The organism is Planomonospora sp. ID82291 (assembly GCF_015711645.1).
GTDB lineage: Bacteria > Actinomycetota > Actinomycetes > Streptosporangiales > Streptosporangiaceae > Planomonospora.
Genome location: NZ_JABTEX010000005.1, coordinates 114622 through 315164, shown reverse-complemented (window position 1 = coordinate 315164; position 200543 = coordinate 114622). Strand labels below are relative to the sequence as shown.

Below are 200543 nucleotides of genomic sequence, written 5' to 3'. Positions count from 1 at the left end.
GCGGAGCGGCGGGGACGGGACGGCGCGGCGGCGGGGGCGCGGAGCGGCGGGGACGGGACGGCGCGGCGGCGGGGGCGCGGAGCGGCGGGGACGGGACGGCGCGGCGGCGGGGGCGCGGAGCGGCGGGGACGGGACGGCGCGGCGGCGGGGGCGCGGAGCGGCGGGGACGGGACGGCGCGGCGGCGGGGGCGCGGAGCGGCGGGGACGGGACGGCGCGGCGGCGGGGGCGCGGAGCGGCGGGGACGGGACGGCGCGGCGGCGGGGGCGCGGAGCGGCGGGGACGGGACGGCGCGGCGGCGGGGGCGCGGAGCGGCGGGGACGGGACGGCGCGGCGGCGGGGGCGCGGAGCGGCGGGGACGGGACGGCGCGGCGGCGGGGGCGCGGAGCGGCGGGGACGGGACGGGCGGGAGCGCCGGGATCTACAGCCCCAGGTCCCGGCCGATGATCTCGCGCATGATCTCGTTGGACCCGGCCCAGATGCGGGTCACCCGGGCGTCCATCCAGGCGCGGGCGACGCGGTACTCCTTCATGTAGCCGTAGCCGCCGAACAGCTGCACGCAGGCGTCGAGCACCTCGCCCTGCACCTCCGAGGTCCACATCTTGGCCTTGGCGGCGTCGACCGCGCTCAGCTCCCCCTCGGCGTGGGCCGCCACGCACCGGTCCACGAAGGCCTGGGAGACCTCGACCTTGGTGACCAGGTCGGCCAGGACGAACTTGTTGTGCTGGAAGGAGCCGACGGCCTGGCCGAACGCCGTGCGCTCCCTGACGTAGGCCAGGGTCTCGGTGAGCGCCGCCGCGGCGTGCGCGAGGTTCGCCACCGCCGAGCCGAGGCGCTCCTGCGGGAGCCGCTCCATCATCGCGATGAAGCCGCGGTCGACCTCGCCGATCACGTTCTCGGCGGGCACGCGCACGTTCTCGAAGAACAGCTCGGCGGTGTCGGCCTCCGGCTGGCCCACCTTGTCGAGCTTGCGGCCCCGGGTGAAGCCCTCCATCCCGCTCTCGACCGCGAACAGCGTGATGCCCTTGGCCCTCTTCTCCGGGCTGGTGCGGGCGGCCACCACGACCAGGTCCGCGCAGTAGCCGTTGGTGATGAAGGTCTTGGACCCGTTGAGGATCCAGTCGGAGCCGTCGCGCACCGCGGTGGTGCGCAGCGCGGCCAGGTCGGAGCCCCCGCTCGGCTCGCTCATGCCGATCGCGGTGATCATCTCTCCGGAGCAGAAGCGCGGCAGCCAGCGCTTCCGCTGCTCGTCGGTGGTCAACTCCACGAGGTACGGCGCGACCACGTCGTAGTGGATGCCGAAGCTGGAGGAGAAGGCCGCGCCGACCCCGGACAGCTCCTCGCCCAGCACGGCGTTGAAGCGGTAGTCCCCGGCCGCGCTCCCGCCGTACTCCTCCGGGACCTCCAGGCCGAGGAAGCCCTGCCGTCCGGCCTCCAGCCAGACCTCGCGGTCGATCAGCCGGCCTTCGATGAACTCCTCGGCGCGCGGCGTGACCGAGCGGGCGATGAACTCCCGGACCGACGCGCGGAACGCGTCGTGGTCGGGGCCGTAAACAGTTCGCTTCATGAAATGTCAGTATACCGACCGGTAGGTATGTTCAAGGGAAGGGATCGTCTGCTCTGTGTCTGCTTGAATGAATCGTGGAACGCCGTGCCGGCCGGACGGGCCGCCGACTCTCCGGGAGTGCGCATGCCGGAGCCATCGCAAGTACCGGACCACCGCGGCGCGGGGGAGGCCGGACCGCCCCCGGCGGGTCCGAGACGCCCGTTCCCGCTCGCGGCGCCCGCGGCGGCCGGGGTCGCCGCCGCGCTGGCCAGCGTCCTGGCGACCTCGCTGGACGTGTGGGACCTGCCGACCTCCGTCAAGGTCGCCGTCACCGCGTGCGCCGGGCTCCTGGTCGGGCTGCTCACCTGGGCCACGGCCCACCGGAGCGCCGGCGCCGCGGCCGGAGAGCCCGGCGCCGCCTGGCGCCCGCCCGACCAGTGGCCCCCGGTGCCGGCGCACTTCACCGGCCGCCGGGAGTCGCTGGCCGAGCTGCGCGGGGTGTTCGGCGCGCGCCGCCGCCCGCGCGACCAGGACGGGAACGCCTCCCCGCTGGTGGTCTCGGTGTACGGCAGGGGCGGGGTCGGCAAGTCCATGCTGATCACCCGGTTCGGCCACGAGGTCGCCGACCGGTTCCCCGACGGGCGGCTCTACGCCGACCTGCGCGGTGCGGTGGACGCCCCGGTCCGGCCGGAGGAGGTGCTGGCCGGCTTCCTGCGCGCCCTGGGCGTACGGCTCACCACCGACCCCGGCGGCCTGAACGAGCTGCGCCGGCTCTGGCTCACCTGGACCAAGGGCCGGCGCATCCTGATCGGCCTGGACAACGCCCAGGACGGCGACCAGGTCAAGGACCTGATCCCGGCCGAGCCCGGCTGCGCGGTCATGGTCACCTCCCGGCAGCCGCTGTTCCTGCTGAACACCTACGACAAGCGGCTGTCGGAGTTCAGCGAGGCCCAGGGGGTGGAGCTGCTGGCCCGCCTGGCCGGGGACGACCGGGTCGCCGCCGACCTGGAGGCGGCCCAGGAGATCGTCCGCATGTGCGACCACCTGCCGCTGGCCATCAGCATCTGCGGCGGGCGCCTGGCCACCCGGGAGAACTGGTCCCTGCGGGAGCTGGCCGACCGGCTCACGGACGAGCGCCGCAGGCTCGACCAGCTGGAGCTCGCCCGCCGGCTGGACAAGAGCGTGCGCGCCTCGCTCCAGCTCAGCTACGACGACTGCACCGGCATCCAGCGCCGCCTGCTGCGCACCCTCAGCCTGCTCACCGCCCCGGACGTGCCCGTCTGGGTCGCCGGAGAGCTGCTCGCCGCCTCCGCGCTGGACGGCGCGGACCAGCTGGAGGCGCTCATCGACGCCCAGCTCGCCGAGTGCTCGGGCGTCGACTTCGCCGGATCCATGCGGTACCGGCTGCACGACCTGGTGCGGATCTTCGCGCGCGAGCTGTCCGGCGCGGACGGCCCCGGCGGCATGGACGACTCCGGCCGGGCCGCCGTCGAGCGGGTGCTGTCCGGCTACCGCCGCCGGGCCGAGGCCGCGGCGACGGCCCGCTGGCCGCAGGACTGGGGCCGCAGCGGCAGGCGGGCCGACTCGGCGGCGGCGGAGCGGGCGCAGGTCTCGGCGGCCGACTGGCTCAACGCCGAGCGGCTGACCCTGGTCGCCCTGATCAACCAGGCGCGGGGCATGGAGATGTGGGAGCTGGCCTGGGGGCTGGGCCGGGCCTTCTGCTCGCTGTGCCACTCGCTGCGCGCCTACTGGTCCGACTGGCGGGCGGTCGCCGAGATCGCGTGCGAGGCCGCGGAGCGCATGGGCGACCGGCGGGCGCTGGGCATCGCGCTGATGGACCGGGCGGCGGTGACCGGCGGCCAGGGCGGCCACCGGCGGGCCCGCCGGGACGCCGAGCGCGCCCTGGAGATCTTCACCGGGCTCGGTGAGCGGTGGTGGGCCGCGCGGGCGATGCGCACGGTCGGCATGACCCTGTTCAGCGACGGCGGCCTCGACCGGGGCCAGGAGCACCTCACCGCGGCGATCGCCGTGTTCAGGGAGGAGGACGACCGCTGGTGGGCGGCGCGCACCCGGCGGAACCTGGCCGAGCTGCGGCTCGCCCAGCGGCGGACCGAGGAGGCCCGGCAGCTGCTGGAGGACGCCCTGGACGTGTTCGAGCGCGACCGCAACCGGTATTCGGAGGCCCAGACGCTGCGCGCCTACGGCGAGGTGCTCGGCACCATCGCACGGGACCTGCACGAGCGGGGCGAGGCCAAGGCCGCCCACGAGTACTTCACCCGGGCGGGCTTCAGCCTGGACCGCGCCGCGGAGATGTTCCGGTCCCGGGGCGAGGACTGGGAGGTCGCCCGGTGCCTGCGCGCCGCCGGGGAGGTCGGCAACCCGGCGAACCGGCTGACCGAGCTGAGATACGTACGGCAGGCCGCCGACCTGCTCACCCAGCTGGGCGACTCGTGGGGGGTGGCCAGGACCGAGCTGTCGGCAGGACGCGTCCACGCGCGGGCCGGGAGGACGCAGGAGGCCGTGGAGTCGCTCCGCAGCGCCGTACGGGCCTTCGAGGAGCTGGGCGACCGGTGGTGGATGGCCCGGAGCCTGCGCCGCCTCGGCGAGGTGCACCTGGAGGCGGGGGACCGGCAGGCGGCGGACGCCGTGCTCACCCGGGCCCAGGACATCTACCGCAGCCTCGGCAACCTCTCGGGCACGGGCCGGACGCTGGAGCTCCTGCGCCGCGCCCGGGAGTGAGCCCGCCGCCGCGGGCGCGCCGCCCGGAACCCCGGAGGCGCCGGGGCGCCGGGGGTGCCGGGGGTGCGGTGGCCGCGTACCGGTCTCCGACGGTTACCGCCGTCCGCGCTCGGCGTTCACTGGGTGGCCATATGTCCATGTATAGACTCACCGTGATGAACGACTTCACGCGATGGATCGATCTCGAAGGCGCCGTCAACGTCCGCGACCTCGGCGGGCTCGCCACCGTGGACGGCGGGACCACGCGCTTCGGCCGGATCTTCCGGTCGGACAACCTGCAGGGACTGACCGGCCGCGACGTCGAGCGGCTCGTCGCCGAGCTGAAGCTCCGCCACGTCGTCGACCTGCGATCCGGCCCGGAGGTGTTCATGGAGGGGCCGGGCCCGCTCACCCGCGTCCCCGAGGTGAGCATCCACCACCTCACGCTCTTCGCCGAGGGCGGCCGGCACACCGACGTCGAGGCCGACACCGTCGACGCCGACCGGGTGCTGCCCTGGCAGGAGCGGGTCGAGGAGGAGAAGCTGGCCGAACTGCGGGTGACCGGCTTCTACTACGGCTACCTGCGCGAGCGTCCCGACTCGGTGCTGGCCGCCCTGCGCGCCCTGGCCCGCGACGACGGCGCCGCGATCGTGCACTGCGCGGCCGGCAAGGACCGCACGGGCGTCGTCTGCGCCCTGGCGCTGGAGGTCGCCGGGGCCACCCGCGAGGCCATCGTCGCCGACTACGCCGCCAGCGGCGAGCGCATCGAGGCCATCCTGGACCGGCTGCGCGCCAGCAGCACCTACCGCGACGACCTCGACTCCCGCCCGGCCGACGACCACCGGCCCCGGGAGAAGTACATCGAGCAGTTCTTCGGCGTGCTGGAGGACCGCTTCGGCGGTCCCATGGAGTGGCTCGCCTCCCAGGGCTGGACCGACGACGACACCCGCGCCCTGCGCTCCCGCCTGCGCGACTAGGAACGCCTGCCGGACGGGCCGGGCGACCGGGGACGCCTGCCGGACGGGCCGGGCGACCGGGGACGCCTGCCGGACGGGCCGGGGGCCGCGAGGGCACGGGCCGTCGGGGTGCCCGCCTCCGGCCGGTAGTCCCGGACGGGCCCCTCGTACAGGACGGTCCCGCCGTGCCTGCCGGGCCCCGGACCCAGGTCGATCAGCCAGTCGGCGTGCCGGACGACGTCCAGGTCGTGCTCGATCACCACGACCGTGTGGCCCTGGTCGACGAGCGCGTCCAGCACGCCGAGCAGCGTGTCGATGTCGCCGGGATGCAGGCCCGTGGTGGGTTCGTCGAGCAGGTAGACGGTGGGCCGGACGGTGTCGCGCAGCTCTTTGGCGATCTTGACGCGCTGGCACTCCCCGCCCGAGAGCGTGGTGAGCGGCTGGCCCAGCCGCAGGTAGCCGAGACCGACCTCCGACAGGTGCCGCAGGGCCCCGGCGACGGCCTCGTCGGGCAGCCGCTTCCTCGCCTGGTCGACGGAGAGCGCCTCGACGTCGGCGATGGACAGGCCGTCGACGGTGTGGGCGAGCACCTCGGGCACGAACCGCCGCCCCCGGCACGCCTCGCAGACGACCTCCTGGCCGTCCATGAAGGCCAGGTCGGTGTAGACGGTCCCGAGGCCGCCGCATCCGGGGCAGGCCCCTTCGGAGTTCGCGCTGAACAGCGCGGCGGGGACGCCGTTGTGCCGGGCGAACAGCCTGCGGATCGCCGGCGCGATGCCGGTGTAGGTGATGGGAGTGGACCGGCGGCTGGTGCTGACCGGCCTCTGGTCGATGACGGTGACGTCGTGCCGGTCGGCCAGTTCGGCGGCGAGGCTGGACTTCCCCGAGCCCGCGACGCCGGTGAGGACGGTCATCACCCCGGCGGGGATGCCGACGGTGACGCGCCGCAGGTTGTTGCGGGTCGCCTCGGTGATCTCGATCACCCCCGAGGCCGTCCGGGGGACCCGTTCGCCGGACCGGTCCCGGCGGAGCGCGCGGCCGGTGGGCGTGTCGGCGTGCCGCAGCTCCGCGAAGGTGCCCTGGAAGACGAGCCGTCCTCCCTCGGCCCCGGCGCCGGGGCCGATCTCGACGACCTGGTCGGCGATCGCCATCACGGCGGGGTCGTGCTCGACGACCAGGACGCTGTTCCCGCCGTCGCGCAGCCGCTTGAGGAGCCGCGTCACGGATTCGACGTCGGTGGGGTGGAGCCCGGCCGTGGGCTCGTCGAACACGTAGACCATCTCGGTGAGGCTGGAGCCGAGATGTTTGACGATCTTGACGCGCTGGGACTCGCCGCCCGACAGCGTCGTGGTCGCCCGGGCCAGGGTGAGGTAACCCAGCCCGATGGCGTCCATGGCGTCGAGCCGGGAGACGAGCGCGGCCACGACGGGGGCGACGGACGGCGCCTCGACGCCCCGGACGAATCCGGCGAGCTCGGCGACCTCCAGGCGGGCCAGCTCGCCGATCGTGCGTCCCCGCACGGTGGCGGTGCGGGACCGCTCGTTGAGCCGGTCCCCGCCGCAGTCCGGGCAGACCTCGGACCGGGTGAACCGGCGGATCGTCTCCTGCTTGCGCTCGGAGACGTTGTCGGAGGTGTTCAGGTAGATCCGGGTGAACCGCTCGACGACCCCCTCGTAGTCCTTGGGCGGCCTGCGCCCCAGCCGCGCCGCCGCCTCACCGCCGTGCAGCAGGGCCTCGCGCTCCTCCCGGCTCCAGTCCCGCAGCGGCGTGTCCGCGCTGAAGGAGCCGATGTCGGCGTACCGGGAGTACCAGTAACCGCCGTCGCCGAAGCCCGGCAGGAGGATCGCCCCCTGCCGGAGCGACCTGTCGAGGTCGAGGAACCGGTCGACGGCGGGGGCGACGACCTCGCCGAGTCCCGAGCACGCCGGGCACATCCCGGCGGGGTCGTTGAACGAGAAGCGGTTCGACTCGCCCACGTGCGGGTCGCCGAGCCGCGAGTACAGCAGCCGCAGGTAGGCCCAGGTATCGGTGATCGTGCCGACCGTGGAGCGGGCGTTGCCGCCCAGGCGCCGCTGGTCGATCACCACCACCGGGGAGAGCCCGTCGATGTGCTCCACGTCGGGCCGGGTCCACTTCGGGAGCCGGTTCCTCGTGAACGGCGGGAAGGTGTCGTTGAGCTGGTACCCGGCCTCCGCCGCGATCGTGTCGAAGACCAGCGACGACTTGCCCGACCCCGACAGGCCGGCGAAGACGACGAGGCGGTTGCGGGGGATCTCCGCGTCCAGATCGCGGAGGTTGTTCGTACGGGCGCCCTTGACGGAGATGCTGCGCTTCACCATGCCGCCCACGCTAGGACCGGATGCGGTCGGATCCTGGCCGCGATTGCGCGGATGATGGACCCATGGCCGATGTGACCGAGCGCGTGCTGACGCTGCTGGCGACGCTGCAGACGGGAGGTCCGTTCAGCGGGGAGGAACTGGCCTCCCGGCTGGGCGTGAGCCCGCGGACCGTCCGCCGCGACGTCGAGCGGCTGCGGGGCTACGGCTACCCCGTCGCGACGCAGCCGGGGCCCGGCGGCCACTACCGGCTCGTGGCGGGCCGGACGATGCCCCCGCTCGTCCTCGACGACGACGAGGCGGTCGCGGCGCTGCTCGGCCTGGCCGCGCTCGCCTCCCTGCACTCCGACGAGGACGGGACCCTCGACGACGCGGCCACCCGCGCCTACGGCAAACTCGACCAGTTCCTCCCGGCGCGGCTGCGCCCCCGCGCGGCCGCGCTGCGCGCCGGCCTGGAGACCGGCCGGCAGCACGCGCCCAGCGTGAGCGCGGAGGTCCTGACCGGCCTCGCCGAGGCGATCGCCGGCCGGGAGGCCGTGTCGTTCGACTACACGGACAAGCGCGGAAGGCCGAGCCGCCGGCGGGCGGAGCCGCACCGGCTGGTCCATCTCCACCTGCGCTGGTACCTGCTGGGCTGGGACCGGGACAGGGACGACTGGCGGGTGTTCCGCCTCGACCGCGTCACCGGCCTCGCGCGCACCGGGGTCCGGCACCCCCCGCGGGAGCTGCCGGCCGGCACGGCCCTGGCGTACCTCCGCCAGGGTCTGAACACCGGCCGCCGCCGGGTCCGGCTCGTCGTGCGGGCGGAGCCGCACGAGGTCGCCGACGCGCTGCGGCACCAGGACGCCCTGATCCGGCGGGCCGGCGACCGCGAGACCCGGGTGACCCTGTGGCTCGACTCCTGGGAGTGGCTCGTCCAGGGCCTCGTCCTCCTGGACGCCGACTTCACGGTCGTCGAGCCCGCGGAGTTCCGGGACGCCTGCGCCGCCTTCGCCCGCCGCCTGCTCGCCTCGGCGGGCGGGGACCGGCGGGCGGACCCGGACGGTCAGAGCGCGACGACCGAGCCTTCGGCGGCGGAGCGGCGGGCCGCCTCCAGCACGGTCAGAGCGGCCACGACCTCCTCCGGGTCGACCGGCGGCGGCGCGCCCTCGCGCAGGGCGGAGGCCACCGACCGGTAGAAGGCGAGGTAGTCGCCCGGCTCGGTGCGGATCCGGCGGCCGTCCTCACCGGCGCCCAGCACGCCCCAGCGCTCCTCGGGGTCGTCGCCGAAGCCGGGGGAGTCCGGCGTCAGGCCCGCGCGCAGCCGGTCCTCCTGGACGTCGAGGCCGTGCTTGACGTAGCCGGCCCGCGAGCCCAGCACCCGGAAGCGGGGGCCGGGCCGCGGGGCCACCGCGCTGGCCCACAGGTGGGAGCGGGCCCCGTTCGCGTGGGTGAGGGCGACGAAGGCGTCGTCGTCGGAGGCGACCCCGGAACGGCGGACGTCGGTCTCGGCGTAGACGGACGTCACCGGGCCGAGCAGGCGCAGCGCCTGGTCCACCAGGTGGCTGCCCAGGTCGTACAGGAGGCCGCCGACCTCCTCGGCGCCGCCGAGCTCGCGCCAGCCGCCCTTCGGGACGGGCCGCCAGCGTTCGAACCGGGACTCCAGCCGGTGCACCGCGCCGAGCTCGCCGGCGGCGGCCAGCCGCTCGATCGTCAGGAAGTCGCCGTCCCAGCGCCGGTTCTGGAACACCGTCAGCATCCGGCCGCGCTCGCGCGCCAGGTCGATCAGGCCGCGGGCCTGGCGCGCGGTGGCCGACAGCGGCTTGTCCACGACCACCGGCAGCCCGGCCTTCAGCGCGGCCTCGGTCAGCGGGACGTGGGTGCGGTTGGGGGAGGCGACCACGACCAGGTCGGTCGAGTCCCACAGCTCGGCGGCCTCGGGGACGACGCGCACGCCGTACCGGGAGGACGCCGCGGCGGCGCGCTCCGGGTTCCCCGTCACCACGGCGGACAGCCGCAGGCCGGGCGTGGCCGCGATCAGCGGGGCGTGGAAGAACGCGCCCGCCACGCCGTACCCGATGAGGCCGACGCGCAGGTCAGTCATTGCGGCGGTCCTCGCGTTCGGCGAGGAAGGCCTCGAACTGGGCGGCCAGTTCGTCCCCGGTGGGCATCTCGGCGGGTTCGGCGATGAGGTTCTCCCGCTGGGCGCCGGCCGCGAACGCGTCGTACTGCTGCTCCAGCCCGGCGATCGCGGTGGACAGCTCCTCCGAGGCCTCGATCTGCTCGGCGATCTCGGCGGTGGTCTGCTCGGCGGCGGTGCGCAGGGCCTCCAGCGGGAACACCAGGCCGGTGCCCCGGGTCACCTCCTCCAGGGCGGTCAGCGCCGCCGTGGGGTACTCGGCCTGGGCGAGGTAGTGGGGGACGTGCACGGCGTAGCCGAGGGCGTCGCGGCCCGCCTCGCCGAGCCGGAACTCGATCAGGGCCGCCACGCTGCCGGGGACCTGCACCTTGCCGAAGGCGCTGGTCCGGCCGGCGATCAGCTCGGGACGGCTGGCGTGGGCGGTGACGCCCAGGGGGCGGGTGTGCGGGACGGCCATCGGAATGCCGTGCGCGGTCACCAGCCTGCCGACGCCCAGCCGGGCGGCGAGCTCGCCGAGGGCGACGGCGAACAGCTCCCACTCGCGGTCCGGCTCGGGCCCGGTGAGCAGCAGGAACGGCGTCCCGGTCGCGTCGTTGGCGAGGCGCAGGGCGATCTCGGGGACCTCGACGCCCGTCCACCGGTCGGTGTCGAACGTCATGATCGGGCGCCGGGAGCGGTAGTCGAGCAGCCGGTCCACGTCGAAGGTCGCGATGACCCGATGCTCCAGTTCGGCCAGCAGGTGACCCAGGGCGAGCCGACCGGCCCCGCCCGCGTCCACGAACCCGTCGAAATGGTAGAGGAGCACCGGATCGGTCAGCTCAGGGACGTCCTCACTGAGCCGGTAGAGATCCGTCGGGTCGAACACCGTTTCCAGCCTTTCGTCGATCGTCTCTTGAGGAGAACCCGCGGGGGTCCCTGTGCATTCCGCGGGGCCGCCGGGCACGCGGACGGCGGGCTCGGCTCGGGGACGACGGAGACTACGGAGGGTCGGGCAAGACGACTCTCTGGAGTCGTTCGGGCATTAAGGCCCAACCCTTAATACCCCATCATTCGATGACGTATAGGCAAACCTGGGCCGGTCGGCCATGCTGGGGAAGGTGGGAACCACATCTGCGCATCGACCGGATCGGCGGTCCCTCCGGGTGCCGCCCCTGCCGTGCCCCTTCCCCAGCGAGATCAATCCCTGCGTCGAAGAGGTGGACGAGGAGAGCCACGCCTGGCTCGCCGCCTCGCGCATGCTGGAGGGGGAGAACGTGCTGGAGCACTTCCGGCGGTCCCGCATCGGCTGGCTGGCCGCCCGGACCAACCCCCTGGTGCCGCGCGCCAGCCTGCGCCTCCTCAACGACTGGTACAACTGGCTGTTCGCCTTCGACGACGCCTTCTGCGAGTCGGAGACGATGGGCCACCGGCCGGCCGCGCTCGTGCGCGCGCTCCCCCCACTCCTGGAGATCCTGGACGAACGGCGCGAGCCCGCGGCCGACGACCCCTTCGGCGTCGGCCTGCTGGAGCTGCAGCGCAGGATCGCCGCCGTCGGCACCCCCGCGCAGCTGGAACGGTGGCGGACCACCGTCCGCGAGTACCTGTTCGCCCAGGTGTGGGAGGCGGGGAACCGCGAGGCGGACCTGATCCCGACCCCTGAGGACTACGTCCTGATGCGCCGCATCACCGGCGCGACCTACACCTGCTTCGCGCTGATCGACGTCGCCGGGGGGTACCGGCTCGAATCCGAGGAATGGTCCCATCCGGATGTCCGCACGCTCAGTGACCTCGCGTGCGACCTCATCGGCTGGGACAACGACCTGCTCTCCTACGCCAAGGAGCGCGGGCGGGACGCGGCCCGGCACAACCTGGTCACCGTCCTGCGCTTCCACCGGACCGGATCGCTCCAGAAGGCGCTGGACGAGGTGGCGGCGATGCACGGCGCCGCCGTGGAGGGCTTCGTGGAGACGCGCGCGTCCGTGCGGCGCTGGGCGTCGCAGCCCGTGCTCAGATACGTGCGGGGACTGGAGCACTGGGTCCGCGGGCACATCGACTTCTCCCTCGGCAGCGCCCGCTACGTCCACGCCTGGCCGGAGGGGACGAGCTGGCCGACGGCGGACTGAGAACCGCCCCCGTGCGGGACGGCCGCGCCCCGTGCCGGACGGCCCCGGCCGGTGCGGCGGCGGGACCGGGTCACCCGGCCGGCGCGGCGTCGGCGTCCTCGCCGACCGCGAGCTCGATCAGCTCTTCGAGGGTGAGCCGCTTGCCCGCGGCGAACGCGGCCTCGTGGGCCTGCTCCCCGAGCAGCTTCCGGCACTCCTTGACGCACCGCTCGTGCTCGGCGTTGAAGAAGGGCGAGTTCATCTGGGGCATGCCGAAGGAGCGCCAGTTCTGCTGGCCCGCGCCGAGCAGCCGGGCCGCCAGGTCGGCCTGCCCCTGGTCGAGGAGGAGCCGGGCGACGACCTCGATCACCAGGCCGATGCCGAGCACGTCGTGGAAGTAGCGCTTGAGACGGAGCGACTCGCGGGCGTTGCGCAGCGCCTCGTCGGGACGGCCCATCGCCTGCTGCGCCATCGCCATGGCGTACATCGCGTAGGAGCGCAGCCACAGCTCGCCGCGCTGGGTGCACACCGCGATGCAGTCCTGCAGGAGGACCTCGGCCTCGGTCGGCTCGTTCTGCATGGTCAGCACCAGCGACAGCTCGACGATCGAGGGAAGCAGGCCGGGGTTGAGCTCCCGCCCCGTCTTGTGGAACTCGATCGCCACCCCGAGCAGGGCACTGGCCTTCTGCAGGTCGTTCTGGAGCACGGCCGCGGTGCCGAGCATCTTGGTCGCCAGGATGACCGCGGCCGAGTCGCCGACCCGGACCGCGTCCGAGCTGCACCGCTCGGCGGCCTCGATGGCGCCCGCGGTGTTGCCCTGACCGCTGTGCACGTAGGAGAGCACCCACAGGGCCTTGCAGCGCACGGAGCTCGGCTGGGTGACCAGCTCCAGGGCCTTCTCCAGGTAGAGCCTGCCCTCGCGGGCCAGTCCGCAGGCCACCCACATGAACCACAGCGACGACAGCAGCCGCAGGCCGGCCTCCGCCTCACCCGGCGTGCGCAGGCAGTAGTCGAGCGCCACGCGGATGTTGTCGTGCTCGTGCCGCATCCGGACGAACCAGTAGACCTGCCGGGCCCCCGACCACGCCTCCTCGCCGCGCATGGCGAGCTGCAGGTAGTAGTCGCGGTGCCGCTCCTGGATCCGCTGCTTCTCGCCCAGCTTGTCCAGCCACTCCTCCCCGTAGCTGCGCAGGGTGTCGATCAGCCGGTAGCGGTGCCCGGAGGGGGTGCCCTCGCTCAGCAGGATGGACTTCTCCACGAGGCTGGAGACCAGGTCGGTGACGTTCTCGCCGGGCAGGCCCTGCCCGGCGCAGACGTAGCGGGCGGCCTCCAGCTCGAAGTCGCCGGCGAAGACCGACAGCCGCGCCCACAGCAGCCGCTCGGCGGGCTCGCACAGCTCGTGGCTCCACCCGATCGCCGCGCGCAGCGTCTGGTGGCGGGGCAGCGCCGTACGGCTGGCGCCGGCCAGCAGGCTGAACCGGTCGGTCAGCAGCGCGAGGATCTGCTCCACCGACAGCGCCCGCAGGCGGACCGCGGCCAGCTCGATCGCCAGGGGGATGCCGTCCAGGCGGCGGCAGAGCTCCGAGACCGGCTCGATGGTGCGCTCGTCGAGCTCGAAGGAGGGCACGACCGCGCTCGCCCGCGCGGCGAACAGCTGGACGGACTCGTTGGTGAAGACGTTCTCCCCCGGCACGTCGCCGGGGACGGCCAGCGGCGGGACGGAGAGGGTGTACTCGCCCTGCGCGTTCAGCGACTGGCGGCTGGTGGCCAGGATCCGCAGCCGCGGCGAGGTCTTCAGCAGGTCCTCGAAGAGCCGGGCGCAGGCCTCGACGAGGTGCTCGCAGGTGTCGATGATCAGCAGGATCTCGCGGTCGCCGACCCAGTCGGAGAGGGTCTCCTCCGCCGAGCGCGCCGACTGGTCGGCGATGCCCAGCGCCGAGGTGATCGTGTGCCGGACCATCCCCGCGTCCTGCAGCCGGGCCAGGTCGGCGAACCACACGCCGTCGGCGAACTGGGTGCGCACCATGTGCGCGATGCGCAGCGCGGTGCGGGACTTGCCGACGCCGCCGATGCCGGTCAGGGTGACCAGCCGCGTCTCGGGCTCCTGGAGCCGCTGCCTGAGGGTCGCCAGCAACCGGGTGCGCCCGACGAAGTTGGTGAGCTCGTTCGGGAGATTGCCGTCTCGCCGCCATCCAGCTGTTGGCGTTGCCATGGCCGCCTCACGGGGGGTAGCTGACACCTGCCCTGGCATCGTACCGCCTGGGTCGTTGGCTGTCCTTTGCGCGGAAATCATGGTGGAACGCTTTGCTACCGGAGAAATCATCCGCCGCGGCGCTCCGGATAGCATGAGCCCGTGACAGAGCATCATCCAGACGATCTGCGCCCGGTCGACCTCTCGGAGGACGGCCCGGCCATCCTGCCCGACCAGACCTCCGACGACACCGACCTCGGCTGGGGCGAGTGGCGCGGGTCCGGCGGCGACGACGACCGGCTGCTGGAGGACCGCCCGCCCCACTGGTGAGCCCCCTTCCGCCGGTGGAGGAACCTCCACCGGCGGGGGACCCGGGAGACCCCGCGGCCGGAAGACCGCCCGGGAGACCCGCTAGGAGACGATGTCCCTGCGCCGGAAGCGGCGGAAGGCGAAGGCGGTCAGCACGACCGCGTAGGCGACCGACACGGCCACGCCCTTGACCATGCCGCCGAAGTCGGGCTCCGGCGCCAGGGCGTCCAGCCAGGCGGTGTTCCAGAACGTCGGGAGGAACTCCCGGAGCGAGCCGAGCGCGTCCACCGCCTGCAGGATGGTGCTCACGATCACCAGGCCGACCGCGCCGCCGACCGCGCCCAGCGGCGAGTCGGTGCCGACCGAGAGCAGGAAGGCCAGTGCGGCCACCACGAGCTGGCTGACCAGCACGTAGCCGATCACGATCCCGAAGCGCGGCAGCACGTCCAGCGCGGCGACCGTCTCCCCCGTGCCGGGCACCCGGACGTCGTTCCAGCCGAAGGCCAGGGTCCCGGCGAGCAGCGCCGTCACCGGCAGGCAGACCACCGCCGCCGCCGAGTAGCCCAGGGCGACGACCAGCTTCTGGCGCAGCAGCCGGTCCCGGGGGATCGGGGCGGCCAGCAGGTAGCGCAGCGAGGACCAGCCGGCCTCGCTGGCCACCGTGTCGCCGCAGAACACCGCCACCGCGACGACCAGCAGGAAGTTCGCCGACACCGAGAGCGCGAAGGCGGCGAAGTTCAGGCCGCCCTCGGTCGCCAGGTCGGAGATGCGCAGTGAGGCCCCCGCGGGGCCGCCCGACCGGACACCGATCGTGAACGCGATCACCAGCACCCAGGGCAGCGCCAGCAGCAGCCCGAAGATCACCATCGTCCGGCGCCGCCGGAACTGGCGGACGATCTCCACCGCCAGCGGCAGCGTGCGCTTCGGCGCGTAGCCCCGCGCCGAGCCGTCGCCGTTCACGCCCCTCGTGCCGCTCCCCGCGCCGGTGCTCCCGGTGGTGAGCGCCGTGCCGGCGCCGCCCGCGTCCTTCATGACTTCTCCCCGATCAGGTCCAGGAACACGTCCTCCAGGCGGGTGCCCGATCCGCCCGGCCCGCCGGCCGGCACGCGGTCGCTCAGCAGGTCGCTCACCGGGCCGGCCGTGACGAGCCGGCCGCGGTGCATGACCACCACGTGGCTGCAGGTCTGCTCCACCTCGGCGAGCAGGTGGCTGGAGACGATGACGGTACGGCCCCGCGCCGCGTAGCGGATCAGGACCTCGCGCATCTCGCGGATCTGCGGCGGGTCCAGGCCGTTGGTGGGCTCGTCGAGCACGAGCAGGTCGGGCAGGCCGAGCATGGCCTGGGCGATGGCCAGGCGCTGGCGCATGCCCTGGGAGTAGGTCCGCACGGCGCGCTCCAGGGCGGAGCCGAGCCCGGCGATCTCCAGGGCCTCCGCCAGGTGGGCGTCGGCGGCGGGGCGGCCGGTCGCCCTCCAGTAGAGCTCCAGGTTCGCCCGGCCCGACAGGTGCGGCAGGAAGCCGGCGCCCTCGACGAACGAGCCCAGCCGCGACAGGACCGGCGCGCCGGGCGCCACCCGGTGGCCGAAGATCCTGATCTCGCCCGCGTCGGGGTGGATCAGGCCCATCATCATGCGCATCGTGGTGGTCTTACCGGCGCCGTTGGGACCGAGCAGGCCGAGCACCTGGCCCTGCTCGACGGTGAACGACAGGTCGTCCACCGCCTTCTCGCCGTTGCGGTAGGCCTTGGCCAGTCCCTCGATCCGCAGCGGCACCGCGTCGAGGTCGGGGACGTGCTCGCCGGCGGGGCGGCGGCGCCCGGTGAGGACCAGCGCCGCCGCGGCGGCCAGCGCGGCCAGCGGCAGGGCCCAGGTCCACCAGGCGGGGCCGGTGGCCGGGGTGCGCAGCGCGGCGTGCACGGGCACGGTCAGCTCGGGGGAGGCCAGGGCGACGGTGTAGACCGCCGGGGCCGCGGGGGTGCTGTAGCCGAGGTCGGTCGTGGTGAGGGCGACGCGGAGCCGGTGCCCCGTCTCGAAGCGGTGGTCGACGGCGGGCAGCGCGATCGTGGCCTCCGCCGTCCCCGTGCCCGTGCCCGTGCCCGGCCCCGCACCGCCTCCGGGCACGGTGATCCGCACCGGGGCGGCGAGCCCTTCGGGCAGGATCGGCGCGGAGGCGCCGCCGTTGACGTCGTACAGCTTGGCGAACAGCGTCACGTCCCGCCCGGCCCCGTCCTGCCCGGTCCCGTCCCGCCCGGCGTCCCCGGTCTTCCCGGTGCCGGGGTCCCCGCCGGAGGCGATCCCGACCCGGACCCGGACGGTGGAGCTCCCGGTGACCTGGAGCGGGGCGGCCAGCGGAGCGGACTCGAAGACCGCGCTCTGGCCCGCCATGTCCACCGACACGCTCACGCCGCCGGAGCCGGCCAGGCCGCCGAACCCGGGGACGGCCGAGATGGAGGCGGGGGAGCCGCCGGGCGGGTTGGCCACCGGCTGCTCGGGACCGGACAGGGGGACGGCGGTCGTGGAACCGCCGGACAGGCCCGGGTAGGCGCCGGCGGTGGCGTGCAGCCGGACCGGGCGGCGGGTGCCGGGGTCGCGACCGCCGTCACGGGTGACGGTGAAGACGCCGACGCCGGGCGGACCGGCGGGGGCGGCGCTCTTGAGGTAGTGGTCGAACCAGCCGAGGGTCTGCTCGTGGAGCCAGTCGACCTCGCCGTCGCCGCCGTCGTGTCCCCCGTCGAACCAGGCGACGTGCACCGGGGCGCCGGTCGCGGCGATGGCGCGCGCGTTGGCGTCCGCGTGGCCCAGCGGGAACAGCGAGTCGCGCTGCCCCTGCAGCAGCAGGGCCGGGACCCGGATCCTGCCCTGCACCGAGACCGGGCTGGACCGGCGCAGCGTCCGCACGGCGGCGGGGGTGGCCCGGCCGGTCTCGGCGACCTGCTGGTACATGGCGCAGATCTCCGGCAGGAACCGGCCGCACCGGACCTGCTCGGCCGTCGGCGGCCGGCCCGCCCCGGGGCCCGGCCCGCCCCCGGCGGTCCCGCTCCCGTCCCCGCCCTCCTCGTCGTCCTGGCCGCCCGCGGAACCCTGCCCGCCCTGACCGGAGAGCGCCGCCAGGCCGCCGCCGGCCTGCGGGCCGCCCCGGCTGAAGAACAGCCCGGCCCACATGCGCTTGAACACGCCGCTCTCCGGGCCCCGCCCGGTGGCGTTGGGGAACAGCGCGTCGGCCAGGTCGTACCAGGTGATCTGGGGGACGATCGCGTCGACGCGGTCGTCGTGGGCGGCGGCCATCAGCGCGATGGCGCCGCCGTAGGAGCCGCCCGCGATGCCCACGCGCGGGTCGCCGCCCGCGTCGAGCCGGACCTCGGGCCGCTTCGCCAGCCAGTCGACGAGCTGGCGGACGTCCTTGACCTCGTAGTCGGGGGAGTTGAGCGCGATCTGCCCGCTGGAGCGGCCGAAGCCGCGCGCCGACCAGGTCAGCACGGCGTAACCCTCGCGCGCCAGCCGCAGCGCGGCCTCGCGGACGCTCTGCTTGCTCCCGCCGAAACCGTGCGCGAGCAGCACCGCGGGGGCCTTCCCGCCCCCCGCGGGCGGGAAGAAGCTCGTGTCGAGCACGACCCGCTGGTCGTCGGCCGGGCCGTCGACCACGGTGATCATCTGGTTCCGGACCCGCACCTGCGGTTCCGACGGCCACACCAGCCATCCCGCGACGCCGGCGACGAGCACGGCGGCCGCCGCGATCCAGACGGTCGCCCTTCCCCTGAGCCTCATGCGCTGGAGCCTACTGTCCGAAACCGGGTGCTCCCTGAGAGGAGTCTCAGGCGGACGGCCGGTCCCGGCCGCACGGGCGGGCGGTGCGGGCCGGATATCGGCCGTGCGCCGGACGGCTCCCGAGGGCGTCCGTATCCCGCGGCGCGCGGGCGGGCCGTTGGCAGGAGCCGCCGCGCCGTCCACAATCGCGTGATGAGCGATGACCACCGCTATGTCGGAGCGCGGGTCCCGCGCCGGGAGGACGCCCGGCTGGTGACCGGGCGGGCGCGGTTCGCCGCGGACGTCCGCCTGCCGGGCGCGGCCCACGCGGTCGTGGTGCGCAGCCCGGTGGCGCACGGGCGGCTGGTCCGGTGCGACGTCAAGGCGGCGCTGGCCGCCGACGGGGTGCTGGACGTGCTGACGCCCGCGGACGCCGCCGGGGTGCGGCTGCCGTGCGTGGCGCTCGCCCCCGGTCAGCGGATGACGGACTACCCGGTGCTGGAGGAGACGGTCCGCTACGCCGGGCAGCCGGTCGCCCTGGTGGTGGCGCGCAGCGAGGCGGCGGCCCGGGACGCGGCCGAACTCGTCGACCTGGACGTCGAGGAGCTGCCCGCCGTGGTCGGCGCGCAGCTCGCGCTGGCCGAGGGAGCCCCCCTGCTCCATCCGGAGTGGGGCTCCAACCTGGTCACCGACTTCGCCCTCGGGGACCCGGCCGACGAGTGCGAGGCCGTCTTCGCCGCCGCCGGGCACGTGGTCGAGCTGACGACCCGGCTGGGCCGGGCCGCGCCGTACCCGATGGAGCCGCGCGGGATCGCGGCCTCCTTCGAGGACGGCGCGCTGACCGTGTGGACCTCCACGCAGGCGCCGCACCACGTCCGCGACCACCTCGCCGCCGCGCTCGGGCTCGGCCTCGGCCGGGTGCGCGTGCTGGCGTGCGACACCGGCGGCGGCTTCGGCGGCAAGGAGCACGTCTACCCCGACGAGACGCTGGTCTGCCTGGCGGCGGTACGGCTGGGCCGCCCGGTGCGGTGGGCCGAGTCGCGCACCGAGCACCTGACCGCCACCCTGCCGGCCCGCGACGCGGTGCACCGCGCCCGGCTCGCCTTCGACGACGACGGCCGGTTCCGGGCGCTGCACTGCGACATCCTCGGCGACCTGGGCGCGCACCCGTCCAACGTGGGCATCTCCCCGATCGCCGTCACGGCGCTCTCGCTGCCCGGGCCGTACCGGTTCGACCGGGCGGGCGCGCGGATCCGCGCCGCGGTGACGACCACCACGCCGACCGGCTCCTACCGGGGGTTCGGCCAGCCCGAGGCGACCTGGACCCGGGAGCGGCTGGTGGACGAGGCCGCCCGGCGGCTGGGCGCCGACCCCGTCGAGCTGCGCCTGCTCAACCTGCTCGGCCCCGGCGAGCTGCCGCACACCTCCCGGACCTGGCAGTCCTACGACTCCGGGGACTACCCGGCCGCGCTGCGGGCGCTGCGGGACATGGTCCGGCCGCCGGCGCGCCCGGCCGACGGACGGCGGCGCGGGATCGGGTTCTCCTGCCACGTCGAGTCCACCGGCATGGGCCCCTCGGAGGCGATGCGGCAGGCGGGCATCCAGTCCGGCGGCTACGAGACCGCGGTGCTGCGCATGGAGCAGGACGCCTCGGTGGTCGTCGCCTGCGGGGTGGCGGCCATCGGCCAGGGCATCGAGACGGCGCTGGCCCAGCTGGCCGCCGACCACACCGGGGTGCCGCTGGAGCGGGTCCGGGTGCTGCTGGGCGACACCGCGGCTACGCCGTACTCCCCGGTGGGCGCGATCGCCAGCCGGTCGCTCGTGCTGGGCGGCGCGGCGCTGGTCCGGGCGGCGGCGCGGCTCCGCGAGAAGGTCGTCGCGATCGCGGCCCACCAGCTGGAGGCGGACCCGGGCGACCTGGAGGTCTCCGGCGGCGCGGTGCGGGTCATCGGGGACCCGTCGGCCCGCCGCACGCTGGCCGAGATCGCGCTCTCGGCGTGGCGGGCCTGGGACCTGCCCGCGGGGATGGCGCCGGGGCTGGAGGAGCGGGCCACCTACGACCCGGCGGCCTACACCTTCGCCTTCGGCGCGCACGCGGCGGCGGTGGCCGTCGACCCGGAGACGGGCGCGGTCGAGGTGGAGGGCTACTGGGCGGTCAACGACTGCGGCGTCGTGGTGAACCCGGCGATCGTCGAGGGGCAGATCCGCGGCGGCGTCGTGCAGGGGCTCGGGATGGCGCTGACCGAGGAGGTCGTGTACGGGTCCGACGGGCAGCCCGCCGCCGGCTACCTCCCCCTGTACGCGCCGGACGCGCCCCCGGTCGAGGTGGCGCTGATGCGGACGCCGTCCGCGGTGACGCCGGGCGGCATGAAGGGGGCGGGGGAGGCCGGGATCATCGGGCCGCCCGCGGCGGTCGGCAACGCCGTGGCCGCCGCGCTCCCCGAGGCCGCCGGCCGGATCACCGCCGTCCCCCTGACGCCCGCCGCGGTCTGGTCGGCCCTGGCGGCACCGGAGGGCGGGTAGCCTCCGCACGGGGCTCTCCCGGCGGGCCGCGCGTCCGGGGACCGCCGCGTTCCGTGTCCCATCCGTGACCCGGGCTCGACGTCCCCGGGACCGCCGTGCCGTACCGGAACGGCCGCGACTTGGAATTATCTGGCGAAACCCGGGGATCTCCCCGATTGCGGTCTTCGTAAACGCCCGGCATCATTTCGACGCGTGAAGCCTGCAGCGAGCGTGAGAAGAAGAGCCGCATCGGCCGTCCGGTGGGCCCTGCCGTACTGGACCCGGGGGAAGGCGGGCCGGGAGACGCCCGCCGACCTGTTCCGCGTCCTGTACCTCGGGTGGGTGGTCGCCTTCTGCTTCAAGGTGCTGGGAGCGTCCTGGGACGTCTCCTGGCACTTCCGGTGGCTCCGCGACGACCTGGCGCCGCCGCACCTGCTCAACAGCGTCGGCACCGCCATCGTGGTCGCCCTGACCATCGTGCACCTCTACACCGGCTACGGCGTGGACCGCACCGCGCAGCGCCTCATCCAGTGGGGCACCGGCCTCTTCCTCATCGCCGTGCCGCTGGACCTGATCAACCACCGCCTCAACGGGCTCGACATCACCTCGTGGAGCCCGTCGCACATGCTGCTGTACATCGGCACGTTCTTCATGATCTGCGGGGTGATCCGGGGCTGGTTCCTCGGCGCGCCGCCCGGCCGCACCCGCACGCTCGTCCTCGGCGGGCTGTTCGTGTTCATGTTCGAGAACGTCTGGTTCCCCGCCCAGCACCAGGAGTACGGCGTCTTCGGGATCAGGGCGTGGGACGCCGGGCGGCCGGAGGCCGAGAAGATGCTGCTGGACTTCGCCGCGGCCCAGATGGGCCGCGCGGTGGACCGCGGCATGGTGGTGCAGTTCTCGCTCCCGGTGCCCGACCAGGTCTACCCCCTCTACGGGGTGGTCGCCGCGATGATCGTGCTGGTCTTCGCCCGCGCGATGATCGGCCGCAGGTTCGCCGCCACCGCCGTGGTCGGCACCTACGTCGCCTACCGTGCGCTGATCTGGCCGATCCTGGCCGCCGCGGAGTTCCCGCGCTCGGCGGTGCCGGTCTTCCTGATCGCCGGGGCGCTCGCCGTCGACCTGGCGTTCCTGATCCGGATCCCGGTGGTCAGGGCGCTGGCCGGCTCGCTCGTCGCCACTCTCGCGGTGGACCTGGCGCTCCGCTCGCAGCACGTCTGGGCGTCCCCGCCGCTGGTCTCCCCGGCGACCATGGCCGCCGGCGGGGCCGCGCTCGCCGCCCTGTGGCTGGGCGGCGAGTGGTTCCTCGGCCGCCACCGGCTGCGGGCCGCCGAGGAGAGCGAACCTCAGGAGATGGTCGCCGTGGTCAGCGCCACCGCCACCCCGTAGGCGAGTCCCATCACGGTGAGCTCGACCGCCGCCCACGCGGCGACCCCCGTCGCCTCCTGCCGCTCGATGCGCGGCAGGAGGCGGAACCGGATGTGGGCGGCGAGCGGGACGAGCAGCGCCACGCTCGCGGTCTTGGCCACCAGGAGCAGGCCGTACTCGCCGGTCAGCAGCGAGCCGGGCAGTTCGGTGCCGGGGGTGAGGGCGATCGTGGCCAGGCCGTTCACCAGCCCGGACAGGGTGACCACGCCCAGCGCGAGGCCCGCCAGCCGGGAGAACCGCGGCAGGACCTCGGCCAGCAGCCCGCGGTCCCGGGCGACCAGCAGCATGACCGTGAGCAGTCCGCCGGTCCACGCCGCCGAGCCCATCACGTGCAGCTCCATCGAGATCATGATGGGGTCGTGCCAGACCGAGTCCACCGCGTGGCCGGTGACCGGGATCGGCAGCAGGCCGAACAGGGCCACCAGGATGCGCAGCTCGGCCGGGACCTTCTCGCCGAACCGCACGGCCAGCAGCCCGATCCCGGCGCAGGCGAGCGCGCAGGCGGCGCTGAACAGCATGCCCTGGCCCGCGCCCACGGCGTCGACGTACTCGGCGACCAGGCCGGGGGTGGGCACGGCCCCCGGGTTCAGCTCGGCGGTCTGGAACACGATGACGGCCAGCGCCAGCAGCGCCCACGCCCAGGCGAACGAGACGGCCAGCGGCCGGGCCCGGCGCATCACCGGCTCGGTGCGCTCGGGCGCGTCGAACCCGAGCAGCTTCGGCAGCAGGCTCAGCCCGACCACCGCGACCGCCGCCAGGTCCAGCAGCACCCGCAGCACCGGCAGGCCGTAGGCCACGGCCGGGCCGGGCAGCGCGATGCCGGGCACCGCCTCCTCGGCGCCGAGCGCGGTGGCGACCAGGACGGCGAGCAGCGCCCCGGAGACGAGCCCGCCGACCAGCAGCCTGCGGACCGCGACCGCCTCGGGAGCGCGCTCCACGGTGACGGTCACGGCGCGTCCGTCCGCTCACGGGTGCGGCGCATCGCCACGACGGTGGCGCCGCCCAGCAGGACCAGGGCCGCGGCGAGCCAGACGACCGCCATCCCGGCGCCGCCGTTCTGCGCGGCCTCGATCGCCCGGGCCCGCCCGTCGGGAGCCTCCGCGGCGTTCCCGTCGGCGGGTACGGCGGGAGCCGACGCGGCCGGGACCGGCTGCGCGGAGCCCGGCCCCGGAGCGGTCAGGGTGAAGGCCACCGTGCCGGAGACCGGGTGGCCGTCGGAGGAGAGGATCCGGTAGCCCACGACGTACTCCCCGGCCGGGCCGAGGGGCCTGGCCCCGACGCTGACCTCCGCGCCGTCGACGGCGGTCCTCCCCTCCTCCCACCGGGTGCCGTCCGGGCCGGTCAGGGTGATCTGCGCGAAGCCCTGCCGCGCGGGCTGGTCGAAGGTGAGCGTGATCCTCTCGGGTCCGGCGGCGATCGCGGCGCCGTCCTTCGGATCGCTGCCGATCAGTACGTTGTGGGCCTGGGCCGGGGTGACCGCGCCGAGCAGCGCGGCGCAGGCCAGCAGCAGGACCGTGAGTGACCGCCTCACCGATCGAGACCTTCCGTTGGGTTCCTCATGACCCGAACATATTCGCACTTCAGACGTCCACCCCGGGAATCGGAGGCCTCCGGGGGAGGGGGAGGACCGGCCGGAGGCCGCCGACCGGCCGGGTGGGCCGAGCCCTCTGCGGCGCGGGCCGGCCCGGCCCTGCGGGGGAAGGAAGTATGGGAGCGCTCCCACAGAGGAGGGGAAGGGCGGCGAAGGGCCGGCAGCGGCTTAGCCGGACCGTAAAAGGCTCGACAAAACCGGCAAACCAGTCTTTTCGCTTATAAGTGGACTAACTCCTTCTTTACTGTGGTTGTCCATAATCGAAAACCTGGAAGAAACCTTGACGGGCCTGTCGGCGCGTCTCTAGCCTCCTCCGTGGGAACGCTCCCACAGAATCACACCGAACACCCGTACGAGAAGTCTCACGTCTGAGGCGGTCTCGACGGCTCACCGGAGCCTCCGTGCCATCGGCGACCACCGCGGTCGCCCTCGCTGAGCGGCCGGTGATCACCTCTGCCCGACCCCGCGCGGGGCCGGCGGCCCCCTCCCGGCCGCCCCTCCCCCGCGACCGCCGCACTCCGGAACCGCCCGTCAGACGGCGGCGACGGGGTGGAGGGCCGTGGACGAGGCCGCGGAGGACGCAGACGACACCGGCGGTACCGGCGGCACCGGCGACACGGAGAAGGAGGAGGCCCCGGCATGAGTTTCCTGGTGGTGCTCAACGAGGAGGAGCAGTACTCGGTCTGGCCCGCGGACCGGGAGCTGCCCGCGGGCTGGCGGGCCGAGGGGTTCGCCGGGGAGCGGGAGGAGTGCCTCGCCCGCATCGAGGAGGTCTGGACGGACATGCGCCCGCTCAGCGTCCGGCGGGCGCACGGATGACCGGGCCGGTGGCGGCCCGGCTCGCCGAGATGGTCGAGACCGCCTCCGACGGGCGGCTCACCGCCGGGGAGGTGCTGCGCTCCGAGGGCTCCCTGGCCGCCCTCGGGCTGGCCTCGCTGGAACTGCTCCGGCTGGTCGACGGGATCGAGGACGAGTTCGGCGTGGTCCTCGACCTCGGCGGCGGAGCCCCCCTCGACGGCTTCCCGTCCCTGGTCGGCCACGTCGCGGAGAACCTGCGGTGAGCGCGCGGACCCCGTCGGCTCCGCAGCCCCCGCCGGCTCCGCAGCCCCCGTCGGCTCCGCAGCCCCCGCGGATCCCGCCGGCCCCGCGCGCTCCGCAGCCGCCGCGGGCCCCGCGGACGGTGCCGGAGATGCTGGCCCTGCGCGCCGCGCAGGAGCCGGAGCGGACCGCGATCGTCGTCGAGGGCGAGGGGACGCTGACCTTCGGCGCGTGGGAGCGGCGCTCCCAGGCGGTCGCGCACGGTCTCCTGGACCGCGGCGTGCGGCCGGGCGACCGGGTCGCGCTGCTGTTCGGGAGCCGCGACTGGGCGGACTTCGCCGTGGCCTACTGCGCGGTCCAGCTCGCCGGGGCGGTCGCCGTCCCGCTCTCGGACCGGCTCGCCCCGGCCGAGCTGCGGTACATGCTCGGCCACTGCGAGGCCTCCGCCGTCCTGTGCGGCCGGGACCTGAAGGCCCCGGAGGGCGACCGCTGGACGGCCGCCCCGGCGGAGCTGGAGGGCGCCGGGACCGGGCCGGTCGGGGTGCGGATCGCCCCGGGGGACCTGGCCCAGATCCTCTACACCTCCGGGACCACCGGCATGCCCAAGGGCGTCGGCGCCTCCCACGCCAACCTGGCCTTCGGCTGCGAGACGCGCCCGAACCGCCGCCGGTTCGGGCACTCGCGCCACCTGCTGCACGCCTTCCCGATCGGCACCAACGCCGGGCAGACCATGCTGCTCAACGCGCTGGACGCCCGCCCGGCGATGCTGACGCCGGGCCGCTTCACGCCCGGCCGGTTCGCCCGGCTGATCGAGTCGTACGGCGTCGGCACCGTGTTCCTCGTCCCGACCATGGCGATCGAACTGCTCAACACCGGGCTGCACGAACGCCACGACTTCTCCAGCGTGGTGCTGCTGGGCTCGTCCGCCTCGGCCCTTCCCCCCTCGGTGTCCGTACGGCTCACCGCCGCCTTCCCCAACGCGACGGTGACGAACTACTACACCTCGACCGAGGCGGCCCCCGCCCAGACCATCATGATCTTCGATCCGGCCCGGCCGGGCGCGCTCGGGCGCCCGGCGTCCGGCGGCGCGCTGCGCGTCACCGGGCCGGACGGCGGGCCGCTGCCGCCGGGGGAGACCGGCGAGGTCTGGATGCGCTCGCCCGCCCCCCGCTCCTACTACCGCGACGAGCAGGCGAGCGCCGAGGCGTTCCGCGGCGGCTGGGTGCGGATGGGCGACCTGGGCTACCTGGACGCCGACGGCTACCTGTACCTCGTCGACCGGGAGAGCGACGTGGTCAAGTCCGGGGCGTTCAAGGTCTCGACGCTGCAGGTGGAGGCCGCGCTGTACGAGCACCCGCAGATCGCCGAGGCCGCGGTGGTCGGCGTCCCGCACCCGGTGCTGGGCACCGCGATCGCCGCGGCCGTCGTGCCCCGCCCCGCCGCGGAGGTGTCCGTCGCGGACCTGCGCGCCTTCCTGATGGAGCGGCTGGCCGGTCACGAGCTGCCCGAGCGGGTGCTCGTGGTGGACGCCCTGCCCAAGAACCAGTCCGGGAAAGTCGTCAAAACAGAGGTGCGGAGGCGCTTCGGCGCCGACGCGACCGGTCGTACGGAAGGCGTGTGAGATGTCGGTACCGCTGGTGGACGAGTCGCACCGGGCGTCGCCCGCCCAGCACGGAATGTGGGTCACCGAGCGGGCGGGCGCGGGCGGCGCCGTCTACCGCATGCCGCTGGCGATCCGCTTCGACGGCCCGCTGGACGCGGACACGATGCTCGACGCCTGCGCGGCGGTGGTCCGCCGCCACCCCGTGCTCGCCTCCGTGCTGGCCGAGCGGGACGGGCAGGTGTGGGCGGCGCCCGGCGAGGCCCCGCCGCCGATCCTCTTCGAGGACCTCTCCGGCGAGGCCCCGGGTCCCGCCGCCGCCCCGGCCGCCTCAGCGGGCGCCGGGAACGCCGCGGAACCGGCGGGCGCGCCCGGCTCGCCGGAGTGGCTCGCCGCCCGGGTCGCCGCGACCCCTCTGGACCTGGGCGCCGGCCCGGTCTCGCGGTTCACCCTGTTCCGGCTGGGGCCGCTGCGCCACCTGCTGCTGGTCGTGGCCCACCACGCCGTCTTCGACGGCATGTCCAAGGACGTGCTCCTGCGCGACCTGGCCGCCGCCTACAACGGTGAGGCGCCGCCCCCGCTGCCGATCTCGTACGGCGAGGCGGCCCGCGCCGAGCAGGAGCGGGTGGACGCCGGGCTGGACGCGGCGGCGGAGTTCTGGCGGTCCCGGTGGCACGACGACCGGGAGGTCGCCCTCCCCGGGGCCACCGGCTCCTCGCTGCGCGCGGCTCCCGGCGAGGCGGTGGAGCTGGCCCTCGGCGAGGAGGCGGCCGAGGCGGCCGGGCCGCTGGGCGTCACCCGCTTCGAGCTCCTGCTGGCCGCCTTCCACGTGCTGCTGCACGCCTACGGCAACGAGCGGGTGACGGTGGCGGTGGACCTGTCCACCCGGACCGAGCAGACCCGCGACCACCTCGGGCCCTTCGTCAACGAGCTCCCGGTGGCATCCGTCCCGGAGGGGACGTTCGCCGAGTTCGCCCGCTCCCTGCGGGAGGAGCTGCGCGCCGTCTACCGGCACCGGGCGGTCCCGCCGGCCCGGGTGCTGGGCGGGATCGGCCCGCGCAGCGCGCTCACCCCGGTCTCGGTGAGCTACCGGGCGCGGCCGGGCGCCGACCCCGTCTTCACCGGGCTCGACGTCTCCACCGACTGGGTGATGTTCAACGGCGCGGTCCGCAACACGCTGCACCTGCAGATCGTGGACGCGCCCTCCGGGCTCTCGGGCGTGCTGCTGTTCAACCCCGCGGTCCTCGGCCGCGCCGGGTGCGAGGCCGTCGCGGAGGACCTGCGGGCCCTGCTGCGGGGCGTCGCCGCCCGGCCGGAGGCCCCGATCGCGGAGCTGCCGCTCCCGGCGCGCGCCGTCCCGCCCCTCGCGGCCCCGGCACCCGCCGAGGAGCCCGAGGAGCCCGAGGAGAACGGTGCGGGAGGGGCGCCGGACGCGCTGGTCGAGGAGGTCGCCGCGATCTGGCGCGAGGCGCTGGGGGTGGACGAGATCCGGCCGGACGACGACCTGTTCGACCTCGGCGGGCACTCACTGACGATCACCCGGATCATCTCCCTCGTGCACGACCGGATGGGCGTCGAGCTCTCCTTCGAGGTGTTCATCGACGACCCCACCGTGAACGGCGTCGCCGCCGAGATCGCCGGGTCCCGGTGACGGCCGTGGCCGCGCGGGCGCCGCTGGCCCCCGCCCCGCGCGGCCGCACACCGGTGGACCGCCCCGCGGCCGGTGGCGATCGTGAGGACCGCCCCGCGGCCGGTGGCGATCGCGAGGACCGCCCCGTGACCGGTGGCGGCCCCATCGCCCGTCCCGTGCCGGAGGGCGCGCCGTGACCGTCGAAGACCGGCGCGCGGCGCTGCTCGCCCGGCTGGCGGCGCTCCCGCCCGAGCGCCGCGAGGCCCTGCGCGCGCTCGCGCTGGGCGGGGCGGCCTCCGGTGCGACGGCCTCCGGTACGGCGGCCTCCGGTGCGACGGCCTCCGGTGCGACGGCCTCCGGTGCGACGGCCTCCGGTACGGCGGCCTCCGGCCGGGAGGAGCCGGAGGGAGAGGGCGCCGGCGGCGCGGCCCGGACCCCGGCCGACGGAGGCGCGGGGAGCGCGCGGGAGGCGGAGACGGGCCGGCCCCGGCCGCTCTCCTTCGGCCAGGAACGGTTCTGGTTCCTCAACCGCTTCGACCCGTCCGACACCGTCTACAACACCCCCTGGTGCGTACGGCTGCGCGGCCCGGTCGACGTCGGCGCCCTGGCCGGCGCCCTGGCCCGCGTCGCCGAGCGGCACCACGTGCTGCGGACCCGCTTCCGGCTGGCCGGCGACCGGCCCGTGCAGATCGTCATGCCGGCCGGGCCGGTCCCGCTGGAGCTGACCGAGGTCGCCGGGGATCCGGCGCCGGCCGTGGTGGAGTTCGTCAACCGGCCGTTCGACCTGGCGGCGGACCCGCCGCTGCGGGCGGCGCTGCTGCGACTGGACGACGGGACCCGTCTGCTCTGCCTGGTCCTGCACCACATCGCGGTCGACGGCTGGTCGCTGGACGTCCTCATGCGGGAGCTGGCCGAGTGCTACGCGGCCCGGCGCGAGGGGCGCGAACCCGTGCTGGCGGAGCTGCCGATGCAGTACGCCGACTTCGCCGCCGAGGACCGGCGGCGCGACCGCACGGCCCAGTTGGAGTACTGGACCCGCACCCTGACCGGGGTGCCCGTGCTGGACCTCCCCGCCGACCTGCCCCGCCCGGCCCGGTGGACGGGGCGGGGCGGGCAGGAGCCCCTGCGGGTGCCCGCCGGGACGGTCGCCCGGCTGGAGGAGGCCGCCCGCCGGGGGCGGTGCACGCTGTTCATGGCCCTGGTCGCCGCCTACCAGGCCGCACTCGGGCTGCTGGCCGGCCAGGACGACCTGTGCGTCGGGGTGCCGGTCGCCGGCCGCGGCCGGACCGAGCTGGCCCCGCTGATCGGGTACTTCTCCACGACCCTGGTGCTCCGCGCCGACCTGACCGGCGACCCCACCTTCCGGGAACTGCTCAGGCGCACCCGCGTCACCGTGCTGCGCGGGCTCCAGCACGCCGACACGCCCTTCGAGCAGATCCTCGGGGCGCTGCGCCTGCCCCGCGACCTGAGCCGCCCGCCGCTGCTGCAGGCCATGTTCAACCTGCACAACCTGCCCAAGGACGACCTGCTGCGCACGTCGATGGGGGACCTGGAGGTCGAGGTCTACCCGGTCCCGGCCGCGGGCCGTACCAAGGCGGAGATCTCGGTGGACGCCTGGCGGGAGGGCGGAGGACTGGGCGGGGTCCTCGACTACGGCGGCGACCTGTTCACGGCGGAGACCGCGCGGCGGTTCGCCCGCGTCTTCACCGGCCTGCTGGAGCGCGCCGGGGACGACCCCGGCCTCCGGCTGTCGGAGCTGGCGGGCGGCTGAGGTGGACCGGGCAGGGATCGGGGGTCCGGCCGCGGATCCGCGACGGAAGGGAGACGAACGGTGCTGACGACGCTGACGACGCTGGAGCCGCTACGGCGCCGGCGGGACCTGACCCCCGACGCGGTGGCGGTGAGCGGGCCCGGGGGCGAGCTGACCCACCGCGAACTGCACGAGCGGGTCGACGCCCTGGCGGCGGTCCTGCGCGAGCGGGGCGTGGGGCCGGAGGTCCCGGTGGGGATCTGCACGGAGCGCACCGTGGGGATGGTGGTCGCGGTGCTGGCCGTCTGGGCCGCGGGCGGCGCGTACGTCCCGCTCGACCCCGACTTCCCCGCCGACCGGCTCCGGTTGATGCGCGAGGACGCGGGGGCCGGCCTGGTGCTGACCCAGGACGGGGTGGCGGCGCGGCTGCCGTCCGGGACGCCCCGCACGCTGGTGCTCGCCCCGGACGGCTCGGTCCCCGGCGCGCGCCCCGCCCCGGACGGCCCGCCCGCCCCGGACGGCCCGCGGGGCGACCTGGCCTACCTGATCTACACCTCGGGCTCGACCGGGCGGCCCAAGGGCGTGGCGGTCCCGCACCGCGCGGTGGCCAACCTGATCGGGTCCTTCGCCTCCCTGCTGGAGCTCACCCCCGCCGACCGCTGGCTGGCCGTCACCACGCTGTCGTTCGACATCTCGGTGCTGGAACTGCTGCTCCCGCTGGCCTGCGGCGCCCGGCTCGTGGTGGCCCCCGCCGACCGGGTGGCCGACGGCCCGGCGCTGCGCGCGCTGGCGGCCGAGGAGCGGATCACGGCCATGCAGGCCACCCCGGCGACCTGGCGCATCCTGCTGGAGGCCGGCGGGGTGCCGCCGACGGTCCGGACGCGGCTGTGCGGGGGCGAGGCGCTCCCGCGCGACCTCGCCGACGCGCTCGGCTCCGACGGCGCCCGCCTGTGGAACGTGTACGGGCCGACGGAGACGACCGTGTGGTCCACCGCCGGGCCCGTCCCGCCCGCGCCGGCCCCGGTGGACCTGGGCGGGCCGATCGCCGAGACCGCCCTGTACCTGCTGGACGCCGCGGGGGACCCGGTGGCGGAGGGACAGGTGGGGGAGCTGCACATCGGCGGCGCCGGGGTGGCGCGCGGCTACCACGGCCTGCCCGCCCTGACCGCGGCCCGCTTCCTGCCCGACCCCTTCTCCGGCCGGCCGGGCGCGCGCATGTACGCCACCGGCGACCTGGCCAGGATCGGCGCCGCGGGACGCCTGGAGTACCTGGGCCGGGCCGACCAGCAGGTCAAGATCCGCGGCTTCCGGATCGAGCTCGGCGAGATCGAGACCGCCCTGCGGGCCGCCGCGGAGGTACGGCAGGCCGCCGTCGCCGTGCGCGAGGGCCCGGACGGGTCGCCCCGGCTGGTCGCCTACGTCGTCCCGGCCGGCGACGCCGGTGACGCCGGTGACGCCGGGATCATCGGGACCGTCGGGACCCCGGGCGCCCCGGACGGCTCCGGGCACCGCGGCGCCGCGGGCGCACCGGTGGAGGCCGGCGTCCCGGACGGGCTCTGGCCGGGACTGCGCGCCCGGTTGCGGGCGGGCCTGCCGGCGTACATGGTCCCCGCCCACCTGGTGGTCCTCGACCGGCTGCCGCTCACCCCCAACGGCAAGCTGGACCGCGCGGCGCTGCCGCACCCCGACTGGGCGCGGCCCGGTGGGACGCCCTACCGGGCCCCGGCCGGCGCGGAGGAGAAGGAGCTGGCCGCCATGTGGGCCGACGTCCTCGGCCTGGCCGAACCGGTCGGGGTCGACGACGACTTCTTCGAGCTCGGCGGGCACTCGCTCACGGCGGCCCAGATCATCGCCAGGGTGCAGACGCTGTTCGGGACGGTGGTGCCGATCGTGGCGCTGTTCGAGAACCCCACGGTGGCCGGGCTCGCCCGGGAGATCGACCGCGCGGGCGACGGGGCGGACGACGGGCCGGACCTGATGGACATGGCGGCGCTGCGCGATCAGCTCGACGGGCTCAGCGCCGAGGAGCTGGCCGCCCTCTTCGACGAACTGGCGCCGGGCGCATGAGGGCGCCCCTGTCCCCGGCCCAGGAGCGGCTCTGGTTCCTGCAGCGCCTCGATCCGGCGGACGCCGCCTACAACCTCTACCTCGTGCGCACGCTGCGCGGCCCGCTCGACCGGGCCGCGCTCACCGGGGCGTTCGACGACGTCCTGGCCCGCCACGAGAGCCTGCGCACCCGCTTCACCGAGGAGGAGGGGGTGCCCTGGGCCGTGGTCGGGCCCCCGGCGCCCGCCGCCGTCGACTGGCCGGTCGCGCGGGACCGTGAGGAGGCCGGGCGGATCACCGCCGAACGGGTCAACGCCCCGTTCGACCTGGCGCAGGGACCGCCGCTGCGGATCGCGGTGATCCGCAGCGGCGACGACGAGCACGTGCTCTGCGTCACGATGCACCACATCCTCGCCGACGGGTGGTCGCTCAACGTGATCCTGGACGACCTGGCCGCGTGCTACACGGCCCGCGTCGCCGGCGTCCCGGCGGAGCTCGCCCCGCTGCCCGTCCAGGCCGTCCACCACGCCCTGTGGCAGCGGAGCCGGGCCGGGCGCGCGGTGCCGTACTGGCAGGAGAGGCTGGCCGACCCGCCGCCGCCGGAGCTGCCCTTCCGCGAGGGCGCGGCGAGCGGGGAGGGGGCCTTCCACGGGGTGCGCCTGCCGCCGGCGACGGCCCGGCGGCTGGAGCGGCTGGCCGCGGAGCGGCGCACCACCCTGTTCACCGTGCTCATGGCGGCCTACCAGGTGCTGCTCTTCCGGCACACGGGCCGGACCGACCTCCTGGTCGGCAGCGTCTTCTCGGGCCGGGACCGGGTCGAGTTGGAGGCGATGGTCGGGTACGTCTCCCAGACGGTGGTCCTGCGGGGCGACCTGAGCGGTGACCCGTCCTTCACCGGGCTGGTCGCGCGGACGCGGGGCGAGGTCCTGGGCGCGATGGCGGCCTCGGCGGTGCCGTTCGAACGGCTCGGCGGGCGGGCGGAGTCGCTGCTGCCGTCGATGCTGATCCTGCACACCCAGGACGGCGGGCCCCGGCGGCCGTTCGGGGACCTGGAGGTGACCGGGCTCGACGCCGGGTTCCGGCAGGCCAAGGTCGACCTGCTGGTCGAGGTCTGGTCGGACGCCGACGGACTGGGCATCGCGCTCTGCCACGACACGGGGCTGTTCGACGCGGAGGCGGGGCGCCGCCTGGCCGAGCGGTTCGCCCGGCTGCTGGAGTCCGTCGCGGCCGGGCCGGACACCGCGATCTCGGAGCTGCGGATCTGGACCGACGAGGACGAGGCGGAGATCCGCGCCCTGGCCGGGCCCGCGTCCCCGCCGGACACCGCGCGCACGGACGCGCCGGACGGCGCGGGCGCCGTCCCCGCGGGCGCGCCGGACGCCGCGGACGCGGGGACGGCGGAGGCCGCCGCGCCGGAGGCGTCGGTGCCGGAGATGATCGCCGAGGTCGCCCGGCGGTCGCCCGGCGCCCCGGCCGTGGTCTGCGGCGGGACGGAGGTCGCCTACGGGGACCTGCTGGCCCGCGTGGACGCGCTGGCCGGTGCGCTCGGCCGGAGCGGGGTGCGCCCCGGCGACATCGTCGGCGTCTGCCTGCCGCGCTCCGTCGAGGCGATCGTCGCGCTGCTCGCCGTGTGGCGGGCCGGCGCCGCCTATCTGCCGCTCGATCCGGACGATCCCGACGAACGGCTCGCCTTCACCCTGGCGGACGCCTCGATCGTCCACGTGGTCACCCGGCGGAGCCTCCCTCCCGGACATCTCGCGATCGACCCCTGCGGACCGGAGGACGGCCGGAGCCGTACGGCGCCGAACGCGGGACCCGCGGCGAACGCGGGGACGGAGGCGGGATCCGCGGCGGGCGCGGGCGCGGGACCGGGATCCGCGGCGGGCGCGGGGGCGGAGGCGGGATCCGCGGCGGGCGCGGGCGCGGGGCCCGTGGGGGTCCGGCCGGCGGACGCCGCCTACGTGATCACCACGTCGGGCTCCACCGGGCGCCCCAAGGGCGTGGTGGTGGAGCACCGGGCCGTCACCGCGCGGGTGCGGTGGATGCGTTCCGCCTACGGCCTGGCCCCCGGCGACCACGTGGTCCAGTTCGCCTCGCTCGGCTTCGACGCGCACGTTGAGGAGGTCTTCCCGACGCTGGCGGCGGGCGCCGCGCTGGTGCTGCTCCCCGACGGGGCGACGAGCCTGCCCGAGGTGCTCGCCACCCCCGCGGGCCGGCGGGTCACCGTGCTGGACCTGCCGACCGCCTACTGGCACGCGCTGGTGGAGGAGCAGGAGGCGGTGGCCTGGCCGCCCGGGCTGCGCCTGGTGATCCTGGGCGGGGAGCAGGTCGCCGCGGCGGCGGTCGAACGCTGGCGGACCCGGTTCGCCGACCGGGTCCGGCTGGTCAACACCTACGGGCCGACCGAGGCCGCGGTGATCGCCACCGCGACCGACCTGGGCGCCGACGCGGCCTCGGGCCGCCCGCCGATCGGGCGGCCGATCGGCGAGACCTCGGTCCACGTGCTGGACGGACGGGGCCTGCCGCTCCCGGCGGGCGCGGCGGGCGAGCTCGTCATCGGCGGGGCGGGGGTGGCGCGCGGCTACCTCGGCAGGCCGTCGCCGACCGCGGCGGCGTTCGTGCCCGATCCGTACGGCCCGCCGGGCGCGCGCCGCTACCGGACCGGCGACCGGGCCCGCCGCCGTCTCGACGGACGGCTGGAGTTCCTGGGGCGGCTGGACGGCCAGCTCAAGGTGCGGGGCTTCCGGATCGAACCCGGAGAGGTCGAGAGCAGGCTGCTCGACCATCCGGAGGTGGGACAGGCGTTCGTCACCGTCCGGAACGGGGAGCTGATCGCCTACTTCACCGGCGCGGCCGATCCGGCCGAGCTGCGCGCCCGGCTGGAACGCGCGCTGCCCCGGCAGCTCGTCCCGGCCGCCTGGGTGCGGCTGGAGGCGCTGCCCCTGACGTCGAGCGGCAAGGTCGACCGGGCGGCCCTGCCCGAACCGGACCTCGTCCCGGCCGCCGGGCGGATCGCGCCCCGCACCGACGCGGAGCGGCTGGTGGCCGGGATCTGGGAGGAACTGCTCGGTGTCACCGGTCTCGGCGTGTTCGACGACTTCTTCGCGCTGGGCGGCCACTCCCTGCTGGCCACGCGGGTGGCCGCGCGCATCCGCCGCGCGACCGGCCTGGAGGTCGCCGTCCGCACGGTCTTCACCCGTGCCACGATCGCCGAGCTGGCCGCCGCGGTGGAGGAACTGCTGATCGAGGAACTGGAGGGCATGACCGACGAGGAGGCGCTGAGGCTGCTCGACGGCTGACGCCGGGACCCGACGCCGTCAGGACGACGGGCGACCCGACCCGGACCGCTGGCCCCGGCGGAGCGGGAGGGACTGCTTGACCATGCGCTGAGCCCGGGTGCTGCCACCGGGATGGTCGGCGCCGTGCACTCCGGCGGCCTTGCCCGCGCGCGAGGGCGTGCCCCCGGCGGAGACGCGGCCGGTCTGCTGCTTCTGGGCGGACGAGGCCCTGCGCTGCTCGTGCTGGGCCTTCGTCTGGCGGGATTTCGAGCTCATTGGGCACCCCCGGGAATCGATGGGCATCACCGAAGCCATGTCCGTTTTCGGGCGGGGAAAACACCGGCGGGCGGCCGATCGGGCACGCCAGAGGTGCACGGCGCCGGACGCCCTGTGTTTGAAAGTTTCTCAACGCATCCGAGATTTTTCCGCCGCGGTCGGAGGCGATCGCGGCGGAGGTGTGCGCGATTCTTCCGCACCACCCGCTAGGTAACGGTGTGACGACGGCCGTTGATGCGACGGAAAAGCCCATGTACCCTCGGCGCCATCTCTAGAAATTATCGGTAATGCTGTGAAACTTTCAGAGATCACATCCGCGGGCAGCGGATCACATCTGCGGTGGCGACGGCAGAGGAAGGAAGACCACTGTGAAGTCGTTCAATCGGCGAAGTGCGGTGACGATGGCGGCGGCCGCGCTGCTTCTGGCGGGGTGCGGCGGCGGGAGCGGCGGGGCGGGCGCGGACGGGGGCGCCTCCTCCGGGGGCAAGGTCACGGTCGAGTGGTGGAGCATCCACAACATCGAACCCATGCTGGGCGTCTGGAAGGGACTGGTCAAGGAGTACGAGGCCCAGCACCCCAACGTCACCATCAAGATGAACGCGATGAACGTCGAGAACTTCAAGTCCAAGCTCACGACGGTCACCCAGTCGGGCAAGGCCCCGCACCTGTTCCACACCTGGGGCGGCGGCGTGCTGGCCCAGCAGGTCGAGGCGGGCCTGGTCAAGGACCTCACCGCCGACATCGCCCCCTGGTCCGGCACGCTCTCCCCGGTCGCGCTGCAGTCCTACCAGGTCGACGGCAAGACGTACGGCGTCCCGCACGACATCGGCATGGTCGGCTTCTGGTACAACAAGAAGCTCTTCGCCAAGGCCGGCATCGACGCGCCGCCGGCGACGTGGACCGAGTTCCTCGACGACGTCAAGAAGCTCAAGGCGGCCGGGATCGCCCCGATCGCCCTGGCCGGCAAGGCCAAGTGGCCGGGCCACTACTACTGGGCCTACCTGGCCATGCGCGTGGCGGGCCTGGACGCGCTCAAGCAGGCGGCCGAGACCAAGTCGTTCGAGAACCCCGACTTCGTGACGGCGGGGCGCAAGCTCAAGGAACTGGTCGACCTCCAGCCGTTCCAGCAGGGCTTCCTCGGCGCCGACTACGACAAGCCGGACGGCCAGGCCGCCGCGATCGGCAACGGCAAGGCCGCCATGGAGCTGATGGGCCAGTGGGCGCCCAGCGTCCAGCGGGACACCTCCACGGACCTCGGCGAGGACCTCGGCTTCTTCCCGTTCCCGGCGGTCGAGGGCGGCAAGGGCACGGCGACGGACGCCTTCGGCGGCGGCGGCGGCATCGCGGTGGGCGCCGACGCGCCGCCGGAGGCGGTCGACTTCCTCAGGTTCATCTCCCAGCCCGACAACCACCGCAAGGGTGTCAAGACGGGCGCCATCTTCCCCGCGGTCAAGGGCACCGAGGACGCGGTCACCGACCGCCACGCCAAGCTCGTGACGGAGAGCCTCAGCAAGGCCACCGGCTACCAGCTCTACCTCGACCAGGCCTACCCGCCGGCGGTCGGCCAGCAGGTGAACGACAGCGTGGCCGAGCTCATCGCCGGGTCGAAGACCCCCGAGCAGGTCGTCGCCGACATCACGACGGCGGCGAAGTCGGAGTGACGGCCGCGTGAAGACGAAGGACGGGGCCGGGCGCCCGCCCGGCCCCCCGAGCGGGGAGAACCGATGAGACCGGAGACCCTGGCGGCGGACGAGCGCCCGGCGCAGGCGGAGCCCCGCCGCGCGCGGCCCGCGTCCGGCGGCGACCCGGCCGGCCGCCGCAGGGGCCGGCGCCGCGCCCTGGTGACGATCACCCTGTTCCTGCTCCCGGCGCTGGTGCTGTTCGTCCTGCTGGTGCTGGTGCCGATCCTGCTCGCCGGCTACGCCAGCGTGTTCAAGTGGAACGGGTTCGGCGGGCTGCCGACCGACTTCGTCGGGCTGGACAACTTCACCCGGATGTTCGAGGACCCGGTGTTCCTCGGGGACCTGTGGCGCGGGCTGGTGCTGATCGTGCTCTCGCTGGCGGTCCAGCTGCCGCTGGCCCTGGGGCTGGCGCTGCTGCTCAACCGGCCCATGCGGGGCCGGGCCTTCTACCGGTTGCTGTTCTTCGCGCCGTACGTGCTGTCCGAGGTCATCACCGCGGTGCTGTTCACCATGTTCTTCTCGCCCGAGCGCGGCCTGGCCAACGAGATGCTGAGCATGGTCGGGCTGGAGGAGCTGAGCTCCACCTGGCTGTCGGACCCCTCCAGCGTCATGTACTCGGTGTTCATCGTCATGACCTGGAAGTACTTCGGCTTCCACATGATCCTGTACCTGGCCGGCCGGCAGGGCATCCCCACCGAGCTGATCGAGGCCGCCCAGCTGGACGGCGCGAGCGGCTGGAAGGTGTTCCGCCACGTCACGCTCCCGCTGCTGGGCCCGACGATCCGCATCAGCGCCTTCCTGTCCGTCATCGGCGCCATCCAGTTGTTCGACCTGGTCTGGGTGCTCACCGAGGGCGGGCCCATCCACGCGTCGGAGACGATGGCCATCACCATGTTCACCTTCGGCTTCGGGCGCTACCAGGTCGGCTACGCCAGCGCCATCAGCGTCGTGATGTTCCTCATCAGCCTGGTCTTCGCGCTCGGCTACCAGAGGTTCGTCCTGCGCCGCGACACCGAAGGGGCGATCACCGGAATGCGAGACCAGCGATGAGCCGTACCGGCACCCGCGCGCGGGTGCGCAAGCCGCGCAGGCTCCGGAACCTGGGGCTGCACGCGATCGTCGTCGTGATCGGGGCGCTGATCGTCGTCCCGATCGGCTACGGCGTGCTCGGCGGCTTCAAGAGCAACCAGCAGCTGTCGACCAACCCGTTCGGCCTGCCGTCGCCGTGGGTGGTGTCGAACTACACCGACGTCCTGACCTCGCCGGACTTCTGGCGCCAGGTCGGCAACAGCACGTTCATCGCGGTCGCCACGGCCCTCATCGTGGTGGCCGCGGCGGCCCTGGCGGGGTTCGTCTTCGCCCGGTTCGCCTTCCGCGGGCGGGAGCTGCTGTTCACCCTGTTCACGATGGGGCTGATGTTCCCGTTCGCGGTGGCGATCCTCCCGCTGTTCGTGCTGCTGCGCAGCCTGGGCCTGCTGGACAACCCGCTGGGGGTGATCCTGCCGCAGGCCGCCTTCGCCCTGCCGGTGACGATCATCATTCTGCGGGGGTTCTTCCGGACGATCCCGGGAGAGGTGGAGGAGGCGGCGACGCTCGACGGCTGCAGCGCGTTCGGCTTCTTCTGGCGGATCCTGCTGCCGATGGCCCGCCCGGCCATCGCCACGGTCTCGGTGCTCGCGGTGGTCAACAGCTGGAACAACTTCTTCCTGCCGCTGGTCGTCTTCAACAGCCCCGAGTGGTGGACGATCCCGGTGGGCGTCCAGCAGTTCAGCGGGCAGTACTCCACCGACACGGCCAAGGTGCTCGCCTACGTCATCGTGGCGATGCTGCCGGCGCTGGCGTTCTACGCCGTCGCCGAGCGCCAGCTCATCAGCGGCCTCACGGCCGGGGCGACGAAGGGCTGAGGGATGGCCGGACGGCGCGTCGCACCGCGGGCCGGGCGGCCGGCCCCGGCGGGGCGCGCCCCCTCAGCGGCGGGGCGGGGCCGTGCTCTCCCGGACGACGAGCTCGGTGGCCAGCTCCACGCGCTTGGCCTCCGGGGCGCCCGGTCCGGAGGCCACCACCATGCGGGTGGCCAGGGCGGCCATCTCCTGGAGCGGCTGGCGGACGGTCGTCAGAGGGGGCCAGGCCGACCGGGCCAGGGGCAGGTCGTCGAAGCCGACCACGCTGAGGTCCTCCGGGACGCGCAGCCCCCGCCGGCGGGCGGCCTCCAGCACGCCGAACGCCTGCAGGTCGCTGCCGGCGAAGATCGCGGTGGGCGGGTCGTCCAGGGCGAGCAGCCCGCGGCCCTGCTCGCGGCCGGAGTCCGCCAGGAAGTCGCCGGGGCGGATCAGCTCCGGGGCCACGGCGACGCCGGCGGTCTCCAGGGCGGCCCGGTAGCCGTCGATCCTGGCCCGGCTGCACAGCATGTCGGCCGGGCCGCCGATGATCCCGATCCGGCGGTGCCCCAGCTCCAGCAGGTGCCGGGTGGCGGCCAGGCCGCCGTTCCAGTTGGTGGCGCCCACCGAGGCGACGTCGGACGGGGGCTCCCCCTCGGGGTCGACGACGACGAACGGCATCGACCGGGCGCTGAGCTGGCGCTGCAGGCCCGCCGAGAGCCGGGAGGCCACGATGACCACGCCGTCGGTGCGCCGCGCCGCGATGCGCTCCAGCCAGTCGCGGCCGGGCCCGGCATGGGTGTGCAGCACGGAGATCACGACGCTGGCCCCGGCCTCGTGCGCGGCGGTCTCGGCGCCGCGCACGATCTCCATGGCCCAGGGGCTCTCGATCTCGGAGAAGACCAGGTCGACCAGGCCCGCGGGCCCGTCGGCCTGGCCGACCCGGCGCTGGTAGCCGTGCAGGTGGAGCAGGCGCTCCACCCGCTGGCGGGTCTCCGGGGCGACCTCCGGACGGCCGTTGATGACCTTGGACACCGTGGGGACGGAGACACCGGCCTCCTCGGCGATCAGCGCGATCGTCACCCGCTTCTTCGTTGGCATGGCAGGGAGTGTACCCGAAAAGTTTCGGCCTCCCCTCCCGTGGTGCTCTCCGTCACCGGGCACGTGCCCGCTGCTGTATTGACGCATAACGGGCAATTATCTATCCTCGCCGGAGAGCGAAACATTCGGAATTTTAATGAAACTTTCAAAAGATCTCTGCTCTTCGCGATAAGGGAGATTTGATGACGCTGCGTGTCTCCGGATCCCAACTCGTCGACTCGGCAGGCGCTCCGGTGAGGCTGCGCGGAGTCGGCCTCGGGGGCTGGCTCAACATGGAGAACTTCATCACCGGCTACCCGGCCAACGAGTCCGGGATGCGGGAGGCGGTGGGCCGGGCGGTCGGGGAGGACCGCGCGGAGCTGTTCTTCGACCGGCTGCTGACCTCCTTCTTCGGCCCCGAGGACGCCGACCTGCTGGCCGCCGCCGGGATGAACTGCGTGCGCATCCCGTTCAACTACCGGCACCTGGAGTCCGACGACCGGCCGTTCGAGATCGACGAGCACGGCTTCCGCCACCTCGACCGCGTCATCGGCCTGCTCGCCGAGCGGGGGATCTACAGCGTGCTGGACCTGCACGCCGTCCCCGGGTCGCAGAACCAGCACTGGCACTCCGACAACCCCACCCACGTCGCCGCGTTCTGGCGGCACCGCCACTTCCAGGACCGCGTGGTGCACCTGTGGGAGGCGATCGCCGACCGCTACCGCGACCAGCCCTACGTGGCCGGCTACAACCCGGTCAACGAACCCGGCGACCCGGGCGGCAGGGTGGTCGGCCCGTTCTACGACCGGCTGGTCAAGGCGCTGCGCGCGGTCGACCCCGGGCACGTGCTCTTCCTGGACGGCAACACCTACTCCACCGACTTCTCGGTCTTCCGCGAGGTCTACGAGAACACCGTCTTCGTCTGCCACGACTACGCCCTGGCCGGCTTCGCGCACGGCGGGCCGTACCCGGGCCACACCCAGGGCGAGTGGGTGGACCGCGACCACCTGGTGCGGACCTTCGAACGGCGCACCGCCTTCCAGCGCGAGACCGGCACGCCGATCTGGGTGGGCGAGTTCGGCCCCGTCTACACCGGCGACCCGGAGATCGACGCGCAGCGCTACCGGATCCTCGCCGACCAGCTGGAGATCTTCGACGAGCACCAGGCCGGCTGGGCGCTGTGGACCTACAAGGACGTCGGACTGCAGGGCCTGGTGAGCGCCGACCCCGCCGGGCCGTACCTGCGGCGCTTCGGGGACTTCATCGCGAAGAAGACGCGCCTGGGCGCCGACCGGTGGGGCTCCACGATGGAGGAGGCGGCCGACGTCCTGGCGCCGCTGCACCGGCTGATGGAGACCGAGTTCCCCGGCTGGGACCCCTACCCCTGGGGCGCCCGCTACCAGACCGACGACCTCATCCGGCACATCCTCATCGCGCAGGCGCTGCTGCCGGAGTACGCCGCCCTGTTCCAGGGCCTGTCGGACGACGAGCTGGTCGCCCTGGCCGACTCGTTCGCGCTGCGGGCCTGCGTCCGCCGCGAGCCGCTCATCGAGCTGCTCACCGCCAACCTCGCCGGCTGAGCCGCGCCCCGCGCCCCGCAGGAGGGAGTCACGTGCGGACGTTCACGAACCCCGTCATCCCGGGGTTCCACCCCGACCCGTCGGTCTGCCGGGTCGGGGACGACTACTACCTGGTCACCTCCAGCTTCGAGTGGTACCCCGGAGTGCCGGTCTTCCACAGCCGCGACCTGGTGAACTGGCGGCGGCTCGGGCACGTCCTGGACCGCCCGTCCCAGCTTCCGCTGGACGGGATCCGGCCGAGCGGCGGGATCTACGCCCCCACCATCCGCCACCGCGACGGCGTGTTCTACGTGATCACCACGCTGGTGGACGGGCTGGAGAACCTCGTGGTCACCGCGACCGACCCGGCGGGGCCGTGGAGCGAGCCGTACCTGCTGGACCTGCCGGGGGCCTTCGACCCGTCGCTCTTCTTCGACGACGACGGGAGCGCCTGGGTCACCGCCAACCGGCCGGTCGGCGACGACGGCCGCGGCGAGGTCTTCCTGCGCGGGCTGGACCCGGCGACGATGAGCCTGACCGGCCCGGAGCACGTGCTGTGGACCGGCGCGCTGCGCGACGCGGTCTGGCCGGAGGCCTCCCACCTGTACAAGGTGGACGGCCGGTACTACCTGATGATCGCCGAGGGCGGCACGGACCTCGACCACGCCGTCACGGTCGCGCGGTCGGACCGGGTGACCGGGCCCTACCGGGGCAACCCGCGCAATCCCATCCTCACCCACCGCGACCTGGGCCGCGACCACCCGATCACCGGGACCGGTCACGCCGACCTGGTCCGCACGCCGGACGGGGACTGGTGGATGGTCCTGCTCGCCATGCGCCCCTACGGCGGCTACCACTACAACCTCGGCCGGGAGACCTTCCTGACGCCGGTCCGCTGGGAGGACGGCTGGCCGCTCGTGTCACGGGTCGAGCCGTACGGCCCGGCCCCGGCCCTGCCCGAGCACCGCTGGCCCGCCGAGCCCGCCTGCGACCACTTCGACGCGCCGCGGCTGGCGCCGTGCTGGAACCACCTGCGCACGCCGCGCGAGCCGTACTGGAGCCTGACCGAGCGCCCCGGGCACCTGCGGTTGCGGGTCCGGCCGCAGACGCTCTGCGAGCGGGGGAACCCGAGCCTGGTGGCACGCCGCCAGCAGCACCGGGACTTCGCGGTGCACGCCGCGCTCGACTTCACCCCCGGCGCGGGCGAGTGCGCGGGGCTGGTGCTGGTGCAGAACGACGACTTCCACATCCGCTACGTGCGCACCGAGCGGGGACTGGAGGTGGTCCGCCGCGAGGGAGGGAAGGAGGAGGTGACCGCTCGCGCCGCGGTGCCCGGCGGCCGGATCCTGCTGGGGATCGAGGCGCGGGGCCAGGAGTACCGCATGCGCTGCGCCACGGCTCCGGGCGAGTGGCTGCCGGTGGGGGACGCGGTGGACGGGCGCCTGCTGAGCTCGACCGTGGCGGGCGGTTTCACCGGCGCCTACGTCGGCATGTACGCCGCGGGCGGGGACGCCGGGAACCGCAACACCGCCGACTTCGACTGGTTCGAGTACGTCGGGCTCGCCCCCTGAGCCGCGGCCGTTCAGCCGCGCAGCCGCGCAGCCGCGCAGCCGTTCAGCCGTCGGGCTCGCCGCCGAGCCGCCGAGCCGCGGCCGTTCAGCCGCGCAGCCGGCCGACGGCCAGGGAGACGAGCCGGACCGCCGCCGCGGGCGAGAGCCGCACCGCGCGCCAGAGCAGCCGGCCCGAGGCCGGGGCCACGATGAGGGCCTTGTTCCGGGCGACGCCCCGCATGATGTCGTCGGCCAGGGCGTCGACCGAGTAGAGCCGCCCCTGCGCCCGGATCGCGGCCGGGCGGGCGCCCGCGCCCGTGGCCGTCTGCGGCAGCCCCGGGTTGGCGTGGTCGAGCAGCGGGGTGTCGGTGAAACCCGGGCAGACCACGCTCACCCGCACGCCGCGGGCCCTCGCCTCGGCCCGCAGCGCCAGCGAGAGCCCGACCACGGCGTGCTTGGTCGCGGTGTACGGGAGCATCAGCGGGGCGGGGGTCAGCCCGGCCAGCGAGGCGGTGTTCACGATGTGCCCGAAGCCCTGCTCGACCATGATCGGGTAGGCGGCGTGCACGCCGTGCACCACGCCGCGCAGGTTCACGTCGATCGTGCGGTTCCAGTGGTCGAGGGTGAGCTCGTCGGCGGTGCCGCCGACCGCGATGCCCGCGTTGTTGAAGACGAAGTCGAGCCGCCCGTGCTCGTCGCGCACCCTCCGGACGAGCGCGCGCACGGCCTCCGGGTCGGTGACGTCGACCTCGGCGCCCGCGCAGCCGAACTCCTCGGCCGTGCGGGCGGCGCCCTCCCCGTCGAGGTCGGCGGCCACGACGTGCACGCCGCGCCGGGCCAGCTCCCGGCAGACGGCCCGGCCGATGCCGGACGCGCCCCCGGTCACGATCGCGGTCCTCATGCGGCAGCCTTCCGTGCGTGCCCGTCGTCGATGCCCATGGCCTGCCAGACCCTCCGCTGGACCCGGTTCATCATGCCCAGTTCGGCGCAGAGCTCACGGGTCCTGGCGACCGAGTCGCGGATCTCCTGCGCCATGTGGGGGTTGTCGGTGTAGACCTCGCGGACGACGTCGTCCGGGATGCGGAACGCCCTGATCATCGATCCGGGCGGGGCGAGCATGATGCGGGCCATGACGCCCAGGACGACGGGGGAGACCAGGCCCAGCAGGAAGCGGTGCGGGCGGGGCAGGCGGGGGACCCGGCGGCGCAGGTAGTGCCGGGCGAAGGAGATGTGCCGGGCCTCCTCCGCGATGTGGATCCGCATGATGGTCTCCTCCAGCGGGTGCTTGATCTGCCCCTCCCGCAGCGCCTTGCGCTGCACGTGGTCGATGGGGTCCTCGCCGCCGAGCACGAAGACGAAGAACAGCTCGGTGGAGATCAGCGGGATCCAGGGCGTGATCTGGGAGATCAGGCTGAGCGGGCCGGGCATGCCGCGGATCGGGAGCCGCGTCCGGTTGACGAACTCCTGGAACATCATCCCGTGGTGCCCCTCCTCGATCGTCTCGTGGTAGACGTAGCGGAACTCGGGGGAGCCGTTCGGCAGCCGGTAGGCGTAGTTGAGCAGGCCGCGCTTGAGCAGGTTCTCGAACTGCAGGCCGATCTTCATGGCGGTCGCCACCCGCCACAGCCCGATCCGCGCGCGGACCTCCGGCGGTTGCGCGCGGTACCACGCGTGCCCGCCGAGCCGGTCGACCCCGGGCAGCTCCCAGCGGGGGTCGTCCTGGCGGACCAGGAAGTCGGGGTCGTCCCAGGGGATGTCGACGTAGGGCTCCCAGTGCTTGTCGACCGACGCCTTGGACAGGCGCTCGACGACCGTCTCGTAGGCGCGCCGTTCCGCGACCGCCCGGTCGCGCTCCCGGTCCGCGGCGGTGCTCGGAGTCGCTGTCATGCGGCCCTCCTCCTCGGGTCTCCTGCCTTCTATTGTACGGAGAATCCAATAGTGCGGAAAGCCCGGAAAACTGAGGTCTTTCAGAACGGAGGGTCCTTCCGGTCGACCCGGAGTGGCCCCTGTCGCCCGGGGGAGGGACGTCCTCCCTCCGGGTTGTACTCCGCCCACCCTCCGGGGTGGGCGATCGCCTTCCGGCCGCCGCGGGTGGTGCCACCCTTCCCGTATGGCAGCGCCCGTGTCGTCAGCGTCCCGGCCCCTCCTGGGCGCCGTGCTCCTGTTGTTCGTCAGCGCGGCCTGGGGATCGGCCTTCCCGCTGATGAAGGACCTCATCGGCCGCGTCCCGGTGGCCGACCTGCTGGCCGAGCGGTACGGCCTGGCCGCGCTGGCGCTGCTCGCGCTGCGCCCCGGCTGCCTGCGCGGGCTGCCCGAGGGCGTCTGGCCCACCGGCATCCTGCTCGGCCTGCTGTTCGGGGTGGGGCAGACCGCGCAGGCGGTGGCGCTGCACGACCTGCCCTCGCCCGTCTCCGGGTTCACGGTCGGCTCCTACGTGGTGATCACCCCGATCCTCGGGCTGGCGGTGCTGGGCACCCGCCTGTCGCGGCGGACGTGGGGGGCGGTGTCCCTGGCGGCGGCCGCACTGGTCTCCTTCACCCTTCTGCGCGGGGCCGCCGGGCAGGACGTCTCGCTGCCCGCGCTGGGCGTCACCCTGCTGGCCGCGGTCCTGTACTCCGCGCACACGCTGGTCCTGGGCGCCTCCGGCCGGGCGCGGCAGGACGCCTACGCGATCACCGTGATCCAGCTCGGCGTCATCGCGGCGATGACGGGCCTGCTCGCCGTCCCGGACGGCCTGACCGTGCCCCGGACCGCCGGAGACTGGGCCATCCTGGGCCACCTGTCGATCGTGGCCTGCGCGCTCGGTTTCCTGGCCCGCTCCTTCGGCCAGGCCCACGTCCCGCCGGTGCCCGCCGCGGTCATCCTGGCCTCGCAGCCGCTCTGGGTGACCGCCCTGGCCGCCGTCGCCTACGGCGAGCCGCTCACCTGGAGCGTCGGGCTCGGCGGCGCGCTGATCGCCGCGGCGATGCTCCTGGTCGTGGCGCCCGGGAGACGGCCGGCCGCGGACGCGCCGCCGTCCGGCGCGGGACGGACCGGGCGCCCCGCCGGACGCCTCCTCGCGGGTGCCCCGCCGTGCCCCCTCACGGACGCGCCACCGGCAGGCGCAGGACGAACCGGGCGCCCCGCGGACTGTCCTCGACCCGCAGGGTCCCGCCGTGGGACGCGGCGACCTCCCTGGCGATGGCCAGCCCCAGGCCGGTGCCCCCGGCGTCCCTGCTGCGGGCGGCGTCCAGGCGGGTGAACCGGCGGAAGACCGCCTCCCGCTGCTCGGGGGCGATCCCGGCGCCGTCGTCGAGCACCTCCAGGACGGCGGTGTCCCCGTGCGCGGCCACGGTCACCGTGACGGTGGAGACGGCGTGCCGCTCGGCGTTGTCCATCAGGTTGGTCAGCAGCCGGGCGAGCCGGAGCGGGTCGCCGGTCACCGTCACACCGGACTCCAGCTTCCTGATCACCTCGACCCGGCGCGGCCGGCGGTCCAGCTCGCCGTCGGCCAGCCCGCCCAGGTCGACGGCCTCCGCGGCGGCGGGCGCGCCGGAGTCGAGCCGGGCCAGCGTCAGCAGGTCGGCGACGATCGCCTGGAGCCGGTCCAGGCTGGCGAGCATCGCCTGCGCCTTGACGGTCCAGTCGACGTCCTCGGGGTACTGCAGGGCCTCCTCCACCTGGGTGCGCATCGCGGTGAGCGGGCTGCGCAGGTCGTGGGAGGCGTCGGAGGCGAACCGGCGCTGCTGCTCGACCGCCGCCTCCAGCCGGTCGAGGGTCTGGTTGATGGTCTCGGCCAGCTGCCGGATCTCGTCCTCGGCCCGCGGCACCGGGACCCGGCGGCCCACGTCGGTCGCGGTGATCTCCGCGAGCTCGCCGGTGATCGCGTGCACCGGGGTCAGCGCCCCGGTCACCGTACGGTAGGTGCCGGCCCCGGCCAGCACCACGATGAGCACGGAGACGGTGACGAGGAAGGCGAACAGCCCCGAGTGCACGTACCACGGGATCATCGCGCCGACGGAGTAGACGAGCCAGTCGCCCTCCGGCCGGTGGAGGCGGAAGACCACGGCGATCACGCACTCGCCGGGCATCCGGGGCGGGTCGCACAGCTCGCGGTCGGCCATCACGCCGTCCCCGCCGGGCCGGAAGTCCGCGACCGGGGGCCCGCCCGCCAGGTCGGGGGTGGCCGCGACGATCCGCCCGGACGCGTCCAGCACCTGGCTGCCGACCCCGTTGCCGTGCCGCAGCACGGCGGGCAGCCGCCCCCGCTGGGCGAGCTGGACGACCTCCAGCGCGGTGCCGGCCACCTGGTTGGTCTGGTAGTCGCGGGCCAGGTCGTAGAGGGCGAGCGTGGCGACCGTGGTGATGACGAGCCCGGACAGGGCGGCGGTGGCGACGGCGATCAGCGTCAGCCGGGTTCGGACGGACCACGAGTGACGTGTGATCACACCGACCTTCCCCTCGAACCCAGACGACCGCACCAGACGGATTAATTGCCATTACCTGGCGATACATGGCCAAGAAGGGGCAAAGATCGCCCACGGGTCCGGTGTAGAGCAATGCTCTGTACGGCCGCGCCGCCGCTCGTTAGAGTAAGTGGGCACTGATTGGAGTGGACATGGATCTTGAGGAGTACCGGCGGCGCGCCCGGACGTGGCTGGAGGCCAACGTCCCGGACGTCCCGGACGGCCGGGCCGGTCAGGGCGGGGGCGCCGCCGACCCCGGCGGGGTGGCCGCCGCCAAGGAGTTCATGGCGAAGCTGTACGACGCGGGGTATTCGGGCATCACCTGGCCGGCCGAGTGGGGCGGGCAGGGCCTCACCCAGGCCGAGGAGCGCGCCTTCGCCGCCGAGGCGGCCGCCTTCACCCTGCCGACCTACGTCTTCTCCATCGGGCTCGGCATGTGCGGGCCGACCCTCGTCGACCTGGGCACCGACGCCCAGCGCCGGCGCCACATCCGGCCGCTGCTGCGCGGCGAGGAGATCTGGTGCCAGCTGTTCTCCGAGCCCGCCGCGGGCAGCGACGTGGCCGCCCTGCAGACCCGGGCCACGGCCACCGACGGCGGCTGGGTGGTCGACGGGCAGAAGGTCTGGACCTCCGTCGCCCAGCACGCCGACCGGGGGCTGCTGCTGGCCCGCACCGACGTGGACGTGCCCAAGCACCGGGGCCTGACCATGTTCATCGTGGACATGCACGCCCCCGGCGTCACCGTCCGGCCGCTGCGCGACATGACCGGCCGCGCCCACTTCAACGAGATCTTCTTCGACGGCGTGCACATCCCCGCCGAGAACGTGGTCGGCCGCGTCGGCGACGGCTGGAACTGCGCCGTCACCACCCTGCTCCACGAGCGCCTGTCGATCTCCAGCGGCGTCGGCATGGGCGGGCAGAAGGACAACCCGGTCGCCTTCGAGGCGCTGCGCCGCAGCGCCGACACCGCCGATCCCGTGGTCCGCGACCGGCTCGTCGAGCTGCACATCCGCTCCCGCGCGCTGGCCCTGTTCAACCAGCGGCTGGCCCAGGAGACCAAGGCCGGGATCTTCCCCGGCGCCCGGGGCAGCGCGGCCAAGCTGCTCCTGGCCGAGCTGACCATGTTCCAGGCCGACCTGGCCACCTCGCTGGCCGGTCCGGAGGCCGTCGCCTGGAGCGAGGACGGGACCGGGGACGGCCCGGAGGGCGACGCCGGGACGGCCGGAGGCGGCGGGCTGGCCCACGCCCTCGCGCTCGCGCCCGCGATGGCCCTCGGCGGCGGCACCAACGAGATCATGCGCAACATCGTCAGCGAGCGCGTGCTGAACCTGCCGCCCGAACCGCGGACGGACAAGAATGTGCCGTTCAAGGAGCTCAGGACGAGTGGAGAGGCCCCCCGATGAGACTCGTGCCCACCGCGGAGCAGCGGGAGCTGCGCGACGCCGTCCGCTCCTTCCTCGCCGCCGCCTCGCCCCTGCCCGCCGTACGGCGGGCGATGGAGTCGGAGGCGGGCCACGACCCGGAGGTCTACCGGCGCCTGGCCGGCGAACTCGGCCTGACCGGCCTGATCGTGCCCGAGGAGCACGGCGGGACCGGCGCCGGGCACGCCGAGCTGGCGGTCGTCCTGGAGGAGACCGGCGCGGCGCTGCTGCCCGGGCCGTTCCTGGCCACCACGCTGGCCGCGATCCTGCTGACCGAGACGGGCGAGAAGGAGATCCTGGCCGGGGTGGCCGCCGGGACGACCACCGCGACCGTCGTCCTCGACGGGAACCGGGCGCTCAACGGGGCCGAGGCCGACGTGGTCCTGACGATCGACGGCGACCGGGTGCTCGCCCGCACCGGCGGTGAGCGGCGCCCCCTGCGGACCCTGGACCCCACCCGCCGCCAGGCCCTGGTGGAGCCGGGCGGCGAGGTCGCGGCCGTCTCCGCCGACGGGATCGCCCGCGCCCGCGACCTGTTCGCCGTGGCGGTGGCGGCCGAGCAGCTCGGCGTGCTGCGGGCCGCGCTGGAGGCCATCGTCGCCTACAGCAGGATCCGGGTCGCCTTCAACCGGGTGATCGGCTCCTACCAGGCCGTCAAGCACCGGCTCGCCGACATGCACTGCACGCTGGAGCAGGCCGAGTCGATCGTCCGGTACGCCGCCTGGGCCGCCGACGAGGCCCCCGCCGAGCTGCCCGGGGCCGCCGCGCTGGCCCAGGCCTACCTGGGCCGCGCCTGCTTCGAGGTCGCCTCCGGCAGCCTCCTGCTGCACGGCGGCATCGGCTTCACCTGGGAGCACGACGCGCACCTGTACTACAAGCGCGCCAAGGCGGACGAGGTGCTCCTCGGCCCGCCGCGGGTCCACCGCGCCCGCCTCGCCGACCTGCTGGAGCTGTAGAGCCGCAAGAGAGGGGAACCCCATGGCCGACATCAGCGGACTGCCGGGCTTCTACCGGATCGCCGAGGCCGACCCCGGGCGCAGGGCCGTGATCGACGCCGACGGCGCCGTCACCACCTACGGCGAGCTGCTCGCCCGGGTCAACCAGGTCTCGCACGGGCTGCGGGCGCGGGGCCTGGTCCGCGGCGACGTGGTCGCCGGGGTGCTGCCCAACGGCATCGACGCGGTGGTCATGCTCCTGGCCACCGGCCAGACCGGGCTGTACCACGTGCCGGTCAACTGGCACCTGACCGAGAACGAGATCGCCTACATCCTGTCCGACAGCGAGGCCCGGATCACGGTGACCCCCGAGTCGGGCGGGGCCGCCGCGCTGGCCGAGGGGCAGCCGGAGCACGCGCCGCAGGACCGGAGCGCGGGCGCGGTCATGTGGTACACCTCGGGCACCACCGGGTTCCCCAAGGGGGTGCGGCGCCCGCTGTCCGGCGCCGCCCCGGAGGAGACCGTCCCGCTCTACACCTGGTTCCTCGGCGAGACCTGCGACCTGCGGCCGGGCGACGAGGTCCACCTGGTCACCTCGCCGATGTACCACTCCTCCCCGTGCGCGCACACCCTGTTCGCCCTGCACCTGGGGCACACGCTGGTGATCGCGCCGAGGTTCGAGCCGGTGACGGTCCTGGAGCTGATCGAGCGCCACCGGGTCACCAACGCGATGATGGTGCCCACGATGTTCCACCGGATGCTGCGCCTGCCGGCCGAGGTCCGCGAGAAGTACGACGTGTCCTCGCTCCGGCAGGTGGTCCACACCGGCGCCGCCTGCCCGGTGGCCGACAAGAAGCAGATGATGGACTGGTGGGGCCCGGTCCTGTACGAGTACTACGGCTCCACCGAGTCCGCCATCGCCTTCGCCGTCAAGCCGCACGAGTGGCTGGAGCGCCCCGGCACGGTCGGCCGCCCGGCCCCGACGTTCGAGGCGAGGATCCTCGGCCCGGACGGCGAGGAGCTCCCGCCCGGCGAACCCGGCCTGATCCACGTCAGGTCGGCGACGAACCGGTTCGAGTACCTCAAGGACCCCGCCAAGACCGCCGCCAGCATGCGGGACGACTGGTACGCCCCCGGCGACATCGGCTACCTGGACGCCGACGGCTACCTGTTCCTGTGCGACCGCCGTACCGACCTGATCGTCTCCGGCGGGGTGAACATCTACCCGGCCGAGGTCGAGGCGGCGATCCTGGAGCACCCGGCGGTCGCCGACGCCGCGGTGATCGGGGTGCCGGACGAGGAGTGGGGCCACGTCGTGGTCGCGCTGGTCCAGCCGCTGCCCGGTCCCCGTCCCTCGGCGGAGGAGCTGCTGGAGCACCTCGGGCCGCGCCTGGCCCGCTTCAAGCACCCCCGCAGGATCGAGTTCCGCGACGAGCTGCCCCGCACCCCCACGGGCAAGCTCTCCCGCTCCCGGGTCCGCGAGGACTACCTGGGAGGCCGGTAGCGGGGACGGGAAGCCACGACGGGGAGCCGCGACGGGCCGAGGGCGCGCGGCCTGCCGGTGCGGATCGGCTCCCGGTCCGGGACCCCGCCGTTCGACTGGAACGACCCGGCCGCCTGGGGGCCCGCGCCGCAGGGCGTCGGAGCGGTGGACCTCTCCTGGCTCAGGCTCGGGCGGGACGGCCCAGCTCGGCGCGGAACAGGCGCAGGACGTTCTCGCCGAGGATCTTGACGATCTCCTCCTCGGCGAAGCCGTGCCGGTCCAGGGCCTCGGTGACCAGGGGCAGGCCGGACGGCCCGGCCAGGCCGGGGACCGCCGCCAGCACGTCGAGCCCGCCGACGCCGGGCTCGCAGCACGGGGGCGTGACGTCGTGCATGACCTCGCGGATGAAGTCCGGGCCCAGGCCCACGTGGTCGATCCCGGCCACGCCCGCCACGTGCGCGATGTGGTCCACCAGGCGGTCCACCGTGTGCTCGGCGGGCTCCTCCGACAGGAACACGGCCAGGAAGTTCACGCAGACCACACCGCCGGTCGCGGCGACGCCGCGGATCTGCTCGTCGGTGAGGTTGCGGTGGTGGTCCCGCAGGGCGCGGGCCGCCGAGTGGGTCGCCATCACCGGCCGGGAGGCCAGCTCCAGCACGTGCTCGACGCCCGACGCGCCCAGGTGGGAGACGTCGAAGACCATGCCGAGGCGCTCCATCTCCCGGACCGCCGCCACCCCCGCCGCCGTCAGCCTGCTCCCGGTCGCGTCCTCGCCGCTGCCGTCCGCCAGCGGCGTGCGGCCCCAATGGGCGATCGAGGCGACCCGCACGCCCAGCCGGTGCAGGGTGGCCAGCAGCTCGACGCTCGCGTCCAGGCCGGGCATGCTCTCCAGCGCCAGGACCAGGGCGATCCTGCCCCCGGCGAGGGCCTCGTCGATCTGGGCGCCGTCCGTGCAGAGCCGTACCTCGTCGGCGTTCCCCTCGGCGAGCGCGTGCGCGCACTCGATCATGCGCAGGGTCTGCCGGAGCGCGCCCTCCGGCCGGTACCGGTCGTCGACGAAGACCGGCAGCACCTGCAGGTCCACCCCGCCCTCGCGGAGCTGGGGCAGCCAGCGCTCGTGGAAGAACGACGCCCAGCGCTCCGGGGGCCGGGCCGTCACGGCCATCAGCAGGTCGTTGTGGGCGTCGGCGACCACGGCGCGGCGGTGCAGGCCGTGCTGCGGGGCGCTGGGGAGGTCGGTGGGCACGGGCGGGTCCCTCCTCGGGGAAGACGGTTGCGCACCGACGCTACCGGCGGCCCGCCTCACCCGCCGAAGCGGAACGCCCCCGGCCGCGGCGAGCGGGTCAGGCGCCGGTAGAGCGTCGTCGGTCCCGGCCAGTTGTTGACCACCCGGCCCGCCGCGTTCTTGTACCAGCTCGTGCACCCCGCCTGCCAGACCATCTCGCCCAGCGCCCGGTCCAGCCTCCGCCGCCAGGCGTCCATCGCCTCGGGCCGCACCTCCATCGGCCCCGCGCCCGCCAGGTACGGCAGGCAGCCCATGATGTAGCGGACCTGGCACTCGATCATGAAGACGATCGAGTTGTGGCCCAGGTTGGTGTTGGGTCCGTACAGCAGGAACAGGTTCGGGAAGTGCGGCACTGCGATGCCCAGGTAGGCCTCCGCGCCGTCCTTCCACTCCTCGTGCAGGCGGCGGCCCTGCCTGCCGGTCACCTCGATCGGCGCGAGGAAGTCGGTGGTCTGGAAGCCCGTCGCGTAGACGATCACGTCGGCCTCGCGGTGGCCGGCGACGGTCTCCACCCCCGAGGGCGTGACGCGGACGATCGGGTCGGTGACGACGTCCACGTCCGGCCGGGCCAGCGCCGGGTAGAGGGCGCTGTCGATGACGACCCGCCGGCAGCCGACCGGGTAGGCCGGGGTGAGCTTGGCCCGCAGCTCCGGGTCGGGGATCTGGGCGCGCAGGTGGTTCAGGGCGCGCCTGCGCAGCAGGGCGGTGCTCCACCCGCCCGCGAGGGCGCTGTACAGGGTGGCCTCGGCGTAGCGGTAGATCCACTCGCGGTAGGCGCGCTGCAGGAGCGGGACGTGCCGGAAGGCCGCCCGCGCCGCCGGGCCGAAGACGGCGTCCGGCTTGGGGATCACCCAGTTGGGGGTGCGCTGGAAGACGTCCAGGTGCCCGGCGGCCTCGGCCACCGGCGGGATGAGCTGGGCCGCCGACGACCCGCTCCCGATCACCGCCACCCGCCTGCCCGCCAGGTCCGCCGCGTGGTCCCAGCGGGCGGAGTGGAAGGAGGGGCCGGCGAAGGACGACATGCCGGGGATGTCGGGCAGGCGGGGCCGGTTGAGCTGGCCGACGGCCGAGACGACCACGTCGAAGAGCTGCTCGCCGTCCGCCGTGCGCACCCGCCACCGGCCCAGGGACTCGTCGAAGGAGAGTGCGGTGACCTCGGTGTTCAGCCGGATGCGCGGGCGCAGGCCGTAGGTGTCGGCGCAGGACTCCAGGTAGGCGAGGATCTCCGGCTGCCCCGGGTAGCGCCGGGTCCAGCTGGCGTACTTGGCGAAGGAGAAGGAGTACAGGTGCGAGGGGATGTCGCAGCCCGCCCCCGGATAGGTGTTGTCCCTCCACGTGCCCCCGACGTCGCCGCCCTTCTCGAAGACCGTGTAGGAGCGGATGCCGGCCTGCTCCAGCCGGATGGCCATGCACAGCCCGCCGAACCCGGCACCGATGATCGCGACAGTGGGACTCATACGCCGGCCCTCCGTGAGTCAGGATCTACTTACACTAGGCGATCCGCGCGCGCGGAGACAGAGGCGGAGACGACGGAGGCGGCGGGACCGGGGATCCCGCAGGGGCGGCGCGCTCGGGGCACGGGAGCCCGCAGGGGCGGCGCACTCGGGCACGGGAGCCCGCGCGGCGGCCGGGCACGGGATCCCGCGCGGCGGCCGGGCACGGGATCCCGCGCGGCGGGCGCGGGAGGAGAGGAGGTTCGGCCCACCGGGGAGCGGGCCGGTAGTCTGCGCACGTGTCCACCCTCGCCGACGTCGTCACCGAGCTCGAGACCCGCTACGACCCCGCCTGGGCGGAGTCGTGGGACGCGGTCGGGCTCGTCTGCGGCGACCCCGCCCAGCCCGTCCGGAAGATCCTGTTCGCGGTGGACCCGGTCGCCGCCGTCGCCGACGAGGCGCTGTCGTGGGGCGCCGACCTGATCGTCACCCACCACCCGCTCTACCTGCGCGGCACCACGACCGTCGCGGCCACCACCGCCAAGGGCCGCTTGGTCCACCGGCTGATCAAGAACGACGTGGCCCTCTACACCGCCCACACCAACGCCGACGTCGCCGACCCCGGCGTCTCCGACGCGCTCGCCCGCGCCGTGGGCCTCACCGGTCCGCTGGTCCCGCTGAGCCCGTCCGCCGCCGACCCCCGCCGCGGACTCGGCCGCGTCGGCTCCCTGCCCGCGCCGGCGCCGCTGCGCGACTTCGTACGGCAGGCCGCCCGGGGGCTGCCCCGCACGGCGGGCGGCCTGCGCGTCGCCGGAGACCTCGACCGGGAGGTCGTGCGGATCGCGGTGAGCGGGGGAGCGGGCGACTCCCTGCTGGACACGGCGCGTGCCGCCGGAGTCGACGTCTTCCTCACCGCCGACCTGCGCCACCATCCGGCGAGCGAGTTCGCCGAGGCCTCCTCCGGAGGCGGTCCCGCCCTCGTCGACGCCGCCCACTGGGCCACCGAATGGCCCTGGCTGGCCGACGCCGCCCGGCAGCTGACGTCAGGGTCGGCGGCGCGGGGGATTAATGTTGAGGCACGTGTCTCCGAGACGGTCACGGACGCATGGACGACAACAGCAGAGTGCGAGGAATGAAGTGAAAGCAGCCCCGGCATCCCAGAAGCGCCTGCTCGACCTGGCCGAGGTCGACTCCGTCCTCGACCGGCTGGCCCACCGCCGCCGCACCCTGCCCGAGCTGGCCGAGATCGACGAGCTCGCCGCCCGGGTGGCCCGGCTGGCCACCCAGGTGATCGCCGCCGAGACCGAGGCGGGCGACCTGGCCAGGGAGCAGTCCAAGGCCGAGACCGACGTCGACGCGGTCCGGGCCCGCGTCGAGCGGGACCAGAAGCGCCTCGACTCCGGGCAGGTCTCCTCCCCCAAGGACCTGGCTGGCCTCCAGTCGGAGATCGCCTCGCTGACCCGCCGCCAGGGCGACCTGGAGGAGGTCGTGCTGGAGATCATGGAGCGCCGGGAGACGGCCGACGGGCAGGTCGCCACGCTGTCGGCCGAGCGCGACGAGCTCGCCGCCGCCCGCGCCGCCGCCGAGGACCGCAGGGACGCCGCCTTCGCCGAGATCGACAAGGAGCTCGGCGAGGTGAAGGCCAAGCGCTCCGGCGTCGCCGCCGACGTCCCGGCCGACCTGCTCTCCCTCTACGAGAAGCTCCGCGAGCAGTTCGGCGTCGGCGCCGCGATGCTCCAGGGCGGCCGCTGCCTGGGCTGCCGGACGAGCCTGTCCATCGCGGACGTCAACCGCATCAAGGCCGCCCCGCACGACGAGGTGATCCGCTGCGAGGAGTGCCGCCGCATTCTGGTCCGCACCCCCGAGTCCGGTCTGTGAGCTCGTACATCGTCGAGGCCGACGGCGGGTCCCGGGGCAACCCCGGGCCCGCCGGGTACGGCGCGGTGGTCAAGGACGCCGCCGACGGCCGGATCCTCGCCGAGGACGCCGCGGCGATCGGCACCGCGACCAACAACGTCGCCGAGTACCGCGGGCTGATCGCCGGCCTGCGGGTCCTGCTCGACCTGGCCGGGGACGGCGCGGCGGCCGAGGTGCGGATGGACTCCAAGCTGGTCGTCGAGCAGATGGCCGGCCGCTGGAAGATCAAGAACGAGGGCCTGCGGCCGCTCGCCTCGGAGGCCGCGTCCCTGGCCCGCCGCCTCCGGGTCACCTGGAGGTGGATCCCCCGCGAGCGCAACACCGACGCCGACCGCCTGGCCAACGAGGCCATGGACGCCGCCGCCAAGGGCCTCCCCTGGCGCTCGACCGCCTCCGTGAGCGGGGACGCCTCCGTGAGCGGGGACGCCTCCGTGATCGGGAGTGCCGGCGAGCGCGGGGGAGTCCCGCCCGCCGATGCCGCTCGCGTCCCGGAGAGCCCGGCCGTGCTCCCGTTCCCCGGTCCCGCCGCGTCCGCGCCCCCCGCCGGGTCCGTGGACGCCGGACGGGCCGTGGCCCCCGCTCCCGCCGCGCAGGGATCCCTCTTCGACGCGACGGACGTCTCCGAGGTCCCGTCCGGCCTTCCGGCGAAGGAGGCCGCGGGCACGGTCACCGGTACGGCCCCGGGCACCGGATGGCGGCCCCCGACCACCGCGGCCACCACCCTGATCCTGCTCCGCCACGGCGAGACCCCGCTCTCCGTCGAGCGCAGGTTCTCCGGCCTCGGGGACCCCGAGCTCACCGCGAACGGCGCCGCCCAGGCCGAGGCCGCCGCGGCCAGGCTGGCGCAGCCGCCGTACGGCGTGCAGGCGATCGTCAGCTCGCCGCTCAAGCGGGCCCGGGCCACCGCCGAGGCCGTCGCCGCCAGGACCGGCCTGGAGGTGGCCGTCGAGGAGGACCTGCGAGAGGTCGACTTCGGCGACTGGGAGGGCCACACCTTCACCGAGATCCAGCGCCGCTGGCCGGACGAGCTCAGGGCGTGGCTGTCGGACCCGGCCGCCGCTCCGCCGGGCGGGGAGAGCTTCGAGGCGGCGGCGCGGCGGGTCGAGGCGGTCAGGGACGGACTCGTCGAGCGCTACGAGGGCAGGACGGTCCTCGTCGTCTCCCACGTGACCCCGATCAAGACGCTGCTCCGGCTCGCGCTGCTGGCTCCGCCGGCCGCGCTGTACCGCATGCACCTCGACCTGGCCTGCCTGTCCCTGGTCGAGTACTACGCCGACGGCCCGGCCGTGGTGAAGTCGTTCAACGACACCGCGCACCTGCGCTGAGGGCGGGGGGCGGACGGCGGCCCGGCCGCAGTTCGCCCGGGAGCCGATAGGCTAGGCGGCACGGCGGACGAGCCGGCCGGGCGGCCGCGTCGGGTCCCTTGCGGGCCCGCCGAGGAAGGTCCGGGCTCCACAGGGCAGGGTGGTCGGTAACGCCGACCCGGGGTGACCCGCGGGACAGTGCCACAGAGAACAGACCGCCCCTCGCACGAGGGGTAAGGGTGAAACGGTGGTGTAAGAGACCACCAGCGCCCACGGTGACGTGGGCGGCTCGGTAAACCCCACCCGGAGCAAGGTCAAGAAGGGACGCTCCGCGAGGAGCGTCCCGCGCGCGGCGTTCGAGGGCTGCCCGTCCGAGCCGCGCGGGTAGACCGCTCGAGGCCGGCGGCAACGCCGGCCCTAGATGGATGGTCGCCCCTTCACGCGAGTGAAGGACAGAACCCGGCCTACAGGCCGACTCGTCCGCCTTCACCCCTCTGACCTGGGGCGGAGGCATCATTTCGCCTCGCTGTTCCGCTCCTGTTCCGTGATAGCAGAAACGATCATGTTTTCGATGGCTCCGCGACCTAGATCCTCGTCGTCCGGGAACAGGTGCCCGTAGGTGTCCATCGTCTCCGAGATCGTCGCGTGACCGAGCCGCGACTGAATGACCTTCGGATTCAGGTTCGCCCGGATCAGGCCCGAGGCGTAGAAGTGCCGGAGGTCGTGAAACCGGGTGCCCTTCGGTAGTCCGGCCGCCTCGACGGCCTCACTCCAGCATGTCCAGAACGACGACCGCTGTACGGCACGGCCGCACCGGTTCGTCGTGATGAGCTGATGCGGTCCCGGGTCCCACTTCTGCATGTGCGCGGTGATCTCGGTCAGCACCAGGTCATCCGCGGGCAGGTTCCGCTTCGATGCCCGGGTCTTCAGCTCGACCAGTTCGCCGCCCTGGACCTGTCGGCGAACGTAGACCTTCCGGCGCAGGAAGTCGACGCGCGGCACGGTCAGACCGAGCGCCTCGCCCTCACGGAGACCGAGGCCGGCACCGAGCCATACCGCGAGCCTGTATCGGGGCGTGATCGCCTCGGCAAGAGCGAGCACCTGCCCGGCTGACAGCGGCTCGACCACCCGAGGTTCGGCACGGGGAAGAGGCACCCGGGAGCAGGGGTTCGCCGGGATCACGCTGTCATCCACCGCCGACTGCATGAGCGAGCGGAGTACCGCGTACACCGTGGCGACTGTGCTCGGTTTCAGGACTGCCGAGATCGCGGCGACGAACGCCTTCATGTCGCTGCGGGTCAGCGTGGCCATGCGTCGTTCACCGAGGCGCGGATAGATGTGCGTCCGGAGGTGCTGGCCGTACAGGTCGACGGAGTTGGAACGGAGGTGGACCTGAGAGGGGAACCACTTTTCCTCCCCGTACTCGCGTAACCGCTGCTGGCCCTGCTTCGGGTCGACGTACGTCCCGCGGTGCCGGTCGGCCTCCATCCGTACGCTGTGCCGCTCCGCGTCGGCCTTGCGCTCGAACGCCTTCGTTGCTTCCCTGCCGTCCGGGCCGGTCCAGCATGCAAGCCAGCGCTTCCCTCGGCCGTTCCGGGCGGTCGGTACCTTCTCCAGCTTGTCGTCCGCGTTCTTGACCGTCCTGAACCACAGGTCTTTCACCCGTGCCATGGCTATACCTCGCCGTCGTCGGGCTCGAAGATCTCGATGGAGTTCGGATACTTCAACATGTCAAGGTTGCGCATCAGCTCGACCCACTCGCGAGGCTTACCCGGCGGGTTCATGTCGCGCTCGACCATCTCGTTGAGAACCTCGGCTAGGCCGCGGAGCGCCTCGACGTGCTGCTCTTTCGCCGCCTGGATTCGTTCCGGGTTCTCGGTGTACTCGGCAGACCAGATTGCTTGCTGGGCCTTGTGTACGGCTTGAGCGGCGTCACGTTCCTGCTCGTACAGCAACACGTGCCTGGCGGCGTCGACCCATTCGTCATTGCGCTTAACGCGGCGGCTTGTAGTTACGGGCGCCCCGTCGCCGATCACCCACTGCCAGGCCAGCCAAGGATGCACTTCCGCGCTGGGCACGATGGCTACGTCCTCGCCACCGATCAGATCGAGGAACAGCAGTGGCGGCGGCACGGCGAGCGCATACGCCAACTGCAGCCACTCGTCAAGACTGACGCTTCGGTCGCCAGTCTCAATCTTGGAGATCGCTACCCGGGTGAGAGTGCCCCCGTCCTCCTTGATTCGGTCCGCTAGCTGCTGCTGGTTCAGGCGCCGGCGCTTCCGCCACACCGTCAACTGCTCTTGCAGCACCTGAGAAGGCCGCTTGACTATGTTCTCCATGTGCATCCCTTGATGTTCGATTTTCGAGAAATCATAGCAGGAAGTTGCGAGCGACCACTAACAACCGTATGATCTCGCCAAGTGTAGGCAATCCTTCTATCTGTGTAAGGAAAGCGAACATTCACATGGCAGTCAAGAACTCACCTTCCAGTGTGGACGCCAGCAAGCCTCTGACTCTCGAAGAGCTCGCGGCGAGGGAAGGCGTGTCGATCCAGACCGTCTACCACTGGAACAAGACTCGGACGGGACCGCGGTACTACAGGGCCGGGCGCCACTGCCGCTACAGGCTGGCCGACGTCATCGCGTGGGAGAACAGCCGCTACGCGGACTTGGACGGGGCGGCCTGATGAATCTCTCCAACAACGCCGAGAGGCCGAACCCTGGCAGGGGTTCGGCCTCCAAGTCGGCGCCCAACAACGCCAACAACGCTGGCATTCACTCTAGCTGCACCTCCGGCACCCGTCACCCCCTGGGGCAGACCGTTCTTCCCCTCCGTCACCCCGTCGCGTACGCGAGCCTCTACGCTCCGGCCGGCCGTCGGCGGTGCTGGTGGTTCGCGTACGTCTGCTGCCACTGCGGCTTCGGCCACTTCGGCAGGGTCCGCGACGAGAACACCGTCGAGGGTGTCCGCCGCTCCGGCTGCGGCCGTCTCGTCTGGATCATCGTGGCCCGCACCTACCGCGGCGCACAGTCGGAGGTGGCCGCGTGAGGGGCGACGGGCTCGCGCGGGTCCTGGCCGCGCTCACCGAGCACGGCAAGACCGTGATCTCTCGCAACGGTGACTACTCCGCCCAGTGCCCTGCCCATGACGACCGTACGCCGAGCCTGTCTCTCGGCCAGGGCGAGAAGGGCGCCGTGGTCAACTGCCAGGTTGGTTGCGACACCCGCGACGTCGTGGCCGAACTCGGCCTTACCCTCAAGGACCTGTTCGACGTGCCCCAGCAGCGCGACGCCAACCCCAGCCGGGTCGTGGCCGAGTACGAGTACACCGACGAGCGTGGCGCTGTCCTGTTCGTGAAACAGCGCATCGAGCCGGGCAAGGACGGCCGACGTAAAGACTTCACGATCTACCGCCCTCTTCCCGGCGGGCAGCGTGCATGGGGTCTGAAGGGCGTCGACCAGCGTCCGCTCTACCGCCTGCCGCGCGTCATCGAGGCCATCGCCAGCGGGACCACGGTCTACGTGGTCGAGGGAGAGAAGGACGTCGCCGCCGCGGAGAAGGCCGGAGCGGTCGCTACGTGCAACTTCGACGGTGCCGCCAAGCCCGGCCATCGCACCAAGTGGAAGTCCGAGTATGGCAATCAGCTCGTTGACGCCCATGTGGTGATCGTCGCCGACAACGACGATTCCGGGCGCGCCCACGCTGCTGCGGTCGCCGAGGACCTGGCCGGCAAGGCTGCCAGCGTGCGCGTCGTGCGCGGCAGAGTCGACACCGAGGCCGCGGACCTGTCTGACCACCTGGCCGCTGGGTACGGGCTGGATGACCTCGCGCCGCTCGACAGCGGCGCACCACCCATGGCCGCCACGACCGAGGAAGACAGCGCAGGTAAGGGCGAGAGAGGTCCCTCACAGGCGTCTCAACTGGTCAAGCTCGCCAGGGAGCGGTTCGAGCTGTTCATGAGCGAGGACGGCCGTCCGTACGCCCGGAAGATCGACGGCCCGAACATCGCCCTGCCGCTGCGGGGGAAGGCCGGGCTGCGCTCCCAGCTCGCCCGCATCTTCACCGACGAGACGGGCGGCAATGTCCCGTCTCAGTCTGCGCTCGCCGACTGCATGACCGTCCTCGAAGGCATCGCCGGGTCGGCTGAGCCGCGCGTCCCTCACGTGCGGGTCGCCCGCCATGAGGGGCGCATCGTGGTGGACCTCGGCACGGCGGACGGTGCGTGCGTCATCATCGGCCCGGACGGGTGGGAGCGGGCATCCCGGTCCCCGGTGCTGTTCCGCCGCTCCGGGGCAATGAAGCCTCTCCCCGTCCCGGTGCGCGACGGCGACGGCCTGGCCAAGCTGCACGGCATGCTCAACACCAGCACCGAAGGTTTCCGGCTGCTGGCGGCGTGGCTGATCGCCGCGTTCATCCCTGATCTGCCGCACCCCATCCTGACCTTCCGCGGGGAGCAGGGCACCGGCAAGAGCAAGGCCGCGCAGATGGTCATCGGGATCATCGACCCGTCCGGAGCGCCGAAGCGCACCGCACCCCGGGATCTCAAGTCCTGGGCTGTGCAGGCGTTCAACTCGTGGGGGCTGTGCCTGGACAACGTCTCGACCATCGCCGATTGGCTCTCGGACGCGTTGTGCCGCGCGGTGACTGGTGACGGCGTAGTCGACCGGGCTCTCTATAGCGATGACGACGTGGTCGTTCTGGAGTTCCGCCGTGTCCTGGCCATGACCACCATTGACGCCGGGGCGCTGGCCGGCGACCTCGCCGAGCGGCTGCTGATGATCGAGCTCAACCTGATCCCCGACAGCAAGCGCCGTGAAGAGGCCGAGCTGGATGCGGCCTACCGGGACGCACACGCATCCATCCTTGCGTCCCTGTTCGACCTTCTCGCCGAGGTGCTCAAGGCGCTGCCCGAGGTCACCATGACCGAGCGTCCCCGCATGGCGGACTTCGCTCGCATCCTCGCCGCGGTCGACAAGGTCAACGGCTGGGAGACGTTCGCCTCCTACACCGCCAGCGCCCGTAACGCGGTCGCCGACGTGCTGGACGGAGAGCCTTTCGCTCAGGCCGTCGTCGCCCTGGTCGACGCGTCCGGAGCCGATGGGCTGGAGCTGACCGCTCAGGAGATCCTCGACAAGGTGGCCACGCCCGACCGCCTGCCGCGCAAGTGGCCGAAGGACAGCACCCGGGCCGCCGGTCAGCTCAAGCGCCTTGCCCCGGCTCTGCGGACCATCGGCATCGAGGTGGACGACAGCAGACGCCAGACGACGGGTAACCGGTCCCGCCTCTACAAGCTGACGACATCAGAGAGTAGGCGCAACGCAGCACCCGCAGCGCCCACAGCACCCGCAACCAGTGCTGACCAGCAGGAACACGCGGGTGCTGGCGAGAACGACAGCACCCGTTCGGGATTTCGCAGCGCCCGCACCGCCTCAGCCGCGGGTGCTGCGGGTGCTGGTGCGGGTGCTGGAGAATCCACAGCACCCGCACACGACACCACGCCTGACCAGGGGAAAGACACCTCTCCGGGCGCTCCGGGCGCTCCGGGTGCTGGAATGCGCCTTCTCTCTAAGGACGCCAACCTGACGGGGCCGTGCATCCGCTGTCACCAGCCGTGCCAGCGCTACGGAGATGGCGGGAACGCGCTGTGCTCCACCTGTCGGCAGGCGAGCGCGGCATGACCTCGACTCCGGCCGGTCACGTCGGGAGCGTGACCGGCCACCACAGACCAGGCCATGACACAGGCATAGGACACGCCACGTCATGACTGACCAGTGCGTCAAGCGCACCGCCCGCAACGGGCGGACGTATGGCCGCGAGGGGAGACGCTCCCGTTGCACCCCGAAGACCGACCAGCGCACCGAGGCGACACCCGTCCACGCGGCGGGTGTCGCCTCACCCCCACCACGCAACGTCACCACCACCCCGGGGGATGACCCCCTCCAGAGACCCAATAGAGGACCGCGGGGGAGGGCTCTGCCAGGTGACGCATTGCTCGGGCCTCGTTTTTCGCCCGGTTCTGTAACTGAAAGTGAGGTGGACATGCAGGAGATTCCGGAGGACCTCGGCGACGCGGGACGCGTGCTGTGGTCGTCGGTGACGGAGGACTTCGACCTGGGGCACGCGGAGTTGCCGCTGCTGGTCGAGGCGTGCCGTACCGCGGATGAGCTGGTGATGATGCGGCGGACGCTCGCTGCGGAGGAGTCGACGGTGATCGGGTCGACGGGTCAGCCGAAGGCGCACCCGCTGTACGCGGAGTTGCGTGCTCACCGTTTGCTGCTGGGCAAGCTGCTCGACTCACTCGCGCTGCCGGTGGAGGACCAGGAGAAGGGGCTGACGCCGAACCAGGAGCGAGCGCAGAAGGCCGCGAACGTGCGGTGGGCGATGGAGCGAGAGAAGTGGGGGCGTCGTGGCAACGCGTCGTAAGCCTGCAGCGCCGGAGGGCGCGCCGGCGGATGCCCCGCCGACGTGGCTGTTCCGTTTCCGCTATGCGGAGTGGGAGGACGGGTATTCGCCGGAGAATCCGAATCTGGCGCACTGGGGTAAGCCGCTGCATGAGGTCGGGTTCACGGTCGGGCAGTACCAGCGGGCGAAGCGCCGGTATGAGGCGGCGGCGGAGGCGTGGCTGGCGGAGCGTGGCCTGTACGCGCGTGGGCTGCGGGAGCCGAGGGAGTGGCAGGAGTTTCAGCGGATGCGCCGCGAGGAGCCGTGGAAGGTCTTTGAGCACCCCGGGGAGATGTCGTGATCCCGCCTCCGCCGGGTCTGCTCACGTGGATGCTGGCGCATCTGCGGGAGGACGTGGAGCGTGGCCGCCCTCGGCCGGAGGGCATCGCCGAGTGGCTCCGGGATGTGCTTGCCGATACGTCCGATTCGGTTGCCGGTAATGGCGGGTTCCGGGTGTCCGAAGAGACCCTAGTGGTGAGTGACAGGCATGCACTCCTCACACAGGCGGCGCAACGTCTGGGATTGAGCACCCGGACGTTGCGTCACCTGGCCGAAACCGGCCGGGTACGCGCCTGGCAGGCGGGGCCTGGCTGTCGCTGGCGGGTCGATCTCGACTCCGCCGAGGACTACGTGAGGGCCAGGAGAACCGATGCCGAGACCGGACCTGTGGGCGGCGCTGGAAGCGCGCCGACAGAAGCAGGAGCAGGAGACGCAGGACCGCGAGCCGCAGCCGCTTGAGACGGCTCTCGCGGAGCAGGGGCGCGTTCTGCGGGAGTACCGCGAGGGCAACGACAAGGGGGCGGCGTGAACGAGCATCAGGACATCGTCAGGCAGGCGGAGGCCGACGCGCGGCAGGCGCGGGAGCTCGCCGACGCCATCGCCGAAAGGGTCACGGCGGGCGACGCCACGGTGACGCCGCAGGAGCTCGCCGAGGCGCGGTCCCTGGCGGAGTTCGCGGCCCTGCGGGTCGAGGCGGCCCGGCGCCAGGCCGAGGCGGCGCACCTGGCCGACATCGACGCCCGCGGGAAGGCTCTGGCCGCGGAGGTCGCCCGCCTGGTCGACACCGACGAATCCGAGATCGCTGTCCTGTTCCGGAAGGCGGTCGAGGCGGTCGAGGCGCTCGTGCAGGCGGGGGAGGATCGCCGGCGGCAGGTGCGGACGGCCGCCGACCTGATCGGCGTCCTGTCGGCGGACCTGAAGGCGGCCGGTGTCGAGGGCGGCACCCGCGCCCGGTTCGGTCTGACCGGAGACGCGAACACGGTGACGATGTTCGGCGAGACGGTCAAGCGGGCCCGGTCGGTGCCGGGGCGGGATCTGGTGTCCGCGGCGGTGGGCATGGCCGTGGACAAGTACACCGTGGGCGAGGTTCTGCGGAGCCCTCGCGTGGCCCGTCACGTGATGGGGATGCTGCCGGTCGTGGCCGAGGACTGGCGGGTGTCCCGTGAGGATCTGCCCGGTCTGGGTGAGCACGCCCGGTGGCGGGCGCATGAGTTCGGGTTGGTGGCCGGTCGTGACGACGCAGCCTGAGCAGGAGTTCCCGGCGACGTCCGCGGCGTGGCTGCGGATGGCGGCGGCGTTCGCCCATCTGGACGATGAGGGCCTCGGCATGGTCCACGAGCTGGCGCGTTGGTCGCGGGCGAATCTGCCGCCGGCGCTCGTCGCCCTGGTCGACGTCCTCGACGCGGCCCGGGGCCTGTCGCTGGCGATGCTCGCCGACCGGCACGGGAGCACGGTCGAGAAACTCAGCCGGGAGATCGAGCTCACTCTAACCGAAGGAGGCGGGTCGGATGGCTGACCGCAGCGTGAGTATCCGCCTGCGGGCGGACGTGAAGGGCTTCCAAGCGGGCCTGGGTAAGGCCAAGCGGGACACCGCGGATCTCGGCCGGCAGATGACCGAGACGGGCGAGTCGGCGCGGCGGATGCGTAAGCGACTCGAAGACGCCACCAAGGCTCTCCCGAAGATTGAGATCGACGCGGACAGTACTCCGGCTGAACTGAAGTTCGCGCAGGTCCGCGCGGAGATGGAGAAGCTCTCCGAGAAGCGGATCGGCATCGACGTCGACGCCGACGTGGCCCGTGCTCAGATCGCGGAGATTGAGCGTGAGCTGGAGATGCTGCAGCGCGCCGAGGTGGACGTCATCGTCCGCGCGGACATCGGCATCGCGCTCGCTGAACTGCGGGCCGTCTCCGCGGAGGCCGATCTCCTTGACGGCAAGACCGTCACGGTTCGCGCCAAGGCGGACGTCGGCGATGCCCTCGGCGGTCTGGCGATGCTGTCCGGGGCGATGGCGGCAACCGCAGCGATCCCGGTCGGTGCGGTGCTGGGCAGTAGCCTTGCCGCACTGGCGGGCCCTCTGGGGGCGGCCGGGCTGGGCTTCACCGCGTTCGCTGCGGTCGCGGTCCCGGCGGTCAACCGCGTCAACGAGGCCATCGACAAGGGCAAGATTGACGAGTTGACGAAAGCGGAGCAGGAGCTCGCCAAGGAGTTCGTCGCGTTCGGCGACGCCTACAACGACTGGCAGGCCGACGTGTCGCCGCGCGTGTGGCCGATCATCACCGATGGCCTGAAGCTCACCAAGCAGCTTCTCCCGCAACTCAACCCGCTGATCGAGGCCAGCTCTGGCGCGCTCGGCAACCTGGAGAAGCGCGGACAGGCGGCGCTCGCCGGCCCACACTGGAAGGAGTTCCTCGACACCACGACGAAGCACGCGCCGCGGGCAATCGAAGGTCTGGGGACGAGCTTCTCCAACGTGTTCGGTGGTATCGGCGGCATCCTGCAGGCGCTCATGCCGCACACGGACGCGCTGATGGATGGCCTGGAGCGGGTCACGCAGAAGTGGGAGGATTTCGGCCGCGGCCTGAAGACCGACCAGGACTTCCAGGACTTCGTTCTCTTCGTGAAGGCCGAGGCGCCTCAGGTCTGGGCGCTGATCAAGAACATCGCGGGGGCGGGCGTCGATCTCGTTGCCGCTCTCGCCCCGCTCGGCGCCGTATCGCTGGGCGGTCTGTCGCTGCTCGCTGACCTCGTCTCCGGTATGGACCCCGGACATATCCAGGCCATTGCTGTAGCGATCGGCGCGGTCTATCTGGCGGTCAAGTCCGGGCAGGCCATCAATGGCGCCGCGGATGCATTCGGCCGGCTGCGGGACCGCATGAACGACGTCAACTCCGCCGTGGGGAGCGGACGCTCCGGCATCGGCGGCAAGATCGCCGGTCTGGCGGGGATGCTGGGGGCGGGTGGACCCTTCGGCCTGGCGGTCGGCGCGGGCGCCCTGGTCCTCGGAGAGTTCGCCCTGGCCAACGAGAAGGCCGCAGGTGAGGTACGGTCCCTCGCCGCGGCCCTGGGTGAGTCGCAGGGCGCGATGAACGAGCAGTTCAAGCAGCAGATCGGGCAAGGCCTCATCGACTCCGGTGCGGCGGATGCCGCACGCAAGCTCGGCATCGAGCTGGAGACGCTGCGGGGTGCGGCGCTTGGCAACGCCCGTGACATCGCCACCGTGAAGGCCAAGACCGACGAGTACAGCCTCTCCCTCGATGGGGCGGTGCCGAAGGCGGGCGCGTTCGCCTACGGCCAGCAGTCGATGAACAAGGAGATCTATGCGGTTCTGCAGGCGATCGACGGCAGCAACGAGAAGATCGCCAGCGCCCGCGAGGAGTACGCCCAAACAACCTTGGTGAACGCTGGACTGCGGGACGCGTACGCGGCGGTCAAGGTCGCTGTGGACGCCGCGGGCGGGTCGATGGAGACCAGCAAGGGGCAGACGCTCGCGCAGCGCGACGCCGCAGAGCAGGCCCGGCAGAAGTTCTCCGAGCTCGCCACGAAGGTCGCCGAGACCTCCAACGCTCAGGGCATCCTCGCCGGGGACACGAACGTTGCGCGGAACGCGTTCCTCCAGCAGATCCCGGCTCTGATGAACCTTGCCGGGGCGAACAAGGGCGCCCGTGATGAGGTGTACAAGCTCGCGTCGAACTTCGGGATCAACCGGGCGCAGGCCGACAAGGCAGCGAAGGGCATCAACGATGTTCAGTCGGCGGCGAACAAGCTGAAGTCGCCGCCCCCCATCAAGATCACGGCGGACACGAGTCCGGCGATGAATGCCGTGCACGCGTTCATTCGGAGCCTGCTCGGCGTGAAGGCGCCGGCGATCCCTATAGGCATCGCAGCGCCGAAGGCTTACGGCGGCATCTTCAACCCGTCCGGTACGCAGCTCATGGCGCAGGGCGGTATCCGGGATCTGGGGCCGAATCCGCGGCCGATGATCGCCCGGTCGGCGTATCGCATCAGCGGGCGCAACGGCCCGGACGTGATCTTCGGTGAGGCGGGGCTTGAGGCGTATATCCCGCTGTCAGATGCGAAGCGGGGCCGTGGCCTGCACATTCTGCAGGAGTCCGCGCGGATCTTGGGCATGGCCGTCGTACCGGAGAAGATGGCGATCAACGGGCCCGCGTCGACGGGTGGCGGTGGTATCCCGATGGGCGGGGCGGCTCCGGGGTCGGCGATGGTCACCCTCACCGGGATCGACTCGCTGCGCTCCGCGCTGGACACGACCGCGGTCAACGTCACCACGTCTCTCGGGACGGCGACGACCATGCTGGACACCACCATGGGCAACGCCGGGTCGCTCACGTCCGCTCTCGGGGAGGTCGGCACCACGGCGGGCGGGCTCACCGCGGAGGTAGGCGGTCTGGCCGGGCAGATCGACGGGTTCGCGGGCGGGGTTGACGGGTTCGCCGGCGAGGTCGGCGGGTTCGCCGACACGATGGGGGCCGAGATCCCGCCGCTGACGGAGTCGATCGACACGCTCGCCTCGGCGGTCTCCTCGGCGAAAGCCGCGGCCGACGGGAAGGGTGACGAGCGGAACCCGCGGGCCGGCAAGAGTGGCGACGGCAGCTTCAAATCGGCGTCCTTGTCGAGGTCGACGAAGCCGCTCAACGGCAAGGCCGCGCCCGGCAAGGGCGACGAGCGGAACCCGCGGGCCGGGTCATCGTCGGGCGGGAGAGTTGCCTCAGCGTCGCTGACGAAGGGTACGCAGCCGCTCGCTTCTGCGAGCTTGTCGAGGTCCACGAGGCCCCTGACTCAGCCGAAAACCATGATCGCTGGTCATGTCGGTACAGGGTCGGCCGGTGTCGCGTTCAGTGGCGGGTCGGGCGGCACGAACTGGTCGAAGACCAGCAGGCCGGTGCAGGGTGTCTCGTCCGGCTCGTCCAGCGCGGGCGGATCGAGCGCCGGCGGCGGTCTCACTATGGGCGGGTCGACGCCGCTCGCTGGGACCGGTGGTCTGGTGCAGGTGCAGACCCTCGCGGTGACCGAGAAGGCTGACGTGGACGCGGTTGCCGCGGCCCTGTACTCGCGGCTCGGCTCGAAGGGCCGGTGAATGACGGTGCCCCGGGCTGCTCCCTCCGCGGATGCGGCAGCCCGGGGCACCAGGCCGGCCGGTCCCCGGTGACGCGGGGAGTGTGCTCCGGCCGGAGCTTTACGGCGTGTGCAGGTTCGTCGGGCTCTTGCGGCACCAGTACGAGGTCCCGCGGGCGACCCACTGGCCGCCTGTCTCGGCGGAGGTCTGCCGGAGCTTCTGCTCGCAGTGCTTGCACCGTCTGGGCTCTGGCTCCGGCTCTCCGCCTTCGTACGGGCTGGTGTAGGCGAGGTCGCTGATGCTCTTGATGTACTGCTCAAACGAGCCCTGCGGGGGGAGCGCGTAGTCGTTCGCGGCCATGCCGCCAACATATGACGCGGTATAGAGCGGTGTACAGCGGTAGGCCGCTACCTACCCGTATGGGCAGCGGAGTGCCTCCCTACGGTGAGTTGTATGGCAGACGCACCTGTTGTCCCACCGTTCGAGCCCGGTCCCGCCGAGTACGTCTACGCTGCGGTGGCGGACCACGTCGCCGCGAGGATCGACGCCGGCGAACTCCGCCCTGGCGCCCGTCTGCCCGGGGAACGGGCGCTCGCCGAGGAGTACGGAGTCGCTCTCGGTACCGTACGGCGGGCGGTTGAGGAACTCCGGGAACGAGAGCTGGTCGTGACGCTGCCGGCCAAGGGGACGTTCGTCCGGAAGGTCGAGGACTGACGCCCAGAGTTCTTGTCGGAGCTGGCAAAAAGCCTGGTCACAGCTTTTTCCCGGATCTGGGAAAAAGGGCATTTGCGCCCTTCGCGGGGGACGGCGTGTCCCCCGCGGCGGTTGCGGCGGACAGCATGTCCGGCGCAAACCGAAGGGTGTCGACACCGCCGACACCCTTCGGGGGGGTTCACAGTATGAAGACCCTTCAAGGGATACGCGGGGAACGCGTACCCCTTGGGTGCCTTACCGGCGGAGCTCGCCCTTGCCTCCGCAGCGTCGGCAGACGCCGTACGCCTCCCGGTTCCATCCGGAGGTCTTCCGGCCGGTGCCGCGACAGGGCCGGCAGCGCTTGAGCGGGTGTCGGCGCCGGTCCCACATCACGTACACGGCGAGCGCAGTCAGTGCGACGAGTAGCAGTTCCATGAGGGGTGCTCCTTCCTGGCCTACAGGCCCGGGAGAGGGGTAAAAGAGGGGATGCCCGGGAGGGTCTACCGGGTCGACCTCCCAGCTCAGGGGCGGTAGACCGGCGGTAGACCCTGTTTCGGCGGTAGGGCCTCGGTAGACCCGGGGTCAGGCGGGGGTGAAGACCGCTTCCAGGTCCGCGCGGCGGTACCCGTTGCGGTTCCGGCCGTCGATCTTCACGTCTCCGGGCGTGATCCCGTACGGCTTGAGCACCTCGGCGAGGCGGGCCGCGGTCCATCCGTCGCCGAGGGCCTCGACCAGGTCGACGGTGTGGAGCCGGTCGGCCTCGCCGAACGCGGTCAGCACCAGCTCGACCGGGTCCGCCTCCGGCTCCGCCGAGGCCGCCGCGGTGGGCAGGGTGCCGGCCGCGGCCCGAAGCGCGTAGGCCGCCTCGGCGACCTCCTGCAGGTCCGTCCCAGCGTCATCGAGAAAGTACGACCGCACCTTCACGGGGTCGCTGCCGTCCGCGTCGAGGATGCCGACGCCCCGGTGGCTCCGCGGGATCTCGCTCGCGTTGTAGCCCGCGCCGGCGGCGCCCTGGCCCAACACGGCGTTGGACGCCGTCGTGTCCGGGCAGCGCATCGCCCACCGCAGGGAGCAGACGCCCTTGAGGGGGCCGGGGATCGCGTCCGTGGTCATGCGCTGGGTGGCGAGCACCAGCAGGACACCGGCGGCCGGGCCGCGGGACGCGATGTCCACCATGGCCTCGACGATCTCGTCTCCCCACGGCGAGGACACGTAATATCTTGTTTCGTCCACGATGGTCAGTTCGACGTCGATGCCGAGCTTGCGGCAGAGCTCGGGCGTCAGCTTCGTGCTGCCGCCGTTCTCGTCCAGCAGATCGAACACGCGCTCCATCTGGGCCTGCATCTGATGCAGGTGCGCGAGCAGCCCCTTGGCGTTGCGCTTCTCCGCGGTGTGGGCGATCTTCCGCCATGGACGGTGATCGCCGGCGCCCTTACCGTCCCAGAGATGGATTCGAGGGGTGACCGCCAGGGCGGCCGTGCCGATGATGCCGTTCACTGCGGCGGACTTGCCTGCCCGCGGTTCGCCGGCGACCAACAGGGACGCGTCGACCAGGCGGAGCCGCTCCTCCCTGCCACGCCCGTTGATTCCAGCAGGGACGCCCCGCCAGAAGTCGACGGGCTCGGTACGGCCGAGCAGCGGCGACCGGTACACCTTCAGGAACGGGTCGCTCTTGGCTACGAAGATGACCAGTTGCCCGGCGTGCTCAGGTACGAGTTCGAAGACGACTTGGCTCTCCCCGACGCCGAGCGCGGACGCGAAGTCCCCTTCGAGGCCGAGACACTTCCGCGCCTTCTGGCCGGGCGGGAGCTGCAGCACGGTCGACCATCCGCCGGCCTCGGTGAGGACCGGCGCCGCGAGCTTCATGCCGTCGGCGCGTCCCAGCTTCGCGTCGATCGCCGCCTTGACGACGAGGTTCTCCGCCGGCGTCCGCCCCTTGCCCATGCCGGGCAGCTTGAACGGCGTCGGCCGGTCCTTGATGCGCTTGCCGACCTCGACCGCGCTGCCGGACGCGACGACCGCACCCGCGGCCAGCAGAGCCGCGGACCCGCCGACCGTGTAGGCGGAGACCGCCGAGGAGACGACGTAGCCGGTGCCGACGAGCCACGCGGTGCGGCGCCGGCGGGTACGGACTCGCTCCACGAACTTGTAGTCGTCGGCTCCCCGGTAGTCCGCGGCGGTCACCCAGCGCCAGTAGGCGCGGCCGAGTCGAGCCGTTCCGCTGAAGGGAACGGTTGCGGCCCGGTAGGTGAAGCGGACCGTGCGGCGCCCGTACTGGCCCTGACGCACCGCGCGCACGATCCGGCGGACCGGTACCCGGGTACGGCGGGGACGCGTCCAGAACTCGCGGGGCGTCTCCGGTCGGACGAACACCTCGGGCGTCTCGTGAACGGCGGTCATGCGGTCACCCCCGCGAGGTACGCCTGTACCTGCTTGGCCTTCGGCTGCCCGATCCGGAGCGTGGTCTTGATCTGCCGCAGACTCGGTACCGTGCCCGCGGCGACGTCGTCGGCGAACACGCGGGCCGCGTCCAGGTGCAGCGCGGGAACCTCAGGTACAGGGTCGGGTACGGGGGTGATGTCCTCGATGGGCAGCGTCTCTCTCACCTCGAAACGGCGTGGTCCGCCGTTCTCGGCGAGTACCGCGTGAGGCCGGATGAGCTGCCCGGGTACAGGACCGGGTACGGGGTCAGGCGCGAACCCTCCGAGAGGTGCAGGCGGGGGTAGAAGGTCGTGGACGCGTCGGCGGAACGCGGCCAGGTCGGCGACCGCGCGTTCTGCGGCGGGGTCCGGCTCAGGTTCGGCGGGTACGGCGACCGGCTCCGCCGGGGTGATCTCGGCGGGAGCCGTACCCGGCTCCGTGCCCTCGGTGATCCCGGCGGAGTCGACGGTGTCACCCGTGACACTCTCCGCGGGTACGGCTACCGCCTCGGCAACCCCTCGCGTAACGCGAGTGGTTGAGGCGTCCTCGGCAACCATGGGGCTGACGCCCACGGTTGCCCCGCGACGGATCAGCCCCATCAACAGCTCGTACGAGAGCACCAGGGCGACGGCCGGCCACGCGGCGACGATCGCCCCGACCGGCCCGTGCGCCCACCCGTGGGCGACGTTCGCGGCGAGCGTGGCGAGGATGCCGAGGCCGAGCGTCCAGCGGGCGAGCGGCGGAACCGGGAGCCCGCGGCGCGCACAGTCGAGCATCACCATCGAGGACGCGAAGATCGCGCCGTCGATCGTGAGCGGCACCAAGTAGGCGGTGAACCCCGCCTCCCCGTACGCGGTCACCACCTCGAACGCGTGCCGGTACGAGACAACCGCGGCGACCGCGGCCAGCAGGACGACCACAGCGGTCGTGACAGCCCGGATCACGCCTCCTCCTTCTTCGGGGCGACCTCGTACGCGGGCTCTCCGGTCAGGTAGTACGGCAGGCGCAAAGCAGAGGCGATGTCCTGGATCAGACGGAAGTCGATCGCGAGGAGGAAGTTCGCCAGGTCCCACGCGAGGGCCGGCGGGATCTCCATCTCGCTGTTGCGGCCGTCGACACGGAAGCGGATACGGGCCGCGGGCTCCTGCAGGACGCCGTTGTGGATGGGCTGGAGGATCTCCACCTGAGCCGTCTCGCCGATGGTGGCGAGGACGGCGAAGTGGCCGCCGCGGTGCTTGCTGTGATCCAAGCGGCACCATGGCGGGCAGGGGATCGGGGGCTGTACGTTCTCACTCACGGTTTCGTCTCCTGTGTACGCAGGGGATGGGATCGAGGCCCCGGGCCGGTGTGTCACCACCGGCCCGGGGCCGTACTGCTATTCGGGGCTGGACACCTGGCCGCGGGCCAGCGCGACCATCCGCAGGAGGTGGCGGGCGTGCTGCTCCGCCTCGGCGAGCGTCAGCCGGAACGAGGTGTCGTCCCCGACGCCGACGCACACCCGCGCCTCCGCCTCCCGGTAGTGCTGAATGAGGTCGACGCGCGCCGAGACCGGCCGGAAGGCCGGGCTGTCCTGCGTCCCGCAGTTCTCGAAGTCGTGGGTCGTCAGGTCCACGCCGAGGATCTCGCTGGAGTGCTGGCGGTCCTCGGGGCAGTCCATGGCGTGGTGCCGGGCGATGCACCACGCGGGGCACGGGCCGGTCAACCAGGTGGGCGGGTTCTCGACCCCGTCCCGCTCCCACTTGTGGGCGTCGCACTCGACCACGTCGCGGTCGAGGAGCTTGCCAATCGGCTTCAGGATCTCGCCGGCGGCACCGCACGTGATGCAGGCGCGGCCGTTGAGCTGGGCGGGCGTGAGGGAGTCGAGCAGGGCGTGCAGGTCGACGGCCGCGGGCGGCTCCGGCGTGGTGGCGCACGAGGCGCAGGCGAACACCTGGCAGCCGTCGACGCGTCCGACCGGGGTCATGGGGGTGTCGTCGCGTCCGCAGCGGACGCAGGCGATGCCGTCGAGCTGGTCGGCGGAGAGGGTGGCAGCCTCGGCGAGGAGGCGCGAACCGTTGAACATGTGCGTCTTCTTCCGTCGTGCGGAGGAAGGACCGCGGCGGGTCAGGTGCTCGAACGTCGAGCATGCCCGCTATCGAGTTGCGATCCTTTGTTGCGATAGACGCTAGCGGTCAAGCATGGATTGCGCAAGAGACTTGCGATACCGTGTTGCGTATGACAGTGAATGACCCGCTTGACGCCCTAGACGCGAGCACACGCCGATACCGCGAGACCGAAGCAGAGCATGAGAAATCCCGCACAGCCGTGATCGCTGACGTGGTCGCCGCACTCAAGGCCGGCCAGAGACCGACCGACGTCGTGAAGCACTCACCGTTCACAGATGCGTACGTGCGACGCCTTGCCCGGGAACACGGGATCGAGGCCAAGCCCCGCGGCGCGAAGTAGATCGAGGTCTGTTCCGTCTCTGTTCCGGACGACACCGGCCAGGGGCGACTAACGATCACTAATGTTGACCGATGAAATGCCTGGTCAGAGCGTATGCCGGGGGAGTCGCTGCAGGTCACAAACTCGCAGGTGGCAGAACCCGGCCTACAGGCCGACTCGTCCGCCCCACCCGCCCCCGACCTGCGGCGGAACCCTCACCCGGGAAGATCGAAACCCTGAGAGGGCACATCGGAGGCACATCCGGCGGACCCGAGCGCCGAGGCGAACGCGTTGTCCAGCGCCGTCCGCGCCCGCTCGGAGGCCTCCGGGACCAGATGCCCGTACAGGTCCACGGTCGTCGTGATGGACTCGTGCCCGAGCCACCTGGACACCTCGGAGATCGGCACGCCCTCGGCCAGCGCCGTGCTGGCGAAGGTGTGCCGCAGATCGTGGAACGTCATGTCCGCCGGCACCCCGGCCGCGAGGATCGCGGGCCGCAGGACGTCGGCGTTGAAGTAGTCGCGCCGGATCAGATTGCCGCGCGTCGTCCGGAACAGCACGTCCTCGGGTTCGCACCGGTCGATGTGCTCGGCCAGCGCGTCGGCGAGAACGGCCGGCACCGGGACGTCGCGGACGGAGGCCCGCGTCTTCGGCGGGGCCAGCACCGGACGCCGGTCGATCACCACGACCTGCTGGTCCACCGTCAGCATGCCCTCGGCGAAGTCGATCCGGTCGACGGCCAGGCCGAGGGCCTCACCCTGCCGGAGACCGGCCGCGGCCCCCAGGAGGACCAGCGGCGCGTACTCGGGCCGCATGGCCCGATAGAGCGCGATCACCTCGGCGGGGGACAGGAGCCGGATCGTGGTCTTGTCCGGCTCCGGCAAGCGGATGTCGACGCAGGGGGAACGGCGGATCATGCCGTCCCGTACGGCCCCGCGCATGATGCTGGAGAAGATCACATAGACGGTCTCGACCGTACGCGGCGCCAGGCCCTTCACGTGGAGGTCCTTCACCCACCGCTGCACGGCGGTGGGCCGTATGGAGATCAGCGGGACCAGGCCGAAGACCGGATTGATGTGGTTCTTCAGGTGCCCGGCGTAGGTCATCGCGGTCCCGGGCTTGTGCAGCCGCGACGCCATCCACGTCTGCGCGTACACCTGGAACCTGGTCTGCCCGAGCTTGGGGTCGATCCACTCGCCGCGCGGCTCGTCGGCCCGGCGCGTCACGTCGAAGCGGTCGGCGTCGGCCTTCCGCTCGAAGTTGCGCTTGAGCTGCTGACCCTTCTCGTCGCGGTAGCGGACCTGCCAGCGTGCTCCCTGGCCGTGCTTGGCGGTCGGCACGCGCTTGTGCTCGGAGCACTTCGCCTCTCCGGGTTCGGGGCGGGACTTGTGCCACCGGTCGTAGACGGTCATGTCTGCTCCCGGACCCAGGCGTACACGTCCTCGGGGAGGTAACGCAGGTACTTGCCGATCCGGCGGCCGGGCGGGCCGATCCGCTTGCAGCGCCACTGGTAGAGGGTCCCGACCGGCACGCCGAGGTACTCGGCGACCTCCTCCACCGTCCAGAGCCGGTTCATCGTCTTCATCACCGGCCTCCGGGATCAGCCAGGGCGACACCGGCCAGGGGGACGCCGGTCAGCGCGGCGGCGAGGAGAGCGTCACCGAGCGAGTAGCCCTGTCCGGCGTACTCCCATTCGGCGATGACGAGGACGGTGTCCTCCTCGAAGAGGGGAAGCCGCCCGGTGCTGACGGCTTCGGCCCGCATGTGCTCGGCGCGTTCCTCGCGGATCGCACCGAAGGTGGTGGAGTAGCGGCGGGACTTGGTGGAGAAATGGCCGCGGAAGCCCAGCATGTGCGCCCACTGGGTCAGCCGTAGCTCGGCCAGGCCGTCGAGGGCGCCCAGGCGGAAGCACTCGGCGATGAGCCGCCGGGCGTGCTCCCGCAGCGGCAGCGCGTCCAGGTCGTCGAGCGGGCTCACGCGCCGGTCGAGGGTGCCGACGCACTCGGCGGCCTTGGTGGCGTACTTGGCGATGTAGCCGGCCACCGCCTGATCGGTCAGCTCCCCACCCATCGTGATCGGGCGGACGTCGAGCTGAGTGCCCCAGCGCAGCACCCGCGCCGGTTCACCCTCGGCGGCCGGGGCGGTGACGGCCACGGCCGAGACGGCATGCCGTACGGCGTCCGCCAGGGCGTCGGCGGTCGCCCAGGACGGAGGCGAGGCGGTGGGTCCGTCGGGGCCGTCGAGGCGGATGACGGCGTGGAAGTGCACGACGCCGCGCCGCTGGTACTCGGCGACCTTGGCGAAGGACACCGTCACTTGCTCGCGTAGCTCCCGCTGGGTCAGGCCCGCGGTCTTGGCCAGGCGGCGGCGCAGGGCCAGAGTGAAGCGCCGCCACAGCTCCGGGGACAGGGCGTTGAACAGCACGCTGCCCGCGTAGTCGTAGCAGTCGGGGCAGAGCGGTTCGCCGAGGCAGGTCTCTTCGGAGCCGTGGCGGGCGGTGCAGGACATGACCCGCCCGTGCGGGCAGGTGGCGGCGTCGCGGCGGGCGTGGCAGGGCAGGACCTTCCCGTTCTTCTCCCTGCGGGTGTGGACGACACCGAAGGACGGGGCGGTGAGAGTGACGAACAGGCACGGGTGGCCGGTCACGGTCTCCGGGACGCCCTTGCCGCCGGCCAGGCCCGCACGGATCAGTTGGTAGGTGTCGGCGCGGTAGACCTCGGCGCAGGCCGGGCAGCGCGAGGCCCGCCGGGTCTTGCACGGGACACGGAGCACGCCGCCCGGTTCGGCGCGGGTGCTGTAGCGGTGGAGCAGCTCACCTGTGGCCGGGTCGATGTGGTCGACCTTGCCGCGCAGGTGGATCGGCTGTCGGCAGCCGCCCGTAGCGCGGACCTGGGAGGCCCAGCGGGCATAGTGGGGATCGTTGAGCCGGGAGACCATCCCGGCTACGGCGTGCGGGTGGGGCAAGATGGGTTCCGTCCTATCCAGAGGTGATCTGTGAGGGATGGCCCCCGGCCTGGCGCGGAACTTGGCGGTTGTGCGGCCAGGCGGGGGGCGCTCACGGCTATGCGCCGTGGTCGTCGATTCCGGTCCCGTGGCAGTCGGGGCAGGTCTCGCCGTCTCCGGTGACACCGGTCCCGTTGCAGGTGCCGCAGCGGCAGCGGACCACCGGGAGGAGTTCGGTCATCGCGCGCCTCTGATCTCGCGCGGGATGATGTTGACGAAGACCCGGTAGTTCCGGGGGCGGGTGCGGTCGGGGTAGGCCCGCGAGACCGAGGTCACGGTGAAGATCTCGCGGAGGCGGAACATGCTGTAGGTGATCTCGGCGTGGGTGCCGTCGAGGCGGATGCGCATGGTGGTTGTCCTTCGGTCAGGCAACGTGTGCCGGGTCGGAATCAGGGGTGACGCAGCCGTGGTAGCTGCTGAGGTCGCCGTACCGGGCGCGGGCGTCGGAGAGGATCGCGGCGATCTCGTAACGGAGCGGCCCGAAGGGCAGAGTGATCATGTAGTGGCCGTACGGCAGGGGCTCCGGGTCGATCTGGGCGCCGCACAGGCCGGCGATCCGGTCGACCTCCGCGCGCATCTCGGCGTCGGTCGTCTGCTTCGGGAAGTAGGTGATCGGAGTCGACTGGCGAGGGACGGGGATGCCGGGATGGGCCTCGATGAAGTCGGCCAGGTCCCGCAGGCCGGTGATGAACGCCGCGCGGCGTGTCGGGTCGGTGGACATGGGTGCGGTTCCTTTCACAGGGCGTCCGGCACGGTCCGCAGGTGGCGGAGCAGATCGGAGGCGAGTTGGTCGGACACGCCCAGGCGGGCGCGCAGGAGGTCACGGGTGATCGGCTTTCCGTGCTTGGCGTGGTGCTCGTCGACGATCCGCCGGGCGTAGTCGAGGAGGGCCGGGGCCGGCCCCGGAGCGTCGGCCTGGTGGTCGTCGGCGGCCGGGGCGATGGCCGGGACCGAGGGCGCCGCAGCGGTCATCGGTGCCGGTTCCGGCGACGGGTGAGGACTGGGAGCGGCGGCCCGCCGTTCCAGCATGGAGACGGCCACCAGGAACGCCACCGCGGGGGTTCCGGCGGTCAGCCAGCCCCACACCGAGGGTTCGGCCTGGTGGAGGTTGGCGGCCAGGGACAGCACGATCCCGGCGACGAGGACGAAGGTCGGCCAGGAGAGCGGGCCGGTCCGCTCGCGTCCGGTCTTCTTGTCGCGCTGTCGTTCGCGGGCGGCCATGACGCAGGTGAGATCGACGCACACGGCCACGGCCCAGGCCATCCAGCCCGTCTGTCCGTGCTCTACGGCGGTCTGGCGGATGTGGGAGAAGGAGCCGGCTCCGGCGATGAGCGCCAGGACGAGGACGAGACCGGAGTCCAGCAGCCAGGAGGCGAGGCGTCGCATGCTCTGTCAGCCCTTCCGGGGTTCCGGGACGACGGCGGCGGGGGTGAGGAACTGGGCAAGGTCGTCATCGGTCATCTCGACGGGATCGGCGCCGCTGGTGATCTCCTCCCAGGAGGGGGTCAGGTCCGCGTACATCTGAGCGGCGTGTTCGGCCGCGTGCTCGGAGACGTAGAAGGAGCGCGCGCGATACCACTGGCCGTCCTGACCGGCCACGATCGCCACCCCGGGCGTCTCGGCGGGGATCGCCCGAGCGGAGACCAGCGCGGCCGGGTCGAGATCGCCCAGCGTCATGGTCGCGGTCTCCGGATCGTTGACCCGGTGGCAGATTCGCCCCGAGCACTGCGCACGGAGTGCCGTGACGCCGGGGCCGAGATCGGAGCCGATCCGCTGACCGCAGCAGAACAGGTAGATCCCGAAGGCCCGCCCGAGCTGCGCCACCCGCAGCAGCGCCGTCGAGGTCTTGGCGATCTCGTCCTTCTCGCTCTTGTCGGCCATCAGGTACAGCTCGGCCAGCTCGTCGACCAGGACCACGACCGGTACCGGGCGCAGGTCCGGCGGGAGCTGCCAGATGTTGCGGGCGCCGGCCGTACGGCATGCGGTCATCCGATCGGCCATCAGACCCACCAGGTCGTCCAGCAGGCCGACGCACTCGGCGCGAGACGTGGCCAGCGCCGACAGCCGGGGCGCGTACGGGGTGAACTCCACGCCGCCCTTGAGGTCGAAGCCGACCAGGGCGATCGGCTGCGCGGCCAAGCCGACGATGAGCGCGTTGGCGAGGTTCGACTTCCCGGATTGCGTCGCCCCGGCGTTCAGCCAGTGCGGGACCGTGCGGAAGTCGATGACCCACGGGCGGCCGGTCTCCAGCCGTCCCACGGTGACCTTCAGCAGCTCGCCGGAGGGCGGGATCTCGTCGACCCGCACCAGCGGATCCCGCATGGTCGCGGCCAGCACCACCCGGCCGGGCCGGGGCGAGGAGACCCGTACGGCGTGCACCCGCCAGGAGTGCGCGAGCTGTTCGGCCGCTTGGCGGTAGTCGTCGGGTGTCTGCCCTTCCAGGGTGTGGAGCGTGACGCGCCAGCCGTACCGGGTCGGCAGGGGCAGCCACATCCACGGCTTGGTGTCGACCGCGATCCGCTGGAAACGCCGCTTGACCTTCACGACGCCGGTCGAGGAGACCAGGCCGGGGACGGTGGTGAACCAGAAGCGCTGCCGCTTCTTGGTGAGCCCGCAGCCGAGGGCGACCTTCCGCCAGGTGGCCCGGACACTGATCGCCATGAGCGGGTAGCCGACCACCAGCCAGAACGACCGGTAGTGCCAGCGCCGCCAGGCCCACAGGCCGACCACGGTGACGGCCAGGACCACGAGGACGTCGAGGAGCGCCAGGAGGAAGCGATCAGACACCGCGCACCTCCGCCGCGGCGGCGGGCAGCAGGGCCGACGCCCGGTAGGCGATGCCCCAGCGGCCGGACAGCTCCCAGACGTACCCCACCAGGCCGACCGGGTTGACCTGATCACCGGGGCTGACCGGGGGCTCTCCGACGACGCTGACCTTGACCAGCTCGATCTTGCCGAAGGCGTCCTCCACCGAGCACAGGACCTCGTAAACCGTCTGGCCGCTGGCCTTGTCGGTCTTGATCTCGCCCGTGTCCCGGTTGATGACGCGGGGGCAGGGTGCCTTGACGCAGATGAACTGGAGCCGGGCGACGTCGACGGGGATGGGGATGTTGCGCATGAGGGTGTACCTCCAGAGAGTGATTGTTCTGCGTATCAAGATACCTAGGTATCTAGAAATGTAAACCGACACAGCTAGGTTGCCTCCGTGTTTCGTTACGGCTTGCCCAGAGACCTAGATGCCTAGAACGGCTACTGTGGAGTCATGGGCACCACCGACCGGCGACGGCCTTACCTGCGTATCGCCGACGACATCCGCCGTGAGATAGCCGCCGGCCGGTACGCGGTCGGGGAACAGCTCCCCGTGGCCCGGGAACTCGCCGACAAGTACGGCGTCGCCATGATGACCATCGGCAACGCGCTCGCCGTCCTGCGCGACGAAGGACTGATCGAGACCCGCCAGGGGTCCGGCAGCTTCGTGCTGCGCACGCCCGACGCGGAGACCCCGCGCCCCGCCGTCACCGCAGGTCCGGACGAGGAGCACAGCGAGGAGTTCCTTCTCATCTCCCAGCAGCTCCAGGAGATCCGCGAGCACGTGAAGAAGTTGAGCTTCAGGCTGGACGAGCTAGACGCCCGGACTCGTCCAGATCGACCCGAGCAGTGATCACGAGCGCCCGCCGTTGAAGCTCGGCAAGCTCGGTCGCGATCTCCGCCAGTTCGCGTAGCAGGATCTGCCGTTCGATCTCGTTGAGACCCACGAGTAGTGCCCCATTCATTCGCTTAGGCAGGCCGCGAGCACGACCTGTGGAACCTTCATGGATGGGGAGAGCCAGAGCGCGGACAGGCTCACCGATGAGCTTTGGTCAGGGCAGCCGCATCGCCTGGGCGAGGCCGGCGACCTCACGCTGACGACGATGCTTGCCGCTGTCGCGCAGGTCACGCACGATGTTGCGGACCAGCGGGCGGTTGCGGACGTGCTGAGGAGCGATGCGATCCGCGCGCAGCAGCGCCTCCACAGCCTCGTTGTCCTTGCGGTTCATGTGGTAGCCCGCCGCGGTGCAGGTCCAGTAGTGCGCCTGCCTCTCCGACGAGGCGATCTGCGCGATCTCCACCTGCTCCGCCCGCGTGATCACATCCCGGGGACGCCCCAGCTCCATGCTGACCTCGACCGCGTGAATCGTCGTGTTGACGCGGTTGAACTGGGTCTGGAAGGCGTTGCCGTTCGCCGGCAGGCGCTCGGCGATCTGCCACGCCTCGGCCAGGTGGCTTTCCGCCTCGGTCTGGTCCCACAGTCGCGAGTAGGCGACGGCCGCCCGCAGGTGCAGCGCTCCCCACAGCGCCCGGATCGTGTCGTCACCCGTCCCCACGTACGGCTCAAGCTGATCGAGCGCCGACAGCGCCGCGTTCTTCGCCGGGTCGAGCGCCGCCTCATGGAGCCAGACGCCGCACAGGTCCCAGGACGCGGCGGCGACGAGTTCGGGAGCGCCGACCTGCTGCGCGGCGACGAGCTCCCGCTGTACCGCCGTCCACCCGAGGTCGTGGTGACCGAGGAGGTTGGAGGAGACGCGCGCCATGTGGCAAGCCCGCAGCATCAACGCCTCCGCCCGGTCCCGGTCGGCCGTCCCACCCGAGGTGATGAGCAGCAGGTCCGTGATGATGCTCGGCAGCACCTCACCGAGGGCGGTGAACTTGGCGTCCTGGCGGAGCTGCTCGGCCAGCCGCACGTTCGCCTCCAGCTCGGCCAGGCCCCGCGGTTCCCGGTTGCCCAGGAGCGCGGCCCCGCCCGGCATGGTCGCCTGCTGGAGCGCAAGGCGCAGACCGGGGACCGCCGAGTGCCCGGAGTCGAGGTCGTTGGTCTCGTGTCGGTACGGCTGACCGGTGAGCTCGGCCATCTCCACCCCGAGCGCTTCGGCGAGCTGGCCGACGACGCTCATCCGGTCCAGCGGCAGTCGGCCGTTCTCCACCTTCGACAGCCAGGAGACCGAACGGCCGATCTTCTCCGCGAGGGTGGCCTGATCCCAGCCCTTGCGGTGACGGGCCCGCGCGATCCGCTGGCCCATCGTCATCTGTTCGGTAGCCACGTTCACCCTCCCTGTCGTCGCTTGCCTCGACGATAAGCCGGGTGATCCGCACCACTGGCAGAAAAACTGCCAGTGGGCAAACGCCTGTAGCCGCAGGTCGGTCGTGACCTGCGGAAATAGACGATGATGAAGTTGTCCGCGATTGCACGCGACATGTTCAACGTGCCGTGTCGCGCATTCCGGTTACTGGATCGGTCAGAACATATCCGCTATTTCCATCTCCTCTCAATTCCGGGTGAATCCGAAGGCGGTCATCGGGCCTGTCCGAGGAGGAGCCGCAGCCACAGGCGCTCGGCGTCCCGGATGCGCAGCCACTCGCTCTCATGCACGACCACGCCGTCCGAGCGGTACGTCCGGCGGATGAACGCCAGGCCCCCGCCGAGGCAGAACTCATAGCTGACCGTGTGGTTCGGGCAGGTGTGTTCGCGGATGCGGACCCTGTCCGCGCGGGGAGTCGCCGGCCTCCAGGTCATGCGCTCGTAGGTGGCTTGCAGCGGCGCCAGGTGGAGGGTGTGGTAGCTCTCCGCGGTTCGGCCCTGGTCGCTCACGGCCGCCTACCGCAGATCCTCTTGCACCTGGAGGAGCTGGACGAAGTCCGCCAGGTCGTCGGCGCAGACCGTGCGCTGAAGGCCGGCGTCGATCTGCTGGTCTGTGAGCGTCTCGCCGCGCCGGGTGGCGTAGAAGGCGCCCGCGTCGCTGCGGAACACCGACCAGGCGGGGAAGACCGCGCGGAGTGCGTCGAGGTCGTAGGTCACCGGGGTCATGATCTGACCGTAGGTCAACCTGTCCTATCCTGTCTACACCATTCCTAGGAATTGCTGTTCTATGTTCGTAGGTAGGGGCACACCTAGAGTCGTCCTGTGATCGAATGGGACCCCAGGCTCTACAAGTGGGAGCAGATAGCGAACGTCGTCGCCGAGCGGATCAAGGACGGCACCTACCCGCCCCTGACGCTGATCTCCGAGGTGAAGCTTCAGGAGGAGTTCGACGTTGCCCGGGTCACCGTTCGCAAGGCGATGGAGGCCCTGCGCGAGCAAGGGCTGATCACGACCAAGCCCGGCAAGGGATCGATCGTCAGCCCTGCCGACCACTCGTGATCGGGTAAGAGGACGCGCATGTTCGCCTGACACCCGTCCGAAAGCGTCAGTCCATGATCGTACGATCACCGTCCATGACTGACGCCCGGACCGTATCGTTCGATCTATATGTCCACTATCACCAGGCGTACCTTGTCGACGACACCGACGACGCCATGGGCCCGGACGGCATACCCGCCGATCACCCGGCGCATCCCGTCGGGATCATCCGCGTGGACGACGGCGGTGCCTTCCTGATCACAGGCCTGCACACAGGCACGGTCGGCTTCTCGGTGACCGTGGTCGACCATGATCCGGGAGCCGACATCGACGGGTACGAGGACATCGTGGAGATCAGCTTCAAGTCCGAGGCCGGACAACTCTCCCTGCATGAGTGGGGCGGTGGGGACTTCCACGAACTCCCCGAACTGCCTGCGGGACCAGGCTGGTACCGGTTGCGCTACCACGCCCGGAACATGGACGAGGCCGCGGAGGTGGACACCTCATGCGAGATCATTGACCGCTATCTCCTGCAGGTCTGGCCTCAGGATGAGTCCACGCCACGTGTCGTCAAGAGCGCGAGCGGATGCCTCGCTTACTGGCGTAGGCCACGCTGAGGTCCAAGAGTTCCCAACTGCCCGATGACGGACCCACTCGGGCTCGTCCGCATGGGTGACTACTACCGCTCTCCTCGCCGAATGAGACGATCTCTAAGTCGGCGGCCTCACGCGACCAGCCGAGCCGCCAGGTTGAAGAGCACACTTCCCGTATCTCGCAGCAGTCCAGCAGGCAGAAGCCACACCAGAAGAGGCACCCGACCAATCAAGATCATCAATAGTCGCGAACTGCGGATGAGAACTTTCTCTACGTCTTCAAGGGCCAAGGCCGCGTAGTTAGGGATGCGGAGTCCGCGTCAAGGTAGGGCGTAGATACCGTGGCCGATCTTTCGGACCAGGCCCTGGCGTGCCCACTGCGCCATCTGGACGCAGAAGCTGTGCAAGTCAGGGACATCGAGGAATTGCCCGATCTCGCGGGCGTGCCAGGAACGGCCGGGCTGGGCTCGCATCAGCGCGAGCGCGTGCTGCTTGCGGCTGATACGGGCCGAGACGGTGGGTTTGCTGCGGCGTGTGACCGGGACGGGCCGGGTGGTGTCGGCCAAGTGCCGATCCAGCGCCCAAGACCGCAGTGGGCCGGGCTGGGTGACCGGTGGCGCGGTGCGCCCCGGGTGGATACGGATATGAAGATCGGTGATGGTCACACTGCCCGGTGGCCGATCGTCGGCGCGGTGGGTGTGATAGCGCGAGATCGGGGATTTGACCTTGCGGATGCTCAGCCTCCGGCGGCGCGCGGGCAGCAGATCGGCCAGGACCGCGCGGCCGATCTCGCCGAGCAGGTCGATCCGGTCGGTCTCGGGCAGGACCCGGCAGGCGGTGATGAGCTGCTCGCGTGCCCGCTCCAGGGCGGTGGTGAAGCAGGCCCGGTCGGGATCGGTGCCGGGACGGCTCTCCACCGCCTCGGTCATCACCCGGCGCAATGCCTGGTAGAGGGTCAGGGCGGCCCACATCTCCTGCTCGACCCCGGCCGGGTCTCCCGAGCGCAGAACGGCTCCGGTCAACAAGGTGTGGCGCAGCGCCAGGTAGGCCGATTCGATCTCCCAGCGTTCGTGGTAGAGCCGCATCAGCTGTCCGGCCGGGTCGGTGCGGTGGTCGGTCAAGGTGGTGACCAGGCGGTAGCGGCCCTGCAGGCGGCGGCCGTCGGCCAAGGTGGCGACCACGTCGGCGTCGATGATGCGCACCTTCACCCCGGCCAGTATCGACAGGAACGAGCCGTCGGGCAGGGCGGCCATCACCGGTGGGCGGCGGCTGGCGCGGATGCGGACCAGTAGGTGGGCGCCGGTGGCAGTGACCTGGCGCAGGAAGGCATCGGCGTCGAAGGCGCGGTCGGCCAGAACCAGCATGTCGGAGCGCAGATGGGCCAGCAGGCGCAGCGCGTAGGCGTTCTCGCCGTCGGCGGGGGCGCCGAAGGCGGCGCCGATCAGGGCGCGGGTGCCGGTCTCGACGAGTGTCATGAGCATCAGCATCGGATAGCCCGCCCAGGCTTGGCGGTAGCAGGCCCGGCCGTAGTGGTCGCGGTTGCGGGTCGTGTCGGGGACCTTCAACGAGCTGCAGCCGTCGAAGGCGACGGTGCGCCAGCGGCGGTAGCGCGCGCCGGGAGTGTGCGGTTGGGCGATCGGTCCGGCCAGTACGTCGAACAATGCCTTGATCGGGGCGGCTCCCACGCGGCGGCGCAGGTCGCGCAGGGCCTTGTCGGAGGGGGTGGGCAGGGCCAGTCCGTGGAGGCCGGCGACGAGTTTGCCCCAGACCCGCACGTATCCCAAGCGCGGGAACAGGGTGAGCGCGAGCACGAAGTACACGCCGACGCGTGAGGGGAGGTCTCGTAGCCGGCGTTGGGTGGCTTTGCTGTCGGCCAGGACCGCATCGACGAGCTCGAACGGGATCTGCTGGGTCAGTTCGCCCAGGTGGCCGGGGGCGTAGATGCCGTCGGCGGTCGTGATGGCATGGGTAACGGTGATCGTGGCAGACTGGCGACTCAACGGGACCTCTGGAAACGGGACGATCTTGGCGGATTGCCCTGATCTATCAGAGGTCCCGTTACCGTGTCAGCCCTTGATCTTCACGACTGTGAGTGCCTTGACAGCGCTCGCGAAGCGTTAACTACGCGGCCTTGCTTCAAGGGCAGCCCGCCTGCGGCGGCCTGCCGCGCGTTGGGCGGTCGCTGGCCGCGCTGCGGCTCTCCGGCCGGTCGCGGCCAGCACCACCCCCGCGCTCAGGACTCAGAGCAGCTGTAACGGAGAAAGTCCATTAGCCGATCCCTATAGTGCAGCCTACGGGAGGTTGGCAAGTGGCCGAAAGCGATGAAGAGCTTGATAGACAGCACTTTTTCACGAAGATTGACGGCTGCCTAAACGATCGACGTATCGCGACATATTTCGAACGGGACCTCGCAGACCGAACCGCCGTTCGAGATCACCCAACCTGGCCCACTGCATTCTCGCGCGCCAAGCGGCTTGAATCTTATCAAAAGTATGATCAGGCCCGAACTCAAAGTCGGCAGCTGGACGCAGCATTTAAACGGCTTTTCGACGAAAATACGATTAACGGCAGAACTGGACTCATCGTTCTGTTGACGATAGTTTCGATCCTAATTCTAGTGAGCGAACTTTTTCAAAGCGATGGACTTCTGGCGATCCTCTCTCTACTTCTTAGTTGGGGTGCCCTATTTCTTGGTATGCGACATCTACATGACGCAATCAACGAACGCGGAGGCAAGCGAGCGAAGGCAATCGTAATATCCGGACTTCTCACGGCATGCGGGCCATTGTTTCTCGGGGCAGCGTTCCTGTATCTAAATGTTGAGTGGCGGCCTTGGAAAACTCTAATAATCCTATCCCTAGCTTGCCTTTCTGGATACTCTCTCAGAAAACCCGAAGCAATGGCCCAAGCAATAAAGGCATTTAGCATCTTTGCCGTGATGGGTCGTCAAATCGGAGCAGATGCCAAAGTGGATAGCGCGCGGCAGGAGTGGCTCGCGAGTCTTGGATACAAGGTCATTATTCCACACGCGACGTATATAATTAACTCGCAGCTCGGGAATGACTATCAAAAATTCCTGGTAGAGCAAGATTCGACTGGCTTGCGAAAGCTGTATGATCCACAACTCACCATCCCTACGGACGCTGTGGATAGCATAGAGCGCGCGATTCGGAGATTAGATGGCGGCAGCATCGCCATTGCTGGCCCGCGCGGGGCTGGCAAGTCGACACTGCTACGGACCTTATCGCTGTCTCAGAACGACATGCTTGTTCATATAAATGCCCCGGCGGAGTATATGCCGAAGGAGTTTCTCGGCGATCTCTTGAATCGATACTGCCGCACATATCTGGATCTCAACGGTTGGTCCGCTGGTCCAACGCTTGAGCCCAATTTTGCGACGAAAAAGAGAGCTTTTCGAATATTCCGGGATACTACAGCTGCAACTATTCGTTCATTGCTGGCGATTGGCCTGGCTGTGTTCATCCTCTGGTCACTGGTAGCCGATTGGAGTGTGGTGGTCAATACAATAAATACCACTTCAACGGTGTGGAGTCGCCAAATCGTAGAGCATGTTCAGATATGGTGGCGCGAGTATCCGACACTGTTTAAGGTGGCACTAGGAATTTTAGTATTCTTCCTATGGCCGGGGAAGCATAAATGGAGGTCACTTAAGTGGAACACAGAACCAGAGCTTGTATTGCAGGCAAGACGTATACTCTATCGGCTCCAAATAGATAGGACAATTACGCGAGGCTCTACCGCCGGACTGTCTGCCCCGTTCGGAATCAGTGCTGGCCTGAACGCTGGTAGCTCCCTGAAGCATATTCCCTGGAGCCTTCCTGAGCTGGTGCATAGTATCCGAGGCTTTATAGAAGCCACAGCCGCAGAGATTCGCCAATCGGACGGCAAGGTACTTATATGTATTGACGAGATCGACCGCATCGGTTCCATCGAAAAGGCAGAGAGATTCATCAGTGAGATAAAGGCTATCTTCGGTATTGAAAACTGCTACTTCTTGGTTTCGGTTGCGGAAGATGTGGGATCTATATTTGGACGTCGTGCCCTTTCCTCGAAATCAGTCTTTGAGACGGCCTTTGATGAAGTCATCTTGATTGAACCTCTTACTCTAGAGGAATCAAGGGATCTTCTATTGCGGCGCGTCTTGGGCGTTGCGGATCCCTTCGTGTACTTGATCCATTCGGTATCCGGGGGTGTTCCGAGGGAGATTCTCCGGTCAACGCGTAGGCTTGTTGAACTCAACGAGAGGCTCAGAGGGGTTGAGGATAGAGCTCCCAAGCTAGAAAACCTTGCCACTGCGCTGATACTTGAAGAGCTTGTTGAGGTTCTGAAAGGTGCTCGTGACTATCTTTCTCGTTCGCTCCCGCTTAATGGGACCAATGGATTCGCTCTCGATTTGATGAGAATATCTATACGTTCTATTCGTGCGGAATCGTCTTTCATTGCCCCGCGGCGCGCTCTAGAAATTATTGAACCCTTGGTAAGTATCAGTATTCTCGCTGGCCATGAGACTGGACAGCCCATGCCCGAGCCCTCAGGCGAAGCCCTTGAGGCAAGCATGACATTTTCTCGAGTTGCGGTTTTCTCCTACTTTGCTCTAACGGTCGTTCAAGTGTTTTCCGACGATCACTTCGATATCGGCATGGCTCATGCTGAAAGTCGAGCCAACTCGCTCCTGTCATTCGAGGAATTAGCTGCAGTTCGTAGAGAGGTTGGCCTTGCTCACGAAAGCAGCCTAGTGGCTCTTGAGCGTTTTAGGCAGAAATGGGGGCTTCTGAGCCTCTGACAGGAAGAGGCGCTGCAGCCATCTGGTGTACGGTGCTCTGCCCTTGAGTGGCCTTAAGCAGGCATCGTCGCCTCACCTGGACAGCTCTGGACGATCGTGTCCTCGCGGATCAGAAGGCGGCGTGGTGGCTGAAGCCGTGACGATCGCGGACTTCGGTGCCCGTCGTACGGGCTGGGGCGATCGCCGGCAAGGCCCTCCTCCGTCGGACCTTGCCACCGAGTGACCATGGCTGAGGTGACAGAAGCGCTGACAGCAACGTCCCACACCCGGACATCCGTGCCACCGTTAACATGCGCCTGACCGCGCCCGCCATTAGCTGAGCAGGGTGAATGCGTCGCCTGAAGAGCGGGAAGGTCAGCAGCTCGACCGGATCGCTGGCATCGGGCGGACGAGGAGGAACGCTGACGAGGCGGTCTGCTGTACAGCAGAGGATTACAGCAACAGGGCCGCACAACACCTCATGCTGACGCCCGCCACCACACGCTTGAGCAGGGCGGATGCCTGGCCAGCTGGTGACTGGCTCCCGTTTACAAACAGGCGGTCAGAGTTGTGGATCTCCTGGGTTCAATAGCCGTGCATTGTTCTGTAAACGGCGGACGTTCCCTAATCGCACTTCATGGTACATGCCCTACCTATCGTTGATTACTGCTCACGTCAGATGAGACTGTGCCTGTCGGCAGACGGCGCGGACCTGAGCCGAGGGGTGATCGCGCAGGCGGGAGAGGACCCGATAGGCTACCTCGTTCTCCTGTGAGAACGTCGCAAGGGCGTGAGCGATCGCGTTCGGCACGCTCACCCCGGGGTCGTCGAGGCAGCGTTCAAAGGCTCGCGACATCGCAGGACCAGCGATTCCCTCACCTACGAGGTAGGCAAGTTGAGCTGCAGCTGTGGAGCGAACACTTGGATGCTCGTCGCTGGCAAGTGAGATGAGAATGCCTGCGGTTTCGCTCTGTGATGTCGTGGTCAGTTGGCCGGCTACACGTGCAGCCCACTGTCGGTCTTGAGGTTGGCCGGCAAGCATCTTCAACAACGTGTCCAAGTCCGCTGATTCAGGTGGTCTAAGCAGGAGCAGAAGCTCACTGGCCGCTCCGGATGAACTGGGGTAGAAGGTTGCGAAAATGCCTTGTTTGGATTCGGTAAGACTGGCTGTGATCTGGACAGCGGGCGTAAGCACACGTTTTGCCTCCTCCGTCAGCTGATTCGCTCCTTGTACTATCCTTTGCAGTGCTCGTTGCTTGTCACTCCCCGGAACCCCTGGATGTTGAATGAGTCTGGCGAACGAATCCCATTTCGCGAAATGTGGATAGTGGAGGTTAAGGAAAACGAGCATTTCGGCGGCGTCGTAGGAGCGCATCGACATTACACCGGATTCCGCTTGTTTGATTTTTTCCTCAATTTGGGAATTTAGTCTGCTGATCAGCTTGTGCACGCTGGCGGATGGGATGTGGTGAACATCGCCCAGCGCTGCTAGTGCAGAGAGGGAACCTGCCTCTGCCTCATCCAGCAATCGTGTGCGCAGGGAAGGATTATGCGCGACGGCTTGGGCTTCGAACTGACGACGGAGAGGTAAGGCGTGCCGGGAAGATCTCTCGCCGGCCAAGCATGCGTCGCCTTCAGTCCACACTTGCTCAGGGAGTTTGGCGACCACGCGAGCCCAAGACGGGGCTGATATGTCATCTGGGACAGCTGACAGAGCTAGTACGTGGTCAAGGACAGTCCGCCAGGTGCTGGGGGAAGCAGCGGGAAGAACCGCAGCGAGTGCTTCGACGTATTGCTGTCCCTCCTCGGTTCGAGAGAGCAACCATACGACTGCGGCGTCGGCACTTTCCGCCTCAAGCAGATCGCCACCGTAGCGGAGAATAGCCAAGTTCCCCTCGGTGGTTGTGCGCGTCCCGGCTTCGAGGCTCATCGTCGCTGCCACCCTGGTTACAGCTGACGCGGGACCATCCAAGTGCAAACGTCGGATTGCGTGTTTGAGTGTCGAGGCATCACCTGCCTCCCGCAACATTTGCAGGGTTCCGGCAACCTCGTCGGGATCTGCGTCTCGTCCTCTCAGCAGGAGCGTGGCTTTGCCCAAGAGGCTGATCCCGTGTCGCCAAGCCGACTGGTCGCCCAGGTAGCTTGCGGTGATTGCTGTGGACAGCAACTCGTTGTGGACTCGGTCCCCGCCGCCGATGACATGTGAGGTGTCATGCGCCCAGCGGCGGAATAACCGGTCTGTTAGGTGGGACAGTGCGCTGGCTCTGGTTTGACTACGCCACCACCCGACTGCAGTGTCTAGGCCGGTGATGAGTCCTTTGAGATCCCATGTTCCAAGGTCGGCGGTGTCGAACAACACCGAAGCGCCGACCCCAGCGATCGCGGTCGCTGTGACATCGCCGGGATGGCTGATGCGGATGCGCTGAACTGTGTCTGCGTCGAATCGAGCTTGTTCGAGATCACCCAGTTCAGCGTAAGCTCGAACCCGCTGAATAGTTAACCAGGCGTGATCGACTGGCTCTGCCTTATCCCGCGCCAACTCTGCGGTAAGAAGGTCTAGAGCTTCGTTCGCCCGCCCTACTTCGATCAGCCCAGCTGCAGTTACGACGATCGCCGCCACTCGGCACGCTTCATCGGGGGCACCATCAACAGCTGTAGATAGTTCCTCCGTCTCACCAGTCATGAGATGATGTCCGACCCGAGCGACGAATCGCCATCGCCAGTCCTTAGATGTGGCGGCCTCGGTCAACGCGGGAACAGACTTATGTTGAGAGGCAAACTGTTCGTAGGCATGGACTCGGGCCTGCACGAGCAATCCGAGTGCCTGCTCGGGGCCGATAGGCTGTTCGTATCCGATGTTGGGGTGCGGAGCGATGAGCCTCGGGACGATGAGCGCGTGTCGTAGCCGATGTCGCGGGGGTAGTGAGGCGGCTCCGGACCACGAGCTGCCTTCCAAGACATTTTTAGGTCGCGGTGAGGCTGCCACCGCCAATAATTCGTTTAGGTGATCCTCGTCGATGGTGTTATTCGCCGGAACGAGAATCTTGGCTCCTTTCCCGGTTGTGACAATCGCTTCGGGAGTTACATGGACCCAATAAGAAGTCCGGGTCTCAAGATTATGGAGCACGAGCAAATGAGGTAGACCATGGGCGACCCAAGCATCCAGGTGGTCACGACCCGACTCGTAGAACCACCAGCCTTGATCGGCAGCGGGGTCGGTGAACCAGGAAGGTCCACCCTTGACCTGCACACCCATGAAGTCGCCTTGGTCGAACATCCGACCATCCCTGGCCTGAACAATCAGGTCGGTTCCAAGATCGTGTTGCACATCAGTAGCCGCCACGCCCCAGCCGAGTCGCTGGAAGGCGGCCATGACCTCGGTCGCGCCGACCGCGCCAGTTGTCTCCGTCGGTGAGCCGCGCACCGCAGAAGCATAACCCTCAAATAATGGTCGGGTGACCGGAAGCCAAACCGGGTGCATGGGCGATAGGCCGAGGACGGAACTCGGTCCGATGGAAAAGAGTTCGATCCTGCCCGTGATGGACGGGTACCTTCCTGACCGGAGCAGACCGATCCCGTAGGAGGGGTGTTGAGGCGTAGGAGTCCGCAGGAGAAGAAGCGACTGAGCTACACCAAGGAGCGCCGCAACGCCTACGGAGAGAACGACAAGAGCTCCCGTAACAACATCCCGCGCAACAAACGCGCTCCTCATCGGGCGAACAGGCACCGCGTGAACCAGGTCCTCGAAGCGGCCATCGGCGCCGTCGACGAAGGCGCTGAGGAGGAGGTCGAGCGGCGGCTGCTGGTGAAGCGGCCGAAGACCTGGGCGAAGTCGCCGGACGCGCCGCTGGGAGAGATCGTTCAGTACACCCTGCGGCGGCGGATGACGCTGGGGATCGGTGATCCGGGCCGGGACGCCGTCCGTCTGGAGCGCGTCCGTCGGCGGACCCGGCAGCCGACCGACTGAGCGTGCCTTGTCCGGGCACGGCGGCTCGCTTCTCGAAAGGCCCGGCTGGGGGCACATCGGGGGCACACCGCGTCCGCAGCCGGTGGCAGGCGACGGCAAACGACGAAGGCGTTCCCGCAGCTTAATAGCTTGATCACAGATTCCGCAGCAGGTCGCGGGCAGGCGGAAATAGAACCCGGCCTACAGGCCGACTCGTCCGCTCCACCCGTCCCCGACCTGCGGCGGGACCCTCATCCGGGGTGATCGGGATCCTGCGGCTGCGGACACCGGCAACGGCTCTGGGCGGGCCTGGACGACCGTGGACCGTAGACTGCGGCTTCCCGGAAGTCGTCCTCCGACCAGGCCTGGATGACGGCCGTGGACGATCCCGGACGGTCGTGATCTGACTGGTGGGAAGACGTCGGTGTCGTCGCTTACTGCGGGAGGGGCTCTTCGACCTGTCCGGCGACGGCGTCTCTTTCCCGGTACGCGGCGGCCACGGTGAGGGCGGCCACGGCGAGCAGGTGCCAGCGGATGAACATGGCCGCGACCGCGAGATCGAAGTATCGGGCGGGCCAGAGGATGAGGGCCGCCACGAATCCCTCGAAGGTACCGAGGACGAGGAGCGCCGCGAACCCCAGGGTGACCCCGCGCCGGAGCCGTTCGGCCGTGAGCGCGTCCGCCGCCGCGACCAGGGCGACGAGCACGACCAGCACGCCGTCCACGTCGGCCTTGCAGGACCACGCCCCCGGCTGCTTCCACATCAACTCCGGCGGCATGTAGGCGAACCAGCCGAAGGAGGACGCGTCGGATTGGGCGAGGGTGAGCCGGCCGGCCGTCCATGCGGCCGCCGCGACCGCCGCCGCCCAGAGCAGGACGCCCCTGCGGACGGGCGGGGCGGGCGCACGCGCCGCCAGGAGCAGCGCGGCGACGGCCAGGCAGTAGCAGATGACGGAGGGCCAGAGGCTTTCCACGGGAAGGGTGTGGCCGGGGGGAGGGGAGGGGGCGCCGAGGGGAACGGCGGTGGCGACCAGCCGGAGGGTCAGGACGGCGCACACCGCTGTGATCCCCGGGCTCGTGGCCCGATGGGGAAGGCGCAGCAGCAGACCGGCCAGGAGCACCGGGAGCAGGAGCTGGGTCCAGAACACCGGCCACCACCAGGTGATGGCGGCCACGTGGAGGAGGTCGGGGTCGATCTTGTAGCAGACTCCCACGCTCAGCTCCGCCATGCTGATCCCCGTGCTCCTCAGGACGACCGGTCCGGAGGCGGCCAGGACCGCCCCGAACCGGAGCGCTCCGGTCGGGAGCGGCGTCTTGGTCTGCGGCGCCTGAGTCATGAAGTCCGTTGTCCCGTCTCCCGCGCGCAGATCGATACGGGTGACAGTAGCGCTGACGGCGACGTCCCCTCACGGACGCCTGCACCCGTGGATCGGCCCGCCAGCCGCGTGCCCAACCTCACGGGACAGAACAGCCAGGTCACACGTCCGCACCCGGCCGGCGCGGACCCCGGGCGGCGGTGATCGAGCGGGCCAGGTGCCGGGCCAGGTGCCGGGCCAGATGCGCGGCGTCGCGGCCGACGCCGCGCAGGGTGTTGGAGGAGGGGGTGCGCTGCCATTCCAGGCCGAGGAAGCCGAGTCCGGGATGGGTGAGCGACGCTCCGGCGCGCCGGCGGGGCCGCCCCTCGCGGTCCAGGGCGCCGAGGTCGTCCAGGTAGGGCAGGTGGGGTCGGTAGCCGGTGGCGAAGACGACCGCGTCGACGCGCTCGCGGGTCCCGTCGGCCCAGATGGCGTGGTCGCCGTCGAATCCGGTGAACACGGGCCGCCGGTCCATGCGCCCGTCGGTGAGGGCGCGGCGGTGGCGGCCGTCGTCGAGCACCGGGACTCCCGGCGGGGAGGTGATCAGGCGGGCGGGCAGCCGGTCGAAACCGGTGACGGCGAACCAGAAGTGCAGGTCGCGTCCGAGGGGGCGCTGGCCGACGAAGCGGATCGGCGCCCGGGTGGCGAGGGTGACCGTGGCGACGTCGGCGAGGTCGCGGGCGATCTGGACGGCGGAGTTGCCCGCGCCGACCACGACGATCCGTTTGCCTGCGTACGGGGCCGGGTTCCGGTAGGCGGCCGAGTGCAGGATCCGTCCGGTGAACGTCTCCTGGCCGGGAAGGACGGGCAGGTACGGGTTGCCGAAGGAGCCGCTGGCGGCGATCACGCCCGGCGCGCTGACGGCGGTGCCGTCGGCGAGCTCGACGGCGAAGCCGCCGCCGTCGGCGTGGACCCGGGTCACGTGGGCGCCGGTGCGGATCTCGGCGTCCAGGTGGGCGGCGTAGCGCTCCAGGTAGGCGACGACCTCGTCGCGGTGCGGGTAGCGGTCCGGATCCCCGTCGAAGGGCAGGCCGGGCAGGGCGCTGTAGCGGGCCGGGGAGAACAGGGTGAGGCTGTCGTAGTAGCGCGGCCAGGACCCGGCCGCGCGCTCACCGGCTTCCAGCACCAGCGGGCGCAGGCCCGTCCGCAGCAGGGCGTGGGCGGCGGCCAGGCCGGACTGGCCGCCGCCGATGACGGCGACGTCGAAAGCAGAAGATGTCATACCGCCGGATCGTATCGTCAAATCCGAAAATGACAATATGATGGAATCGGGGTGATGCTATGACCATGAACGACGGGATCGAGTTGACGGACGCGGCGCGCGGACTGCTCAAGGCGCTGGCCGGTGACACCCGCCAGCAGATCCTCCTGCTGTTCGCGGGGGGAGCCGAGCTGACCGTCGGCCAGGTCGCCGAGCGCCTGGAGCTGGCCCAGTCGGCGGCTTCCACCCACCTGGCCGCGCTGCGCGACGGCGGGGTGCTGGCCTCCCGGCGGGAATGGAAGACCGTTCACTACCGGGCCGATGCGCAGCGGATCGGCCGGGCGCTGGGGGACCTGCAGGCATGCCTGCGCGCCTGCTGCCCGCCGGGCGACTGCCCGCCGGAGACGTGCACATGAGGCCGGGGCGCTCCACGCCCGGGGTGCCGTCCGGTCGGCCGCCGCACGGGTACGCGCCCGGGGTGCCGTCCGGTCGGCCGCCGTACGGGCACGCGCCCGGGGTGCCGTCCGGTCAGCCGCCGCACGGGCACGCGCCCGCGGGCCGTACCTCGCTCACCCGTCCTCGGGCGTCGACGGCGACCTGGCAGCAGGCCAGCAGCAGCGTGCGCAGCCGGGCGCGGGCCCGCTGGACGCGGGACTTCATCCCCGGCACCGACAGGCCGAGCCGGCGGGCGGCCTCGGCCTGGGTCAGGCCTTCGTAGTCGACGAGCGTGACGGCCTGGCGGTCGCGTTCCGGCAGCTGCTCCAGCATCGGCGCCAGGCATCCGGCCAGCGCGCTCAGGGCGCCGGGGTCGGCCGCCTCACCGGTCAGGCTGCGGTCGAAGGCGGCCCGGGTCTGTGCCTGCCCGGCTCGGACGGCCGTTCGGTGGTGGTCGATGATCGCGTTGCGGGTGATCTGGTAGACCCACGCCTCCAGTCGTCCGGCCTCGCGCGGGCCGGCGGCGCTGCGGCTGATGCGCGCCAGCACCTCCTGGACGATGTCCTCGGCCTCGTCGGGCCGGTCGATGCGGGCGGCGACGAAGGCGACCAGCCGGGAGCGCATCTGCGCGCTCGCCGCCGCCGCCACCGCCGCAGCGTCGGCGGCCGGTCGGGTGGGCGTCGTCATGGTCGTGTCCTTCCTGGCGGTGCCGGGGGTCGAGCCGGTCGGCCCGGCCCCCGGACGGTGTGCGGTGCTACCGGCAGCCGCAGCTGGTGGGCGCCTCGGCGGCCGGGGCGGCGGCCGAACCGCCGGCCGGGGCGCCGCAGCAGGCGCCCTTGTCCTCGGGGGCGCAGCAGGTCTGCAGGGCGGCGGTCGAGCAGCAGGCCGTGGCGGGCGTCTCGGCGGTGGAGTCGGCCGGGGCGGTCTCGGTGCGGGTCATGGCGGATCGTCCTCTCTTTGAGGTGAACGGCTTCACTGCGGTAGACGGCGCATCCCGGGAACGGATGCACCCGGGACCCGACTGCTTCGATCACCAGCTAATTTGACATCTCTCTAATCAGGGTGGCAGGCTGAGTACTACTTAGACAAACTTCGAAACACGAGGTGGGAAATGCGCTTCCTGCTGCGCCGCCGCCCGGCTCCCGCGACGACCGCGACCGTCTCCTTCGACGAGGCCACCGGCACCGTCTGCGACCGCGCCTGCCGGGCCGAAGCGGTCCTGGAGCGCGCCCGCGCCGCCGCCTGGCTCGCCCGCTGAACCCCGCCGACCACCCGAACCCGAAAGGAACGATCATGAGCAGTGGATGCTGCGGCCCCGCCGCCCCCGCCGAGCGGACCGCCCCGGTCATCCGGAGCGCCCCCGCCGAGCAGCTCTCCGCCGAGCAGGCCGTACTCTCCCCGGAGCTGGACCACCTGCCGGTCGTGGTGATCGGCGCCGGGCCGGTCGGACTGGCCGCCGCCGCTCACCTCGCGACGCGCGGACTGGACTTCCTGCTCCTGGAAGCGGGCGGACAGGTCGGCGCCTCGATCGCGCAGTGGGGACACGTGCGGACCTTCAGCCCGTGGACGTACGACATCGACGCCGCCGCCCGCCGCCTGCTGGAGGCCGAGGGCTGGACCGCGCCGGATCCCGAGTGGCTGCCCACCGGAACCGAACTCGTCGAGCACTACCTGACCCCGCTGGCGGCCCACCCCGCGATCGCGCCGCACCTGCGGCTGGGCGCGCAGGTCACCGGGATCAGCCGGCTCGGCTTCGACCGGGTCCGCACCACCGGCCGCGAGCAGGCCCCCTTCCTGATCCGCCTGGCCGACGGCACCGAACTCGCCGCTCGCGCGATCATCGACGCCTCCGGCACCTGGCGGACCCCGAACGTGCTGGGCGCCTGCGGCCTGCCCGCGTACGGCGAGCACGACGCCGCCGCGTTCATCGACCACGCCCTGCCCGACGTGCTGGGTGCGGATCGCGACGCCTACGCCGGCAAGCACGCCCTGGTCGTCGGCGCCGGCCATTCGGCGGCCACCACGCTGCTGGCCCTGGCGCAGCTGGCCGAGGAGGTGCCCGGCACCCGGATCACCTGGGCGATCCGCGCCGGGAGTGCGGCCCGCACCTACGGCGGCGGCGCCGCGGACGCCCTGCCCGCCCGCGGCGCGCTCGGCACCCGGCTGCGCGCCCTGGTCGAGTCCGGCCGGATCACGCTGCTGACCGGGTTCTTCACCCACGCCGTCACCGCCGACGGCGAGGCGGTGAGCGTCGTCAGCCGCGACCCGTCCGGCACCGAGCAGAAGGTCGCCGCCGACCGGATCGTGGCCGCCACCGGCTACCGCCCCGACCACTCGATCGCGGGCGAGCTGCGCCTGGACCTGGACGCGATCCTCGGCTCCACCCGGGCCCTGGCCCCGCTGATCGACCCCAACCACCACTCCTGCGGCACCGTTCCCCCGCACGGCGCCGCCGAGCTCGCCCATCCGGAGGCCGGCTACTACGCGGTCGGCGTCAAGAGCTACGGCCGCGCCCCGACCTTCTTGATGGCCACCGGCTACGAGCAGGTCCGCTCCGTGGTCGCCGCCCTGGCCGGGGACTGGGAGGCCGCCCGCGACGTGCGGCTCGACCTCCCCGAGACGGGCGTGTGCTCCTCCGGTCTGGCCGAGGCGCAGGAGGCCCGCGTGGGCTTGGCCACCGGCATCAGCGGCGGGCTGCTGTCGGCCGCGCCGCCCCTGGCAGGGGTGTCCGCCACCACCGATGGCGGCGGTTGCTGCGGCTGACGAGGTCCCGCCGTGCCCTGCCAGGAGAGGATCGTGTGCACAAGGTGAATCCGCCGACCGGTTCGGCCGCCGGTGCCTCGGCCGATGACGCCGGCCCGGCCCCGGCCCCCGCCCCGGCCGACGACGTGGGCCGGGACGGCGGCGGCCGGGGCCGGTCCGGCGCGCGGTCGGTCGCGGCGCTGGCGGTCACCCAGACCGCCGGGTACGGCGTGCTGTACTACGCCTTCGCCGTCCTGCTCACCCCGATGAGCCGGGACCTGCACGCCACCCCCGGCCGGATCGCCGGGGCGCTGACCGTCGCGGTGCTGACCACGGCGCTGGCCGCACCGTGGGTCGGCCGGCTGCTGGACGCCCGCGGCGGCCGGGTCCCGATGACCGCCGGGTCCGTGCTCGGCGCGGTCGCGGTACTGGCCTGGTCGCGGGTCACCACCGTGCCCCAGCTGTACGCGGCACTGGTGCTCGTCGGCCTGGCCTCGGCCCTGGTGCTGTACGAGGCGGCCTTCACCGTCGTCATCGCCGTCTCCGCCCCCGCCCGCCGATCCCGGGCGCTGCTGGCGATCACGATCGTGGCCGGGTTCGCCTCCAGCGTGTTCTTCCCGCTGACCGGCTTCCTGGTCGCCGAATCCGGCTGGCGTACCGCCCTGGTCGTTCTCGGCGTCGCCTACGGCGTCCTGGCCGTCCCGCTGCACGCGCTGACCCTGCCCGGCCGCGACCGCACCCGCGACCGGGCCGGCCCGTCGGCCGCACCCCGCCGATCCGGACCGGTGCGCGCCGCCGTACGCGGGCGGGCGTTCTGGCTGCTGGCCGCCGCGTTCCTGGCCCAGACCGGCGCGGTCGCGGTGATGGCGGTGCTGCTGGTCGCCTACCTGATCGCCCTCGGCCACCCGCCGGTCTTCGCCGCGGGCGTGGCCGGGCTGCTGGGCGTGCTGTCGGTCACCGGCCGCCTGGCCAGCACCGCCCTGTCGGCCCGCCTGCCCGTCGCCCCGGTCACCGCCGCGATCTTCGCTCTGCAGGGCGCCGCCGCCCTCATCCTGCCGATCGTCGGCCGCCACCCGGCCGGGGCGATCGGCGCGGTGACGCTGTTCGGCCTCGGCTTCGGGGTCGCGACCATCGCCCGGCCCGCCCTGCTGGCCGACCGGTACGGCACCGCCGCCTACGGCAGCGTCAGCGGCGCCCTGGCCCTGCCGGTGACGGCGGCCAAGGCCGGAGCCCCGCTGGCCGCCGCCGCGCTGGTCCCGGTCGCCGGGTACGGCGCGGTGATGGTCGGCGTGGCGGTCTGCTGCGCGGCGGCCGCGGTCGCGCTGACCGCCTACCACCGCCTACCATTTAGACCAGTGTCGAAGTAAGGAGTCCCCTCATGAGCGCCCCCGCCACCGCCTGCTGCGCCCCGATCGCCCGCGAGCCGCTCGCCGAGGCCGAGGCCGCCGAGCTGGCGGTGCTGCTCAAGGCGGTCGCCGACCCGGTCCGGCTCCGCCTGCTGTCGATGATCGGCTCCCACGCCGGCGGCGAGGCGTGCGTGTGCGACCTGACCGACGCCTTCGACCTGACCGCCCCCACCATCTCCCACCACCTCAAGGTGCTGCGCACGGCCGGGCTGATCGGCGGCGAACGGCGCGGCACCTGGGTCTACTACTGGATCGTCCCCGAGGCGGTGAACCGGCTCGGCGCGCTGTTCGCGCCCCTGGCCGAGCCCGCGCCCGCCTGACCGGCACGGGAAGCGGCATCCGCCCCGGCTGAGGACGGCGCAGGGCGGGTGCCGCGTCCGTGAGCGGGGGGATCACCTCAGGCGGGCAGCAGTTCCACGATCAGCTTCTCGATCCGGGCGCGGATCTCGTCGCGGATCGGCCGGACGGCCTCGATGCCCTGCCCGGCCGGGTCGTCGAGCCGCCAGTCCTCGTAGCGTTTGCCGGGGAAGATCGGGCAGGCGTCCCCGCAGCCCATGGTGATGACCACGTCGGAGTCCTGCACGGCCTCGACGGTCAGGACCTTGGGGCTCTCGGCGGTGATGTCGATGCCGACCTCGCGCATCGCCTCGACCGCGACCGGGTTGACCTGATCGGCCGGGGCCGACCCGGCGGAGCGGACCTCGACGCGGCCCGCGGCCAGGTGGGCCAGCCAGCCGGCGGCCATCTGGGAGCGGCCGGCGTTGTGCACGCACACGAACAGGACGCTGGGCGTGTCAGACATGGACGGTTCCCTTCGGGGCGGTGGAGAACAGGCGGCGGCCGGCCAGGCTGACGTAGACCAGGGCGACCAGGACGGGCACCTCGATGAGCGGGCCGACCACCCCGGCCAGGGCCTGGCCGGAGGTCACCCCGAACACGCCGACCGCCACCGCGATGGCCAGCTCGAAGTTGTTGCCCGCCGCGGTGAAGGCCAGCGTGGCGGTGCGGTCGTACGGCAGGCCGATCGCCCGGCCTGCGAGGAACGAGCCGCCCCACATGAGGAGGAAGTAGGCCAGCAGCGGCAACGCGATCCGTGCCACGTCCCCGGGCCGGGAGGTGATCGTGTCACCCTGCAGGGCGAACAGGATGACGATGGTGAACAGCAGGCCGTACAGGGCGATGGGGCCGACCTTCGGCAGGAACCGGGTCTCGTACCAGTCGCGGCCGCGTGCGCGCTCGCCGAGCCTGCGCGACAGGTAGCCGGCCAGCAGGGGGACGCCGAGGAAGACCAGCACGCTCTGCGCGATATCCCAGGCGGAGACCTCCAGCGCGGTGCCCTCGCCCAGGCCGAGCCAGCCGGGCAGGACCTCCAGGTAGAACCAGCCGAGCGCGGCGAAGGCGACGACCTGGAAGACCGAGTTGATCGCCACCAGGACGGCGGCGGCCTCGCGGTCGCCGCAGGCCAGGTCGTTCCAGATGAGCACCATGGCGATGCACCGGGCCAGTCCGACGATGATCAAGCCGGTGCGGTAGGCGGGCAGGTCCGGCAGGAAGATCCAGGCCAGGGCGAACATCAGCGCCGGGCCGATGACCCAGTTCAGCAGCAGCGAGCCGATCAGCAGCCGCCGGTCGCCGGTGACGGCGCCGAGCCGGTCGTAGCGGACCTTGGCCAGCACCGGGTACATCATCAGCAGCAGGCCGAGAGCGATCGGCAGCGAGATGCCGCCGACCTGGACCGCCTCCAGGGCGGTGTCCAGGCCGGGCACCAGGCGGCCGAGCAGCAGGCCGGCGGCCATGGCGAGGCCGATCCACACCGGCAGGAGGCGGTCCAGTGTGGACAGGCCGCCGATCACGTCGGAATCGGGCGAGGAGGCCGCCGGGCGGGCCGACGGTGACGAAGGTGACGACGGTGACGACATGGGTCCTCCTTCAGCGCTCGGCCGGGGCGGCGGGCACGGTGAGCAGGCCCGAAAGCTCGGCCAGTCGTTCGGGGACCACGCGGTAGTACACCCACGAGGCCCGCCGCTCGGAGGTGAGCAGGCCGACGTCCTTGAGGACCTTCAGGTGGTGGCTGATGGTCGGCTGGGACACCTCGAAGGCGGCGGTCAGGTCGCACACGCAGGCCTCGCCGCCGGCGTGGCTGGCCACGATCGACAGGATGCGCAGCCGGACCGGGTCGCCCAGCGCCTTGAACACCCGCGCCACCCCGGCGGCCCGGCCGGGGTCGATCGGCTCGCGGGCCAGCGGTGCGCAGCACTCCAGCAACTCCAGCGGTTCCATCGCTCTCCCTGCCCGGTGCGTCGTTCCGGCGGATTCGTCCGTCATCTATATTGACACATATCGATGAGCGGGCCGGAATGCGCTCCCGGCGATCGGCGATCGGCGATCGGCGATCGGCGATCGGCGGTGGCCGGGAGACGGGGCCGTCCGGGGCGGCCGGCACCTGTCGGACCCGTGGCGGCCCGCCCGGGAGCGCGGCCGGTCCGTCGACCCCTACGGCGTCACGGTGTGGCGGGGGCGGGCCGCCAGGTCGGCGGGCCCGTAGCGGCGCGGGATCCACAGCGCCGCGGCGATGATCCCGGCGCTCATCACGGTGGGCAGCAGCTCGGCGTGGACGGGGCTGTTGATGAAGATGTCCAGCACGCCGTGGAACAGCGCGAGCACGAGCAGACTGCCGCCGCTGCCGTTGTACAGCCAGGTGCACACCACCGACCCGGTGACGATGCTCACCGCCCAGCCGATCAAGCCGAGGGCGGGCATGTCGCGCAGCCCGGCGCTGATCCAGAACAGCGGCAGATGCCAGCCCGCCCAGATCGCCGCGACGATCATCGAGGACCGCAGGGCCGGACGCCCCGCCTGCAGGTGCGGCAGGGCGAACCCCCGCCAGCCGACCTCCTCGCCGAACCCGTAGAAGACGATGTTGGCGAGCCAGAACACGATCAGGGGCAGGTGCGGGAACTCCTGGCTGGCGCCGGTGCCGGCCAGGAGCGGCGGCTGGCCCAGCACGGTGCACACCAGCGCGGCCAGCGCGAACAGCCCGGCGGGAGCGGCGACGGCGAGGACGGCCCACCGGCGCATTCCCGGGCGCGGCAGCAGGCAGCGCCGGAGCAGATCCGCGACGCCGGCGCGGCCGCCCACCACCGCGGTCATCACCACGCCGGCCGACAGCGGGCCCAGGCTCCCGGCCAGATGCAGCCACTGCGGCGCCTGGCCGCCCCATCCCTGGCGGGCCAGCAGCAGCGGCGCCCACACCCCCCACGACAGCAGATACGCCAGCACGGTGAAGGCGGGCACCGGGTGCGCCCGCGCCGCCGCCGACACGGAGGGAAACGGCTTCTTCATGATCACTACTTCACCGCGCCGCCGCGACCGCCGACAGAGTCCAACGGCCCTTTCCGGGGCGGCGGCTTCCGGACGGACGGGCCGACTCCTGCTCCGGCAGGGCGCCGACGCCGTCCGCGCGCGGCGTCAGGACCCGCAGACCGTGCCCTTGGCGGGGACCTTCCCGTCGATCAGGTAGGCGTCGGCGACCTTCGTCGTGCAGGCGTTGACCCCGTAGGCGCCGTGGCCCTCGCCCTTGGAGGTCACCAGCACGGCCGTCTTGAGCTGCTTGGTCAGCTTCGGGCCCCAGGCGTACGGCGTGGCCGGGTCGCCGGTCGTGGCGACCACCACGATCGGGGCCGAGCCGGTGGCGTCGACCTTCTTGGCCGCGTTGCTGCCGGCGAACGGCCAGGCTCCGCAGAGGCCGCCCAGGCCGGCGCCGCCGAACATCGGATTGATCTTCCGCGTCGCGGCGTCGGTCCTGGCCTGCGCCGCGGCGCTGGGCCGCTCGGCGGAGTCGGCGCAGCTGATGGCCGGGAAGCTGGTCATCATGGTCGAGTAGGTGCCGTCGGCCCTGCGGCCGGTGTAGCTGTCGGCCAGGCTCAGCAGGAGCCGGCCGTCACCCTTGAGCGCCGCGCCCAGCGCCTGCTCCAGCACCGGCCAGGCCTCCTGGGCGTACAGCGCCGCCCCGATGCCGGTGACCGCCAGGCTCTGCGTGAGCTCCCGCCGGCCGACCTTCAGCGGCGTGGAGTCCAGGCGCTTCCACAGGGTCCGGACCGTCGCGTCGGCCTTCTTCCGGTCCGCGCCGAGCACGCACGCGCCGGCGCCCTTCGCGGCGCAGGCGGTGAGGAACGCCTCGTACGACCGGTGGAACCCCCTCATCTGGTCGAGGGTGCGCTGCCGGAACGAGATCGTCGGGTCCAGCGGGGCGTCCAGCAGGAAGCGGCCCACCTTCTTGGGGAACATCGTCGCGTAGACCGCGCCCAGATGCGTCCCGTACGACATGCCGAAGTAGTCGAGCCTGCTCTCGCCCAGCGCCTCGCGCAGCAGGTCCAGGTCCCGGGCGGCGTCGACGGTGCCCACGTGCGGCAGGATCTCGCCGGAGGTCTCCTGGCAGGCCCGGACGAACTCCGCGGTGGCCCGCTTCAGCCGCGCCCGCTCGGCCCGGGTGTCCGGGGTGGCGTCGGCGGCGTTGTACTCCTCCGTCTCCGCGGCGCTGCCGCACCGGACGCCGGAGCTGCGCTCCACTCCGCGCGGGTCGAAGGAGACCAGGTCGTAGCGGGCGTTCAGCGCGGCGTAGGCCGGCGCGGCCAGGGGCAGGATGTCCACGCCGGAGCCGCCGGGTCCGCCGAAGTTGAACACCAGGGACCCGAGCCGCTTGCCGGAGCCGCCGGCCTTGATGCGGATCAACGCCAGCTCGATGGTCTTGCCGTCGGGGACGTCGTGGTCGAGGGGGACGGTGAGCGTGCCGCACTCGGTGCCCGCGGGGAGCTTCCGGCCCTCGGCGGGCCGCATGTCGGCGCACGATCCCCAGGCGATCGTCCCCTGCCCGGCACCCGAACCGGTGCTCACCGCGGCGGCCGGGCCACCGGCGGTGGCCAGGGCCAAGGGCAGGGCGGCGGCGATCGCCGTGATTCTCGCAGGGCGCATGGAGACTCTTTTCATGAGGGGAAGGTTCGTGGTGGAGCGGAGGGCGTCCGTCGATGAGAATCTTGTCTCTTCCGGCCGCGCGGGGACAGTCACCGATATCACCGGGCGCATGTGGATCTTACGGGTGAACGCGGTGACAAATGTCATCTCGGCCGGGAAGAGCGTTCCGGGGCGCGACGCTGCGCGCCGCTGTCCCCGTCCTGCGGGATCGCGGTCCCTTCAGGAGCGCTGCTCCCATGCGGCCAGGATCGCGGCCTCCTTGCCGGGGTCGATGCCGTGCCGCATGCGTTCGTTGCCGAAGGAGCGCCGCTCCTCCGGGACGTCGCACAGCCAGGCCCAGGTGTCGCGGACGGTCTCCGCGACCGGCCGGCAGGTCAGGCCGGCGGCCACCGCCCTGGCCGAAGAGGACAGCCACACGCCCGCCAGCCCGGGCGTGCCGGAGGTCCAGAGCGGCAGCTCGGTCCACGGCTGCACGCCGTGGTCGAGCAGGAAGCGGTCGTCGACCCAGACGAGCTCGGCGGACGACCCGGTCGCGGCCCGGCACTCCTCCAGGAAACCGCCGTAGGTGAGGCCGTCGCGGACCCCGCTGACGAAGAACCGGTCCCGGGCGCCCGCCTCGGCCTGCGCCAGGGTGAACGCGGCCAGGTCGCGCGCGTCGACGACCTGCATCCCGATCCCGGGGTCGCCCGGCGCCAGGACCTTCCCGCCGCGCGCGATCCGGGTCAGCCACCAGGGCAGGCGGCCGACGTTCTCGTACGGGCCGAGGATGAGGCCCGGCGCGATGATCAGGGGGTTGCCGTCGAACCCCTGCTCCACCGCGCGCTCGCAGCCCGCCTTGAGCGTGCCGTAGTCGCCGTCGTCCGGGCCCGCGTCGGGGGCGCAGGCGAACCGGGGCGAGCCTTCGTCGGTCGGGCCCTCGCCCGGCCAGGCCGAGCAGGCCGAGACGCTGGAGATGAAGGCGTAGGTGGCGGCTCTGCCGCTGAGCGCGCGCACCGAGTCGCCGACGACCCGGGGGACGAACCCGCAGACGTCGATGACGGCGTCCCACTCCCGGCCGTGCGCGAGCCGCGCGAGGTCTCCGGGGGACTCGCGGTCACCCCGGACGGCCTCGACGCCGGGCGCGTCCTCGCCGCTCCTGCCCCGGTTGAACGTCGTCACCTCGTGTCCGCGCCGCAGCGCCTCCTCGGCGATCGCCCGGCCGAGGAACACCGAACCGCCGATGATCAGAGTTCTCATGGCGGCTCATTCTTCGCGCCGCCCGGGAGGAAGGACAGTCTGTTTCACCTCCGGCGCAAGCCGTACGCCGAGAGCCGAGCGGCCGAGGGAGCCGTCGGCGGAGGCGGGGGAGTGGTCGAGGACGTGGACCCGGGCGGCGCCGATGTCGAAGTACAGGCCCACCAGTTCCAGGTGCCCGGCGCGCACCCGCCGGTCCACCTCGGGGTGGGTGCGCAGGTTCTCCAGCTGCTGGATCACGTTGACCCTGCAGAGCCGGTCGAGGGGGCCGCCACCGGCGTCGCCGTCCCCGGTGGAGACGAACCGGGCCAGGCTGGGAGCGCCGTGCCGCAGCCAGCGGCCGAGCCCGGGCAGTCCGGCGACCGCGCCGCCGTCGAGCAGCGCCGCCATGGCGCCGCAGCCGGAGTGGCCGCAGACCGTGATGGTCCGGACGTCGAGCACGCGGGTGGCGTACTCGATCGAGGCGGCGACGGAGTGGTCGGCGGGCGCGGCCCCCCGGCGCGGGACCAGGTTGCCGATGTTGCGGACGGTGAACAGGTCGCCGGGGCCGCTGGCGGTGATGAGGTTCGGCACGATCCGGGAGTCCGCGCAGGTGATGAAGAGGTGGGAGGGCTCCTGCTTGCGGGCCATGCCGTGCAGCACCGGGCGGATCAGCGGAGCCGTCCGGCGGTGGAACTCCCGGGCGCCGGCCAGCAGGTCGGGTACGGCGGGGCCGCCGGGATCGCCGGTGGCGCCGTCACCGGGGACGCCGCCGGCGGGAGCGCCGTCATCCGACGTGTGGCGGACCGGGATCCGGCCGCCGGCGGACATCGGCCTGCGCCGCCGGTGGGACCAGGGCAGCCACCAGCGGTCCGGGGCCGCCGGGGGGGTCTTGGCCGGGAACATCCGGGCGCCGCTGGCGGCCATGGCGTACCACTCGTCGTGGATCTCGTCGATGTCCACGGTGCCGCCGCCGCGCTCGTGGTTCTGCCGCCAGGTGTGGACGGCCTCGAAGGCCGCGTTGTCCATGAAGTCGATGTTCAGGTCGAGGTCGACCGCGGTCCCCGCCGGGATGGCGCTCAGCTCCGAGGTGAGCCGGGGCACGCCGAGGAAGGTCAGCGAGCCGCCGATCAGCACGTGCCAGCGGCCGTCGGCCTCCGGTACGGCGCGCACGGTCACCCAGGTGAGGCGGCGCAGCGCCAGCAGCGCGGCGAGCCCCAGGCCGAGCAGCACGCCCTCGGCGAGACCGAGCAGCACCACGCCGGAGAGGGTGACGACGTAGACCGGCACCTCGCCGTGGCCGCGCAGGTTGCGCACGTGCCCGACGTTGACCATCTGGACGCCGATGAAGACCAGCAGCGCGGCCAGCGCCTCCATCGGGATGAAGGCGACGCTCCAGCCCAGGCCGAGCGCGAACAGCAGGATCCAGACGCCGTGCAGGACCGCCGACCAGCGGCTGCGCGCCCCGGCGCGGGCGTTGGCGGTGCTGCGCACGATGACCCCGGCGACGGGCAGGCCGCCCAGCGCGCCGCTCACCATGTTGGCCACGCCCTGGGCGGTCAGCTCCTTGTCGAGGTCGGCGCGCCTGCCGTCGTGCAGCTTGTCGACCGCCACCGAGCAGAGCAGGGACTCCACCCCGGCGAGCAGGGCGACGAGCAGCACCGCGGTGGCGATGCCGTGCCAGTCGCCCCGGGGCCAGATCGGGGCCGACCACGTGCTCAGCCCCACAGACAGGTCGATCCGGGTGACGTCCCAGCCGAGCGCCGCGGCGGTCACCGAGGCGGTGGCGAGGGCCGCCAGCGGAGCGGGGACGATGCGGAGCCGCTGCGGGAGCCGGGTCCAGGCGGCCAGGACCGCGATGGTCAGCAGCCCGGCGACGACCGGAGGGCCGTGGTGGTCCGCGATCTGCCGGGGGAGTTCGGCGATGTTCTCGATCGCGGAGGACTGCGGGGCGCCGCCGAGGACCACGTGCAGCTGGGACAGGGCGATCACCACGCCGACGCCGGCGAGCATGCCGTGCACCACGGCCGGGGAGACGGCCAGGGCGGCGCGGGCGACCCGGAAGACCCCCAGGAGGAGCTGGATCCCGCCGGCCAGCAGGGTGATCATGCAGGTGGCCCGCCAGCCGTACCGGGTGACGAGATCGGCGACCACCAGGGCGAGCCCGGCGGCCGGGCCGCTCACCTGGACGGCCGAACCGCCCAGGAACCCCGCCACGACGCCGCCGACCGCGCCGGCGACGAGTCCGGCCGCCAGAGGCGCTCCCGACGCGACGGCGATGCCCAGGCACAGCGGCACCGCCACCAGGAAGACCACCAGGGAGGCGGGCAGGTCGTGCCGGAGCATCGAGCCCAGACCACCGTGGGTGGCCGATGAGTCACTCTTCGTGTCCGTCCCCATGGGGCAGACCTTATGCCGAAGGCCTCCGGTGGAGGGGGCGATTACCGGAGGCCTTTACGGATGATGGAGGAAATCAGCGGTAATAGTCGGGGTAGTCCTGATCCTGGTCCTGGCTGCGGTGGTGGCCTCCCCGCGACCCCGCACGGCTGTGCCCGTCGGGGACGGCGGCCGTCTCGGCGGTGGCGCCGTACAGGTCGCCGTAGCTCGGCCAGCTCGCGTTCCCGGGAGCGGCGCCCGCGGAGGACCCGCCGAGGGGGCCGCCGGCGGGGGCCGGCTCGGGCCAGGCCACGGGGTTGGCCGGGGAGGCGTAGCGGCCGGTCTCGTAGCCGTAGTCTCCGCCGCCCGTGGGGCCGGAGGTTCCGGCGGGCGGGGCGTCGTAGGGGGAGACGACGCGGGAGGGGCCGGTCGGGGTCGAGATCGCGGGGCTCGGACCGGTGAGCACGTCGTCGTCGATGGTCGCCCAGCCGGCGCTCACCTCGTAGGAGGCGGCGGGGGCGGCGGGGACGCCGTGGACGGGCGTCTGGTACGAGCTGTAGGAGGGGGCCGGGTCGTCCAGGATGTCGGCAGTGTTCATCGCGGCCCACCCGCCGGAGTCCGGGGCCGTGGCCTTGGCCCAGAGGTTGTCGGCGGGAGGGCTCGCCGGGGGCGTCGCATGCGCCGTGCCGTAGGACGCGGCGAGCGGGTCGGCCGCCGGGGAGGCCGCGGTGGCGGGGGGCACCGGGGACATGGCGGGGAAACCGCCGCTGGTGGTGGGCCCCAGGGGAGGCATCGCGGGGGTCTCGCCGGCGACCGGGCCGAACGCCGGGACCGGGCCGCCGGCCGTGGCCGGACCGCCGGGGGCGGACGCCGGGACCGGGCCGCCGGGGGCGGCGGCGCCGCGCGGATAGGGGGCGTTCAGCGGGTCGTTCAGCGGGTCCGGGTGCGACGGGCCGCCGGTCCGGGAGCCGCTCGGGGCGCCCGGAGCGGCGGGTGCGCTTGAGGAGGAGCGGGTGCTCCGGCGGGAGCTGGACCGCGGGGTACGGCCGTCGCCGAAGGTCCCGGGGGTCGGCGCGGCGAAGGTGACGGTCTTCTGCTCGGCCAGCGAGGCGGCGCTGGGAGCCGGGTTCGGCTGAACCGGCTCGACCAGGTCGCCGAGGCCCGAGGGCAGGGACGCCGAGGCGACGGCGGGAGCGGGGGCGGGCGGCACCGGAGGGGTCGGCGCGGGCCGGCCGGAGCGGGGCCTGTTCGGCAGGGGGGCCTGCACGGTCACCGCGTCGGCGTCGGCCGCCGGGCGGTCGGGCTGCTCGACGGGGCGGCTGGCGCCCATCTTGGCCCCGAGGGAGCCGCCGAATCCGCCGTCGTCCGCCTGGAGCCGCGTCCAGTAGTCGTCGTCGTAGTCGTCGGGCTCGCCGAACTCGTTCACGCCGCGCTTGCCGCGGGCGCCCGTCGGGCGGGGCGGGCGGGGTTTGGGCTCGTCGAACGGCGAGAGGTCCGGGGTGAAGTGGTCCATCTTGGGCTCGCGGGTCGCGAAGTCGTCGATGGACCGGGTGGGAGTCGAGGCCTCCTTCTCGGCCATCTCCCGTAGGCGTTCCGCGGGGAGCGCGCTCTCCCTGCGGTTCATCGACCGCATTCCCATGGCCACCACGACCAGCACGAGGAGCACGACGGCCACCAGGCCGACTATGACCAGGATCATTGCACCACCTTCAAGGCCATGGCCTCCCAGCGGCGCCGGTGAGGTCGCGCGGCCATCGACGCGACCTGCCCCCTGTGATCACCTGCGCTCGGACATTGGATCTGATTGTGTCGGACCACTATGAGCGTTGTCACACCCTAAGTGAAGAATCGGTAACCACTACTACCTCCGGTGCTCAGCTCGTCACTCGATGTGCGTCGCGGTCAGCCGTCCCCAGGCGATCGTCTTGTCCGCGATGCTCTTCAGGGTCTCGGAGAGGGGGGCACCCTTCGCGAGATCGACCTTCCTGTTGAGCGCGTAGACAGTGAAACGATAGTTCTCCTGAGGCAGGCACGGAGGCGCATAGCCCACTTTGCCGTTGGTCGTGCTGCCCTCGACGGCTCCCGGGGGGAGCGTGCTCTCGGCCAGCTCGTTCGTGCGCGGGTCGATGTCGAACACCACCCAGTGCACCTCGGCGCCGGCCTGGGCGTTGTTGTTGTCGGCCACGATCGCCACGGACTTCGCTCCTTCGGGCACACGCGACCAGCGCAGCGGCGGGTTGCCGACCGAGCCGCGGCAGGAGTAGTCGGACGGCAGGGGGCCGCCGTCCCGCAGCGTGGGGCTTGAGACGCTGAGCGGTTCCAGCTGGAGCCGCTCGGCGGAGGCGGCGCTGCCGACCATGCCGCAACCGGAGGAGACGACGACGAACGCCGCGGACACCGTCGTCATGACGGTCCGGCGCGCGCGCGTAGACGTGTTCGACTTCCCCATGCCCGATGATGCTACGCGGATCTGGAAGGTGCGCCGACCGGATCGCGAGGTTCCACGGCGCGGAAACGCCCCGGAATCGGACAGAATCAATGGATGGACAGGGTGAGGGGGGCGCCGAGGTGAATTTCGCCATTCTCGGACCCCTGGAGGTTCACCGCCGCGGCGAGGCGGTGGAGACCACCGGGCGGCGCCTGCGGGTCCGGTCCTCCTGTGCCCGCCGGTCCTCGACGCCGCGCGGGCCGAGCTGACCGAGGCGGTCCGGATGGACGCCAGTGAGGCGGAGATGCTGGCCTGCCTGGACGGCTTCCGCGGGCTCGGCGAGGAGGGGTTCTCCTCCCACTACGCGTGCGGCCGTGCGCTGTCCCGCGAGGAGGCGGTCTCCCCGGCGGGCCGGATCCCGCCGCGTTCCCCGGCCGTCTCCCGGTAGGGGCGCGGACCGGACCCTCCGCCCCGGCCCCCGTCCTCGTCCCCCGATCCGGTTTCCGGTCCCCGTCCTCGTCCCCCGATCCGGTTTCCGGTCCCCCGGTTCCGTCGTGCGGGGGTCACACCCGGACGCGGAAGGCCCGGATCGCCAGAGGCGCGAAGACCACGGCGAACCCGGCGGCCCAGAGCAGGGAGACCATCGAGGCCGTGGCGACCTCGCCGCCGATCAGCAGGCCGCGGATCGCGTCGGCCAGGTGCGTGACCGGGTTGATGTCGGACCAGGCCCGCAGCCATTCGGGGAAGGTCCGCGACGGCACCAGCGCGCTGCTGGTGAACGTCAGCGGCATCATGGTGGAGAAGGCGATCATCTGGACCTTCTCCGGGCTGGATGCCTTGAGGCCGATCAGCACCGACATCCACGACATGGCCAGGGCGACCACCACCAGCAGCGCCAGAGCCCCCAGCAGGCCGAACACGCTCGTCTCCACCCGGAACCCCAGGACCATGCCGAAGCCGACGAGCAGTGCGAAGGCCCACACCTGCTTGACCGTGTCGGCGATGATCCGGCCGGACAGCGGCGCGGTCCGCGCGATCGGCAGGCTCCTGAGCCGGTCGAAGACGCCCTTGGTGATGTCGGTGTTCAGCCCGATCGCGGTGGACAGCGTGTAGAACAGGGCGTTCTGCACGAGGAGGCCCGGCAGGGCGAACTGCAGGTAGTCGCCCGTCGAGCCGGAGATCGCGCCGCCGAAGACGTAGGTGAACAGCAGCAGGAACATGATGGGCTGGATGCTCAGGTCGAGCAGCTCCCAGGGATTGTGCTTGATCTGGACCAGGCTGCGCCAGGCCAGCGTCATCGTCTGCCGGAGCGCGGCCAGCGGGCCGACGTGCCCGGCCGGGGCCGGGCCCGCCGGCGCCGCGGTCGTCGTCATCGCCGTCATGCCGGGACCTCTTCCTTCTCGGCGGCTTCCCCGCCGGTGACGGGCTCCTCTTCGGCCCGGTGGCCGGTGAGCGCCAGGAACACCTCGTCCAGGCTGGACTTGCGCAGCGCCAGCTCGGTCGCGACGACGCCCAGGTCGTCGAGGCGCCGGACGACCGCGGGCACGGCCGCCGGATCGTGCACGGACACGGTGGCCCGGCCGCCGGTCAGGTCGGGTGCCTCGCCGATGACGTCGGCGACGACCTGGGAGACCAGGTCGAGGTCGGCGGGTGCGAGGGGCCGGACCTCGAGGACCTGCGCGCCGGTGGTCGCCTTCAGCTCGTCGGAGGTGCCCGAGGCGATCACCCTGCCGTGGTCGAAGACCACGATGTCGTCGGCGAGCTGGTCGGCCTCCTCCAGGTACTGCGTGGTGAGCAGCACCGACACCCCGTCGGCCATCAGACCGCGCACGACGCTCCACAGCTCCGTCCGGCTGCGGGGGTCGAGGCCGGTGGTGGGTTCGTCGAGGAAGAGCACCTGGGGCCGCCCGACCAGGCTCGCCGCCAGGTCCAGGCGGCGGCGCATGCCGCCCGAGTAGGTCTTGGCGGCCCGGCCGCCCGCGTCGGAGAGGGCGAACCGCTCCAGCAGCTCGGCGGCCCGCCGCCGGGAGTCGGCCCTCGACATGCCGAGGAGGCGGCCGATCATGACCAGGTTCTCCACGCCGGTGAGCATCTCGTCCACCGCGGCGTACTGTCCCGTGAGGCCGACGAGCGAGCGCACCTGGTGGGCCTGGCGCACCACGTCGAACCCGCCGACCGTGGCCCTGCCCTCGTCGGGGCGGAGGAGCGTCGCGAGGATCCGCACCGCGGTGGTCTTGCCCGCCCCGTTCGGTCCCAGGACGCCCAGCAGGCGCCCCTGGGGGACGACGAGATCGATCCCGTCGAGCGCGCGGGTCTCCCCGTAGCGTTTCACCAGGCCCTCCGCCCGGATGGCATGCTGCATGATCGGTTCCCTTCGTCGTGTGCCCTCCCAGAGTGACGGACGCCACTGACACTTTCCTGACCTCGCGCCGACGGCGGCGGGAACGGGCGGAGGAGGTCTGACGGATCGCTGACGGATCGCTGAGGGGACCGCCGGAGGGCCGCCGGAGGATCACGGCGAGAGCACCGGTACGGCGCGCTCCGGCTGCCGGAACGCGACGGTCTAGGCTGGCGTTGTGAGCGACCGAACCGATACGAACGGGGATGTCACGGACATGACGGAGTCGTCGGGCCAGACGGCCGGCCGCAGCCGGCCGGCGCGGGGCTCCGGCCGCGTCTCCCTGCGGGACCCCGTCCACCGCGTCTCCCGCAAGGCGATCGCGCTGTGGCTGATGGAGGGGGCGGTCTGGACGGTGCTCCTGGTCGTCGGCTCGGTCCTCCTGGCCGCCTGGATCGGGGACGCCCGCTGGTCCTGGCTGCCCGGCTGGATCGCGGACGAGATCGGGCTCCTGCCGTGGGCGGTGGGGGTCGCCCTCGGGGTGCTGACCGTCACCGAGTCCCTCTGGCGCTACGCGGTGCACCGCTGGGAGCTCACCGGGGACGTGGTCTACGCTCGGTCCGGATGGCTCAGCAGGGACTGGGTGTTCGTCCCGGTCAGCCGGATCCAGACGGTGGACAAGGCCCAGGGCTGGTTCGAGCGCCTGCTCGGCCTGGCCACGGTCGAGATCCGTACGGCCTCCCACGCGGGGTCGTCCACGATCAAGGGCCTCGACTACGGGGTGGCCGCGGGGCTCGCGGAGGAACTCGCCCGCAGAGCCGAGGAACTGAGGGACGACGCGACGTGACCGGACCCTCCTCCCCGCCGGACCCCGGGCGTCCGGACCCCGGACCGTCGGACCCCGGGCGTCCGGACCCCGGGCGTCCGGACCCCGGGCGTCCGGACCCCGGACCGTCGGATCCCGTTCCTGCGGGTGCCGGATTCCCGGAGGTCGGAGGCCCCGGTCACGGATCGGGCGGTCCCGGCCTGCCCGGCCCCGGAGGGCCGCCGGTCACCCCGGCGCTGCGGCTGAGCCCGAAGGTGCTGCTGACCGATCCGATCCGGATGCTGCCCTCGCTCTTCCTGCCCCTGGTCGGCGTCCTGTTCCTCGGGGGGTTCTCACCCGGCTCGTTCGCCTGGGCGGCGCTCGGCGTCGTCGGCTCGGTCGTCTACTCCGCCGTCCGCTGGGCGACCTTCACCTACCAGATCGTCGGCGACCGGCTGGAGCTCACCCGGGCGCTGGTCAGCCGGTCGGTGCGGACGATCCCGCTGGAGCGGATCCGCGGCGTCGACGTCAGCCACCCGCCGCTGCACCGCCTGCTCGGCATCGCCGTCCTGCGGATCGACACCGGCGCGGGCGGCGACGACAAGCAGGAGGGCGAACTCGACGGGGTGACCGGGGCCGAGGCGGAGCGGCTCAAGGCCGTACTGCTCTGGCACGCCCGGGCCCGCCTGGCGCGGCGTGCCGGGGCCGTACCCGGGACCGCCGGTCTTCCGGGCCCCGCCGGGGCGAGTCCTGATGAGACGGGTCCCGGTGCGATGGAGCACGGCGGCGAGGAGGCGGGCGGAGGCCTTTCCGGAGGCCCGCCCGCGGGGCTCGCGGCGGCGGACGCCGACGTCTCCTCCTCGCTCCGCCACGAGGTCGGCGAGACGACCCCGGAGCGGGTCTTCTTCGTGGTGCCGCGCAGGTGGCTCGCCTACGGCCCCCTGTCGGGGGCGTACCTGCTCACCCCCTTCGCGTTGGCGGCCGGCGCCGTGGGCGCCGCGTTCCAGTGGGGAGGGGAGCTCGGCGTCGATCGGCGGGTCATGTGGAGTGCGGTGGAGTGGTTGTGGGCGCACCGGCCCCTGCTGATCGCCGCCGCGGCGCTGCTGGTGCTCGCCACGCCGGTCGTCGGCGCGGCGATGTACGCCGTGTTCAACTGGGGGTTCACCCTGCGCGCCCGGGACGGCTACCTCGTCGCGGATCGGGGCCTGGTCACCCGCCGGAGCGTGTCGCTGGAACGGCGCAGGGTGCGCGGGTTCGAACTGGTCGAGGGACTGGTCGAGCGCAGGACGGGGATGGCCAGGGCATGGGCCATCGTGACCGGGCTGGGGGACTCGCAGACCCGGGGCCAGCTCCTGCCGGTGGTGCCCCGCGCGGTGGCGCTCGACGTGGTGGGAGAGGCGATCGGCCCGATCACGACCGGTCTGCGGGCGCATCCCGCGGCGGCGCGCCGGCGCAGGCTGTTCCGGGCCGTCTTCCCGTGGCTGGTGGTCGCGGGGTGCGCCCTGGCGGCGGCCGTCACCTGGTCCGGCCTCTGGTGGTGGCCGGTGGCGGCGGCGCTGGTGCTCGCACTGCTCGGTGTCCCGCTCGGTCTCGACCGCTACCGTTCGCTCGGGCACGCCTACGACGGTTCCCGCCTGTCGGTGCGTTCGGGATCGCTGCGCCGTTCGCAGGCGGTGGTGGAACGGCGCGCCGTCGTCGGCTGGACGCTCAGCCAGACCTGGTTCCAGCGCAGAGCCGGGCTGCTGACCGTGGTCGCCGGAGTCGGGGCGGGGAGCGGGGGGTACGCGGCGCTGGACGTCGGAGAGGAGGAGGGCGTCGCCTTCGTCGCCGAGGTGACCCCCGCCTGGCTCGCCCCGTTCACCGTCTCCGACTGACGTCTCCGGCCGGCTCACCGTCTCCGACTGACGTCTCCGGCCGGCTCACCGTCTCCGACTGACGTCTCCGGCCGGCTCACCGTCTCCGACTGACGTCTCCGGCCGGCTCACCGTCTCCGACTGACGTCTCCGGCCGGCTCACCGTCTCCGACTGACGTCTCCGGCCGGCTCACCGTCTCCGACTGACGTCTCCGGCCGGCTCACCGTCTCCGACTGACGTCTCCGGCCGGGGCGTCCTCGGCGCGCGGGGGCGGGCTGCCCGCGGCTTCCGGCCGGTCGCCCCCGCACCGGGGTTCCGCGGCCTCTGGTGTCCGGCGTTCTCCCGGGCTCTCCGGGACGGTCCCGGTGCCTCGGCGGTCCCGGCGTGCCGGGCGGTTCTCCGGTCAGTCGGGGCGCCGGGCGCCGAACATGATCTCGTCCCAGGTGGGCACGGACGCGCGCCGTCCCCGGCCGCGCTTGGCCGGGCGGGCCGGCGCCGGCACCGGCTTCGGCGGCTCGGCGGGCTTGTCGACCGGAGGCTTGTCCGCGGCCTTGTCCGCCGCGGGTTTCGCGGTCTCGGCCGACTGCGCCGTGGTCGCCTCCTCCCGGACGGCCTCCGTGACCGGGGCGGCCGGGACCCTCCCGGGTGACCGGTCCGCGCTGACCCGGGCGGCCGGCACCGCGAGGGGAGGCTCCACCGCCGCGGTCTCCTCCGCGGTCTGCTCAGCGGTCTGCTCAGCGGCCTGAGCGGCGGTGATCGGAGACGCGTCGGCCGGCGCGGCGGCCACGTCAGGGGCGGCCGGGGACGGCGCCTTCTTCGCGGGCCCGCCGTCGGGGTCCTGCTCGGCCGGGGCGGATCCGGCGTCGGCGCTGCGCTCCGGCGGCCCGGACGCGACCGGCCCGGGTGAGGCGGGTTCGGCCGGGGCGGGTTCGGGTGAGGCGGGTTCGGACGAGGCGGGTTCGGGTGAGGCCGCCGCGGACGGGGCGGAGACGGGGCGCTCGCCGGGGCCGTCGGCGTCGGCGGCCGGATCCGCGGGGAGTCCGGCGGACCCGGTGGTCTCCGCGGTCGTCACGACCGGCTCCTCGGGCGCCCGCAGGGCGGGGGAGGACTCGGAGGCCGCAGCGGAGGTCTCCCGGAGCGCGGCGGGGAGGACGGGCGGCCCGACCGGTTCGGGAGCGGCCGGATCCGGGGCGCGCAGCGGCGGAACCGAGAGCACGGGCGGGGCCTCGAAGCCCTCCGGGAGCGGGGGCATCGGCGGGCGCCGGTAGGCCGCGGGCGGTCCGGCCGGGGTGGGCGTGGCGGCGGGCTCGATGGCGGGCTCGGCAGCTGGCTCGACCGGGAGCCCCGCCGCCACCGGCGGGAGCCCGGGCACGTCCCGGGCGGGCTCCGGCTCCGGTTCGGCGGGAGTGCGGGCGAGCGGGGAGGCGGCCAGCGGCTCCTGGCGCAGTACGGAGGGGAACGACACGGGCGGCTGGCTCAGCGACTCGGGCACCAGTGGGGGCACCGGGGTGAGCTTGGTGACGACGCGCGGTACGAACGGCGTGACCGTGGTGTCCTCGGCCGGCTCGACGTACTCGCCGGCGGACAGGCGCATGGCCTCGTCGTCGTGCGGGGTGATGTGGCGTCGGCGCGGGTCGAAGAGCCACTCGGCGTGGCGCGTGTGGCCGTTCCACACGAACCCGAGCTTGATCCGCCAGAGGTTGTCCTCCCGCTTGGCGGAGTCCCAGTCGATCTCGTCGGCGGGCACGCCCCGCCGGGTCAGCCGCTCGGTGACCAGCTCGCCCAGCGTGGGACCGGGCGCGGTGGCGTCCGGCAGCCGCACGGTGCAGCGCTGTGCCTGCTGGGCCATGTACTCGCGCTCCTGGAGCACGGGCCCTTCGAACCACCGCACCCGCTCGACGGGGATGCCCGCCGTGGCGGCGATCTCCTCGGCGGTCTCACCGGCGCGGATCCGGGCCTGGATCTCCTTGGGGCGCAACGGGCTCTCCACTTCGATCTCGTACTGGCCGAGACGGGAGAAGTTGCCGCGGACGGCAGCACGGAGCCGGTCGTCGACGGGCAGCGTGAACCGGGTGCCCCGGCCGGCCGTCGCCAGCACGAGATAGGTCCCGTCCTCACTCACCGCGACGAGTCGGAGCTCCTGCATGCGAGTCCCTTCGTCGTGCTCAATCTTCCCCCGGACCCTTGAGTGTCTCGCGTGTGCCGGTTGCCTGCCAGCACCGTACCCGGCATGTCCGAACATAGCCTTGCCGGAGAGGGCTCGCATCGATGTGACGCCAGTCACATTTGCTCTATTCGTCCGATTGTCGGACATTCGCGTGGAGCAGTGGATTCGGGTCCCGGACGGATTCTTCCGAATAACCTCCGGCCTCGTCGCGGACTTCGCGCAAGAGCCGGGAAGCGCCGGGGGCGAGGAGGACGGAGCCGGCGGCCCGGCGGGCGGGGGGACCGGCGGCCCGGCGGGCGGAACGGCCCGGCCCGCCGCGTTCTCCGTCCCCTCCTCCTGCGGCGTCTCCTGGCCGGGACCGGCCGCCGACGGGGCCGGAGCGGCCGGAGGGACCGGGGCGGCGGGCTGCTGGGACCGGCCGGGACGGCGGAGGAAGGTCATCTCCAGGGCTCCTCGGGGTAGAGCGGCGCGGGACACTGCGCAGTGTGCCCCCGCGGGAGGAGGCGGGAGTCGCGTGGACACGCGGGCGCGCCGTTCCTTGGCGGACCCTTGGCCGCCCCCTTGCGGCGCGGGCCGGCCGGGTGCCGCTCAGGGGCCCAGGACCCCGTCCAGGTGGTCGTTGGCGAACAGCCGCTCCGGGTCCAGGCGGTCCCGGAGCGCCAGGAAGTCGGCGAACCGGGGGTAGACGGTGCCCAGGTAGGCGGCGTCGCGGGTGTGCAGCTTCCCCCAGTGGGGGCGTCCGCCGAGCCGCGTCATGATCTCCTCGACGCCCTCGAAGTACGCGGGGTTCGGCGTGGGCCGGTAGAGGTGGCAGGCGAGGTAGGCGGTCTCCCTGCCGTAGGCGGTGGACAGCCACGCGCCGGAGGCGGGGGTGACCCGCACCTCGACGGGGAAGCCGATCCTCCAGCCGCGCAGCTCGATCAGGTCGCGGGTCTCGCGCAGGGCCTGGCCGAGGTGCTCGCGCGCGATGGCGTACTCCATCTCCAGGAACCGCACCTTTCGCACGCTGGTGAAGACCTTGTAGGAGGTGTCGGTGCAGGTGGAGGCCGACAGCGCCGCCGCCGAGAGCGCGTTGATCCGGGGGATCGCGCCGGGGAGGCGGGCGCCGATCCCGCAGAGCGCGCCGAACAGGGTGTTCTCCAGGAACGTGTCGTCCAGCCAGCGTTTGAACGCGCCCGGCGGGTCCGCCGGCCCGGGGCTGCGGTTGTTGCGCTTGGTGAGGCAGGTGTCGGTGTGCGGCAGCCAGAAGAAGTCCAGGTGCTCGTTGCCGGAGGTGAGGGCGTCGAGGGAGTCGAGGATCCCGCTCAGCGCCATCGGCTGCCGGGTGCTGCGCAGCAGGAACGACGGCTCCACCCGGAAGGTCACGGAGGTCAGCACGCCGAGCGCGCCCAGTCCGACCCGGGCGGCGTCGAACAGGTCCCGCTCCGCCCGGTCGGCGGCGTCCGCGCGGACCGTGGCGACCTCGCCGCCGGCGAGCACCATCTCCAGTTCGAGCACCTGGTCGGCCAGGCCGCCGACGTCGCGGCCGGTGCCGTGGGTGCCGGTCTGGATCGCCCCGGCCAGCGTCTGGGCGGTGATGTCGCCCATGTTCGCCAGCGCCAGGCCCCTGCGGTGGAGCTCTTCGTTGAGGACCCGCAGCGGGGTGCCCGCCGCGGCCGTCACCCGGCCGTCGCCCACCCGCAGGATCCCGGTCAGCCCGTCGGGCCGGAGCAGCAGGCCGTCGGTCAGCGCGACGCCGGTGAACGAGTGCCCGGTCCCCGTCATGCGCACCCGCCGCCCCGACGCGGCGGCGTCCCGTACGGCGCGCACCACGTCCTGCACGGAGGAGGGGGTGCGGACCTCGGCGGGCACGACGGACTGGTTGCCCGCCCAGTTACGGAACTCGCGCATGAACGTGAACGATACTCATGGTTTCTGTCCGGCAACAGGGGTCCGCAGCCACGTGGAGCCCGCGACGCCGACGGCCGCGGCCAGCAGGGCGCACAGCAAGGGGAAGGCGTAGGCGTTGGAGGCGCCGAACAGGTCGGTGAGCCGCCCCGCGGCCCACGCGCCGAGCGCCACGCCGAACCCGATGGCGGTGGAGAGCCAGGACATGCCCTCGGTCAGCAGATGGGCCGGGACCAGCCGTTCGATCAGCGCGTACCCGGTGATGATCGTGGGGGAGATCGACAGGCCGGCGACGAACAGCGCCGCGGCCATCACCCGCAGGTCGCCGGCCAGGAGGACGGGGGTGAGCCCGGCGGCGAACGCGCCCAGGGCCCGGACGAACCGGCCGCGCAGGGACAGCCGCCAGTGCCGCGCGCCGTACCAGAGCCCGGACACCAGGCTCCCGGCCGCGACCGCGGACAGCAGCAGCCCCCCGGCGGCCGGGACGCCGCGCTCCTCGGCGAACGCCACCGTGATCAGGTCCACCGAGCCGAAGACCGCGCCCATGCCCAGGAAGACGCAGGACAGCAGGACGACCCCGGGGATCGTGATGGGCGTGCCGGAGTGCGCCGCGTCCCGGCGGACCGGCGGCTCGGAGCCGCGCTGCAGGGCGAAGGCGAACGTGCCGGTGAGCGCGCAGACCACCACCACGACCAGGCCCACGTAGGGATTGACCATGGTGGCCAGGGAGGTGGCGAGCGCCGGGCCGGCGACGAAGATGACCTCGTCGGCGACCGACTCGAACGAGAACGCGGTGTGCAGCCGGTCCGATCCGCTCAGCACGTGGGCCCAGCGGGCGCGCACCAGCGCGCCGAGGGAGACCGCGGACGCGCCCGCCACCAGGCCCGAGGCGAACAGCGTCCAGACGGGCGCTCCGGCCCGCGCGCAGAGCATCAGCGCGATCAGCGCGCTCCCGTGCGCGGCGGTCAGCGGGACGATTACCCTGGCCTGACCGAACTTGTCCACCAGGCGTCCGGAGAAGGGCGCGGCGACGGCATAGGAGACGCTGACGGTGGCTGCGACCGCGCCCGCCATGCCGTACGACCCCGTCAGGGTCTCGACGAGCACGATGATGCCCAGTCCGAGCATCGACATCGGCATCCGCCCGACGAAGCCCGAGATCACGAAACCCTTGACGCCGGGTGTGCTGAACAGCTCCCGGTACGGCCCGACCACCGATTCTCCCCTTCCGCACGCCCCAGGCGTGGATCGCGCTGACGATGTCGCACCGAACGGCAGCCCGGCAAGTGATTTTCCCTGCAACGGTGTGCTGCATGGCCTGCTGAGGCAAACGTGACCGGACGCCAGAGTCTTCCCAGGTTGCGAGTGTTCTTGGTGATTCTGGCGGGACTGGTCGCGCTGACCGCCGCCGTGGGGGCGGCGGTGGTGGCGGTCCGGCCCGCCGGGCCGGAGCCGGCCCCCGAAGCGGTCGCCGGCACGGCGGACGCCGCCCGCGCCGGCGTCGCCGACCTGCGGGAGCTCTCGCCGCGGAGGGTCGCCACGGCGACCGCCTCCGCCCCGGCGGTCCGCGCCACGGCAGGCACGGGAGACACGGCAGGCACGGCAGGTACCGGGGACGCGGGAGGTACCGGGGACGCGGGAGGTACCGGGGACGCGGGATCCACCGGGGACACCGGTGCGGCCCCGACCCCGCCCCGGCTGCTGGTGATCTCCCGCTCCACCCTGCCCCGGCAGACCAGGGACGACATCGCCGGACTGGAGCACGTCCGGAAGGTCGACGCGTTCGACGGCGGAGCCGTACGGGTCTCCGGGGTCGGGCTGAACCTGCTCGCGGTGGACCCCGCCCGCTTCCGCGCGTGGGCGCCGAAGGCGGTGGCGGCCGAGCAGGGCGTGTGGGACGCGCTGGACCGGGGGGAGCTCGTCGCCGACGGCGCGGCGGTCCGGCGCCTCGGGCTGCTCCTCGGCGCGCACTACCAGGTGGACGGCGGGCCCCGGCTCCGGGTCGCGGCCTCGGCCCGCTTCGGACTGCCCGGCGTGGACGGTCTGGTGGGGCGGGAGACCGGGCGCCGGCTGGGGCTGCTGCCCGGCGTGGCGCTGCTGGTGCACGGCCCGGCGAAGGCGACGGACGCGCTCGGCGCCGGGGTGCGCAAGCTGCTGGGCCCGGGAGCGCAGGTCGTGCCGCTGGGTGCGGACGCGGGCGGTACGGGCGGCGCGGCGCGCGCGAGGGCGGGCACGGGGGGCACGGCGGGCACCGGAACCGGGACGGGTACGGTTCCCCGGCCGCAGGCGGCGCGCCGGGCGGCGGTCGGGCGGCCCGGCAGCTACCTGGAGCTGTACCGGAAGGCGGCGGAGGTCTGCCCCGGTCTGTCGTGGACCGTGCTGGCCGCGATCGGCCAGGTGGAGAGCTCGCACGGGCGTAACAACGGCCCGTCCTCGGCGGGCGCGCAGGGACCGATGCAGTTCATGCCCGCCACCTGGAAGGCCTACGGCGTGGACGGCGACGGCGACGGCGTCAAGGACATCTGGAGCCCCTACGACGCCGTCCCCGGGGCGGCCAACTACCTGTGCGCCAACGGCGCGGGCCAGGGCGGCAGGAAGCTGGAGAAGGCCGTCTGGTTCTACAACCACTCGTGGTCGTACGTCAGGAAGGTCCTGGGCGTCGCCGAGGCCTACGCCCGCGCCTACCCGTGACGGCGCCCGCCTGACCTGCGCCTACCCGTGGGCGCGGCGGCGCGGCGGCGCGGGGCAGCAGCCGGGCGGGCAGGCCGGCGGCTCCGGCTCGGCCAGCAGCTCGCCGACCACCGCGACGAAGCTCGGGTGGGTGCCCACGGTCGCGGCCCTGGCCATCGGGAGGCCGAGCTCCCGGGCGAGGTTCGCCGCCTCCACGTCGAGGTCGTAGACGACCTCCATGTGGTCGGAGACGAAACCGATCGGGACCAGGACCACCGCCGGGGCGTCGAGCCCGCGCAGGTGGTCGCAGACGTCGGGCTCCAGCCACGGGACGTGCGGCGGGCCGCTGCGGCTCTGCCAGACCAGGTCCCACGCGCGGTCGCCGCCCAGTCCGGCCACGACCAGGGCGGCGGCCTCGCGCAGCTGCGCCTCGTAGGCCCCGCCGTCCGGTCCGGACGTCGCGGCCATCGAGACCGGGACGCTGTGCGCGGTGAAGACCAGGCGCGCGCCGTCGCGGTGCTCGGCGGGCAGCCGGTCCAGGGCCTGGCGGGTGTGGTCGACCATGGCCGCCACGAATCCGGGCCGGTCGTAGTAGTGCGGGAGCTTGACGACCTCCGGGGCGCCCTCGACGGCCGCGCGGGCCAGGGCGATGTCGTCGAGGTACTGCCGGCAGGCGGAGTAGGAGCTGTAGGCCGAGGTCACGAAGGCCGCCGCCCGCTTCACCCCGTCGGCGGCCATCCGCCGGATCGTGTCCTCCAGGTAGGGGTGCCAGTTGCGGTTGCCCCAGTAGACCGGCAGGTCGATGGTCGGCTCGACGGCGGCGATCAGGTCGCGGCACTGCTGGTTGATCGGGCTGACCCCGCCGAAGCGCTGGTAGTGCGCCTCGACCTCCAGCAGGCGCTCGCGCGGGATGTCGCGACCCCGCACCACGTTCTCCAGGAACGGCATCACGTCGTCCGGCTTCTCCGGACCGCCGAACGAGACGACGAGCAGCGCGTCGTAACTCCCCACAGCACTCCCCACGGTTCCCACGGTGACCACGGCTTTCATCCAACCGTATGCCGGGCGTGCCTCGTGCACCGCCCTGACAGGTGATTCGTGCCGGACCGCCGCGCGGACGCACGGACCGGCGCCCGATGGAGCGGTAGGTTCGGGAACGTGACCCCTTTTTCTGACATGCGTGACTACGTCGGTGTACCGCGGCTGCTCTCCCTGCGGCTCTCCCCGGACGGGACCCGCCTGGTGGGCGTGGTGCAGTCCCTCACCCCGGACGGCCGGAGCCACGGGACGTCGCTGTGGGAGATCCCCCTCGACGGGCGCGCGCCGTACCGGCTGACCCGGTCCGTCAAGGGCGAGGCCGGCGCCGAGTTCACCGCCGGCGGCGACGTCCTGTTCGGCTCCCGCCGCCCCGACCCGACGGTCAAGGACCCCGGCGACTCCGACGGCGAGGTCCCCGCGCTCTGGCTGCTCCCGATGGGCGGGGGCGAGGCCCGCCAGGTCGCCTCCCGGCCCGGCGGGATCGCCGGCTTCGCGACCGGCGGCCCCGTCGTCGTCTTCGGCTCCGACGTGCTCGGAGGCGACGAGGCCACCGAGGCCGACCGGCGCAAGGCCCGCAAGGACGCCGGGATCAGCGCGATCCTGCACGAGGGCTACCCGGTGCGCCACTGGGACCACGACCTGGGGCCCGGCGAGCCCCGGCTGTTCGCCGGCGTCCTCGGCGGGGAGCGGCTGGCCGAGGTCAGGGACCTGACCCCCGAGCCGGGCAGGGCGCTGACCAACGCCTCCTACGAGGTGGTCCCGGACGGCGGCACGGTCGTCACCACCTGGACGGTCCCGCTGCCGGGCGGGGAGCAGCGCACCGAGCTGGTCGCGATCGAGACCGCGGACGGCGGCGCCCGCCGGGTCCTGGCGAGCCGGGACGGCCACGACTTCGAGGGCCCGATCGCGGTCTCGCCCGACGGCCGCCTGGTCGCCTGCGTGCGCAGCAGCCACGCCTCCGTCACCGAGATCCCCGAGGTCACGCTCTGGATCGTCGACCTGGCCACCGGCGAGGGGCACGCCGCGGGCGGCGGCCTGTGGCCGTCGGACGTGGTGTGGGCCCCCGACTCGGCCGCGCTGTACGTGGCCGCCGACCACCTCGGCCGCCGCCCGGTCTTCCGCGTTCCGGCCGACGGCTCCGCGCCGGTACGGCTCACGGCCGACGACGCCGCCTACTCCTCGCTCAACGCGGCCCCCGACGGGGGCGTCTACGCGCTGCGCAGCGCCGTGGACCGGCCGGCCGGCCCGGTGCGGATCACCACCGGGGGAACCGCGGCCGGCGCGGTGGAGGAGCTGCCCTCCCCGGCCCCCGCGCTGGAGTTGCCCGGCACGCTCACTGAGGTCACCGCGACCGCCGACGACGGCGCGCAGATCCGCGCCTGGCTGGTGCTGCCCGAGGGCGCCTCGGCGGAGCACCCGGCGCCGTTCCTGCTGTGGATCCACGGCGGCCCGCTGTCCAGCTGGAACGACTGGTCCTGGCGGTGGAACCCGTGGATCATGGCGCGGCAGGGCTACGCCGTCCTGCTGCCCGACCCGTGCCTGTCCACCGGCTACGGACCCGAGATGATCCGGCGCGGCTGGGCGGACTGGGGCCCGCGCACCCACGCCGACCTGATGGCGATCACCGACGCCGCGCTGGAGCGGCCCGAGGTCGACGCCGGGCGGACCGCGGCGATGGGCGGCTCCTTCGGCGGCTACATGGCCAACTGGGTGGCCGGGCACACCGACCGGTTCAAGGCGATCGTCACGCACGCCTCGCTGTGGCACCTGGACCAGTTCGCCGGGACCACCGACGCCTCCATGTACTGGCAGCGCGAGTTCGGCAGGCCCGGCACCGAGCTGTACGGCACGCTCTCCCCGCACCTGTCCCTGGAGGAGATCACCACGCCGATGCTGGTGATCCACGGGGACAAGGACTACCGGGTGCCGATCGGCGAGGGGCTGCGCCTGTGGTGGGACCTGCAGCGCACCGGAGTGGAGTCGAAGTTCCTCTACTTCCCCGACGAGAACCACTGGGTGCTCAAGCCGGGCAACGCGGTCGTCTGGTACGAGACCGTGCTCGCCTTCCTCGCCCAGCACGTCCTCGGCCAGGAGTGGAGGCGGCCCGAGTCCCTATCGTGAACGCCGTCGTGAACGCCGTCGTGAGCCCTGCCGTGCGCTGCCGTCGCGCTGCGGCGGGCACTGCGGCGGGCACTGCGGCGGGCACCGCGGCGGGCACTGCGGCGGGCGCGCCGTCGTGAGCCCCGGGGAGCGCCGCCGAGAACCCGGTGCGGCGGGCGGGTCCGCCCACCGGGCACGATGGGGCCGACGAGTGCGTGAGGATCGGGGGACGACATGATGACTGCCGAGGACTTCCTGGAGCTGGCGGAGCGGATCGCCCGCGAGGCCGGGGCGATGCTCCTGGCCGAGCGGCCGGCCCGGCCCGAGGTGCTGGCCACCAAGAGCAGCCCCACCGACGTGGTGACGGCGCTGGACCGGGCCTCGGAGGAGTTGATCCGCGCCAGGATCAAGGAGGTCAGGCCGGACGACGCGATCCTCGGCGAGGAGGGCGGCGCCACCGGTGAGGGACGGGTGCGCTGGGTGGTCGACCCGATCGATGGCACGGTCAACTTCCTGTACGGCGTGCCGGAGTGGGCGGTGAGCATCGCGGTGGAGGTCGACGGCGAGGTCGTCGCGGGCGTGGTGAACATCGTGCCCCGGGGCGAGGTCTTCACCGCGTCCAGGGGCGGGGGCGCGTGGCTGGCCGGTGAGCGGCTGCGCTGCAACAGCGGGGTGCCGCTGGAGCAGGCGCTGATCGCCACCGGCTTCGGCTACGAGCCCGGCCGGCGCGCGGTCCAGGCCGAGGTGCTGGCGCACGTGCTGCCGCGGGTGCGCGACATCCGGCGGGGCGGCTCGGCGGCCTCGGACCTGTGCGCGCTGGCCGCCGGACGGGTGGACGGGTACTACGAGCGGGGCCCGCAGGACTGGGACTACGCGGCGGGCGGGTTCATCGCCACCGAGGCGGGGGCCAGGCTTGGCGGGTTGCACGGCAAGCCGTGCAACCCGGGGCTGACGCTGTGCGCGGCGCCGGGCCTCTTCGAGGAGCTGCACGACCTGTTGGCCCCGCTGGATCCCGAACGGGACGCCTGACCCGCGCTCCCACGAGAGGCCTGATCCGCGGACCCGGCACGGGACCGACGCGCGGGCCCGGCACGGGACCGACCCGCGGGCCCGGCACGCGGAAAGGCGCCCTCCCCCTGAGCGGGGGAGGGCGCCTTTCCGCGGTCGTCAGGGCTGGAGCGGGATGCCGTTGTCGGTGGCCAGCCGGCGGAGATCCTCGATCTCTGCGGTGAGCGTGTCGGCGAAGTAGTCGTCACCGGTGGACCTGGCCTCCTGCAGGTTCCGGTAGGCCTGGTCGAGGCGGTGTTCGATCGTGGTCGTGAACTCGCCCATCTCACCTTCTCTCTCACGGGGTCCGAAGGGCGTTCGGCACAAGGGTGTAGGACCGCTGTACCCCGTGCCCGGCATGTCCTAAACATGCGTGTGCGATACCTCACCGGCGGTGTCCCCGTCGTGGTGAGGGTCTTACCGCAGGCTTACGCGCACTGCGGTGACAATGGGGCGACGGCGGAAGACCGTCCGGCGGCACGGGTTCTCCCGGGCGTCCCCCGGTGTTCTCCGACGTTTTCCCAGAAGTTCTCCGATGGAGGTGTCAGAGGCCGTGCGGGTGCTTGTGGTTGAGGACGAGCGGGTGCTCGCGGACGCGATCGCGACCGGGCTCCGGCGCGAGGCCATGGCCGTGGACGTCGCCTACGACGGCGCCGGCGCGCTGGAGCGGACGGGCTACATCGACTACGACGTGATCGTGCTGGACCGGGACCTGCCCAAGGTCCACGGCGACGAGGTCTGCCGCCGCCTGGTGGCGGAGCGGACCGCCTCCCGGATCCTGATGCTGACCGCCTCGGGCGACGTCGACGACAAGGTGGAGGGACTGGGGCTGGGCGCCGACGACTACCTGGCCAAGCCGTTCGTCTTCATCGAGCTGGTCGCCCGGGTCAGGGCGCTCGGCCGCCGCTCGGCCCCGGCGCTCCCGCCGGTGCTGGAGCGCTCGGGGATCCGGCTGGACCCGGGCAAGCGGCTGGTGACCAGGGACGGCGTGGAGGTCGCCCTGACCAAGAAGGAGTTCGCGGTCCTGGAGGAGCTGATGCGCGCCGAGGGCGCGGTCGTCAGCCAGGAGGACCTGCTGGACAAGGCCTGGGACGAGAACATCGACCCGTTCACCAACGTGGTGCGGGTGACCATGATGACCCTGCGGAAGAAGCTGGGCGAGCCGCAGGTGATCGAGACGGTGCCCGGGGTCGGATACCGGCTGTGAGCGGGTGCTGCGAACCGCGTGCCGGTGCGCGGCGGGGACGGGGGATGTCGTGAGCGGGGCTCCGGATGAGCGGCCGGCGCAGGACCGGGGGCGGCCGGCGGAGGAGATCGGCCAGGCCGTGCCGACCCACCCGATGATCAGCCCGCACTCCGAGCGCGGGGCACGCGGGACCCCGCAGGCGGTGGCCGCCGGCCGTCGGGCCGGGACTCCGCCGCCGCCGAGCGGTCCGCCCGCCTGGGACGGGCCGCCCCCGGTGGGGGCCTCGCCGGTACGGGTCCCCCTCCTGCACCGGGTGAAGACCGTCACCGACCGGGTCAGCGTCCGATGGCGGCTCACGCTCACCTACGGCGCGCTGTTCTTCGTGGCGGGCGCGCTGCTGCTGTTCGTGATGTACGTGATGGTCGCCCAGTCCATCAGCGTGGCGTGGCCCTCGGCCGACGACAGCCTCATCTACCAGCCCGGCGAGGAGTGGATCGCCAAACGGTGGTGGGCCGAGCACCGCAACGGCGCGATCTACGTCGCCCAGAAGCACATGCTGACCAGGTCCCTGCTGGCCCTGGTCGGGGTCGGCATCCTCGCGCTGATCATCGGGTACGTCGTCGCGGACCGGGCGCTCAAGCCCATCCAGAAGATGACCGCCACCGCCCGCACGCTCTCCGACTCCACCCTCGCCCACGAGCGCATCGGCCTCAAGGGCCCCAACGACGAGCTCAAGGAGCTGGCCGACACCTTCGACGCCATGCTGACCCGGCTCAACGTGGCGTTCGACACCCAGCGCCGGTTCGTGGCCAACGCCTCGCACGAGCTGCGCACCCCGCTGACGATCAACCGGACCGTCCTGGAGATCGCGCTGGGCGATCCCGAGGCGTCGGCGGACCTCAAGGCGCTGGGCCGCACCCTCCTGGAGGTCAACGCCCGCAACGAGCGTCTCATCGAAGGACTGCTCCTGCTCGCCCGCAGCGAGCGCGAGCTGAGCGTGCGCAAGCCGGTGGACGTCAAGGAGGTGGCCGAGACCGCGGTGGAGCAGCTCGCGCCGCGTGCGGAGGAATCCGGCATCACGGTCGTCGCCGAGCTGAGAACGGCCGAGACCGTCGGCGATCCGGTGCTCCTCGAACGGTGCGTGGCCAACCTGGTGGAAAACGCCATCAAGCACAATCTCCCGGAATCCGGAAAAGTCTGGGTGCGAACGGGAATGGTGGAAGGCGCGTTGGTTGTTCAGGTGGCCAATACGGGGCCGCACGTCCCCGCGTACGAGGTGAACAGCCTGTTCGAGCCGTTCCGGCGGCTCAACGCCGACCGGGTCGATTCGGCCAAGGGGGCGGGACTGGGGTTGTCCATCGTCCGAGCGGTCGTGCGGGCTCACGGGGGCAACGTGGCCGCCGTCCCCCGGGACGGGGGCGGTCTCGTGGTGACCGTGAGACTTCAGCCGCGTTGATCCGGCGGGGGGCGTCTCGCTCGCGCCGTACATGTGGTTGGATGTGCCGTCGAACACGGTGGTGCATGCTGCCAATGCTGTGGTTTACGCCATATTTGGCTAACCATGCCCATTGGTGGCGGGTCCCTCGCGTGTGAGGAGGTTCAGCGACCATTCCGGCGGGGTACCCACGTAGGAATCTCTCCGTCGGTTCGGGCACAAGACGGACCTCTCGTACGTTACAACGCGCAAGCGAGCGCAGACACATAGATGAGGGGGATGGAGCAGACCGATGGCTACCGACTACGACAGCCCACGCAAGACCGACGACGACCTCAACGAGGACAGTCTTCAGGAACTGCAGGCGCGCCGTACCGACAAGTCCTCGGGCAGCATCGACATCGACGAGACCGACCTCGCCGAGTCGCTCGAGTTGCCGGGTGCCGACCTGTCGAACGAGGAGCTCTCGCTCCGGGTGATCCCTCGTCAGGCCGACGAGTTCACCTGCGCGCGTTGCTTCCTGGTGCATCACCGCAGCCAGCTCGCCGTCGAGAGGAACGGCCAGCAGATCTGCCGGGAGTGCGCGGCCTGACGACCGTTCCGACGGCCTGTCCGAAGGTGTGTCCCCTCGCCCAGGGGTAGAGGGCCGCGACCGAGGACAGCCTTGAGGAGGTTCCGCGACATGACGTCGGAGAACGAACAGACCGGTGCCGGGTCGGCCGGCTCCACGGCCGGGGAGCCGGCCGGCGCACCGGAGCACGAGGTCGCCGAGCTCGTCGGCAGGCTCGCCGAGCCCGGTGCGATGGACGGAGCCGAGCGGCGGCGGCTGCTCGGCCGTCTGACGGCGGCGCTCGCCGACGGCGCACGGAAGGCCAAGGCGTCCGGGACGGGCCGGGGCCGCTGGCTCGCGGACGTCTTCATGGCCGTGGCGCCCCGCATCCCCGTCCGCGACCTGGCCACCCTCTCCGCGCACCACCACGGGCTCGTCGCGGAAGAGCTCGCCGACGACCTCGCCCGCACCGCGGCCAAGGCCACCATGGCGGTCGGCGCGATCGGCGGAGCCCTCGCGGCCGCCGAGTTCGCCGCCCCGCCCCTGCTGCTCTCCGCCCCCGCCCAGCTCGTGGCCGAGACCCTCGTGGTCGCCGCGATCGAGGTCAAGCTCATCGCCGAACTCCACGAGGTGTACGGCGTGCAGGTCCCCGGCACCGGCGCGCAGCGGGCCGTCGCGTTCGTGACGGCCTGGTCCAAGCAGCGCGGCGTGGACCCGCTGACCCCCGCCTCCGTCACCATCGCCCTGGGCACGGCCGCCAAGACCGCGCTGCGCAACCGGCTGATGCGCACGCTCGGGCGGCACCTCACCACGTTCGGCCCCTTCCTGACCGGGGCCGTGGCGGGCGGCGCGCTCAACCGGGCGGCCACCAGGAAGCTGGCGGTCACGGTCCGTGACGACCTGCGCCGCCACCGTGCTCTACCGTCCGGAAAGTCATAAAATCACCTAAATGGGGTAGTTGCTGGAGTAAGCCAACTATCTGGAGGATTTTGTGACGAGCACGAGCTCGTTCCTGATCGTCGCCAACCGTCTCCCCGTCGACCGGGTCGGAGACGACATGTGGCGGCGCAGCCCCGGTGGACTGGTCACCGCGATCGCCCCCGTGCTGCAGCGCAGAGAGGGTGCCTGGATCGGCTGGCACGGCGCCCCCGACGAGCGGCTCGACCCCTTCGACCACGACGGCATGCACCTGATCCCGGTGCCGCTGTCGCACCAGGAGGTCGAGCTCTACTACGAGGGCTTCTCCAACGCCACCCTCTGGCCGCTCTACCACGACGTGGTCGCCACACCCGTCTACTCCCGGGTCCTGTGGGACGCCTACCGCACGGTCAACGAGCGCTTCGCCCGGGCGGCCGCCGAGGCCGCCGCGCCCGGCGCGGTGGTCTGGGTGCAGGACTACCAGCTCCAGCTGGTCCCCGCGATGCTCCGCAGGCTCCGCCCCGACCTGCGCATCGGCTTCTTCCTGCACATCCCGTTCCCGCCCGGCGAGCTCTTCCAGCAGCTCCCCTGGCGGCGGGAGATCCTGGAGGGCCTGCTCGGCGCCGACCTCGTCGGCTTCCAGCGGCCCGGCGGGGCGTCCAACTTCGTCCGGCTCTGCCGGCGCATGCTGGGCATGTCCCACCAGAAGCACGAGATCTACACCGAGGACGGCCGGACGGTGCGGGCCGGGGCGTTCCCCATCTCCGTGGACTTCGGCGAACTCGACTCCCTGGTCCGCGAGCCGCACATCATCGCCCGGGCCGGGGAGATCCGCGCGGAGCTGGGCGAGCCCGAGCACGTCCTGCTGGGCGTGGACCGCCTCGACTACACCAAGGGCATCGGCCAGCGGCTGAAGGCCTTCGGCGAGCTGCTCGCCGAAGGCGCGGTCAAGCAGGGCGAGGCGGCCTTCGTGCAGATCGCGACGCCCAGCCGCGAGCGGGTCGAGGAGTACATCCGGCTGCGCGACTCGATCGAGCTGCAGGTCGGCCGGATCAACGGCGAGCAGGGGGACCTGGGCCAGCAGCCGGTCCAGTACCTGCACCAGTCCTACGGGCGCGACGAGCTGGCCGCGCTGTACCTGGCGGCGGACGTGATGGTGGTGACGCCGCTGCGCGACGGGATGAACCTGGTCGCCAAGGAGTACATCGCCTGCCGCAACGACCTGCGCGGAGCGCTGGTGCTCAGCGAGTTCGCCGGGGCGGCCGACGAGCTCCGCCAGGCGTTCATGGTGAACCCCTACGACGTCGACGGGCTCAAGCGGACGATGCTGGCGGCCATGCGGGCCACGCCGCACGACCTGTCGCGGCGGATGAGGTCGCTGCGCCGCCGGGTGGCCACCTACGACGTGGACCACTGGGCCAAGGAGTTCCTCACGGCCCTGGAGGCCTGAGCACGAGGGCCGGCCCCGGGCCGGCCCTCGGCGGGTCCCTCAGTCGACGACGTCGCGGGCGGCGTCCTTCAGCGCCCGCCAGGCGTCGTAGCGCCTCCTGGCGGTGCGGGCCGCCACGATCTGCGCCACCTGCATGCCCACGCCCATCACCACGGCGTAGCCGATCGCCTCGGCGAGACCGACGTCGAGGGAGTCGTGGTCCGCCGGGGGCTTTCTGCCCGTGGTCTTCTCCCAGGCGATCCCTAGGACCTTCTTGGCCGCCCAGGCCGTGGCGAACCCCACCAGGCCGCCGACGGCCTTCCACGCCAGGTCCTGCTTCTCCTTCTCGTCGGTCACAGTGCTCCTCCTCCTCGACGGCGGCGCCGTACCCGATGATTCCCCTCGGATAACGAACACTAGTCTCCTTCGGCGGCGGATCAGGTGAAGCCGTACCATTGGGCGGCATGACGAACCAGCGATCGCGCCGTGCGCCCATGCCCGAGAAACCGACTCTCGCCGGCCTGGAGTCCGTATGGGCGGGCCGCTGGGATGCCGAGGGCACCTACCGCTTCGACCGCTCGCGCACGCGGGACGAGGTCTTCTCGATCGACACCCCGCCGCCGACGGTCTCCGGATCCCTCCACGTCGGCCACGTCTTCTCCTACACCCACACCGACACGGTCGCCCGCTTCCAGCGCATGCGCGGCCGCGAGGTCTTCTACCCGATGGGCTGGGACGACAACGGCCTGCCCACCGAGCGGCGCGTGCAGAACCACTTCGGCGTGCGCTGCGACCCGTCCGTCCCCTACGACCCGGACTTCCGGCCCCCGGCCGAGCCCGGCCGGCAGCAGGTCCCGATCAGCCGCCGCAACTTCATCGAGCTGTGCGAGAAGCTCACCCTCGCCGACGAGAAGGCCTTCGAGGAGCTGTGGCGGCGGCTGGGCCTGTCGGTCGACTGGTCGCTGGCCTACGCCACCATCGACGGCCGCGCGCGGGCGGCCTCCCAGCGCGCGTTCCTGCGCAACCTCGCCCGCGGCGAGGCGTACCTGGCCGAGGCGCCCACGCTCTGGGACGTCACCTTCCGCACCGCGGTGGCCCAGGCCGAGCTGGAGGACCGCGAGCACCCCGGCGCGTTCCACCGGATCGCCTTCACCGCGCCGTCGGGGGAGCGGGTCTGGATCGAGACGACCCGGCCCGAGCTGATCCCGGCCTGCGTCGCCCTGGTCGCCCACCCGGACGACGAGCGCTACACGCCGCTCTTCGGCACCACGGTCCGCACCCCGCTGTTCGGGGTCGAGGTGCCGGTGCTCGCCCACCGCCTCGCCGAGCCCGACAAGGGCTCCGGCATCGCGATGATCTGCACCTTCGGCGACGTCACCGACGTCGTCTGGTGGCGCGAGCTGGACCTGCCCACCCGGGCGGTGATCGGCTGGGACGGCCGGATGCTGCCCGAGCCGCCGCAGGGCGTGCCCGCCGGGCCGTACGGCGAGCTGGCCGGCAAGACCGTGCACTCCGCCCGGGAGCGGATCGCGGAGCTGCTGCGGGCCTCCGGCGAGATGGAGGGCGCGCCGAGGCCGGTGAAGCGGGCGGTGAAGTTCTTCGAGAAGGGCGACAAGCCCCTGGAGATCGTCACCACCCGCCAGTGGTACATCCGCAACGGCGGGCGCGAGCGCGGGCTGCGCGAGGCGATGCTGGCCCGGGGCGCGGAACTGGCCTGGCACCCGCCGCACATGAAGGCCCGCTACGACAACTGGGTCGAGGGCCTGGCGGGCGACTGGCTGATCTCCCGGCAGCGCTTCTTCGGCGTGCCGATCCCGGTCTGGTACCCGCTGGACGCGGACGGCGAGCCCGACCACTCCGCGCCGATCGTCCCGGACGAGTCCGTGCTCCCGATCGACCCGGCCGCCGACGTGCCGCCCGGCTACACCGAGGAGCAGCGCGGCAAGCCGCACGGCTTCGCCGCCGACCCCGACGTCATGGACACCTGGGCCACCTCCTCGCTGACCCCGCAGATCGCCGCCGGCTGGGAGCGGGACGACGACCTGTTCCGGCGGGTCTTCCCGATGGACCTGCGCCCGCAGGGCCACGACATCATCCGGACCTGGCTGTTCTCCACCGTGGTCCGCTCCCACCTGGAGCACGGCGTGCCGCCCTGGCGCAACGCCGCCCTGTCCGGCTGGATCCTGGACCCCGACCGCAAGAAGATGTCCAAGTCCAAGGGCAACGTCGTCACGCCGATGCACCTGCTGGAGGAGTACGGGTCCGACGCGGTCCGCTACTGGGCGGCCGGCGGCCGTCCCGGCACCGACACGGCCTTCGACACCGGTCAGATCAAGGTCGGACGCCGTCTGGCGATCAAGATCCTGAACGCCTCGCGGTTCGTCCTGGGCTTCGGCGAGGCGGACGCGCAGACCCGGGCCGCCGAGGTGACCGAGCCGCTGGACCTGTCCATGCTGGCCCGGCTGGACGAGGTGGTCCGCGAGGCCACCGAGGCGTTCGAGGCGTTCGACTACGCCCGGGCCCTGGAGCGGACCGAGCGGTTCTTCTGGGAGTTCTGCGACGACTACCTGGAACTGGTCAAGGCCAGGGCCTACGGCGGGGATCCCGGGCACTCCGGCGGGGCGGCCTCCCGCTCGGCCCACGCGGCGCTGCGCGAGGCGCTGGACGTCGTGCTCCGGCTGTTCGCGCCGTTCCTGCCGTTCGTCACCGAGGAGGTCTGGTCGTGGTGGCGGGAGGGCTCGGTCCACCGGGCCGCCTGGCCCGAGCCCGCCGCCCTCGGCGGGGATCCGGAGCTGCTCCCGGCCGTGGCGGGCGTCCTGGGCCGGGTCCGCCGGGCCAAGTCCGACGCCAAGCGGTCCATGCGCGCCGAGGTCTCCCGGCTGACCGTCCGCGGCGCCGGGGCCGGGCTCCTGCGGCGGGCGCAGGACGACCTGTGCGGCGCCGGAGCCGTCGAGGAGTTCGTCCTGGAGCCCGGCGAGGGCGAGCTCACCGTGGAGGTGGCCCTGGCCTGACGGCGGGGCGCACCCGGCGGCACGCGACTCTGTCCTCCCCGCGTCCTTCCCGCCGGCCGTTCCCGGCGTACGGTCGAACCACGACAGGTGAGGGAGGACAGAGATGACGCCAGGATGCGGCAGTTGCAGCTGCTACCTCGAGGACCGGGTGATCTCCGGGCCGCCGGGGGAGCGCTGACCCGGATCCCGCGGGCGGGGGCCGGCCCGGCCGGTCGGCCCCCGCCGTTCCGGTCGGCGGCCCCCGCCGTTCCGGTCGCCCCCCGCCGTTCCGGTCGGCCGCTCCCCGCCGTTCCGGTCCCCGGATTCCTCGCTGGGCGATAACCCCGCGCGTTCGCGGGCGGAGCGTGCCAGTCTGGAACCCGTGATCTCCGACCGGGAACGTCTGACGCAGCTGGTGCCCCGTACGCTGCTCCGCCTGGCCGTGTGGAGCCTGTGCCTGATCATCATCGGCTGGGCGGTCTTCTACGCGGCCTCGTTCGTGGGCACCCTGCACATCGTCATGCTGCCGGTGGCCATCGCGCTGCTGCTCACCGCGCTGCTCTTCCCGATCACCCGCAGGCTCCGGCTGATGGGCATGCGGCCGATCTACGCCACGTGGACCACCATGCTGATCGCGCTCGCGGTGCTGGGCGGCACCGGATGGATCATCGGGGTGCGGGCCAACGAGGAGTTCCCCCGCCTGCTCGACCAGGTGCAGGCGACCGCCAGGACGGTGGAGAACTGGCTCTACACCGGCCCGCTGCACGTGCAGCCGAACCAGCTCTCCGACTGGGTCGGACAGCTCACCGAGCTGATCAACGTGCAGCGCGCGATGATCACGACCACGGTCCTCACCGGCGCCACCGTCGCCCTGGAGGTCCTCGCCTCGCTCGTCCTGATGCTGTTCGTCACCTTCTTCCTGCTGAAGGACGGCGACCGGATCTGGGCCTGGTTCCTGCGGGCGTTCGGCTCGGCCGCGCCCCGGGTGGACCGGGCCGGGCGGGCCGCCTGGGTGACGCTCTCCCACTACGTCCAGGGGACCGTGGCGGTCGCGGCGGTGCACGGCGTCATCATGGGCATCGTGCTGGCCGGGATGGGGGTGCCGCTCTGGGCGCCGCTGGCCGTGCTCATCTTCCTGGCGAGCTTCATCCCGATCGTCGGCATCTTCTTCGCCGGGGCCGTCGCCACCCTGGTGACCCTCGGCGCCCAGGGCCCGATCTACGCCCTGGTCTTCCTCGGCATCCTGCTGGTCGAGCAGCAGCTGGAGAACCACGTGCTGCAGCCGCTGATCGTCGGCCGGGCGGTGAACTTCCACCCGCTGGCCATCATCCTGGTCCTGGCGGTCGGCGGCATCATCGCGGGCATCGCCGGCGCCGCGGTGGCCGTGCCGATCGCCGCGGTCGTCTACCGGGCCGTGCCCGAACTCATGAGGGGCGCACCGGCGGCCCTGCCGCCGGCCGCGCCGCATCCGCCGTCCGCCGCGGTGCCGGGACCGGTACAGACCGCCGCGGTGCCGGGACCGGCGCCGGACGCCGCGGTGCCGGGACCGGCGCCGGACGCCGCGGTGCCGGGACCGGTGCAGGACGCCGCGGTGCCGGGACCGGTGCAGGACGCCGCGGTGCCGGCGCCGGCGCCGGACGCAGCGGAGCCCGCGCGCCGCGGGCCCGGCTCGCCCGCGGATGACGGGCCGCCGCAGTCCAGCGGGTAACGTTCTCCCCCGTGACCCGTTCCGCCCTCACCGCTCCTCCGCCCGGTGCGACGCCGCCGGGGCCGTTCCCCGGGGCGCCCCCGCCCGGCTCCCCGCGCGGCCGGAGACCGGCCGCCCGGCACCGTTCCCCGGTGGGACCGCGCTTCCCCGGGGACACCACGCCGCACCTGCGCGCCCGGTGCACCGGTACGTCCGGCCGGAAGGCATATCGTGAGGCGGAGGGACGGATCGGCGCCCCGGAGGGTCCGGTCGCCGTACGCGCCGCCGCCCTCCTCATCGAGGCCGGCGTGGAGCACTCCGCCGAGCACGGCGATGCCCGGGCCGTCCTCGCCGCGCACCATGAGTACGAGGTGAATCCGTGACCCACCAGGTCGAGGTGCTGATCCACCGGCTCGACGCCGGGCTGCCGCCGCCGTCCTACGCGCATCCGGGCGACGCCGGGGCGGACCTGCACACCGCGCAGGACGTCGACCTGCTCCCCGGCGAGCGGGCCACCGTGGGCACCGGAGTGGCGATCGCCCTGCCCGACGGCTACGCCGCGTTCGTCCACCCGCGCTCCGGCCTGGCCGCCGAGCACGGCGTGACGATCGTGAACGCGCCGGGCACCGTCGACGCGGGCTACCGGGGCGAGATCAGGGTGACGCTGCTCAACACCGACGCCAAGAGCGCGGTACGGCTGCGCCGGGGGGACCGGATCGCGCAGCTCGTCGTGCAGAAGGTGGAGCGGGCCGCGTTCTACGAGGTGGACCGGTTGCCCGGATCGGCGCGCGGCGCCGGCGGGTTCGGGTCCACGGGCCGCTGACGTCTCAGCGGCCGCTGACATTCCAAGGAGCGTGAGGAAGATGTTCGGACGTCGCCGTCGCGAGGAGACCCCGGCCGCCGCCGTCGAGGAGGCCGCCCGGGAGCCGGTCCGCGAGTCAGGCCCGTGGGACTCCGCGGAGCCGCACCCCGAGCGGGAGCGGGTCGACCTCGGCGGGCTGCGGGTGCCGGTCGGGCCCGGGTTCGAGATCCAGCTGAACCTGGCCGGCGACCGCATCGTGGGCGCGGTCGTGCTCGCGGGGGAGAGCGCGCTGCAGGTGCAGGCGTTCGCGGCGCCCAAGCGGAACGGCATCTGGGACGACGTCCGGGCCGAGCTGGCCGCTGCGGTCAAGAGCGCCGGAGGCACGGCCGAGGAGCGGCAGGGGCCGTTCGGCGCCGAGCTGGCCGCGAAGGTGCCGGGTGAGGGCGGCCCGCAGCCGGTCCGCTACCTCGGGGTCGACGGGCCGCGCTGGTTCCTGCGGGCGGCGATCAGCGGGCGCGCCGCGCTGGACGCCGAGGCCGCCGGGATCCTGGAGGACGTCGTACGGGACATCGTGGTGGTCCGCGGCGACGAGCCCATGCCCCCGCACGAGTCGATCGAGCTGCGCCTGCCCCCCGAGGCCCGGCAGGCGATGGACCGGCAGGCGGAGGCGCCCGACCTCAACCCGTTCAAGCGCGGCCCGGAGATCGCCGAACTCCGCTGACGGTCCGGCGGCGTCCGTGCGCCGGACCGCCGGCGGTCCGCGGCACTTCCCCGGCGGGGCGGGTCGCGTACCCTGAGGCGATATGCGGGTTAAGGAGAAGGCGTGAGTTCGCAGGAGCCGCTCAGACAGGGCGGATTACGGGGCTTCCTCCGGCGGCTGACGACGAGTCGGTCCGAGCTGGAGGCGGACGAGCTGCGCCAGGAGCTCGACCGGGAGGTGGGCGCGACGCCCATCGCGGCGTGTGCCGGCCGCCGCCGGTTCTGCGTGACGGGTACACTGCGGACGGTGACCCTCCGGCCGCGGGGCGGCGCGCCCGCGCTCGAGGCGGAACTCTACGACGGCTCGGACGTGATCGACCTGATCTGGCTCGGCCGCCGGAGGATCGCGGGCATCGAGCCGGGCCGGATGGTGCTGGCCGAAGGACTGGTCAGTCTGCAGGACGGCCGGAAGGTGATGTTCAACCCGCGGTACGAGCTCCGGCCTACGGGCGGGGCGTAAGGGGACAGATGAGCCCGGAACCGGCGAGTGGGAAAGCAATGGAAGAGCAGATGACCACCACCGAGCAGGCGGCGCACGACACGGTGGAGGCCGCGATCCGGTCCCAGCTCGCCAAGGCGTTCGGCGGGATCCGGGGCGTGGTCGAGGCGGCCGTGCCGACCGCCGTCTTCACCGTGATGTGGGTCGTCACGTCCCGGCTGCAGCTCTCGCTGGTCGTCAGCGCCTCCACCGCGGTGGTCCTGCTGGCGGCCCGGCTGGTCCAGCGCTCCACCCCGCAGTACGTGATCAACAGCCTGATCGGCATCGGCATCGGCTGGTTCTTCGCCTCCCGCACCGGTGAGGCCAAGGACGTCTACCTGCCCGGCATCCTCTACAACGCGGGCTACGCCGTGGCGATGCTGATCTCGATCGTCACCCGCTGGCCGGTGGTCGGCTTCCTGATCGGCTCGGTCACCGGCGACCCGACGGCCTGGCGCGGCGACCCGGCCGTCGTGAGGCTCTGCTCCCGCCTCACCTGGCTGCTGATGATCCCGTGCGTGGTCCGGGTGGCCGTGCAGGGGCCGGTCTACCTGATCGGCGGGAACGACGCGGTGGCCGAGCTGGGGATCCTCAAGATCGTGATGGGCTGGCCGCTGCAGATCGCCGCCCTGGGCGCCATGGTGTGGCTGCTGGCCCGCGGGCGCACCCCGGTCCGGCCTGCGGCCTCCTGACCGGCGGCCCTCCCGGCCCGCTCCCGCCGAAAGGGCGAGGGCGGGCCGTACGGCGCTCAGTGGCGGGACAGGAGCCGGGCCAGTTCCTCCTCGACCTCCTGGCTGGCCACGAACATCAGCTCGTCGCCGGCCTCCAGCGGGTCGTCGGCGCTGGGGACCAGCACCCGGCCCTCGCGCAGGATCGCGACCAGGGCGGTGTCGGCCGGCCACGGCACCGAGCCGGCGCGCTGGCCGACCACCGGGGCGTCCTCGGGAAGGGTCAGCTCGACCAGGTTGGCCTGGCCCTGGCGGAAGGTCATCAGGCGGACCAGGTCGCCGACGCTCACCGCCTCCTCGACCAGCGCGCTGAGCAGGCGCGGGGTGGAGACGGCGACGTCCACGCCCCAGGACTCGTTGAACAGCCACTCGTTCTTCGGGTGGTTGATCCGGGCGACCACGCGCGGCACGCCGTACTCGGTCTTGGCCAGGAGCGAGACGACGAGGTTGACCTTGTCGTCCCCGCTGGCGGCGACGACGACGTGGCAGTCGGACAGCCCCGCCTCGTCCAGGGCGGAGATCTCGCAGGCGTCGGCGAGCAGCCACTCCGCCCGCGGCACCGAGTCGATCTTGATGGCCTTCGGGTCGACGTCGATGAGCAGGACCTGGTGGCCGTTCTCCAGGAGCTCGGCGGCGATGGAGCGGCCGACGGCCCCGGCGCCCGCGATGGTGACACGCATCAGTGCTCCTCCTCCGGCGCGGCGGACAGCACCTTGTTGATGCGGTCCATGTCGCTTCCGGCCGCCATGACGTGCAGGATGTCGCCCTCCTGGACCATGGAGTCGTGCCGGGGCAGCAGGGTCTCGCCCATGCGGTTGACGAACGCCAGGCGGGTCCCGGCGGCCTCCTCCAGGTCCCTGGTCCGGGTGCCGACCCAGCCGGGGTGGTAGGCCACCTCGGCCAGCACGATCGTCCCGGTGGGGTCGCGCCAGAGCGGCTCGGCGCCCTCGGGCAGCACCCGGCGGAGGATCTGGTCGGCGGTCCAGCGGACCGTGGCGACGGTGGGGATGCCCAGCCGCTGGTAGACCTCGGCCCGGCGGGAGTCGTAGATGCGGGCCACCACGTTGTCGACGCCGAACGTCTCGCGCGCGACCCGGGCGGAGATGACGTTGGAGTTGTCGCCGCTGCTCACCGCCACGTAGGCGCCGGCCGACTCGATGCCGGCCTCCTCCAGGACGTCGCGGTCGAAACCGATCCCGGTGACCCGCCGCCCGCGGAACCCGGCCCGCAGGCGGCGGAACGCCTGCGGGTCCCGGTCGATGATCGCGACCGAGTGGCCGCCGTCCTCCAGGATGTGCGCCAGGGTGGAGCCCACCCGGCCGCACCCCATGATCACAATATGCATGCTCCCCCGCCGATCGGCTCGAGGCGGATCTCGTCTCCGGTGTACCCCGCCAGTATGGCCCGCTCCGGGGGCGTCGCGTGAGGGGAGGGAGCCGGAGGGGGCTAGCATCGTCAGACGTGCCGAAAGCGACGGACCTAACTAAACGCCTGTTCATCGGGCGTGCACTGCGCAGTACGCAGTTGCACGAGCAACTGCTGCCCAAGCGTATCGCGTTGCCGGTCTTCGCCAGCGACGCGCTCTCCTCGGTGGCCTACGCCCCGCAGGAGATCCTCGTCATCCTCTCCTTGGCCGGCCTGTCGTTCTACAACTTCAGCCCCTGGGTCGCGGGCGGCGTGGTGGTGGTGATGCTGACGGTCGTCGCCTCCTACCGGCAGAACGTGCACGCCTACCCCAGCGGGGGCGGCGACTACGAGGTGGCCACCGTCAACCTCGGCCGGAACGCGGGCCTCACCGTCGCCAGCGCGCTCATGGTCGACTACGTCCTGACGGTCGCGGTCTCGGTGGCCAACGGCGTCGACTACGTCGGCGCGACGATCCCGTACGTCGCGACGCACAAACCGCTGGTCGCGATCCTCATCGTCGCCGTGCTCACGCTGGTGAACCTGCGCGGCATCCGCGAGTCCGGCGTGGCCTTCGCCGTCCCCACCTACGCGTTCATGGCGGCGGTCTTCGTCATGGTGGGCTACGGCTTCTTCCGGCTGTTCGTCCTCGGCGACGAGCTGCGCGCGCCCACCGCGGGCTACCAGATCGTCGCCGAGCAGACCAACCTCACCTCCTTCGCCGCGGCCTTCCTGATCCTGCGCGCGTTCTCCTCCGGCTGCGCCGCGCTGACCGGCGTCGAGGCGATCAGCAACGGCGTGCCCGCCTTCCGCAAGCCCAAGAGCCGCAACGCGGCCAGGACGCTGCTGATGATGGGCGTGATCTCGGTGACCATGTTCACCGGCATCATCACGCTGGGACTGGCCTCCGGGGTCAAGGTCGCCGAACCCGCCTACGCCCACCGCGACGTGATCATCAACGGCCACCCGGCGGGGTTCGACTACCACCAGCAGCCGATCATCGCGCAGGTGTCCGAGGCGGTCTTCGGCAGCGGTTCGCCGCTGTTCTTCGCCATCTCCGGGGTCACCGCGCTGATCCTGTTCCTGGCCGCGAACACCGCCTTCAACGGCTTCCCGGTGCTCGGCTCGATCCTCGCCCAGGACCGCTTCCTGCCCCGCCAGCTGCACACCCGGGGCGACCGGCTGGCCTTCTCCAACGGCATCCTCATCCTGGCGGCCGGGGCCTGCCTGCTGCTGTGGGGCTTCCAGGCCGACGTCAGCCGCCTGCTGAACCTCTACATCGTCGGGGTCTTCGTCTCCTTCACCCTCAGCCAGATCGGCATGGTCCGGCACTGGACCCGGGAGATGCGGACGCAGACCGAGCTGAAGGCCCGGCTGCACATGCAGCGCTCGCGGATGATCAACTTCTTCGGCGGCGTCATGACCGGCCTGGTGCTGGTGGTCGTGCTGCTGACCAAGTTCACCCACGGAGCGTGGATCGTCTGCGTGGCGATGCCGGTGCTGTTCGCGATGATGAAGGGCATCCACCGCCACTACGAGAAGGTGGCCCGGGAGCTGGCCGTCGACGAGGACTCCCAGCTCGACGAGTCGATGCTGCCGGCGCGCAACCACGCGGTCGTGCTCGTCTCCAAGATCCACAAGCCGACCCTGCGCGCCCTCGCCTACGCCCGCGCCACCCGGCCCTCGACGCTGGAGGCGGTCACCGTGGGGGTGGAGGGCGCGGAGGCCCGCGCGCTGCAGGAGGAGTGGGAGCGGCGGGGCATCCCGGTGCCGCTGAAGACGCTCGACTCGCCCTACCGCGAGATCACCCGGCCGATCCTGGAGTACGTGCGCTCGCGGCGCCGGCGCTCCCCGCGGGACGTGGTGAGCGTCTACATCCCCGAGTACGTCGTCGGCAGCTGGTGGGAGCACATCCTGCACAACCAGAGCGCGCTGCGGCTCAAGGGCCGCCTGCTCTTCCAGCCCGGCGTGATGGTCATCAGCGTGCCCTGGCAGCTGCACTCCTCCGACCGGCTCAAGGCCCGCCCCGAGCCCTTCGCGGCCGGTGCGGTGCGCCGGCCCCGGCGCAAGGCGGCCCGGCACGACGACGGTACGGCATAACCTTGCGGATGGCTCTGCGACGCAGGGGAGGCTCCACGAGGACGGACGGGACGGGGACATGGGGACGACGGCGATCGAACTGACGGTGGGACCGGTGGCGCACGGCGGCTGGTGCGTGGCCCGCCACGAGGGCCGGGTGGTCTTCGTCCGGCACGCCCTGCCCGGCGAGCGCGTGCTCGCCGAGGTCACCGAGGAGACGGCCCGGTTCCTGCGGGCCGACGCCGTGGAGGTCCTCGACGCCTCCCCCGACCGGGTGGTCCCGCCCTGCCCCTTCGCCGGTCCCGGCCGCTGCGGCGGCTGCGACTGGCAGCACGCCTCCCTGGAGGCGCAGCGCCGGCTGAAGACCGACGTGGTGGCCGAGCAGCTGCGCCGGCTGGCCGGGATCGAGTGGACGGGGAGCGTCGAGGAGGTCCCGGGCGCCCCCGACGGCCTGGGCTGGCGCACCCGCGTGCAGTTCGCCGCGGACCGCGACGGCGTGCTCGGCCTGCGCCGCCACCGCTCCCACGACATCCAGCACGTGGACGCCTGCCTGATCGCCCACCCCGAGGTGGAGAACGTCGGCGCCGAGGTGATGAACTGGCGGGGCGCCTCCTCGGTCGAGGTCATCGCCTCCTCCACGGGGGACCAGGCCGTCGTGGTGGCGCCCAGGCCGCGCCGTACGGTGGCCGTGCCCGACCTCGACGAGAGCGTGGCCGTCTTCGTCGACGAGGGCAAGGGCCGCTCCCGGTCGGTCCACGGGCCGGGCCACCTGACGGAGAAGGTCGGCGACCGCGCGTTCCGCATCACCGGCAGCGGTTTCTGGCAGGTCCACCCGAGCGCCGCCGCCACCCTGAACGCGGTCGTCATGGAGTTCGCCGACCCGAAGCCGGGAGAATGGGCCCTCGACCTCTACTGCGGCGTCGGCCTGTTCGCCGCCGGTCTGGCGGAGGCGGTCGGTCCCGACGGGGCGGTGTTCGGCGTCGAGTCCGAGACCGTCGCCGTCCGCGACGCCGAGCGCAACCTGCGCGACCTGCCGCAGGCGCGCTTCGCCCGGGGGTACGTGGAGAGCGCCCTGGACCGCCACCGCATCGAGAAGGCCGACCTGGTCGTCGTCGACCCGCCCCGGGCGGGCCTGGGCAGGGAGGTCGTCGACCGCGTCGCCGGCCTGGAGGCCTCCCGGATCGTCTACGTCTCCTGCGACCCCGCCACGCTCGCCCGCGACCTGGCCTGGTTCGCCGAGCGCGGCTACCGCCTGGCCGGGCTGCGCGCCTTCGACGCCTTCCCGATGACCCACCACGTCGAGTCGGTGGCGCTGCTGGTCCCCGGGGCGGCCCGGCCGGCGTGAGCGGGGCGGCCCGGCCGCGCCGGGCCCGGCGCGGTCAGGCCGCCCCGCGGCCGGTGAAGGGGCGGCGCGTCAGGCCGCGGTGGACGGTCTCCGTGAGCGTCACGATGTCGAAGACCGGCACGCCGAGGCGTTCCTGGATCGCGTGCGCGAAGGGCACCAGGTCGGTGCACTCGATGACGAGCGCCCCCAGGTCGGGGTTCTCCCGCGCGAGGTGCTCGGCCCGGCCGAGCACCTCGCGCTCCAGGCGGCCGACGTCGAGCTCGGAGCGCCGCCCTTCGAGCATGACCTCGCAGAACTCCGGCTGCTCCTCCATCCCGGCGACGCAGACCGGTACGTGCCCGGCTCCGACCGCCTCCAGGTGGCGCGCCGTCAGGGAGGGCGCCCGGGCGACCAGCAGCCCGACCTTCCGGTCCGACCGGATCATCCGGTGGACCATGGGCAGCTGGATCAGGCTGGAGGAGTAGAGCGGGACCCCGACCGCGTCGGCCAGCTCCCGCTGGAAGACGGCGAGGAAACCGCAGGCGCCGGTGATCGCCGCGGCGCCCCGCGCCTCCAGTTCCCTGGCCCCGCGGACGAACGGTCCGAGCAGGCCCGGATCGGCCCGGTTCACCAGCAGCTCCGGGGTCGCCTCCTTCACCACGGTGTAGATGACGGGGAAGTCGAAGGTCGCCGGGTTGCGGATGTGCCCCGGGATCTTGGTGAACGAGGTGTCGAGGCCGAGGACGCCGATCACGGCCTCCCCTGCGCGCTCCGCGCGGTTCTCCATGGTCTCCGCTCCTTCTCTCCGTGGGCCCGCCGCCCTTTCGGCGGGCGCGTCTACCGGACCGCCGCGTCGCGCCGCCGGAGCCGGCGGGAGGACCGCCCGCCGTACCGGGAGAGGCGGAAGGGCCAGGGGTCGGTGTCGGGCCGCTCTCCGGTGACGATCTGGGCGAGCAGCCGGCCGCCGGCCGGGGCCAGGCCCATCCCGATGTGCCCGTGGCCGCAGGCGACGGAGAGGTTGCGGTAGGCGTCGGCGCGGCCCAGGAAGGGGATGCTGTCGGGGGTGCAGGGGCGGAAGCCGCTCCAGGTCTCGACGGTCTCGGTCCGCTCCAGGCCGGGCAGGTAGGCCTGGACGGTCCGCAGGATGCCGTCCACCCGGCGGCGGGGGACCGCGGCGTCCAGGCCGGACAGCTCCAGGACGCCGCCGAAGCGGAGCCGGTCGCCGAGCGGCGCGATCGCGATCTTCCCCTCGCCCAGCATGAGCGGCCGCCGGGGCGCGTTGCGCGGCGCCCGGACGGTGACGGAGTAGCCCTTGGCGGGCTGGAGCCTGAGCCCGACGCCCAGTTCGCGGGCGCACTGCGCCGACCACGTTCCGGCGGCGATGACCACCTCGCCGGGGGTGAAGTCCCCGCGGGTCGTCCGTACCCGCGCGACCCTCCGGCCGGCGCGCTCGAATCCGGTGACCTCGGCCTCCTCGTGGATCTCGACGCCCATGCCGCGCAGCGTCCGGGCGAACCCGACGACGAAGTCGGGGACGCGCAGGTAGGCGCCCTCCTCGTTGTACAGGGCGCCGCAGATGTCGAATTCGACCTCCGGTTCGAGCGCGCGCAGCTCCGCCGGTTCGAGGACGCGCAGCGGCACACCGCCGGCGACCGCCTGGGGCACGGCCCGGCTCGCCTTCTCCAGTCCCTGCGCCGTCTTGAACGCCAGCACCATGCCCTGCTCCCTGAAGGCGGGGGCCAGGTCGCCGGACGCGCAGAGCCCGCGCAGGATGTCGAGGCTGCGCTTCTTCATGTCGATCAGCACGCCGAAGGCGGCCCGCGCGTCCCGCTCGTTGCAGGCGCGGCGGAAGGTCCACAGCCAGCGGAGCAGCTCGGCGTCCCAGCGCGGCCTGAGGTGGAAGGGGCTCTCCGGGTCCAGCAGCCAGCGCAGCCCCTGGGCCGGCACGCCGGGCTCGGCCAGGGGCGCCGCGCCGTGGGTGCCGACGAAACCGGTGTTGCCGTAGGAGCAGGACAGCGGCCCGCCCACCGGGCCGCGCTCCACCACGGTCACGTGGACCCCGGCGAGGCGCAGGTGGTAGGCGCAGAACAGGCCGACGATGCCCCCGCCGATGACGAGGACGTCGGGATCGCGCCGCGCGGGCGTCGCGGGCGGGAAAGGCATCGTCGGCATGCGCCGCCCTCCTACAGGCTCACGATGAAGAAGTTGGTCGGGAGGTTGACCACGACGCGTTCGTAGATCTCCGCCATGAGCGCGATGCCCGGTTCGGCGAAGGTCCCCGGGGGCGGCTCGGCGAAGCGGATCACCGAGCGCCCGGCGTCGAACAGCATGGCGCCGTGCCCGAAGTCGCCGACGATGGCGGTCCCCGGGTCGACCAGGCGCGTCCGCACGATGAAGACGCCGTTGCGCTCCAGGTCGTCCATCAGGCGGCCCCGGCCCATGAACGTGTAGTAGTCGACGGGGTTGATGATCAGGCCGTCGGCCGTGCCGCCCATCTGCTCGGCCTCGTTGCACGCCGCGAGGATCGTCGAGCCGAACGGCCCCTTCGACGTGATGCGCGCGATCTCCGGCATGTTCAGCAGCCCGGCGTCGCCGCGGATGATCGTCTGGTTCTCGGCCGTGCCGAGGCGGACGATCAGCCGGTAGTTGACGAAGGACTCGAACGTCTCGGGGTCCTCCCACAGACCGGGCGGGACCTGGACCCAGGCGGTGGTGGGGAGCAGCTCCGGGACCGGCGACATGTGGAAGCGGCTCGCCGCCTCACGCCGCAGGTCGGCGTCCTCGACCTGCGGGTCGCCGGGCCGGGGCGGGCTCTCGTGCCAGTAGGACCTCCTCGGGTCCCGGGAGAGGTCGACGATCTTCAGCATGTTCCGCGCCGGGTAGCGCGGCTTGCGCCGCGAGCTCGTCAGGGAGTCGGTGATCGTCACGTCGTACTCGACGGAGGCCTCGAGTCCCTTGACGGCGCAGGCCTCGACGAACATCCGGCCCGGTGACATCTGCGTGCTGCGTTCGGCGACGACCTCGGCCATCGTCCGCTTGATCCCGTCTGTCCGCTGCATGGCTTCCTCGCTCGTCTGGTCGGTGCTACGGCCTGGCCCGGTCCCGCTTGCGGGCGACGAACATGCCCCAGCCGAACTCCTCGTGGTCGATGGCGATCTGGATCTCCGCGCAGGACTCGGCGAAGGCCAGCATCCAGTCCCGGGCCGCGGGGTCGGCCGCCGTCTCGGCCCGCTCCCGCGCCGTCGCGCCGAGCACGCGGTAGGTCTGCCGGATGTGGCTCTCCAGGTTGCGGGCGAGGACGATCTCGAAGCCCGCCTCCTCCAGGGCCGACTGGTAGCCCACGAGGGAGTACCCGCCGTTCCACTTCACGCGGTCGTAGACGTGCCTGCGGGCGCGCTCGCCGATCTCCTTCTTCGGCTGGAGGAAGTCGGAGAAGGCGAAGACGCCGCCGGGCCTGAGCACGCGGTAGGCCTCGCTGTGGCTGCGCGGCTTGTCCGGCACGAGGCACAGGGCGTCCTGGCTGACGACGTGGGTGAAGGTGTCGTCGGCGTAGGGCATCCGCGTCGCCGAGCCGTGGCGGAAGACGACGTCGAGCGGGTCCCGCCGGTCCTCCTCGGCCAGCTTCTCCCTGGCGAACGCGATGCGCTCCTCGCTCAGGTCCAGCCCCTCGCCGCGGCAGCCGAACCGCCGGGCCAGGTGGATCATGAAGTTGCCGCAGCCGCATCCCACGTCGAGCACGTAGGACGAGCCGTCGATCCCGGCGTCCGCCGCCAGCACCTCCGACGTCCGCTCCGAGGCCGCGCGGTAGTCGTCGTCGGCGTCGTCGCCGGAGAAGTACCCGGTGTGCAGGACGCCGTCGTCGTCCCAGAAGCTCAGGTAGGTCTTCAGGGTCCGGTCGAAGAACTCCCTGACGTCCTTCTCCGTGTACACATGGCCGGTCACCGACATCACAGGCTCCTTCTCGTCTCTCCCGCCGGTCTCCCCGCCGGGAGCCGCCGCGGTCGTCGTCGTGGTGGTAGTGGTGGTCGTCGTGGTCGTCGTCAGCTGGTCGTCAGGTGTAGGTGTCCCTGTGCGCCGCCGCCAGGTGCGGCAGCTCCGTCCCGCTCACCGAGGCGCCGCCGTCGAGCAGGTGGACCTGGCCGGTGACGAAGGAGGCCCGTTCGCCGGCGAGGAAGGCCGCGACGGCGGCGAACTCCTCGGGGCGGGCGATACGGCCCAGCGCGTTGTGGCCGCCCATGGCGCGCAGCGGGGCCTCGACGTCGCCGTCCCCGGCGAGCCGCGCCGCCGCGCGCTCCACCATCGGGGTACGGGTCGCCCCGGGCGCCAGCACGTTGACGGTGATGCCGTCGCGGCCGACCTCCGCGGCCAGGGACTGCGCGAAGCGCACGATGGCGGCGCGCGTCACGCCGGAGAGCGCCAGCCGGGCGACGGGGACGCTCGCGGTCTCCGAGGCGACGAAGAGCAGCCTGCCCCATCCCGCGGCCCGCAGGTGCGGCAGCGCCGCCAGGGCCAGGCCGACCGCGGGCAGGAGCACCCCGTCGACGGCCTGCCGGTAGTCCTCGGGGCCGAACTGCCCGGCCGTGCCGATCGGCGGACCGCCGCCGCTGACCAGGACGATGTGCAGCGCGCCCAGGTCGGCGGCGACCTCGTCGACCCAGCGGCGCGCCGCCTCCGGATCGGTGATGTCGACGCGCCGGGCGTCGACCCGCCCGCGCGCCACCTCCTTGAGGTCGCGTTCGGCGGTCGCGAGCCGGTCGCGGTCGCGGGCGCCGATCGCCACGTGCGCGCCCTCCGCCGCCAGTTCCCTGGCGGCGGCGAGGCCGAGGCCGCTCGATCCGCCGGCGACGAGCGCGACCTTGCCGGTGAGTCCGAGGTCCACTCCTGCTCCTCTCTCCGCCCGGGGGCGCTAGCGCTTCCCGGCGGACGGCGTCGCGGCCCGGACCCGCCCGGTGCGGAGCGTGCCGCCGTAGCGGTAGCCGTAGCGCCGGAAGAGCGGCCACGAGAGCGCCGCCGCGGTCAGTCGGGCGCGCACCGGCAGAGCGGTCCGCCACGTGTCGTCCCGGTCCCGGATGACGGTGGTGCCGGTGCGGAAGCGGTCCGGGTTGCCGGTGACGGTGTGGTTGGTGTGCAGATCGACCGTCCGGCCCCGCACCGGATTGCCGGCCGGGTCCTCGCCGCACAGCCGCAGCAGCATGTCGATCGTGCCGGCCGGATCGGCGATGAACTCCTCGTAGCGCAGGAAGACCGAGCGCTCCCGGTGGCGCCGGACGATGGCCTGCGAGGCCAGGTTGAACCCGTGCCAGTAGGCCGTGCTCGTGCCGGCGGGCATGACGTAGCAGTACTCCTTGGGCAGGCTCCACGACTGGGCGACCGCCCGGGGGTCGCGCACCAGGTGGACGTAGTAGGGCGTCACCCCCTCCAGGTACGGCAGCAGGGCGGCCTCGCCGGGGATCTTCGTGCTGTCCACCAGCACCCGCGCGCCCGTCAGGTCGGCGACGGCGCGGTAGGTCCGGGTCATCAGGGCGGCGTGCTCGCGGATCTCCGCGCCGTGCAGCCCCCGGCCGAGCACGCGCCAGGTGTGCCGGGTCCGGACGCAGGCGCGCTGCCGGCGGACGACGGTCGCGGCGTGGGCCTCGGCGGAGACCCCGGCGGGCCGGCCGAGCGGCAGGATCTCCGACCACAGGGGGCACTCGGTCAGCGCCAGGCCGCAGCCGCACGAGTCGTTCGCCCCCCGGCCCGCGGCGTTCTTCCACAGGAAGTGCAGCTCCCCGACGTGGAAGACCCCGGGGACCTCGTTGAGGACGTTGCCGATGATGGTGCTGCCGTTGCGGCACCAGCCGGTGATGCAGAGGATCTTGAGCGGAGGTGCGTCGTCCATGCTGCTCCCATCTCAGTTCACGGCGGCCGGCCGCGCGTCCGGCCGCCGGACGCAGAGCGCCACGGACACGGCCGCCGCCGCGCACACGGCGCCCACGACGAATACGGCGGGATAGCCCAGAGCCGTCGCGGCCAGCCCGGTCACCGGCCCCCAGACGCTGACCCCCAGGTCCCAGAAGGAGGTGTAGGCGCCGATCGCCGCCCCCTGCTCCGACGGGCCGGCCCGGTTCATCACCATCAGGGCGAGCGACGGGTGCAGCAGCGAGAACCCGACCCCCATGACCACGCTGCCGAGCACGGCGACCGGCAGGTTCGGCGCCACCGCGATGATCAGCAGGCCGACGGCCTCGCCGGCGCCGGACCAGGCCGTCACCCGGCGCGGCCCGAACCGGTCCGGCAGGTGGCCGATGAACAGCCGCGTGCCGGCGTAGACGGCGCTGAAGCAGCTGAGCACGACCACGCCCGCGTGGACGCCGCGGGCCTGCAGGTGCAGGACGACGAAGGCGGCGAGGCCGGCGTACCCGGCGGAGGCCAGCCCGAGCGCCACTCCCGGCAGCACCGCGGGACGCGGCAGCAGGGCGTGCAGCCCGCCTCCGCCTCCGGACGGCCCGGCGGGGAGGGCGGTGCGGACCGCGCTCACCAGCGCGAGGGCGACGAGCGGGGCGGCGGCGGACAGGGCCCAGACCGCGCCGTAGCCGAGGGGGAGCAGCGCCGCGCCGAGGAAGGTCCCGGCCGAGATCCCGCCCCACATGCTGACGCCGTACAGCCCGATCAGCTGCCCGCGCCGGTGGTGCGGGGCGAGGGAGACCGTCCAGACGGCGCCCGCGGTGAAGAGCGACGCCTCGCCGACGCCGAGCAGCAGCCGGACGGCGACGAGACCGGGCAGCCCGAGCGGCAGGAAGTAGAGCGCGCCGCCGGCGGCGACGGCCAGCGCGCCCGCCTGCATGACGCGCCGGTGGCCGTACCGGTCCGCCAGGTGGCCGGCGACGGGCCGGACGAGCAGTGCGGTGAGCGCCGTCGCCGTGACCACCAGGCCCACGGTGAAGCCGGTGGCGCCGAACCTCTCCCGCACGAAGACCGGGAGCACCGGGATCGCCGCGGTGAGGCCCACGTACCCGCAGAAGAGCCCCCCGAAGATCCCGATGAACGCGAGACGCGGGATCACCTCACCGCCCCGGGGGTCCCCGGCGTCCCCCGAGGCGGCTTCGGAGGTCTCCCCGGGAGCCGTCACCGCCGCCGCCCGGCGGGGGCGGTCGTCCCGGCCGCCGGGGCCGGGCGGCGGTCCGCTCCCATCGCGGCGGCCACCTTGCGGACCGCCCGGATCAGCTGGTCGCAGTCCTCCGTCGAGAGGCCGGAGGAGAGCGGGACGTCGACCGCCTCCGCCAGGTACCGGGCGGTGCCGGGCAGCAGGGCCTTGATCGAGGAGACCTCGGCGCCGCCGAACAGGAACCGCCAGTTCCAGAAGGCCCGCACGTTGGCGTCCTCGTCGGAGCCGAGGTTGCGTGCGTCGATGCCCTCGCGGCAGAGCGCGTGCGCGAACCACTTCGCGTCCCCGCCCGGCACCCGGAAGATGAACGCCTCGCCGAGGCAGGCGCCGGGTGCCACCGGCCGCCGGATCGCGATCCCGGGCAGGTCCGCGAGCGCCGCCGCGACGTAGGCGTGGTTGCTCCGGAAGCATTTCAGCCGGATCGGCAGCCGCTCCAGTTCGGCGCGGAGCAGGGCCGCGCGGATCTCGTCCATGCGGAAGCTGAGCAGAGGCAGGTCGAGGTCGGTGTCGATCGGCGGGTCGCCGTCCGGGAAGTGCCGCCGGAAGCGTCCCTCGTAGGCGCCCGAGAGCACGACGGCCCGGGCGAAGAGGACGCTGTCGTCGGTGATCAGGAAGCCGCCCTCGCCGCAGTTGAGCGACTTGTCGGACTGGGTGCTGAACGCGCCCGCGAGGCCGAAGGTGCCGAGTTTGCGGCCGTTCAGCTCGGCGCCGAGCGCCGGCACGGCGTCTTCGAACACCGGGACGCCCATCTCGGCGGCGAAGCGCGTCAGGCTCTCCATGTCGGAGGCGAACCCGCGCATGTGGACCACCACGATCGCCTTGATCTCCGGGGTCCACCGGCGGCGCAGGTCGGCCAGGTCCAGGTGCAGGTCCTCGTCCACCTCCACCAGGAAGGGCCGGCATCCGGCGAGCAGGATGGCGCTGGGCGTGGCGGCGAAGGTGAAGCCGGGGCAGGCGACCAGGGAGCCCGGCGGGATCCGCGCCGCCATGATGGCGAGCGCGATCGCCGCGGTGCCGCTCGACACGGCCAGCGCGTGCCTGCTGCCGAAATAGCGGCGCAGGTCCTCCTCCAGCCTGCCGCATTCGGTCTCGTGCTGGGCGCGGTGGTCGTAACGGAAATAGAGATGGCTGCGAATGGCGCGCAGCGCCGCCTCCTCGTCCTCGGGATGGATGAAGACGGCCCCTTTGTCATAGGTCGGCCACGGCGTGCGCCGGACGGGATTCCCGCCGTGTACGGCGAGCAGTGAATCGCCGGCCTCCCCGGCCTCCTGCGGCAGCCGGTCCGGCATCGGCCGTTCCTTCTTCCTGTCCACCGTCGGGCTCCTCGTCGTCGGCGTGCGGGTTCTTCGTCGGTGTGCCGGGTCGGGGCACGGCGGTGCCGCCCCGGCGCCGCCGCGGTCTCGGTGGCGGGGGTGCGGATCATGGTGGCGGCGGACGGTGCGTCCGCCGGATGCCCAGCTCAGGGATGGTGCGGATGCCGGGCCGCGGTGCGGCCGGAGGTCAGGGCGGCGTACGGATCCAGGGCAACGCGGCACCTTCCTGTGCCCGGGCGGCGGGCGTGTCGGGAACGACGTCGGCGATCATCCGAGAGCGGGGGAGGGCCGGGGTTCGGAGGGTCCGACGGCCCTGGCGCCCGCCTGGAGAGCCTGGCGGGCATATCGGTCTTCGTTGAGGTCCAGTAAAAACCTTCTGAATGTTCTCTAAATGCGTTCACGGTGTCAATAGTCTGAAATATCCCGACATGGCCAATAGGAAAATGCTCATTCTGGAGCGTGCCATCCGGGGTTCTCGCAGATCGGCGCATGCCGCACCGAGATTCGGTCGGTCGGAAATGATTCGTCGTGTCCGGAGAAAGCCCCGGAGGGATCTCCGGTACATCCCGTAAAACGCATTCCATGCTTCCCGGCCGTCCCATGCGTCACCGGCGCATCACGGGTTGCGGGCGGGCGGGCGCCGTGGGCGTCGGGTGTACGGGCGTCACGGGGTGTGCGGGTGTACGGGCGCCGTGGGGTGTGTGTGCGGGGGGCCGGAAGTCCGGCGGGGAGGGCCGTCCGGCGGGGAGGGCCGTCCGGCGGGGAGGGCCGTCCGGCGGGGAGGCGGGATCGGAGGGCGGGATGGTCGATCGGAGCGAGGGGCGGCCGGGCCGGCGGGCGGGGCGGCCGGGTCAGAGAGCGGGGGCGGCCAGCAGCCGGGCGACCTCGGGGGCGGGCGCGGCACCCCGGGTGGAGATCCAGGCCAGGCCGTGGCGGGCGGCGAAGCCGGCGAGCTTGCGGGCGTCGGCGGGTGACAGGTCCGACGGGTCCGCCAGGACGGGCGTGAGCGCGATGCGCCTCCAGGCCGAGCGTTCGCCTAGGGCCTGCGCGATCTGCGGCTGGGCGGCCCGCACCGCGGCGGCGACGGGGCGCAGGCGGCTGCGCCCCGTCGCCGCGGGGCGCAGCGGCACCATGAGGTTGACCGCGGTGATCCGGGCCCCCGCCTCGCGGGTGGTGCGGAGCATCAGCCGGTCCTGCGGAGACAGGCCCTTGCCGGTCAGCGGGAGGGTGAAGCTCACCGCGAGCGGACGGCCCCGGCCGGTCGTCTCGCGCTGGAGCGCCGAGATCGCCGCGGCGCGGCGCCGTACGGCCTCCCGGTCGGCGGAGTCGCGGACCTCGAAGTCCAGGTGGGCGGCGTCGAAGGCGCCCACGACCTGGCGGTAGGCGGCGGTCAGGCGGTCGGGCAGCAGGCAGGCCGAGGCGAGCTCCCGCCCGGCGGAGCCGCCGAAGGCCAGACCGGCGTCGCCCCCGGCCGTCCGCAGGCGGCCCAGCCGGCCGGCGACCGGGTCGACCCCCTGATCCTGCCGCCCGCCCCAGCGGGGGGTGCAGCCGTCCTGCCCGGCGGTGAGGTGGCCGAGCATGAACCAGCGCGCACCGCTCTGCCGGGCGGCGCGGGGCAGGTGGAAGAGGGGATCGTGGACCGCGTCGACGAACGTCACGAAACCGGACGGACCGGCTGCGGGGGAGGAGGTCGCCGGTGCGACCGTCCGGCCGGAGGCGGTACGGGCGGCGGGCGGCGGGGCCGCCGCCCGGGCCCGCGCGGGCAGGCCCCGCTCACCCGTCTCGGTGGGCAGCAGCCAGAGCGCGGCGCCGGTCACGGTGGCGAGCGCCCCGGAGGCGAGCACGATGAGGGCGCGGGGCGGGGTGCCCGGTTCCCGGGCGTGGCGGGCGGCGGAGCGGTCTGTCGCCACGGACATGGGATCCACCCTCTCGACGACACCGGGTGATCGCTCAGGGTATCCGGGCGAACACCTACAGCATTCGGGGTTCGAACGTTAGCAAGGGGGCGTGCCGCGGCGCGAGCTTTCGGCGGATGACGGGCGGGGCGGCCGGATAATGGATCCATGAAGTTGAGGATCTTCACTGAACCGCAGCAGGGCGCCACCTACGACGAGCTGCTGGTGGTCGCGCGGACCTCGGAGCGGCTGGGGTTCGACGCCTTCTTCCGCTCCGACCACTACCTGCGGATCGGGGCGGGCGACCCCGGCCCCGGATCCACCGACGCCTGGGTGACCCTCGCGGGCCTGGCGAGGGAGACCTCCACCATCAGGCTCGGCACGCTGGTCAGCCCGGCGACCTTCCGGCTGCCCGGGCCGCTGGCGATCAGCGTGGCCCAGGTCGACCGGATGAGCGGCGGCCGGATCGAGCTGGGCATGGGCACCGGCTGGTTCGACGCCGAGCACGCCGCGTACGGCATCCCGTTCCCGCCGGTCGGCGAGCGCTTCGCCCGGTTCGAGGAGCAGCTGGAGATCCTCACCGGCCTGTGGACCACGCCCGCGGGCGAGACGTTCTCCTTCGAGGGCGCCCACTACCGGCTCGCCGACTCGCCCGCCCTGCCCAAGCCCGTGCAGCGCCCGAGGCCGCCGGTCATCATCGGCGGGTTCGGCGCCCGGCGCACCCCGCGGCTGGCCGCGCGCTTCGCCGACGAGTACAACGTGCCGTTCCGCACGCCGCAGGACACCGCCGCGGCCTTCGGACGGGTCCGCGAGGCGTGCGAGGAGGCGGGCCGCCCCCCGGTCGTGCTCTCGGCCGCGCAGACCGTCTGCGTGGGGACCGACGAGGCGGAGCTCGCCCGCCGGGCCGCGGCGATCGGCCAGGACCTCGCCGCGCTGCGGGCCGGAGGGCTGGCGGGCACGCCCGCGGAGGTGGTCGAGAAGATCGGCGGGTTCGCCGAGCTGGGCGCCGAGCGCGTCTACCTTCAGCTGCTGGACCTCGACGACCTGGAGCACCTGGAGCTCATCGCCGCCGAGGTGCTGCGGCAGATCTGACCGCGGCCCGCGGGGCCGTTAACCGATGGCCCGGCGAATCGGACATACGGCAGACTGTCCCGGGTGCTGCTCACCATCTCCACGACCGTACGGCCCGCCACCGACCTCGGCTTCCTGCTGCACAAGCATCCGGACCGGGTCCAGGAGTTCGGCCGGTCGTACGGCACGGCCCGCGTCTTCTACCCGGAAGCGAGTGAGGAGCGCTGCACCGCGGCGCTGATGCTCGACGTCGACCCGGTCCGCCTGGTGCGCTCGCGCGGCCGGTCCACGCCCGACCACACGCTGGGCCAGTACGTCAACGACCGGCCCTACGCCGCGTCGTCGCTGCTGGCCGGGGCGCTGGCGGACGTCTTCCGCACCGCGCGCACCGGACGCTGCGCGAGCCGCCCCGACCTCGCGGCCGGGCCCATCCCCCTGGAGATCACGCTTCCCGCCCTGCCCTGCCGGGGCGGCCCCGAGCTGGCGCACCGCCTGTTCGAGCCGCTGGGCTGGGAGGTCGGGGCGCGGGCCGTACCGCTGGACGAGGGCTTCCCCGCGTGGGGGGACTCCCGCTACGTGCGGCTCTCGCTGCGCGGCGAGGTCCGGCTGGCCGACGCGCTCAACCAGCTCTATGTGCTGCTGCCCGTCCTGGACGACGCCAAGCACTACTGGATCGCCTCCGACGAGGTGGACAAGCTCATCCGCGCCGGGGAGTCCTGGCTGGCCGCCCACCCGGAGAGGAGCCTGATCACCCGCCGCTACCTCGGCCGCCGCTGGGCCCTGACCCGGACGGCCTTCGCCCGCCTGGCCGAGCTCGGCGACGACGTGGAGGAGGAGCTGGAGCCCCCCGTGGAGGAGGAGCCCGCCGCGCTCGCGGCCCCGGAGGACCCGGACGCCGCCTCCGCGGAGGCCCTGCCGGTGGAGGACGTGGAGGCCCTGCCCGTGGAGACCCGGAAGACCTTGGAGACCGCGGAGACCGCCGTGCCGGTGGAGGGCGTGCCCGCGGAGCGCGGGAACGGGACGGAGGACGGCGCCGGGACGGAGGACGGGCCCAGGAGGCCGCTGAACGTCCTGCGCCGCGAGGCCGTGCTCGCCGTACTGGGCGAGCTGGGCGCGCGCACGGTCATCGACCTGGGCTGCGGGACCGGCCGGCTGGTCGGGGCGCTGCTGGACGACCCGTCGTTCACCAAGGTCGCCGGGGCGGACGTGTCCTCCCAGGCGCTCGCCGTCGCCGCCCGCAGGCTGCGGCTCGACCGCATGCCCGACCGGCGGCGGGAGCGGCTGGAGCTGTTCCAGGGCGCGCTGACCTACACCGACGACCGGTTCGCCGGCTATGACGCCGCCGTCCTCATGGAGGTCGTCGAGCACGTCGACCCGCCGCGCCTGGCCGCCCTCGAACGGGTGGTCTTCGGCGCCGCCCGGCCCGGCCACGTGATCGTGACGACGCCCAACGCCGAGTACAACGTCCGCTACGCGTTCCTGACGGGCATGCGCCACCCCGACCACCGCTTCGAGTGGACCCGGGCCGAGTTCGCCGCCTGGGCGGAGCGGGTCTGCGCCGAGTACCGCTGCACCGTCGCGTTCCGGCCCGTCGGGGACGACGACCCCGAGGTCGGCCCGCCCACGCAGCTGGCCGTCTTCACCCTGGGAGGGACGGAATGACCGAGGAGAGCGCCGTTCTCGCGAGCGGAGAGGGACCGGCGGACGAGGCCGCCGGGCAGGAGGGGAGGGGCGGGGTGAGCAGGATCATCGTGCCGGAGATGTCGCTGGTCGTGCTCGTCGGGGTCTCCGGGAGCGGGAAGTCGACCTTCGCGCGCCGGCACTTCGCGCCGACCCAGGTCGTCTCCTCCGACTTCTGCCGCGGGCTGGTGGCCGACGACGAGAACGACCAGTCGGCCACGCCGGACGCCTTCGACGTGCTCCACTACATCGTGCGCACCCGGCTGCGCCGCGGCCTGCTGACGGTCGTGGACGCCACCAACGTGCAGTGGGAGGCCCGCAAGCGGCTCGTCGACCTGGCCAAGGCGGAGAACGTCCTGGTCGACGCGATCGTCCTGGACGTGCCCGAGGAGGTCGCGATCGGGCGCAACGAGACCCGGCCCGACCGCGACTTCGGGCCGCAGGTGGTCCGGCGGCAGCGCAAGGACCTGCGGCGCTCGATGGGGAAGATCTCCCGCGACGGCTTCCGCCGCGTGCACGTGCTGCGCGGCGTCGAGGAGATCGAGGCCGCCGAGGTCGTCACGGAGCGGGCGTGGACCGACCGGCGCGAGCTGACCGGGCCGTTCGACGTCATCGGCGACGTGCACGGCTGCCGCGCCGAGCTGGAGGCGCTCCTGCGCGAGCTGGGCTGGGAGGTCGCAGCGGACGGCGCGCGCCACCCCGAGGGCCGCACCGCGGTGTTCGTCGGCGACCTGGTGGACCGCGGTCCCGACACGCCGGGCGTGCTGCGCCTCGTCATGGGCATGGTCGCCGCCGGGACCGCGCTGTGCGTGTCGGGCAACCACGAGCAGAAGCTCGCCCGCGCGCTGAACGGACGCAAGGTGCGGGTCGCGCACGGGCTGCAGGAGTCGCTGTACCAGCTCGCCGCCGAGCCCGAGGAGTTCCGGAAGGCCGCGCTGGAGTTCATGGACGGCCTGATCAGCCACTACCAGCTCGACGGCGGCCGGCTCGTCGTCGCGCACGCCGGGCTGAAGGAGGCCTACCACGGCCGCGCCTCCGGCCGGGTGCGCTCCTTCGCGCTGTACGGCGACACCACCGGAGAGACCGACGAGTACGGCCTGCCGGTCCGCTACCCCTGGGCGCGGGAGTACCGCGGCCGGGCCATGGTCGTCTACGGGCACACGCCGGTCACCGAGCCCGAGTGGGTCAACAACACCATCTGCCTGGACACCGGCGTGGTCTTCGGCGGGCGGCTGACCGCGCTGCGCTACCCGAGCCGGGAGATCGTCTCGGTGCCCGCCGAGAAGGTCTGGTACGAGCCCGCCCGGCCGCCGGCCGCCCCCGGCCGCGAGGCGGGCCGGCGGGACCCGGGTCTGCTGGCCATCGACGACGTGCGCGGCACCCGGCACGTCGAGGTGCGCCACGGCGGCGGCCGGATCAAGGTGAGGGAGGAGAACTCCGCCGCCGCGCTGGAGATCATGAGCCGGTTCGCGGTGGACCCGCGCTGGCTGGTCTACCTGCCGCCGACGATGGCCCCGCCGGAGACCTCCCGGCTGGACGGCTACCTGGAGCACCCGGCGGAGGCGTTCGCCGAGCTCGCGGCGGCCGGGGTGAGGCGGGTGGTGTGCGAGGAGAAGCACATGGGCTCGCGGGCGGTGGCCGTACTGGCCAGGACGCCCGAGGTCGCGGCGGCGCGCTTCGGCGTCGCGGACGGCAGCTCGGGCGCGGTGCACACCCGCACCGGCCGGCCGTTCTTCGCCGACCCCGCGGTCGCCGGGGAACTGGTGGACCGGCTCCGGCGGGCGTGCGCGCCGCTCATGGACGAGCTGGGCTCGGACTGGCTGGTCCTGGACGGCGAGCTGCTGCCGTGGTCGGCCAAGGCCGAGGGGCTGATCCGCAGCCAGTACGCGTCGGTGGGAGCCGCGGCCCGCACCGCGCTGCCGGAGGCGGTCGCGGCGCTGGAGGCCGCGGCCGGGCGCGGCCTGGACGTCGGCGGGGTGCTGGAGCGCACCCGGCGGCGGATGGAGAACGCCGCCCGGTTCAGGGACGCCTACGCGCGCTACTGCTGGCCGGTCTCGGGTCTGGACGGCATCCGGCTGGCCCCGTTCCAGATCCTGGCCTGCGAGGGCCGGGCGACCGCCGTCACCGAGCCGCACCCGTGGCACCTGGATCTGCTGTCGCGGCTGGACGACCCGCTGATCGCGCCCACCCGGCACGTCTACGCCGACCTGGACTCGCCGGAGTCGACGGAGGCGGCGACCGCATGGTGGTCGGCGCTGACGGCCGAGGGCGGCGAGGGAATGGTGGTCAAGCCGGTCACCGTGCCCGGCGGGACGCCGGACCGGGCCGCCGGAACCGGGACGGAGACCGGGACCGGGACGGCGGCGGAGCCGGGGACAGGGCCGGGGACGCCGCGGCGGGAGCAGGCGCGGCCGGGCCGGATCCAGCCGGGGATCAAGGTGCGCGGGCGGGAGTACCTGCGGATCATCTACGGCCCCGACTACACCGAGAGCCTGGACGTGCTGCGCCACCGGTTCCTCGGCCGCAAGCGCTCCCTGGCGCTGCGCGAGCACGCGCTCGGACTGGAGGCCCTGTCCCGGCTGGTCGAGGGCGAGCCGCTGTGGCGGATCCACGAGGCGGTCTTCGCCGTCCTCGCGCTGGAGTCCGAGCCGGTGGACCCCCGGCTCTGAGACGCGTTCCGGGCCCGGCCGGGGCCGGAGCCGGGGACCGGGGATCCGCAAGGGCTCTCAGGTCCCCGGCTCCGCGAGCGATCCGGTGATCAGCGCCTTGGCCGTGAGCACCTCCTCGCCCGGAGGACCGGTCAGGCGGATCACGAGCTCCCAGACGCCGGCCATGGAGAAGAGCCCGCCCTCGGCCAGGAAGCGGCCGGGCTCCGGCTCCCGCGCGACGACCTCCGGGGTGGCGTGCCCCATCTCGGGCATCACGGCCGACAGCACGACGGTGTCCGCGTCGCCCGCGTCCAGCACCACCTCGACCGCCCCCTTGCCGGCCACCGGTTCGCCGATCAGCACGGTCACGGCGTAGTGCGTCCCGGTGACGGTCAGCCGGAGGGGCCCGTCGCCGCCCCGGCCGAGGACGAAGAACGCCGCGGCGGCCACCACCAGGCAGACGGCGGCGACGAGGGCGCGCCTCACGGCGTCGTCTCCGATGCCGCGACGTCGACGGTGAACGGCACGGTGACGATCCGGTCGCCGGTGGCGTACTGCGCCCAGGCGAGGTAGCGCCCCGCGGCGGGGAAGCCGAAGGTGAAGCGGAGCCGGCCGCCGCGCGCCGATCCCATCTCGTGCACGTGGCCCAGGAAGGCGCCGTCGCGGCTCCGCACGATCAGATGGCCCGCCATGCCGAGCCAGGGGCGGACGGCGCCCGAGGTCTCGACCTCGATCGTCGCGGGACGCCCCGCGACGGGTACGGCGGGCTCCATCCGCGGCGGGCCCGGCCGGCCGGCGGACCCGGTGGGGGCGGGTTCTGCGGAGGCGGTTGCGGAGGAGGCCTCGGCTGGGAAGGGCTCGGTGGCCGCGGACTCGGCGGGGGAGGGCTCGGCGGGAGAGGGCTCACCGCCGACGGTGAACTCGCCGGTGACGAGCTGCCCGCCGGAGTCCTGACGCTCCAGCTCGGCGTAGGCCAGATGGCGGCCCGGCCGCTGGGCCCGCATCCGGACCTCCAGCCGCCCGGGAGCCGTCCGCAGCGGGTGCACGTGGTGGAAGGCCCGCCCGTCCTCGCTGGTGACCACCAGGTGGGCCAGTGCCTCGTGATGCACGGCCAGGTCGTCCACCGGCAGGCCGGTGGACCCGTCGACGAGGTCGATCCGCAGGGTGAACTCCTCTCCCGCCGCCGGGCGGGCGGGCACCGTCGCCACCCGCCCCTGCGCGAACGGGCGCCCCCGCGCCCCGGTCTCGGCCGTGGGAGCGGCGCCGTCCGGCGGGCGCGGCGGCAGCCAGGGGTCGAGCACGACGAACGTGACGGCGACCGTCAGGCCCGCCGCGGCGCCGCCGGCCAGCAGCATCGCCGCCCTCGGCCGGGACGGCGCCCCGGTGAGCAGGCCGCCCACCACCAGCAGCCCCGCCGTGAACAGCCCCCCGTAGATCAGCGCCTCCCAGGCCGACGCGCGCTCCACCAGGACGCGGAACGGCACCACGGCGACCTCGTCCCCGGCGCGCAGCCGGAGTTCGTGGGGGCCGGCGCGTTCCACCCGCAGCGGCGTGTACCGGGGCTCCGGCCCCGCGTGCGCCGTACCGGTCACCGTACGGCCGTCGGCGACCGAGCGGAGCTCCAGGCCGACGGGCGGACCGGTGACCGGCTGGTAGGCGACGACGCCGATCCGCAGCTCGCCCGGCACCCGCTCCACCCCCTCGACCACCACGGTGAGCTCGGTGCCGGCGATCGTCTGGGCCACCCGCAGGTCCGCCCCGGCCGCCACCACGTGGGCCTCGGCCGGAACGGGGAGCGCCGCGACCAGGACGGCGGCCAGGCAGGCGGCCCACACCGGGAGCAGGCGCGCCGCGCGGACCCGTCTCGGGGACGGACGCGCCACGCGGGGCGGCGCCGGGAGCAGGCGCGCCGGGCGGGCCCGCGCCGGGTCCCGCCGCATCACGCCCGGCGCGCTTCGGGCAGGAACAGCACCCCGAGCGCCAGGCCGATCAGCCCGGCCACGGTCGGCGCACCGGTCCACAGCTCGGGTACGGCGGGCAGCCCGCCGCCCGCCGCCGAGGCGACCGCGATGAACAGCGACCAGGTCGCCAGGGCCGACAGCCCGGCGAACGCCCAGTAGGCGGCCCGCCGCTCCGCCGACGGGCGCAGCCACCGGATCAGCAGGTCGCTCGCGAGCCCGGCGGCGACGAAGGAGAGCAGGACCGGCAGGTTCTCGAACGCCGTCTGCGCCCCCGGCATCAGCACGCCCACCAGGTACAGCACGGTCACGCTGCCGAAGGGCAGGTGCCACCGGCGGACCAGCAGCAGCACGGGGGCGAGCAGCACGACGTCGGTGATGACGATCGAGGCCGCCAGATCACTCGCGCCCCCGCCGTCCGTGGTGGAGAACGCATCCACGACGTGGGCCGCGCCGTACTGCATGGCGTTGCCGTACGAGACGAACAGCGAGACCAGGGTGGTCGCGAACGCCAGGCCGAGCAGCGCGGGCAGCAGCCGCCCGAGCGAGGGGCTCTCGCCCACGTCGGGGGCGCGCCAGGCGGAGCGCAGCGGCGTGGTGATGATGAGCGACATCGTCGCGATCAGTCCCAGGTGGGAGGGGCTGAACAGGATGTCGATGTCCGTCTCGATACCGAGGAACGTGTGCCACATCATGTCGGCGAAGCCGAAGGCGGCGAACGCGGGCACCGCGACGAGGCCCGCCAGGTACCCCATCGGCACGGCCGCCAGCCCCTGCCGGCCGGTCCTGGTGCCGCGCCACACCTGCCAGGCGATCCAGCCGGAGACCGCGGCGAACCCGGAGTAGAACACCGCGTGCCAGGGGGTGAAGAACGTCTCGAGCTCCGCCAGGTTGCTGTGCGCCCAGGCGTCGATCATCAGGCCGACGCCGAACCAGACGCCCAGCAAGGCCGTGACCATGTCCGTCCGGGGGCTCACCCATTCCCGCGGCTCCCCCGAGTCCGCCAGCAACCGCCGTACACCGACACCAACCACAGCCACCGTCGGGCTCCCTTCGTCCGATGGCATTCTGCTCTCCGGACCTGGGCCCGGGAAGCCGGGCAGCCCCCCTCCCGCCGGTGCGGTTAACCGCACCCGGGCCGGGCTCGGGCGCAGGCGTTCAGGCGTTCAGGCGCAGGCGTTCAGGCGTTCAGGCGTTCAGGCGTTCAGGCGTTCGGGAGTTCAGGCGTTCAGGTAGCGGAGCACGGCCAGCACCCGGCGGTGGTCGTGCGGGCCGGCCTCCAGCCCGAGCTTGCCGAAGATGTTCGTGCAGTGCTTCTCCACCGTGCGCTCGGCGATGGCCAGCCGCTCGGCGATGGCCAGGTTCGTCCGGCCCTCCGCCATCAGGTGGAGCACGTCCCGCTCGCGCCCGGTGAGCTGGATCAGCGGGTCGTCGGGCTGCCGGTGCCGGCTCACCAGCTGCTCGACCACCACGGGGTCCAGCGCGGATCCGCCGGAACCCACCCGGCGGATCGCCGCGGCGAACTCGGCCAGGTCCGACACCCGGTCCTTGAGCAGGTAGCCGACGCCCTCGACGCCGCCGCCGAGCAGCTCGACGGCGTAGCTCACCCGCACGTACTGCGAGAGCACGAGCACGCCGATCTCCGGGTGCCGCCGGCGCAGGGTGCGTGCCGCCCGCAGCCCTTCGTCGGTGTGCGTGGGCGGCAGGCGGATGTCGAGGACGGCGACGTCGGGGCGGTCCTCGCCGACCAGGGCCAGCAGCGTCTCCGCGTCGTCCACGGCCGCCGCCACCTGGAAGCCCGCCTCGGTCAGCAGCCGGACCATGCCCTCCCGGAAGAGGGCGGAGTCCTCGCAGATCGCTACGCGCACGGCATCGTCACCCGCAGCACCGTTCCTCCGTCCTTCCGGCTGTCGAGCCGGAGCCGGCCGCCGTTGGCCTCGGCGCGGTGGGCGAGCCCCCGGAGCCCGGAGCCGCGCGCCGGATCGGCGCCCCCGCGGCCGTCGTCGCCGATCTCGACCTCGAGGCGGTCCTCGCTGCGGGCCAGCCGCACCCACGCGCGGTTCGCCCGCGCGTGCTTCGTCACGTTGGCCAGCGCCTCGTTGACGATGTAGTACGCCGCGCTCTCGACCGCCGGGGGCAGCGGCTCCACCGCGTCGATCACGCATTCGACGGGGACCGGGGCGACGGCGGCGAGCTCCTTCACCGCTCCCGGCAGCCCGCGTTCGGTGAGCACCGGCGGATGGATCCCGTGGCTGACGGCGCGCAGGTCGTCGAGCGCGGCCAGTACGGAGGCCTTGGCCTCGCCGATCAGCGCGTCCCTGCGGTCGGGGCGGGCGGTGGCCTCGGCGAGCCCGAGCGTCATCGCCACCGACAGCAGCCGCTGCTGCACGCCGTCGTGCAGGTCGCGCTCGATCCTGCGGCGTTCGGCCTCGCCCCACCGGAGCATCCGGGCCCGCGAGGCCGCGAGCTGCCGCAGCCGCGCCTTCAGATCGGCGGTGAGCCGCTCGTTCTCCAGCGCGAGCGAGGCGGCCGCGCACGCCGCCTCGACGAGCAGCGGCTGCTCCAGCAGCGCGGCGTCGTGCAGGAGGACGGCGAGCCGCGCTCCGCCCCGGTCCACCCGGGTCATCACCCGGCCGCTCTCCTTCGGCGGGAGGTCGACGGGACCGCCCTCGGTGTCGACGTACCGGTCCTGGTCGGCCGTCCAGTAGCCGACCCGCAGCGTGGGATCGTGGAGCACCGCGGCGAGCGCGTTCTCCAGGCCGTCCGGCTGCTTTCTGCTCCTGAGCCGCACCACGAGGTCCGCCACCCGGCCGTGGTCGATCCTGCGCCGGATCAGGCTGCCGAGATAGGCGAGCGGAACCGTGATGAACGCCCCGAACATGGTGTAGACGAACAACGGCTGCATCCCCCAGCCCCACCCGGCCGCCACGTGGTCGGCCACGAACGCGACCGTGGCGACCAGCGAGGCGGCCACCACCGGCGTGACCGCGTGCCGCTGGGCGACGCTTCCCTCGCGCCACCGCAGCACGGACAGGCCCACCACCGCAGCGCCCGTGACGACGACCGTCTGCCAGCGGATCCCGTCGACGAGGGGAGGCAGGGAGCGGAGCGGCTCCGGCAGGTCCGCGCGGGCGGCCGCGGCCGCCCCCGGGAGCACCACCGACTCGGCGTAGGCGGCGCCGACGAGGATCCTGGACGGCAGACCGTCGAGCCGGCCGGTGGGATAGGCCAGGAACAGGTGGCAGGCCAGGCCCGCCCACAGTCCGCAGGCGCCCAGCCAGACCACCAACGGCGGCGGCGCCGCGGTGCCGATCAGGAACTGCTGGGGGAGCCACGCGATGCCGACGGCGGCCATGAGGGGGCCGACCCGGTTGCGCGGATGGAGCCGCCAGGCGGTGATCCCCGTGCCGAGGAACGACACCCCCACCACGACCCCGAGCGTCCACAGCGGCCCGCGGTGCCCCTCGGGCAGCGCCACCAGGAACAGCCAGGCCGCCACCGCCGAAGCGGTGATCGCGGCGGTGGCGATCCGCGGTCGGACGGTCATCCTCACCCCCGGGGGGATTCTACGGTCGATCACCCCGATCCGGGCGGGTCCGGTGGGCTCCGCCAGAGCCGCGCCCGCGGATCCGGCATCCCGGATAACCGCCATTTCAGGGCGATAGAGATTAAACGGTGACATATGGGTTAAATCTCCCCTTGAGGGAAGAGACCATCATGGTCGGTACCACGTCCTCCGGGCCCGCGGGATCTCCGGATACGCGCAGAGAACACCTGGGACACGTCGTCTTCATCACCGCGGCGGCGGCGATCGGCGGCTTCCTCTTCGGCTACGACAGCGCGGTGATCAACGGCGCCGTCACCGGGATCCAGCGCCACTTCGAGGTGGGCGCGGTGGTGACCGGCTTCGTGGTGGCGATCGCGCTGCTCGGCTCGGCGGTGGGCGCCTGGATCGCCGGAGGGCTGGCCGACCGCTGGGGGCGCACCCGGACCATGCAACTGGCCGCGGTCCTGTTCGCCGTGAGCTCGGTCGGACAGGCCCTGCCGTTCGGGATCTGGGACCTGGCGTTCTGGCGGGTGCTGGCCGGCGCGGGGATCGGGATGGCGTCGGTGCTCGGCCCCGCCTACATCGCGGAGGTCGCGCCGCCCGCCTACCGGGGGCGGCTGGGCTCCTTCCAGCAGCTCGCCATCGTGCTGGGCATCGCGGTCTCCCAGCTCGTCAACTACGCCATCGCGCAGACGGCCGGGGGCGACGTCAACAACGAGCTGCTCGGCGTCCAGGCCTGGCAGTGGATGCTCGGCGCCTGCCTGGTCCCGGCCCTGCTGTACCTGTTCTTCGCCTCGGTCATCCCCGAGTCGCCGCGGTTCCTCGTCGCGGCGGGCCGCAGCCCCCAGGCCCGCAGGGTGCTGGCGGAGGTCGAGGCCGAGGGCGTCGACCTGGACGCCCGGGTGGCCGAGATCGAGCGGTCGCTGCACCTGGAGCACCGGCCCCGCCTGCGCGACCTGCGGGGCTCGGCATTCGGCCTGCTGCCGATCGTCTGGATCGGCATCACGCTCTCGGTGTTCCAGCAGTTCGTCGGCATCAATGTGATCTTCTACTACTCGTCGGCGCTCTGGCAGTCGGTCGGCGTCGACCAGAGCGACTCGCTGCTGATCAGCTTCTCCACCTCGATCATCAACATCGTCGGCACGTTCGTCGCCATCGCGCTGGTCGACCGGATCGGCCGCCGGCCGCTGCTGATGATCGGCTCGCTGGGCATGGCGGTCGCCCTCGCCACGGCGGCGTGGGCGTTCAGCGCGGGCGTGCCGGCGGGCGAGAGCGTGACCCTGCCGGAGCTGCAGGGCACCGTGGCCCTGGTCGCCGCGCACCTCTTCGTACTGTTCTTCGCGCTGTCGTGGGGCGTGGTCGTCTGGGTGCTGCTCGGCGAGATGTTCCCCGACCGGATCAGGGCCGCCGCGCTCTCGGTGGCCGCCGCCGCGCAGTGGGTGGCCAACTGGCTGATCACCGTCTCGTTCCCGTCCCTGTCGGAGTGGAGCCTGGCCGGGGCGTACGTCGGCTACGCGGTCTTCGCCGTGCTCTCCCTGGTCTTCGTGCTGGCGAAGGTACGGGAGACCAAGGGGCGCAAGCTGGAGGAGATGGGTTAGGCGGCCGGGGGAGCGGTCAGGTACACGTCCATGTCCCCTGACACGCCTTCCGGCACGCCTCCCGAGAACGCCTCTCCCGGAAACCGGCCCCCCACGAGGGCCGAGCTCGACGCCGCGCGGGACCGGACGATCGAGGACGTGCTCGGTCCCTCGCCGGACGTGCTGTTCTGCGGGATCAACCCGGGCCTCTACTCCGCCGCCACCGGTCACCACTTCGCCCGCCCGGGCAACCGCTTCTGGCCGGCGCTGCACCGCTCAGGATTCACCCCCCGGCTGCTGTCGCCGGCCGAGCAGGACCTGCTCCCGTCCTACGGGATGGGCATCACCAACGTGGTGGCCCGCGCGACCGCGCAGGCGGCCGAGCTGTCTGCCGAGGAGTTCCGCGAGGGCGGTCGGCGGCTGGAGCGCCTGGTCGCCGAGGTCCGGCCGAGGGTGCTGGCGGTGGCGGGGGTGACCGCCTACCGGACGGCGTTCGGGCGGCCCGCGGCGGCGGTCGGGCCGCAGGAGGAGCGGGTCGGCGGCGCGGTGGTCTGGGTGCTGCCCAATCCCAGCGGCCTGAACGCGCATTGGACGCTGGACCGGATCGCGGGGGAGTTGCGGCGGCTCAGGGAGTCCCTGGGGCGCCCGCCGCTGTAGGGGCCGCCCCGAAGACGGGCCGGTGCGCCGGGACGGGCCCGTCGCCGGAACGGAGCGGAGGCCGCCCCGGGAGCGCCTCCGCAGGTCATCGGCGTCACTCCTCGGCCGGGTCGCCGTCGGCGAGGATCCGGTAGAGCCTGCGGCGGGTCTCGATCAGCTGCTGCCGGGCCTGGCGGATCTGGGCCTCGGTCCCGGTCTGCAGGATCTGCATCATGGCGAACCCCGACTGGCGGGCGAGGTCGATCAGTTCCCAGGTGCCCTCGTCGACGTCGGGCGTCATCTCCTCCCAGGGCGCGCGCACCTCGTCGGAGTGCTCGGCGATGTAGGACAGGCCGGCCTCGGTGAGCCGGAAGGTCTTGCGGCCGTCGTTCTCCTCGGACAGGACCAGGCCCTCGTCGGTGAGCTGCTGGAGCGCCGGGTAGACCGCTCCCGGACTGGGCTTCCAGCCGCCCTGGCTGCGCTGGGCGATCTCCTGGATGATCTGGTAGCCGTTGCGGGGCTCCTCGGAGAGCAGCGCGAGGATCGCCGCGCGGACGTCGCCCCGCTTGGCCTTGCGCCCGCGGCCGAACGGCGGGCGGCCGCCGAACGGGCCGCCGCGCCCGGGACCGCCCATGGGGCCCCGGCTCCAGTCCCAGGGGAACCCCCCGCCGCCGAACGGGCCCCCGCCCCGGTGGCCGCGGTGCCGCTGCTCGTGCGGCCCGCCCTCGTAGGGGCCGTCCTCGTAGGAGCCGGGACGGCCGCGCCGCGGCCCGGACCCGTGCCGGCTCTCGGCCATGGCGCGCCAGGCCACCCGGGCGGCGCGCCTCATCTGGCGGCGGATCTCCCGGGGGTCGGTTCCGGGCCACCCGTCCATCGCGTGTGCGGACGTCATCTCGTCCTCCTCTTCCGGCGATCGCTTCTTGATCGCTCTCGACTATTCAAAGATATATCGAGAACGTTCGTACGACAACCCCGAAGACCGGCGAACCGCCCTCCGCGGGGTGGTCACTCAGAGGAATGCTCTGGTCACTCAACGAAAAAGTGAGATAGATCACGGGATTCTCGCCGGATTTCGGAACAAGCACCGAGACCTAGGCGTTACAAATGACATAGACGGGATTCGTTCCGTGCCGGAAGGGCTGGGGGGTGCTTTCGGTGCGGAACGGTCCCGTCTGCCGTCTCCGTGCTCCCTCCGCCGCCGCGCCCGCCGCCGCGCCCGCCGCCGCGTCGTCCCGTGACCCTTCCCCGCGCCGCTTCCCCGCCGTGATCCCTCCGGCGACAATGGAGCCGTCCGCCGTTCCGGGCGGCCATGCCGTACGCTCACCAGGTGTGATCTTGATGGTGGTGGTCAAGCGATGATGGGGCACACGCACGCGCTGACGGGGGCGATCGCCTGGCTGGGCGTCGCGCCGCCGCTGGCCGCGCTGCCGCTGCTCACCGAGTCCTCCCGGTTCGTCGAGACCGGGGTCATGGTGAACGCGCTGACCCCGGCCGAGTTCGTCGCCGGAGCGCTGGTCTGCGCCGGGGCCGCGATGCTGCCGGACCTGGACCATCCCAGCGCGACGATCGCGCAGACCTTCGGCCCGGTCACCTGGGCGCTGAGCAAGGGGGTCAACTGGCTGGCCGGCGGGCACCGCAACGCCACCCACTCGCTGCTGTTCGCGGCCGCGGCCGGATTCGGCGCCCACTACCTGGCCAACACCCATCCCATCGGCCGCGACGTCCTGGTCGTGCTCCTGATCGGCCTGGCCCTGCGCGCCATCGGGATCGGGGTGCCGGGCAAGAAGGTCGCCTCGGCGGCGGTGAACATCGCGCTGACGGCGGGGCTGTTCCTGGTGTTCCGCTCCGACAACGTGGGCTACGCCTGGCTCGGGGTGGCGGTCGCGATCGGCTGCCTGGTGCACGTGGTGGGCGACTGCTGCACCGAGAAGGGCTGCCCGGTGCTGTGGCCGATGAAGCAGCGCTGGCTGCTGCCGTGGAAGATCGGCATCAAGACGGGGCGCGCCTTCGAGCAGAAGTTCCTCGCCCCGGTGCTCTCCGTCGTCGTTCTGGGGCTCGTCTACTGGCGCTTCCTGCTGGTGTGATCATACCGATGAGTAACTTGATGTCGAGATATCTCCGGGGATATCTTGATGTCGAGACATCCGCTGCAACCCATCGGTGACATGCGGGTTAGGCATACCTAACCGACAGGGGCACTCGCGTGGTGCGGCAGGATTCAGTTGCGCCTTTGAGCTACGGGGCGCCAGACGACCCAGACGACCTGGTGATGAGGGAGGCGAATCGTGTCCGCGAACAGCTTCGGCAGCCGTGACACGCTCCGCGTCGGTGACGCGGCATACGAGATCTACCGGCTGGACGCCGTCGAGGGGTCGGCGCGCCTCCCGTACAGCCTGAAGATCCTGATGGAGAACCTGCTCCGCACCGAGGACGGCGCCAACATCACGGCCGACCACATCCGCGCGCTGGGGCAGTGGGACCCGTCCGCCGCCCCGAGCGTGGAGATCCAGTTCACCCCGGCCCGCGTGATCATGCAGGACTTCACCGGCGTGCCCTGCGTCGTGGACCTGGCGACCATGCGCGAGGCCGTCCGCGACCTCGGCGGCGACCCGGCCCGGATCAACCCGCTGGCCCCGGCCGAGATGGTCATCGACCACTCGGTCATCGTCGACTTCTTCGGCGGGCCCGACTCCTTCCGGCGCAACGTCGAGCGGGAGTACGAGCGCAACCGCGAGCGCTACCAGTTCCTGCGCTGGGGCCAGACGGCGTTCGACGAGTTCAAGGTCGTCCCGCCCGGCACCGGCATCGTGCACCAGGTCAACATCGAGCACCTGGCCCGCGTGGTGATGATCCGCGACGGCAAGGCATACCCGGACACCTGCGTCGGCACCGACTCCCACACCACGATGGAGAACGGCATCGGCGTCCTGGGCTGGGGCGTCGGCGGCATCGAGGCCGAGGCCGCCATGCTCGGCCAGCCGATCTCCATGCTGATCCCGCGCGTGGTCGGCTTCAAGCTGACCGGCAAGCTCCCGGCCGGCGCCACCGCCACCGACCTGGTGCTCACCATCACCGAGATGCTGCGCAAGCACGGCGTCGTCGGCAAGTTCGTCGAGTTCTACGGCGAGGGCGTCTCCAGCGTGCCGCTGGCCAACCGCGCCACCATCGGCAACATGAGCCCCGAGTTCGGCTCGACCTGCGCGATCTTCCCGATCGACGGTGAGACGGTCACCTACCTGAGGCTCACCGGCCGCTCCGAGGAGCAGGTCGCACTGGTCGAGGCCTACGCCAAGGCCCAGGGCCTGTGGCTCGACCCGTCGGCGGACGAGCCCGTCTTCTCCGAGTACATCGAGCTGGACCTGGCCACCGTCGTGCCGTCGATCGCCGGCCCGAAGCGCCCGCAGGACCGCATCGCGCTGTCGGATGCCAAGCGGGCCTGGCGCGCCGCCGTCGTGGACTACGCCCCGAGCGTCCAGGGCCCGGCCGACGAGGCGTCCGACGAGTCGTTCCCCGCCTCCGACTCCCCGGCGATCGCGCACGACGGCGACGGCGACAAGCCGCACGCCGCCGACCTGGCCGGCCGCCGCCCGCACCGGCGCATCCCGGTCACGCTGGCCGACGGCACGAGCTTCGAGATCGACCACGGCGTGGTGACCATCGCGGCCATCACCAGCTGCACCAACACCTCCAACCCCTACGTCATGATGGGCGCGGCGCTGCTGGCCAAGAAGGCGGTCGAGAAGGGCCTGACCCGCAAGCCGTGGGTCAAGACCTCCCTGGCCCCCGGCTCGCAGGTCGTCACCGGCTACTTCGAGCGCTCCGGGCTGCAGCCGTACCTCGACAAGATCGGCTTCAACCTGGTCGGCTACGGCTGCACCACCTGCATCGGCAACTCCGGCCCGCTGGACGAGGAGATCTCGGCCGCGATCCAGGAGAACGACCTCGCGGTCACCGCGGTGCTGTCCGGCAACCGCAACTTCGAGGGCCGGATCAACCCCGACGTCAAGATGAACTACCTGGCCTCGCCGCCGCTGGTCGTCGCCTACGCCCTCGCGGGCACCATGGACATCGACCTGGACAACGAGCCGCTCGGCGAGGGCGCCGACGGCCCGGTCTACCTGAAGGACATCTGGCCGTCGCCGGAGGAGGTCGCGGCGGTCGTCGCCTCCTCCATCGACCAGGAGATGTTCCTGCGCGACTACGCCGACGTGTTCAAGGGCGACGAGACCTGGCAGTCGCTGCCGATCCCGACCGGCAACACCTTCGAGTGGGACCCGGCCTCGACCTACGTGCGCAAGGCCCCCTACTTCGACGGCATGCCGGCCGCGCCGGAGCCCGTCACCGACATCTCCGGCGCCCGGGTGCTCGCCAAGCTCGGCGACTCGGTCACCACCGACCACATCTCCCCGGCCGGCTCCATCAAGCCCGGCACCCCCGCCGCGGAGTACCTGCGGGCCAACGGCGTCGAGGTCAAGGACTTCAACTCCTACGGCTCCCGGCGCGGCAACCACGAGGTGATGATCCGCGGCACCTTCGCCAACATCCGGCTGAAGAACCTGCTGCTCGACGGGGTGGAGGGCGGCTACACCCGCGACTTCACCGTCGACGGCGCCCCGCAGAGCTTCATCTACGACGCCTCCGCCAACTACCAGGCTGCGGGCATCCCGCTCGTCGTCCTGGCCGGCAAGGAGTACGGCTCCGGCTCCTCGCGCGACTGGGCGGCCAAGGGCACCGCGCTGCTGGGCGTGCGCGCCGTCATCGCCGAGTCCTACGAGCGCATCCACCGCTCCAACCTGATCGGCATGGGCGTGCTGCCGCTGCAGTTCCCCGAGGGCGAGACGGCCGACTCCCTCGGCCTGACCGGCCGGGAGACCTTCGACATCACCGGGGTCGAGGAGCTGAACGCCGGCGGCGTGCCGCGCACGGTGACCGTCCGGGCGGACGGCAGGGAGTTCCAGGCGGTCGTGCGCATCGACACGCCGGGAGAGGCCGACTACTACCGCCACGGCGGCATCATGCAGTACGTCCTGCGCTCCCTGCTCGCCAAGAGCTGAGACAGGGGGACGGGGGCCCGCACGCGGGTCCCCGTCCGCATCGGGGGGGACACCCCGGACCAGAGCCGCCCGGCGGGCCACATCCCGCCGGGCGGCTCCGTCGTTTCCGGGCGGCTCCGTCGTCTCCGCCGCTTCCGGGCGCGTCCGCCGCCCGGCGGCGCTCCGGGCGCCGCCCTCGTCGTACGGGGCAACCTGGGTTAATCCCACGTTTCTGGATTGTTACCGGCCACAACAAACTTTACCCAGACAAGGTCTGGTGTTCCAGGCCACACCGGAATACGTTGCCGCAAACAACATTCACCGGCACGGTGATCCGCGACCCGGAGAGCCGTGCGGGTGAGCTCGGCATGCCGCACCTCCTGACCCCCCATCTCTCGAAGTTCTCGAAGAAAGGACCCGTGCACCATGCGCAAGGGGATCCTCCGCCTGTCCGCCGCCGCCGCGGCGATGACCCTCGGTCTCACCGCCTGCGGGGGCGAGGGCGGCGACACCACCGCTCAGAGCGGCACCGCCGCCTCCGGCGCCGCGAGCCAGCCGGCCGCCGCCGGCAAGGTCGGCGTCATCCTGCCGGACAGCAAGTCCTCCGCCCGCTGGGAGACCGCGGACCGCAAGTACCTGGAGGAGGCGTTCAAGGCCGCGGGTGTCGCCTACGACATCCAGAACGCCCAGGGCGACAAGAACCAGTTCCAGACCATCGCCGACCAGATGATCACCAACGGCGCCACCGTCCTGATGATCGTCAACCTGGACAGCGGCACCGGCAAGGCCGTGCTCGACAAGGCCAAGGCCCAGGGCGTGGCCACGATCGACTACGACCGCCTGACGCTGAACGGCGGCGCCTCCTACTACGTCAGCTTCGACAACACCAAGGTCGGCACCCTGCAGGGCGAGGGCCTGGTGAAGTGCCTGACCGACAAGAAGGCCGACAAGCCGATCGTCGCCGAGCTCAACGGCTCGCCGACCGACAACAACGCCACGCTGTTCAAGAACGGCTACGACGGCGTGCTCCAGCCCAAGTACGACTCGGGCGAGTACGTCAAGGGCCCGGACCAGTCGGTCCCGGACTGGGACAACGCCCAGGCCGGCACGATCTTCGAGCAGATGCTGACCGAGCAGCCGAAGATCGCCGGTGTGCTCGCCGCGAACGACGGCCTCGGCAACGCCGCGATCACCGTGCTGAAGAAGAACAAGCTCAACGGCAAGGTCCCGGTCACCGGCCAGGACGCCACCGTCCAGGGCCTGCAGAACATCCTCGCCGGCGACCAGTGCATGACGGTCTACAAGGCGATCAAGAAGGAGGCGGACGCGGCGGCGGAGCTCGCGATCGGCCTGGCCAAGGGCGAGAAGCCGGCGGCGACCGGCACGGTCAAGGACACCGAGAGCGGCGCCGAGGTGCCCGCCGTCCTGCTCGACCCGCAGGCGATCTTCTTCGACAACGTCAAGGACGTCGTGACCGACGGCTTCGTCACCAAGGACGAGCTGTGCACCGGTGAGTTCGCCGCCAAGTGCACCGAGGCCGGAATCCAGTAACGCGCCGAGGGCGCGGCCGGCCGGTCCCGGCGGGACCGGCCGGCCGCGCTCCGCATCCGAGGAGCACCGTATGACCCCCGTACTGGAACTCCGCGGGATCGACAAGAGCTTCGGTCCCGTCCAGGTCCTGCACGACGTCGCCTTCTCCGTCCACCCCGGGGAGGTGACGGCGCTGGTCGGCGACAACGGCGCCGGCAAGTCCACGCTCGTCAAGTGCGTCGGCGGCATCCACCCCATCGACTCCGGCGAGTACCTCTTCGAGGGCAGGCCCGTCCAGGTCGGGTCTCCGCGTGAGGCCGCCGCCCTGGGCATCGAGATCGTCTACCAGGACCTCGCCCTCTGCGACAACCTGGACATCGTCCAGAACATGTTCCTCGGCCGCGAGCACAAACGCGGCATCGTCCTCGACGAGGACACCATGGAGGAGATGGCGGCCAGGACGCTGGAGGGCCTGTCGGTCCGGACCGTCAAGTCCATCCGGCAGCACGTCTCCAGCCTCTCCGGCGGCCAGCGGCAGACCGTCGCCATCGCCAAGGCGGTGCTCTGGAACAGCAAGATCGTCATCCTCGACGAGCCCACGGCCGCCCTCGGCGTCGCGCAGACCGCGCAGGTGCTGGAACTGGTCCGCCGCCTGGCCGACCAGGGCCTGGCCGTCGTGCTCATCTCGCACAACATGAACGACGTGTTCGCGGTGTCCGACCGGATCGCCGCGCTCTACCTCGGCCGGATGGCGGCGCAGGTGAAGACCTCCGACGTCACCCACGCGCAGGTCGTCGAACTGATCACCTCTGGCCGGAGCGGGGACCTCGGCCTCACCAACGGAGTTCCGGCATGACCGCCACCCTCACGCCCGCCCCGGTCGAGGGCCCCTCGATCGCCGCCAACGCCCGCGGCTACGTCGAGCGGGTCCGCGGCGGCGACATGGGCGCGCTGCCCGCCGTGTTCGGGCTGGTCGTGCTCTGCGCGGTCTTCGCGTTCCTGCGGCCCTCGTTCCTGACCTCGGGCAACTTCGCCAACCTGTTCACCCAGGGCGCCGCGGTGACCGTGATCGCCATGGGCCTGGTCTTCGTGCTGCTGCTCGGCGAGATCGACCTGTCGGCGGGCTTCGCCAGCGGGGTCTGCGCCGCGGTGCTCGCGATCCTGCTCACCGAGCAGGGGATGCCCTGGTACGTCGCGGTGGGCGCGGCCATCCTCACCGGAACGGTGATCGGCGGCGTCATCGGCACGCTGGTGGCCAAGCTCGGCATCCCGTCCTTCGTGGTGACGCTCGCCGCCTTCCTCGGCTTCCAGGGCCTGGTGCTGCTGCTGGTCAAGGGCGGCACCAACATCTCCATCCGGGACGAGACGATCCTGGCCATCTCCAACAAGTACCTGCCGCCCGTGCTGGGCTGGGCGCTGCTGGTCGTCGGGGTCGCCGCGTACGCGGGGCTGCAGCTGCTGCGCGCGCGCAAGCGGGCCGGGCGCGGCCTGACCGCCGACCCGATCTCGCTGATCGCGGTCCGGGTCGGGGCGCTGGCCGTCCTCGGCGGCCTCGCCGTCCACTTCCTCAACCTGGAGCGCAGCCGCAACGCCGCGGTCGTCTCGCTCAAGGGCGTGCCGGTGGTCGTCCCGATCATCGTGGTGCTCCTGCTGGTCCTCACGTTCGTGCTGCGCCGCACCTCCTTCGGGCGGCACCTGTACGCGGTCGGCGGCAGCGCCGAGGCCGCGCGCCGGGCCGGCATCAACGTGGACCGGATGAAGATCAGCGCGTTCATGATCTGCTCCACCATGGCGGCGCTCGGCGGCGTCATCGCGGCCTCCCGGGCCAGCTCGGTCGACCCCAACACCGGCGGCAGCAACGTGCTGCTGTACGCCGTGGGCGCGGCCGTCATCGGCGGGACCAGCCTGTTCGGCGGCAAGGGCCGGGTGCTGGACGCCATCCTGGGCGGCGCCGTGGTCGCGGTCATCGAGAACGGCATGGGCCTGATGGGCTACAGCTCCGGGGTGAAGTACATCGTCACCGGGTCGGTCCTGCTCCTGGCGGCGAGCGTGGACGCGTTCTCCCGCAAGCGCGCGGCGGCCACCGGCATGAGGTGACCCGGCACCGGTCTAAGGTGATCGATGATCCTGACCCACCGAAGGAACACCACGCGATGCGGGCCGGCCCCTCCCAAGAGGAGATCAGACGCCACAACCTCGGCGCTCTGCTCCGTCATGTCCACCTGAGCGGGCCGACCTCGCGCGCGGAACTCACCAGCAGGATGGGGCTCAACCGCAGCACGATCATGGCGCTCACCGCGGACCTGACCGCCGCCGGCCTGGTCCGCGAGGAGCTCCCCCGGGAGACCGGCCGGGCGGGGCGGCCCTCCCTGGTGGTCCGTCCCGAGTCCGCGCGGGTCTACGTGTTCGCCCTGGACGTCGGGGTCGACCGGCTGGTCGCCGCCCGGGTCGGCCTGGGCGGGGCGGTCCTCGACCGCCGGGAGACGGCCCGGCGGCGCGGTCCCTTCTCGCTGGAGGAGACCGTCGGCCCGCTGGCCGCCTTCGCCCGGCAGATGCACCGCAGGACGCGGCCGGACACGGTCTGCGTCGGGGTGGCCGCGGCCTTCGCCGGCGGGGTGGCGCAGGGCGACGGCATCGTCAGGTTCGGGCCGAACATGGGCGCGGCGGACGTGCCGTTCGGTGAGGAGATGGCCCGCCGCCTGGCCCTCGGCCTACCCGTGGCGGTCGGCAACGACGCCAACCTCGCGGCGATGGCCGAGCACCTGCGCGGCGTCGGCGTCGGCTGCCGCGACCTCGTCTACCTCCACGGCGACGTGGGCGTCGGCGGCGGCGTGATCGCGGGCGGCACCCTGCTCGGCGGCCACCAGGGCTTCGGCGGCGAGGTCGGGCACATGGTCGTCAACCCCGAGGGCCGGCGGTGCGGCTGCGGCTCGCGCGGCTGCCTGGAGGCCGAGGTGGGGGAGCGGGCGCTGCTGGAGGCGGCCGGGCGCTTCGGCTCCCAGATCGGCCGGGAGGCCGTCCGCGCGGTGGTCTCCGCCGCCGACCGCGGCGACGTCGTCGCCCAGGCCGCGCTGAGCCGGGTCGGCGACTGGCTCGGCCTGGGCGTGGCCAACCTGGTCAACGTCTTCAACCCGGAGATGGTCGTCTTCGGCGGCATGCTCCGTGAGGTCTACCTCGGCTCGGCCGCGCAGGTCCGCAGCCGGCTGAACCTCGACGCCCTGCCCGCGTCGCGGGAGCGGCTGCGCCTGCGCACCACGGCCCTGGGCGACGACGCCACCCTGGTGGGCGCGGCCGAGCTCGCCTTCGCCCAGGTCCTCGCCGACCCCCTGGAGGTCCTCGCCCGCGCCGGCTCCTGACGGCGGGCCGTACGGAGCGCCTCCTGCGGCGCGGCCGCCCGGCGCCGGGGCGGCGCGCTCAGTCGACGACCCGGCGCGGGGCGGTGAAGGTGTTGCAGGCGCCCGGGGTGCCGCGCTCGAAGCCGCGCTCCATCCAGTAGGCCTGGCTGCCGCCCCTGCCGTGGTCGTTCTTCGGCCAGCTCTTGTGCCCGTTGCGGGCGGTCCACTCCAGCATGGCCTCCCAGTGCTCCGGGGTGACCTTCAGGTCGGCGGCGGCCCCGCGCAGGAAGGCCGAGGCCAGGCAGTCGGCCTGCAGCTCCAGGCGGCGGGAGAGCGCGAGCCTGGCCGCGGGCGCGGCCCGCCAGACGGTCCGGCCGTAGTAGGGCAGGATGCCCGCCAGCTGCTGGACGTGGTGGGCGTACTCGTGGGCCATGAACTGCGCGTGGTTGGGACCGTACGGGTTCGCCAGGACGGCGCGGGTCAGGCCGATGTAGACGGTGCGGTCGCCGGCGCAGTAGTACCCGCCCGCACCGGCGGGCCACTTCCCGCAGGGGCTGCTCACCCGCGAGGTCGCGAAACGCAGCTTCGGCGGGGTGAAGTCCAGCCCGGCCTTGCCGAACTGGATCCCCCAGGCCAGCCCGAGGCAGCGGGAGACGCGGGTCATGAAGGCCTTGTAGGAGGCCGCGCTGCCCGCCTTGATCGTCCCCGCCGGGCACGCCACGGAGGGCAGCACGCCGGCGCCGTACAGGGGGTTGGCGGTCGCCGCGGTCCTGCCCTGCACCGGGGCCGTGCCGGCCGGGGCGCTGGGCGCCCGGGCGGCGGCCACCGGGATCGCCCCCACCTGGCCCGCGCCCGCGCCCGCCGCGAGGGAGAAGGAGAGGGCGGCGGTGACGAGGGAGGACAGGGGCCCGGAGGGGAGAGCGCTCATGGTGAGGGCAAGGGTAGGGCAAGTGTGGATAAAACGTATAGATTGCCCGCCTTTGCGGGTGACGGGCCGGAGGCGAACTAGACTCGCCCTGTTACGTCAGGACAGAGGGGATGATTCCGTGAGCGAGCGCGCCGGACGGCTGGGCGGTCTTCTGGAGTCGGTCAAGGGGCCGCGGGACCTCAAGGCGCTGGGCGCGGAGGAGCTCCCGGTGCTCGCCGCCGAGATCAGGGACCTGCTCGTCAGCTCCACCGCGCGCAGCGGCGGGCACCTCGGCCCGAACCTGGGCGTGGTCGAGCTCACCATCGCGCTGCACCGGGTCTTCGACTCGCCGCGCGACCGCATCCTCTGGGACACCGGCCACCAGGCCTACGTCCACAAGATGCTCACCGGCCGGGCGGACCGCTTCGGCACGCTCCGCCAGGAGGGGGGCCTGTCGGGCTACCCGAGCCAGGCCGAGTCCGAGCACGACGTCATCGAGAACTCCCACGCCTCCACCGCCCTGTCGTACGCCGACGGGCTGGCCAAGGCCTACAAGCTGCGCGGCGAGAGCGACCGCACGGTCGTCGCGGTGATCGGCGACGGCGCCCTCACCGGCGGCATGGCCTGGGAGGCGCTGAACAACATCGCCGCCCACCGGGACCTGCCGCTGATCATCGTGGTCAACGACAACGGCCGCTCCTACTCGCCGACCATCGGCGGGCTGGCCAACCACCTGGCCTCGCTGCGCACCACCCAGCGCTACGAGGACGTGCTGGAGTTCGTCAAGGGCAACCTGACGAAGGTGCCCGTGGTCGGCGCCCCGGTCTACGACGCGCTGCACGGCGTCAAGAAGGGCATCAAGGACGTCCTGGCCCCCCAGGTCATGTTCGAGGACCTCGGCCTGAAGTACATCGGGCTGGTCGACGGGCACGACGAGCAGGCCGTCGAGGCGGCGCTGCGCAGGGCCCGCGGCTTCCGCCACCCGGTCATCGTGCACGTGCTCACCAAGAAGGGTTTCGGCTACTCGCCGGCCGAGAACCACGGCGAGGACTGCTTCCACTCGCCCGGCGTCTTCGACCCGCTGACCGGCGAGGAGAAGCCCAAGCCGCACGGCTGGACCAACGTGTTCGGCCAGGAGATGGTACGGCTCGGCGCCGAGCGCCGGGACATCGTGGCGATCACCGCCGCGATGCTCGGCCCGACCGGGCTGATCCCGTTCTCCGAGGCCTACCCCGACCGCCTCTACGACGTCGGCATCGCCGAGCAGCACGCGCTGACCAGCGCCGCCGGCCTGGCGCTCGGCGGGCTCCACCCCGTCGTGGCGGTCTACGCCACCTTCCTCAACCGGGCCTTCGACCAGCTGCTGATGGACGTCGCCCTGCACCGGCTCCCGGTCACGGTCGTGCTCGACCGGGCGGGCGTCACCGGAGACGACGGCGCCAGCCACAACGGCATGTGGGACCTGTCGATCCTGCAGGTCGTCCCGGGGCTGTCCGTGGCGGTCCCGCGCGACGAGCCGCGCCTGCGCGAGCTGCTCGCCGAGGCGGTGGAGGTCGACGACGGCCCCACCGTGGTGCGCTACCCCAAGGGCCCGGTCGGGCCCGAGATCGAGGCCGAGGGCCGGCTCGGCGGGATGGACGTGCTGCGCGCCGGCGACCCCGACGTGCTGGTCGTCTCCGTCGGCCCGATGGCCGAGACGTGCCTGGAGGCCGCCGCGCTGCTCGACGCCCAGGGCATCTCCGCGACCGTGGTGGACCCGCGCTGGGTCAAGCCGCTGGACGAGGCGCTGGTGGCCGCCGCGCGGGTGCACAAGCTGGTCGTGGTCGTCGAGGACAACGGCCGGGTCGGCGGCGTGGGCGACGCGGTGGCCCGGCTGCTCCGCGACGCCGACGTGGACGTCCCGGTCCGCACCTACGGCATCCCGCAGCGCTTCCTGGACCACGCCAAGCGGGCGAAGATCCTCGCCGAGATCGGCCTGACCGCCCAGGACATCGCCCGAGAGATCACCGAGGCGGTCGCCAGGCGCTCCCCGGTCCTGGAGAACCACCCGGCCCGCTGACCCGCGCGGCCCGCTGACCCGCGCGGCCCGCTGACCCGCGCGGATCCGGTTCCCGGCCGCGCGGGTCCGTGCGGGCCGGCGGTCCGTCCGGGCCTCGCCGAGGAGGCCGTACGGCCCCGGCCCGCATGACCCGCCGATCAACGGGGAAGCACCCGGGGATGATCCACAGGACGGGGAGGCTCCGATGGCCCTTTTCCGCGTGAAGTCCGTCGAGCAGTCGATCCGCGACACCGAGGCGCCCGAGCACCGGCTGAGAAAGGAGCTCACGGCCCTCGACCTGACCGTGTTCGGCGTCGGCGTCATCGTGGGCACCGGCATCTTCGTGCTCACCGGCCAGGTCGCCAAGGAGACGGCCGGGCCGGCGGTCGCCCTGTCGTTCGTCGTCGCCGCCGTGGTCTGCGCGCTCGCGGCGCTGTGCTACGCCGAGTTCGCCTCCGCCGTGCCGGTGGCCGGGTCGGCCTACACCTTCTCCTACGCCACGCTGGGGGAGTTCCCCGCCTGGATCATCGGCTGGGACCTGATCCTGGAGATGATGCTCGGCGCCGCGGTCGTCGCGGTCGGCTGGTCGGGCTACCTGACCTCGCTGCTGGAGTCCCTCGGCCTCCGCCTGCCCGCCGCGATCGCGGGCGAGGACCCGGTCTTCAACCTGCCCGCCGCGCTCGTCGTGCTGGCCCTCACCGCGGTGCTGATCGCCGGCGTCAAGCTCTCCTCGCGGCTCAACCTGGTCGTCGTCGCGATCAAGGTCACGGTGATCCTGCTGGTCATCGTGACCGGCCTGTTCTTCGTCGAGGCCGCCAACTACACGCCGTTCATCCCGCCGTCCGTGCCGACGCCCGCCGTCGAGGGCCGGTCGGCGCCGCTGATCCAGCTGATCTTCGGGATCACCCCGGTGGCCTTCGGCATCGCGGGGATCTTCAGCGCTGCCGCGATCGTGTTCTTCGCCTACATCGGCTTCGACGTGGTGGCCACCGCGGCGGAGGAGACCCGCGACCCGCAGCGCGACCTGCCGATCGGCATCATCGCCTCGCTCGGCGTCTGCACGGTCCTGTACGTCGCCGTCTCCGTGGTCGTCGTCGGCATGCAGCCCTACCGGGAGCTCAGCGAGGCCGCCCCGCTCGCCGACGCGTTCAAGGCCGTGGGCCAGACCTGGGCCGCCTCGCTGATCAGCGTGGGCGCGCTGGCGGGCCTGACCACCGTCGTGATGATCCTCATGCTGGGCCAGTCGCGGGTGATGTTCGCCATGTGCCGCGACAACCTGCTGCCCCGGGGCCTGGCCAGGGTGCACCCGCGGTACGGCACGCCGTACCGGATCACGATCCTGCTGGGCGTGATCGTCGCGGCCCTGGCGGGGCTCCTGGACCTGGCGGCGATCGCCGAGCTGGTCAACATCGGCACGCTCTTCGCGTTCGTGGTGGTCTCGCTCGCGGTGGTGATCCTCCGGCGCACGCGGCCGGACCTGCCGCGCTCCTTCCGCACCCCGCTGGTGCCGCTGGTGCCGGTCCTGTCGGTGCTGTCCTGCGTCTACCTGATGCTCAACCTGCCGGTGCAGACGTGGATCCGGTTCCTGGCATGGATGCTGCTCGGCGTCCTGATCTACTTCTGCTACGGCCACCGCCACAGCGCCATGGCCCGGCCCCGCCGATGAGGCGGGGCCCGCCCCGCGTCCCCCGGAGGAGGCGCGGGACGGGCCCCGTGGACGGCCGGGGCCGTCAGGCGGGCACGGAGGCCACGCCCGGCTCCAGGAAGCGCGGCTCGGCGACGCCGGACCGGTCCAGGAACGGGGTGACGCCGCCCAGGTGGAACGGCCAGCCCGCACCCAGGATCATGCACAGGTCGATGTCCTGGGCCGCGGCGACCACGCCCTCCTCCAGCATGAGGCGGATCTCCTGCGCGAGGGCGCGCAGCACCCGCTCGCGCACCTGCTCGGCCGTGGACGGGGAGGCGCCGCCGGAGAAGATCGCCACCGCCTCCGGGTCGAGGGAGAAGTCCGCGCCGTAGACGCCGGGCTTGCCCGCCGCGACCAGCTTCGCCATGTTCTCCGAGACGCCGAAGCGGTCGGGGAAGGCCGCGTGCAGGGTCTCGGCGACGTGCAGGCCGACGGCCGGGCCGACCAGCTGCAGCAGCGCGAACGGGGTCATCGGCAGGCCGAGGTCGTCGAGCGCGTGCTCGGCGAGCTCCAGCGGGGTTCCCTCGTCCACGGCGGCGATGACCTCGCCCATGAAGCGGGTCAGCAGCCGGTTGACGACGAACGCCGGGGCGTCCTTCACCAGCACGCTGGACTTCTTCAGCGACCGGCCGACCGCGAACGCCGTGGCGAGCGTGGCGTCGTCCGTGGCGTGGCCGCGGATGATCTCCAGCAGCGGCATCACCGCGACCGGGTTGAAGAAGTGGAAGCCCACCAGGCGCTCGGGGTGCGCCAGCTTCGAGCCCATCTCGGTCAGCGAGAGCGAGGAGGTGTTGGTGGCCAGCACGCAGGTCTCGGAGACCACGGCCTCGACCTCGGCGAACACCTGCTGCTTGACCTTCATGTCCTCGAACACGGCCTCGATGACGAAGTCGGCGTCGGCGAACGCGTCCTTGGTCAGCGAGCCGGTCACCAGGGCCTTGAGGCGGTTGGCCTGGTCGCCGGTGATCCGGCCCTTGCCGAGCAGCTTGTCGACCTCGGCGTGCACGTAGCCGACGCCCTTGTCCAGGCGGGCCCGGTCCAGGTCGGTCAGCACGACCGGGACCTCCAGGCGGCGGGCGAACAGCAGCGCCATCTGCGAGGCCATCAGGCCGGCGCCGACGACGCCGACCTTGGTGACCGTGCGGGCCAGCGCCTTGTCCGGGGCCCCGGCGGGCCGCTTGGCACGGCGCTGCACCAGGTCGAAGGCGTACAGCCCGGCGCGCAGCTCGTCGCCCATGAGGAGGTCGGCCAGGGCCGCGTCCTCGGCGTCGAAGCCCTCGTCCCGGGAGGCGGTGCGGGCCAGCGCGACCAGCTCCAGCGCCCGGTAGGGGGCCGGGCTGGCGCCGTGCAGCTTCAGGTCGAGCAGCGCGCGGGCGCCGTCGACCACCGGCGACCAGTCCTCGGCGGTGTGGTCGGTCCGGGAGACCTCCACCTCGCCGCGGAGCACCTGGGCCGCCCAGCGCAGCGACTCCTCCAGGAAGTCGGCGGGCTCGAACATCGCGTCGGCGACGCCCAGCGCGAAGGCGTCCCGGCCCTTGATCATCCGGTTCTGGGAGAGCGGGTTCTCGATGATCAGCTTGACCGCGTTCGCCGGGCCGATCAGGCGGGGGAGCAGCTGGGTGCCGCCCCAGCCGGGGACCAGGCCGAGGAAGCACTCGGGCAGCGCCACCGCGGGCACGCCGGAGGAGACGGTCCGGTAGGTGCAGTGCAGGGCGACCTCCAGGCCGCCGCCCATCGCCGCGCCGTTGACGAACGCGAACGACGGCACGTCCAGCTCGCCGAGGCGGCGGAACACGTCGTGGCCCAGCCTGCCGATGGCCAGTGCCTGCTCGCGCTGCGAGACCAGGGCGGCGCCCTTGAGGTCGGCGCCGACCGCGAAGACGAACGGCTTGCCGGTCACGCCCACCGCGACCAGGTCGCTGCGGCCCGCGACCGCGTCGAGGGCCTCGTTCAGCGAGGTCAGGCCGGCCGGGCCGAAGGTCGACGGCTTGGTGTGGTCGAAGCCGTTGTCCAGCGTGATCAGGGCCATCGTGCCGGCGCCGTAGGGCAGCTCGACGTCGCGGACGGCCGCCCTGGTGACGACCTCGTCGGCGAACAGTTCCTTGATATCCGTCACTTCGCACCTTCCCAGGCGAGGTTCTCCCAGATGACCGTTCCGCCCATGCCCATGCCGACGCACATCGTGGTGACGCCGTACCGGACGTCGGGGCGCTCGCCGAACTCGCGGGCGAGCTGGGTCATGAGGCGCACGCCGGAGGAGGCGAGCGGGTGGCCGAAGGCGATCGCGCCGCCGTAGGGGTTCACCCGGTCGTCGTCGTCGGCGATGCCGAAGTGCTCCAGGAAGGCCAGCACCTGCACGGCGAAGGCCTCGTTGATCTCGAACAGGCCGATGTCGCCGATGGAGAGCCCGGCCAGGCGCAGCGCCCGCTCGGTCGACGGGATCGGGCCGACGCCCATCACCTCGGGGTCGACGCCGGCGAAGGCGTAGGAGACCAGGCGCATCTTGGCGGTCAGGCCCAGCTCGGCGGCGACGTCGGCGGCGGCCACGATGCAGCCGGTGGCGCCGTCGTTGATCCCGGAGGCGTTGCCCGCGGTGACCCGGCCGTGCGACCGGAACGGGGTCTTGAGCGAGGCCAGGCCCTCCAGCGTGGTGCCGGGGCGGGGCGCCTCGTCGGCGGTGGCCAGGCCCCAGCCCCGCTCCGCCGAGCGCACGGCCACCGGGACCAGGTCGGGCTGGATCCTGCCGTCGGCGTAGGCCTTGGCGACCTTCTCCTGGGAGGCGAGGGCGAAGGCGTCCGCGCGCTCCTTGGAGATGGTCGGGTAGCGGTCGTGCAGGTTCTCCGCGGTCATGCCCATGACCAGGGCGGAGCCGTCCACGATCTGCTCGGCCACGAACCGGGGGTTGGGGTCGACGCCCTCGCCCATCGGGTGGCGGCCCATGTGCTCGACGCCGCCGGCGATGGCCACGTCGTAGGCGCCGAAGGCGATGCCGCCGGCGACCGAGGTCACCGCGGTCATGGCGCCGGCGCACATGCGGTCGATCGCGTAGCCGGGGACGCTCTTGGGCAGCCCGGCCAGGACGGCGGCGGAGCGGCCGATGGTCAGCCCCTGGTCGCCGATCTGGGTGGTGGCGGCGATGGCCACCTCGTCGACGCGCTCCGGCGGCAGATTCGGATTACGCCGGATCAGCTCGCGGATGACGCGGATCACCAGGTCGTCGGCGCGCGTTTCGGCGTACAGGCCCTTGGGGCCCGACTTGCCGAAGGGCGTGCGCACTCCGTCGACGAATACGACGTCACGAGACGAAGGCACGGGTTCGCTCCTCGTTGATGGGTGGCTACACGGACATGCTACTGGTCGGTAACAACGTTTGGCGCGGACCGGGCGGACCGGATCCGGGCGCGTCGCGCTGAGCCCTCCCGCACCGGCCCCGCGCGTCCCCGCCGGCGCCCGAGGAGTGCCCGAGGAGCGTCCGAGGAGTGCCCGCAGCCAGAGGCCTACCCCGGGAAGGTGCGCCGCGGGGATCGTCTCTGGCAAGATTGGCAATCGTTTTCCAGGAGGTCGCCCGTGGTCACGCTCGAAGATGTCGCCAGGCACGCGGGGGTCTCCCTCGCCACGGCCTCCCGGGTGCTCAACGGGAGCACCCGGCAGGTGGGCGCGTCCCTGCGGGCCAAGGTGGAGCAGGCCGCCCGGCAGCTGGGCTACCGCACGAACGTGGCGGCGCAGACGCTCGCCCGCGGGGCCAGCAACGTGATCGGCCTCGTGGTCCACGACCTGACCGACCCCTACTTCGCCGCGCTCGCCGACGGGGCGATGCGGGTGGCCGAGGAGCAGGGGCTGATGGTGATGGTCGCCACCACGCACCGCGACCCGGAGCGGGAGATCGCCTACGTCGCGACCCTGAACGCGCAGCGCGTGCGCGCGGTGCTGCTGGCCGGGTCCCGGATCGCGAACCCCGGGGTGACCCGGCGGCTGCGCGAGGAGCTCGACCGCTACCGGGCGACCGGCGGCCGGATCGCCTGCGTCGGCCAGGACCTGCTCGGCGCCGACACGGTGGCCCCCGGCAACGCCGAGGGCGCCGCCGAGCTCGCCCGCTCCCTGGCCGGCCTGGGGCACCGGCGCTTCGCCGTGCTGGCCGGGCCGCCCTGGCTGATCACCGCCCAGGACCGGGTCTCCGGGTTCACCGGGGCGCTCGCCGGGCTGGGCCTGCCCGCGCCGCAGCTCGTGCACGGCACCTTCGACCGCGACGGCGGCTACCGGGCCGCGGCCGAGGTCACCGACGCCACCTGCGTGTTCGCGGTCAACGACGTGATGGCGGTGGGCGCGCTGGCGTCGTTCCGGGACCGCGGGATCCGGGTGCCGCAGGACGTCTCGGTCGCCGGGTTCGACGACATCGCCACCCTGCGCGACCTCGTCCCCTCGCTGACGACGGTACGGCTCCCGCTCTCCGACATGGGCGCCCGCGCGCTGGAGCTCGCCCTCGGCCCGTCGGAGGAGGCGCAGGAGCCCCGGACCGAGCGGGTGTCCGGCGAGGTCGTCCTGCGCGGGAGCACCAGGGGCCTGACCCCGCAGGGGTGAGGCCCCCGGGCCCGCCGGTCAGCAGGAGGCGACCAGCTCGCCGAACCTGGCCTTCACCCGGGCCAGGACCTCGTCGGGGTCGGCGGCCCAGACGTCGGCGTTGAAGATCTCCACCTCGATGTCGCCGGTGTAGCCCGCCGCGGCCACGGCCGCGGTGAGCGGCGCGAAGTCGATCACGCCGTCGCCCATCACCCCCCGGCCGAGCAGCACGTCGTCCGGGAGCGGGTGCAGGAAGTCGCACACCTGGTAGGAGGCGATCCGCTCCCCGGCGCGGGCGATCTGCTCCAGCACCTGCGGGTCCCACCACACGTGGAAGGTGTCGACGACCACGCCGACCTGCTCGGCCGGGTGCCGCTCGGCCAGGTCCAGCGCCTGCCCGAGGGTGGACAGCACGGCCCGGTCGGCGCAGTACATCGGGTGGAGCGGCTCCAGGGCCAGCCGCACCCCGCGCTCACCGGCGTACGGCGCCAGGACGGCCAGCGCCTCGGCGACCCGCTCCCGGGCCCCCGCGAGATCGCGGTCGACCGCGCCGAGCGGCTCGCCGGGGACCACCCCGGGCAGCCCGCCGACCACCATGACCAGGCACGGGGCGCCCAGCGCGGCCGCCTCGTCGATCGCCCGGCGGTTGTCGTCCAGCGCGGCGGCGTCCCCGGAGGTGAGGAAACCGCCCCGGCAGAGCGACGACACGCGCAGCCCGGCGTCGGCCACCCGCCTCACGGTCTCGGCCAGGCCCTGCGCGGCGACGTCCTGCCGCCACAGGCCGATGGCCTCGACGCCGTGCCGTACGCACCCGTCGACGGCCTCGGCCACCGACCAGCGCCTGGTCGTCCACTGGTTGAGGGACAGGCGGCTCCCTCTCGGCGTCGCAGCCGGTGCCGCAGCCGGTGTCACGGGTCGTGTCACAGTCCGTGCACCTCCAGCAGCGAGCGCATGCGGCGCACGGCCAGGTCGGGGTCGCTCAGCAGGCCCGCGGCGTCGGCCAGCCGGAACACCTCGGCCAGGTGCGGCAGCGACCGGGCCGCCTGGGCGCCGTTGACCATGGCGAACGCGTCCTGGTGGCCGTTGAGCCAGGCCAGGAAGACGATGCCGGTCTTGTAGTGGTAGGTCGGCGCCTCGAAGATCTTCCGGGAGAGCGGGACCGTCGGGGCCATGATCTCCTCGTAGCGGGCGAGGTCCCCGGCGTCGAGCGCCGCCAGGGCCGCGGAGGCCGCCGGGGCGATCGCGTCGAAGATGCCCAGCAGCGCGTGGCTGCCGGAGGCGATCAGGGACGGGTAGTTGAAGTCGTCGCCGGTGTAGAGCCTCACGCCCTCCGGCAGCGCCGCCCGCAGCGCGATCTCGTGCTCGGCGTCCAGCAGCGAGACCTTGACCCCGTCCACCGCCGCCGCGTGCCCGCGGATCAGCTCCAGGAACGAGGCGGTGGCCTCGGCCACGTCCCGCGAGCCCCAGTAGCCGGCCAGGTTCGGGTCGAACATCTCGCCCAGCCAGTGCAGGATCACCGGCCGGTCGGTCTGCGAGAGCAGCGTGCCGTAGACCGCGTGGTAGTCCTCCGGGCCCCGGGCGATCCGGGCGAGCTGCCGGCTGGCCATCAGGACGACCCCGGCCCCGGCGCCGCGGACGGTCTCGATCTGCTCGGTGTAGGCGGCCACCACCTCGTCCAGCGTTCCGGCGTCCGGGGCGTGGTCGGTGCCCGCTCCGCAGGCCACCAGCGCGGCCGGGTCGCCGAACTCCGCCGCCTCGGCCGCGCTGCGCCGGATGAGCTCGCCGGTGGCGGCCCAGTCCAGGCCCATGTTGCGCTGCGCGGTGTCCATGGCGTCGGCGACCCGCAGGCCGTACGACCACAGGTGGCGGCGGAAGCGCAGCGTGGCGTCCCAGTCGACGGCGGCGGGGGAGCCGGGGGTGTTGTCGCCGAGCGGGTCGGCGACCACGTGGGCGGCGGCGTAGACGATCCGGCTCCGCGGCGGTCCGGCGGGCCGCTCCCAGGCCACCGGCTCACGCAGGGTGTGCTCCCCGCCGGGGAGCACGATGCGCGTCACGGCTCCACCGGCAGGCGGCGGCCCTCGGCGGAGGAGCGCAGGCCCAGCTCGGCGAGGCGGACGCCGCGCGCCCCGGAGGCGAAGTCGTAGGGGAACGGCGCGTCCTCCAGCACGTGGCGGACGAACATCTCCCACTGGATCTTGAAGCCGTTGTCGAACTCGGTGTTGTCCGGGACCTCCTGCCAGTCGTCGCGGAAGCGCGCGGTGACGGGCAGGTCGGGGTTCCAGACGGGCTTGGGGGTGGTGGCCCGGTGTTGGACGCGGCAGTTGCGCAGGCCCGCGACGGCGCTGCCGTGCGTGCCGTCCACCTGGAACTCCACCAGCTCGTCGCGGTTGACCCGGACGCTCCAGGAGGAGTTGATCTGCGCGATGATCCCGCCCTCCAGCTCGAAGACGCCGTAGGCGGCGTCGTCGGCGGTGGCGGGGTAGGCCTCGCCCCGCTCGTCCACCCGCTCGGGGATGTGGGTGACGGCCTGGGCGTAGACCGAGCGGACCCGGCCGAACAGGTTCTCCAGCACGTAGGCCCAGTGCGGGAACATGTCGAGCACGATGCCGCCGCCGTCCTCGGCGCGGTAGTTCCACGAGGGGCGCTGGGCGGTCTGCCAGTCGCCCTCGAAGACCCAGTAGCCGAACTCGCCGCGCACCGAGAGGATCCGGCCGAAGAACCCGCCGTCGATCAGGCGCTTGAGCTTGAGCAGGCCCGGCAGGAACAGCTTGTCCTGCACGACGCCGTTCTTGACGCCCCGGGCCGCGGCGGCCTCGGCCAGCGCGACGGCCTCCTCGACCGTCTCGGCGGTCGGCTTCTCGGCGTAGACGTGCTTGCCGGCCTCGATGGCCTTGAGCACGGCCTTGACGCGCGCCTGGGTGACCTGGGCGTCGAAGTAGATCAGGTTCTCGTCGGAGGCCAGGGCCGCGTCGAGGTCGGTGGTCCAGTCGGCGATGCCGTGGTCGGCGGCGAGCTTCTCGAGCTTCTCGGCGTTCCGGCCCACCAGCACCGGCCTGAGCAGGACGCGGCTGCCGTCGGACAGTGCCACGCCGCCCTGCCCGTTGATCGCCAGGACCGACCTGACCAGGTGCTGACGGTAACCCATGCGGCCGGTGACACCGTTCATCACGATGCCGATGCTTCGGGGGGACATTCTCTCTGAGCCTCCTATGGAAAGCGCTTTCCTAAGTACCGTACGGCAGGCCGGGCCCGGCGGGCAAGCATCTGGCGGTGACGGCTCCGCCGTCGCAGGGAAAGATGGGGGAAACGGGTCCGCTCCGGCGGCCGGACGCCGCAGCGCGGGAGGAGGAGCGTGCCGATCTTCCTGGGACGCCTGCTCGCCCGGCTCGCGGCGCTGAGCGCCTGGTGGACGCCGGTGGCGGTGTTCGGCGTCGTGTTCGCGACGAGCTGGCCGCTGATGGCGCTGGCGGAGCCCCCGGGCAGCCGGATCGTGGAACCGGCCAACTACTGGTGGTATTTCGTGGTCACCGCCGCGACCGTGGGCTACGGGGACTTCTCCCCGACCTCGGACGCCGGCCGCGCCGTCGGCGCCTACGTCATCGTGGGCGGGATCGCGACGCTCACCACGGTCTTCACCCGGCTGACGGCCGTCATGGAACGAGCGAAGGGACGGCGGATGCAGGGCGCGGTCACGGTGGAGGCGGCGGACCACATCGTGCTGCTCGGCTACACGCCGGGCCGGACCGAGCAGATCGTGGACGAGCTGGCGGCCGAGGGCCCGTGCGACCTCGTGCTCTGCGCGTGGGACGACGTGTCCACCCACCCGATGCCCGGCCGCGCCGTGGCCTTCGTCCGCGGCGACCCGACCCACGACGAGGTGCTGCGCCGGGCCGGCGTGCAGCGGGCGCGGAGCGTGCTCGTCGACGTCCGCGACGACAACGAGGCGCTGGCGGTGGCGGTCACCGCCGACCACGTCGCCGAGGGCGCCCACCTCGTCGTGGCGCTGCGCGACATCGGCCGGGTGCGGAACGTGCGCTACGTCAACGAGAACGTGCGCTGCGTCCAGTGGCACAGCCCGCACATGATCACCGAGGAGCTGAAGGATCCCGGGATCACGGAGGTCTACGCCGACCTGATGACCCACGGCGGCGCCGGCACCTACTCGACACGGCTGCCCGGGTCACTGGGCCCGGTGCCGGTCGAGCGCTGCCTGATCGCGCTCGGCCGGGCGTACGGCGCCACGCTGCTGGCCGCGCGCACGGAGGCGGGGCTGGTGGTCAACCCGGGCTGGCGGACCGAGCTGCCGGCCGGGGCGGTGCTCTACTACGTCGGCACGCACCGCCTCACCCCCGAGCAGATCATCCGGGCGCTGGGCGAGAACCGCTGACCGGAGCGCCCGGGGCCCCGTCTTTCCGGGGGTGCGGGCGTCCGGAGGCCTCCACGGACGCACCCCGGCGGACAGGAGGCCACCCCGGCGGACAGGAGGCCACCCTGGGGAACAGGAGGCCACGCGGGCGGGCAGGAGGCCATCCCGGTGGCCAGGACACGCGGGCGGGCAGGAGGCCATCCCGGTGGCCAGGACACGCGGGCGGGCAGGAGGCCATCCCGGTGGCCAGGACACGCGGGCGGACGAGGGCTCAGGCCTTCTCCTGCGCCTCCAGGCGGATCAGCGCCTCGGCCACCGGGCCGGCGGCCAGCCCGATCTGCCACTCGCGAGCGCCCAGTCCGCGCAGCCGGGCGGCGACGGCGTCCGTGTCGACGGCCGCGGGCGGCTCCCAGGTCAGGCGGCGCACGGCCTCCGGCTGCAGGAGGTTCTCCGCCGGCATGCGGTGCGCGTCGGCGAGGGCGGCGACCGCGGTCCTCGCCGCGGCGAGCCGCCGGGCGGCGACCGGGTCGCGGTCCATCCAGCGGTTGGCGGGCGGCGGTCCGTCTCCGGGGGCGCTGGGCTGGGGCAGCTCGGCCTCCGGCAGGGCCCGCGCCCTGGTGATCGCGGCCAGCCAGTCGCGCAGGTGCTTGCGGGCGCTGCGGCCGGTGAAGGCGGGGATGTCGGTGAGGGCCTTGGTGGTGCGGGGCAGCTCCAGGGCGGCGGCGACGATCGCCGAGTCCGGCAGGACCCGGCCCGGCGCCAGGTCGGCCTCGCGGGCGAGGGAGTCGCGGAGCGTCCACAGCTCCCGGACCACGGCCAGCCCGCGCAGCGCGCGGACCTTGTGGATCCCGGAGGTGCGCCGCCACGGATCGGTGCGGGGCCCCGGGGAGCGGTAGGCCAGCACCGCGGCGAACTCCTCCTCGGCCCAGGCGAGCTTCCCGCTCGCCTTCAGCTCCTCGTGCAGGACGTCCCGGAGCTCGATCAGGACCTCGACGTCGAGCGCGGCGTAGCGCAGCCAGTCCTCCGGCAGCGGGCGGGTGGACCAGTCGGCGGCCGAGTGGCCCTTCTCCAGCCGGAGGCCGAGGACGTTCTCCACCATCATGCCGAGGCCCACCCGCTCGTAGCCGAGCAGACGCCCGGCGAGCTCGGTGTCGAACAGCGCGCGGGGGCGGAAACCGAGCTCCGCCAGGCAGGGCAGGTCCTGGGAGGCGGCGTGCAGCACCACCTCGGCGTCGGCCAGCGCCGCGTCCAGCTCCGACAGGTCGGGGCAGCGGATCGGGTCGATCAGCGCGCTGCCCGCACCGGCCCGGCGCAACTGAACCAGATAGGCGCGGCCGCTGTAGCGGTAACCCGAGGCCCGCTCGGCGTCCACGGCGACCGGCCCGGTGCCCTCGGCGAAGGCGTGCACGACACGCGCGAGGCCGGCCGGATCCTCGATGACGGGTGGGATGCCTTCTCGAGGTTCCAGCAGTGGAACGATCGTCGTCTCGTCGGTCACGTTCTGAAGGACTCCGGATCTTCGCGACGGCGCGGCGGCAGGGCCGCCACGTCGGGGGGCAGGGGGGGGATGCCCGCCGCCAGGCACATCAGGTCGCACCAGGCGGCGACATGGCCGGAGAGGTCCTCCTCCAGGGGGGACCAGGAGGCGCGCAGTTCGAGCTCCGTGGTCACCGGGTCCTCGCGCTTGTTGCCGAAGCCCTCGGAGACGGCCCGGGTGACGGTGCCTCCGGCGGCGGCGTAGCCGGCGGCGTGCGCGTCGAGCGACTCGGTCAGCCAGCTCCACGCGACGGGACCGAGCAGCGGGTCCTCGGTGATCTCCGGTTCCATGTCCGCCCGGACGTAGGCGACCAACCGGAACTGCCCGTCCCAGCCCCGCTGGCCGTCCGGGTCGAAGAGCACGATGAGGCGCCCGACCGCGAGCTCGTCGTCGTCGCGGTAGACCGACGCGCCGATGGCGGCCGAGTAGGGGGCCAGGCGCTGGGGTGCGGGGATGTCCTCCAGCTCGATCTCCGGCCTGACCTCGGGCAGGCGCAGACTCGCCACCGCGCGCCGGAAGGCGGCGGGAGCGGACGGCGCGTCACCGAGGGTCATATCGGAAGCGTAGGTCGAAACTGAGTGCATGGGGACCATCGGGGTGTTCGTGGGAACCATCGGGGCCGATCAAACCGAGACCATCGGACGGCGGGGAGCGCGTCCGGCGCCGGCGGGCGCCCCCGGCATTCCGGGCGGCGCCCCGAGGACCAGCGCGTGCCCGCACGCGGTGCAGGACCACTCGGGACACTCGCCCGCCCCGTGGCCGTCCGGGCAGGGAGGCTGCTCGAAAACCCGCTCGGCGGCACAGGAAGCGCAGTGCTCACCGCGGCGTTCGGGTGAATTCCACATCGTGGTCATCGCACACGGCCTTTCGTCGGGTCGTGGTCCGACGTTGGCACGTCGCGCCGACAATTCCGCGCAACGTGCTCGGCGTGTCCCCAAAGTGGTGCCGGAATCGATGCCGCGCGGTGATTGACGAACATTTGGACCGGCCGGGGGCCGACCCTGGTTCGCCGATGGGAGGAACTGTACCCGCAAACATGATCGCCCCGTGCCGTCTCGCGAGATCGCAGGCCCCCGGTCGCCGCCTTTTCTCGGGTCTCCGGCCGAATTCCGGCGGACGGGCCGCCGGAACCGGGAGGACCGCTCCGGAGCGGCCACGGGTCGTTCTCCCGAGCCTTTCCGGCGGTGATGTCACCCGTTGACCGGTATTTCGGACGCACCGCGCCGCCGGGGCGCGCGGTGCGCGGACCGACCCGGGGGCATGGCACCCTGGGAGGGTGAATCCCGAGCCTGCCGACTCCCCGTTCCTGCGCGCCTGCCGCCGCCAGCCCGTCCCCCGCACGCCGGTGTGGTTCATGCGCCAGGCGGGCCGCTCGCTGCCCGAGTACCGGGCCGTGCGCGGCGGGGTTCCCATGCTCGCGGCCTGCGCCACCCCCGACCTGATCGTGGAGATCACGATGCAGCCGGTCCGCCGCTACGGGGTGGACGCGGCGATCTTCTTCAGCGACATCGTGGTCCCGCTCAAGGCGATCGGGATCGACCTCGACATCAAACCCGGTGTCGGCCCGGTCGTCGCCGACCCGATCAGGGACGCCGCCGCGGTCCGGACCCTGCGCCCGATCGAGCCCGACGACGTCTCCTATGTCACCGAGGCCGTCCGGGCGCTCACCGGCGAGCTCGGACCGACGCCGCTCATCGGGTTCGCGGGCGCGCCGTTCACCCTCGCCTCCTACCTCATCGAGGGCGGCCCCTCCAAGAACCACGACCACACCAAGGCGATGATGTACGGCGAGCCGCACCTGTGGCACGCCCTGATGGACCGGCTGACCGAGATCACCCTCGGCTTCCTGCGCATCCAGGCCGCCGCCGGGGCCTCGGCCCTGCAGCTCTTCGACTCCTGGGTCGGCGCCGTCGCCCCCGACGACTACCGCGAGTTCGTCCTGCCCTACACCGGCCGCATCTTCGCGGGCCTGGCCGACCTGGACGTCCCGCGCATCCACTTCGGCGTCGGCACCGGCGAGCTGCTCGGCCTGCTCGGCGAGGCCGGAGCCGACGTGGTCGGCGTCGACTGGCGCGTTCCGCTCGACGAGGCGGTCCGCCGCGTCGGCCCCGGCAAGGCGCTCCAGGGGAACCTGGACCCGGCGACGCTGCTCGCCCCCTGGGAGGTCGTCGAACGCAGGGCGGGCGACGTCCTGGCCCGCGGGGCCGCGGCGGAGGGACACGTCTTCAACCTCGGTCACGGCGTGCTGCCGGGCACCGACCCCGACCAACTGGCCCGCCTCACCGACTTCGTGCACCGGGCGTCGGCCCGCTGACGTCGCCCGGCGGCGGACCGGGACGCGCCGGCGCGTCCGGGGACGCAGGGGAGGCAGGGCCGGGATGCGTCGGCGTGCCCGGGGCGTCCGGCCCGGAGGACGCCGGCGGCGTGTCCGCAGAGCCCGGCCCGGAGGGCAGCGGTCCGGAGGGCATCGGACCGGGGTGCAGCGGTCCGGAGGGCGCCGGCGGTCCGGGACGCCTGCGGCGGCTGCGGCGCAGCACGAGGGCGATCGCCAGCCAGACCGGGACGATCACGAGCAGCCAGGGGAGCAGCGCGCCGAGGACCGTCAGTCCGACCTTGACGGCGGTGACGAAGGCCTTCCAGCCCGCCGCCAGGCCGCTGAGGAAGCCGCCGGGCCCCTCCTCCGGCGGTTCGGGCGCCTCGGCCACCGGGCCGATCAGGTTCAGGGTCAGCGTCGCCATGCCGGTGAGCGAGGCGAGCTTCTTCTGCCGGGCCTGGAGCGACTCCAGCTCCGCCTCCCGGTTGGAGATCTCCCGCTCGACCTCGAGCACCTGGCCGATCGTGTCCGCCCGCTTCAGCAGCGCGCGCAGCGAGTCCAGCGCGGACTGCGCCGACTTCAGACGGCTCTCGACGTCGGCGACCTCCTCGGTGACGTCCTCGGTGTTCTGCTGGACCGACTCCCGCTTCCCCAGCTCCTTGCCGAACCGGTCGACGACGGCCGGGTAGTTCGCGGGCGGGATCTTGAAGACCAGGGTGGAGGAGGCCTCACCGCCGCCGAAGGCGTCCGACTTCTCCTGGGACAGGTAGCCGCCGGTCGAGGAGACGATGCGCTTGGCCGCCTCGGCCGAGGCGGCCACGTCCTCGGCGCGGACGGTCATCTGCGCGGTGTAGACGATGGCCCGCTCGGTCGGGACCGCCTTCACCTGCTCCGTCTGCCGCCGCTCGCCCCCGGACTCGCCGGAGGAGGGGGCCTCGGCGCTCTCCGCGCGGTCGAACCCCGCCCCGCCGGAGCCGTCGCCCTGGGCGGAGACCGCCGCCGGAGCAGCGGCGTCGCTCATGCCGGACTTCTCCGAGGCGCCGCAGGCCGACGCGAACAATGCCAGGACCGCGAGAGGAACCACCAGGCGCGGGCCGTACCGGAATCTGGTCATGCACCTGGAGACGGGGCGCGCGGAGCACGGGTTCGGCGGGGCGGGTCACGATGCCGTCACGTTCCCCGCGGCCACGTTCCCCTTGGCCACGTGTCCCGCGGCGGCGGGCGGAGCCGTACGGCGGGCGGCGGGGACGGCGCGGCCGGGGCCGGACGCGGACGGCCGCCGGGGAGCGGTACGGTCAGGAGTCATGGAAGGGAACCGGAGTCATGTGGTGGTCGTCGGCGGCGGGATCGCCGGTCTGGCCGCGGCGTGGCATCTGCGGCAGGGCGGTGGGAACGTCCGGGTGACCGTTCTCGACGGCGCGGGGCGGATCGGCGGCAAGCTCCAGGTGAGCGAGGTCGCCGGGGTCGCGGTCGACGCCGGAGCCGAGGCGATGCTCGTACGGCGGTCCGAGGGCAGGGACCTGGCCAGAGCGGCCGGGCTCGGTGAGGAGTTGCGGCACCCCGGGGGCGCCCAGGCGGCCCTGCTGGTCGGCGGGGCGCTGCGGCCGATGCCGAAGGGGCAGGTCATGGGCGTCCCGTCCGACCTGGCGGCCCTGGCCCGCTCGGGCGTGCTGAGCCTCGCGGGCCTGGCGAGGGTGCCGCTGGACCAGATCATGCCGGCCACGCTCGTCACCACCGACGTCTCGGTGGCCGCCTACATCCGCGCCCGGATGGGCGGGGAGGTGGTGGACCGGCTGATCGAGCCGATCCTCGGCGGCGTCTACGCCGGACGGGCGGAGGCGCTCTCCCTGGACGCGACGATGCCCCGGATCGCCGCGGTCGCCCGTTCCGAGCGCTCCCTGCTCGCCGCCGCCCGGAAGATCACCGCCGAGACGCCCAAGGACGCGGGCCCCGTCTTCGCCACCCTACGCGGCGGCATGGGCAGTCTGCCCGAGGCCGTCGCCGCCGCCTCCGGAGCGGAGGTCAGGACCGGGGTGATGGTCCGGGAGCTGCGCCGCGCCGAGAGCGGCTGGCGGCTGGTGGCCGGACCGGTGCCCGATCCCGAGGTGATCGAGGCCGACGCGGTGGTCATCGCCGCCCCGGCCCCCGCGGCCGGCCGGCTGCTCGCCGAGGAGGTGCCCAAGGCCGCGGCCGAGCTGGCCAGGATCGAGTACGCCAGCATGGCCATCGTCACCCTGGCCTACCCGCGCGTGGCGTTCCCGCAGGCGCCGACCGGCAGCGGCTACCTGGTCCCGCCGGTCGAGGGCCGCCCGGTCAAGGCGGCGACGTTCAGCTCGGTCAAGTGGCCGCACCTGGCCGAGGCCGACCCCAACCTGGTCGTGCTCCGCTGCTCGATCGGCCGGCTCGGGGAGGAGGCCCTGCTCCAGCGCGACGACGCCGAGCTGGTCGCCCTGGCGATGGCGGAGGCGGCCGAGATCCTGGGCGTACGGGGCCTGCCCCTGGACTCCCGGGTCACCCGCTGGGGCGGTTCGCTCCCGCAGTACAACGTGGGCCACCTGGACCGGGTCGCCCGCATCCGCGCGGCGGTCGCGGCCCAGCCCGGCCTGGCCCTGTGCGGCGCGGCCTACGACGGCGTCGGCATTCCCGCCTGCATCGCCACCGCGCGTACGGCGGCGGCCCGGGTCCTGGACCACCTGGCCTCCCGGCAGAGCGGTTCCTCCGTCGCCTGAGGGGCGGCCGGAAGGGCCGGGGAGGGGAGGCTCCGGGGCCGGGGGCGGCACCGGGGCGCCGGGCCAGGGCCCGGGAAAGGAGCCGGTGAGCGGGCCCGGGGAAGGGTCCGCGGGCCCGTTCCCCGCGGGACGGACCGGCCGCCCTCCTCGCTAGGTTTGGAGGGTGGGAAGCAGAGTTCCTGATGAGAGGGTGAGGACGACGGACGAGAACCAGCGGCCCAGGGCGCGTGACCTGAACCAGGTGATCCGCTACACGATGTGGTCGGTCTTCAGGCTGCGCGACGGCTGCCCGGGCAACCGGGAGGGCCTGGCCGGCGAGGTCGAGGACCTCCTGGCGCAGATGGCCGAGAAGGACGTCGTGACCCGCGGCGTCTACGACGTCGGCGGCTTCCGCGCCGACGCCGACTTCATGTTCTGGTGGCACGCGCCGACCGCCGAGGACCTGCAGGAGACCTACGCGCGGTTCCGCCGCACCGACCTGGGCAGGCTGACCGAGCCGGTCTGGTCGGCGATGGCGCTGCACCGCCCGGCGGAGTTCAACAAGTCGCACATCCCGGCGTTCCTCGCCGAGGAGGAGCCGCGCGCCTACGTGAGCGTCTACCCGTTCGTCCGCTCCCTGGAGTGGTACCTCCTGGACGACGCCGACCGCCGCCGGATGCTCGCCGAGCACGGCATGATGGCCCGCGACTACCCCGACGTGCGGGCCAACACGGTCGCCTGCTTCGCCTTGAACGACTACGAGTGGATGCTCGCCTTCGAGGCCGACGAACTGCACCGCATCGTCGACCTGATGCGCACCCTGCGCGGGGCCGAGGCCCGGCGGCACACCCGGGAGGAGATCCCCTTCTACACCGGCATCCGCAAGCCGGTGAGCGAGCTGGTCAACGCCCTGCCGTAGAACGGCTCCGCCGGAGAAGGCAAAGCCCTGGCGGAAAGGGGCGGCCTCGTTTCAAAATTTTGTCATACTCAGGAAAAATCTCCTGAGTGCGAGGCCAAGGTGACCAAGGGCGAAGGTCTGGTGCGTTCCGGGCGGCACAGAGGCGGCCACCGCAGGAAGAGGTCCCGGCGGTGGAGCCGGGAGGCGTCCGTGGGGGCCGCCGCCCTGGCGGTCGCGGTCGCCGGGATCGTGGTGGTGAGCTCGTCGTCCGGTGAGGCCCCGGGCGCCGCCGGGAAGACCTTGGAGACACCGCCCTCCGCGGGGGGACCGGCACCGGAGGCGGTCGCGGCGCTCCCGCAGGCGGGGGCGCCGCAGGTGGCGCCCTCCGGGCCGGCGGGGCCGGACGGCCGGCGGTCTCCGATGGTGACCGCGGGACTCGACGGCGCGGGCGCGTCCGGCGGAGGCCCCGGCGGCGCGGCGCGGGAGCCCGCGGCGGGCGGACCCGCGAAGGGGTCCGGCGCCGGCGAGGCGCCGGAGAAGGAGTCCGCCGGGACCGGCGAGGCGTCCGCCGGGAAGCCCGGGGCCCGCGGCCCCCGGGAGGGCGGGAGCGCGGAGCCGCCCGGGGGGACGGAGCCCGTCAAGAAGGCGGAATCCGTCAAGAAGGCGGAGCCCGTCAAGAAGGCGGAATCCGCAGGGAAGGGCGCGGACGGCGGAACGGCCGAGGCGGCGGGGCGGTCCAAGCACACCGACGCCGGGGCCGTCGCGTACTTCCAGCGGAGCAGGGCGGCCGGACGGGTGAAGGACATCCGCCTGGTCGGGGGATACCTGCGGATCTACACCGATCTTCCGGAGTCCGCTGACAACTCCAAGCAGGCGATCGACCTGTGCGAGACGGGCCTCGACTACCTCGCGGAGGAGGTCGGGGAGGACGACCCCGTGGTCTTCGTCCAGGCGGAGTTCGGGGAGAACGGCAATCCGGTCCTGGCCAACGTGCTCGGCCCCGACGACTCCACCTGCCGGGTCACCTACCCTCGGCCGAGGCGGTAGCGCGGGCCCTTCCGAGGCCGGGATCCTCCGCGGCCGGGGCCGGGGGACCCGGGGCGGTCACCGGATCCTGACCCGGGTCTTGCCGCACACCGCGCAGCGCTGGGTGACCACCCTGCCGATGGTCTCGATGATCTCCCACCTGTGACGGAGATGCACGGGGGACTCCTCGGGAGGAAGGTGACTCTGTGGAGATCGTCGCGCACGGTGCGTAGTATCCTTTACCCGCGTTCGAGCGTCCGTTCACCTGCTCGCGCGGACGGACTCGCGCGCGCGGGCGGACTCGTGCGGGCGGACGGAAGACCTGGAGGCGCCTGCGGGGAGGCGGCCGGGAGCGTGCCTACTCGGCGGGCTCCAGCCGGAGCGAGACGGAGTTGATGCAGTAGCGGTCGTCCGTGGGCGT

At 72.7% G+C, this 200543-nt stretch carries 170 protein-coding genes, 1 other RNA gene and 2 pseudogenes (1 of these 173 running past the window's edge); 87 read left to right on the top strand and 86 right to left on the bottom strand.

Features of this window, described 5'->3' with window-relative positions:
* Nucleotides 1-419 precede the first annotated feature (419 nt).
* Nucleotides 420-1565: an acyl-CoA dehydrogenase family protein gene (locus HS045_RS29295; protein ID WP_196454817.1), complete on the bottom strand. Its 1146-nt coding sequence runs from the start codon at nt 1563-1565 to the stop codon at nt 420-422.
* A gap of 123 nt (nt 1566-1688) precedes the next feature.
* Between HS045_RS29295 and HS045_RS29290 the strand changes: the two genes are divergently transcribed.
* Both HS045_RS29290 and HS045_RS29285 read left to right on the top strand, forming a co-directional pair.
* Nucleotides 1689-4283: a tetratricopeptide repeat protein gene (locus tag HS045_RS29290; protein WP_196454816.1), complete on the top strand. Its 2595-nt coding sequence runs from the start codon at nt 1689-1691 to the stop codon at nt 4281-4283.
* Between the two features lie 155 nt (nt 4284-4438).
* Nucleotides 4439-5239 (top strand): tyrosine-protein phosphatase, encoded by an 801-nt coding sequence (locus tag HS045_RS29285; protein WP_196454815.1) that lies wholly within the window; start codon nt 4439-4441, stop codon nt 5237-5239.
* Here HS045_RS29285 and HS045_RS35950 read toward each other — a convergent pair.
* Nucleotides 5236-7557: an excinuclease ABC subunit UvrA gene (locus tag HS045_RS35950; protein ID WP_196454814.1), complete on the bottom strand. Its 2322-nt coding sequence runs from the start codon at nt 7555-7557 to the stop codon at nt 5236-5238. The two genes, HS045_RS29285 and HS045_RS35950, sit on opposite strands and share 4 nt — an antisense overlap.
* A 20-nt stretch (nt 7558-7577) precedes the next feature.
* Between HS045_RS35950 and HS045_RS29275 the strand changes: the two are divergent.
* Nucleotides 7578-8549: pseudogene (locus tag HS045_RS29275) on the top strand (helix-turn-helix transcriptional regulator); the annotation flags it as partial.
* A gap of 50 nt (nt 8550-8599) precedes the next feature.
* Here the strand turns inward: HS045_RS29275 and HS045_RS29270 are convergent.
* Nucleotides 8600-9637, bottom strand: coding sequence for a Gfo/Idh/MocA family oxidoreductase (locus HS045_RS29270; RefSeq protein WP_196454813.1), 1038 nt, complete (start codon nt 9635-9637; stop codon nt 8600-8602).
* The gene (locus HS045_RS29265) at nt 9630-10538 is read right to left on the bottom strand and encodes a proteasome assembly chaperone family protein (RefSeq protein ID WP_196454812.1); all 909 of its coding nucleotides are present in this window, start codon (nt 10536-10538) and stop codon (nt 9630-9632) included. Before HS045_RS29265 ends, HS045_RS29270 begins: the two co-directional genes overlap by 8 nt.
* Nucleotides 10539-10815: 277 nt before the next feature.
* On the opposite strand from HS045_RS29265, the gene HS045_RS29260 reads away from it, so the two are divergent.
* Nucleotides 10816-11775 carry a hypothetical protein gene (locus HS045_RS29260; RefSeq protein WP_307827789.1) on the top strand — a complete coding sequence of 320 codons (960 nt, stop codon included), beginning with the start codon at nt 10816-10818 and terminating at the stop codon, nt 11773-11775.
* A 70-nt stretch (nt 11776-11845) separates the two neighbouring features.
* On the opposite strand, the gene HS045_RS29255 is transcribed toward HS045_RS29260, so the two are convergent.
* Nucleotides 11846-13966 carry an ATPase gene (locus tag HS045_RS29255; protein WP_196454810.1) on the bottom strand — a complete coding sequence of 707 codons (2121 nt, stop codon included), beginning with the start codon at nt 13964-13966 and terminating at the stop codon, nt 11846-11848.
* Nucleotides 13967-14107: 141 nt separating this feature from the next.
* On the opposite strand from HS045_RS29255, the gene HS045_RS29250 reads away from it, so the two are divergent.
* Nucleotides 14108-14275: a hypothetical protein gene (locus HS045_RS29250; protein WP_196454809.1), complete on the top strand. Its 168-nt coding sequence runs from the start codon at nt 14108-14110 to the stop codon at nt 14273-14275.
* A gap of 81 nt (nt 14276-14356) precedes the next feature.
* Here the strand turns inward: HS045_RS29250 and HS045_RS29245 are convergent, their stop codons facing one another.
* Nucleotides 14357-15286, bottom strand: a complete 930-nt coding sequence (locus HS045_RS29245; RefSeq protein WP_196454808.1) for an ABC transporter permease — start codon at nt 15284-15286, stop codon at nt 14357-14359.
* Nucleotides 15283-18018 carry an alpha/beta fold hydrolase gene (locus tag HS045_RS29240; protein ID WP_196454806.1) on the bottom strand — a complete coding sequence of 912 codons (2736 nt, stop codon included), beginning with the start codon at nt 18016-18018 and terminating at the stop codon, nt 15283-15285. The genes HS045_RS29245 and HS045_RS29240 overlap by 4 nt, the downstream gene beginning before the upstream one ends.
* A gap of 192 nt (nt 18019-18210) precedes the next feature.
* Here HS045_RS29240 and HS045_RS29235 point away from each other — a divergent pair, with 192 nt between their 5' ends.
* Both HS045_RS29235 and HS045_RS29230 read left to right on the top strand, forming a co-directional pair.
* Nucleotides 18211-20520, top strand: coding sequence for a xanthine dehydrogenase family protein molybdopterin-binding subunit (locus HS045_RS29235; RefSeq protein ID WP_196454804.1), 2310 nt, complete (start codon nt 18211-18213; stop codon nt 20518-20520).
* Nucleotides 20521-20730: 210 nt separating this feature from the next.
* Nucleotides 20731-21885, top strand: coding sequence for a hypothetical protein (locus HS045_RS29230; RefSeq protein ID WP_307827788.1), 1155 nt, complete (start codon nt 20731-20733; stop codon nt 21883-21885).
* Here the strand turns inward: HS045_RS29230 and HS045_RS29225 are convergent.
* Both HS045_RS29225 and HS045_RS29220 read right to left on the bottom strand, forming a co-directional pair.
* Nucleotides 21843-22874 (bottom strand): copper resistance D family protein, encoded by a 1032-nt coding sequence (locus tag HS045_RS29225; protein WP_196454800.1) that lies wholly within the window; start codon nt 22872-22874, stop codon nt 21843-21845. The two genes, HS045_RS29230 and HS045_RS29225, sit on opposite strands and share 43 nt — an antisense overlap.
* The gene (locus tag HS045_RS29220; protein WP_196454798.1) at nt 22871-23455 is read right to left on the bottom strand and encodes a copper resistance CopC family protein; all 585 of its coding nucleotides are present in this window, start codon (nt 23453-23455) and stop codon (nt 22871-22873) included. Before HS045_RS29220 ends, HS045_RS29225 begins: the two co-directional genes overlap by 4 nt.
* A gap of 699 nt (nt 23456-24154) precedes the next feature.
* Here HS045_RS29220 and HS045_RS29215 point away from each other — a divergent pair.
* The 7 genes from HS045_RS29215 (at nt 24155) to HS045_RS29185 (ending at nt 34878) form a co-directional block, all read left to right on the top strand.
* The gene (locus HS045_RS29215) at nt 24155-24334 is read left to right on the top strand and encodes an MbtH family NRPS accessory protein (RefSeq protein ID WP_196454796.1); all 180 of its coding nucleotides are present in this window, start codon (nt 24155-24157) and stop codon (nt 24332-24334) included.
* Nucleotides 24331-24576, top strand: coding sequence for an acyl carrier protein (locus HS045_RS29210; RefSeq protein ID WP_196454794.1), 246 nt, complete (start codon nt 24331-24333; stop codon nt 24574-24576). Before HS045_RS29215 ends, HS045_RS29210 begins: the two co-directional genes overlap by 4 nt.
* A 128-nt stretch (nt 24577-24704) precedes the next feature.
* The gene (locus HS045_RS29205; RefSeq protein WP_196454792.1) at nt 24705-26174 is read left to right on the top strand and encodes a class I adenylate-forming enzyme family protein; all 1470 of its coding nucleotides are present in this window, start codon (nt 24705-24707) and stop codon (nt 26172-26174) included.
* Between the two features lies 1 nt (nt 26175).
* Nucleotides 26176-27804: a condensation domain-containing protein gene (locus HS045_RS29200; protein WP_196454790.1), complete on the top strand. Its 1629-nt coding sequence runs from the start codon at nt 26176-26178 to the stop codon at nt 27802-27804.
* Between the two features lie 172 nt (nt 27805-27976).
* On the top strand, nt 27977-29554 hold the full coding sequence (locus tag HS045_RS29195) for a condensation domain-containing protein (protein ID WP_196454788.1): 1578 nt from the start codon (nt 27977-27979) through the stop codon (nt 29552-29554).
* A gap of 60 nt (nt 29555-29614) precedes the next feature.
* Nucleotides 29615-31600, top strand: coding sequence for a non-ribosomal peptide synthetase (locus HS045_RS29190; RefSeq protein ID WP_196454786.1), 1986 nt, complete (start codon nt 29615-29617; stop codon nt 31598-31600).
* Nucleotides 31597-34878: a non-ribosomal peptide synthetase gene (locus HS045_RS29185; protein WP_196454784.1), complete on the top strand. Its 3282-nt coding sequence runs from the start codon at nt 31597-31599 to the stop codon at nt 34876-34878. Before HS045_RS29190 ends, HS045_RS29185 begins: the two co-directional genes overlap by 4 nt.
* Nucleotides 34879-34896: 18 nt before the next feature.
* Here HS045_RS29185 and HS045_RS29180 read toward each other — a convergent pair whose 3' ends face one another.
* Nucleotides 34897-35133: a hypothetical protein gene (locus tag HS045_RS29180; protein ID WP_196454782.1), complete on the bottom strand. Its 237-nt coding sequence runs from the start codon at nt 35131-35133 to the stop codon at nt 34897-34899.
* 368 nt (nt 35134-35501) lie between these two features.
* Between HS045_RS29180 and HS045_RS29175 the strand changes: the two genes are divergently transcribed.
* The 3 genes from HS045_RS29175 to HS045_RS29165 all read left to right on the top strand — a co-directional run bounded on the left by HS045_RS29175 (nt 35502) and on the right by HS045_RS29165 (nt 38719).
* Nucleotides 35502-36794: an extracellular solute-binding protein gene (locus tag HS045_RS29175; RefSeq protein ID WP_307827786.1), complete on the top strand. Its 1293-nt coding sequence runs from the start codon at nt 35502-35504 to the stop codon at nt 36792-36794.
* Nucleotides 36795-36857: 63 nt separating this feature from the next.
* Nucleotides 36858-37865 (top strand): carbohydrate ABC transporter permease, encoded by a 1008-nt coding sequence (locus tag HS045_RS29170; RefSeq protein WP_196454780.1) that lies wholly within the window; start codon nt 36858-36860, stop codon nt 37863-37865.
* Nucleotides 37862-38719: a carbohydrate ABC transporter permease gene (locus HS045_RS29165; protein WP_196454778.1), complete on the top strand. Its 858-nt coding sequence runs from the start codon at nt 37862-37864 to the stop codon at nt 38717-38719. Before HS045_RS29170 ends, HS045_RS29165 begins: the two co-directional genes overlap by 4 nt.
* A gap of 63 nt (nt 38720-38782) precedes the next feature.
* On the opposite strand, the gene HS045_RS29160 is transcribed toward HS045_RS29165, so the two are convergent.
* Nucleotides 38783-39793, bottom strand: coding sequence for a LacI family DNA-binding transcriptional regulator (locus HS045_RS29160; RefSeq protein WP_196454776.1), 1011 nt, complete (start codon nt 39791-39793; stop codon nt 38783-38785).
* Between the two features lie 182 nt (nt 39794-39975).
* Between HS045_RS29160 and HS045_RS29155 the strand changes: the two genes are divergently transcribed.
* Together HS045_RS29155 and HS045_RS29150 are read left to right on the top strand one after the other, a co-directional pair.
* Nucleotides 39976-41352, top strand: coding sequence for a glycoside hydrolase family 5 protein (locus HS045_RS29155; RefSeq protein WP_196454774.1), 1377 nt, complete (start codon nt 39976-39978; stop codon nt 41350-41352).
* A 32-nt stretch (nt 41353-41384) separates the two neighbouring features.
* Nucleotides 41385-42902 (top strand): glycoside hydrolase family 43 protein, encoded by a 1518-nt coding sequence (locus HS045_RS29150; protein ID WP_196454772.1) that lies wholly within the window; start codon nt 41385-41387, stop codon nt 42900-42902.
* Nucleotides 42903-42987: 85 nt separating this feature from the next.
* Here HS045_RS29150 and HS045_RS29145 read toward each other — a convergent pair whose 3' ends face one another.
* Both HS045_RS29145 and HS045_RS29140 read right to left on the bottom strand, forming a co-directional pair.
* Nucleotides 42988-43782, bottom strand: a complete 795-nt coding sequence (locus HS045_RS29145; RefSeq protein WP_196454770.1) for an SDR family oxidoreductase — start codon at nt 43780-43782, stop codon at nt 42988-42990.
* Nucleotides 43779-44768: a diiron oxygenase gene (locus HS045_RS29140; RefSeq protein ID WP_196454768.1), complete on the bottom strand. Its 990-nt coding sequence runs from the start codon at nt 44766-44768 to the stop codon at nt 43779-43781. Before HS045_RS29140 ends, HS045_RS29145 begins: the two co-directional genes overlap by 4 nt.
* A gap of 223 nt (nt 44769-44991) precedes the next feature.
* Here HS045_RS29140 and HS045_RS35040 point away from each other — a divergent pair.
* Nucleotides 44992-45849: pseudogene (locus tag HS045_RS35040) on the top strand (DMT family transporter); the annotation flags it as partial.
* A gap of 112 nt (nt 45850-45961) precedes the next feature.
* Here the strand turns inward: HS045_RS35040 and HS045_RS35035 are convergent.
* Nucleotides 45962-47308 (bottom strand): ATP-binding protein, encoded by a 1347-nt coding sequence (locus tag HS045_RS35035; RefSeq protein WP_307827785.1) that lies wholly within the window; start codon nt 47306-47308, stop codon nt 45962-45964.
* A 170-nt stretch (nt 47309-47478) separates the two neighbouring features.
* Here HS045_RS35035 and HS045_RS29130 point away from each other — a divergent pair, with 170 nt between their 5' ends.
* Genes HS045_RS29130 through HS045_RS29120 form a run of 3 tightly spaced genes read left to right on the top strand, consistent with a single transcriptional unit; the run spans nt 47479 to nt 51186 of the window.
* Nucleotides 47479-48729, top strand: a complete 1251-nt coding sequence (locus HS045_RS29130; protein WP_196454764.1) for an acyl-CoA dehydrogenase family protein — start codon at nt 47479-47481, stop codon at nt 48727-48729.
* Nucleotides 48726-49703 (top strand): acyl-CoA dehydrogenase family protein, encoded by a 978-nt coding sequence (locus tag HS045_RS29125; protein ID WP_196454762.1) that lies wholly within the window; start codon nt 48726-48728, stop codon nt 49701-49703. Before HS045_RS29130 ends, HS045_RS29125 begins: the two co-directional genes overlap by 4 nt.
* A gap of 22 nt (nt 49704-49725) precedes the next feature.
* Nucleotides 49726-51186: an AMP-binding protein gene (locus HS045_RS29120; RefSeq protein WP_196454760.1), complete on the top strand. Its 1461-nt coding sequence runs from the start codon at nt 49726-49728 to the stop codon at nt 51184-51186.
* Nucleotides 51187-51346: 160 nt separating this feature from the next.
* On the opposite strand, the gene HS045_RS29115 is transcribed toward HS045_RS29120, so the two are convergent.
* Nucleotides 51347-52411, bottom strand: coding sequence for a dipeptidase (locus tag HS045_RS29115; protein WP_307827784.1), 1065 nt, complete (start codon nt 52409-52411; stop codon nt 51347-51349).
* A gap of 56 nt (nt 52412-52467) precedes the next feature.
* Nucleotides 52468-53907 (bottom strand): NAD(P)/FAD-dependent oxidoreductase, encoded by a 1440-nt coding sequence (locus HS045_RS29110; protein ID WP_196454758.1) that lies wholly within the window; start codon nt 53905-53907, stop codon nt 52468-52470.
* 275 nt (nt 53908-54182) lie between these two features.
* Here HS045_RS29110 and HS045_RS29105 point away from each other — a divergent pair, with 275 nt between their 5' ends.
* From HS045_RS29105 to rnpB, 4 genes are all read left to right on the top strand, one after another.
* Entirely contained in the window at nt 54183-55019 is an 837-nt protein-coding gene (locus HS045_RS29105) for a Nif3-like dinuclear metal center hexameric protein (RefSeq protein ID WP_196454756.1), read from the top strand.
* Nucleotide 55020: 1 nt separating this feature from the next.
* Nucleotides 55021-55761, top strand: coding sequence for a zinc ribbon domain-containing protein (locus HS045_RS29100; protein WP_196454754.1), 741 nt, complete (start codon nt 55021-55023; stop codon nt 55759-55761).
* A complete protein-coding gene (locus HS045_RS29095) occupies nt 55758-57125 on the top strand; it encodes a bifunctional RNase H/acid phosphatase (RefSeq protein WP_196454752.1) in 1368 nt (455 codons plus the stop codon). The genes HS045_RS29100 and HS045_RS29095 overlap by 4 nt, the downstream gene beginning before the upstream one ends.
* 68 nt (nt 57126-57193) lie before the next feature.
* An RNA gene (rnpB, locus tag HS045_RS29090) (RNase P RNA component class A) lies at nt 57194-57587 on the top strand.
* 30 nt (nt 57588-57617) lie between these two features.
* On the opposite strand, the gene HS045_RS29085 is transcribed toward rnpB, so the two are convergent.
* Together HS045_RS29085 and HS045_RS29080 are read right to left on the bottom strand one after the other, a co-directional pair.
* The gene (locus HS045_RS29085) at nt 57618-58775 is read right to left on the bottom strand and encodes a site-specific integrase (RefSeq protein ID WP_196454750.1); all 1158 of its coding nucleotides are present in this window, start codon (nt 58773-58775) and stop codon (nt 57618-57620) included.
* A gap of 2 nt (nt 58776-58777) precedes the next feature.
* Nucleotides 58778-59443 (bottom strand): helix-turn-helix transcriptional regulator, encoded by a 666-nt coding sequence (locus tag HS045_RS29080; RefSeq protein WP_196454748.1) that lies wholly within the window; start codon nt 59441-59443, stop codon nt 58778-58780.
* Between the two features lie 125 nt (nt 59444-59568).
* On the opposite strand from HS045_RS29080, the gene HS045_RS29075 reads away from it, so the two are divergent.
* From HS045_RS29075 to HS045_RS29035, 9 genes are all read left to right on the top strand, one after another.
* Entirely contained in the window at nt 59569-59790 is a 222-nt protein-coding gene (locus HS045_RS29075) for an AlpA family transcriptional regulator (protein ID WP_196454746.1), read from the top strand.
* Nucleotides 59790-60152 (top strand): hypothetical protein, encoded by a 363-nt coding sequence (locus tag HS045_RS29070; RefSeq protein ID WP_196454745.1) that lies wholly within the window; start codon nt 59790-59792, stop codon nt 60150-60152. Before HS045_RS29075 ends, HS045_RS29070 begins: the two co-directional genes overlap by 1 nt.
* The gene (locus tag HS045_RS29065) at nt 60149-62782 is read left to right on the top strand and encodes a hypothetical protein (protein ID WP_307827782.1); all 2634 of its coding nucleotides are present in this window, start codon (nt 60149-60151) and stop codon (nt 62780-62782) included. The genes HS045_RS29070 and HS045_RS29065 overlap by 4 nt, the downstream gene beginning before the upstream one ends.
* Before the next feature lie 361 nt (nt 62783-63143).
* On the top strand, nt 63144-63527 hold the full coding sequence (locus tag HS045_RS29060; RefSeq protein ID WP_196454743.1) for a hypothetical protein: 384 nt from the start codon (nt 63144-63146) through the stop codon (nt 63525-63527).
* The gene (locus HS045_RS29055; RefSeq protein WP_196454741.1) at nt 63511-63846 is read left to right on the top strand and encodes a hypothetical protein; all 336 of its coding nucleotides are present in this window, start codon (nt 63511-63513) and stop codon (nt 63844-63846) included. Before HS045_RS29060 ends, HS045_RS29055 begins: the two co-directional genes overlap by 17 nt.
* A gap of 348 nt (nt 63847-64194) precedes the next feature.
* Nucleotides 64195-64353, top strand: a complete 159-nt coding sequence (locus HS045_RS29050; RefSeq protein WP_196454739.1) for a hypothetical protein — start codon at nt 64195-64197, stop codon at nt 64351-64353.
* Nucleotides 64350-65072, top strand: a complete 723-nt coding sequence (locus HS045_RS29045) for a hypothetical protein (protein WP_196454737.1) — start codon at nt 64350-64352, stop codon at nt 65070-65072. The genes HS045_RS29050 and HS045_RS29045 overlap by 4 nt, the downstream gene beginning before the upstream one ends.
* Nucleotides 65056-65340, top strand: a complete 285-nt coding sequence (locus HS045_RS29040) for a hypothetical protein (RefSeq protein WP_196454735.1) — start codon at nt 65056-65058, stop codon at nt 65338-65340. Before HS045_RS29045 ends, HS045_RS29040 begins: the two co-directional genes overlap by 17 nt.
* Entirely contained in the window at nt 65333-68920 is a 3588-nt protein-coding gene (locus HS045_RS29035) for a hypothetical protein (RefSeq protein ID WP_196454734.1), read from the top strand. Before HS045_RS29040 ends, HS045_RS29035 begins: the two co-directional genes overlap by 8 nt.
* 99 nt (nt 68921-69019) lie before the next feature.
* Here HS045_RS29035 and HS045_RS29030 read toward each other — a convergent pair whose 3' ends face one another.
* Nucleotides 69020-69259: a hypothetical protein gene (locus HS045_RS29030; protein ID WP_196454732.1), complete on the bottom strand. Its 240-nt coding sequence runs from the start codon at nt 69257-69259 to the stop codon at nt 69020-69022.
* A 93-nt stretch (nt 69260-69352) separates the two neighbouring features.
* Between HS045_RS29030 and HS045_RS29025 the strand changes: the two genes are divergently transcribed.
* Complete coding sequence (locus tag HS045_RS29025) at nt 69353-69613, top strand: winged helix-turn-helix domain-containing protein (RefSeq protein WP_196454730.1); 261 nt, start codon at nt 69353-69355, stop codon at nt 69611-69613.
* A gap of 561 nt (nt 69614-70174) precedes the next feature.
* Here the strand turns inward: HS045_RS29025 and HS045_RS29020 are convergent.
* From HS045_RS29020 to HS045_RS29005, 4 genes are all read right to left on the bottom strand, one after another.
* Complete coding sequence (locus HS045_RS29020; protein WP_196454728.1) at nt 70175-71992, bottom strand: FtsK/SpoIIIE domain-containing protein; 1818 nt, start codon at nt 71990-71992, stop codon at nt 70175-70177.
* Nucleotides 71989-72957, bottom strand: coding sequence for a DUF2637 domain-containing protein (locus HS045_RS29015; protein ID WP_307827780.1), 969 nt, complete (start codon nt 72955-72957; stop codon nt 71989-71991). The genes HS045_RS29020 and HS045_RS29015 overlap by 4 nt, the downstream gene beginning before the upstream one ends.
* Nucleotides 72954-73262: a hypothetical protein gene (locus tag HS045_RS29010; RefSeq protein ID WP_196454726.1), complete on the bottom strand. Its 309-nt coding sequence runs from the start codon at nt 73260-73262 to the stop codon at nt 72954-72956. Before HS045_RS29010 ends, HS045_RS29015 begins: the two co-directional genes overlap by 4 nt.
* A 126-nt stretch (nt 73263-73388) precedes the next feature.
* On the bottom strand, nt 73389-74075 hold the full coding sequence (locus HS045_RS29005) for a hypothetical protein (protein ID WP_196454724.1): 687 nt from the start codon (nt 74073-74075) through the stop codon (nt 73389-73391).
* A 152-nt stretch (nt 74076-74227) separates the two neighbouring features.
* Here HS045_RS29005 and HS045_RS29000 point away from each other — a divergent pair, with 152 nt between their 5' ends.
* A complete protein-coding gene (locus tag HS045_RS29000) occupies nt 74228-74458 on the top strand; it encodes a hypothetical protein (protein WP_196454722.1) in 231 nt (76 codons plus the stop codon).
* 194 nt (nt 74459-74652) lie between these two features.
* On the opposite strand, the gene HS045_RS28995 is transcribed toward HS045_RS29000, so the two are convergent.
* From HS045_RS28995 to HS045_RS28960, 9 genes are all read right to left on the bottom strand, one after another.
* Nucleotides 74653-75849, bottom strand: a complete 1197-nt coding sequence (locus tag HS045_RS28995; protein WP_196454721.1) for a site-specific integrase — start codon at nt 75847-75849, stop codon at nt 74653-74655.
* Nucleotides 75846-76022: an AlpA family transcriptional regulator gene (locus tag HS045_RS28990; protein WP_196454719.1), complete on the bottom strand. Its 177-nt coding sequence runs from the start codon at nt 76020-76022 to the stop codon at nt 75846-75848. Before HS045_RS28990 ends, HS045_RS28995 begins: the two co-directional genes overlap by 4 nt.
* Nucleotides 76022-77401 carry a replication initiator gene (locus tag HS045_RS28985; RefSeq protein WP_307827779.1) on the bottom strand — a complete coding sequence of 460 codons (1380 nt, stop codon included), beginning with the start codon at nt 77399-77401 and terminating at the stop codon, nt 76022-76024. The genes HS045_RS28990 and HS045_RS28985 overlap by 1 nt, the downstream gene beginning before the upstream one ends.
* 97 nt (nt 77402-77498) lie before the next feature.
* The gene (locus HS045_RS35645) at nt 77499-77621 is read right to left on the bottom strand and encodes a hypothetical protein (protein ID WP_255531959.1); all 123 of its coding nucleotides are present in this window, start codon (nt 77619-77621) and stop codon (nt 77499-77501) included.
* The gene (locus tag HS045_RS28980; protein WP_184946890.1) at nt 77618-77788 is read right to left on the bottom strand and encodes a hypothetical protein; all 171 of its coding nucleotides are present in this window, start codon (nt 77786-77788) and stop codon (nt 77618-77620) included. The genes HS045_RS35645 and HS045_RS28980 overlap by 4 nt, the downstream gene beginning before the upstream one ends.
* A gap of 16 nt (nt 77789-77804) precedes the next feature.
* Nucleotides 77805-78161 (bottom strand): hypothetical protein, encoded by a 357-nt coding sequence (locus HS045_RS28975; RefSeq protein WP_196454717.1) that lies wholly within the window; start codon nt 78159-78161, stop codon nt 77805-77807.
* A gap of 14 nt (nt 78162-78175) precedes the next feature.
* Complete coding sequence (locus tag HS045_RS28970) at nt 78176-78826, bottom strand: DUF2637 domain-containing protein (RefSeq protein WP_196454715.1); 651 nt, start codon at nt 78824-78826, stop codon at nt 78176-78178.
* A 6-nt stretch (nt 78827-78832) separates the two neighbouring features.
* Nucleotides 78833-80227 (bottom strand): FtsK/SpoIIIE domain-containing protein, encoded by a 1395-nt coding sequence (locus HS045_RS28965; RefSeq protein WP_307827778.1) that lies wholly within the window; start codon nt 80225-80227, stop codon nt 78833-78835.
* Entirely contained in the window at nt 80220-80558 is a 339-nt protein-coding gene (locus tag HS045_RS28960; RefSeq protein WP_196454714.1) for a hypothetical protein, read from the bottom strand. Before HS045_RS28960 ends, HS045_RS28965 begins: the two co-directional genes overlap by 8 nt.
* Nucleotides 80559-80702: 144 nt before the next feature.
* On the opposite strand from HS045_RS28960, the gene HS045_RS28955 reads away from it, so the two are divergent.
* On the top strand, nt 80703-81101 hold the full coding sequence (locus HS045_RS28955) for a GntR family transcriptional regulator (RefSeq protein WP_196454712.1): 399 nt from the start codon (nt 80703-80705) through the stop codon (nt 81099-81101).
* A 199-nt stretch (nt 81102-81300) separates the two neighbouring features.
* Here HS045_RS28955 and HS045_RS28950 read toward each other — a convergent pair whose 3' ends face one another.
* The 3 genes from HS045_RS28950 to HS045_RS28940 form a co-directional block, all read right to left on the bottom strand.
* Nucleotides 81301-82518 carry a helix-turn-helix domain-containing protein gene (locus HS045_RS28950; protein ID WP_196454710.1) on the bottom strand — a complete coding sequence of 406 codons (1218 nt, stop codon included), beginning with the start codon at nt 82516-82518 and terminating at the stop codon, nt 81301-81303.
* Nucleotides 82519-82769: 251 nt separating this feature from the next.
* On the bottom strand, nt 82770-83066 hold the full coding sequence (locus tag HS045_RS28945; RefSeq protein ID WP_196454708.1) for a hypothetical protein: 297 nt from the start codon (nt 83064-83066) through the stop codon (nt 82770-82772).
* A 6-nt stretch (nt 83067-83072) separates the two neighbouring features.
* Nucleotides 83073-83282: a hypothetical protein gene (locus HS045_RS28940; RefSeq protein ID WP_196454706.1), complete on the bottom strand. Its 210-nt coding sequence runs from the start codon at nt 83280-83282 to the stop codon at nt 83073-83075.
* A 96-nt stretch (nt 83283-83378) separates the two neighbouring features.
* Between HS045_RS28940 and HS045_RS35030 the strand changes: the two genes are divergently transcribed.
* Both HS045_RS35030 and HS045_RS28930 read left to right on the top strand, forming a co-directional pair.
* Nucleotides 83379-83615 (top strand): winged helix-turn-helix domain-containing protein, encoded by a 237-nt coding sequence (locus HS045_RS35030; protein WP_196454704.1) that lies wholly within the window; start codon nt 83379-83381, stop codon nt 83613-83615.
* A 74-nt stretch (nt 83616-83689) separates the two neighbouring features.
* Nucleotides 83690-84211 carry a hypothetical protein gene (locus HS045_RS28930; RefSeq protein ID WP_196454702.1) on the top strand — a complete coding sequence of 174 codons (522 nt, stop codon included), beginning with the start codon at nt 83690-83692 and terminating at the stop codon, nt 84209-84211.
* Between the two features lie 296 nt (nt 84212-84507).
* On the opposite strand, the gene HS045_RS28925 is transcribed toward HS045_RS28930, so the two are convergent.
* A complete protein-coding gene (locus tag HS045_RS28925) occupies nt 84508-86187 on the bottom strand; it encodes an IS4 family transposase (RefSeq protein ID WP_196454701.1) in 1680 nt (559 codons plus the stop codon).
* Between the two features lie 308 nt (nt 86188-86495).
* Between HS045_RS28925 and HS045_RS28920 the strand changes: the two genes are divergently transcribed.
* Nucleotides 86496-88991 carry a hypothetical protein gene (locus HS045_RS28920; protein WP_196454699.1) on the top strand — a complete coding sequence of 832 codons (2496 nt, stop codon included), beginning with the start codon at nt 86496-86498 and terminating at the stop codon, nt 88989-88991.
* A gap of 649 nt (nt 88992-89640) precedes the next feature.
* On the opposite strand, the gene HS045_RS28915 is transcribed toward HS045_RS28920, so the two are convergent.
* On the bottom strand, nt 89641-92394 hold the full coding sequence (locus HS045_RS28915; protein ID WP_196454698.1) for a DUF4365 domain-containing protein: 2754 nt from the start codon (nt 92392-92394) through the stop codon (nt 89641-89643).
* 165 nt (nt 92395-92559) lie between these two features.
* Here HS045_RS28915 and HS045_RS28910 point away from each other — a divergent pair, with 165 nt between their 5' ends.
* Nucleotides 92560-92937, top strand: coding sequence for a hypothetical protein (locus HS045_RS28910; protein WP_196454696.1), 378 nt, complete (start codon nt 92560-92562; stop codon nt 92935-92937).
* A 413-nt stretch (nt 92938-93350) separates the two neighbouring features.
* On the opposite strand, the gene HS045_RS28905 is transcribed toward HS045_RS28910, so the two are convergent.
* Together HS045_RS28905 and HS045_RS28900 are read right to left on the bottom strand one after the other, a co-directional pair.
* On the bottom strand, nt 93351-94253 hold the full coding sequence (locus tag HS045_RS28905) for a hypothetical protein (RefSeq protein WP_196454695.1): 903 nt from the start codon (nt 94251-94253) through the stop codon (nt 93351-93353).
* A gap of 139 nt (nt 94254-94392) precedes the next feature.
* On the bottom strand, nt 94393-95493 hold the full coding sequence (locus HS045_RS28900; RefSeq protein ID WP_196454693.1) for an NAD(P)/FAD-dependent oxidoreductase: 1101 nt from the start codon (nt 95491-95493) through the stop codon (nt 94393-94395).
* A gap of 59 nt (nt 95494-95552) precedes the next feature.
* On the opposite strand from HS045_RS28900, the gene HS045_RS28895 reads away from it, so the two are divergent.
* Nucleotides 95553-95888, top strand: coding sequence for a helix-turn-helix transcriptional regulator (locus HS045_RS28895; protein WP_196454692.1), 336 nt, complete (start codon nt 95553-95555; stop codon nt 95886-95888).
* Nucleotides 95889-96000: 112 nt separating this feature from the next.
* Here the strand turns inward: HS045_RS28895 and HS045_RS28890 are convergent, their stop codons facing one another.
* Both HS045_RS28890 and HS045_RS28885 read right to left on the bottom strand, forming a co-directional pair.
* Nucleotides 96001-96594 (bottom strand): sigma-70 family RNA polymerase sigma factor, encoded by a 594-nt coding sequence (locus HS045_RS28890; RefSeq protein WP_196454690.1) that lies wholly within the window; start codon nt 96592-96594, stop codon nt 96001-96003.
* Between the two features lie 67 nt (nt 96595-96661).
* On the bottom strand, nt 96662-96847 hold the full coding sequence (locus tag HS045_RS28885) for a hypothetical protein (protein WP_196454689.1): 186 nt from the start codon (nt 96845-96847) through the stop codon (nt 96662-96664).
* Nucleotides 96848-97018: 171 nt separating this feature from the next.
* Here HS045_RS28885 and HS045_RS28880 point away from each other — a divergent pair, with 171 nt between their 5' ends.
* The 4 genes from HS045_RS28880 to HS045_RS28865 are packed head-to-tail and all read left to right on the top strand — an operon-like array spanning nt 97019 to nt 100375.
* Nucleotides 97019-97165 (top strand): hypothetical protein, encoded by a 147-nt coding sequence (locus HS045_RS28880; protein ID WP_196454687.1) that lies wholly within the window; start codon nt 97019-97021, stop codon nt 97163-97165.
* Between the two features lie 35 nt (nt 97166-97200).
* The gene (locus HS045_RS28875) at nt 97201-98670 is read left to right on the top strand and encodes an FAD-dependent oxidoreductase (protein WP_196454686.1); all 1470 of its coding nucleotides are present in this window, start codon (nt 97201-97203) and stop codon (nt 98668-98670) included.
* A 35-nt stretch (nt 98671-98705) separates the two neighbouring features.
* The gene (locus tag HS045_RS28870) at nt 98706-100016 is read left to right on the top strand and encodes an MFS transporter (RefSeq protein WP_307827777.1); all 1311 of its coding nucleotides are present in this window, start codon (nt 98706-98708) and stop codon (nt 100014-100016) included.
* 11 nt (nt 100017-100027) lie between these two features.
* Nucleotides 100028-100375: a helix-turn-helix transcriptional regulator gene (locus HS045_RS28865; RefSeq protein WP_196454685.1), complete on the top strand. Its 348-nt coding sequence runs from the start codon at nt 100028-100030 to the stop codon at nt 100373-100375.
* A gap of 77 nt (nt 100376-100452) precedes the next feature.
* Here the strand turns inward: HS045_RS28865 and HS045_RS28860 are convergent, their stop codons facing one another.
* The 9 genes from HS045_RS28860 to HS045_RS28820 form a co-directional block, all read right to left on the bottom strand.
* Entirely contained in the window at nt 100453-100857 is a 405-nt protein-coding gene (locus HS045_RS28860) for an arsenate reductase ArsC (RefSeq protein ID WP_196454683.1), read from the bottom strand.
* Nucleotides 100850-101974 (bottom strand): ACR3 family arsenite efflux transporter, encoded by a 1125-nt coding sequence (arsB, locus tag HS045_RS28855; RefSeq protein ID WP_255531958.1) that lies wholly within the window; start codon nt 101972-101974, stop codon nt 100850-100852. The genes HS045_RS28860 and arsB overlap by 8 nt, the downstream gene beginning before the upstream one ends.
* Before the next feature lie 10 nt (nt 101975-101984).
* Nucleotides 101985-102335, bottom strand: coding sequence for a metalloregulator ArsR/SmtB family transcription factor (locus tag HS045_RS28850; protein WP_196454682.1), 351 nt, complete (start codon nt 102333-102335; stop codon nt 101985-101987).
* Between the two features lie 213 nt (nt 102336-102548).
* Nucleotides 102549-103397 (bottom strand): CPBP family intramembrane glutamic endopeptidase, encoded by an 849-nt coding sequence (locus HS045_RS28845; protein ID WP_196454680.1) that lies wholly within the window; start codon nt 103395-103397, stop codon nt 102549-102551.
* Between the two features lie 126 nt (nt 103398-103523).
* Nucleotides 103524-105026, bottom strand: a complete 1503-nt coding sequence (locus HS045_RS28840; RefSeq protein WP_230885020.1) for an alpha/beta hydrolase — start codon at nt 105024-105026, stop codon at nt 103524-103526.
* A gap of 219 nt (nt 105027-105245) precedes the next feature.
* Nucleotides 105246-106262 carry an NAD-dependent epimerase/dehydratase family protein gene (locus HS045_RS28835; protein ID WP_196454676.1) on the bottom strand — a complete coding sequence of 339 codons (1017 nt, stop codon included), beginning with the start codon at nt 106260-106262 and terminating at the stop codon, nt 105246-105248.
* Between the two features lie 6 nt (nt 106263-106268).
* The gene (locus HS045_RS28830; RefSeq protein ID WP_196454674.1) at nt 106269-108638 is read right to left on the bottom strand and encodes a SulP family inorganic anion transporter; all 2370 of its coding nucleotides are present in this window, start codon (nt 108636-108638) and stop codon (nt 106269-106271) included.
* 73 nt (nt 108639-108711) lie between these two features.
* A complete protein-coding gene (locus HS045_RS28825; protein ID WP_196454673.1) occupies nt 108712-110313 on the bottom strand; it encodes a hypothetical protein in 1602 nt (533 codons plus the stop codon).
* Nucleotides 110314-110496: 183 nt separating this feature from the next.
* On the bottom strand, nt 110497-111063 hold the full coding sequence (locus tag HS045_RS28820; RefSeq protein WP_196454671.1) for a YbhB/YbcL family Raf kinase inhibitor-like protein: 567 nt from the start codon (nt 111061-111063) through the stop codon (nt 110497-110499).
* Nucleotides 111064-111325: 262 nt separating this feature from the next.
* Here HS045_RS28820 and HS045_RS28815 point away from each other — a divergent pair, with 262 nt between their 5' ends.
* Nucleotides 111326-111490 carry a hypothetical protein gene (locus tag HS045_RS28815; protein ID WP_196454669.1) on the top strand — a complete coding sequence of 55 codons (165 nt, stop codon included), beginning with the start codon at nt 111326-111328 and terminating at the stop codon, nt 111488-111490.
* Nucleotides 111491-111605: 115 nt separating this feature from the next.
* Here HS045_RS28815 and HS045_RS28810 read toward each other — a convergent pair whose 3' ends face one another.
* Both HS045_RS28810 and HS045_RS28805 read right to left on the bottom strand, forming a co-directional pair.
* The gene (locus HS045_RS28810; RefSeq protein ID WP_230885019.1) at nt 111606-112424 is read right to left on the bottom strand and encodes an ABC transporter permease; all 819 of its coding nucleotides are present in this window, start codon (nt 112422-112424) and stop codon (nt 111606-111608) included.
* Nucleotides 112421-113404, bottom strand: a complete 984-nt coding sequence (locus HS045_RS28805; RefSeq protein WP_196454667.1) for an ATP-binding cassette domain-containing protein — start codon at nt 113402-113404, stop codon at nt 112421-112423. Before HS045_RS28805 ends, HS045_RS28810 begins: the two co-directional genes overlap by 4 nt.
* Nucleotides 113405-113657: 253 nt before the next feature.
* On the opposite strand from HS045_RS28805, the gene HS045_RS28800 reads away from it, so the two are divergent.
* Together HS045_RS28800 and HS045_RS28795 are read left to right on the top strand one after the other, a co-directional pair.
* The gene (locus HS045_RS28800) at nt 113658-114227 is read left to right on the top strand and encodes a PH domain-containing protein (protein WP_196454666.1); all 570 of its coding nucleotides are present in this window, start codon (nt 113658-113660) and stop codon (nt 114225-114227) included.
* Between the two features lie 233 nt (nt 114228-114460).
* A complete protein-coding gene (locus HS045_RS28795) occupies nt 114461-116059 on the top strand; it encodes a PH domain-containing protein (protein ID WP_196454664.1) in 1599 nt (532 codons plus the stop codon).
* 383 nt (nt 116060-116442) lie between these two features.
* Here the strand turns inward: HS045_RS28795 and sepH are convergent, their stop codons facing one another.
* The 3 genes from sepH to HS045_RS28780 form a co-directional block, all read right to left on the bottom strand.
* Nucleotides 116443-118185 carry a septation protein SepH gene (gene sepH, locus HS045_RS28790; RefSeq protein ID WP_196454662.1) on the bottom strand — a complete coding sequence of 581 codons (1743 nt, stop codon included), beginning with the start codon at nt 118183-118185 and terminating at the stop codon, nt 116443-116445.
* 609 nt (nt 118186-118794) lie between these two features.
* Entirely contained in the window at nt 118795-120096 is a 1302-nt protein-coding gene (locus HS045_RS28785) for a D-arabinono-1,4-lactone oxidase (protein WP_196454660.1), read from the bottom strand.
* A 15-nt stretch (nt 120097-120111) separates the two neighbouring features.
* Entirely contained in the window at nt 120112-121308 is a 1197-nt protein-coding gene (locus HS045_RS28780; protein WP_196454659.1) for an MFS transporter, read from the bottom strand.
* A 150-nt stretch (nt 121309-121458) separates the two neighbouring features.
* Here HS045_RS28780 and HS045_RS28775 point away from each other — a divergent pair, with 150 nt between their 5' ends.
* Nucleotides 121459-122784, top strand: coding sequence for a lytic transglycosylase domain-containing protein (locus tag HS045_RS28775; protein ID WP_307827776.1), 1326 nt, complete (start codon nt 121459-121461; stop codon nt 122782-122784).
* Nucleotides 122785-122805: 21 nt separating this feature from the next.
* Here the strand turns inward: HS045_RS28775 and HS045_RS28770 are convergent, their stop codons facing one another.
* Nucleotides 122806-123774 (bottom strand): ferrochelatase, encoded by a 969-nt coding sequence (locus HS045_RS28770; protein ID WP_196454656.1) that lies wholly within the window; start codon nt 123772-123774, stop codon nt 122806-122808.
* A 165-nt stretch (nt 123775-123939) separates the two neighbouring features.
* Here HS045_RS28770 and HS045_RS28765 point away from each other — a divergent pair, with 165 nt between their 5' ends.
* Complete coding sequence (locus HS045_RS28765) at nt 123940-125922, top strand: prolyl oligopeptidase family serine peptidase (RefSeq protein WP_196454655.1); 1983 nt, start codon at nt 123940-123942, stop codon at nt 125920-125922.
* 213 nt (nt 125923-126135) lie between these two features.
* Nucleotides 126136-126930, top strand: a complete 795-nt coding sequence (locus tag HS045_RS28760; RefSeq protein ID WP_196454654.1) for an inositol monophosphatase family protein — start codon at nt 126136-126138, stop codon at nt 126928-126930.
* Nucleotides 126931-127068: 138 nt separating this feature from the next.
* On the opposite strand, the gene HS045_RS28755 is transcribed toward HS045_RS28760, so the two are convergent.
* Nucleotides 127069-127233, bottom strand: coding sequence for a hypothetical protein (locus tag HS045_RS28755; RefSeq protein WP_196454653.1), 165 nt, complete (start codon nt 127231-127233; stop codon nt 127069-127071).
* 268 nt (nt 127234-127501) lie between these two features.
* On the opposite strand from HS045_RS28755, the gene HS045_RS28750 reads away from it, so the two are divergent.
* The 5 genes from HS045_RS28750 to HS045_RS28730 all read left to right on the top strand — a co-directional run bounded on the left by HS045_RS28750 (nt 127502) and on the right by HS045_RS28730 (nt 132487).
* On the top strand, nt 127502-128155 hold the full coding sequence (locus HS045_RS28750; protein ID WP_196454830.1) for a response regulator transcription factor: 654 nt from the start codon (nt 127502-127504) through the stop codon (nt 128153-128155).
* A gap of 133 nt (nt 128156-128288) precedes the next feature.
* Nucleotides 128289-129590, top strand: coding sequence for a HAMP domain-containing sensor histidine kinase (locus tag HS045_RS28745; protein ID WP_196454829.1), 1302 nt, complete (start codon nt 128289-128291; stop codon nt 129588-129590).
* 271 nt (nt 129591-129861) lie between these two features.
* Complete coding sequence (locus HS045_RS28740) at nt 129862-130161, top strand: DUF4193 domain-containing protein (protein WP_012893211.1); 300 nt, start codon at nt 129862-129864, stop codon at nt 130159-130161.
* 90 nt (nt 130162-130251) lie between these two features.
* The gene (locus tag HS045_RS28735) at nt 130252-131058 is read left to right on the top strand and encodes a hypothetical protein (protein ID WP_196454652.1); all 807 of its coding nucleotides are present in this window, start codon (nt 130252-130254) and stop codon (nt 131056-131058) included.
* Between the two features lie 52 nt (nt 131059-131110).
* The gene (locus HS045_RS28730) at nt 131111-132487 is read left to right on the top strand and encodes a trehalose-6-phosphate synthase (RefSeq protein ID WP_196454651.1); all 1377 of its coding nucleotides are present in this window, start codon (nt 131111-131113) and stop codon (nt 132485-132487) included.
* 39 nt (nt 132488-132526) lie between these two features.
* On the opposite strand, the gene HS045_RS28725 is transcribed toward HS045_RS28730, so the two are convergent.
* Nucleotides 132527-132823 (bottom strand): DUF4235 domain-containing protein, encoded by a 297-nt coding sequence (locus HS045_RS28725; RefSeq protein ID WP_196454650.1) that lies wholly within the window; start codon nt 132821-132823, stop codon nt 132527-132529.
* Between the two features lie 107 nt (nt 132824-132930).
* Here HS045_RS28725 and valS point away from each other — a divergent pair, with 107 nt between their 5' ends.
* The 7 genes from valS to HS045_RS28690 all read left to right on the top strand — a co-directional run bounded on the left by valS (nt 132931) and on the right by HS045_RS28690 (nt 139874).
* The gene (gene valS / locus HS045_RS28720; protein WP_196454649.1) at nt 132931-135477 is read left to right on the top strand and encodes a valine--tRNA ligase; all 2547 of its coding nucleotides are present in this window, start codon (nt 132931-132933) and stop codon (nt 135475-135477) included.
* A gap of 361 nt (nt 135478-135838) precedes the next feature.
* A complete protein-coding gene (locus tag HS045_RS28715; protein ID WP_196454648.1) occupies nt 135839-137164 on the top strand; it encodes an AI-2E family transporter in 1326 nt (441 codons plus the stop codon).
* 131 nt (nt 137165-137295) lie between these two features.
* Nucleotides 137296-137526, top strand: coding sequence for a hypothetical protein (locus tag HS045_RS28710; RefSeq protein WP_230885015.1), 231 nt, complete (start codon nt 137296-137298; stop codon nt 137524-137526).
* Nucleotides 137523-137966: a dUTP diphosphatase gene (dut, locus tag HS045_RS28705; RefSeq protein WP_196454646.1), complete on the top strand. Its 444-nt coding sequence runs from the start codon at nt 137523-137525 to the stop codon at nt 137964-137966. The genes HS045_RS28710 and dut overlap by 4 nt, the downstream gene beginning before the upstream one ends.
* 40 nt (nt 137967-138006) lie before the next feature.
* Nucleotides 138007-138666 carry a DUF3710 domain-containing protein gene (locus HS045_RS28700; protein WP_196454645.1) on the top strand — a complete coding sequence of 220 codons (660 nt, stop codon included), beginning with the start codon at nt 138007-138009 and terminating at the stop codon, nt 138664-138666.
* Between the two features lie 102 nt (nt 138667-138768).
* Nucleotides 138769-139164 (top strand): OB-fold nucleic acid binding domain-containing protein, encoded by a 396-nt coding sequence (locus HS045_RS28695; protein ID WP_196454644.1) that lies wholly within the window; start codon nt 138769-138771, stop codon nt 139162-139164.
* 50 nt (nt 139165-139214) lie between these two features.
* Nucleotides 139215-139874 carry a DUF3159 domain-containing protein gene (locus tag HS045_RS28690; protein ID WP_196454643.1) on the top strand — a complete coding sequence of 220 codons (660 nt, stop codon included), beginning with the start codon at nt 139215-139217 and terminating at the stop codon, nt 139872-139874.
* Between the two features lie 56 nt (nt 139875-139930).
* Here HS045_RS28690 and HS045_RS28685 read toward each other — a convergent pair whose 3' ends face one another.
* Nucleotides 139931-140590 (bottom strand): TrkA family potassium uptake protein, encoded by a 660-nt coding sequence (locus HS045_RS28685; protein WP_196454642.1) that lies wholly within the window; start codon nt 140588-140590, stop codon nt 139931-139933.
* On the bottom strand, nt 140590-141255 hold the full coding sequence (locus HS045_RS28680) for a TrkA family potassium uptake protein (protein WP_196454641.1): 666 nt from the start codon (nt 141253-141255) through the stop codon (nt 140590-140592). Before HS045_RS28680 ends, HS045_RS28685 begins: the two co-directional genes overlap by 1 nt.
* 116 nt (nt 141256-141371) lie before the next feature.
* Between HS045_RS28680 and HS045_RS28675 the strand changes: the two genes are divergently transcribed.
* Entirely contained in the window at nt 141372-143414 is a 2043-nt protein-coding gene (locus tag HS045_RS28675) for an APC family permease (RefSeq protein ID WP_196454640.1), read from the top strand.
* A gap of 58 nt (nt 143415-143472) precedes the next feature.
* Nucleotides 143473-144738 (top strand): class I SAM-dependent RNA methyltransferase, encoded by a 1266-nt coding sequence (locus tag HS045_RS28670; RefSeq protein WP_196454639.1) that lies wholly within the window; start codon nt 143473-143475, stop codon nt 144736-144738.
* A 34-nt stretch (nt 144739-144772) separates the two neighbouring features.
* On the opposite strand, the gene HS045_RS28665 is transcribed toward HS045_RS28670, so the two are convergent.
* From HS045_RS28665 to HS045_RS28625, 9 genes are all read right to left on the bottom strand, one after another.
* Nucleotides 144773-145504 (bottom strand): aspartate/glutamate racemase family protein, encoded by a 732-nt coding sequence (locus HS045_RS28665; RefSeq protein ID WP_196454638.1) that lies wholly within the window; start codon nt 145502-145504, stop codon nt 144773-144775.
* A gap of 50 nt (nt 145505-145554) precedes the next feature.
* On the bottom strand, nt 145555-146889 hold the full coding sequence (locus HS045_RS28660) for an FAD-binding oxidoreductase (RefSeq protein WP_196454637.1): 1335 nt from the start codon (nt 146887-146889) through the stop codon (nt 145555-145557).
* Between the two features lie 11 nt (nt 146890-146900).
* Complete coding sequence (locus HS045_RS28655; RefSeq protein WP_196454636.1) at nt 146901-147776, bottom strand: family 3 encapsulin nanocompartment shell protein; 876 nt, start codon at nt 147774-147776, stop codon at nt 146901-146903.
* Nucleotides 147777-147801: 25 nt separating this feature from the next.
* Entirely contained in the window at nt 147802-148665 is an 864-nt protein-coding gene (locus tag HS045_RS28650; RefSeq protein WP_196454635.1) for a class I SAM-dependent methyltransferase, read from the bottom strand.
* Between the two features lie 103 nt (nt 148666-148768).
* The gene (locus tag HS045_RS28645) at nt 148769-149596 is read right to left on the bottom strand and encodes an SDR family NAD(P)-dependent oxidoreductase (protein WP_196454634.1); all 828 of its coding nucleotides are present in this window, start codon (nt 149594-149596) and stop codon (nt 148769-148771) included.
* Between the two features lie 27 nt (nt 149597-149623).
* On the bottom strand, nt 149624-150595 hold the full coding sequence (locus HS045_RS28640) for a sulfotransferase (protein WP_196454633.1): 972 nt from the start codon (nt 150593-150595) through the stop codon (nt 149624-149626).
* Between the two features lie 12 nt (nt 150596-150607).
* Nucleotides 150608-151759, bottom strand: coding sequence for an MFS transporter (locus tag HS045_RS28635; protein WP_196454632.1), 1152 nt, complete (start codon nt 151757-151759; stop codon nt 150608-150610).
* A 62-nt stretch (nt 151760-151821) separates the two neighbouring features.
* Complete coding sequence (locus HS045_RS28630) at nt 151822-153174, bottom strand: aminotransferase class I/II-fold pyridoxal phosphate-dependent enzyme (protein ID WP_307827773.1); 1353 nt, start codon at nt 153172-153174, stop codon at nt 151822-151824.
* A gap of 851 nt (nt 153175-154025) precedes the next feature.
* Nucleotides 154026-155090 (bottom strand): hypothetical protein, encoded by a 1065-nt coding sequence (locus HS045_RS28625; protein ID WP_196454631.1) that lies wholly within the window; start codon nt 155088-155090, stop codon nt 154026-154028.
* A gap of 147 nt (nt 155091-155237) precedes the next feature.
* On the opposite strand from HS045_RS28625, the gene HS045_RS28620 reads away from it, so the two are divergent.
* From HS045_RS28620 to HS045_RS28610, 3 genes are all read left to right on the top strand, one after another.
* The gene (locus HS045_RS28620) at nt 155238-156161 is read left to right on the top strand and encodes an LLM class F420-dependent oxidoreductase (protein WP_196454630.1); all 924 of its coding nucleotides are present in this window, start codon (nt 155238-155240) and stop codon (nt 156159-156161) included.
* A 63-nt stretch (nt 156162-156224) separates the two neighbouring features.
* Nucleotides 156225-157802, top strand: a complete 1578-nt coding sequence (locus tag HS045_RS28615) for a 3' terminal RNA ribose 2'-O-methyltransferase Hen1 (RefSeq protein WP_196454629.1) — start codon at nt 156225-156227, stop codon at nt 157800-157802.
* Nucleotides 157799-160489, top strand: a complete 2691-nt coding sequence (locus tag HS045_RS28610) for a polynucleotide kinase-phosphatase (RefSeq protein ID WP_196454628.1) — start codon at nt 157799-157801, stop codon at nt 160487-160489. Before HS045_RS28615 ends, HS045_RS28610 begins: the two co-directional genes overlap by 4 nt.
* A 57-nt stretch (nt 160490-160546) precedes the next feature.
* Here HS045_RS28610 and HS045_RS28605 read toward each other — a convergent pair whose 3' ends face one another.
* The 5 genes from HS045_RS28605 to HS045_RS28585 form a co-directional block, all read right to left on the bottom strand.
* Nucleotides 160547-160954, bottom strand: coding sequence for a hypothetical protein (locus HS045_RS28605; protein WP_196454627.1), 408 nt, complete (start codon nt 160952-160954; stop codon nt 160547-160549).
* Complete coding sequence (locus HS045_RS28600; protein ID WP_196454626.1) at nt 160951-162351, bottom strand: hypothetical protein; 1401 nt, start codon at nt 162349-162351, stop codon at nt 160951-160953. The genes HS045_RS28605 and HS045_RS28600 overlap by 4 nt, the downstream gene beginning before the upstream one ends.
* Nucleotides 162352-162407: 56 nt before the next feature.
* On the bottom strand, nt 162408-163466 hold the full coding sequence (locus HS045_RS28595; RefSeq protein ID WP_307827772.1) for a hypothetical protein: 1059 nt from the start codon (nt 163464-163466) through the stop codon (nt 162408-162410).
* 180 nt (nt 163467-163646) lie between these two features.
* Nucleotides 163647-164294: a response regulator transcription factor gene (locus tag HS045_RS28590; RefSeq protein ID WP_196454625.1), complete on the bottom strand. Its 648-nt coding sequence runs from the start codon at nt 164292-164294 to the stop codon at nt 163647-163649.
* A complete protein-coding gene (locus HS045_RS28585; RefSeq protein ID WP_230885058.1) occupies nt 164285-165973 on the bottom strand; it encodes a sensor histidine kinase in 1689 nt (562 codons plus the stop codon). Before HS045_RS28585 ends, HS045_RS28590 begins: the two co-directional genes overlap by 10 nt.
* A gap of 170 nt (nt 165974-166143) precedes the next feature.
* On the opposite strand from HS045_RS28585, the gene HS045_RS28580 reads away from it, so the two are divergent.
* A complete protein-coding gene (locus tag HS045_RS28580) occupies nt 166144-167571 on the top strand; it encodes a sugar porter family MFS transporter (protein ID WP_196454623.1) in 1428 nt (475 codons plus the stop codon).
* Between the two features lie 30 nt (nt 167572-167601).
* The gene (gene mug, locus HS045_RS28575) at nt 167602-168207 is read left to right on the top strand and encodes a G/U mismatch-specific DNA glycosylase (RefSeq protein WP_196454622.1); all 606 of its coding nucleotides are present in this window, start codon (nt 167602-167604) and stop codon (nt 168205-168207) included.
* A gap of 94 nt (nt 168208-168301) precedes the next feature.
* On the opposite strand, the gene HS045_RS28570 is transcribed toward mug, so the two are convergent.
* The gene (locus tag HS045_RS28570) at nt 168302-169078 is read right to left on the bottom strand and encodes a PadR family transcriptional regulator (RefSeq protein WP_196454621.1); all 777 of its coding nucleotides are present in this window, start codon (nt 169076-169078) and stop codon (nt 168302-168304) included.
* A 463-nt stretch (nt 169079-169541) separates the two neighbouring features.
* On the opposite strand from HS045_RS28570, the gene HS045_RS28565 reads away from it, so the two are divergent.
* The 6 genes from HS045_RS28565 (at nt 169542) to HS045_RS28540 (ending at nt 178105) form a co-directional block, all read left to right on the top strand.
* Nucleotides 169542-170270: a metal-dependent hydrolase gene (locus HS045_RS28565; RefSeq protein WP_196454620.1), complete on the top strand. Its 729-nt coding sequence runs from the start codon at nt 169542-169544 to the stop codon at nt 170268-170270.
* A 201-nt stretch (nt 170271-170471) separates the two neighbouring features.
* Nucleotides 170472-173240: an aconitate hydratase AcnA gene (gene acnA, locus HS045_RS28560; protein WP_196454619.1), complete on the top strand. Its 2769-nt coding sequence runs from the start codon at nt 170472-170474 to the stop codon at nt 173238-173240.
* A gap of 405 nt (nt 173241-173645) precedes the next feature.
* Nucleotides 173646-174770 (top strand): sugar ABC transporter substrate-binding protein, encoded by a 1125-nt coding sequence (locus HS045_RS28555; RefSeq protein WP_196454618.1) that lies wholly within the window; start codon nt 173646-173648, stop codon nt 174768-174770.
* 70 nt (nt 174771-174840) lie between these two features.
* A complete protein-coding gene (locus HS045_RS28550; protein WP_196454617.1) occupies nt 174841-175605 on the top strand; it encodes an ATP-binding cassette domain-containing protein in 765 nt (254 codons plus the stop codon).
* Nucleotides 175602-176846 (top strand): sugar ABC transporter permease, encoded by a 1245-nt coding sequence (locus tag HS045_RS28545; RefSeq protein ID WP_196454616.1) that lies wholly within the window; start codon nt 175602-175604, stop codon nt 176844-176846. Before HS045_RS28550 ends, HS045_RS28545 begins: the two co-directional genes overlap by 4 nt.
* 56 nt (nt 176847-176902) lie before the next feature.
* On the top strand, nt 176903-178105 hold the full coding sequence (locus HS045_RS28540) for an ROK family transcriptional regulator (protein WP_196454615.1): 1203 nt from the start codon (nt 176903-176905) through the stop codon (nt 178103-178105).
* A 58-nt stretch (nt 178106-178163) separates the two neighbouring features.
* Here HS045_RS28540 and HS045_RS28535 read toward each other — a convergent pair whose 3' ends face one another.
* Nucleotides 178164-179012: a neutral zinc metallopeptidase gene (locus HS045_RS28535; RefSeq protein WP_196454614.1), complete on the bottom strand. Its 849-nt coding sequence runs from the start codon at nt 179010-179012 to the stop codon at nt 178164-178166.
* A gap of 118 nt (nt 179013-179130) precedes the next feature.
* On the opposite strand from HS045_RS28535, the gene dxs reads away from it, so the two are divergent.
* A complete protein-coding gene (gene dxs / locus HS045_RS28530) occupies nt 179131-181050 on the top strand; it encodes a 1-deoxy-D-xylulose-5-phosphate synthase (protein ID WP_307827771.1) in 1920 nt (639 codons plus the stop codon).
* A gap of 184 nt (nt 181051-181234) precedes the next feature.
* Nucleotides 181235-182695, top strand: a complete 1461-nt coding sequence (locus HS045_RS28525) for an amino acid permease (RefSeq protein WP_196454613.1) — start codon at nt 181235-181237, stop codon at nt 182693-182695.
* A gap of 64 nt (nt 182696-182759) precedes the next feature.
* On the opposite strand, the gene HS045_RS28520 is transcribed toward HS045_RS28525, so the two are convergent.
* Together HS045_RS28520 and HS045_RS28515 are read right to left on the bottom strand one after the other, a co-directional pair.
* On the bottom strand, nt 182760-184832 hold the full coding sequence (locus HS045_RS28520; protein WP_196454612.1) for a 3-hydroxyacyl-CoA dehydrogenase NAD-binding domain-containing protein: 2073 nt from the start codon (nt 184830-184832) through the stop codon (nt 182760-182762).
* Nucleotides 184829-186028, bottom strand: coding sequence for a thiolase family protein (locus HS045_RS28515; RefSeq protein ID WP_196454611.1), 1200 nt, complete (start codon nt 186026-186028; stop codon nt 184829-184831). Before HS045_RS28515 ends, HS045_RS28520 begins: the two co-directional genes overlap by 4 nt.
* 255 nt (nt 186029-186283) lie before the next feature.
* Here HS045_RS28515 and HS045_RS28510 point away from each other — a divergent pair, with 255 nt between their 5' ends.
* Nucleotides 186284-187294 carry a LacI family DNA-binding transcriptional regulator gene (locus tag HS045_RS28510; RefSeq protein ID WP_196454610.1) on the top strand — a complete coding sequence of 337 codons (1011 nt, stop codon included), beginning with the start codon at nt 186284-186286 and terminating at the stop codon, nt 187292-187294.
* An 18-nt stretch (nt 187295-187312) separates the two neighbouring features.
* On the opposite strand, the gene HS045_RS28505 is transcribed toward HS045_RS28510, so the two are convergent.
* Genes HS045_RS28505 through HS045_RS28495 form a run of 3 tightly spaced genes read right to left on the bottom strand, consistent with a single transcriptional unit; the run spans nt 187313 to nt 190466 of the window.
* A complete protein-coding gene (locus HS045_RS28505) occupies nt 187313-188197 on the bottom strand; it encodes a sugar phosphate isomerase/epimerase (protein WP_196454609.1) in 885 nt (294 codons plus the stop codon).
* Complete coding sequence (locus tag HS045_RS28500) at nt 188194-189318, bottom strand: dihydrodipicolinate synthase family protein (RefSeq protein ID WP_374191424.1); 1125 nt, start codon at nt 189316-189318, stop codon at nt 188194-188196. Before HS045_RS28500 ends, HS045_RS28505 begins: the two co-directional genes overlap by 4 nt.
* Before the next feature lie 5 nt (nt 189319-189323).
* On the bottom strand, nt 189324-190466 hold the full coding sequence (locus HS045_RS28495; RefSeq protein ID WP_196454607.1) for a Gfo/Idh/MocA family protein: 1143 nt from the start codon (nt 190464-190466) through the stop codon (nt 189324-189326).
* Nucleotides 190467-190625: 159 nt separating this feature from the next.
* On the opposite strand from HS045_RS28495, the gene HS045_RS28490 reads away from it, so the two are divergent.
* On the top strand, nt 190626-191660 hold the full coding sequence (locus HS045_RS28490; protein ID WP_196454606.1) for an ion channel: 1035 nt from the start codon (nt 190626-190628) through the stop codon (nt 191658-191660).
* 250 nt (nt 191661-191910) lie between these two features.
* On the opposite strand, the gene HS045_RS28485 is transcribed toward HS045_RS28490, so the two are convergent.
* Complete coding sequence (locus tag HS045_RS28485) at nt 191911-193137, bottom strand: HRDC domain-containing protein (protein WP_196454605.1); 1227 nt, start codon at nt 193135-193137, stop codon at nt 191911-191913.
* Nucleotides 193134-193730 (bottom strand): DUF3000 domain-containing protein, encoded by a 597-nt coding sequence (locus HS045_RS28480; RefSeq protein ID WP_196454604.1) that lies wholly within the window; start codon nt 193728-193730, stop codon nt 193134-193136. Before HS045_RS28480 ends, HS045_RS28485 begins: the two co-directional genes overlap by 4 nt.
* Before the next feature lie 722 nt (nt 193731-194452).
* On the opposite strand from HS045_RS28480, the gene hemE reads away from it, so the two are divergent.
* Nucleotides 194453-195490 carry a uroporphyrinogen decarboxylase gene (gene hemE, locus HS045_RS28475; protein WP_196454603.1) on the top strand — a complete coding sequence of 346 codons (1038 nt, stop codon included), beginning with the start codon at nt 194453-194455 and terminating at the stop codon, nt 195488-195490.
* Here hemE and HS045_RS28470 read toward each other — a convergent pair.
* Together HS045_RS28470 and HS045_RS28465 are read right to left on the bottom strand one after the other, a co-directional pair.
* Nucleotides 195456-196604: a DUF4349 domain-containing protein gene (locus HS045_RS28470; RefSeq protein ID WP_196454602.1), complete on the bottom strand. Its 1149-nt coding sequence runs from the start codon at nt 196602-196604 to the stop codon at nt 195456-195458. The two genes, hemE and HS045_RS28470, sit on opposite strands and share 35 nt — an antisense overlap.
* Before the next feature lie 45 nt (nt 196605-196649).
* A complete protein-coding gene (locus tag HS045_RS28465; protein WP_196454601.1) occupies nt 196650-196796 on the bottom strand; it encodes a hypothetical protein in 147 nt (48 codons plus the stop codon).
* Here HS045_RS28465 and hemG point away from each other — a divergent pair.
* The 3 genes from hemG to HS045_RS28450 all read left to right on the top strand — a co-directional run bounded on the left by hemG (nt 196795) and on the right by HS045_RS28450 (nt 200143).
* The gene (gene hemG, locus HS045_RS28460; protein ID WP_196454600.1) at nt 196795-198219 is read left to right on the top strand and encodes a protoporphyrinogen oxidase; all 1425 of its coding nucleotides are present in this window, start codon (nt 196795-196797) and stop codon (nt 198217-198219) included. The genes HS045_RS28465 and hemG overlap by 2 nt on opposite strands.
* A 190-nt stretch (nt 198220-198409) precedes the next feature.
* Nucleotides 198410-199117, top strand: a complete 708-nt coding sequence (gene hemQ / locus HS045_RS28455) for a hydrogen peroxide-dependent heme synthase (protein ID WP_374191423.1) — start codon at nt 198410-198412, stop codon at nt 199115-199117.
* 189 nt (nt 199118-199306) lie between these two features.
* Nucleotides 199307-200143, top strand: coding sequence for a hypothetical protein (locus HS045_RS28450; protein ID WP_196454599.1), 837 nt, complete (start codon nt 199307-199309; stop codon nt 200141-200143).
* A 337-nt stretch (nt 200144-200480) separates the two neighbouring features.
* Here HS045_RS28450 and msrB read toward each other — a convergent pair whose 3' ends face one another.
* On the bottom strand, nt 200481-200543 hold the end of the coding sequence (gene msrB, locus HS045_RS28445) for a peptide-methionine (R)-S-oxide reductase MsrB (protein WP_196454598.1). It continues 339 nt past the right edge of the window; only the last 63 of its 402 coding nucleotides appear in the window; the start codon falls outside the window, past its right edge — the gene reads right to left on this strand; it ends in the stop codon at nt 200481-200483.

Bases quoted from the DNA above. Each gene is read 5' to 3' on its own strand.
- HS045_RS29295 (WP_196454817.1), bottom strand. From the start codon at position 1,565: ATGAAGCGAACTGTTTACGGCCCCGACCACGACGCGTTCCGCGCGTCG.
- HS045_RS29290 (WP_196454816.1), top strand. From the start codon at position 1,689: ATGCCGGAGCCATCGCAAGTACCGGACCACCGCGGCGCGGGGGAGGCC.
- HS045_RS29285 (WP_196454815.1), top strand. From the start codon at position 4,439: ATGAACGACTTCACGCGATGGATCGATCTCGAAGGCGCCGTCAACGTC.
- HS045_RS35950 (WP_196454814.1), bottom strand. From the start codon at position 7,557: ATGGTGAAGCGCAGCATCTCCGTCAAGGGCGCCCGTACGAACAACCTC.
- HS045_RS29270 (WP_196454813.1), bottom strand. From the start codon at position 9,637: ATGACTGACCTGCGCGTCGGCCTCATCGGGTACGGCGTGGCGGGCGCG.
- HS045_RS29255 (WP_196454810.1), bottom strand. From the start codon at position 13,966: ATGGCAACGCCAACAGCTGGATGGCGGCGAGACGGCAATCTCCCGAAC.
- HS045_RS29245 (WP_196454808.1), bottom strand. From the start codon at position 15,286: ATGAAGGACGCGGGCGGCGCCGGCACGGCGCTCACCACCGGGAGCACC.
- HS045_RS29240 (WP_196454806.1), bottom strand. From the start codon at position 18,018: ATGAGGCTCAGGGGAAGGGCGACCGTCTGGATCGCGGCGGCCGCCGTG.
- HS045_RS29235 (WP_196454804.1), top strand. From the start codon at position 18,211: ATGAGCGATGACCACCGCTATGTCGGAGCGCGGGTCCCGCGCCGGGAG.
- HS045_RS29215 (WP_196454796.1), top strand. From the start codon at position 24,155: ATGAGTTTCCTGGTGGTGCTCAACGAGGAGGAGCAGTACTCGGTCTGG.
- HS045_RS29210 (WP_196454794.1), top strand. From the start codon at position 24,331: ATGACCGGGCCGGTGGCGGCCCGGCTCGCCGAGATGGTCGAGACCGCC.
- HS045_RS29205 (WP_196454792.1), top strand. From the start codon at position 24,705: ATGCTGGCCCTGCGCGCCGCGCAGGAGCCGGAGCGGACCGCGATCGTC.
- HS045_RS29200 (WP_196454790.1), top strand. From the start codon at position 26,176: ATGTCGGTACCGCTGGTGGACGAGTCGCACCGGGCGTCGCCCGCCCAG.
- HS045_RS29185 (WP_196454784.1), top strand. From the start codon at position 31,597: ATGAGGGCGCCCCTGTCCCCGGCCCAGGAGCGGCTCTGGTTCCTGCAG.
- HS045_RS29180 (WP_196454782.1), bottom strand. From the start codon at position 35,133: ATGAGCTCGAAATCCCGCCAGACGAAGGCCCAGCACGAGCAGCGCAGG.
- HS045_RS29170 (WP_196454780.1), top strand. From the start codon at position 36,858: ATGAGACCGGAGACCCTGGCGGCGGACGAGCGCCCGGCGCAGGCGGAG.
- HS045_RS29165 (WP_196454778.1), top strand. From the start codon at position 37,862: ATGAGCCGTACCGGCACCCGCGCGCGGGTGCGCAAGCCGCGCAGGCTC.
- HS045_RS29160 (WP_196454776.1), bottom strand. From the start codon at position 39,793: ATGCCAACGAAGAAGCGGGTGACGATCGCGCTGATCGCCGAGGAGGCC.
- HS045_RS29155 (WP_196454774.1), top strand. From the start codon at position 39,976: ATGACGCTGCGTGTCTCCGGATCCCAACTCGTCGACTCGGCAGGCGCT.
- HS045_RS29145 (WP_196454770.1), bottom strand. From the start codon at position 43,782: ATGAGGACCGCGATCGTGACCGGGGGCGCGTCCGGCATCGGCCGGGCC.
- HS045_RS29140 (WP_196454768.1), bottom strand. From the start codon at position 44,768: ATGACAGCGACTCCGAGCACCGCCGCGGACCGGGAGCGCGACCGGGCG.
- HS045_RS29130 (WP_196454764.1), top strand. From the start codon at position 47,479: ATGGATCTTGAGGAGTACCGGCGGCGCGCCCGGACGTGGCTGGAGGCC.
- HS045_RS29125 (WP_196454762.1), top strand. From the start codon at position 48,726: ATGAGACTCGTGCCCACCGCGGAGCAGCGGGAGCTGCGCGACGCCGTC.
- HS045_RS29120 (WP_196454760.1), top strand. From the start codon at position 49,726: ATGGCCGACATCAGCGGACTGCCGGGCTTCTACCGGATCGCCGAGGCC.
- HS045_RS29110 (WP_196454758.1), bottom strand. From the start codon at position 53,907: ATGAGTCCCACTGTCGCGATCATCGGTGCCGGGTTCGGCGGGCTGTGC.
- HS045_RS29085 (WP_196454750.1), bottom strand. From the start codon at position 58,775: ATGGCACGGGTGAAAGACCTGTGGTTCAGGACGGTCAAGAACGCGGAC.
- HS045_RS29080 (WP_196454748.1), bottom strand. From the start codon at position 59,443: ATGGAGAACATAGTCAAGCGGCCTTCTCAGGTGCTGCAAGAGCAGTTG.
- HS045_RS29075 (WP_196454746.1), top strand. From the start codon at position 59,569: ATGGCAGTCAAGAACTCACCTTCCAGTGTGGACGCCAGCAAGCCTCTG.
- HS045_RS29070 (WP_196454745.1), top strand. From the start codon at position 59,790: ATGAATCTCTCCAACAACGCCGAGAGGCCGAACCCTGGCAGGGGTTCG.
- HS045_RS29060 (WP_196454743.1), top strand. From the start codon at position 63,144: ATGCAGGAGATTCCGGAGGACCTCGGCGACGCGGGACGCGTGCTGTGG.
- HS045_RS29050 (WP_196454739.1), top strand. From the start codon at position 64,195: ATGCCGAGACCGGACCTGTGGGCGGCGCTGGAAGCGCGCCGACAGAAG.
- HS045_RS29035 (WP_196454734.1), top strand. From the start codon at position 65,333: ATGGCTGACCGCAGCGTGAGTATCCGCCTGCGGGCGGACGTGAAGGGC.
- HS045_RS29030 (WP_196454732.1), bottom strand. From the start codon at position 69,259: ATGGCCGCGAACGACTACGCGCTCCCCCCGCAGGGCTCGTTTGAGCAG.
- HS045_RS29025 (WP_196454730.1), top strand. From the start codon at position 69,353: ATGGCAGACGCACCTGTTGTCCCACCGTTCGAGCCCGGTCCCGCCGAG.
- HS045_RS29020 (WP_196454728.1), bottom strand. From the start codon at position 71,992: ATGACCGCCGTTCACGAGACGCCCGAGGTGTTCGTCCGACCGGAGACG.
- HS045_RS29005 (WP_196454724.1), bottom strand. From the start codon at position 74,075: ATGTTCAACGGTTCGCGCCTCCTCGCCGAGGCTGCCACCCTCTCCGCC.
- HS045_RS29000 (WP_196454722.1), top strand. From the start codon at position 74,228: ATGACAGTGAATGACCCGCTTGACGCCCTAGACGCGAGCACACGCCGA.
- HS045_RS28995 (WP_196454721.1), bottom strand. From the start codon at position 75,849: ATGACCGTCTACGACCGGTGGCACAAGTCCCGCCCCGAACCCGGAGAG.
- HS045_RS28990 (WP_196454719.1), bottom strand. From the start codon at position 76,022: ATGAAGACGATGAACCGGCTCTGGACGGTGGAGGAGGTCGCCGAGTAC.
- HS045_RS35645 (WP_255531959.1), bottom strand. From the start codon at position 77,621: ATGACCGAACTCCTCCCGGTGGTCCGCTGCCGCTGCGGCACCTGCAAC.
- HS045_RS28980 (WP_184946890.1), bottom strand. From the start codon at position 77,788: ATGCGCATCCGCCTCGACGGCACCCACGCCGAGATCACCTACAGCATG.
- HS045_RS28975 (WP_196454717.1), bottom strand. From the start codon at position 78,161: ATGTCCACCGACCCGACACGCCGCGCGGCGTTCATCACCGGCCTGCGG.
- HS045_RS28970 (WP_196454715.1), bottom strand. From the start codon at position 78,826: ATGCGACGCCTCGCCTCCTGGCTGCTGGACTCCGGTCTCGTCCTCGTC.
- HS045_RS28960 (WP_196454714.1), bottom strand. From the start codon at position 80,558: ATGCGCAACATCCCCATCCCCGTCGACGTCGCCCGGCTCCAGTTCATC.
- HS045_RS28955 (WP_196454712.1), top strand. From the start codon at position 80,703: ATGGGCACCACCGACCGGCGACGGCCTTACCTGCGTATCGCCGACGAC.
- HS045_RS28940 (WP_196454706.1), bottom strand. From the start codon at position 83,282: ATGACCCCGGTGACCTACGACCTCGACGCACTCCGCGCGGTCTTCCCC.
- HS045_RS28930 (WP_196454702.1), top strand. From the start codon at position 83,690: ATGACTGACGCCCGGACCGTATCGTTCGATCTATATGTCCACTATCAC.
- HS045_RS28905 (WP_196454695.1), bottom strand. From the start codon at position 94,253: ATGACTCAGGCGCCGCAGACCAAGACGCCGCTCCCGACCGGAGCGCTC.
- HS045_RS28900 (WP_196454693.1), bottom strand. From the start codon at position 95,493: ATGACATCTTCTGCTTTCGACGTCGCCGTCATCGGCGGCGGCCAGTCC.
- HS045_RS28895 (WP_196454692.1), top strand. From the start codon at position 95,553: ATGACCATGAACGACGGGATCGAGTTGACGGACGCGGCGCGCGGACTG.
- HS045_RS28890 (WP_196454690.1), bottom strand. From the start codon at position 96,594: ATGACGACGCCCACCCGACCGGCCGCCGACGCTGCGGCGGTGGCGGCG.
- HS045_RS28885 (WP_196454689.1), bottom strand. From the start codon at position 96,847: ATGACCCGCACCGAGACCGCCCCGGCCGACTCCACCGCCGAGACGCCC.
- HS045_RS28880 (WP_196454687.1), top strand. From the start codon at position 97,019: ATGCGCTTCCTGCTGCGCCGCCGCCCGGCTCCCGCGACGACCGCGACC.
- HS045_RS28875 (WP_196454686.1), top strand. From the start codon at position 97,201: ATGAGCAGTGGATGCTGCGGCCCCGCCGCCCCCGCCGAGCGGACCGCC.
- HS045_RS28865 (WP_196454685.1), top strand. From the start codon at position 100,028: ATGAGCGCCCCCGCCACCGCCTGCTGCGCCCCGATCGCCCGCGAGCCG.
- HS045_RS28860 (WP_196454683.1), bottom strand. From the start codon at position 100,857: ATGTCTGACACGCCCAGCGTCCTGTTCGTGTGCGTGCACAACGCCGGC.
- arsB (WP_255531958.1), bottom strand. From the start codon at position 101,974: ATGTCGTCACCGTCGTCACCTTCGTCACCGTCGGCCCGCCCGGCGGCC.
- HS045_RS28850 (WP_196454682.1), bottom strand. From the start codon at position 102,335: ATGGAACCGCTGGAGTTGCTGGAGTGCTGCGCACCGCTGGCCCGCGAG.
- HS045_RS28845 (WP_196454680.1), bottom strand. From the start codon at position 103,397: ATGAAGAAGCCGTTTCCCTCCGTGTCGGCGGCGGCGCGGGCGCACCCG.
- HS045_RS28840 (WP_230885020.1), bottom strand. From the start codon at position 105,026: ATGCGCCCTGCGAGAATCACGGCGATCGCCGCCGCCCTGCCCTTGGCC.
- HS045_RS28835 (WP_196454676.1), bottom strand. From the start codon at position 106,262: ATGAGAACTCTGATCATCGGCGGTTCGGTGTTCCTCGGCCGGGCGATC.
- HS045_RS28830 (WP_196454674.1), bottom strand. From the start codon at position 108,638: ATGGGGACGGACACGAAGAGTGACTCATCGGCCACCCACGGTGGTCTG.
- HS045_RS28825 (WP_196454673.1), bottom strand. From the start codon at position 110,313: ATGATCCTGGTCATAGTCGGCCTGGTGGCCGTCGTGCTCCTCGTGCTG.
- HS045_RS28820 (WP_196454671.1), bottom strand. From the start codon at position 111,063: ATGGGGAAGTCGAACACGTCTACGCGCGCGCGCCGGACCGTCATGACG.
- HS045_RS28815 (WP_196454669.1), top strand. From the start codon at position 111,326: ATGGACGCCAGTGAGGCGGAGATGCTGGCCTGCCTGGACGGCTTCCGC.
- HS045_RS28810 (WP_230885019.1), bottom strand. From the start codon at position 112,424: ATGACGGCGATGACGACGACCGCGGCGCCGGCGGGCCCGGCCCCGGCC.
- HS045_RS28805 (WP_196454667.1), bottom strand. From the start codon at position 113,404: ATGCAGCATGCCATCCGGGCGGAGGGCCTGGTGAAACGCTACGGGGAG.
- HS045_RS28800 (WP_196454666.1), top strand. From the start codon at position 113,658: ATGACGGAGTCGTCGGGCCAGACGGCCGGCCGCAGCCGGCCGGCGCGG.
- sepH (WP_196454662.1), bottom strand. From the start codon at position 118,185: ATGCAGGAGCTCCGACTCGTCGCGGTGAGTGAGGACGGGACCTATCTC.
- HS045_RS28785 (WP_196454660.1), bottom strand. From the start codon at position 120,096: ATGCGCGAGTTCCGTAACTGGGCGGGCAACCAGTCCGTCGTGCCCGCC.
- HS045_RS28765 (WP_196454655.1), top strand. From the start codon at position 123,940: ATGCGTGACTACGTCGGTGTACCGCGGCTGCTCTCCCTGCGGCTCTCC.
- HS045_RS28760 (WP_196454654.1), top strand. From the start codon at position 126,136: ATGATGACTGCCGAGGACTTCCTGGAGCTGGCGGAGCGGATCGCCCGC.
- HS045_RS28755 (WP_196454653.1), bottom strand. From the start codon at position 127,233: ATGGGCGAGTTCACGACCACGATCGAACACCGCCTCGACCAGGCCTAC.
- HS045_RS28745 (WP_196454829.1), top strand. From the start codon at position 128,289: ATGATCAGCCCGCACTCCGAGCGCGGGGCACGCGGGACCCCGCAGGCG.
- HS045_RS28740 (WP_012893211.1), top strand. From the start codon at position 129,862: ATGGCTACCGACTACGACAGCCCACGCAAGACCGACGACGACCTCAAC.
- HS045_RS28735 (WP_196454652.1), top strand. From the start codon at position 130,252: ATGACGTCGGAGAACGAACAGACCGGTGCCGGGTCGGCCGGCTCCACG.
- valS (WP_196454649.1), top strand. From the start codon at position 132,931: ATGACGAACCAGCGATCGCGCCGTGCGCCCATGCCCGAGAAACCGACT.
- HS045_RS28700 (WP_196454645.1), top strand. From the start codon at position 138,007: ATGTTCGGACGTCGCCGTCGCGAGGAGACCCCGGCCGCCGCCGTCGAG.
- HS045_RS28690 (WP_196454643.1), top strand. From the start codon at position 139,215: ATGACCACCACCGAGCAGGCGGCGCACGACACGGTGGAGGCCGCGATC.
- HS045_RS28685 (WP_196454642.1), bottom strand. From the start codon at position 140,590: ATGCGTGTCACCATCGCGGGCGCCGGGGCCGTCGGCCGCTCCATCGCC.
- HS045_RS28680 (WP_196454641.1), bottom strand. From the start codon at position 141,255: ATGCATATTGTGATCATGGGGTGCGGCCGGGTGGGCTCCACCCTGGCG.
- HS045_RS28670 (WP_196454639.1), top strand. From the start codon at position 143,473: ATGGGGACGACGGCGATCGAACTGACGGTGGGACCGGTGGCGCACGGC.
- HS045_RS28665 (WP_196454638.1), bottom strand. From the start codon at position 145,504: ATGGAGAACCGCGCGGAGCGCGCAGGGGAGGCCGTGATCGGCGTCCTC.
- HS045_RS28660 (WP_196454637.1), bottom strand. From the start codon at position 146,889: ATGCCGACGATGCCTTTCCCGCCCGCGACGCCCGCGCGGCGCGATCCC.
- HS045_RS28655 (WP_196454636.1), bottom strand. From the start codon at position 147,776: ATGCAGCGGACAGACGGGATCAAGCGGACGATGGCCGAGGTCGTCGCC.
- HS045_RS28650 (WP_196454635.1), bottom strand. From the start codon at position 148,665: ATGTCGGTGACCGGCCATGTGTACACGGAGAAGGACGTCAGGGAGTTC.
- HS045_RS28640 (WP_196454633.1), bottom strand. From the start codon at position 150,595: ATGGACGACGCACCTCCGCTCAAGATCCTCTGCATCACCGGCTGGTGC.
- HS045_RS28625 (WP_196454631.1), bottom strand. From the start codon at position 155,090: ATGTCCGTGGCGACAGACCGCTCCGCCGCCCGCCACGCCCGGGAACCG.
- HS045_RS28620 (WP_196454630.1), top strand. From the start codon at position 155,238: ATGAAGTTGAGGATCTTCACTGAACCGCAGCAGGGCGCCACCTACGAC.
- HS045_RS28610 (WP_196454628.1), top strand. From the start codon at position 157,799: ATGACCGAGGAGAGCGCCGTTCTCGCGAGCGGAGAGGGACCGGCGGAC.
- HS045_RS28585 (WP_230885058.1), bottom strand. From the start codon at position 165,973: ATGACCGTCCGACCGCGGATCGCCACCGCCGCGATCACCGCTTCGGCG.
- HS045_RS28580 (WP_196454623.1), top strand. From the start codon at position 166,144: ATGGTCGGTACCACGTCCTCCGGGCCCGCGGGATCTCCGGATACGCGC.
- mug (WP_196454622.1), top strand. From the start codon at position 167,602: ATGTCCCCTGACACGCCTTCCGGCACGCCTCCCGAGAACGCCTCTCCC.
- HS045_RS28570 (WP_196454621.1), bottom strand. From the start codon at position 169,078: ATGACGTCCGCACACGCGATGGACGGGTGGCCCGGAACCGACCCCCGG.
- HS045_RS28565 (WP_196454620.1), top strand. From the start codon at position 169,542: ATGATGGGGCACACGCACGCGCTGACGGGGGCGATCGCCTGGCTGGGC.
- HS045_RS28555 (WP_196454618.1), top strand. From the start codon at position 173,646: ATGCGCAAGGGGATCCTCCGCCTGTCCGCCGCCGCCGCGGCGATGACC.
- HS045_RS28550 (WP_196454617.1), top strand. From the start codon at position 174,841: ATGACCCCCGTACTGGAACTCCGCGGGATCGACAAGAGCTTCGGTCCC.
- HS045_RS28545 (WP_196454616.1), top strand. From the start codon at position 175,602: ATGACCGCCACCCTCACGCCCGCCCCGGTCGAGGGCCCCTCGATCGCC.
- HS045_RS28540 (WP_196454615.1), top strand. From the start codon at position 176,903: ATGCGGGCCGGCCCCTCCCAAGAGGAGATCAGACGCCACAACCTCGGC.
- HS045_RS28535 (WP_196454614.1), bottom strand. From the start codon at position 179,012: ATGAGCGCTCTCCCCTCCGGGCCCCTGTCCTCCCTCGTCACCGCCGCC.
- HS045_RS28525 (WP_196454613.1), top strand. From the start codon at position 181,235: ATGGCCCTTTTCCGCGTGAAGTCCGTCGAGCAGTCGATCCGCGACACC.
- HS045_RS28495 (WP_196454607.1), bottom strand. From the start codon at position 190,466: ATGTCCCCCCGAAGCATCGGCATCGTGATGAACGGTGTCACCGGCCGC.
- HS045_RS28480 (WP_196454604.1), bottom strand. From the start codon at position 193,730: ATGACCCTCGGTGACGCGCCGTCCGCTCCCGCCGCCTTCCGGCGCGCG.
- HS045_RS28470 (WP_196454602.1), bottom strand. From the start codon at position 196,604: ATGACCAGATTCCGGTACGGCCCGCGCCTGGTGGTTCCTCTCGCGGTC.
- hemG (WP_196454600.1), top strand. From the start codon at position 196,795: ATGGAAGGGAACCGGAGTCATGTGGTGGTCGTCGGCGGCGGGATCGCC.
- HS045_RS28465 (WP_196454601.1), bottom strand. From the start codon at position 196,796: ATGACTCCTGACCGTACCGCTCCCCGGCGGCCGTCCGCGTCCGGCCCC.